Source organism: Thalassotalea marina (assembly GCF_014656435.1).
Classification (GTDB): domain Bacteria; phylum Pseudomonadota; class Gammaproteobacteria; order Enterobacterales; family Alteromonadaceae; genus Thalassotalea_C; species Thalassotalea_C marina.
On the sequence record NZ_BNCK01000003.1, the window covers coordinates 403701 to 602098 of the forward strand.

Genomic DNA, 198398 nt, shown 5'->3' on the forward strand with positions numbered 1-198398 from the left:
ATTGCCGCCACGAGAAGCAACGACAGCTTTCAAGAAAATGAATCTGGGCTCAAATTCATTAACGTTAAGCCCAGTCTCTATATCTTGGTCTGCTAGTTCGAGTTTATCTTGTTGAATGTATACACTAGCTCTAATGGCTAAACTATTAATATCATTTTCGTTTTCATTTAATGCAGCGTTTGCCGCTGCAAGAGCTCGATCGAGTTCTCCACGATTGATATAGACTGTTGCCAACATTGCCCACGCTTTAAGAGGTGGTAAAAAGGCCGCGGTGACTTCATTTAAAACTCGCTCAGCTTGAACATAATTATGTTCAATTAAGTGCAGCTGCGCCACACCCAGTTTTGCGTCTAAATTGCCACTATTTAATGTCACCGCATCATTAAAATCGGCCTTGGCTAATTTATAGTGTCCTAAACCTATTTTTGCTAGGCCTTGCATTACCAACACTTGATCGCGAGGTAAGTTAGGCAGTCTTTCTGACGCCAATAATGACAAAGTTTCGTTATATTTACTTTGTAAAATATACGCTTGAGCTAAATGTAAAATTAAGCGACTTTTATCTATATCACTCGACATCATTTGCTTTATTTCAGTTTCAGCTAAATGACCATTGCCTTGAGCAATCAATAACTGCGCCATTAACAGTTTTGCTGATAAGTTATTGGGCTCTTCACTTAACAACTGTTTTAAATACACTTTGGCGTCATTGTATTGATGGTTTTGAAAGGCAATCTGCGCCTTTTCAAAAGTTTGGTTAGCATGTACTACATTGACTTGACTAACAAACAGGCAACATAGTGCAAGATAAAACGTCCGCATATTGAACATATAGTTCCTTCTTGTGATTGTTATGTACAACTATAAGTGATCTTTAAATATCATACCTCACTATGAGGATGAATCTAATAAGTGTCTATATTTTTTACAACTTGCCATATTTATCGGAAACGTTTCACCATAACTATATGTTTTTTATCTTATATAACTTTTAGGTGCGAATCTTGCAGAGTAAGTTATAATTACACAAGCCTGTTTTACTACGGTTGGTTTCGATGAAAAAATTGATGAAATGGTTAACACTTGGGTGTTTAACTACATTACCTCTAATGGCAAGCGCGTCATATACAACAGTGCATGCAACGGTAAATGTTAAATCTGCCTGTGAAAAAAATGCAGAACAAAATATGCTAGGTGATATTGGCATAGGCAAGACAGATAAAGGCTTTAGCAGTTGCAATATTTTTACCTATGAAAATAACCAATATGTAGAAATTTCTCCTGTGGTTGCTAAGTTTAATCAAGGTGAAAGTGCTGAGATAAACACTGATTATGTCGGTAATGCTCCAGTTGACAGCAGCGATTGGCGTTTCAGTAGTCAAAATGATACTAATTGGAACTTTGCAGACGGTCAAACAACTGCTGCTGCAACAACAAGCGGATCATGGCGCTACAGTGACGACAATGGTATTCATATTCGTTACTGGGCTATCAAAGCAGGTGCACAAGAGTTTAATCTTTTCTGGAAGGTCAGTAATGATGACTATGCCGCTTATTGCTCGGCTAGCGGTACCTTTAACTTAGCTTGTTTAACGGCGGCAATTACTACAGACAATGGTACTTGGCATTCACCAAGTAACGGTAATAATACCGCTCAGCTGTCAAACATTACTTTCTTCAACAGCAAAAACCCAGTCAACGTAACAACTAGCATACCTGAGCCTAGTATGTTGATGATGTTTTTACTTGGTTTGTTAGGTTTGACGTTAAGACGCAAAGCCTAATTGCTCCGAAAAAAGCTTATAAAAAAGCTCGGTAATACCGAGCTTTTTTTATTGGTAAAATTGCGCAAACTTACTTCACGGTTTGTGTATAAAATTCTGCGATATATTTGCCACCTTTAATTTCACCGATAAAGCGCAATTTATATTTTTCACCTTTGTTGGCGATTAGCTCACCCAGTGGTGTTTCACGTTTCCAGTAATAAGGGCTGTCTTTCATTCCTAATTGATAAGGTGTTGCTTCCCCTTGAGTATCTACTAAAAACAAGGTTGCAGTGTCTAATGGATAAGTTGAATTAACGGTTGTGACTATTCCTTGATGCATCACATTAATTTCAAATTCGCCAGATTTTAAAATACAGTTATCGTTAAATACGTCACAATGCCCCATCGGTTTAAGTTCAAACAGCTTTAATTCATTGGCCTGATCTTCTAAATATAGATCTGATAATACATAGCCACCAATAATTAAAAATGGCGCTAAAAACATCGCAAGCTTGGAGTGACGCGTCATAAAATATGCCTTTTCATTGTTTTTATAAATTTTTGCTTAACTGACTAATTAACTGTTAAAGAGCAAACTAAGCAAACGTTTATATCGATTATCATTATCAAAATAAAGGCCCCAATTCAATGAATTAGAGCCTTTGTTAGCTAATTATAATTAATCAATTAATGATCGTGAGCTGCCGCTATTTCACCATGTGGTGTACGGAAGTTAGTGACCAAATCTTGAATTTCTTGTGGCGCTGGCTTGGTTAACTTAAGTACGGTAAAGGCAACAACAAAGTTAACTAACGCACCAACTGAGCCAAAGGCATTTGGTGAAATATCAAAGAACCAATTAGGTTTCATGTCACCTAAGAAAGACGTACCAGGAATAAACATGATGCCTTTATGCTGGAATACATAAAGCATAGTAACACCAATACCCGCACACATACCTGCAATCGCAGCTTGTGAGTTCATCTTCTTAGAGAATATACCCATCATCAATACCGGGAAGATACTTGATGCCGCTAAACCAAAGGCAAGAGCAACCGTCCCTGCGGCAAAACCAGGCGGATTAAGCCCCAAATATCCAGCTCCCAAAATCGATATGGTCATGACAATTCGACTGGCCAGCAGTTCACTTTTCTCAGACATGTCCGGCATTAACACCCCTTTCATTAAGTCATGAGATACTGCTGAGGAGATTGCCAACAATAAACCTGCCGCAGTGGATAATGCAGCTGCAAGACCACCAGCAGCTACCAAAGCAATGACCCAGTTTGGTAAGTTAGCGATTGAAGGGTTAGCAAGTACCATAATGTCACGGTCAACTTTTACCATTTCATTGGTAGTAGCATCTGCAGTATATTGGATTTTGCCATCGCCATTTTTGTCTTCAAATTGAAGTAAACCCGTTTTTTCCCAGTCTTTAAACCATTGTGGACGCTCAGCATACTCAAGGTTTTGACCTGCCGCAGGCTCAATGGTATTCATCAAGTTAAAGCGAGCCATAGCACCAACAGCAGGAGCAACAGTGTAAAGTAAAGCAATAAACACTAAAGCGTAACCAGCAGATTGACGGGCAGCTTTTACTGAAGGCACGGTGAAGAAACGCATAATAACGTGTGGCAAACCAGCTGTACCTATCATCAATGATAAGGTATAAGCAAACATTTCGACGTCACCCAAGCTAGAAGTAGTATATTCTTTAAAGCCCAGTTCTGTGACGACTTGGTCAATCTTATCAAGCAAGTAAACACCGCTGCCGTCGGCTAACGTTGAGCCTAAACCAAGTTGTGGAATTGGGTTACCTGTTAACTGTAATGAAATGAATATTGCAGGAATGGTATAAGCTGTGATCAGTACTACATATTGTGCAATTTGTGTATAAGTAATGCCTTTCATACCACCTAATGTGGCATAGACAAACACAACAAACATGCCAATGTATAAACCCATTTCGTATTCAACTTCTAAGAAGCGCGAGAATGCAACACCTACACCTTTCATTTGGCCGATGATATACGTTACCGAAGCAATAATTAAACAAACTACCGCAACAATACGCGCTGTTCTTGAGTAAAAACGATCACCAATAAATTCGGGTACAGTAAACTTGCCATGTTTACGCATATAAGGCGCTAAACACATTGCTAGTAATACATAACCACCGGTCCAGCCCATTAAAAATACCGAGCCACCATAACCTAAGAAAGCAATCAGACCAGCCATTGAGATGAAAGACGCAGCACTCATCCAGTCGGCACCAATCGCCATACCGTTTTGCAGTGGTGTAATACCACCACCTGCTGCGTAAAATTCGCTAGTAGAGCCTGCTCGTGCCCACCAAGCTAAGAAAAAATATAAACCGAAAGTGCCACCAACGGCAATCCAAGTATAGAGTTTTAACTCATCCATTACGCGTCCTCCACGTTATATTTCTTGTCGAGGTCGTTCATTTTCTTGCCATACCAGAAAATGAGTGCAACGAATGTATAAATTGAGCCTTGTTGTGCAAACCAGAAACCTAGTTTGTAACCACCTAGACGAATTTCATTTAGTGGCTCGACGAATAAAACGCCACAGCCAAATGAAACCACGAACCAGATAACAAGACAGATGAAAATTAGGCGCAGATTTTCTGACCAATAATTTTGCTTGTCTTCCATTGTTTTCTCCTAGCATAGAGCGTTTTAGCGCTCATTATCACGCGTTTGTTTTTGTTGTACGCGTTGTTGTACCTGTTGTTTTTGTAGTTAGGTTCACTATAGATTCGAATCTAGTTTCTCTGAAAGCAGACTAAAACCCATAGTGAAACCTAACTACATTAAACAGTAACAAGGAATTATTAGCCGAGGTATTACACTTTAGTCTAGGTGGCGGTAAAACAAGGTTGACCAACCCCTAAAGAATGCTCTAAAACAGTAAATGTCGACGCCTTTGAGAAGAACACCATGGAAGCTGAGTTAGCAGAAATAAGCAGATTTGTTCAAGAAGTCCCGCCTTTTGAGCACTTACCAGAACACAAATTGCAGGCCATTATTAAACTGATTAGCATCTGCTATGTTCCTAAAGGTGAAGCACTGCCACCGGCGCAATGCCAAGGCGATAAATTGTTTATTATCCGTAAAGGGGCTTTGGTCTACCGAGATCAAATGGGAGAATTGCTTGGCAAATTTGGTGAGGGGGATTTATGTACCATTTTTTGCAGCGCAAATCAGATTGGGAATATTGAAATTGTCACCGAAGAAGATACTTTGCTGTATTGCCTTGACTACCCAACTCTAGCGGAAATTGTTGAAGATTACCCCACGGTTCTTAACTTTTTTAAATGCAGTGCAGCACAACGATTAAATAACAAAATGTCTGAGCTTAATGAAGAAGCCGTTGTTTCAGCCTCTCTTATGAATACTGACATTAGCCAATTTTATCACACCCCTGTTGCCACACTCAGTGAAAATGCCAGTATTCGGGATGCTGCGATTCAAATGAGCGAACTTGGACACTCATGTTTAGTCATTACCACTCAAGATAACCAACGCCAGCCTGTAGGTATTGTCACCGATAAAGATTTGCGGCGACGCTGTATTGCTCAAGGGTTAGACTACAACTTACCTGTTAGCACTATCATGACTACCGATATGCTTAGTATCGAAGAGGGTAGTCAAGCCTATGATGCCTTGATGTTAATGACAGCAAAACGTGTTCATCATTTACCTGTGATGAAAAACAATAAGTTACTTGCCATGGTGACAATTACTGACTTGATGAACCATGAAAGTCAAAACGCAACTAACTTGACTCATCTTGTCCGAAAAGCAAAAACAGTAGAAGAAATAGCGCAAATAAGCCAAATGATCGGCAAATTGCAAATGCGCATGGCACGATTAGGTACTACCGCTGATCATGTTGGTAAAAGTATTAGCGCCATTACCAGTGCCATTACTATTCGGCTGATCGAATTGGCTGAATCACAATTTGGCCAAGCGCCTGTTCCTTATGCATGGCTCGCCGCAGGCTCACAAGCAAGACAAGAGCAATTTGCCCATTCCGATCAAGATAACGCTTTGATCATCAGCGATGACATGTTACCTGAACATGATGCTTGGTTTTTGAAATTGGCGACTTTTGTTTCTGATGGTTTAGCACAGTGTGGTTTTATTTATTGTCCAGGCGATATTATGGCGACCAACAAACAATGGCGCCAACCACAAAAAGTGTGGCATCAATACTTTGAGCGCTGGATCAAAAACCCAAACCCTCAGGCGCTTTTAAATGGCACTGTATTTTTTGACGTCGCTACTATCCATGGGGATGCTAGTTTATTAAACGCAGTAAAAGATAAGTTGTTAAAAACCACCAAGGGCAATACATTATTTTTGGCACATCTTTCTCGCAATGCCCTACAAAACAAACCTCCGTTGGGATTTTTTCGAGATTTTGTATTGAGTAAAAACGGCGAAAATGAAGCAGTATTAAATCTAAAACTTAATGGTATTGCTCCCATTGTCGACTTAGCACGTATTTATGCATTAAGCCAAGGCATAGCACAATGTAACACCATAGAGCGTTTAAAGCGCGTCGCCGGTACGCCGGCACTAACAGAAGCTTCTGCAAAAAACCTTATAGATGCCTATGAGTTTTTGTCGTTACTACGCATGGAACATCAAGCCTCAAAATTAGCGGCAGGTTTATCCGCAGATAATTTTTTAGCGCCAAAAGACATTTCAAAACTTGAACGTGAACATTTAAAAGACGCATTTAAGGTGATTAAAACCCTCCAAGATGCTAGACAATCGGCCTATTAATTATGATGTGGCAAAATCAATTACCTTTTCGCTGGTGGTTAGGCTTTGAGGCCAAACGAAAACGTGCTCTAGCCTTGGCACCTGAAGGGCCGTTAAAAGACTTTCTTGCAACACCATTCCCCGATCTATCGTGTCCAGTTAACGAGCTCCCCTTGGTGGCGGTCGATTTTGAAACCACAGGTTTAGACGCCGTGGCTGATAAACTGCTCAGTGTTGGCTTTTGCCAACTCGAAAGCGGGTTAATTAACTTAGGGTCAAGTTTCCACCAAATCATTAATACTAAACAAAAACTCAAACCAGAAAACGTCGTGGTACATCACATAACGGATGAGCAACAGCAACAAGGTTTGCCATTGGAAGAGGTGGTTGAAGATTTATTAAAAGCCTTAGCTGGTAAGGTGATGCTGGTACACTTTAATCAAATTGAGCGACACTTTCTGCAGCAAGCATGCTTAGAACTTTACGGCGTAAAACCACCATTATTGATGATTGATACCTTATTGATCGCCAAACGCCGATTAGACCAGCGGGATGTTGCTTACGACCCTTCAGAGCTGCGATTAACCAATCAACGAAGCTATTATCAACTACCACACTATGCAGCACATAATGCACTTAGTGATGCTGTAGCTACCGCAGAACTCTTTTTAGCACAGACAACTCATTTATCTAAAGACACAACGTTGTCTAGTTTACTTGCTTAATAGCAACTCAATTAAATATTTAACCGAGTTGGTATTACACCTGTATTGATTAATCCTGGTTTTTAACCAGCTTGAGTGTTTGGTTAATATCACGAACTTGCTCAGCAACGTCATGAGAAATATTTTCCGCCAATTGACGTGAATGCTGCACTTCGTGTTTAACGCTCTCCATTGCACTTTCTAACTCTGAAAAGTGTTGTCGCTGCTGGTTGATTTGCATTAACGTATCTTGCGCTACATTTGCCGAAGAATCAGCTTGTTGCGCAACATTTTCGGCATTATCTTTTAACAGTGCCGCTATGTCTTTTTGCTTGCCAGAGGCACTTTCAATGCCATAAATATTTTGCTCTAAGGTACTACTTGCCTGGTTGAGTTGCTCTAAACGTTGGCTTACCTGTTTTAGTGATTCTTGAGTTTTACCCGCTAACTGCCTTACTTCATCAGCAACAACAGAAAAGCCTCGACCATGGGCACCAGCTCTCGCAGCCTCAATGGCCGCATTGAGCGCTAATAAGTTAGTTTGATCAGCAATAGAGCTGATAACATCAACAATCGAACCAACACTTTCCACTGATTGAGATAACGATAAAATGGCATCGCGTCCTGCACTGGCAGCAGTATTCGTTTGTTCACTGGCGTTTAATACTTCAGCTACTTTTTGTTGGCTATCTTCCATCGCTAACTGTGTTGCTTGTGCGTTATCTACTACCTGCTGAGAAAGAGTATTTACAGTATCAGTTACCGATGACAACGCGGTCATGATATCGCTAACCACAATTAAATGAGTATTAGTGCTAGATGAAGATTCTAAAATGTTACCGGCTTGGTTCTCCATAGTTTGCATGGCGTTAGAAACTAAATTTAGTTGGTTAGCTTTTTGTTTATCTTCTTCTGCAAGTTGAGACACCATCTGATTAAAACTATGTGAAATTTCACCCAGTTCAGTTTTTAAAGGGATACCCGTAATGTTATCAACTCGCCCTTCATTGACTAAAGTAACAAAACTATCACGCAGTTTACGCAATGGATTTAAAACGACACTTCGAGTTAACCAATAATTTGCCGCTAAAAAGGCAATCAAAAACGTTAACAATACAATAACGATAGTGGTTAATTGTTGATTAACTTCAGCTTGCGCATTTGCTATTGCAGTTTCACCATCGATGATAATATCTTCCAACATACCCACTTGTTTAGTTAACAATGCCAAGCCCTGTTGTCGCTGATATTGTAATTGAATGGTTTTGTTTACTTCACCTTGATAACGACCTAACACAGACCTTAATTCATTTAACGCTTCAGCACTGATATCTTCTTTGTCATCTGCATCGTCAAAAAAATCATCTTCATCGTCATCTGATGTCGGGTAAATTTCCAACGCGGGCATCGCGGCCATAGATTGTGCTAACGCTAAAAGGTTCTCTAACACTATTTTTAATGAATCGGCATTTTGCTGTTGTGAAGCAAACATCATTTCTCGACTATCAACCAATTCAAATAAACTTTTTGCAAATTCAGTACTATGAGTTAAAAACTGCTTTTGTTGCGCAGAACTTAACGCGCTAGATTGCAGGGCATATTTTGCTAAATCTTTGTTTATAGCCGCAAGGTCACGTTCACCATTTTTAATTAACGCCAATGGATCACCGCTTAATTTCCCCATTGCGCGGTACTTAGTGGTTATGTCTTGCTGAAGCGATTTTGCGTTTGCCTGAATGGCCAAAGTTAACTGTTCAATATCGAGTAAATCGGCATGCTCAATAATCTGTGTCAACTGACTTTCAGCATCATTTAACAAACTAGCATCACCAGACGAAAGGTATTTAGCGACTGTGCGATTAAACTCAACCGTTATTAATGATTTAAGTTGCTGGTATTCATCATACTGTTGCCGACTCTCGGTCAGAGAATTTCCTACCTGAAACATAGTGGCAAGAAAGATCCCCGCAAATGCGCTGATGGCGATGACGGAACCACGCGAAAAGCTAGAAACGCGCATGAATAAACCCTACTTTAGTTAAAAATTAGCCTGCTGCTGTAGTCATAGGTTATGACTATAAGGTTACAAAAATATGACAACAGGCAGACATAGACTAAGTTAAGCGTTAGTGTTTAACGCTATTTTGTGGGGTCAGGTGCAGGGTAATACATGTTACCTTGGTAAGCATAGTGCCTCATCATGACACTTTAATGAACATAATGTGACAGGTATGTTTCTGTTTCTAATACAAGATTTTTCTTTAAGAAACGATACAAGGCTTTATGTTCCATCACTTTTATGGGTTCAACCGCTTGTTGTAAATAGTGTCCTAATGTCGCTTCCATTAAAAATAGATAGGCACTAAATGACACTCGACTACTAGGAGAGTGTGCTGAATTAGGATCGACAAATAACTGGATCGATTTTTCCTTTGCCTGCGCGGTTAAGGCGTAGTTCTTTACATCCGTGATAAAAACTCGACCATCATTTTTTCCAGCCCATAACAATAGTGGTGCTTGTATACGTTCAATATGAGACTCTGGTTGAATTGCAGTTAACGCTTTATATGCCTTGTCATCATGCCAATCGACCACTAGCTGTTGCATAAAATATTTTCTTGATTGACCAAACTTCTTTTTTTGATATCGATAATAATATTTAGCAGAGCGGCCAATATGGCTAGGTGGTGCTCCAGCAAAGCCGACTTTAAATAGTTCTGGTTCGAAAGTCAGAGCAGTTAACACACTCAGGCCACCAAAAGAATGGCCAGCCATTGCCAATTTGTCTTTATCACCTATGTTGTTTTTTAATAAATAGTTTACGCCATCAATAATATCAAAATGCGTTCGACCATAGCCAAAATCCCCGCTAACGCCACTATGATGTTGCTTACCAAACCCTGTTGATGCCCGAAAATTAGGTTGAAAAACAATATACCCTCTGTTTGCTAAAAACTGCGCCATCATATCAAAGCTACCATCATCTCTAGACCATGGCCCACCATGAGGGAATGCGACCAATGGCGTATTTGCGATAGTTTTTCCTCTAGGCAAAGTGAGGTAACCCTGAATGTGTTGCCCATCTCTATTAGCATAATGAAAACTGATTCGAGGTGCTAGATATTCATCTTTGATCAGTTGACGTCCTTGATTTGCGGCTTTAACCACTTGTAATAATATGGGTTCTAGTTTTTGTTGTTTTAAGTGATACAAAAAATGTTGTTCCTGCACACTATTGCTCACAGCCGATATTAACCATACTCCGTCATTAAGCTGTCTATCTAAAGAGATGTTATGAGGTAGTTGCAAATAAAAATCTTGCTGGGAAAATTGCTTATTTAAAAAATCGGTATGTTTTAATAAGCGATCATCGATTGCACTATACTGGTCGTATTCGCCAAAATACTGAGTCACTACGGGTTGATTTTTAGCCCAATGTACATTGTTGAGATCGCCATACAAATTAGGGTCTTGCTGTATAACGGTTAGTTGCCCTTGCGAAGATAAACGCGCCAAGTACGTAAAATTACTGTTTGCATTTGTTTTTAAAAGGAACGCTTCTTGTTGGCGATCAAACTTTACCACGCCACACGGGTCATCCCACTGACAAGTAAAGCGCAGCACTTTTTTATCTTTGTTTAGCTGGTAGATAAAGTGTTCACCTTTATTGTCATCTGCTTGGTTGAATACTCGAAGAAAAGCTGGCTGACCATATTCATCGACGTTAAAACCATTAAACAAAACGTCTGAGCGGAATATATCGGTTCGACTTCCTGAAAAACTTACCCGCTCAACATAATAATATTTGTCCGTAGGTTGCCATTTTCGCATCAATAAACTGTGATCATTATCAGCGGCAAACCCCAACCAATCTTCATATTTTGTTTGATCAAATCGTGTTAGTACAATGGGCGAACTGGCGGCTTTACTCTCAGCAATAGCGATACTATCACCGGTATTGAGGATTAATTTATCACCACTTTTTGATAGATAAATATATTGCAATGACTGATAGATAAACAGCCTCTTTTGCGTCTTTAGTTTAATGTCATAACGCCACACTGAAACTAATTTGTCGTCCTGATGACCTTCCTCCTTTTGATAAATCAAGAAATCACCCGAAGGGGATAACAGCACTTGCTTAATTGCTGATTTATTTAACATTATCTCCCTATCAATTAAAGGAGCACTAGGTAATGTTTGTGCTAACTTAACGTATTCTGCGAGATAATTATCCGCTGTAACTTTTGCTAAGCAGGTTGAAACATTCGCAATAATTAGGATGCAAAACGCCATCCTTAATAAAAAGGCGTAATTGTTCATCATGATTCCTATTAAAAGCGGGACGACATTCCCGCTACGATTGTAAGAGTTTTTATACTTATGGCTTAAGCTTTGACCAGCTCATGAGGCACTGAGCCTGTTGTTCGTTCCTTTTGCCTTTTAATTTTCCAAAATTCCCGCCAATGGTTCATTAATAAGAAACTAAGAAAGCCAGGTAAACCAAATAGCAATACCACGAACAGCCAGAAGGCAATATCTAACTTTTTCTTTTTGAATGCTATCCCAAGAGCAAGCGTTAATAAGCTAGTAATCAATAGATTTAATGCAACTAACCAATACACAGATGATGGATATTGCTTGTCCCAAACACTCTCAAATGTTTGTTTACTCGGGTCATCTTGATGTTTAAACACATCTTCAGTCACTTCAAACAGCACCGAATAAACCAGTGGTGACATCCAATAAGCCTGATACCCCACCCAACGAGGCAATGGACGATATTGCTCAAATGCCTTTTCAGCAACAAGTATGCGTTCTCCATCTAACTTGGCATAAAGTAACCCTACACCTGGCTGATCAAAGCCAAAATAATGCCTATCAGCGAACTTCAGAAGGTAACCGTCAATTAGGTTAAACACTTCCACATACTTCATTGATTGATTTGGCCTCACCAGCTCAATGACAATTTTAGGTAGAATCGCTTCACTCTGTTGGCTAAACTTTTTGAAATCAAAGGCATAAATCGCTTTGTTAGAAACCAATACTGCACTGTTAGCACCTTGAGGAAGTTGTAACGCATTCACGTAATATTCTCCCTCAGGTAATTGGTGTTTTACGTCAATATATCGACCGACAAAATCAACCTGATAAATGCGATCACTTTCTTGAATAAATTGATTTTCGATGATCCTTGGTACAGTAAAGAATTTTTCTTTTTCAGTAATAGTATCTATGTTAGTTGACGCTGGTAAAAAGCCTGTTCGCGTTAAATACCCAACCAATTCATTGTTTCTATGACTTTTACCAATAAATATTTGCTGCTGATGTGAAAATATCCATTGCTGCTTGTTTTTGGTATCAACCAAAGCATATTCAAAACCATCTTGATGAAAAATTTGTCCTAGATGTTTTTGCGCTCGAAAATCTAACCGTAACCTGATGCTATCAGCATGTTTTATCTGTTGCTGTAACGTGCTTTTTTGAGGATATGTGGCTTCGTCAACAGCGAAATCGATCAATTCCTCTGGTGTAAGTTGCCACAGCAAAGCAAAAGAGTCTTGCAACTGCTGTTTTGAGTAATTATCAGGGTGTTTATCTAACATACTCATCGGTAGATGATAAAAAATCATCTGCCCTAACATTAATACCGCCATTAAACCCATATGCAGTGCGGTAATAGCGACTAATCGACTGGTCATTGACTGATGATGCTCACTCAAATTCACCTTAAATGCATTTTTACCCAATAGAAACATGATAAGAACAGCAATCAGATCGACCGTTAAAGTAAAAATCGCACTGTTAGGGTCCGACGACCAGACAAAATAGAGCAGAGCAATGCACAGAAAACTGGCTTTATTTGGGCTCAATACAATGTATACGCCAACCAAGTAAACAAACACAGCGGCTAATAAAACATGAAGTGTAAAAAGATAATGGCGTAACTCAACAACATCGACACCCAGCAAATCTAAGCCAAGAAAAACCAATAACAATGGTAAGGCAAGCGCTATAACCAAGTTAAATATGCCGGCACACACTAAGCTGAAAAATATATTTTTAGGCGGTATTGGACGGTGAATTAAATATGCCCAATTGCCTTTTCTTTTATGTAATAAAATCTGCGTACAACCCAGTGCAAACGCTAAAACGATTGCGCTACCTTGATACACTAACACTTCTAAACCGTTCTTCATTATTGGCTCAATAGCCGACAGTGTCACCATAATGGCAGACAATAGCAGTGCAGTGATGCTAGATACTAAGCGAAATCTTCTAAATTCTTGAATAAATAGGCTATACATATCTTTGCTCCTTGAATGAGGTATTTAATCGCGCTTTGGGCGAGTTATTCCTATTGGTACGCCATAACCTAAAAAGTGGTAAAGAATATAAAAACAGCAGTGCAATAAACCCAGGTAGTGAAAATATCAACATCAAACCCAGCCAAAACATACAGGTTTGTTTAGACCATGCTAAATACTTGGCAAGCACTAATGTGCCCAGTATTGCCGTCAATACACCAGCGATAATCCAAAGCAATAAAGATAGAGACAGCTCGCGTTGCCATACGTATTGATAAGGGTGATAAGGCTCATTAGCAAAAAACAACTGAGAAGGCACCAAACCATTAACAATATTCATCACGAACGGCGACATGACAAATGTTTGCCCTGCTATCACGGTTGGCACATGCGACTCAGTAAAGGCATAACTAACCAAGGTGTCAATTTCACCATCGTGATGAACATATTTAAGCTGTGCACCTGGCTGTAGATAACCATAAAAATGCGGATCTAAATATCGGATCAAAAAGCCATCTTGCATTTCACTTAATATCACTTCCTGATAGCTTGGTAAGTTATTTGGGTGCGTAACTCGATGTTGTGGCGTTAATTGTTTTGAGGCGAAGTAAAAATCAACTTGCTCAAATAAATACGTCGCTTTATTTGATTGAATCACAGTACGCTCAAACATGTTTTTGATGGGTTTTGTGTAATATTCCCCTGCTGGTAATTGGTGCTTTAATACCAGCTTACGGTCAGCAAAATTAACCTGGTAAATTTGTCTGCCAGATTGCAAAAACTGATTGTCCGTGACGATCACCGCTTGCTCAAATTTATCGCTTTCAGTTAGTTGTTCTAAAGTGTCGTAAAACCCTGTAGTGCCCATATAACCAACGATGTTATCGGTTTTATTGTGTCGGCCAATAAATACTCGTTTATCGTGTGATAGCACCCATTGTATTTCTTGGTTTGCTTCTACAAGTATCACGTCTTTAGCGACCGTAAATAGTTGCTGAAATCTGGGGGAGGCCAAGCTTTTATAACTAATAAATTGAAATTCTGACAGACTTAATTGACGATACAGTGTTTGCTTATCAGGATGATCAGACAAACTCACTAATTGCTGAAAAGACTGATCTCTATCTTTAGAGATGAAATTTTGATAACTGTTTAACGATTCATTGTTATTGGGATGATCGCCCATTACCGCTAGTGGAAGGTGGTAATAAAGCCCACTAGCTGCCATCAATATAATCAGTACAAAAGGCTGTAAAACTAAAACGCTAGCCAGAACAAACCCTTTGTTTTTAAGCAAGGAATCCGTATTTATTTGAAAACTTTTGTGTGCCAAATAAAAACTAAGCGCTATAAAAGACATGTCAATGATGGCGATTTGCCATAGTGGCAATGACACTCCACCTTGCACTAACAACAGCGTCCATAGCGCCATAAAGCTTGCTTTAGCTGGTGATAAAAGGGCATAACTGGCAAAAAAGTAGCTACATATCGCCAAAGCGAATAAATGCAGCACAGTTAAATAGTGACGTATATCGACCACTTGATTACTTGATAGGTCAACAAAGCCAAAGACCAATAAAATAGGTAAACATACAACACAAAATAAAAAGCAAATATTTGCCAAGCTAATCGCCAGATGGATGCGTGCAATAGATACTGGGCGGTGCACGAGGAAGGTCCAGTGATTTTTTCGCCTATGTAACCCCATTGAAATCAATCCAAAAGCGATACCGCCAACACAAGGTAACGCGAGTAGAAATAGCTGCTTCATTGGGTGCATCATCATTGTTGGAACAAAATTAGACATGATGGTCCACAAAAACAGATGTAACAGCACCAATAAACCCGCAAGGCGCTGATAGCGTCTCCATTCAGTAAGAAAAAGAAGTTTCATCGCTGACTCCTTAAGCCGAAAGCTCATGGCCACGATGATTTTGTGCTAAAACAGCTCCAATCGCCTTATCAAGACTTACCGGTACAGCTACCACAGATGCCGCGCCATTAGCCAGTAAATAGGCTTCAAAGTGCTCCGCTGGCTGATCTATGGTCACAATATGAATCTGTCCTTCAATATTTTTTAAAGACAATACACATTGCAAGTTTTTTACTTTATCAGGCTTAGTTTCAAAATCACAAATCCAATAATTAACTCGCTGGCAAAAATCATCGGGAGCAGCCATGTACTTCACTTCCCCAGCTTCAACGATGATCAAGTTATCGGCAACTCGCTCTACTTCTTCCATCTGGTGTGAGCAATAGATGATGGTGCAATTTGCATCCATTTCCGTATGCATTAAGGCTGTTAAAAATGCCTGTTTTGCAACAACATCTAAGCCTAATGTTGGCTCATCAAGAATTAGCACCTCAGGCGATTGTGCTAAGGCCATTGACAAGTTTAGCCCAGCCCTTTCTCCTCGAGAAAGTTGACCAACATTTTGTTTTAGCCCAACGTCAAAGTTGGCGATTACCTTGTCAAAGGTGTCTTGTTGCCACTTAGGGTATAAACTGCGTTGCATCTCGATCACTGCATCAACTGTCATCCAAGAGGGCAAGGTATGCTCTTCATTAACGTAACCAATTTTTCCTCGATGTTCAGGGCTTAATTCTTGGCTATTAATACCTAGGACTGAGCAGCTACCTTGCGTTGGTGACTCAAGCCCAAGTAGCAAACGGAAAAATGTCGATTTACCTGCGCCATTTGCCCCAATAAAGGCGTGGATCCCGCCTCTAGGAATAGCTAAGTTAAAATCAAATAGTGCGGTTTTTGTGCCAAAGCACTTCGTCAGCCCTTGGCTTTCAATGATATAATCTGTCATGATTTATTCTCATCTTTTTGTTGCAACTGCAAAAGCTGTTTCAACAAGTACTGGGTCATGTGTTCTGGTGAAAAATCGAGATACATTACATCGTTTACAAATCGCTCACTGGCCTCTTGTAATCGAAGTTGCTGCTCCTCTTCACTCAGCATTTGTTTAGGCTCTGCTACAAATATTCCCAGCCCTTTTCTCGATTCCAGCAAACCTTGAGCTGTAAGCTCTCCATAGGCCTTAGCCACGGTATTTGCATTGATCATCAGTTGCAAAGCCAAAGCTCTGACACTGGGTAACTTGGCGCCGGATTGTAAGTTGCCGGTGGCGATTTCTTTACGAATGCCATCAACAATTTGGCGAAAAATAGGCCGAGCGTCCCCGGTCGCTATTTGGATCGCAATAGCAGATGTTTTTGCCATGTTGTCATATCACTAGTGTACTATCTGTACTAGTACACTAGATACAGTTGAAGAATATGTCAATGAAAAATGATCGTCGAACGTAAGTACATTCGCCTATACCATTGAAATATATCGATTTTAATATTAGGTAAATTATTAAAATGTGTACTAGTGATGACTAGTACACGGGTGAATCTTGAGGATTATTGCTTAGGGATGGCTTGTTTGACGTAGACGTCAAAACGATTTTTTTTCATCTTAATGCTGGTAGAAGGTTTTTGGTTAGCCAGTGGTTCAGCGTAACTTGGTCGTTTCACTACAACACGATAATTGGCCAAGGCGATTGCTGGTGTTAGTAAGTCATCACTATCTAAATCTTCACCCACCAATGACTGAAAAACTCGCATTTCTTTTTTAACTGCTGCCGATTTTTCTCGATGTGGATACATAGGATCTAAATAGACAACATCAATATCAGTTACCGTTGGCATATTATCGATAGACGAGGCATGAACCAAGGACATGCGCTGGGCGATCTCTGCAGTATCGGGAGATAATTTAGCTCGTTCTAAACCATTGTCTAACAGCGCGGCAACTACTGGGTTTCTTTCCATCAAGCTGACGGTGCAACCTAAAGACGCTAAAACAAAAGCATCTCGTCCCAAACCTGCTGTAGCATCAAGCACGTGTGGTGTAAAACCATGTTTTAAACCAACGGCTTTGGCAATATCTTGCCCTCGACCACCACCAAATTTGCGTCGATGTGCTGACGCACCTTCAACAAAATCTACTTTGATTGCGCCAAGTTTAGGTTCATCAACTTTGATCAATTCTAAATGCTGCAAATTCACTTGCAAAACATAATCAATATCACTGTGTTGTGTCAGCGCAGCAATATCACCTAGGTATTGAAATTGCCATTTATTGGCGATTTTTTTCGCCAATTCAACATCCGTTTTATCAACATAAGCGACAGCACAGTTTACCGGAATATTCATCTAGTTATGCCGCCTGCACTGCGTTATCACCCGTGGCATAAGCAACAAGCCGACTCAGTTGAGCTAAAGATAAACCTGACTCTTGTTGCCATTGGTTAAAACTTGCTTGAATGGTGTTTAAACTCGCTTTGGTATTTATACCCCCACTGATCAAATCATGGGCTCTAAAATATCCTTCAACATCTCGTGAAAGCAAAAATGTGTCTTTACCTAAAGCTCTTAAGGCATAGGGCCCAGTATTTCCACCAAGACGCTGACCATGTTTTTTCAAGTAAGCCCATAATCCAATGATGTTGTCACTTGGCCATTTAGCAACAAACTCTGCAAAGCTATGACCATTTTGCTGTTCTTCAAAAATCATTTGTGCATTGGCTTTAATGGTTTTGACCTTATTAAAGTTGCGAATAATTTTTGGATCGCTTGCTTTAACCTCCAGCATTTCTTCTGGCATCATCAATATTTTTTCAATATCAAACTGAAAAAACACTTGCTCAAAATCGGGCCACTTTTGCTCGACAACTCGCCAAACAAACCCAGATTGAAATACCTTTTTAGTAAACGCCGAAAGCAACCTATCATCAGACAGTTGCTTTACTTGTTGGTCATCGGCGCCATCGCCCAACAGAAAACGTAAGGCAGTTTCGCCTCCTTTACGCTCTGCTGCTCGCTGATAAATACTGTTAAATGATTCTAACGACATAATCTTGCTGACTGCTCCAAAAACCTAGCTGTTATGCTGCGATGCCACTATGACGTAACAAAGCGTCAATTTCAGGCTCTCTACCTCTAAAGGCTTTAAACAGTTCACTTGGCTCTTCTGAGCCACCTTTTTCAAGTATATTTTTCAGGAAGTCTTGACCGACTTGACGATTGAATACACCTTCTTCTTCAAAGCGAGAGAAAGCATCAGCAGATAAAACTTCAGCCCATTTGTAGCTGTAATAACCTGCTGCATAACCACCACCAAAAATATGGCCAAAACTATGTTGGAAGCGGTTAAAAGGTGTCGCTTTGATGACTGAATATTGCTCTCTAACTTGGTCCAACACTTGCTGAATATAACTCTCAGAAGCTACTTCTGGCGTGTATTGCGCATGCATTTTAAAATCGAACAAACTAAATTCTAGCTGACGCAACATTTGCATCGCTGACTGATAGTTTCTTGCCGCTAGCATTTTATCTAACAAATCTTGCGGTAATGACTCACCCGTTTCATAGTGACCAGAAATAAACGCAAGCGCTTCAGGTTGCCAGCACCAGTTCTCTAAAAACTGACTTGGTAGTTCTACTGCATCCCATGGCACACCATCAATACCCGATACACCGCTGGCATTAATTTGAGTCAACATGTGGTGGATACCGTGACCAAATTCATGGAATAAAGTCACGACTTCATCATGAGTAAATAGCGCAGGTTTATCGCCCACTGGGCCATTGAAGTTACAGGTTAAATAAGCAACTGGGAATTGAATATCGCCATTTTTAAGCTGTCTTCTGCCAACACAGTCGTCCATCCAGGCACCACCACGTTTTTTCGCTCGGGCATACAAATCTAGGTAAAAACTACCGCGGTATTGGTTATCAGCATCATGAATATCGTAAAACTTCACGTCTTTATGCCAAGTATCTACACCTTCTTTTTGCGTAATTGTGATACCAAATAGGCGATTAACAACTTCAAATAAACCTGCAACAACCGTTTGTTCTGGGAAATAAGGACGTAATTCTTCATCCGAGATCGCATAACGACTTTGTTTTAACTTTTCACTGTAATAAGGTAAGTCCCACGCGGCTATATCATCCACGCCAAACTCTTGTTTGGCAAAAGCATGTACTTCATCTAAGTCTTGTTGACCTTGCTGTTTTGATTTAACCGCTAAGTCTTCTAGAAACTCCAGCACTTCATTTGTTGAGTTGGCCATTTTTGTTGCTAATGAATGTTCTGCATAATTTTTAAAATCTAATAGCTGCGAGAGTTCATGACGCAGAGCTAAAATTTCATTCATGATAGCGCTGTTATCAAATTCACCAGCATTTGGGCCTTGATCGGACGCACGTGTTACATATGCAACATACATCTTCTCTCTAAGCTCTCGATTATCACAGTACATCATCACAGGTAAGTAACTTGGAATATCTAAAGTAAATAACCAGCCTGATTTTTCTTGTGCTTGCGCTGCAGCCGCTGCCGCATCTTTTGCCGATTCAGGTAAACCGCTAAGCTCACTTTCGTCAGTGATCAACACCGTATAGGCGTGAGTGGCATCAAGTAAATTATTACTAAAGCCTGAGCTTAACTCTGAGAGGCGAGTCACAATTTCACCATAACGCTGTTTCTTGTCATCGGGCAGAGCGATACCCGATAATTTAAAATCTCTTAATGCATTATCAACTACTTTTTTCTGTGCTGTATCTAGTGATTGATATTCATCACTATCGGCAAGCGATTGATAAGCTTCATATAGTGGCTGGTGTTGTCCAACAAAGGTGCCGTATTCTGACAATAAAGGTAAACAAGCATCATGTGCTTCACGCAGTTCGTCACTATTGACCACTGAATTCATATGCGACACGGGAGACCACAACTTACCAAGTACTTCATCCGTTTCATTAATGGCTTCAACCAAATTTTGCCATGTAAAGTGTTGAGTTTCTGACAATACTTTTTCGATGTTTTCTTTACAGTCTGCAATCGCTTTTTCTACAGCAGGCTTGATATGTTCAGGTTTAATTTTAGAAAACTGAGGTAAAGTTGTTTGTTGTAATAATGGATTTGTCATAATGAAGTACGCTATTTATCGGGTCCTTTAATGATAGTAGATGTAATGGCTTCTTTGCGCATATTCAAGAGTGATTGCCTACAATAGTTGAAAGGATGAAAGATAAACCTCATATTGACTGTCATATTAGAAAAATTTTTTAGGGTATCGCACATGACTCAACATTTTGACTTTCTTGCCATTGGCGCTGGCAGTGGTGGCATCGCTTCAGCAAATAGAGCGGCAAAACACGGTAAAAAAGCCGCAGTAATTGAAGCAAAACAAATTGGTGGCACCTGCGTAAATGTTGGTTGTGTACCCAAAAAAGCCATGTGGTATGCAGGGCAGATAGCTGACGCGTTTAATTACAGCCACGATTACGGCTTTAATTTATCTGCTGGCCAATTTGATTGGTCAAGATTAGTTAAAAATCGAGAAGCTTATATTGAGCGTATTCACGCCGCATACGGCAGAGGATTTGACGCCAATGGTGTGACCGTCATTAACGGTTTTGCCAAATTTGTTAATAAAAATACCGTAGAAGTTAACGGTGAAAAAATTACCGCCGATCATATCGTTATCGCTACAGGCGGTCGCCCAAGTATTCCTGATATTCCGGGCGCAGAGTATGGTATCGACTCTGACGGCTTTTTTGCACTCACCGAACGTCCAGAATCGGTTGCTGTTATTGGTGCTGGTTATATCGCCGTTGAACTTGCTGGGGTACTGCATGCACTAGGCAGTGACTCACATTTATTAGTGCGCAAAGAAAAGCCGCTTAGAGGCTTTGATGAAATGTTATCTGATACCTTGGTTGAACAAATGGCAAAACATGGTCCTACTTTGCACACCAACAGCGTGCCTACCGCAGTGACCAAAAATGCTGATGGCAAACTCACGATTGAACTGGAAAACGGTCAATCAGTTGGTCCTGTAGAGCAAGTTATTTGGGCGATTGGCCGTGAACCTGCCACCGACAATATCAATATAGAATCCACAGGTATTGTGCTAGATGAAAAAGGCTACATTCCAACCGATAAATATCAAAATACCGACGTAAAGGGCATATATGCAGTTGGTGACAATACTGGTCGTGTACAACTAACACCAGTAGCGGTTGCCGCGGGTAGGCGTTTAGCCGAAAGGTTATTTAACAACAAACCTTATGAACATTTAGATTACACAAATGTCGCCACTGTCGTCTTTAGTCACCCTGTTATCGGCACTGTGGGCTTAACTGAAAAAGAAGCGATAGCAGAATACGGAAAAGATCAGGTTAAGGTATACAACTCACAATTTACTGCACTCTATCAAGCAATGACTGAAGATCACCGAGACCCAACGCGGATGAAACTGGTTTGTGTCGGGAAAGAAGAAAAGATCGTCGGCATTCATTCAATTGGTTTTGGTAGCGACGAGTTATTGCAAGGCTTTGCGGTGGCAATGAAAATGGGCGCAACCAAAGCAGACTTTGACAATACAGTGGCCATTCACCCCACATCGGCTGAAGAATTTGTCACGATGTAAGCTTTCCATTGGAATGGTATAACATTCAATTTGTTCACTTTGAACAATTCAATAAGCTGACGAATTTATTCACAGTAATTCGTCAGCTTTTTTGTTTAATTAAGCCATGATTAAACGTAGAAAAAATTCGAGGATTGAACATCTAACACAATACAAGTACATTCAAAATCAAATGAACCTTATAACTTCACCGTTTATTAATACTTATAAGAGCTCTATCTATGTCTTTTGCATCAAAGTTTGTCGTCTTTACTTTAATGTTTGTAAGTTATACAACTTGGGCCGATACAACAGATATTAACATCGCAGCGATTGATTGGTGTCCCCAAATTTGCCCCGAAGAAAGCAAGCCAGGTTACGTTATAGATATAATAAACAGCATTTATGGTGAGCAAAAAATTAAAATAGTCATTGATTACTATCCTTGGTCAAGGGCAATTAACTATGTGCGTGATGGTAAATATGATGCGCTATTATCTCCAGCTAAACCCGAAGCGCCCGATCTGATTTATCCTCACCAAGCCATTGGTAGCCAGCAAATGTGCTTTTTTACTAAAAAAGATGATACTTGGCGATATACAGGCTTACCCTCCTTGGCAAATAAACAAATTGGTATTGCGAGTGATACGTCCATTGAAGAGCTCAATCAATTTGTAAAAGACAATCCGCAGCAATTCCAGTTTCAGCCATACCTAGAGCGATACGTTGAGCAAAACTTCAATAAGCTAAAAAAATCCCGAATGGATACTTTTTTATTCACCAAAAACACTACCTTGTGGGAATTAAATAAAATGGGTGTATTGGATCAAGTTAACCAAGCTGGCTGTGTTAATCGCGCTCCAATATATATCGCATTTAGCCCTAAAATAGCAGCAAATAAAGTGGCCAAACTCATAAAAACGTTCGACTCAGGCATAGTAACCTTGCATAAAAGTGGTGCTCTCGATGAAATTTTTCAGCGCTATGGGCTCTCGAGCGAAACTTGGCTGCCCGCGCAAAAACATCAATAACTTAAACACTTGTTTATTTGTTTTATGTAAGCAAATAATTGAACGCTCTTGTTGCGTAAAAGTCCAAATTGCATAATATAAAATTCAGCTAGGCAAAAATTGCGGTGTAATTACACCCAAATTTAGTGGTTTATATATGACAGAAGTGCGGACGTTTTTAATTAGCAATGATATTGGAGATGAAGTTAGCATCACCAATTATGGCGCTAGGATCATGCAATGGTATACCAAGGTAGAAGATGAAGAGCGCAATATCGTATTAGGGTATTCATCCGTTGCTGACTATCAACAAGATCCTTTTTATCACGGTGCCATCGTGGGGCCGTACGCCAATCGCATTGCTAACGCATCAATAAAAATAGGTGGGCAGACAGTTGAGTTGGCGGCAAATGAAGGCGCACATCACCTACATGGCGGGCCAAATAGTATTAGCGATACCTTATGGTCTTTAGTTGAACAACAAGACAATTCGATTACGCTTTCTTGTGTACTTGATGACAACCACAATGGTTACCCTGGGCCGATACATTTTAATGTCACGTATTTATTGTCTAATGATAGCGAACTACAAATCCACATAAGCGCTAACGTCTCTCAAAAAACCATTTTAGGACCAACATCACACCCTTATTTTAACCTCGCAGGCGATGAACAACCGGCAGAAAAACATTTGCTGCATATTAATGCTGATCAATACACAGAAGTAGACGAAAAGTTATTGCCGACAGGAAATATTTTGCCCGTTGACGAGACACGTTTTGATTTTAGAAAGCCTAGAGCATTAAGTAACGACAATAGAGATAACATAGATAACAATTTTGTGCTTAATCAACGTGATGATTGGCAGGGAGTTTTAATTAGCCCAGACAAAAAGTTGCAGTTGCACGTATCAAGTAATTACCCAGGTTTGCAAGTGTATACCGGTCACCATTTAGCTGGAAAATTTTATCCTAAACAAGGAATTTGCTTGGAGCCTCAATTTTACCCCGATAGCCCCAACCAAGACGCTTTTCCATTTGAATTTACTACACCTGAACAGCCATTTTCAGCGCGTATACACTACCGATTGGTTAAACCAACCTTAAATACAGAGGTTAGCGAAGAAGCTGTTAATTTAGCCGATATCGAAAGTAGCCCAGACTCAACAGCGTCAAGTTCAAGTCACGAATAATCTCAAAAAGTGCTGAATTTATTGCAGCGCCAAATCGCCTGCGTTAAGGTAGCTTCACTTTGATAGCTACCTTTACATCACGCTTTGTTACCACTTGTTTATCACCCTAATTATTCTTGTCCATTTCCTGAAGATCATCGCTTTGTTATGTCAAAGTTTATCCGCTTATACCAATATTTAGTGGACCAAGGCGTTGCAAAGAGCAATATCGTTAGACCCAAAATGGCATCGACAGATGATCTCACCATTGCACATGAACATCACTACTTAACACAAATGTTCGATAACCAACTTGATGATAAAGCATGGCGACGCGTGGGTTTACCCTGGAGCCAAGGCTTAATTGATCGGACTAAAACAGCTCCCAATGGTACTTTGTTAACTGCGCGTATTGCTCTGGAAAAAGGTCTAGCTTGCCATCTCGCAGGTGGAACCCACCACGCACACTACGATTTTGGCTCAGGGTTTTGTATGGTGAATGACCTTGCTTACACCGCACTATCTTTGCTTGAGTTAAACTTGGTCAAAAAGGTCGTTATTTTTGATTTGGATGTGCACCAAGGTGATGGCACCGCAAGCATTCTTGCTAAAGTTCCACAAGCTTATACCTGTTCAATTCATTGTGAAAAGAACTTCCCATTTCGAAAATTTTCCAGTGACCTAGATATAGGGTTAGATATTGGTTTATCAGATGAGCCTTATTTAAACTGCGTACAACAAACACTTGAGCGCGTGTTAGATGAACAACAACCAGACATTGTATTGTACGATGCAGGTGTTGATGTTTGGCAAGATGATGCCTTGGGCAGACTCGATATTACTTGGCAAGGGATCAAGAAGCGCGATACCCAAGTCATATCGACATGTCTACAGCGAGGCATACCCGTAGCAACTGTTATAGGTGGCGGATACGACAAAAATCACCAACGTTTAGCTGAGCGTCATGCCATTGTGGTAGAGTCTGCTGCTCAACTGTATCAGAGTCGTTTTTTGTAATATTTTGAATGACCTACAGGTCAACCAGTTAAGGTTTATTTAAAGATAAACTTTGATGAAAAAAATCACTTAGAGTAAAAATTCGAAAGTCGCTTATACCTCTTAAAAGACAAGGCTTATGTTTTTTTGTTATTTAGATAATTAATATTTCTTTAAAAATAATTTAATAATGCGCTGGTATTAGAGTAAAAAACTGTTATTCTCTTTAACCCGATTTGTGAAGTTTGAGCAAAAATTAAACGCCGCATGAAGCACTGTTTTAATTTTATTCACATTTGGAAAAACAACAATAAAAACAAGTATAAAGGATTTTTCTTTACCTTTTTCTTTATATATCAATGACGTACAACGTAACTTAACCGCAATGGAATCTATTCATTGTGGCATTTCGTGTTGTTTTCAACAAAGTTATCCACAAGCTAAACGTTATAAATTAGAGAAAATTTTATTAACTCTAGAGAGTCATGCCTTTATATGGCATGCTTAGCCCACTTTTTGTCTATCGAGCCAAAAAAACCATGAATAATTCTTCGCTGTCACCGTTAATTTTAGTCGACGGTTCTTCCTATTTATTTAGGGCTTTTCACGTACCTTATTTACAAGCACTTTCTACTGCCGATGGCCAACCAACAGGCGCTATCACTGGGGTACTGAACATGATACGTAGTCTTAAAAAAGACTACCCTAATGGTAATGTCGTTGTTGTCTTTGATGCCAAAGGTAAAACTTTTAGAAACGATCTTTATCCTGAATACAAAGCTAACCGTCCACCTATGCCTGATGAACTGCGCAGCCAAATTGCGCCACTACATCAGATCATTGAAGCGATGGGGCTTCCTTTACTTGTCATCGAAGGTGTTGAAGCCGATGACGTTATTGGAACTTTATCTGATCAAGCGGCAAAGCTTGGTATTGAAACAGTCATATCAACTGGTGATAAAGATATGGCGCAGTTAGTCAATGAACATGTGCGTTTAATCAACACCATGACAAATGTCGAAATGGACGTGGCAGGTGTTGTTGAAAAGTTCGGTATTCGCCCAGACCAAATCATCGATTATTTAGCCTTAATGGGAGATAAAGTTGATAACATCCCTGGGGTAGAAAAATGTGGCCCAAAAACCGCAGTAAAATGGTTACTAGAGCATGAAAATTTAGATAACGTCATTAAAAATGCAGACAAAGTAAAAGGCAAAATTGGTGAGAACTTACGTAACGCGCTTGAGCAACTACCGTTATCTTACGAATTGGCCACGATAAAGCTTGATGTTGAATTAGCTAAATCAGTTGAGGAGTTAGCCCCGGTTGCTCCTGATGTTGAAAAACTTACTGAGCTTTATAAAACCTATGAATTACGTCGTTTATTAGCCGAACTTACCGCAGGTAGTGAATTGCAAAGTGCTGATACCGAAACAAAGGCTGCAGCACCAGTAGAGGTAATTGAAAGCCAATACCAAAACATTCTGACAAAAGCAGACTTTAATGAATGGCTAGGCGCACTAAAAGCTGCCCAATATTTTGCTTTTGACACAGAAACCACCAGTATTAATTACATGGCGGCGGAGCTTGTTGGTTTATCTTTTTCAATTGAAGTAGGTAAAGCTGCCTATGTTCCGTTAACTCACAACTATGTTGGTGCTCCAGAACAACTCGATCGCGATTGGGTACTTGAACAGCTTAAACCTATTTTAGAAGCTAAAGACATTATTAAAGTAGGTCAAAACCTAAAATATGATGCAAATGTACTAGCCCATTACGGTATTACTTTAAATGGTATCGCCTTTGATACCATGATCGAATCATACTGTTTAAACAGTGTAGCTACCAGACACAACATGGATGCCCTAGCAGAGAAGTACTTAGATTATAAAACCGTACATTTTGAAGATATCGCTGGTAAAGGGGCAAAACAGTTAACTTTCAATCAAATTGATATTGAAAAAGCTGGGCATTATGCGGCAGAAGATGCCGATATTACCTTAAGATTGCATCAGGCTATTTTCCCGCAACTAGAGCAGTTAAAAGGCCAGCTATCGGTATTTCACGATATTGAAATGCCACTGCTGCCAGTGTTAGCCAAAATGGAACAGCACGGTGTGTTGATTGATGCTGATTTGCTAGCTGAGCAAAGCCAAGCAATTGGCACTAGGCTGCAAGAGTTGGAAGTTGAAGCGCACAATATTGCAGGTAAAAGTTTTAATTTAAGTTCAACTAAACAACTTCAAGAAATTTTGTTTGATGAACTTAAAATCCCTGTGATCAAAAAGACACCAAAAGGCGCTCCTTCGACCGCAGAAGAAGTATTACAAGAGCTTGCCTTAGATTACCCGTTGCCAAAAATTATTTTGCAGCACCGTAGTTTAAGTAAATTAAAGTCTACCTATACCGATAAGTTACCTTTAATGGTTTCCAGTAAAACGGGTCGAGTACATACGTCGTACAACCAAACGGTTGCAGCAACAGGTCGCTTATCATCAACTGATCCAAACTTGCAAAACATCCCAATTCGCAGTGAAGAGGGTCGTAAAATCCGTAACGCTTTCATCGCCCCTGAAAATCACAAAATTGTCGCCATAGATTATTCACAAATTGAATTGCGAATTATGGCGCATTTATCTGATGATCCTGGATTAGTCAAAGCGTTTTCCGAAGGGCGAGATGTACACCAAGCAACAGCGGCAGAAATTTTTGGTGTTGAATTAGAACAAGTTACCGCAGATCAGCGCCGCAGCGCTAAGGCGATTAACTTTGGTTTAATTTACGGTATGTCAGCTTTTGGATTATCAAAGCAACTTGGTATCGCCCGTAATCAAGCACAAGCATATATGGATAAATACTTCGAGCGCTATCCAGGTGTTTTAACCTATATGGAAGAAACTCGCCAAGACGCAACTGAGCACGGTTTTGTTGAAACTTTGTTTGGTCGTCGCTTGTATTTACCTGATATTAAGTCTAAAAACGCCATGCGTCGCAAAGGTGCAGAACGTGCAGCCATTAACGCTCCAATGCAGGGTACTGCAGCGGATATCATCAAAAAGGCCATGTTAGCGGTTGATCAATGGATTGTTGAAAACAACGACCCACGTGTTTGCATGACCATGCAGGTACACGATGAATTAATTTTTGAAATTCATCAGGATATTGTTGAACAAACAACTCAACAACTTGTAAACATAATGAACGACGCAGTAGAACTGAAAGTACCATTAATTGCCGAAGCAGGTATTGGTGAAAACTGGGAACAGGCGCATTAACTAATCTGAGGTTAACGACGAAAGAAGCCTTATTGTTTATAGGGCTTCTATAGTAAAAACTCAGAAAAAACCGTAAGTAAACAACATAAATGTAATTAAATTACATTTTTTATTGCCTATTCAGAGTTTTTACTCTATTATACACCTACGTTCTTAGCAGAACGCTTGTTGTAATAATTTGTATATTCTAGCTTTCCTCATAGCTATAAGCCGATGACTCAGGTCATCGGCTTTTTTTATGTTATTCACACCATGTAACAAAGCAACAATTTTATGACGACCATAACAAATGGTGATTGCTATGATCTCGGATAAAAACAACAGGCTATTGGGCGTGTTGATCACGAACATAATCTAAACAGCAAAGATCAAAACGCCCTAGTCATCCTCAGGATCAATGATTGGCTCTATTGGCCTTGGCTTACTTCTGCCTGTTTTGCGTAATGCATCTCGTAATACGTATTCAATTTGAGCATTTAAACTTCTCAATTCATCATCAGCCCAATGTTGCATGGCAGTGAGAATTTCTTCATTTATTCTGAGCGGATATGCTTTTTTTGCCACAATTACCTCATGCAAAGAGCAACCAAAGTTGCTCTGTTTAATTAATATAAACTACCTGTGTTAACAACGGGTTGAGCTGCTTCGTCACTACATAGTACTACCAGTAAGTTACTGACCATCGCGGCTTTACGTTCACTGTCTAACTCAACAATGTCGCGTTCCGACAAACTATTTAGCGCCATTTCCACCATACCTACGGCACCTTCTACAACCTTTTGGCGAGCCGCGATAATTGCCATGGCTTGTTGTCTTCTCAGCATCGCATTAGCAATTTCTGGCGCGTAAGCAAGATGGCTAATGCGTGCCTCAATCACTCGAACACCTGCTTTGTCTAAACGCTCTTGAACTTCTTGTTTTAGTGCTTCAGAAATTTCAATAGGATCACTGCGTAATGAGATTTCATGTTCTTCGTGATTGTCATAAGGGTAACTTGTCGCTAGGTTTCTTAACGCTGATTCACTTTGAATCGAAACAAAATCTTCATAGTCATCTACTTGGAAAATAGCTTCAGCGGTGTCGGTAACTTCCCATACAATAACCGCAGCAATTTCTATTGGATTACCATTTTTTTCGTTAACTTTAAGTTTACCACTTTCAAAGTTTCTAACCCGCATAGAAACGCGTGCTTTTGTGTAAAATGGGTTAGCCCAACGCAAACCTGAATCATGCACGGTACCAACATACTTACCAAAAAGCTGCAGTACTCTTGCTTCTTTTGGGTTGACCATAAAAAAGCCGAACCAACAAATAAAAGCAACAATTGCCAACACAATTCCTAAAATAGCCTGACCTATTTCTCCGTTTTTAGCACCATTGATAAATACCGCGATAGTTGCGATTTGTATCGCTAACAAAACAACGATAAACATTATGCCATTGGGTGCTTTTACTTCTTTTTCTGTAAACATGCTGGCTCCTTAATAAGTTAGCATCTGATATCATAATGATATCACTTTTACACATTGTCAAGCGGTGTTTGTATTTTGAACAATTATTCAACGACCAATGCGCACATATTTACGATGAAAAACGCCAAGCAAAAGCGTAATATCTGCTAATCTAAATTAGTTAAATTCCTGTTAAATAGAGGGTACCATGCAAAAAGGTTACACTGCGTTAACCGCAGCTGTGTTCGCCTTAACTTCACTATGTAGTTATGCCGACACAAACTCCAATACATCAAACATTTCTGAGCTCAATCAAACTAAAGTGACATATCCAACAACAGACAAAGGCCAAGTTATAGACATTTATTTTGGGCAAAAAGTTGAAGACCCATATAGATGGCTTGAAGATGATCGAAGTAAAGAAACTGGCGACTGGGTTAAACGCCAAAACGAAGTAACCTTTGATTATTTAAGTAAAATTCCTTATCGCGACAAACTTAAAAAACGCTTAGAAGAAATGTGGAACTATGAAAAAATCAGTTCTCCTTTTAAACGCGGAAACTATAGCTACTTCTATCGTAACGACGGCCTACAAAATCAAAGTGTTGTATATCGCCAAGACAAAAACGGTAAGGTTGAAGAGTTTTTAGATCCAAATAAGTTTAGTAAAGATGGTACTACGTCTTTATCTTCTTTAAGTTTTTCAAAAGATGGCTCTATCGCAGCATATTCAATCTCTGAGGGTGGCAGTGACTGGCGTAAGATCATTGTCATTGACGTAGAGAGCAAAAAGGTTTTAGAAGAGCCATTAGTTGATGTTAAGTTTTCTGGTATCTCTTGGTATGGCAACGAAGGTTTTTATTATTCAAGCTACGACAAACCAAAAGGTAGCGAGTTATCAGCCAAAACCGACCAACACAAATTGTATTATCACAAACTAGGCACCAAACAATCACAAGATAAATTGATTTTTGGCGGTACCGCGGCTCAAAAACATCGTTATGTTGGCGGCTCTGTTACTGAAGATGATAGATATTTATTGATTAGCGGCTCAGTGTCTACCTCAGGTAACCGTTTATTTCTTAAAGATCTAACTCAGCCAAATAGTAAACTTATCACTATTTTGGATCATACAAATTCTGATACATATGTTATCGACAATGTAGGCTCTACTTTATATTTAGTAACTAACTTAGATGCACCAAACAAAAAAGTTGTTACCGTAGACGCGAGTGATCCTCGTGCAGAAAAGTGGCAAGACTTTATTCCTGAAACTCAACATGTACTGACCGCAACAACAGGCGGTGGATACTTCTTTGCTGAATATATGGTTGATGCTATTTCTAAAGTCAGCCAATACGATTATCAAGGTAACAAAGTGCGTGATGTTGAACTACCTGGTATTGGTAGTTCTGGCGGCTTTAGTGGTAAACGTGAAGACAAGACCTTGTATTACACCTTTACCAATTACAAAACGCCCAGCACAATTTATGCGTTTGACGTAGAGCAAGGTAAAACCGAACTTTATCGTAAATCTGGTGCTAAGTTTGATAGCGAAAACTATGAATCAAAACAGGTATTTTACCGCTCAAAAGATGGCACTAAAGTACCGATGATCATTACTTACAAAAAAGGCACAAAATTAAACGGCAAAAACCCTACAATTTTATATGGATACGGTGGGTTCAATGTGAGTTTAACACCTAGCTTTAGTTCATCTCGTGCAGTATGGCTGGAACAAGGTGGCATATACGCAGTTGCCAACTTACGTGGCGGCGGTGAATACGGTAAAGCGTGGCATAAAGCAGGTACTCAAATGCAAAAACAAAACGTATTTGACGACTTTATTGCTGCAGCAGAGTTTTTAATTGATCAAAAATACACTTCTAGTGACTTCTTGGCGATCAATGGTGGCTCAAATGGCGGTTTGTTAGTAGGCGCGGTAATGACCCAACGCCCAGATCTGATCAAGGTTGCTTTGCCTGCTGTTGGTGTATTAGACATGTTGCGATATCACACCTTTACCGCTGGCGCTGGATGGGCTTACGACTACGGCACAGCAGAAGACAGCAAAGAAATGTTTGAATACCTAAAAGGTTATTCGCCAATACACAATGTGAAAAAAGGCGTTAAATATCCGGCAACTATGGTAACAACTGGTGACCATGACGACCGAGTAGTGCCTGCTCATTCATTTAAATTTGCTGCTGAACTGCAAGAAAAACAAGCTGGTAAAGCGCCAGTATTAGTGCGTATTGAAACCAATGCCGGTCATGGTGCGGGCAAACCTGTTTCAAAAACCATTCAAGAATATGCTGATATGTTTGGCTTCACGCTATATAACATGGGGTTTGAGTCACTACCAAACCAATAATTGTTTATCAGGATAATAGACAACAAGCCCACTTTAAATATCGTGGGCTTTTTTATGTATTGTTAACGCAGTTTTTTGATTTGATATCCCTTGTTTTTGAGCAATTCAAGAACGCTATCTTCGCCCACTAAATGGCCAACACCCACTAAGACCATTTCGGTATCTTTGTCTAAAAACATCTGTTCAATAAGCGGCAACCATTGTTTGTTTCTTGAGGTTAATACAGCATGATAATTTACTGGGTCTTCTTGTTTTATCGGCTCTACCACAAGAGAATTTAACAGCTCAGTATCACCAAAGCGCCAAGCTGGTATCAGCTTTGAAAACATCTCTGCAAACTCGTGCATTTGAGAAAGAGTTGCTTTAATAAATACTTCTTCATGTCCGATGCCCATATTAGCGATTAGCGCTAACTGAAACGCCTGCGATTCTAAAAACTCCATAGGCTTACCATCAGATTTGGCTTGCCCCTCAAAATAGGCATCAACGCCAGTGCCAGCTAACTTAGCTTTTTTTGCTGCTAACATTGTCATGACAGTCGCAACATAACCCGGTTTAAATTGTTGAAATTGAGTTAAAGACAATTGAAAGTTGGCAAAGTAATCATTGAGTTTTTGTTGAGTTTCTTCCGTTAAATAATGTGTAAGCTTTTGCCCTTGCTGATAACTAACTGCGTTTAATAGTTTTTGCTGAAATGCTATGTCGCTAGCGTCAGGTAAAGGTGTTTCTAATACAATTGCATCACTTGCTTGGTAAGCTTTTTTAAAAGCATCAGGCAAGGGAAATTGTTCTGCCGGTAAAATATGCACGGTACCGGCTAAATAAACTGTGTGTTCGCCTTTAGATACTTGCCAAACAGAGCTGCCTGCTATTGCGCTAAAGCTAAGGATAAAGGATAAATAAATAGCAACTTTCCCCAACAATTTAGCAGAGCATTTAGCGATAAGATAACAAGGTGAAAAGCTGAACATATTAATAGACTGTAATTTTTTATTGAATGTAGACACTATTGTAATCACCAAAAATAAGTTAGGCGAGTTTGCTAACGGGCAAACAATAAAATGCTAACAATGGAAGTTGCTTGTTAATAAAGGCCTAACACGTTTTTAATGGTGAGGTGCAACTTACCCCAAAATTCAAACCATTGACGGAATACTGCGCCCAAATTGAAATAACTTATGTTAACTTTTTGTAAAATGCATTATTTTATTGTGTGTTTAAAATCATCATCAAGCGACAAATCATGTTGGTGATTAAGTTTACGCCACCTTTAACTATTAAAGTGAAAAATAAGCAAATAATAAATGCAATTATGCAACTTAACGAACAAATACGTTTTAATACGTTTTCATGGAGTTTAAATATGAAGTCTATAAAGACCTTTGCTCTGCTGTGTGGACTCTTGTTACCTGGGCTAAGTTCAGCAACAAAAGTTGAGGATATTCACAGCTTTGAGTTAGCAAATGGTATGAAGATTATGGTACTAGAGGACCATTCTATTCCAAATGCAAATATGTACTTATTCTGGGAAGTGGGTTCCCGCAACGAATATCCAGGTATAACAGGCCTTGCACATTTTTTTGAACATATGATGTTCAACGGTTCTAAAAAATATGGCCCAAAAATGTTTGACCGCACCATGGAAGCGGCAGGTGGTAGTAACAATGCTTACACCACAGAAAACCTTACCGTTTACACCGACTGGTTTCCTAGCTCAGCGCTAGAAACTATTTTTGATTTAGAAGCTGATCGTATTGCCAACTTAGCCATTGATAAAGACGTGGTTGAAAGTGAACGCGGCGTAGTAACATCAGAGCGCAGCACGGGTTTAGAAAACTCAAACTACCGTGCTATTTCTGAAGAAGTTAAAAACGCAGCCTTTAGAGCTCATCCATATAGCTGGTCAGTGATCGGACATCAATCAGATATTGAAAACTGGAGCCTGCAAGACTTAAAAGACTTCCACAAAACTTACTACGCACCTAATAATGCTGTGGTCGTTATCGCGGGTAATGTTAAAGTTGCAGAAGTGAAAAAGCTGGCGAAAAAATACTTCGAGCCTATTCCAGCTCAAGCCCCACCTCGTGAAGTTCACACGGTTGAACCAGAGCAAAAGGGTGAGCGCCGTGTCTATTTACAAAAAGCTTCGGTAACTACCCCTAATATTTTAATGGGTTTCCATATCCCAGAAACACAACACCAAGATTACTACGCACTTGATATTTTAAGTGATGTACTTTCAACAGGTGATAGTTCACGTTTGCAAAAATCGTTAATCAATGAACAGCAGCTAGCCAGCAGTGTTTTTTCTTATGTACCACAATCAATCGACCCTAATCTATTTTACGTCTATGCAGTGGCTGCAGACGGTGTGACAGCTGAAACACTAGAAAAAGCGATCATTAAAGAAATTAACCAAGTTGTGCTTGAGGGGATCACCGAGCAAGAGTTACAGAAAGTAAAAAATACTAAACTTGTTAATTTTTACCGCCAAATGTCCACTATCAACGGCAAGGCAGATACTATTGGTAGTTACCAAATGTATTTTGGTGATTACAAAAAACTATTCACCGCTCCTGAAGACTACAACAAAGTCACCGTTGCTGACGTTCAAAGAGCAGCTAAAACTTATTTAAGAAAAGCCAACCGCACAGTAGGCGTTTTGTCATCACAAGAGGATTCAAATGATGCGGATCTTTAATACTTTTTTAACTTTATGTTTGTTAACCGCTTCAAAAGTTGCGCTGGCAAGTTACACCTTACCAGAGTATGAAAAATTCACTCTAAAAAATGGCTTAACCGTTTATTTAATGGAACAAAATGAAGTTCCTTTAATCGATGCTCGTGTGGTCATAAACGTAGGTGCTATTCATGATGGCAAACAAGCTGGTTTATCTTACTTAACATCAGAAAACCTAGTGTTAGGTACAACATCATTAGCAAAAGCTAAATTAGATGAAACTGTTGATTTTGTTGGTGCTAACTTGTTTAGCTCAACTAATTTGGAGTTCTCAACGGTTGGTGCCTCATTTGCGAAAAAAGACAGCGAGAAAATTTTAACAATTTTACGAGATACTGTTTTAACTCCTCGCTTTGATCAAACAGAATTTGATAAATTTAAGACGCGTCATGCTTTAAATTTAACTCAACAAAAAGAAAGCCCACGCGCGGTTATTGATAATTATTTTAATCGTTTAGTGTTTGGTGAAAATGGTTATGGCTCTATCGTTGCTGGCGACAAAGAATCTGTAGACAAGCTGACTGTAGCTGATATCAAAATGCATCACCAAAAATGGTATACCGCGAACAATGCCGCCGTTGTTATTGTTGGTGATTTTGATGTTAAACAGATGAAACGCGATGTTAACAAATTGTTTGGCGACTGGGAAAAAGGCTCACAAAAAGCATCAGACCCTATTAGTGTTGCTGCTAAACCTGCAAAAGCACAGGTATTGTTGGTCAACAAGGGCGACGCGCGTGAATCAACATTCTTAATTGGTGGCAAAGGTATTGCCATGAATAATAAAGATCGTGTTGGTATTTCAGTGGTTAATACTATTTTAGGTGGTCGATTCACTTCTTGGTTAAATGACGAACTACGTGTAAATACGGGCTTAACGTACGGTGCGAGAAGTCGCTTTGCTTCATATAGTCAAGACGGCAGTTTTGCCATTTCAACATTTACCAAAACAGAAACAACCATTGACGCCATTGACTTAGCACTAAAAACTTATGCGCGTTTATGGGAAAAAGGTATTGATGAAAAAACATTAGCCTCAGCCAAAGCTTACGTGAAGGGACAATTTCCTCCACGTTTTGAAACATCAGGCCAATTGGCCGGATTATTGGCAAATATGTATGGTTATGGTTTTGGTGAAAGCTATATTAATACATTCGAAGAGCAAGTTGATTCTTTAACAGCTAAAAAAGCCGCTTCGTTAATAAAACAATATTTCCCTAAAGAAAATCTACAGTTTGTTGTCGTTGGTAAAGCTGAAGCAATTAGAGATTCTTTAACAAAATATGGTCAAGTTTCACAAGTTGATATCCAAGATATCGGTTTTGAAATTAAATAAACTTTAGGAGAATGACTTTGAAAAAATGGACTATGCCTTTGCTATTGTCTTGTTTGGCGGCGTGCCAACAAACAACTGACAATGGCAATACCCAAAATAACCTTAACATCGCTGGTGTTAATTTTGTTGAACAAGTAAAAGCACAAACAGGCAAAACCGTTATACCTTATCAAAAGTTTACTTTAGATAATGGATTAACCGTTATTTTGCACCAAGATGCTTCTGATCCTTTAGTGCACGTTGACGTTACTTATCATGTTGGCTCAGGTCGAGAAGAACTTGGTAAATCAGGTTTTGCACACTTTTTTGAACATATGATGTTCCAAGGTTCAGAAAACGTTGGTGACGAGCAACATTTTAAACTAGTAACAGAAGCTGGGGGTACCATGAATGGTACAACTAACTCTGACCGCACTAACTACTTCCAAACAGTACCAGCAAATCAGCTGGAAAAAATGTTGTGGTTAGAAGCTGATCGCATGGGCTTCTTACTTGATGCTGTTACACAAGAAAAATTTGAAGTACAACGAGAAACCGTTAAAAACGAACGCGGGCAACGCATTGATAACCGCCCATATGGACGTTTAAACGAACGTGTCTCGCAAGCGCTTTATCCAGCAGGACATCCTTATTCTTGGCCAGTTATTGGTTATATGGAAGACTTAAACCGTGTAAACGTAAATGACTTAAAAGCGTTCTTCTTACGTTGGTATGGCCCTAACAATGCCACTATCACTATTGGCGGCGACATCGACGTTAAACAAACGATGGCTTTAGTGAAAAAATACTTCGGCAGTATTCCTCGTGGTCCAGAAGTCGACATGCCAGAGAAAAAGCCTGCAACGTTAACTGCTGATCGTTATATTTCAATGGAAGACAATGTACACCTTCCGTTAATTTATATGTCTTATCCAACGGTTTCTGTACGACATGAAGATGAAGCTCCACTTGACGTACTGTCTAGCATTTTAGGTGGTGGTAAAACTTCTCTGTTATACAAAAACTTAGTTAAAAACCAAATCGCAGTTCAAGCTTCTGTAAGTCACCCATGTGCTGAATTAGCATGTACCTTTAATTTACTTGCTTTACCTCACCCAGTATCAGGCAAAAACTTGGCGGATATTGAAACTATCATTCGCGATACGCTAAAAGAGTTTGAGCAACGTGGTGTGCAAGACGATGACTTAATTAAAGTTAAAGCCGATATGGAAGCAAACTTTATTTATGGCCTACAAAGTGTTGCTGGCAAAGTTAGCCAGTTAGCAGCCAATGAAACCTTTACCGGTAATCCAAATTATATCGAGCAAGACATTGCCCGTTATGCCAATGTAACTAAAGAAGATGTTATGCGCGTTTTCAACACTTACATTAAAGGTCAGCATGCTGTGATCATGAGTGTTGTGCCTAAAGGAAAACGAGACCTTATTGCTCGTGTTGATAACTTCACACCACCAAAAAGAGCTATCACAGGAGCAAGTCAAACTTCTGCTGACGATCTTGTTTTAAGAAAAGCGACTGACAACTTTGATCGTAGTGTTATCCCTGCAGCAGGAGCTAACAAAGCGGTTGATGTTCCTTCTATGTGGCAAAAAACCCTAGGAAATGGCATCAAAGTGTTAGCCACTCAAAGCACGGAAACACCAACAACTTCTATGTTGTTAAGAATCCCTGCTGGTCATTATTACACAGATAAAGACAAGGCTGGCTTAGTTGCACTATTGGCAAGTATGTTGAATGAGTCAACGACAAAACGTTCAGCAGAACAAATGAGCAACGAGCTAGATAAACTTGGAGCCTCTGTATATATTTCACCAAGTGATCAATACCTAAATGTGAACATTAACGCATTAACAAAAAATATTGATGCAACTTTAGCCTTGGTTAACGAAAAATTATTAGCGCCAGCGTTTATTGAAAGTGAATTTGCCCGCAATAAAAGTAATGCTATTCAAGGTGCTATTAACAATAAAAAAGATGCAGGTTATTTAGCATCTACGGCATATAGCCAATTGTTACACAGCGATAACATCGCGGCACTACCGATTAGTGGAACAGAAACTACCTTAGCTAACATTTCATTAAATGACGTTAAAGCGTTTTATCAACAACAGGTAAAACCATACAACGCACAGCTAATTGTTGTGTCAAACTTAGAGAAAAAAGCAGTCGAAAATACGTTAAATGTATTTAATGATTGGCAAGGTAAAGGCAAAGAGTTAGCAATAACATTACCTAAACCTGACACCAAAATGGGTGTTATCTATTTAGTCAATAAAGACCAGGCAGCACAGTCTGCTATCCGCATTGGTAAACGTTCTTTAACCCAAGACATTACTGGCGAATACTATCAATCGTACTTAATGAACTTTCCGTTAGGTGGCGCGTTTAATAGCCGTATTAACTTAAATCTTCGTGAAGATAAAGGTTATACCTACGGTGCACGTTCAGGATTTAGTGCCGATAAATTTGCCGGTTTCTTCACTGCATCAGCTGAAGTAAGAGCAGATGCCACGGACAAGTCAATTGTCGAGTTTGTTAAAGAAATCGACCGTTATGCTACATCTGGTATTAGCCGTGAAGAATTAACATTCATGCGTAATGCCATTAACCAAAAAGATGCACTAAAATATGAAACACCAAGTGCAAAATTAGGTTTCTTGGCACAGATTTTAGAACATGATCTATCACCAGATTTTGTCAAAGAACGTGCTGCTATCGTGGAAAACATTTCTGCAGAACAGATCAACAAGTTAGCCAAAAAGCACTTACAGTTGAGTGAAATGTTAATGGTAGTTGTCGGCGACGAGAAAACACTTAAGCCGCAATTAGAAGCTTTAGGTTACGATGTAATTAACTATTCAATCTAATTGTCATTAAATTAGTATGTAAAAAGCCGGTTTTTCACCGGCTTTTTTTATTGGACAAATGGCATATAAAAATCAATTTTTGAGCGAAGTAATTCAGCGTCTATTGGTTTAGTAATATACTCACTCGCCCCGACATTTTGTGCTCTTTTCATATCTTTGACATCGTTAGAACCAGACATAAATAACACGGGAATATCTTTTCTTTGAGCTGACTGCTTAATACGTCGACAACATTCAAAACCGTCCATGTTAGGCATCTTAGCATCCATGATAATGACGGTTGGTTTGATACTGGTGAGTAACTTTAGTGCTTGTACTCCGTCTTTAGCAATATGAATTCTGTGACCTAAGTCACGAATAAAATTACAAACAACTTTGATGTTAGTTGAACTATCGTCAACGATAAGCACACTGGTTTCCGTTAAGGTTTCCATGACACTCTCTCCTTGCATCATCTATTTCTAAGCCTAGTCAACAATTATTCAGATGTAAATAATACGTTAGTATCAATGGCTATTTTTTTGATTTGACGCAAATTCGCTAATCAATGAACAACGAGTTGAACAAAAGTGCAAAGTGTCAGATTTTTTTACGTATCTAATGACGAAATTTAACCAAAATTTAATAAAAAAACAGTACTATCCAACCAGAACCCCCATAAAACGTTACATCAAGTTACAAATGTTAATGCACATGTTAATCTTATGTTTGCTGTCGGAAAATTTTACACGCCTTGAAAACATCAATTCAAGCAATTGAAACTTAAACATATTTTTTATGGCTTCATTTTTGCTAGCAAAACTGTTGTAAGCATAATGTTAATAATAAAGCTATAAAGAGAAACAACATGTCAAATATAAAAACAATCACGCGTAGTTTGTTTGGGGCGGTATCATTTGCATCGTTAGCTGTATCAGGCCAAGCAAGTGCAGATTTACTTACTCCAAATATCGATAATTCAAATGCTCAAGCCTATATCGCTGTAGGTAATGGTGATAACGGTTTATCTCGTGCAGACAACCTAGCCCGTATTACAGATCCTAATACAGCTGACTCTCCGTTTAATGGTGTTGTTAGCTTGTTTATGAGTATTCAGGGTCAAGGCTTCATTTGTACGGGTACAGCGCTAAACAAACGTCACATTTTAAGTGCCGCACACTGTGTTGATGAAAATGGCGAAGGTCAAGTAATGAACCTTAGCGATCCTAACAACAATCTATTAGTTGTATTTAACAGCAACGGTACAAGAAACGATGTAATTCCTGCTAAGAAAGTAGATATTCACCCTGATTACACTGGTTTTAACGTTTGTGCTGACGGCACTCCAGGTTGTATTCAAGACGATATCGCGATTATTGAATTAGAGCGCGATATCCCAGAAGGTACAACAACTTACGATTTATTCAGCCCACATGTAAACGATACTTACAACAACATGTTAAATGGTACTGGTGGCGATGGTGATATTTTCACTATGGTAGGTTACGGTACACGTGGTGATGGTCATTCAGGTTTCTATACTAATGACGGTGACCCTTTAGGCTCTCCTGACTTTTTCTCAAAATTAGTTGGTTACAATGTTGTTGATGCATTTGGTAGCGACGACGAAGGCAGCGGTGAAATGGAATTATGGTACGCTGACTTTGACGGTACTTATACAGATGTTGACGGTAACTTCGGCACACCTGGTGAAGAATATGATCTAGACTATTTCTGTGCGAACTTTGGTATTTGCGGTTCTTGGTTAGACGAAGACAAAGAAGCAAATATCGGTGGTGGTGATTCAGGTGGTCCATCATTTATTTTCAACGCTGTAACGGGTAACTATGAAATTGCGGGTATCAACACGTTTGGTGCAAACACATCTCCTGTTGCTCCAGGTGCATTTGGTTCTCGTTTAGGTGGTATCTTGATGAATCCATACACACAGTGGATTACATCACAAATTCCAACACCTACAACGTTGGCATTGTTTGGTTTAGCTATGCTTGGTTTAACAACTCGACGCAAGAAAGTTTAATCAACTAAATAAAAGTTAATATCAATAAAGCCAGCAATTGCTGGCTTTATTTTTATGTGAGGAAACTCAATGCAATATCTTGTATATCTACTAATGGTAGTATCTACGCTGACAGTAGCTGCTGACTCGGTACCTTTACCCAAAAATCCAAAAACCTTTGCCAAAACCTACCACTCAAATGTACTTGTTAATGTATTTGTTAATAAACAAGGGAAGGCTAAACAAGTTGTTTTAGTCAACCCAAACACAGGAAACCCTCACAAAGAGTTGGCCTTACTCAGTGCTAAACGTAAAACCTATGCAGTAAAAAGAGATAATGGAAAACCAGTAGAATACTGGATGAATAACATTAAGATAACGTTTGAAGTATCTTCAATGCCTGCAAGCATCAATAAGCCTGCAAGCATTGAATCAAAAGCCGTACCAGTAAATTAATACTTAGCTGGTGTAGTTTCAGAAGGCATAGTCGCCTTTAAGAACGCACGAATGTCCTGATTTGCGTCACGTAAGTCGTCGTGACGTAAATACATCATATGACCACTGCGATAACCTTTAAATGACAATCTATGTTTCATCTTGCCACTTGGATCTAATTGCCACATTGTGTACTTAGCATCAAAGTAGTTGGTAGCACCATCGTAATAGCCTGCTTGCACCATAACATTTAAAAATGGGTTTTGAGCCATTGCCTGACGCAGATTTTCACCTGTTCTATTGTTGCTTCTATCCCAGGGATGCACGCTACCAAACATATTGTATTTAACATCTGTTTTGTATTCTAACTCTTCACGCAAATAGTAATTAATGGCTGGCGTGAAGCTATGTAACCATGAGGTTAGCTCCGCAGAATAATCAGGACGAGTGCCTGACACAGTTTTATCAATACCTAAATAGCGCGAATCTAATCGACCAAGAGTTACTTCGCGATCACGCAATAAAGACTTCCAAAAATAAGCGGGGCTAATGTCCATGTTATTTTGCAATACTTCGGTTACCGGCAAACCTGAATATCGAGCAACTTGCTCAGCAATTCGCTGTTTTTCGTCATCCGCTATAAAAGCACCTTTAGCTAAAGCAGGTAAATATTCATTAACAGTAAAATCTTCAGCTTGCTTTAACACTTCCATCAAATCTTTTGACTGCAAGTTTTGCTCTAACGCATTATGGTGCCATGCTGTGGCGGCAAAATACGGTAGTCTGTTGGCTGCTTTTACTGGACCATCACGCTTGATACCTATATCTGTTGGAGAAACTAAAATTACACCATTTAGATACATCCATTGGCTATTTTGTAACTCTAATGCCAAGCCAGAAACTCGTGTCGTGCCATAACTTTCACCAATTAGATACTTTGGTGAGCGCCAGCGATTGTTGCGGCTAACAAAAGTGTTAATCCACTCTGCTAAATACTTAACATCGGCATTAACACCAAAAAACATATTCTTTTGTTGCTCTCTAGATGGCATTTTGCCATCTTTATTTGGCAATACTCTTGAATATCCAGTATTAACTGGGTTTACAAAGACAATATCAGCTACGTCTAACACTGAATATGGGTTCGTTTTAACGCCATACGGCTGCAACGGGTAACCTTCATCATCAACATTTAAAACTTTAGGACCTGTGTAGGCAACGTGCATCCAAACCGATGCAGAGCCTGGACCGCCATTAAATGAAATTAACAGAGGACGTTTTTCCGTGTTTTTCACGTCAGTTCGCTGGTAATACGTGTAAAATAATGTCGCTGTAGGTGTTCCTTCGCTATTCCAAACTGGCTGAGTACCCGTTGTTGCGGAATATGACACCTTAGCACCATTGATTTTTGTCGTGTGTTTAGTGGTATGTTTACTATCAACTTCTATTTTGCGCTCGGTCGCAAATGCCATTTGTGATAGCAACACCAAAGACACGGTAATTAACCGTAAAGTTTTTGTTTTCATGAGCTTATCCCTATTGTTTTAGCTACCTTAACGCGTCCTTTAATGCTTAGCAGCAAACAATCGGTGAACGACAAAGAAAAGTCGACAAAATGTCGAGTTAATTAGTGCAGGGAGCATTCGTCTGCTATGAATTTAACCTAAATTAATCTCAGCATTCAGCGGTTAAATGATAATTAAAGCTCTTGTTGCAACTGATTAAATTCTGGATGGTCAACAAATGGTAAATCTTCAATATCTACCTGCTGCATATAATCTTTTGCTTGTTGAAGCTTACCAAGCTTGAACAAGCACTGAGCTATTCTAAAGTTTGCTTGATTTAGCTTTGCAAGATCTTGCGCTTCTTTGGCTAGTTGATGAGCTTGCCCGTATGCTTCTATCGCTTCTACATACAAATGTTTTAACTGATAAACATAACCTTGATTAAAAAATATCACCGCTTGCTGCTGTTTATTACCATAAATCTCGGCCCAATAACTAGCGGATTCCCAGTAGCCCAGAGACTTATCGTACAATTCCAGCTCCCGGGTAATATGGCCTAAATTGCCATGTAATTCCATTTGGAAATAGGCATTTTTACTGTTAATAAACTTCTGCTCCAAGTTTGTTAACAGTGTTAATGCCTCATCAACCTGACCATACTGCATCTTTAAATTAGCCAGTTCTATTAAACGGATAGGAGACGGGAATGCTTGCTGCATATCCTTTAGTAGCGCGATAGCCTTATCAGCATACTTTTGACTGATACTTTCATCTTCCAACACCATCGCCGACTTAGCAAAATAGATATAAACGGTAATGGTAAAGGCAACGGGTAAATTAGGGCGTTCTAGCCATTGTGAGGTTTCTTTGTGCAATTGTTCAATACGTTGCAAGTTAAACAGTGCAACATACCGATATTGCAACAGATCAAATTTTATTCTGTTACTGCTGGGACTTGATGCCAAAGCTGCATCAATTCGCTCTAAACAAGCGGTGGGAGAAAAGGAACAGGTGTCTTCAATGTTTTTGTTTTCAAAAGAAAATGCGGCAAAGGCCTTGCTTGATAGCAAGCTTATTAAGCTGACAACAATAACAGGTATTGTTAATTTAAACCTTTGCCCCATCTACATACTAATTTTAATGCCCTAATATACTCATAGTATTGACATAAAAGTTAGGATCAACAACAAATTCAGGATTTGCCTGATTTATTTCCACTTTGCTCCAGCGAGTTGTCGGCTTTAACCACTGCTCTTTGCCAGCGATAGTGACACGAATTGGCATGGTAAATTTAGGATTTACATTTGACCAACGAACTTGTAATAGCTTGTCTTTTAAGAAGTATTCTAGTGTTGGCACTCTATGATCACGTAAGTACTGATCAAATACTAAAGAAAAGTCGATACCCGTTTTTTGGTTAATGTAACCTTCGATTTGTTCTGTTGTTACCGTTTGGTGGTAGAAAGTAGTACCTAAGCCACGTAATGTTTCACGCCACAGTTCATCATTGTTTAAAATCTGACGCATGGTATGCAACATGTTGCCACCTTTATCATACATGTCACTTGAGCCTTCACTGTGAACATTGTACTTACCTATAATAGGTTTTTGGTTGGCTATATTGATTCGTTGACCACGGATATATTCAAACGCCTGCTCTTTGCCAAAGTGATATTCAAGGAATAAGCTCTCTGAATAATTGGTAAAGCTCTCATGGATCCACATATCTGCAATATCTTTTGCGGTAATATTATTGGCAAACCACTCATGACCGGTTTCATGCACAATAATAAAATCGAATAACATACCAGGGCCTGCTAAGCTGCGATCGCGACCTAAATAACCGTTTTGATATTTATTGCCGTAAGTAACCGAACTTTGGTGCTCCATACCTAAATACGGGGCTTCTACAATTTTGTAGCTGTCTTCATAAAAAGGATACGGGCCAAACCAATATTCAAGCGCTTCAATGGTACGTTTACCTTCTTTAAATTGTTTCTTTGCTTTATCAAGATTTTCACGTAACACCCAATAATCCATATCTAAGGTGCCTTTTTCACCCTGATATTGCTCATCAAAGTGCACATAATCACCAATATTGATATTTACACCGTAATTATTGATCGGGTTAACCACTTTCCAATGGTAAGTTTTAGTTTTCTTTTGTTTGTTGTGATCAACTGAAGTTAAACGACCATTTGACACATTCACTAAGTGCTCAGGTACTTCAACACTCATCGTTAAGCCATTGTCTGGCTCATCGTAACCATGATCTTTGTTAGGCCACCAAATACTTGCACCAATCCCTTGGTTACTTGAGGCAATAAAATCATTACCGTTACTGTCTTTTGTAAAGGTAATGCCGCCATCCCAAGGTGCTCTTACCGCCACTTTAGGATTACCAGAAAAATGTAAAACAACTTCTTGTTCTGTGCCAACTTCCTGACCTTCTAGTGCGGTAATAAAATAGCTATAACCATCCTTTTCAATCTTTAACGTTTTACCTGATTGCGTTGCTTTATCTAGGTTTAACGGTGATTGCAACTCAACTTGTAAACGTTGTTGAGGGCCAATCACTCTATATTTCATCGTGTTGGTCCCTTTAATTTCACGGCTTTTTGGATCAACACTAATATCTAAATGGTAGTGACTTAAATCCCACCAAGCACGTTCTGGTGTAATTGAACCACGTAAAACGTCTTGGCGGCTGCCGTGGTTTTCAGTACCAAATAAATTATCTGCGTGACTAGCTGCAGGCGTAAGGCCAATTGCAGCGCCTAGAAGAAGAGAAAGAGAAGTAGCTTTGATCATGATAAATATTTTATTTTCGTATGTTTTGTATACATTATACGTTAAAAGATGATAGTTCAATGCAAACATTATTTTAGCTTGCAGGCTATTATGACATTATCTAGAATAATCGCACTATCACCAAGGTTGTTAATCGCAGTTTTGGTGTGACTTGTCGGAGTGCCATAGGGCTGAGATCGCGCAAGCGGGATCCGTAGAACCTGATCTGAGTAATATCAGCGAAGGGAACAAGCAAAAAGATACCATCTCTTTCTGTTGATCTACCCCAAACTCCGCCTTATTAACACAAAAATAATGGCGACAGCAGGTATTAAGGGCAATTTACCACGCTGGCGCTACAAATAAGGTGAATATTTATGAGTTCTTTATCTAGACGTGAACGCCGCCAACAAGCGGAAGAGTTTCTTAAAAATGTATCAGGGCAAAGCTACCCTAATTCAGAAAAAATTTATGTCCAAGGACAAATTCATGACATCAAAGTCGGCATGCGTGAAATTACCGTTGGCGACACTTTTGTTGGTGGCACTGAAGAAAATCCGGTCTTTGAGCCTAACGAACCGGTACGTGTATACGATACCTCTGGTGTTTATACCGACCCTTCAATCACCGTTGATGTGCATAAAGGCTTACCTAAACTAAGAGCCGATTGGATTGAAGCTCGCGGTGATGTTGAAGAACTACAAGGCGCGTCTTCAGGTTACAGTCAACAACGTTTAGCTGACGAAGGTTTAGATCACATTCGTTTTGAAAATTTGCCAAAAGTACTACGTGCAAAACCAGGGAAAAATGTTACCCAAATGCACTACGCTCGCAAAGGTATTATCACGCCAGAAATGGAATATATTGCGATTCGTGAAAATACTAAGCGTGCTGAAATGAAAGATGAAATTCTTAAACAACAGCACAAAGGCCAAAGCTTCGGCGCCAATATTCCTGAGCAAATTACGCCAGAGTTTGTCCGTAAAGAAGTCGCTGAAGGTCGCGCGATCATTCCGTCCAACATTAACCACCCTGAATCAGAGCCAATGATCATCGGTCGTAACTTTTTAATTAAAGTTAATTCAAATATTGGTAATTCAGCGGTGACTTCATCTATCGAAGAAGAAGTAGAAAAGTTGGTATGGTCTACCAAATGGGGCGCTGATACTGTGATGGATTTATCAACTGGCCGCTATATTCACGAAACCCGCGAATGGATCATTCGTAACTCACCGGTACCAATTGGCACAGTACCTATTTATCAAGCGCTTGAAAAAGTAAACGGCGTTGCTGAAGACTTAACATGGGAAGTTTTCCGTGACACATTAATTGAACAAGCTGAGCAAGGTGTTGATTATTTCACTATTCATGCAGGTGTATTGTTACGTTATGTGCCAATGACAGCCAAACGTTTGACAGGTATTGTCTCACGCGGCGGCTCTATCATGGCCAAATGGTGTTTATCACATCACAAAGAAAATTTCTTATACACGCACTTTGAAGACATTTGTCAAATTTGTAAGCAATACGACGTTGCCTTTTCATTAGGTGATGGCTTACGCCCTGGTTCAATCGCTGATGCCAACGACGAAGCTCAGTTTAGCGAGTTACATACCTTAGGTGAGTTAACTAAAATTGCTTGGCAACACGATGTGCAAGTAATGATCGAAGGCCCAGGTCACGTACCGCTTCATATGGTGAAAGAAAACATGGAAGAGCAGTTAAAGCACTGCCACGAAGCACCGTTTTATACTTTGGGCCCATTAACAACGGATATTGCACCAGGTTATGACCATATTACTTCAGGTATTGGTGCGGCAAATATCGGTTGGTACGGCTGTGCGATGTTATGTTACGTAACACCAAAAGAGCACTTAGGTTTACCAAATAAAGAAGATGTAAAAGAAGGTTTAATTACCTACAAAATTGCCGCACATGCAGGTGATTTGGCAAAAGGTCATCCAGGCGCTCAAATTCGGGACAATGCATTGTCAAAAGCACGTTTTGAATTTAGGTGGCACGACCAATTTAACTTAGGTTTAGACCCAGAAAGAGCACGTGAATATCACGACGAAACCTTACCACAAGAGTCAGGCAAAATTGCTCACTTCTGTTCGATGTGTGGTCCTAAATTCTGCTCGATGAAAATTACTCAAGACGTGCGTGATTACGCGGCAAAACTGGAAGCAGAAGGTATCGACCAAATCAATATTAAACTGCTAGATGAAACCGTAACTGTTGACCAAGTTGCTCTAGAAAAAGGCATGGCGGAAAAGTCAGCCGAATTCAAAGAGTCGGGTAGCGAAATTTATCACGTGGCTAAATAAGCGCTAACAAGGTTGCATAAATGAAGTCACAACCACCCAGCATCGCTATTGTCGGTGCTGGTCTTATCGGGCGTTTAGCTGCCGTTTATCTAGCTCGAAAAGGGTATAACATTACCCTGCTTGATAAAGACGATCAACTCGCGCACCACAGTGCGGCATATGCTGCTGCAGGTTTGTTAACGCCTTTAGGTGAAGCCATGCACAGCGAGCCAAACATCGTTGAAATGGGGTTTGAATCACTTAAACTTTGGCCAGAAATATTAGCCAGTTTAAATGGTTATACCTACTTTCAACAACAAGGTGCGTTAATGGTCTGCCATGATCAAGATCAAAGTGAATTTGTTCGTTTTACTCGCTACATTCAAAACTATTATCCGCAGCATCAAGTTGAGCACCTCAACCGCCAGCAAATGCTGACATTAGAGCCTGAGCTTGGTCGTAGCTTTCATCAAGGAATTTATTTACCAGCAGAAGGGCAAATAGGTAACCGAAAGTTACTCGTGGCATTAACCGAAGAGTTAAACAGCCTAAAGGTAAATTGGCTAACAAACACTAACGTAACGGCTATTTATCAAAGTGAGTCTAGCGCAACTGTCACTTATAACTCGGTTAAATTAGACGCTGATTTGGTTATAGACTGTCGTGGTGCTGGCGCAAGAAGAGCAGAAGCGCCGTTAGACGCCAAACCACTAAATGATTTACGTGGCGTGCGTGGTGAAGTGTTTCAGTTGTTTGCACCTGATGTGCATTTAAATAGGCCAGTACGTTTGATGCACCCTCGTTATCAATTATACATAGCACCAAAAACCAAAGGATTTTATGTGGTTGGTGCTACAGAAATTGAAAGTGATGATGACTCCCCCATGACAGTGCGTTCGGCCATGGAGTTACTCAGCGCGGCTTACAGCGTGCACCCTGGTTTTGCTGAAGCCAATATCAGGCAACACTTAAGTCATCTTCGCCCAGCATTTAGCGATAATCAACCTAAGATAATTAAAGACACTAACCTAATTCAGGTTAATGGGCTTTATCGTCATGGCTTTTTAATTGCCCCAGTGGTGTTACAACAACTGTTGAGTACGGTTGAACAACAACTGGGCAATCATGCTTTAGCCCCATATCAACACTTATTACCGGTCTAGCTTTAACATGAATATATTCATTAACGGTCATCAATTTGATCTTAATAATCAAGCCACTGTCGCCGACGCGCTAAGCGCTTTTTTGTCAAAAGAACAACAAAAACTGAGCTTTGCCGTGGCATTAAACAGTGACTTTATTGGCAAGGATAACTACAGCGACACAGCGTTGTCTGCTGGTGACTCACTCGACGTTTTGTTCCCAATTCAAGGAGGATAACAATGTCATTGACTATTTACGGACAACAGCTCAATAACCGCATGTTGATCGGTTCGGCGTTATATCCGTCTCCTGAAATTATGAAAAACGCCATTTTAGCCAGCGGCTCACAAGTGGTGACATTATCGCTAAAAAGACAAAATCCTCAGTCACAAGGCGGTCAACAAATTTGGCAATATATACAAGATATTGTTCAGCAGCACCAAGGTTATTTGTTGCCGAATACCGCGGGCTGCAAAACCGCCAAAGAAGCTGTCACTCTGGCTAAAATGAGTCGTGAAATATTTAACACCGATTGGATAAAACTAGAAGTGATTGGTGACGATTATAACCTTCAACCCGATCCGATTGAGCTACTAGTTGCAACAGAACAGTTGATCGCTGATGGCTTTAAAGTATTGCCTTATTGTACAGATGACTTGGTATTGTGTCAGCGCCTGTACGATTTAGGCTGCCAAGTGATCATGCCTTGGGCGTCGCCCATTGGCACAGGTAAAGGTTTAATGAATCCATATAACCTTGAAACAATCCGACTTAGATTACCTAATGCAACGTTAATTTTAGACGCTGGCATCGGTAAACCTTCAGACGCTTGTTTAGCAATGGAAATGGGTTACGACGGTATTTTATTAAATTCTGCGATTGCCTTAGCTGACAATCCAGTCAATATGGCAAAAGCCTTTGCGCTGGCACTCGAAGCAGGTGAACAGGGATACGTTTCCGGGGTTATGCAGGAAAGGCAAACCGCACACCCAAGCACGCCCACTTTAGACACTCCATTTTGGCATCACCCTGGAGCTTAATGTGAAAACAAAACCTATTGTGTGGAGTATCGCCGGAGCTGATTGCTCTGGTGGTGCAGGTATTGCAGCCGATATTAAAACCGCTCAAAGCTTAAAAGTAGAGCTGTGCCACTTAATCACGGCGAATACGGTACAAAACAGTAAATCCTTGGTTTCAGTAAATCCAACAGACGTTGAAATACTGAAGCAACAAGTCGCCACACTAATCACAGATAAACAACCGGACATCATAAAAATAGGTTTGATCGCTTCTAGTGAGCAATTAACTTGGTTATGTACTCTTTTGCCGGACATCAAAAATCAATACACCAAGGTTAACGTGGTATTTGATCCTGTTGGCAGCGCCAGCGTTGGAGGCAAATTTTCCAATATCACCGCAAATGACTTAATAAAAATACTTCCGCTTGTTGACGTAATAACGCCAAATATCATTGAGGCGCAACAACTAACCGGTATCAACACAAGTGATACCGATCAGCTTGCCCAAGCAATCTGTGCATTAGGCGTGAAGTACGCCATCGTTAAAGGCGGTCATCAAATTGGCAAAAGCGCTCAAGACGTCGCTTTCGATAGCACACTAAATTTATTCTATCGTGTAACAAGCGCTCGTATCGATAGCTCATTTAGCCATGGTGGCGGCTGTAGTTTTTCCTCAGCTATCAGCGCCTTTTTAGCGCACGGTTACTTACTGCGAGACGCATTAGCTCAAGCGAAAGCTTTTATGCAACAGGGCTTCGCTAAAAACGGTGATTTCAATGAATATTACGGGGCTTTTGAGCAAACACACTGGCCGCAAGATAAACAGTTCTTCCCAGCAATCGATGCTGATATTCACCGTAAATACCCAACTCTTAGCGCATTTGCTGATATTGGTACAACACGCGGTGAACAAAAGTTAGGTTTGTACCCTGTTGTTGACTCAATTGAATGGCTTGAAACCCTAATGCCTTTGGGCATTGAGATCATCCAGCTAAGAGTCAAAAACAAATCTCAAGCTGAATTAGATAACCTAATCGAAAAAGCCGTCGCCTTAGCTAAAAACTATCATACACGTCTTTTTATTAATGATTATTGGCAGCTAGCCATTAAACACGGTGCATACGGTGTACATATTGGCCAAGAAGATTTACTTGATGCTGATTTACATGCCATTCAACAAGCAGGTTTACGTTTAGGTATCAGTACACATGGCTGTTATGAATTTTTATTAGCGCAACAGCTAAAACCATCTTACTTGGCCATGGGGGCGATTTTCCCAACCAAAACTAAAGACATGACGGGGCAAATTCAAGGTATTGATAACCTAAAACAGGTTTTAAACCTCAGTGAAGATATCCCAGTTGTCGCCATTGGCGGAATCAATGAAGAGCGTGCACCCGATGTTTGGGCAACAGGCACAGACTCAATTGCCGTTGTTACTGCGATTACCGAGGCCAGTAATCCAAGTGAGGCGGTAAAGCGCTTTCAACGTTTATTGTTTTAAAGAAATAACGGGCGACCAGTTATGCCAAGCCTCTTGTGGCTTGGCGTTTAAATTAAATCGCTGACCTTGCACAACGGTTTGTGTTTCTGTTGTTTCTGGTGTCGCAAATGCTATACCGCCAGATAATAAACTTTCCATTGATTCAGACTCGATATTGATGCCAGAAAACAAACCTGCTTCTAACTGAAAACCACTGGTATTCCAAAACTGACTTTGAGCAGTCACTAATGGCGCAAACTTATCGGCAATATTGACATAAATCACGACTTGGTCAGCACTGTTGGTTAAGCCAACACCAATAACCTCACCCACTGGCACTTGTTTATATAACACTGGGTTACCAACGCGAACAGAACCCAAGCTGCTTGCCGTTAATTCTATATTCAAACCATAAGGTAAGGTTTTAATCGCGGGAGCAACGGTTTGGGCAACAAAGCGACTACTCGGTTGACCATTTCCAGGTTGAACAGCGATATAACCACCTTCAACTATGGCGTCTAGATCTTTATTACCAACCAAGCCTAAAACTGGTTTTGCTAGCCAAAAGTCACTGTTTTGTCTTGCAAACTTTTGTGCTGTATCCGATAAATAACCAAACGCTGTAGCACCAAACCCTTGTTGGTCATAAACAATATGCGAAATCAAACCAACCACTTGGTCTTGATATTTGATTTTTAAATTATCATGTAAGCCTTTAGTATTTTTGAAATAAATTTCAATACTCATGCCTGCTAACTGGGCATGATCACCATTGCTAAATAAAGTGAAACTGGCACCTTCATCAATAGGCTTGGTTACCTCAATATCATCAGGGTTGTAAAAACTAATCCCGCCTTGCAACAAGGCATCGGCAGATGCAGTATTAATTCTCAGATTACCAAGACTGCCAGAAATAGATAATCCACTGGCGTTGTAAAAACGACTATGTGGGGTAACAAAGTGTCGATATTGCTCATCAATAGTCATATTAATATCAACTTGTTGTTTTTGTTGATCGAAGGCGACACTATCAACTTGCCCGACTAATATCCCCTTGTATAACACCGGACTGCCGGCATCTACAATATTGCCTTTTTCAGCGGTCACTTTAAGTTGTAAGCCTTCGTGGCTTATATGTTTAGCTGGCGCGTTTAATAGCAGTGGAAATTGATTTTTATATTCTCCAGAACCGGCGCTAATCGCAATATAACTGCCACCAAATAAAGCGTCAGTATCTTTAAGTCCTGCAAATGATACTTGAGGCTCTGCCAACCAAAACAGTGAATTTTCTTTTAGTAAATATTCAAATTCAGGCAACAATCCCACTTGAATAAAGTGGTTATCATTGCGATGTGTAATATTGTGTACCGACCCAACATGTTCTCCGCGATAAATTAAACGCGATGCTGCCTTGATGCCACTGACTTTCTTGGCAATGAGTGTCGCAGCTACCTTTTGTGAAGCTTCGTCATGAGTGTTAAACAGACTATATACATCACCATTATTGGCTTTAGCTTCACTAGAGTTGTTATCAACGTCAAATTCTATACCGCCAGCTAAGATTGACTGAATAGAGTTAGCGTCAAATTTAAAACCTTGCAGGTTGCCAGAAAACTTGATGCCACTGTTGTTCCAAAAGCGTGTGCCTTGGTCAATATAATCTTGATATTTTGACTCAATGTGAATGTGAACCAATACTTCATTTGAGGCTTTGTCTTCAATTGCTTGTACCGAACCCACTCTTTGTTTTTTATAAAATATCCCTGTCCCCACTTTGATTGATTCAATGTTAGAAGCCTTAAGGATCAAATGCAGGCCAGGTTCGCTGTAGTCATATGCAGGTTTTTGGCTGAATACATTAAAAACAGAGCGAGGTTCCCCCGTTAGTGAAGGACGTAAGCTGATGTGTGGCCCTTTTAATAAGGTATTTAAGTTCGTCACGCCGCCTAAATCCAATTGAGCCGCCACGACAAAAAATTGAGAGTCGGAGGTCAAATAAGGGATAACTCTAGGGTTCACCATTGCCACGGCAGTAACTTTGCGTTTTTGTGGATCAATTTTATCTATAGCGTCGATCACACCCAATGTAAGACCTTGATATTCAATCAAGGAACCTTTATCAATACCAGCATCCCAATCCAAGTTTAGTGTAATTTCATGACCCATTTCAGCGGTTTGAAAGTCGGGGTGCAAGTTGTAAGTCGCGCCACTTTCAGCCGCTGGCAACGCTGATTCAAATTTAGGATCATCAAATGCAATACCACCTGACATAATGGCGCCCAAAGAATCCGTTTTAACTTTTAGCCCTGTCGCCAATGAGCCGGTCATTTCAAAGCCACTTGAATTCCAAAATATCGAGTTTTGTTTTACTAGGTGTGCAAATTCAGGTTTGATAAACACCATGACGTTCACTTTGCCAGTATTTTCGTCAAATCGATATCCTGATACATGGCCAACATTTATTTGTTTAAAGTTAACGGGCGAATTTTTATCTAGCGATCCTAAAGTGTCTGTTTGCAGTGAAATATGTAAGCCTGGTGTTGTTTTGTCTATAATAGGCGCATCGCTAAGAGCAACAAACTGACGTGTTGATTCACCCTGATTTTTCAGATCAGGCTGCACACTAATATAACCACCTGAAAATAGTGTATCTAGGCCTGAAATCCCTTGAAAAGATACATCGGCCGTGACAAACCAAAACTTGGTTTTATCAGTAAGTAAAGGCTTGGTTGCCGCAACCATTTCAATTTCAACATCAACGTGTTTTAAATCATCAGAAACGTCTATACCAACCACTTTGCCAACAGGTAAGCCTTTGTAACGCACTTCTGTTTTACCTTCGACCATACCCGTCGCATTTTCAAACTGCACTGTGATATAAAAACCCTGTTCAACAATGGTTTTTACCATTAACCAGATACCAAAAATCAAGGCAATTGCCGGAATTAACCAAACAGCTGATATTCCTTCTTTTTCTTTTACTAAAGCATCAGGATGATCTTGCAAAATTTACTCACTCAAAATTATTGTCTGTTTTGTCCCATAACAAGCGAACATCAAAACTTGCCGAAGCAAACATAGTAAATATAACGGTTAAGCCAAAAAATGTTATACCTCCTGCCGCTTCAACTGAACTAATAAAGCCTAAATTAACTACCGCAGCCATAATGGCAACGACAAAAACATCTAACATGGACCAAGGCCCTAGCACTTCAACAATGGAATACAGCTTAGTCATCAGCTTTAAGTTTTTAGGCTTGGCACTTCTCGCCTGGGTAACCAGTATCAGCAAACACAAAATTTTGCCAACAGGAATAACGAAGCTGGCTATAAAGATAACAAAAGCAACAGGATACATGCCAGACTGCATAAAAATGGTCACCCCTTCCATAATGGTAGAACGGGTGTCATTGCCCATAGTGTATACCACCATCATAGGTAACATATTGGCAGGTATAAACATGATTAGCGCAGCCAAAGTCCACGCCAAGGTGTATTGTAAGGTATAAGGTTTTCTAATCGAGAAAGTTGCGCCACAACGTTCACATTGCTCTTTGTCACTCCACATGTTGTTTATTTTTTTACAACATGGACAAATGCCTAACCCGATAGATTTTGCGCTAACGTACAAGTTTGTCCTCCATGGTTTGCCAAATAAAATGTTCATCCATGGTGACTGAAATTAGCGTAGTACAGAGCAACAACAAGGCAAAACTCACCAAGCCAATACCAATGGAAACCTGCGCTAACGAAAGCAATTTGTATAGGCTAACCACAACGCCTAAAAAGAACACATGCAGCATTGCCCAGTTGTCTAGCACTTTGTAAGATCTGAAAAACATTAATAAATTGGGTGTTACTTTGTTGTACTTAAGGCTGATACTCAGATACCCCGCAGCCGACAACTTAATAAAAGGCACGATCAAGGTAAACATAAACAACAGAGTGGCGCTAACGGGAAAACCATCGTCGATTAAAATGCTGATACAGGCGAGAAGTGAGGCATCACTATATTGACCAGCAACGCTAATACCAACCAACGGCATAGTGATAGCAGGAATAAAAAACAATAATCCCGCTAAAGCAATCGCTAAAGTACGTTCAATAGAATTTACTTTTCGATACAAGAGCACACTGCCGCAATTAGGGCAAATCGCTTTTTGTCCGGGAGATAAATGTTGATACTTACACAAGTTGTCGCAATGTAAACAGGCGATCAAATCTTGGTAAGGTGATACAGAACTCATTTACTAAACAACCGCTTAGGCCACATAACAATCAGTGTATGTGAATACGGGGCGAACGCAAAGGAATTTTGCTGATAAAAAAAGCAGCTATCAAGCTGCTTTTTAAGATTTAAATACTTGCTTTTACGTTACTTAAGCGTCGACATATAGTTAGCAAGCGCTTCAATATCAGCATCACTTAATTTAGCGGCGATATTTTGCATCATGGCATTTTTGTCATTGGCACGAACGCCAGAGCGGAACTGTTCAAGTTGTGCTTTTAGATAAGTTGGATGTTGACCACCTATTGCAGGGAAACCAGCGTTATCCATACCTTTACCACTTACACCATGACAAGCAATACATGCCGTAATACCACGCTCTGCATCACCACCGATGTATAATTTATGACCAGCTGCATTTTCTTCACCAACAACTGGTTTCAGTGTTTGTGAGGCAAAGTAAGCTGCAAGGTTTTGCATATCGTCTTCACTTAAACCTGCTACCATACCCGCCATGATCGCGTTATCACGGGCACCTGATTTAAACTCTTTTAATTGCTTCAATAGGTAAGCTTCACCTTGACCGGCAATTGAAGGATACATCGCAACCGTTGAGTTACCATCTGCGTTATGACACGCCACACATGTTGCAGACTTAGCTTTACCTAATTCAACATCACCAGCCAAAGTTTTAACTGCTACTTTACCTGTTGAAGCTTTTACTTCACCTACAGCAGAAGTATCTTTGAAGTAAGCGCCTATGTTTGCGATATCTTCAGTTGTTAAGTTTGCAGCAACAGCATTCATCGACGCGTTATGACGTGTATTCGCTTTAAATGCCGCTAATTGTTTTTCAAGGTACTCTGGATGTTGATCAGCTAGGTTAGGGTTGATCAGTACATCACTGTTACCGTCTTGACCATGACAACCTACACAAGACGCAATACCACGATCGGCATCACCATGTTCATATAGCGCTTTACCAGCTTCTGCACTCGGAATAAATTTAGGTGCAGGGGCAGCTGTTGCAGCCGTTTGACCACCTTCTGATGCGGAACCACCGGCCGTAGAACCATCACGATTAAAAGATGAGAAATAAGCCGCTAAATCAGCCATATCTTGGTCAGACAAATTGGCAGCCATAGGCGACATCAATGGGTCTTTACGATCACCGGCTTTAAAAGCTTTCAATTGCTTAGCAATATAGTCAGCATGTTGACCAGCTAAGTTTGGGTAAGTGTCTGTAGTGCCGATACCATTACTACCATGACAAGCAGCACAAACAGCCGCTTTAGATTTACCCGCTTGGGCGTCACCCGCGAAGGCATTGGCTTGAGAAACCATACCCAATCCGATGACCATTGAAAATAACACTTTTTTCATGGATTGCTCTCTGTTTAATTGCACTTGATTCATAGCCAATCAAGCATCGTAACTTAAATTATATAATTAACGCGGCATTTTACACGAAAGCTAACACTTTTTAAGTAGACGAAACAAAAAAACAGCAAAAAAAGTAAGGTTTTCGTTAAATTTAATTAAAAAGCTATATAATAGGGCATCAACCAAGATTCAAGTGAGAAATCAATTGTCTACTTTTGCCGTAAATTTGAACAAAGCAAAATTTGTTATTAGTGCACCAGACATTCGTCAACTACCTGAAGATGCAGGAATAGAAGTTGCCTTTGCTGGCCGCTCAAATGCTGGAAAGTCGAGTGCTTTAAATACCTTAACACTCCAAAAAAGCTTAGCTCGCACCAGTAAAACTCCAGGCCGAACACAATTAATCAACGTGTTTGAAGTGGAAGAAGGTATGAGACTTGTAGATCTACCCGGTTATGGCTTTGCTAAAGTACCACTTGAGATGAAGAAAAAGTGGCAAAAAGCACTTGGAGAATACCTAGAGAAGCGAGAGTCGCTAAAAGGTTTAGTTGTGTTAATGGATATTCGCCACCCGTTAAAAGACCTAGACCACAACCTTATTGAGTGGGCTGTAGATAGCAACCTACCTGTATTAGCCTTGTTAACTAAATCCGACAAATTATCGCAAGGTAAAGCCAGTGCCGAAGTACTGAAAGTTAAAAAAGCACTTCAAGTGCTTGGTGGTGATATTAAAGTCGTCGCATTTTCTTCATTGAAGAAAACCGGTGCAAATCAAGCGACCCAAATCATTTGTGATTGGCTAACGGCAGAAACCGATCAAGCTGACTCAATTGCATTGGATGAAGAAGACGCATAAGTAGCCAATATCGAGCTGAACAGGAATTAAAATGAAGTATATTTTACTCGCTATTATTATTGCCTTTGCGATCTTTTGGTTTAAACGACTAGCTGATAACAAGGCAATTGCCGAAGAAAACAATAAAATCGCTCAGCAATTTTTAGCAGAAAACAAGTTAAAAGATGGTGTTGTTGAAACAGAATCTGGATTGCAATATCAAGTACTTCGTCGTGGTGAAGGCACAGAGCATCCAAGTGCAACCTCTAAGGTTACTGTGCATTATCACGGCACACTCATCGATGGTACCGTATTTGATAGTTCACTAGTACGCAAACAGTCGATTAGTTTTGGTTTGAATCAAGTAATAAAAGGGTGGACTGAAGGTGTCCAGCTGATGCGCGTAGGCGATAAGTTTAAATTCTTCATTCCTTCCAATCTCGCTTATGGTAACAATTCGACTGGCAAGATTACTGCTGGGTCTTTGTTAATTTTCGAAGTAGAACTACTAGCGATCAACTGATCTTCGTGAATTTGTTTTCAGCGTACGGTTTAATGAGTAACAACAGTGCGCTGAGACAACACTTTTTGTAACGCCTTTTTTACCCGCTCTACCATAGTTTTAGGTGTGTCATTGCTAAACGCCATGCAACCAACTTGACCACCTTCCGGCACGATTGAAAAAACTTTTTTAACTGCCGATTCAGCAAAACCAAGCTCTTTCAAACGTAACTTTAACGGTTCAACTTCCTGTAGTATTAAGTCAACACGTTGTTTAAACAGCTTACGAATATTGGCATATTCGTCTGTCGCGATATCTAAGTTTTCACCCACAATAAAGCCTGCATGTTTCAACACATCGTACCCTCCACCAGATCGTAAAGTACCTATACGATACTTTTTAGCTTCTCCAAGGTTAGAAAATGCTACATCATTTCGGTTTGATAACGCATATACGGCAAAACCTTCATTTTTAATCAGTGGGCAAATCCATTGAAATTTATCTAGTCTGTCACCCACACGATAAACCGTATACAACAGAGTATTTTTATTGTCGCGGGCCATGCTAAATGCGCGGCTCCAAGGATACACTTCAATATGATAATTGAGCTTAGCTTCCGCTAATACTGCTTTAACAATTTCTGTAGATATACCGGTGAATTCACCTTGTTCATTAGTGTAATTATATGGAGGCCACTCTTCTGAAACGACGGTAATTGAGTCTTGTTGCGCGTGGAGTTGATTAGAAATTGCAACTAACAATAATAAAAAACTCAATACAAATTTATTCGGCATTCTTCTCTAGGCTTACATCAACACAGAAACATCATAATCTTATTTAATACTAGTAATCGAAAAATTACCAATAGGATTTTTAATGATCTCGACAAGAAAGCAGCTAAATTGAGAAATTTAAGCGAAAAAAAACCGAAGATGAAAGCATCTTCGGTTCGATAGCTTTGGGGAAAGCTAGAATATAAAATTATTACAACAGGCGTTCGCTAGGAACAAAATTGATTATAGAGTAACCACTCTATAAAAGTAAAGTAGTTACTCTAAAAAATTTACGTTTTTATTCTAATTTCCGTATTCTGCGCATTTAAAAACCGTCTTTATGATCTAACATCAGACTTTTTAGATGGTGGTTAATTGTTGAACCTTTACTTATAATCACTTTAAATCAAGCTTTTTACTCTTCTCTAGGTTCATGACACGTATGTATTTGCTTTCATTAGAAATAAAAACATCTGATGTTTGTCTTGTTGGAGATAAATAAACCCGATCTGATGGAAAAGCTCCATTGGCATTAGAATCATAAACCTCGATGATACAAGGTAAAACATTGTCACACATAGAAGAGTCTACTTGCTCAGTTTTCCTATTTAATCGAGCCCATACTGGCCTATTACCCTTGAATTGTGTTCTTGGCCAAACAACATTGACATCATATTTGCCTTTATTGGCTGACCAGAAATCATTTTCACTTTTGAGAATAAAAGGAAAATCAACATCAAATCTTTCAACTATTGTTTTATAAATGTCAGGCTCTTTATCCAGATTCGCGGTTTCAATAAAGTCTGTTTGATTAATGGTTAAAGGATCTATTCCTGTTTTTATTTTTAGAATTTCAGCTAACCAGCCATCTTGTTCCTTAATATGTGAATACCCTACATGTATTAAAACCTTGGCTGTTTTATCGTGGTTAAATATTTTCTGAATTATGTTTTGAGCTGCAGATAATTCCCTTTGCTTTCTTGTTGATTGATCTCCGTAATCATATGAAACCAGCTTAAACCCAATGTTTTTAGCAAGCAATAACATTTGTCCAAAAGTCGTTTCTTTTACATAAATGCTTCCTGCATTTTTCTCAACATAAGTATTTGTGATGAACTTCTCTCCGTTTTCAGCTAAAGCTTCAGCAGCAAAATACCTAAACCCTTGTTGCCATAGCTTAGATAACAAGTCATATGTTAGGACTCTATGTTGTGCCGAATGGTGAGCTTCATTAATCATCACAATTTGTGTATTTTTAGCCAAACCTGATATTGCTGTACTTGCCTCAATTGGTGAATATTTATCAAAATTAACAAGTGAAAGTTCATCGATTTTCGACTTGTATTCGAATTCGCTTAGTGCCGCTGAATAATCTCCTGCAACAGACTTATCTGTTGCTAGTATTTGTTTTAAAGTGTCATACGCTATTGGATTAGTGCTATGCTTTTCTACTTTACCTTCCATTAGCACGATTTTTTCTAATAAGCTTTTACCTTGTAGCTCTTTTTGAATACTAAAATATAATTTGTTGAATTCTTTCAGCAGTTCTTCTTTCGTTTGAGCGGCATAAGAAGGGAAAATGAAAACTAAGGTAATTAATAGCAATATCCATCTATACATAAAAATCCTTTTCTAGTTTATTAATTTCACCGTAGTGAAATTGAACATGTCATTCAAACTATTAACTATAAGGGAGGCGGAATAAAAAACTCAATAAAATTCTACTGGGAATGATTTTTTCATTTTCTTTTGTAGGCAATTTTCAAATCGTACTTCTTGTTGGTAAAAACCCGCTACTGAGTTTGTTCAAAAGAATGATAAGTTTTTAATTGTTCACGTAGCTTAATGTTTTCTTGATTTACAATTTCAAAATCTGCGGATACTTCGTCTAGCTTTTGTTGGGTGGTATGCAGGTGTGCCACTACTTCTTTGGCACTTAGCTTGGCTAGTTTCTCGTTTTCTTGCGCTTGTTTAAGTTGCTCTTTTAAATCTTGTAGTACTGAAATTAACTGCTGCATGTCATTACTGGTATCGACATCAACTAAGGTCGTTTTCTTTTTTTGCTCTTCCAAGTTAATACGATCGCGTGAAACTTTTACTGTGTAATTGAAGACAAGTTTTAACGTGAAAAATAACAGCGTTAAACTCAAAACCCACAAATATTCAAAGCTACCTAACGCGTCTAAACCTGAATTAAGCCTTGTGGTAAATCCTCCTTGTGTTGTTGCAAAAGTTAACAAGAATTGATTGTGCCAAAGAATACTTATCAACACATATAACCAAATAAAGCTGGTGATATTTTTGGGGTTTTCTGCCACGTATAAAAAAGACTTAAGTAGTTTATTCACTTCAACTTCCTTGTGCTTAACAAAAATTATACCTGAGCAGAATATCACTTATTTTTTTCAATATGTAATCTATTTTAAAAATAGATTGAATTGGAAAAAATCCGTACTTAAGCAAAGGTAAACTTGCAGATTAAAGATCATCAAGAGAGTGTTTTTAACTTAACCAGCACTTGCCAATCTCTATGCTAAAATCTAATTTATCGAGACGACTAAAAAGTTTATGGTTTAAACAAAATATTGCTCTTTATTTGCTCAATGTTTTCAGGCAATATGCGCGCCTGCTAAAACCTTAATTAAGCAATGTGTTAACCTACCAGTAAGGACCTGTATTGGATCAAATAATCTCACTACTTGACGTGTCACCGTTTAAATGGTCAGCCATTTTAACAACGATTTTATGTGGCACATTAATCGGAGTAGAACGCCAAATTCGTGGCAAACCTGTGGGTATAAGAACCTCCTCTTTAATTACCTTAGGTACTTATTTAGTTATTGCTGTAGCAGGAACTTTATCTGATGAACAAGGCCAGCTGATCAGGTTAACAGGGCAAGTCATCACTGGTATTGGCTTTTTGGGTGCAGGAGTTATGCTGGCCAAAGATGGCGCCGTAGTTGGTGTTACCTCAGCAGCTACTATTTGGGTATTAGCGGCTATCGGTATTCTAATCGGTTTTAATTACTTATCTCAGGCAATTGTATTGGCTGTACTTGTGGTGGTGATTCTATACGGCGTAGATTTGCTCGAAGATAGAGTTGTAAGCTTAACCAAAGGTGTGCATCGCAGAGTAAAAAGTCGCATCAACGGTCGAAAGCTACCTTAACAAAACTTTTTTAAACTGCGATAACGGCACTCGCCGTTATCTTGGTGGATCAACACAGTTTTCATGTGACGTGTTAATACGAAACCAACCAGCTATAGAAAATCTATCGCGTGTTGCTGGTAACACTTCATGAGGAAATTCTTCACTTAAAAAGATGACCGATGTTCCTAACATAGGTAAAACGCTAGTCGCGTTAGTGTTATCGCTACTTTCTTCTGGGTATAGCACCAATTCACCGCCATCTGACGCTAACCAATCCTCATTTAAATACAAAACCAATGACAAAACGCGGTTCTTTTCACCTTTAAACGCATCCAAGTGTTTGTGATAAAACGCTCCAGGCGGGTAGTGAGCAAAGTGACTCTCAAAAGAAAATAAGCCTAAGAATAGCTGCTGATTTAAGTAACGTTGTAAATTACCACACCAATCAAGCCACTGCTGCCCAACAAATGACTCACCTGAAATCCAACAGATCTCATCACCTCTTACCGCTTTATTTTGCGTAAAATTGCTTTCACGGCCAATACCAGCTTTGTGAAACTGCTTATTTGACATTTGTTGTGCATAAAGCGCTAACGACTGGGCTAAATCAAACGGAATACTGTGTTGATTAATACTGTAACCCTGCTGACGTAAATCATCTGCAATTTTACGATAAGTAACGTTGGTATAACTTTGTTCAGGTACAAGTTTTTCAGCAATAGACATGGAGGAACTCAGTAAATAAAAAAGAAGGGCAAGCCCTTCTTTTTAGGGATAAAGACAATTTATTTGTCTTTAATGAAGTCTTTAATTTCTTTTAACGACTTAAAGGTTTTGTAACCAGACTCAGCCAATTCTTCATTAACACAAGTCAATATCAGCTTATCAGCGTCTTCTTCGCCTTGTGCATAATCTGTGCAGTATTCAAATGAGTCTTTAACTAATTCAACACTTGGCGCTTTTTCGTTAGCCATAGCAAATGTACTTAGAACACCTAAAGCCAATAAAATGTATTTCATATATTTAACCTTCCACAAGTTAAAAAGTAGGTTATGTGCTTATCGAAGCGAGTGAAAAGTAACGAGAAATACGAAAGGTGTACAACTAAATATAATTGTCGATAGGAAAAATTTTAGAAAGGAACCTTTATGCAAAATTATCAATGAGTTATGGACTGTCCCACTGATAAATTAACGAAGTGTACTATTGCCAAGCTGTTTAAGTGACTCGTCGGTTAACGATATCAGTAATAATTCTCCATCTTCGCCCACTTTAAATTCACCAAATTGTGCCTCGGCTAAAATATTACCTGTACCTTCTTCAAAAAAGTATGCGTTAGTCGCGAACTTAATTTGGCCGTTACGTAAACGAAACTGAAGTGATAAATCAGTCTTTTCATTTAAAGCACTTTCAATACTGATAAACCTTGCAATACGCTGGTCATTTAACTGAACCTGCACTTGCCCATCTAGTGTGTCTTGTTGCTTCTCTAAAGCCTTTGCAGTTAATGCCGCCTCAATTTCATCTGCTAATTCAAAACGCAGCGCCATATAATCACCCTGCATTATTGATCGTGGATCTAACGGCGCCAATTTCAAATATACTGTGTCGCCATGCTGCAGTAATTGCTCTTTTTGAAAAATAGCAAAGTTCACTAATCCTAGTGCAGCTATTAAGGTCAATAACACTACCCAGTTCTTCATTTTACCTTTCCCTAGATGCTGGTGCGAAGTGGTTTAATAGCCATCGACATATAAAAGCAAAGATGGCTATTGCCATTAGAATCGCAGATTTTACTAACAAGGTTTCCTGCATCTGATAATAATACGCAGAGCAATAAAGCATTAATGCCAAAATACCTAAAGTAATGAGAATACGATTACTACGGGCAAAACCTAGCATCAACATAACAATGCCTAAGCCAATACCTTGTGCGTTTAACGACAACAGTGTAAATATTCCCGTAACAGCAAAAACTAGCCGAAACCATTTGTCGTGTTGGTTTAATGGCACCACCTGCAATAATTTCCATACGCTATAAAACATAGCAATAACGTAGAGTAATCGACTATCCCACGGAGAAATACTCCACGGTCTCACGTCTTTGTATATACCCAGAGCTTGAGAGCTAACAAAAACGTCGGCAAGTTGCAGAAAAAGAATAGAAAGCGACAAGCCATAAACTAACCCTGAGATCAGTGAATACTTACTTTGGTAACGAAATTCATTTAAACATAACCAAACCAAAGGAATCGCCAGCATACTAGTGACAACCTGACTAGCACCCAAATCGAGTAGGTAAAAAGACACACACAGGGAAGCAACTAGTGTTGAAAAAATACGATGTAAAAGGTTAGGCATTAACAGCACCAAAACCCCTTGTAATATGGCAAATAAAATCAAAAAAGTACTGTTTGATAGCCACTCGTACAAAGCAAATAAGACCAGCCCTTGTGCAGCAAAGCTGATCGCCAAAGCAACATGTTCAAAGAAATCATTATTGGGCTTGGTTAAAATAAAATACGACAACAAAAATAATGGCACGCTCAAAATGAAACATATTTTGGGGTTATCAATTAATGAAGGAAATGCGCTAAAGACAAACAGCATGATAAATAACGCACCTAACCAACCTACAAACGCCAACATCGATTTAACAAACCATGGTGAAGTAGCCTCTAAGATTGGAGCTTCTCCTTGCACAAGGTGCTGAGCTTTGAGTTGCTGCCATAATGTGTGATGACTAGCACTCATGTTTTATCTCCCGCTGTACTTTTTTCAGCCAAACAGCTGAAGCGATACCGAGGCCAAGTACAAAAAAGGCTAAGATGATGTAATTAAGTATGTTGTCAAAAGAGCCCAATTGTTTTTCCATCCAAACAATAAACACGGCGATAATAGACAAACAGCCACCAGCCAACATGAACAAATCAACCTTTTTAATTCGATAGCAGTAATACATTGAAACCAATGAAATTAACCACAAAACTAAAGCAAGTAAATTGATCACATCCAGCTTATAAACAGCCTCTATTGCTAGACCCGTTATACTGACACCAGCCAATGTCGCTAGCATTCGCATAAGCCAACTTTTTTGCATCCATGACTGCGAAGCGCTGAAAAATTGCCAAACACTAAAGCTTGCTAAATTAAAGGCGAAAGTCAGCCACAAAGTATTAACTTTTGTATTAAACATTATAAAAAAAGGATTACGGTGAACATCACAATATAAAACTAAAGTGATGTTTAAAAGAACAAACCAAAGCAACCAAATGATGCTATTGCGCGCGACCAATGCCCAAGGAGTAATAATCAGCGCCCAGTTAAAAAACAATTGCCAAGGGTCTGCACCAGTTTGATACGTTTGACCAAAAAGTGCCATTAGCGCGCCAACTAACAGACAAGATAGGGTAAGAGTGGCAACTCGAACTAGGTTATTAGCTGGTGTTTTAAGATAAATCAGAGTTGTAGAAATAAGGGAAAATTCAACTAAAGCGAATTTTAAAAATCGCCCCATTTGTGACCAATTGTAGGCAAAGAAAAAAACAATCGCGCAACTTAACGAAATACAAGCAATCCATAACAAAACAGTATTTACAAATTGTTGCCATTGTTCCTTATTGGGCGCTACATTTGCTAGCTGCTCTGCGTCTGCAACATGTTCAGGTGAAATTACCCCTTGTTGCAACAGCTCAACCAATTGTTGTCTTGACGACGCCATGTAAAAAATCCCTTTTATTGGTGTGCCGATAAAAAGTGTACTGAGTGTATGTTGTTAAACATGAACCTCAGATTAATAACTTATTTTTCAGGCTCTAATATAACTACACGTATAATGGTAATCATCTCTTTAGGTACTGTTGGGTAACCAAGTTTATCGCTGTAATCTACTTCTACTTGCGACATAGCTTCTAACACATCATAACCTTCGATAACTTTACCAAAAACTGCATATCCCCATGTGTTTCCTGGGTTTAAGTTATCATTATCATTTAAATTAATAAAAAACTGATTTGTTGCAGAATGTGCATCACTGAGTTGTTTGGCCATGGCTATAGTACCTTCGCTATTTTTTAAACCATTACCAGACTCATTAAAAATTGGGGTGTCATGCTCTACTTCAGAATAGTCAGTGCGAAAACCTCCGCCCTGAATTAAATACCCTTCTTCAACACGATGGATCAAAGTTTTGTCGTATTGACCACGAACTACATAGCCTAAAAAGTTATCCACGGTTATTTTTGCGCGAAAGCGATTTAACTCAACAACAAAATTGCCCATGGACGTTTCAACACGCACTTTGGGTGATAAATTATCAGGCTGAATATATTGCCCTTTAGTGTTTGCGGCTAACAACTGAACTGAGAAAAAAATAGCGACACTTAGCACCAAAATCTTAAACACAACAATACCTTTATATGAGTTAATCAATTAATCATAGTAACAGCTCATATTGTCAACCTAAAGTCATGATCATCGCGGTCTAATCGACTGCCGCTATTACTTAATGTAAAGATACAGCAGCAGTCATTGATGGTAAATGTTAAAATTGATACTCAACAATAACACGTGCACTTCTTGTTGCCCCAAGCAATAGCTGGTTAGCATAAATAAAGCTTGGATCGTCCTGATGTAGATAAAACACGCTTGACCACGGCACATAATCTTCGTCTAAAGCGTTATCAATTCTTGCCGTAATGCGATAATTTTCACCTTTGTACGCAGCAAAAAGATTGGTTAACGTATAGGCATTTAACGTGACCGTGTTAGGGTTGTCACCGTACCTATCACCAATGTAGTGTACAGATGCTCCAAGCTCTAATGGCAAATTAGCGACGTTATCAACGCTGGTCCATAAGCTTGATGTCCATTTTGGTACGTTAGGTGGCGTATTGCCAGCAAGCGTTTGAAAATTCGCCGAACGCTGAAATTTCGCATTGGTATATGCAGCATTAAAACCTAAGCGCCAATTTTGATTTAGTTTAAACGCGCTAGAGAGTTCAACACCATTTGAAGTTCTCCCTCCTACATTAGTCACACTATCCAACGCAAATCGTTCCAATATATCGTCTCGCTCAATATCGTAATATGCCACTGTAGTTTCGGCTGCGCCGTCTAACCAGCTACTTTTAACACCAACCTCCCATTGGATAGCATCCGTTAAATCAAAATTCTGATTATTGTTAACTAACATGATATTTGAGTTGATAGGATCTTTAGCATTACTATATTGGCCGTACAAAGCTGTCGTATCAGCCAATTGATATGTCGCTCCAACACGCCAGCTTAGCCAGCTATAGTCGCGCTCAAAACCGTTTCCTTCAGCTACACCTTCAGCATTAAAATTTTCGCGCACTAACGATAATTCTTCGAATCTCAAACCAGAAACAAAATTCAACTTAGGCGTTAGTTGCAAGGCATTTTCTAAAAAAATTGCCCGCGTACTAATTTCAGTTGGGCTAACACCTCGAAGCTCTCTTTGACCATATAGCCCAACTTCTGGGTTAAAAGGATCAACACCATCACCTGCAACCTGTGCAACTTTACGCCTAAAACCCCGTGCCCGCTTAAAGTCTAATTCTATAAGTTCAGCACCAACGACAGAGCGGCTTTCTATTCCACTAAATTCATTGTTTATTTTCAGTGTCACTCGATTTCCGAGCGTGTCTTGATCATGGTCCAATATAAAATAACCATAGTAACGCTGTATTTCACCATATTGAGTGCAGGTACCTGCTACCTGTGTACAATAAACATAACCTTCAGCATTTTGCCAATGGCGATCAGCGGTAAAGTGATAAAATGTATTGCTAAGTTCAAGGTTATCACTCAGTTGCCATTGAGTGTCCCACCTCAGAAACAGTTGATCCGATTTAGCATACGCATCTTTCACGTTAAAGTTAGTAGTTTTTAAAGCGCTGTCAATTGCTTCACCTCGGTCAGTTTTGATAACACCAAGAGGCTTTTTTGCGTCAGCAATCGGCATTAACGGTGTGCCTAAATAGCTTCCAACATCATCTTTGAGGTAATCGAGCATCACTTTAAAAGATAAGTTATCCGTTACTTGCCACAAGGTACTTGCAGTGACATTACTTGACTTAGCACCAGTACGTTCAATATGCCCATCAGAATCATATTTACTTGCATCAAAGGTATACCATAAATTGTCTTCTAACCCACCTTGACTACTAAACCCCAAGTGCTTTGAATGATGACTACCATATCCAAATAGCACATTGTTACTTTTCGCCATACCTCGATGTGCAGATTTGGTAATAGCATTTACCGTACCGCCAACTGTTCCCACACCGTTAACAACAGAAGCAGGGCCTCGTAGCACTTCAATTCTTTCTAAGTTAAACGTATTTTGTGGACGCATCACCATTGTTCCGGGGCCAATCCACAACCCATCACGTAACACGGTAATTTGTCCTCGTGTAAAGCCGCGCATAGAAAAGGTAGAAGGGGCTGTTGGGTGCTCACCTGTCACCACCCCTGGTAAATTGGCTAATGAATCTGACAATTTAATGTAACCTCTCGCACGCATAACGTCTGCGTCGACTATCTCAATTGAAGCGGGAGTTTCAAAGGATGATAATCCTAGCCGGCTAGCGGTTGATGACTCATCATGTAAACTTAAAGAGCCAACTGGACTGGCGATAATACTTATTCGTTCAATTTGTTTTTCATTTTCAGTTGAGTCCGTTTGACTCGCTAAAACCGTTTCAGATGTAATTACACCAACCATAGCCACCGCAACATGCGATAACTTAGTACTTATACGACCCACAGAATAGTTCCTTATCCGCAAAAAATTATGTTATAACATAACACTTGTTGAGAGATAAAATCTATTGTTAGTCGATATAAATGTAAGGCATACGGAGTAAAAAATCAGATGAACAATTTTGGCGGCGTTACCCATCACCGTGAGAGAATTGAGCTGTTAGATATAGTTAGAGGCTTTGCTTTATGCGGTATTATCTTTGCTAATTTGATGAGTTTCACAGGTTTCTATTCTCTGGATAATACACAAATTCAATTATTACCAATGTCAGATCGCATCGTTCTCTCCCTTATTGACTGGTTGATAGAAGGTAAATTTTACAGTGTTTTTGCAATGCTCTTTGGTGCTGGATTTGCCATCATTTATCAAAAAAAATCAGACAAAACAAAAAACTTTAATCACTACTGGCTAAAACGGATGTCCATACTGTTACTCATTGGTATTTTGCATATGAGCTTCATTTGGCATGGCGATATTTTAATATTATATAGTCTACTTGGGATGAGCTTACTGGTATTTATTCGATGCACAAATACTCAGCTAATAAGTATTGGGGTAGCATTGCTGTTAACACCAATGGCAATCCACGTTATCGCATTTTTGACGGCAGATAATCCAATTTGGTCTTCCTTTAAAACCCTAGCTTTAACATTTAAAAGCTATGCAGGATTTGCTGACGTTGAATTACTTGCTATGCGCACCTCAGACGACCCTTTTCAAGTATTTGTTGCAAACATTTATAGTGCGATACCAAGGCCAATGTCATACTTAATCACAGGGCGACCTTTTCAAGTATTGGGACAGTTTTTGATCGGAATTTACCTTATTCGTTTGTTTTTTCTTTCTGATAAACCGTTTGTAGCGCCAACTCAACGCACTACAATATGGTTGCTTGTTATTGGCGCCTTGTTAAACATTCAGTATGCATTTATCAAGTACCTTACAGGCAGTCCCTTTTCTCTTAATTTACTCGGTCTTTATCAAGGGCTTGTTTATCATTTGGGCGCCATCGTAATGGCACTTGGGTATATGGCAGGTCTTTATCATTTGTTTCATTCCAACGCTAAACCTAAAATTAATTGGTTGGCAAGCCTTGGACGCATGTCATTAACTGTGTACCTAATGCAAACGTCATTGTGTGTAATGCTGTTTTATGGCTATGGCTTAGCGCTTATGGGTACAGTTCCGCAAGTTAGTATTATTGCCTTTGGTTGCACTATATTGTTATGCCAAACAGTATTTGCCACTTGGTGGTTTTCGGTAAAACAACAGGGCCCAATTGAATATTTATGGCGAAAAAGCATAGGAAACTAATGTCGAATTATTAGGTCGAAATAAGTAAAAGCAACTTGTGGAGGATTTATGAGTATTCAAGGCTCGAAAACCGACATCAAAGGAAAGCTGATTAAAGGTACGGGTAGCATTCTGGCCAATTTAGATGCCAGAGCAAGACGTGCGTTTGCCAAACGTGCAAATAAAGCCGACGACATCAAGCGAGAAAAGGAACAACAACTTGCTTTTGATAAAGAGTTAGAAGAAATTCATCAGAAAATTGTCGAGCGCGATAACTCAAAGCAGCAAAAAAATACTAAACCTCTTAGTTACTGGCTTCTTAGCGCAAGCCTGAGTGAGATCTGGCAACATCTATTTGGTTCAAACAATCAAGGTAATAACATTTAACACCAGTTCAAAATGCCATTAGTTCTTGTCATTCATCATTTATTTACAATTCGTCATGAAACTTTCACTTTAGTCTCTCCTTAGTGTTATACAAAACAACTAACGTTTTTGTTCTTCTATTGAAAGGAAAGCGTTATGAGATTGAGTTCTTTTATAAAAACAACATTAAGTATCAGTATTATCTCCCTTTTATCTGCCTGTAATGGCGATGATGGTAAAGATGGAATATCCGGTTTCAATGGTGCCAATGCAGTCACCTCGTTGATCAACCAAACACCATTGTCGTTAGGTAATGAAAATTGTAATTACGGCGGTGTACAAATTGATTCTGGTTTGGACAGCAATGCAAATAACCTATTAGACACGACAGAAATTACCTCTACGCAATACGTGTGTGCAGCAATGCCCCCTATCAGTAACGTTAACCTACGTATTATGGAAACAACTGATATTCATATGTATCTGGCTAACTATGATTACTTTAGCCAATCAACATCTGAAACTTTAGGTTTTGCCAACACAGCAACTTTAATTAAACAAGCTCGCGCCGAAGTAAAAAATAGCGTACTCGTTGATAATGGCGATTTAATTCAAAACAGCCCACTTGGAGATTACGAAGCGTTAATTCGTAAAGACGACATTATGACTGGTGGTACACACGTAGTATTTAAAGCATTAAACCTGTTGGAATATGATGTTGGCAACTTGGGTAACCATGAGTTTAACTTCGGCTTAGACTTTTTAGACGCTACCTTAGCAGGGGCAAACTTTCCTTACATCAATGCCAATGTTTATAAAAAAGACGCGGATAATGATCCAACAAATGATGAAAATCGATATACACCTTATTACATTCAAGAAAAAGTAGTAACCGACGAAAACGGTAATCAACACATACTCAATATTGGTTACTTAGGTTTAACCCCTCCGCAAATTATGCAATGGGATAAAGCCCATTTAGACGAACATGTTATCGCCAAAGATATCGTTGAAACCGCTCAATATTTTGTTCCTAAAATGAAAGAAGAGGGGGCAGATATTATAATTGCCATTCCTCATTCTGGCTTAACTTCTAGTGCACGCGAAGACATGGCGGAAAATACCGCTTTATATTTATCTAAGATTGATGGTATAGACGCAATTTTATTTGGTCACAATCATCGTTTATTCCCTGGTGATGCATCGTACAACGGCCATGAAGCAGCAGGCATAGATAATGTAAACGGTAAATTAAACGGCATTCCTGCGGTGATGCCAGGCTTTTTTGGTAATCATTTGGGAGTTATCGATCTTGTAATGCGTCCTTCTACTGATGGCAATTGGACTGTGACCTCATCAAGTGTACAAAACAGGGCGATTTCAAGCGGCAGTGCTCGTAATGGAGACTTTGTTGATTTAGCACAAGCGGATCAACAAGTGTTAGACGCAATTGATGTTGAACACAAAGCCACGATTCAATGGGTTAGCGATCCATTTGCAAAAATTTCAGCTCCAATATTCTCATTTTTTGCCTTGGTTCAAGACGACCCTTCTATTCAAGTGGTTTCTGATGCGCAAATAGCCTGGGGCGAAGCATTTATTCAAGGCACTGAACTAGACGGTTTACCGGTACTTTCAGCAGCAGCACCATTTAGAGCTGGCCGTAACGGCATTGACGATTATACAAATGTTTCAGCCGGTGATATCGCCTTACTCGATACCGTAAGTTTATATATTTATCCAAACACCATTCGCATGGTCCGATTAACTGGTGCCGATGTGAAGGAGTGGTTAGAAAGAAGTGCAGGTCAATTTAATCAAATAGACCCCAATAGCACAGCTCAACAGCACTTACTCAATAACGCATTTCCATCGTACAACTATGATGTTATTGACGGTGTTACTTATGAAATTGATGTAACACAGCCAGCTAAATATAGTGTTGACGGTGCATTAGTAAACGCCAATAGCCAACGCATAGTTAATCTACGATACAACGGGCAACCCATTGAATTAAGTGCCGAGTTCTTGGTTGTTACCAACAATTACCGAGCATCTGGTGGTGGAAGCTTTCCAAATATTGATGGCACCAGTCGTGAAACATTTGAAGGCCCTGATGAAAACCGCGGTGTTTTGCGAAATTACATTATTTCTCAATCAGCACAAGCTGGTGATACTGGTTTTGATCCCTCTGCTGATAACAACTGGTCGTTTAAAGCCATTGAAACTAATGTTGATTTGAATGTGGTATTTAGAACATCACCTTTAAATGAAGTTACTACATTAGCGGAAGCTTTGCCTGCAGTAAGCCCTACGTCACCACTACAAACAGACGAAAATGGTTTTGCCTTGTATCAAATCAATTTAAAGCAATAAGTATTTACTGTATGCGGCGTATCTTATGCGCCGCTATTTTTATTTTGATAAGACAATATTTTATCTCAACTTATACATCCAACATTGTCCAGTACATAAATGTCTTACCTTCAACCTTGTAAGAAACAAAACAAAGCGTTATTTTTCCACAAAACATCTGATTTCAAACTTGAAAATGTAAGGCTTTACGTTGGCAATTAATCGTTCAAATCACAATATTAATATTCAATTAAAACAGACAATGCCGACTGTACTAGAGTACAAACAACTTCGTGCACTTGTTGGTTGGACTGATGTCGATTCAAACATGGTTAATATAGCGCTGAAAAACTCGTTGTTCCATGTAACCGCCCGATATGATGCAACACTAATAGGCATGGCAAGAGTAATTGGAGATGGTGCCATGTTTTTCTACGTGCAAGACCTTGTTGTGCATCCTGACTTTCAAAATCTAGGAATTGGACATAAATTAATGGAACACATTGAACAATATCTCGCGCAAAACACAAAACAAGGGGCGACAATTGGGCTTTTATCTGCGCAAGGCAAAGAATCGTTTTACTTGCGTTATGGTTATATGAAAAGATCAGGCGACCCATGGGGGTTAGGAATGTGTAAATTTATCTAACTTTATACCCAGATAATCTCATACATGGATATTTACCCAGAGATTTAACACGATGAATTTTAGTAATTAGTTGTGCAAGTAGTCGCGGTTTCTGGCGTACAATGATGAAAACCAAGGTAATAGTGTGATTTATCTGGCAGCTGTTGTTTTGTTATATAGTCGATTAATAAACTTGCTCCTAGCTTCCCCATTTCAAAGGGTTTCTGACCTATATTAATACTGGAAAGTCCCTGCGCTAACGCTTGCAACTGCATTGGCTCTGTATCAGCAGAAACAACGATCAACTCCCCAGAATCGATTTGTTTTTTGTAAGGTTCAATCACTGCCATATAATTTTCGTTAAACTGTGCAAACCCCGCAACAGCAATAAATATCGGCGGAACTCGAAAATTTAACACACTTTCCAACTGTTCTAATGCTAAATCACGTTTACCCAAACTAAACATCGGACAGCTTGGGTGCTCACGCCAGCCTTGTTTACCTTTCATTTTATTTGCCTTTTGCTGTGACAAAGCAAATCGAATACCGGCGATTCTTTCATTTAAATTTGGAGTGGTGGGGTGACCAGATTGAATACATATCGATTGTTCTGCACGTAGTACAAAGTTGTTCTTTACGTACTTGCCTAGCGCTTGGCCAAAGGCAAAATTGTCAGTGCCGACATATGCGAGACGATATTCGGCATGTTCAGGTAATAAATCTGAATCAAAAGTAATTACAGGAATATTTTCTTCTTTCAGTGAGGCTAATACTTCTTTCACCAAAAAATGCGAATCAGTTGTTGCAATCAATAAGCCGTCAATGCCTTGTTTCACTAATTTTTTTACGACACTAACTTGAGCTCTAATATTTTGAAAATCCATGCCACCATCATAAATACATCGAACATTTTTATACTTTACGGCATAAGCCTGACACCCTTTGAAGGATTGTTGGTAAAAGCTGTCATTCTTAGTTTTACCAACAACTCCAAGCACAATTTCCGCAAAGGCAACTTTTGATGATAAAACCAATAAAAACAAAACAATAGAAAATGTAGTTAATGAATTTATAAATGATCGCAATTTATTCAACAACCTTATAATTTACGACTGATGTATGACCAAAAGTTTAGCTATTGAGATCAAATTATTCAAAATTTCTGTTTTTGAAAGCCCGATCAAATCGATTTGTAAGTTATAAGAACCAGACGACCATTTATTGGAGTTACAGCAGTGCTCACATAAAAAGCTTGAGCACTGCACTGTTTTTATAAACGGATAATGCTGTATCCGTGCTGCTCAATTTGAAGTTGCACCTCAGGGTTAGCAGATTCACTGTGACAAAAATTACAGTGTCCTTGTTTTATACGATCAACTGAAACACCAAGACTATTTAGATACGTTTCAGCAAATTGCTGTACTTTGTCTTTGTTATGATCATCAACAAGCACGTCAAAATGAATATATTCGCCGGCGATCGTATAAACGTGGGTGTCGTAAACATGAACATTCATCTTCGTCTCCTTTACTTCACTTTGCCCGGTAAACTTAAATCTCCCGAGGCAACATCAAACACTTTAGCGACACATAACAGTGGCGCATGAACCTGTTGATTAACCCTTAAACCCGCAGTAACACCATCAAAGGAAAAATTTTGTGCAAAACCTACCGAAGACAGTGGTACTTTTACCAACACTTCGCTGTTTTCTATGGAAAAATCAAACCCTGGACTGTCAATAAATAACGGTAGCTCAGGCCAAGTTGCCGGCAACTTAGGTGATGTATTAGCTGCAATATCTTTCACTTTCAGTGCTCCTTTGCCGCAACTGTCATCAGGTACCAAAACCACCCAATGACTGTGCCAATTGTCACCATCATTGGTTTTGTTACCATCATTATCTTCATCATAAAGTGGCGTATCATCAAAATCAGGATGAATCGTTAATGCCAGTGCCAGAATGCCTTGATCGGCATCAAAGCCAACCGATGCACTGTTTAACGTAGTTGGCCACACATAACTATAAACTTCTGCGCCTGCCAATTGGCCATTTGCTTTTGGCTTATCAATACCTGCTTTTCCATTAACAGCTTGCTGAAATACCAAATGAGCACCTTGTGTGGTTACTTTTGCATGCACAATATCAAAGCTTGCTAAGGTTTCTGGACTTTTTGACGCCAAGATATGCCCTTGGTGTTTATCATGTGCAGCAGTTGAGCTGCTATAAGCCAATGAAATACAGGCTAAAGCTGTGATTGTTGCTGTAAGTTTCATATTATCTCCTAATACATAAACATAGTTTCGACTCGATACATTATTTATTAAGCACAATATTTTTCTACTTGTCAAACAAGTTTTGACTCGATACTATCAACTTATGAAAGAAAATATATTTAATGTAATAGAACGTTTGGCAAACCTGACCCGACAAGAAGCACGTGTCGCAGGTTCGGCTGAGGGATTGCAACCGGTGCAGCAAGAAGCACTGCATTTTTTGTCCATTTGTAATAAATATTCCGATACGCCGATCGCCGTCACAGAATATTTAGGTTTAACCAAAGGCACGGTGTCCCAATCACTGAAGGTGCTGGAAAGTAAAGGACTGATCGAAAAAGTTAAAGACGAAGTAGATAAACGCATTACTCACTTAAAAGTCACTAGTACTGGCCTAGCGTTTATTGCGTCTACCTCGCCACCAGAAAAATTCACTCAGGCAATAAGTGAGATGCCAGAGCAAGATCAGCAAACAATGTTAACACTGCTTAAATCAACGTTGCGCCATTATCAATTAGCGTCTGGACGCAAAGGTTTTGGTGTGTGTAAGCAGTGTAAATTTAATCAATCAGTGAAAGACAATTTTGTCTGTGGCTTAACTGAAGAGCCTCTGTCGATCAAAGATGTTGAGTTAATTTGTCGAGAGTATGCTTAAGCGCTTTAATTTTACGTCAAACACTTAATTCAAACTGACACCGAACATCGTCGATATATGTTTTCCTGGAGCTACCTTGTCGTTCATGTGGCGCAAAAAGCGCACTTGCCTGATCGAGCATTGTTACCGCTGTATTTAACAAGTTAGATTCATGTTCGTTTAATGCTTGTTTTGCCAACAAGGTTTTTATTACACCGATACAACTTTCTTTTACCGCTATATCGTGTGCCAATCCAGATTTAGTGCATAGCCCATAGGTACCATTAAGAAAGTGCTGCCACTCTGATGTTATGTGATCATCACCCAGGTTTATTGTGTCGAAAAATTCATGACCAAACACATTTTTTAGCTTATCTAACACTTGTTGGTATTCACTTTTAAATATCGCGTAGGCCTGTTCAGCATCACTCAACTTAGCAACTTGTTGCAACCAATCTATTGTACCTTTTGCGTAAAAACTGAGTGATTGTTGCTCTTGATACTCACCAAAAAACGACTCGCAACTCACCTTACACATCACGCGATAAGCAGGTAATGGCACCAAGGCTTGTGACTGCCACAATTGCAGCTGCTTTTGACTAATACCAGCACGCTGCACTAATTGTTCTTCGCTATAAAAATGTTCAAATAAATAAGTTAACAAACTCATTTCCACTCCTACTCTATAGTTGAATGCATTGCATACTGACGAGTAATAGAGGCAACCTTAATGCTGAAATCAGCAAAGAGAGCGCTTTTCCCTTTGTATTGTGCTTCTTGATGCAATACGTTATTGCGCCAGTGCTCAATAGCCGCTTCGTCTTGCCAGTATGATAACGACAGTAACTTGTTATCGTCATTTAAGCTTTGAAACCGCTCTATCGAAATAAAACCCTCAATATCGTTTAGCAATGGACGTAGCTCTCTTGCGAGCTCTAAATACTGTGCTTTAGTATCAGCCTTAGGGGATACTTCAAAAATCACCGCTATCATAGTGGTTTAACCTCATTGCACTTTAGATAAGTGCTAATAACAGGTTTTAAAAATTGACGCGTTTCTTCAACAATAAATTGATGGCTTTGGGCAAAAGCAAAATTGTCACGGCCTAGTTCATCTGATTTTAACCTGGCTCGGTATACCTCATAATCGGCTAAGCTAGCAAAACTTATCAAGCCATATGCCGTATCATTGGTACCTTCATGAGGTAAAAAATATCCAATGAGCTGCCCACCACAAGCAGGAATGGCTTGTGCCCATTGATCAGCATACTGTTCAAACTCTGCCAATTGATAGGGGTTAATTTTGTATTGGATAAAACAGGTAATGCTCATTAATATAGTCTCCTTCAAGTTTGGAGCCACTTTAATGTGCCATAAAATCTGATGCTTCGAGCGCTATCGAACTATGCTAAAAAGGAACAAGCCGTTGCAACCCGACATTTCCATTGTAGCCAATCTAATAGGTGAGCCTGCCAGGGCCAAAATGCTAACCGCTTTAATGACAGGTAAAGCATTAACCGCTACAGAGTTGGCGTTGGAAGCAGACGTTACCGCGCAAACGGCGAGTAGTCATTTGGCAAAATTGCTAAAAGGCGAGTTACTGGTTGTTAGAAAACAAGGAAGGCATAAGTATTTTCAGCTTCGCAGTGTCGATGTTGCTGAACTTGTAGAGAAAATGCTTAACTTATCGGCTAGTATTCAACAAAATTCGATTAAAACAGGCCCGGTAGACCAAGCATTGCGCCATGCTCGCGTATGTTACGACCATTTAGCAGGGGAGCAAGGAGTAGCCTTATTTGACGCTTTGTTAAATCACGGATTTATCGCAGAAGAAACAAACCAAGCGACTTTAACGGATAAAGGGCTGCTATTTTTTAGTGAACTAGGCGTTGATTTTAAAAAGGTAAATCAATCTAAACGCCCAGTATGCAAAGCCTGCCTAGACTGGAGCGAAAGAAGAAACCACCTCGCAGGGCAACTAGGTGCTTGGATGCTCAATTATGCCTTTGAGAAAAATTGGGCAAAACGTGATCTAACAACCAGAGCCGTTCATTTTAGTACCCAAGGGAAAACAAAATTTGCTAGCTGTTTTGGCATTAAACAAACACGCGGTAACTAAGCTCTATCGCTCGACTTGGTGGCAAGCCAAAATAACGTTTAAATTCACGACTAAATTGTGAAATGCTTTCATAACCTACCTGCAAAGCGGCTTCACTTGCTGATACACCATCTTTGACCAACATATTTTTTGCACGGTTAAGCCGTACTTTTTTAATGTACTGCAATGGCGAATCGGTAATACTTAGTTTAAACGCTCGATGAAAAGCCGATGTGCTCATACCAGCAATATCAGCCAACTGCTCTACACTTATTTTTTCATCAAAGTGTTCATTGACAAAGTTTACCGCCTTAGTCACTTTGTAATAGGTGCCATCTTGAGTTGCAAAGTTGACTAATATCTGGCCTTGAGGGCTAGTTAAAATAAGAAAATACAACTCTTCTAAAATACCTTCTATCAAAGCTTCGGCTTCCAATTTATTATGTAAAGCTTGCAATAACCTAGAGATACAGTCGGCGAGTCGTGGAGTTTTGCTAGTGACGTCAAATCCTAGAGGATAGTTTTCACTGTCTTCCGCCACCTTAAAGCCATTGAGCTTTAGTAGCTCCATGGTTTTAAATACCATATCTTGCTCTAAACGAATGTAAAAGCCTGACAACGCTCCTTCATCAGTGATAAATGCTTCACATTCCATTGGGTAAGCCGAGGTGACAATCAATAAGTTATCACTTCCGTATTCCAGAGGGTGTTGATTAATATGGGCAATTTTACGACCTGAAAGCACGACAAAAATACCTGGTTCATAAAGCACAGGACATTGATGTTGATATTCACAAGTATTGAACAAGGTGATTTGTTGACAATAAGTTGAACGAAACCCTTCAAAGCCAGCGCAATCTAGCGCTTCAAGCAAAGAGTGAAACATCGTTAAATTTGTTTTCATAACAACTAGCTACATTAATACACTGAATACATATTACAACGGCTGATCGCTAACTCAAGATAAAGGCTAGAACTTTGCAGCATTAGGTAAACTAAAAGTAGCATTAGGCAATTATTCGCCAGCTACCACTATTTATTGGGTAGTAGCTGGCTTTGGATTTAATACCAAGTGGTTCAAGTATTTATCGATTTTGCAAACGGCAATCTTGTTATTTGCTGGCCAGTAAGGCGACGCCAAGCATTAGCGACAGCAGGACCTATTGGCGGAACACCTACTTCACCAACACCCGTAGGCGCATGCGCTGATTTAATGATCTCCACCTCAATTTCAGGCATTTCATTAATCCGTAATACTGGATAATTATGGAAGTTACTTTGGTTAACATCACCTCCATCAGCCAAGGTAATTTCACCATGTAAAATAGCATCTAGCCCATACCCAATGCCGCCCTCAATTTGTGCTCGGATCACATTAGGGTTAACAGCCACGCCACAATCTACCGCACACCAAACTCGATGTACTTTTGGCATACCATCACTTCCCTTAGAAACCTCAGCGATTTGTGCAACATAACTACCAAAAGATTTAACCATAGCGACACCACGCATACGCCCAACCGCCGGCTTGCCAGCCTGTTCAGCCATTTTTTTCACTGATACTAACACCTGGGCTTCTCTTGGGTACTCAGCCAGTAATGCTACTCGTCCATCCACCGGATCGGCATTGGTTTTTTCTAGCAATGTATCAATCAGTGTTTCGACAACGTAACCAGTATGTGTGTGTCCAACGGAACGCCACCATAAAACAGGGACTCCAGTATGCATATCCGTCAGATTAACCTGAAAATGCGGAACAGCATAAGGTTGGTTGTGTGCACCTTCAACTGAAGTTGGATCAATACCGTTTTGTATCATTCCTGCAAAGGGACTATTCGCAACAATAGATTGCGTTGCGACCTCTTGTTGCCACCCAAGAATATTGTTGTCCTCATACGTGGCTTTAACTTTATGAACCGCCATGGGGCGATATCGACCACCTTGAATGTCATCTTCTCTAGTCCAAACCAATTTCACCGGCACAGGTTTTTCGAACGCTTTGGTCACCAAAGCCGCTTCTAATGCTAACCCAGAATCTGGCGTTGTCCTGCGCCCAAAACTGCCGCCGGCAAGCAAGGTATTGATTTGTACTTTTTCAGGTTTTACGCCAAATACTTGCGCTATTGTCGCTTGATCAATGGTGGGGATTTGACTGCCAAACCATGTCGTCACTGCGCCATTTTTATGTTGCACGACAACGTCTAATGGCTCCATAGGCGCATGAGCTAAATAAGGAAATTCATAACTCAGTTCTATGGTATTTTCTGACTGCGATAAAACATCTTTTATTTGCCCGCGTTCACCAGCGACTTTGCCAGATGATGCTAATGACTGATGAAAGTCATTAAACAACACCTTGCTTGAGCGCCGTTCAGCCTTGCTATTATCCCATTGTATCTTAAGCTCACGTCGTCCCTTAATCGCCGCAAATGTTGACGTTGCATAGACGGCTACACCCGTAGCAATTTGCTTAACGTCTATCACACCTTTTACTTTCAAGGTGTTAGTGGCATCAAAAGAAGCAACTGTACCACCAAATTTTGGAGAATGAGCAACGGTAGCAACAACCATGTCATCTAAATGAACATCCATTGTGTATTGCGCATTGCCGCTAGATTTGTCTGCAGTATCGAGTTTCGGTAAGTCTCTACCAATTAACTTAAACTGCTCTGGTGTTTTTAACATAACCTCCGCGGTGGGGGAATCCATACCTGCAGCGGTTGAAACCAAGTCTCCAAATGTCGCTTTTTTTCCTGTCGTTTTATCAAAAATAATGCCGCGATTAACCTCAAGCCGCTCCACAGGTACTTGCCATAATTTAGCGGCAGCTTGTTTTAGCCACTGTTTTGCATGCGCACCTGCTTTTCGCATTGTTAGATAACTACTAGCTATTGCTGTAGATCCACCTGTACCTTGAATACCAAACAAGGAATTAACATATAATTTGACATCTGCAGGTGCATGTTCAGCTCGAATTTGACTCCAATCTGCATCTAACTCTTCTGCTGCTAAAGTCGCAAGGCCAGTAAAGGTTCCTTGGCCAAATTCAATATGTTTACTTAAAACTGTCACCGTGTTGTTGGCATGAATCTTAATAAAAGCATTTGCCGTTGCAGATGAAACGGGTTGAGCTGCTGTCGCCGACTTGCTCGCTAACATAGGTAAATACATACCTATCACTAAACTTGTCGATGTTCCCTTTAAAAAAGTGCGACGTGAAACTGGCTTATCAATGAGTTTGTCGTTCATCACTTACTCCTTCAACTTATCTGCAGCTAAGTGGATGGCTTTTCTAATACGGCTATAAGTAGCACATCGACAAACATTTCCCGCCATACTGGCATCAATATCACTATCAGTTGGAGTCGAGTTTTTAGTGAGAAGATCCACTGCGCTCATGATTTGACCTGACTGGCAATAGCCACACTGCGGAACATCTAATTCATTCCAAGCGGCTTTGATTGCATTAGCGGTTTTGCTGGATACCGCCTCTATGGTGGTAATTTCTCTGTTTGCTACTCCAGCTATTGGCATAGTACATGAGCGTTGCGCACTACCATCTATGTGCACGGTACAAGCGCCACACATTGCCATGCCACAACCAAATTTGGTGCCTGTTAATTTAAGCTCGTCACGGAGCACCCACAATAGCGGCGTATCTTCGGTGACATCAACCTCTTTATTTACACCATTAACTTTTATATTTATCGTCATATAGCCCCCTTTATCACTGTTTATACTCATCAGTGCGACGATGTATCAGTCAATCGAGTTGTTTATTGAATAGGCATGGCAATACAAAAAAACCGCTAGCTATGACGTCAATAAAAATAAAACTCGCTCTAAATTTAGTGTAAATAAAGCGCTTTTGCTTAGTCATGCTTAAAATTATTTTATTCTTGCCTATTTCTCCTCATTTAACTATTCAGGCAGCTTTAGGCATAAATGAAGTTGGATCAGGTAACATAATTTGTAACCAATTTGCGACAATGCTTTTTGAGTAAACATGTATTTAACATCAAAGTTATGGTAACTATGGTGGTCATGTGTGATTCGCTTCACAGCCGAAGGAAGTAGATAACGTATTATGTCGACGTCGTTAAAAGATATTTTAGCTAGCTGGTACCCATTAAAAGATCAAACAGATTGGGTACTCTGTACTCTGTATAAAACGCAAGGTTCAAGTTATCGAAAATCTGGCGCCATGATGATGTTTTCAGGTGATGGCAGGCAATTAGGTTTATTGTCTGGCGGTTGTTTGGAGGGGGATATTCAGCGTCGAGCCAAACAAGTGATGTCAACTCAGTTAGCAACAACTGTCACATATGACGCGACTGACGAAGACGACTTAACGTTTCAATTGGGCATTGGTTGTGGCGGTATAGTGCATATTTTGATGCAGCCGGTATCACACAATAATCACTACTTAGCGCTAGATGTTTTATTCGATACTTTACAAAATGAAGGCTGTGGCTTGTATCAGCAGGAAATTCCAGACACACAACGCCCCGCAGTAGGAAAATTTGAAGCAATAGATCATGATGGTCGTTGGTCTGTCGACAGAAAAACCACTTTATTCTCTGAAAACGACACCACCTGGTTACATACTTATATTTATCCTGATCCGCACTTGTTAATTGTTGGTGGTGGTTACGATGCCAGACCGCTCTCTTCACTTGCTAAGCAATTAGGCTGGGTTGTATCTGTCTGGGATTCCAGACCAGCAAATGCCAGAAAAGCCTATTTTAAAGAGGCTGATCACATATTAAACGGTACAGTAGAAGCCTTGGCCGACTTTGCAAAGCAGCATAAGATCGCTGCTATCGTTTTTATGTGTCACAGCGTGAGTTTAGATGCCAAAGCATTAGCAACGCTGCACCAAATCCCTGCAAGCTACCTCGGCTTATTAGGACCTAATCACCGCAAGCAACAAGTTATTGAAGCTAGCGCAATAGATGTAAAAAACCTAAGTACACCACTAGCAGGCCCTATAGGTTTAAATATTGGCGGGGAAACACCAGAGAGCATTGCTTTAGCTGTTTTAGCCGAGATTCACGCCATCCTGTGCCAACGCCAGGCATCGTCATTGAGTCTTTAATAGCAACCGAAAAGTACAAACAAAAACGCCGGCTAAAGCCGGCGTTTTTCTCGTATATCTTTTATTATTTACGTTTCATTGAATCAAAGAATTCATCGTTGGTTTTGGTCATCGCCAATTTATCAATTAAGAATTCCATTGCGTCAATTTCACCCATTTCGTGAACGATTTTACGTAAAATCCACATTTTTTGTAGCTCGTCAGGCTTAGTTAATAGCTCTTCACGACGAGTACCACTGCGGTTAAAGTGAATAGCAGGGAATACACGTTTCTCGGCAATTTTACGAGACAGGTGTAATTCCATATTACCTGTACCTTTAAACTCTTCGTAGATAACTTCATCCATTTTAGAGCCAGTTTCAATTAACGCTGTAGCGATAATTGTTAAGCTACCACCTTCTTCGATATTACGAGCAGCACCAAAAAAGCGCTTAGGACGATGTAATGCGTTAGCATCAACACCACCTGTTAATATCTTACCTGACGAAGGAATAACCGTGTTATAGGCACGAGCTAAACGGGTAATTGAATCGAGAAGAATAACTACATCTTTTTTGTGCTCAACTAAACGCTTAGCTTTTTCAATCACCATTTCTGCTACTTGCACGTGGCGGCTAGCTGGTTCATCGAAAGTTGAAGCTACTACTTCACCTTTAACCAAGCGTTGCATTTCAGTAACTTCTTCTGGACGCTCATCAATTAGCAATACCATAACTTCACATTCAGGATGATTGTAAGTAATGCTCTGCGCGATATTTTGTAGTAATAATGTTTTACCTGCTTTTGGCGGAGCAACAATCAAACCACGCTGACCTTTACCAATTGGTGCGGCAAGATCAAGAACACGAGCAGTGATATCTTCCGTAGAGCCATTACCACGCTCCATACCTAAACGGTGATTTGCATGGATTGGTGTTAAGTTTTCAAATAACACTTTATTGCGTGAGTTCTCTGGCTTGTCAGAGTTAACTTCATTCACCTTTAACAGTGCAAAATAACGCTCACCATCTTTTGGTGGGCGAATTTTACCTTGTATGGTGTCACCTGTACGCATGCTAAAGCGGCGAATTTGACTAGGTGATACGTAAATGTCGTCAGGGCCAGCTAGGTAAGATGAGTCTGCCGAACGCAAGAAGCCGAAGCCATCTTGTAATATTTCTAATACGCCGCCGCCGAAGATGTCTTCACCACTTTTTGCGTGTGCTTTTAAGATCGCAAAAATAATATCTTGCTTTCTGTTACGCGCTAAGTGCTCTAGTTGCATTGACTCGGCTAAGGCGAGTAGTTCTTTGATAGATTTTTGTTTGAGTTCGGTAAGATTCATAATGAGGTTCTTAAACTTTTAAACGTTTTTAATGTGCCTGCTGGCTTTGTTTATTGAATAGATGTTGAGTTAAAGAAGAAATGTTCTTTTCAGTTGAAATATAAAGTTAGCATTAAAATATAAATGCGTAAAGCCTGAACATATCAGAAATTAAAAAGGCTCGTATTTTACGAGCCTTTCTTTAAGAAATTATAGATTTGCGTCAATAAATTCTTTTAATTGTGTTTTTGATAAAGCGCCAACTTTAGTATCAACAACGCTACCACCTTTAAACAGTAGTAAAGTTGGAATGCCACGAATACCAAATTTTGGTGGCGTGTCAGCGTTTTGGTCAATATTCAGCTTGCTTACAACAAGTTTGCCGTCATATTCTTCAGCAATGTCATTTAGCAGCGGGGCAATCATTTTACAAGGACCACACCATTCTGCCCAAAAATCAACTAATACTAAGCCTTCTGCATTTAATACATCAGATTCAAAGCTATCGTCGCTCAGTTGAATAATTTTATCGCTCATTTCTTTCTCCGTTCTTTTTGGCTAGTTGCCAATTGTTCGAGATTATACCCGTATCTAAGTGAATTGCTATAAATAAAAATTTATAGAATATATTCGTTTACTTCGCCAAAATAGCGTTAAATGTTGAATAACCGTCTTGATTCAAGCCCAATTTAAAGCAAATCTAACGAATTATTCAATTGGCAGTATTTATTAAATCAACAACCTGTTAAGCTTAGCGGCTATGAATAAGACACATTTATCAGACAAAAAATTCTCTGACCTTAATTTAGCACCCAAGGTTATTGAGGGACTACATGCCATGGGATTTGAGCAATGCACCAATATCCAAGCAAAGTCCTTACCCGTGCTTATAGAAGGTCGAGATATCGCTGGCCAAGCACAAACTGGCGAAGGTAAAACAATTGCCTTCCTTGCAGCTACATTCCACCAACTTCTAAAAAACACTTCTGTTGATCATAACCAACCTAGAGCTCTTATTATGGCACCAACTCGTGAGTTGGCAGTTCAAATCCATAAAGATGCTTTGGCTATGGCAAAATCAACTGGCTTACGCCTTGGTATTGTATATGGGGGCGAGGGTTACGAATCACAACGTCAAGTATTGGAACAAGGTGTAGATATTTTGATCGGCACTTGTGGCCGACTCATTGATTATTTTAAACAAGGTGTGTTTCAGCTCGATAAAATAGAGGCCGTGGTCCTAGATGAAGCTGACCGTATGTTTGATTTGGGTTTTATCAAAGACATTCGATATTTATTCCGTCGTATGCCTGCGCCGAATCAACGATTGAACATGTTGTTCTCTGCTACTCTCTCTTTCAGAGTTAAAGAATTAGCGTTTGAACACATGAATGAGCCGGTTAGCGTAGAAATTGAACCGGAACAAAAGACCAATATTCGCATCTCTGAAGAGTTATTTTATCCATCTAACGAAGATAAAATGAACTTACTGCAAACGTTAATTGAAGAAGAGTGGCCAGAAAAAGCCATCATCTTTGCCAACACCAAACACAGTTGTGAAAACGTTTATAACTATTTAGTTGCCGATAAAATTCGTGTTGGATTGTTAACTGGCGACGTAATTCAAAAGAAACGTTTAAAAATTCTTGAGCAATTTAGCCAAGGGCATCTTGATGTTTTAGTTGCAACAGATGTAGCGGCTCGTGGTTTACACATTCCACAAGTAACTCATGTTTTTAACTATGATTTACCTGATGATTGTGAAGATTACGTTCATCGTATAGGTCGAACAGGACGCGCCGGTGCTACTGGTCACGCCATCAGTTTTGCCTGTGAAGAATATGTCTTTAACTTACCGGCGATTGAGGAGTATATTGAACATACTCTACCAGTCAGTAAATATGATCCTGACGCCTTGATCACTGATTTTCCAACACCTAAACCAAGGTATAGGCGCCATAAACCCCATAATGGTGGTTTAAATCGTGGAAAAACAGGCGGCAATAGACGCAAAAACTAGCACGTAGTACAACATATGGATAGCTGTAAACAACCTTCTCCTCTTTATGCTGTTATCGACCTCGGTTCAAACAGCTTTCATATGTTAATTACACGACAGTTAGCCGACAGCGTACAAATTGTCGATAAAGTAAAACGTAAAGTACGCTTAGCATCAGGTTTAGATAGCAATAATCACTTATCACAAGCGGCTATTGCCAGAGGCCTAGAGTGTTTAAGCTTTTTTGCTGAACGTTTACAAGATATTCCCAAAGAAAATGTCAAAATAGTTGCCACCGCAACTGTTAGGCTCGCAGCCAACAAAGATGAATTTCTTCAACAAGCCAATAAAGTTCTTGGGCAAAATATTCAACTGCTTACTGGCGAAGAAGAAGCACAATACATATACCAAGGTGTTGCATTTACCAGTTGCGGTCCAGAAAATCGATTAGTGTTTGATATTGGCGGTGCCAGTACAGAAATCATCGTTGGCCAAGGGACGACACCGCTCAATGTGGTCAGTTTAAATATTGGCTGCGTAACCTTTTTAACGCAGTTTTTCCCCGAGCAAAAAATCACCGCCAACGCTTTTGAGCAAGCCATTCAACACGCTGCCCAATTAATTTCACCTTATGTACAAAGTTATCAAAATATCGGTTGGCAAGTAACGTTAGGTGGTTCTGGTACTATGCAAGCCTTAGCTGAAATGCTGTTGTTTTCCGGTAAAGCGCCGATCATTACTCGTGATTATTTAACCCAAGTTAAACAAGAGCTTATTAATCAACAACATATTTCAGCAATAAACATAGCAGGATTAACTACCGAACGTGCGGTCGTAATTCCTAGCGGCTTAGCTATTCTTATCGCATTGTTTGACCAATTTGCCGTCGACAAACTGCAAATATCTAGTGGCGCGCTGCGTGAAGGGCTGCTCTATCAAATGCTACCAGCACATCGAGAAACCGATATCAGACAACACGCGGTCAACTCCTTAATGGAGCGTTTCCATGTTGATAAACAGCACGCTAATACAGTGTTAACACAAGCATTCAGCTTATATGGCAGCGTAAAGGATGAGTGGCAACTGCAAAATGCTAATAACCTAAGTTTATTAAAAGCTTCATGCCAGCTACATGAAATTGGCTTGCTGATCGACTTTAAACATCATCAAAAACATAATGCCTATATCATCAATCACTCGGATTTGCCTGGTTTTGACGTAGCAGAAAAGCAACTTTTGTCTTGTTTGGTCCAACAATACAAAGGTGATATCGATACTCATGCTTTGCAGCAACAAGCCTGCTGTGATCTAGAAGAAGCTTATAAGCTATTAGCAATTTTGCGACTTTCAGTGATATTGTGCCGTCGACGTAAAGATGATGTTTTACCTCATTACAGCTGTTATGCCAAAAACAACAAAATATTTTTGTGTTTACCCGAACCTTGGCTTGTAAAGCACCCGCTTATTGCCGATGAATTGCTTCAAGAAGCCGATCATATTGCAGCTTTAGGGCTAGCCTTAACGATTCAGTGCTAGTGACTTTTTAATACCCAATAGTTACTCAGTAAAATTACACTTCCACCAAAAATAAAAGCACCTGTTAAAGGTTCAGCCAACAAGATATATGCAGCAATTGCGCCGTAAATCGGCTCTAAACTCACCGCAACCGATGCAGTATGGCCAGATAGCTTTTTCAACGAAAAATTAAACAATGAATGCGACAGTGCGGTAAAAATAACACCCAACACTAAAAGCCCCAGCATGGTATTGCCTGACGGTAAGATATCAAAAAAAGAAATGAAAGGGAGTAAAAGTAGGGCTGCTACAGCATTTTGATAACAAGCGACAATTTTGGCGGACTGACTGACAACAAATTTTCGATTAACCAACGTTAAAATGGCAAAGGTAAACGCAGAGAATAATCCCCATAAACATCCTTGCACTTGCTCTTCACTAATACCTACCTGAGGTATAACCCAATAAACACCAAATACAGTTAAAGCAGCTTGAGCAAGCCGAATCATTTTAAATGATTCTTTAAAACAAAGTGGCTCTAACAAACTGACCATCACAGGGAACGTGGCAAAAGTGATCAACCCTAATGACACATTTGCTAGCTGAATAGCATGGAAAAAGCTCGTCCAGTGAGCAGCCAATAGTGCACCACTTAACGTTAATGCCAATAGCAATTTTTGAGAAACATAAAACCCGGTATTTCTTGAACATTTAATAAAAAGAAATAGCGCAAGTGCTGCAAAAAATGCTCTTCCAAAGACAATATCTATCGCAGATATTGATAGCCACTTGGCAAATAAACCAGATAAGGCAAATAACAATACCGCACCATGTAGTGCGGCATAGTGAATTTTGCCTTCATTATTCAACTTATTTGTCTTCTTTTAGCCAGTAGGCCACTTTTTTTGCAAAATAAGTCAAAATACCATCGGCACCTGCACGCTTAAAAGCCAACAAACCTTCCATCACACAAGGCTTTTCAGCTAACCAGCCATTTTCAATTGCAGCCATATGCATGGCGTATTCACCACTGACTTGATAAGCATAGGTCGGTACTTTAAATTCATGTTTTACTCGACGTACGATATCTAAATAAGGCATACCAGGTTTTACCATTACCATATCTGCACCTTCATCTAGGTCTTGTGCAATTTCATGCATGGCTTCATCGCTATTTGCAGGGTCCATTTGGTAAGAGTACTTGTTACCACCTTTGATATTACCTGCAGAGCCTACTGCGTCTCTAAATGGTCCGTAGTAGTTAGAGGCATATTTAGCAGAATAAGCCAAAATACGTGTATTTACATGTCCGGCACTCTCTAATGCTTCGCGAATAGCACCAATGCGCCCGTCCATCATGTCAGAAGGTGCAACGACGTCAGCACCAGCTTGGGCGTGAGATAACGCTTGTTTGACTAAAACTTCGGTCGTGATGTCGTTTAACACATAACCTTCATCTTTACCTTGCTCACCTAAAATACCGTCTTGACCATGTACCGTAAACGGGTCTAACGCGACATCGGTAATAACACCTAATTCAGGGAATTTTGCTTTCAACGCTCGAACCGTGCGTTGGGCTAAACCTTCTGGATTATAGGCTTCTTCTGCCATCAATGACTTTTTATCATCGGGTGTCACAGGGAAAATAGCTATTGCAGGAATTCCTAAGTCAACTAGCTCTTGAGCTTCTTCTAGCAACAGATCGATACTTTTGCGTTCAACACCTGGCATTGACGCAACGGCTTCTCGTTGGTTTTCACCTTCAAGGACAAATACTGGGTAAATTAAATCATTCACCGTTAACTGATGTTCAGCCATTAAACGTCTAGAAAAGTCATCGCGGCGCATTCTGCGCATACGACGTGCTGGAAATTGACCAAAATGGGCACTCATAAAAATCTCCTCAAAACTTAAAAGTCATTACGTGGCAGTAATTGCGAATTCTTTAACTTGATTTCGACCGTTTTCTTTCGCTTGATACAAGGCTTTATCTGCCGCATTAAAAATATCGATTGGATTAACATCCGACTGTTGTTTGTAAGTACTAACACCACATGAAATGGTTAACGATATTGAATGTTGTTCTATAGAAAATGAAGTTGTTACCACTTGTCTGCGCAATTCTTCTGCAATTGATATTGCCCCATCAGTATCGGTTTCAGGCAATATTAAACAAAACTCTTCCCCACCATATCGGCAACCAATATCAGAACTGCGACGTAGGCATTGTTTAATAAGTTTTGCCAACTTAATCAAACAAGTATCACCGCCAGTATGACCAAACTGATCATTGATGGTTTTAAAATGGTCTATGTCTATCACCACTAAACTTAGTGGTGTTAAGTTTCTTCGGCTGCGGCGAAACTCAGCCAGTAGCTTTTGATCGTAATAACGACGGTTAAATAAGCCGGTAAGTTCGTCGATGGTATTTTTTTGTTCTAGTTCTCGATTAGCCTCTTCAAGCTCTTGCAAAGCGATGTTTAACTCTAAGGTACGTTCCTGAACACGTTGCTCGAGCTGCTCCTGAGTTTCTTCTTGTAAAGACAGTAATTCATCTTGCGCCTGACGAGACATTAGTGCATTTTTCAATGCTGCTTTTTGGGCAACTTGTTTTGCATTAATTTCCAAACTAGCCTGTCGTGCCATGATAAAGATGATCAGTAAACCTGTTAGCCAATAACCTATGGTAAAAAGCTCTGCATTAAGCTCAAATATTCCATAAAACAATACATTAAGCACACTCGCTGAAGCTTGTAACAACACAAAAACAGTAAATAGGTGCGCCAGCGAGTGTTTAATGCGCCATAAATGTATGACCAACGGCAACAAAAGAATGGTGACAATGTGATAAATAACATTGCATAACATTACGTTGGTATCAAAAGACAAAAAGTAACTCAAAGCGACATTTACCAGCATGCTCAAACCAAATGCGTAGTAAACGAGATAAAGTTTTTTATTTGTCGTTTTGAGCGTAAACAACTCACTGCTAAACCATAAAATGGCTAAAGCACTCAACGAAGTAAATATTGGAAACTCAACCCCCTGAACATTTTGATATTCAGGGTAAAAGCTATATAAGTTAATTCCGTGCATTACCGCTAAATTGATTGCCAACAAACAAAAGTAACCGGTTAACAACAAAATGGTTTTATTCGCTGTGGCGAAAAAAACGAAAACTAATACAATGGCAATAGCTCCAATGCCACCAATGGCTATTCCTGAGGTAAAATAGTCAGTCGTTAATCGCGCTTCAAACGCACTTTCCTCTAATAAGGTAAGATTAACTTTATTCTCAGCCCTTGAGTGCACTTGTATGTAATACGTAACAGTTTCATTAGGTGACAAGGTTAAGTGGCTATAAATTAGATTATTTATACGATGCTCACTAGGATGTGAGTTAAGCTGGGTATCGCCAGTTAACCGATAAATCGCTTCATTGAATACAAACTGCCTACCATCAATAACTAGCACTCTCTCCAGTGACTGAGCTGAGTTATTGTGTAATCGAACAGCAAGCCAATTTTTTCCTTCCGCTAATTGAATTGCAGAAGATTGGTAGCCAATCCAGCGTTCTGGACTAATCGAGCTGATATTTTTGTCAGTTAGTTGCTGTGAAATAGCTGATGGCAGTACGAAATACTCTTGGTTGATCTCATTGGTTGTTGTACTGGCATTACTTTTAAATACTGAAAAACACAGTACAAAACACCAAACCAATGTGCGAGTATAAAAATCCATAACTACTCCAAAGCAAATACTCGTGCACTATTACGCGTGCTGTACTCAATGATATCTTGTTCACTACAAGACATGGCTTCGGCCAACTTTGTTACAACATAGGGTAAAAAAGCCGGTTCATTTCTACTGCTTTTGGGTTTTGGTCTAATATTCCTTGGTGTTAAATAAGGCGCGTCTGTTTCAATCATTAAACGGTCAAGCGGAATATGTTTAACAATATCAAACAATGGTTTTCCACGTCGTTCATCACATACCCAGCCAGTAATTCCAATATACATACCAGCTTCTAAACATTGTTTTAACTCTGCCTCATTGCCAGTAAAACAATGCGCAACCATAGCAGGAATAGATGATAAATAAGGTTCGAGAATAGCAAACCAAGCTTGAAAAGCGTCCCTTTGGTGCAAAAATAAAGGCATAGACAAACGTTGAGCTAACGCGACTTGCTCGGCAAAAACACGTTGCTGGTTTTCTGGTGTTGAAAAATTTCGGTTAAAGTCTAATCCACATTCACCAATGGCTTTTACTTGAGGTAACAAAGCAAGTTGCTCAAGGTCAGCTAAATAGCCATTGCTAACATTATCTGCATCATGAGGATGTACACCTGCGGTGCTAAACATAAATTGAGGGTTCATCGAACAAAGCTCTGCAGCGTGCTTACTCTCACTAACATTAGTGCCAGTAAGCAGGATCGCCGATAAACCAGCTTCCTGTGCTCTGGTGATCACTTGTTCCCGATCTTTATCAAATCGGTTACTGGTTAGATTAACCCCAATATCAATCAATGTTATTTTTGTCGCCTAACTTTAATTCTACGATTTGAACCATCTTTTTTAAGATGAATAGCGCCAAACAAGCCCTTAGATAAAATCACCGTATCACCTGCTGATAATTTGAGGTACTCCGAATCATTTTGCTGCCACACTTGTCCATTTTCAAAGGTGATCACCCAGCGTTTTTTTATATTTTTATCAAGCGACTTAACAATATAAATTACGTCTTGATCTTCAATTTCTTCAACAGCTTGCTTCTGTTTATTTTGAACATGTTCAATGCCAAATTGCTCTTTTTTATCAACAGGCATTGGTGTTTTTTCACTCGTTATATCAGGCTGTTTTTTTACTGAAGGTTTGGTTTTTTCTGGTTTTATATCAGTTTTCTTTTGAGAGATTTGCGCTTGCTTGGCGATAAGCGTATTCACCGACTCATCGTAACAAACTAGCCTTTTTAAACTGTCTTCAATCTGTGCACACGCTTTAATGGCAACTAAATCATCAGCCCAAGTTTTTCCCGTGATTAACAATAAAACAATAAATGCTACGCTTGTTAATTTTTTACTCATGTTTGGCTTCCTCGGAACAGTCTTCCTCGTTCTCTTTTTTTTGATAGATGCCAGCTAAAAATACTCCAAGTTCAAACAACAACAGCATGGGAACTGCCAGCAAGGTTTGTGATATTACATCAGGGGGAGTTAGTAGCATTCCTATTACAAATGCCCCCACTATCATATAAGGTCTTTTCGCTCTTAAACTTTGTGGATCAGTAAAACCTGTCCAGCACAATAACAATATGATGACCGGAATTTCAAAAGCCAAACCAAAAGCAAAAAACAGTTTTAAAACAAAATTTAAGTAACTGCTAATATCTGTTGCGATATTGACACCCTCTGGCGCTACAGAAGTAAAAAAAGCAAAAGCGAGTGGGAATACGACAAAGTAGACAAAAGTAATGCCGGCATAAAATAAAAAGCTACTACCAAAAAGCAGCGGTGCAACAAAACGTTTTTCATTTTGATACAAACCAGGCGCAATAAACGCCCATACTTGATAGAGAATATATGGCATGGCGACAAATAAAGATAACACCATAGTTAATTTAAATGGCGCAAAGAACGACGAAGCAACATCAGTTGCAATCATTTGTCCACCTTCTGGCATTACTGCAAGTAGAGGTTTTGATACATATTCATAAATATCATTGGCGAAATACACCATTGAGCAGAATACGATTAAAACTGCGAGCACCATACGTAAAATACGGTCACGCAACTCAAGCAGATGATCAAAAAGTGTATGTTGAGGTGAGTTATCCATCGAGGGCCAATTTTAACTTATTTTTTATCGTTATCACTGAGTTGCGTTTGCTCTGAATTGCTCGCGTTATCAGTATTTTTTTCATATGGTTTTTGTACAGAAGCGGCAGCATCTTTTAGTGCTTGCACAGATTCTGCGACATCAGGACTCATTGACTCAAACTGAGATTGCTCCGCCTTTTTTAGATCGGCGTGTAGCTCCTGAATTCTGAGCTCTTGTGTAATTTCATTTTGTACATGACTACTGAAATTTTTGACACTTTTGATCCAGCCACTAACGGTACGAATAGCAACTGGCAAGCGTTCAGGCCCGAGTACCACTAAACCAATGACGGAAATTAGCAGTAACTCCCAAAAACCGATATCAAACATAGTTATGCTTTTTCTTTGTCTTTGTTTTCAGCTTTAGTCTCTTGTGCAGAGCGATCAGCGATTGCTTCCGTTGGTTTATCTTCTTTATCTTCATCGGTAACGGCTTTCTTAAAACCTTTAACCGCAGATCCCAAATCTGATCCTAAGCCACGTAACTTTTTGGTGCCAAACAATAAAACGATGATCAAGGCGACAATTAATAATTGCCAAATACTTATTCCGCCCATGAAAAAAACTCCTATAATTCAATTAAGGTCATTATAAAGTTATATTTAAAAAAAGCACCTGTTTGCATCAGCTAATTTACGAGGGATTTAGGACATTGTATTCATCCATTTCAAGGACTGTGGTTAAGCGTTTGTTATTGCTGTCGCTTTTATTTTTCTCACAGGGTATTTATGCCCAGGAAAACACTCAAGTTAACGATAAAAATCAACGTACTACCAAATTACCTGCTGATAGTGATTGCGTCAAAGCTAACAACGCTAACAAAGTAAAGACAGATGATATTGGATGGATGGAAAAGTTGCACAGCACGGTGTCAGATTCAGTATTTCAATCGGCGGTTTGGTTTGACAACTTTTTTATCGATGAAAATTCGGAGCAAGAATCCCCTAAAACCACGGCACGTATTCGACTAGGCTGGGAGCCGAAGGCAAGAGATTTGGGAGAGTTTGACACCCGCTTTCGTATTAAAGTTAAACTGCCTCATTTAAAAGATAAAGTGGATTTAATCTTATCTGATGACGACGATCTTGATCAAAGCTATTTACCGCTAGAATCGGTGAACGCCAAGCCAAACAATGAAAATGATCACTTTTCGGCCGCTGTACGAATCACCCACAGCAAATCATCTAATCGCAGAATTGAATCTAGAATTGGTATTTCAGGTGGCGATATTTTTGTTCGAGCCAAACACGAAAGACGACTTAATTGGTCTGAAAATCACAGCTTCAAAATCGAGCCTTCAGTTTATTATTTCCTTGATGATGGCTTAGGCGCCAAGTTATTGATGGAATACGACTATCAAATCGATAAAACGTCACAACTTAGAGTTAATTACAGTGTGCGAGGCTCAAATTCGTTTAGCGGTATTCGCTGGAAACATGGCTTTTATCGTTTAAAGCAGCTTCAACAAAATGCTGCATCTATCATGGCATTGCAAGTTGAAGGTGAACGAAATGGCGAAAACGGCTTTGTTATTGATAAGTATACCTTGAGCTATCGCTATCGTTTTAGCGCTGTTAAAGAATGGCTATTTTTTGAAATAGAGCCCTTTGTTGAATGGCCAGAGGAAGAAAACTACACCACGACACCAGGGCTTGCTTTACGTGTAGAAGGTTATTTCTCTAAAGGCTATTAATCCTTTGTTTTATCAGTAAAGCTATGCGCGCGCTTTTGGTAAATCAGTGTCTACATCGTCATGATTAAACTTGGTCGGTCTAGCAATATGATACCCTTGACCAAACTCACAGCCGACATCATGTAACTTGTCTAGCATCTCCTGAGATTCTATTCCTTCTGCCACTAAGCGATAGCCAAACTTTCCACCTAACTCATGTAAGGCTTTAACTAGCGAAATATTTTCGGCGTTGTGACTAATCGAACGAATTAAACTGCGATCTAGTTTAATGAATTCGAAAGGGTAGCTGTGTAGGAAGTTAAACGATGAAAGACCTGCGCCATAATCGTCTAAAGCAAGTTTAACTCCAAAGGCTTTCAGTTTCTTTAAGCCTTTTAGCGCTAACTCTGTATGTTGTGAAAATGCGCTTTCATTAAATTCTAAAATTAAACGCTCAGGTTCAACCGTGTTGGCCTTTATTGCCTCTATTAACTGATTTAACTGATTGGTTTGTGTCAGATGTCTTCCCGATAAGTTAATACCAATGAATGCCGTAGCGTATTCAGGATGTTCACGCCACATTCGAAGTTGCTGACAAACCTCTTCAATCACCCATGATTCTATTTCTAGAATCATGCCCGACTCTTCCGCCATAAACAGAAACTCGCTCGGAGTTAACAAGCCTTTTTCTGGATGTTGCCAGCGCAAGAGTGCTTCAAACCCAATAGCATTAGTTGAATGGAGATCAGATATTTGTTGGTAGTGCAGCTCAAACTGCTTTTCTTTTATCGCGATGCGTAACTCTTGTTCTAAAGTTAAACTCGCCATTAATTGCTCACGCATGCTTTCATCAAAAAACACATATCGGCCACGGCCCATGCCTTTTGCTTGATACATAGCAGCATCGGCATCGCGTAATATTTCATTGGCGTCTTGATAATGATGGTTACATAGCGCAATACCAATACTGGCATTGGAATATAGAGTATGCCCTTCAATATCAAACGGTTTTTCTATCGCGGTAATAATACGAGAAGCAACTTCTTCAACATCATCTTGAGATTGCAATGAGTCAAGTAACACAACAAATTCATCACCACCTAATCGTGCAAGAATGTCATTATCTCTAACACATTTGGTCAAACGCCTAGCAATTTCTTTTAAAAATTCATCCCCGGCGTGATGTCCAATGGTGTCATTGATTAATTTGAAGCGATCTAAGTCGATAAATAACACCGCAAATCGATGATTTGGATGACGTTTTACATGACGCAGTGCGTAGGTAAGTCGGTCAGAAAACATCGCTCGGTTGGGCAGACGTGTTAAAGCATCATGGTGCGCTTCAAAATACAACTGCTGCTCTGCTTTTCTGCGCTCTTCCATCTGCATGCGTAAATTTAAATTACTTGCCTGTAACTCTTGAGTGCGTTTATTTACCATACGTTCAAGCTCATCGTGGCTTCGCTGTATGGCCTCTTGCGCTTTGATACGAGTTACCGCTGCCGCAATATGCTGGCTAACAAAACGTACAAGCTCTAAATCGCTGTAACAATAAGCATGAATATTTTGATAGTGCTGAATCGCTAACACACCAACAATACGGTCTTGTTCAATTAACGGGGCACCTAACCAAGCTTTTGGTAAATTTTCCAACGGATACTGTAAACTGAAAACCTTCTGCTCTATATCACCTTGTTCAGAAAGCGTATAAATACTGCCATTGGTGATCATTAATGGCACACCAGTATTAATCGCTAATTCAGTTAAGCCATTAGCCAGTAATCGTGTTTTAGGTGGTTGCAGCTTTTCGTCGTGATAATAGGGGAAACTTAACTCCGTTGCATCATCAGACAACTGGGCAATATATAAGTTTTCTGCCGGTAATAAGGTTTTAATTTCATCGTGAATGGCGCGATAAAAGTGCTCTATCGGCTGATTGTTAGCTGAGATTTCAGAAATAGCTAACATAGCTTTATAAATTTTTACCGCTTTTTGTCGCTCGGCAATTTCTTGCTGTAATTTACGATTAGTATCAGTCAGCTTTTGCGTTCTTTGACGAATATTTTGCTCTAGTAGTTCTCTGCTACGAACACGATCAATAGCAGTTACAAGGTGTTCAGCGATAAATTGTAAAAGCTGGCTGTCTCGGTCATCAAAATATAACTTACTATCATAGCTTTGTAAGGCAATTACACCGATTACTTGATGACCCCGCTTAAGTGGTACTCCAAGCCAGTCAACACATGATGATCCATAGAGGGCAATTTTTTCAGCCTTGGCCAATGCCATACGCTCTGCAGCACTACAATGAAATGCTTCACATTCATCAAATACCATATGTGTTAGGCTTTTATGCCAATGGTTTTGTTCTAAATGTGATAATAAACGTTCCTCTTTACTATTATGAGAATAAGCTAGAGAAAGCTGACGAGATTGGTTCAATAATACAATATGAAAGCTGTCAGTGATCAGTAAACTTTTTATCACAGACTCAAGAGCACAATAAAAGGAGGACATGTCGGTTACAGTGCTTGCCAACTCAGACAAACGCAACAATCCCGATTGCATAGTTTTTACTTGACGATATTTTTTCAGTAACGACTTTAATTTAGGTAATTGTCGTATTGCCTGTATATCCGAACTAGCCTTTACGTCCATCTAAGGCGTAACCTTACATTATTAGTATTATTATTGGTCGGATAGTCTAACAAACTTGACAACTTTTTCCAGAGCGGTGTGTAAAAAACCATCAATTATTTGCATAAATAATGTAAAACCTTTTAAAAAGGTACAAAAAAACCGGCTTAGCCGGTTTTTTATTAGATAACTATTTAGCTAAATTTACGCTGCCATACCATTTTTAAGTTTGTTAAGCGCATTTTTTTCTAACTGTCTAACACGCTCCGCTGAAATTTGATATTTATCAGCCAACTCTTGCAATGTTGCTTTGTCTTCGTCTAACCAACGAGTTTTGATAATGTCCTGACTACGATCATCAAGTGCAACTAACGCATTGGCTAATCGCTTGTTAGCATGTTGTTCCCAGTTATTTTCTTCAACTTGAACAGCAATATCAGAGTCTGCATCTTCTAAGTATTGAGCAGGTGCAAAATTACTGCCCGCAGCGTTGTCATCATCATCGTTTGACATTTCAAACGTCTGATCTTGGCTTGTCATGCGTGATTCCATTTCCATCACGTCTTTTTCACTAACACCTAGCGATTCAGCTACATGACTAACTTCAGCATTACTAAACCAACCTAAACGCTTTTTGTTTTTACGTAGGTTAAAAAATAATTTACGTTGTGCTTTAGTCGTTGCAACTTTAACAATTCGCCAATTGCGTAATACAAATTCATGTATTTCCGCTTTGATCCAGTGAACGGCAAAAGAAACTAAGCGAACACCCATTTCAGGGTTAAAACGCTTAACTGCCTTCATTAAACCTACATTACCTTCTTGGATCAGGTCAGCTTGCGCTAAGCCATAACCAGCATATCCTTTTGCAACGTGAATAACAAAACGCAAATGAGACATGATCAGCTCTTGAGCTGCTTGCAAATCGTTATCATCGTGTAAACGAGTTGCTAGCTCATGCTCGCGCTCAGCCGTTAGCATTGGAATGCCGTACGCCGACTGCACATAGGCTTCAATGCTGCCGCTTTGTGGCACCGTTAGTGCCATGGATTGCATTGTTTCACTCATTTATAAAACCCTTTTTCTTACGTCTGTTCGCGATAGTAGCACACACAACCACAATGATCGATAGCAAAAATGCCAATGTGCGTCAATTCGCAGAATAACTTATTTCTTGTAATAGACACGAGCTTACACTAATAAGTTTCAATCCTCTTTGACGTTTTTGTGACATTATGTGATAGAATCCCGACTAATTGTTGTATAACAATAGATTAGGGCAGTAGCAATCTTACTTTTAATTCAGTCCAATTAAAGATATTCCCTAGTATTGTTAGGTTTTAATGAAGTTTGGATAACAATAAAATATGTATTCTTATGTCGCTCGACAGCCTATTTTAGACAGCAAACAAAAAGTCGTTGCCTATGAATTACTTTTTCGAGATGGTCAAAGTAACAGCTTCCCAAATATCGATCCTGATAAAGCAACATCAAATATTCTCACTAACAATCATTTGACGCTTGGGCTAGATAAAATCACCAATGGCTTACCTGCTTATGTTAACTTTCACTCTGATGCCTTAGTTCAACATTTCCCCAGTTTCTTAAGCCCCGACAATATTGTTATTGAAATTTTAGAAGATGTGCAGCTGACACCAGAGTTAATTGACGCTTTAACGGAGCTAAAACGAAAAGGCTACAAGCTAGCACTTGACGATCATGACTTTGATGCCAGATGGCAGCCAATTTTGCCTTTAATTGATATTATTAAAGTCGACGTTTTAGCCTTATCTATTGCCGATATTCAATGTGCACTTGCCACAATAGAAGCTAAAAATATCACCTTACTTGCTGAGAAAGTGGAAGATAGAGAGCAATTTGAGCAGTTAAAACAACTGGGCTTTACACTGTTTCAAGGATACTTTTTTGCGAAGCCCGAAATGGTTAAACAACGAAAAGTTCTCACCGATAAACGTAATTTGATCAGTTTAATTGGTGAAACCACCCAGCAGAAACTAAACCTACCTCGCATAACAGAAATATTTGCTAGCGATCCTGGCTTAACCTATAAATTATTAAGATTTATTAATAGTGCTTACTACGGGCTGACCCAAGAAATATCTTCACTTAAACATGCGCTGGTTTATATCGGTGAGGCGGATCTTAAACGTTTTATTTCTTTGTTAGCATTGTCCAATTTGTCACAAAACAAGTGCACCGAAATAACAAGGCTATCACTGGTGCGTGCGAAGTTTTGTGAATTACTCTCTGAAAAACAAGCCTTGCAAGAAGAGCATCAACCTAAAGCGTTTTTAACAGGGTTGCTATCGTTAGTGGATGGCATTTTGGACCATGATCTTGAGCATGTTTTAGAAGTGTTACCACTGCATGTTGATATCAAATCTGCGCTGCTCAACCAGGATAACTACTTGCATCAATATTTGCATCTGAGTCAATTGGTAGAGCGTGGTGATTGGGAAAATGCCAGCCGGTTTAATATCGAGCGAGGGTTACCTGATGAGTGTTGCTTCCAAAGTCATCAAACCGCATTAAACTGGGCAGACAGTGTGCTTAACCGGTCATCTATTCTGCTGTAGGCTCAATCGCGCGAATGTGCTTTCTAACAGAGATATAACTGCCAGACAAACCAAGTAAAATGGCAAATCCGATAAGCGAAAGCATATCTGAGCTGCTTAAACCAATCAGTGTATAGTCACTTTGGTATAAGTCGGTAAGTTCGATTAATGACATTGAAAAATATTCGACTAAGCCGGCGACACATAAAACAGCTACCATTCCTCCCAATATGCCATACCAAGCACCTGAATAAAGGAAAGGTCGTTGAATAAAACTGTCAGTTGCTCCAACCAGTTTCATAACTGCAATCGCTTCTCGCTCGTTTAAAATGGCCAATCGAATGGTGTTACCTATGATCAAGACAATAGATGAACACAGTAATACTGCGATGCCTATCACGACGTTTTCAATTAACGTAGCCATAGCTTGTAAACGTGTTAGCCACTCTAGGTCTAGTTTACCTTGTTCAACTTCTCGTTCGCTTTGCAGCTTTTGTAACAGTTCTGTCGCCGCCTCAACTTGGCTAGCTCGGTTTGTCGGAGTCACTAACACTGTTGCAGGTAATGGGTTAGCCGACAAATAGTCCAGAGCCTGACCAAAACCGGAGTTATGCTTAAAATCATCTAAAGCTTGTGTTGCTGAAATATACTCTACCGATGCGACTTCTGGATAGAGCGAAATTCGCTGAACAAATTGTTGTGCATTACTTTCACTCACTGAAAGTTTCAAAAATAAAGTGATTTCCGATGCTGATTTCCATTGTTGCGAAATGGCATTAGCATTTTTGACAAACACGTGCAGAGTAGCAGGTAACGTTAAACTAATACCTAGCACCAGAATTGTCATCACTGACGTGAACGGGTTGCGCCACAGATCTCCCAAACTACCAACCGCTTGTTGTGCATGTCTAACTAGGTAGGCAATAAAGCGGCCTAAAAAGCCGGCGGCGTGCTTGTTGTCTTGCTTAGCCCCATTATTTGCCTTACGCGTCATCGTGCACTCCTTGCAAACCTTCCATTAACCCGTCGTTGATCATTGCGCCTTGTTTTAATGTTAGGGTACGGTACTTCAATCGAGCGATAAGCCCAAGATCATGTGTTGCAATCAAAACAGCAACACCTAGATCATTAAACTCTTCAAAAAGCTTTATAATTTCTAACGAAAGTTTGGGATCAAGGTTTCCAGTTGGCTCATCTGCCAATAAAATAGGAGGCTTATTAACAAGTGCACGAGCAATACCGACTCGCTGCTGCTCACCGCCAGAAAGCATGTGAGGAAAACATCTAAGTTTGCTCGACAAATGTACCTTCTCTAGAGCAGCTTCAACACGTTTTTTGGTTTCTTTATGGCTAAAACCTTCAATCACCAAAGGTAACGCAACATTGTCAAATACTGTTCTATCCATCAATAAGTTATGATTCTGAAAAATCATTCCTATACCGCGGCGAATAAAAGGTATTTGCTTGTACGTTACTTTCGATAAATCAACACCATTGATGTGCACAGTGCCACTTGTTGGCTTTTCCATCAACGACATTAGCTTTAATAAAGTACTTTTCCCGGCACCTGAGTGTCCGGTCAAAAAAGCCATTTCTCCAGCAGCAAGGCTAAAATTGACATTATTTAACGCAACAAAGCCGCCTGGATAAGTTTTATTTACTTGATTAAAGCGTATCATTAATTTTTATTATTTTTCTTGGCTAAATAATGCGTCGATAAAGTCATCACCATTAAATGGACGTAAATCGTCGATACCTTCACCAACACCTAAGTAACGAATAGGGATACCATACTTATCCGCAACAGCAAATACAACACCACCTTTTGCTGTTCCATCAAGTTTTGTTAATGTTAACCCTGTTAAACCTACAGCGTCGTCAAACAATTGCGTTTGGCTTAAAGCATTTTGTCCAGTGCCAGCATCAATAGTTAGCATAACTTCGTGTGGGGCATTTTCGTCTAGTTTTTTCATCACACGAACCACTTTTTTCAGCTCTTCCATTAAATGCGCTTTATTTTGTAGTCGGCCTGCGGTATCAGCAATTAAGACGTCAGCTCCTCGTGCTTTGGCTGCACTGATCGCGTCAAAAATAACAGAGGCACTGTCAGCACCAGTGTGCTGAGCAATCACAGGGATGTCATTACGTTCACCCCAAACTTGTAATTGTTCTACGGCTGCCGCTCGGAAAGTATCACCTGCGGCTAACATAACAGACTTACCTTGAGCCTGGAATTGCTTTGCTAATTTACCGATAGTGGTTGTTTTACCCACACCATTAACACCAACCATTAAAATCACGTAAGGAGAGTCACTCTTTGGGATCTCAAGAGGTTGGTTTACTGGTTCTATCACTTTCTTTAATTCAAGCTTTAGCAAATCGTAGAGTGCTTCTGCATCTTTTAATTGGCTTCTTGATGCTGACTCCGTAAGTGATTTAATAATTTTCATTGTGGTTTCAACGCCGATATCGGCCATTAATAGATGAGTTTCTAACTCTTCAAATAAGTCATCATCTATCTTTTTACCACGGAATAAATCAAATAAACCGCCACCTAAATTTTGGCGTGTTTTACTTAGCCCCTGCTTGAGTCGAGCAAAAAAACCTTGTTTTTTCTCTGGCTCTGGCTCTGGCTCTGGCTCTGGCTCTGGCTCTGGCTCTGGCTCTGGCTCTGGCTCTGGCTCTGGCTCTGGCTCTGGCTCTGGCTCTGGCTCTGGCTCTGGCTCTGGCTCTGGCTCTGGCTTATCAGTATGTGAAACAGCTTCTGTTTCAGGCAAGGTATTTTCCTGATTTTCTGCTACTTTTTCGCCTAAATCTTGTTGCTCAACATCGTTAAGCTCTTCTTCTTTCGGCTCTTGTTTTGATTTTTTGCTACCAAAACCTAACCAAGAAAACATACCTTTCTTTTCTGACATGTCTAAACTTCTTTTCTTTCTCTGAACAATAACAGGTGTTATTGCATACTAAACAAGGATAAAATTGCCGCTAGTTTAACATCATAAATGCAGACACAAAACAAAAGCTTGATCCTATGTCCAAAGCACGAAAAAATTCAGCCAATACAAATAAATCATCGGGCAACATTCGCATTATTGCAGGCAAACATCGCGGTAGAAAATTACCGGTAATCGATGCAGAAGGACTACGCCCAACAACCGATAGAGTTAAAGAGACAGTATTTAATTGGTTGATGCCATACGTGCAAGGGAGTCATTGTTTAGATTGTTTTGCTGGCGCGGGTAGTTTGGGCTTTGAAGCATTATCTCGTCACGCAGAGCATGTCACCTTTCTAGAACTTAATAAACAAGCAGCTAAACAGCTCATTGCCAATAAACAACTGCTTGGCGCGACCAATTGTGAAGTGTTTCAAACAAACACTTTAGAGTTTCTTAGTACACCCGCATCCAAACAGTACGATCTAATATTTATCGACCCACCTTTCAGACAAGGCTTAGTTGAAAAGGTTAGTAATTTATTGGCCTCTGGCTGGTTAGCGCCACAAGCCATTGTATATTTAGAGCAAGAAGCGGAAGCGACTTCAACGGTGTTACCTGATAATTGGCAACTCTTAAAAAATAAAACCATGGGGCAGGTTAGTTACCAACTATACCAACTGAAATAGATATTTGGTCACTTAGCGAGAGTTAAAAGAGTTAGAGGCCAGGCATTGATCTGCTCGAAGGGCTAACACGTATAGCATTCTAACAATGTATATGATGAATTAGCGTTAGAGGTTTGGTCATGACAAAAATTAAAACACGGTTGATATATTTGGGCGTGATACCTTTTTTAATTTTTGCTGGTTTATCTTTAACGGAAATTAAACTTTTTAATCTAAGCCCAAATACGCTATTTATTGGCTACAGCGTTATTATTTTAAACTTTGTTATAGGTACTCTTTGGCATAACACATCAAGTTGGGCAAATATACCGACCAGTGTTTGGACCAATGCAATTGCACTATTGAGCTTTGTATTTCTTTTTTCTGCGCCAAAGATGTCACTTATTGGCTTGGCTGGTTGTTTTATTTTTGCTTACTTTTTAGAGCTAAAAAGCGCCACTGTATTGAAAAGCAGCAGCCAACGCTACTACCTTAGCGCCCGTTTATATATCACGTCTGTTGTAGTGCTGTGCCATTTAACGCTATTAGTTCCCCATTTTATTGAGTGATAAGCAGCGTTAATGAACGCGGGCCATTTTATCAATTAATTCTTCAAACGCTTCGAGCGAACGTTCATTTGGTGCTTCTACATGGTATTTGTTGTGGAAATAAATGGTAATTTTAATGTCTTTATATTCCATGAAGCAGGTATAGCCGTCAAAATCTGTCCAAGCAACTATTTGATTTAATACATAGCGATCTTCTTTTTTGACACCTTCGCGGGTCACTTTATTAAAAACATTTAACAATTGCTTAATGTCGATACTATTTTTCACACATACTCCTTTCGTGTTTTTAGCAAACTACAAATGGCCAAACGTTAGCCACTGTTTTACCTTACTTGGTTCATTAATTCCAACCATTTCATCGTAAGCTGTTTGCATTTCAAATTCTGCCTGGTAAATACCCATATCTATAAACCATTGCTTAGCTTGCTCTAATGAACCTAACCGAACGTTCGTCGCATTTTCTTCAGTGATGGAAAAGAAATTTCCATCGGCGTCTTTTGCCCCTACTAGGTAGTGTGGTGAGTCTGCAGTATTGATGATCATAGGTGTTAGATGGTTTAACTTGCATAAATTGATTAATGTATCTTGTTGCATCGTATTACCCTCCAGTCGTATCTATTTAGCTATACGCTTGCTTATTGCCTTTAGATCATGATCTCAATACATAGCTAATACGTAACTTTATTTGGACCAAGGCGGCGCAGAATAAATGTGTTTTTAGTTGGTTATTTGAATTGGAGGAAGTAGTTGATGAAGTTTGCAGTGTTTATATTTAGTCTGGTGTTTTTACTTGGCTGTTCGACAAAATACCCTAATAAAAATATAACAGGGCAAGCCTTCCCGAGCGTCAACGGCAACAGCTTATCCGATGAAAACGTTACAATGCCACAAGCTTTTTCTGGTAAACCGGCTTTGCTGCTTATCGGTTATAAGCAAGATAGTCAGTTTGATATTGATCGCTGGTTAATAGGTTTAGATATGAAAGGCTTTAGCGCTGACATCTATGAGATCCCAACCATCGCAGGGCTAATGCCCAGAATGATCCGCTCAACCATTGATAATGGAATGAAAAAAGGCATTCCTTCATCACTTTGGGCAAACGTTATTACTGTGTACCAAGACGCAGAGCAAATTCAACGACTTACTGGTAATACAAACCCCAACAACGCTAGAGTTATATTGTTAGATCAACAAGGAGTGATTCGATACTTCTATGACCAAGGATTTTCTGTAGCAGCGCTGAACGCGCTACTTACTGAGACTCAAAACCTTGCTAAAACACAAGGTTAGTGTATTTCTAGCCCTAAGTTAGAAAGGCCTTGCTCAAGTACCATAGACTTCAATTCTTTTATGGTTTTCACGTTTTCTGGAGACTCTTGCAATAAATCAAAAACTGCATTTTGCATTTCTTTTTCCCAAATCATTAGGGGATCTGCTGCAATATCTTTTTCCGTTATAACAGCGTCATCTTCGTCAGCCATTTCTTCAAGCAACATCAATTCTATGTAAGCGCTAACACTGTTTGCAGATAAGCGTGATACTTGTTCTATACACTCTTCATCATTTGTTTGAAGATATTGAAGTAAGGCGTGAACAGCCATACAGGTATCTAATGCAGGGAAAACACCAAAAAATTCAAATAGCTCAGGATTGGGCACTTGCTCTTCCAACTTTTCAAGTTGCACATCATAATTAATTTTAACTTTTTGGTTTTTGTCTAATCGCTGCCATACCAAGTTTAATTGGTTGCGCAGTAACGCCACATCGCCAAAATCAGTTGCCTGGCTAAACATAGCGTAATTAGGGAGCATTCGTTCGATTAATGCAGCACAAAAAGCAGTCTGTTGCCATGCACTAAGCTTTTTAAAGGGTAAACGGATCATAACGTTAGATAGTCTATTTTCATTGTCAGCTAGCAGTATACGTTGCTCACTTTAAAATCACGACTTTTTTGATAATTCTTTTTGTGCGTATTCAAAACGTAAGCGATACTCAGTAACTTGCTGCTCTAATTCTGCCACTTCTTGACTACGTTGTAGCTCAAGCTCTTGGTTTTCATCTCGCAAGTATTTAATGGTTTCTCTCGCTTTTTCGTACTCCGCTTCTTGTTGATGCCGCTTATTTTTGTAACTTTCAAAGCGCTGCTGTGTTTGTATTAACTCGTTGTTTTTCCCTGAAACATCTAGTTGTAGTTCATTAATTTTTTGTTCTAAAGTTTGTGCCTTGTCATTAATATTTTGCAGCTCATTTTCCAATTCAGTCTTCTCAGCAATAAAGCGTTGTTCATTGCTTTGCAGCCGTTCTATTTCTTGTGAAAGCGTTTGATGTTGCTCTTCTCTTTGTTTCAATTCTTTTTCGAGTTTTTGCGCTTGTTCTTGCTGCGCGATTAGTTGTGTTTGATATTGTGAATATTCTGCAAGCTGCTGTTCAAGCTTTTCTATTACCGTATTAGCTTGGCCTATTTCAATTTCTCGCTCAGCATTTTGCTGTTCAAGCCTTGTCTTTTCCGCTGTAAGATGTTCAATAGTTGAAAGCTGTTGTGCATTTATTTGGTTAGACTGTTTATTGTTAGCTTCAAGCTCCTGCAGTTTATTTGTCAGTTGCTCACATTGTTGCTGTTTTTGCTTAATATCTAGTTTTAGTAAATTAATAGCACTATCTTTTTTACTGATGGCCTGTTCGAGTGCTTCGGCATTAGATTTACTTGCACCTAATGCCTCAACATTTTCTTTGTAAACGTCAAATGCTGATGTTATTTGGTTAATTTCATTGGTTAATTCAGAAATTTTTTTATTTTGAATATCAAGTGTTGCGTTCTGTGCTGAGATGTTTTTTTTAAGGTTGTCACTGGCTTGAGTTATCTGATCAAGTTGTTGTTGCAGTAAAGCTTGCTCTTCAAGTGCTTGTTGTAATGCCTTTTCTTTTTCGCTAAATAGCTGCTCAAACGATTGCTTTTGTGAAATATAATCAGGATGGTTTTCGATATCTTTTTCAACTGGCTCAGCGGCTTCCAACAAGGTAAAGATGTTTTTTGCTACTTGTTCGCTGATGTCACTGGCAATAACTTGTACTTTTTTGCGTACGTCTGCTGAAATATTTTCTTTATCTGCCATACCATTCCCAGAAATATTCACTTCACGTAGGTTTAGCATAGCAAGTTTCAATAAAAAAGGGAGCTAATGCTCCCTTTGTTTCAATAGGTTCTATTGATTATTTAGCTTCTTCAGTTTTTACGCTGTACTGAATGTTAGCAATCTTTTGTGGGTTGCTACCAGTATTGCGAAGCTGTGCTAAGCGGTTAACTTGGCCTGCAGACGTTAACATAGCGTGAATTGGCATGAAAGTGCCGGCTTTGTTGAACTCTAATACAGTTTCATCTTTTAAGTTTTGTAGGTTTTTCTCATTGATACCGTAAATACCTACTAATTTTTTGCTCTGACCATCAGCAAAAGTAACGATCAATTCAAGTTCTTGGATCAAATCGTTGTCAGTTAGCACTTGCATGAACTTTTGGTTTGTTAATTCATTTTCATATAAACGACCTAATTGATCGTGAATATTTTTGAAAAAGTCAGTTTCATTACCTTGCTCGTCAAATAAAGCATGCTCTTTATCTTCACCAACAAAAGGACTGTCTAAATCAACACAAGATGTTAATGTGTTTTCTTTTTCAGGGTCTAAACCTAAAGAAAAAGGCACCATAGATAAAGCTTGAGGAACATAAATAGCTTGCCATTTTTCATCTGAAAGATATAAGTTCTCGCCAGCTTCTAAACCAAGCATAACTACAGTACGGAATTGATTTGACTCAGGCTCTTTAACCAAAACGATTGGGTAACTTGTCGCAGCTTGTGCAAACTCGCGAACGGTAACTGGTGCAATATGTTGACCAGCAAATTGGCTTAAATCACGTTGTGCGGCAACTTTAACATTTTGATGTTGCTCTTTTTTAATAGCTACGATATTTGTCATTTTTAATCCACTTCTAAGCATTTGTGTAACTGCAATTCACGAAAAGTTGTTTTTGCAGAATTTTTATTTGTGAAGTAGTTATATAGACACTAGCGATAGCTTTCAATGGTTAAACGGTAAAAATATAGTAATATATTTAGACAACAGCTAAATAATGTACTAAGGCACGGTCAACAAATTTGGCTAAGCATATAAAAGTTATGTATTTTATTTTTAATCGTATAAGTTTTATGCAAAATTTAAAAACATCAATAGCCGGTGTTTTTATCGTATTGATGTGTTTTGTTTTTGCTGACAAAGCTTTCGCCAAACCTAAATACAAGTCATTCTTTGGCCACAGTTTAGAAGGCTTTGCCCGAGTGCAAGTCAAAAACGAAACCTCTAAAGATCTCGCCTGTTGGGTAGCCATTGACGGGCATAAAATAAAATTTCGTTTGCCCGCCTTGAATATGTCGCAATGGTACACAACTAATGACAAAAGATTTAATTATCAAAATTTTAGTACTTGGTGCGACTATATAGACTTACACCCTGAATACCAAAAATATAATCGTGGTTAGATATAGTGTCATGTTCTAGGTGCTAAAAACCTAAATACATACCCTAGATAAAACCCACCAGAGGTTAAAAAGATAAAACCAAACACTATACACAGTGATTTCATGCCCGATTCCTGAGTACGTTGGTCTACTAACTTAAAATAACGACGGTCTTGACCATAATATTCAACAAAGCCTTCACCGCGATAAGTTGTGACCATTAACAGTTGCTCATCTAAACGTGGTTTGTTGGCGCGAATACGCTCATGTCTTTGATCAGCATTCTCTTGATATTCTGTGACGGTTCCTGTACTAAAATGCGCATTAACTTCACTCGGCTTTATTAACCCCCTCGATTCATATTGATAAACCATTTCTGAGAAGATGCCATGCGAGTTGCCCAAGATCACCAAAGCAATACCGATTACAATAGCAAACGCGCCGGCAATATACCCTTTACGCATACGTTCTAGTTGTTCTCGTTGTTTTGAGGCAACATTAACTGCAACTTCGGGAAGGTGGCTTAAGTGTTCTTGCAAATAGCCATTATCTAATGACTCAATAATTGACATAGCGTCAGTGTTTAATGCTTGGGCCACTTTACTGATCACATCAAACGACGGAGCGGCTTTGTCGTTTTCCAATTTAGATAAATATGACTGTTCAATACCTGCTTTTTGCGCTAATTCTGGTTGGGTAAGATCAGCCTGTTGTCGCAGCTGTTTTATTTTTTCGCCAAGTTTCATTTTTATTCCTTTTCACTGAATTTATTGAAGTTTCAGCGCTATTCTTGGTTATCATATTAGGAATAGAAAGATGAATATCAAACCATAACCAAGAATATTTGACATATTTAACTGTCGTAACAAAAAAGCAGCATCTCAGCTGCTTTTTTTAATAACCAACAGCTTTCGCTAAGTTTAGTTAACTTTAAATTGTGCCAACGTTTGTTTTAGTTCGTGAGTGATAGATTCTTGTTCTCTACTTTTAGTCGCCATCTGCTGGGTTTGTGAAACGGTATCATCAGCTAAATTATTTACCGTGACGGTTTGCAATGAAATTTCATCAGCTGCGGCTACTTGTTCTTTGGTCGCCGACGCCGTTTCGTTTGATTGTTGTTCGATTACTTTTATCGCATCACTAATTTGAAACAGTTTGTCGTTCACCTGGTTAATAATCACTACGCCTTGGTCAGTTTGCTCCTTGCCTTCATTCATTGCTGCCACTGCTGCTTCGGCCGATTGATGCAACTTGGCAATGATTTGTTCAATATCTCCAGCAGATTCTTGTGTTCGGCTTGCCAAAGTCCTTACTTCGTCTGCCACAACAGCAAAGCCTCGACCTTGTTCACCCGCACGTGCAGCTTCAATAGCAGCGTTTAGTGCTAACAAGTTGGTTTGTTCAGCAATTCCTTTGATCACTTCTAACATGGCGGTGATTGATTCTGAGTTTTTGTGTAGTGTACTTACCACATCCGTTGTTTCTGATACTTGTTTGGAAAGGCCAGCCATTAGGTTAGTTGCATCAGTGACCAATTCACGTCCCTCGGATGATTCGCTACTCGCTTGAGTTGCACAATCCAAAACACTTTGCGCATTTTCAGAAATACCGTGAATGGTCTGAGTCATCTCAGTAGTCGCAGCCGCTATTTGCTCAATATATCCCTTTTGCTCCAATACATTACTTGAAAATTCACTCGTCAGGTAATTGACCTGTGAAGATTCAGCCAGCACTTTGTCAGTAACGTCGTCACATTGTTTGATGATCTGCTGAATATTGGAAACGAATAAATCAAATGAATCACTTAACCTGCCCAATTCATCATTTCTATTCATTGCGATCCGTTGGGTAAGGTCACCATCACCAGTGGCAATTCGGTCCATTGCATTCACTATGGTTAACAAGGGATTAGTTAACAATTTTTTGATTGCAAAAACAGTAACAACGGATGTTAAAGCCACCACCAACATCACTAAAAGAATAGAATTTATGATAGTGGTGTTGACTGGTTCAGTGATAATAGATTTAGGTACCATGAAACCGATACGCCAATCTAAGTTCAGGGTAGTATCAACAATAGGGCTAACCACAACGAGATACGATTCATCTTGCCACGTTACTTCGCTGATCACGTCTTGTGGGCGAGTGGCTAAACTTGTTAACTCAGCAAAACCTTGGCTATTAGAAAATATCCCTTCAACATCAGCTAACTTAGGTAACTTGCTCATATCTATTTTGTTCGCTTGATCAGGAAAAGCAATCAACTGGCCATCACTGGTGAACAAAAAACCATGTCCTTGTCCTTGGTAACTCATGGTATCAACTAATTTACTTCTTACTTCTGACGCTAAAACATCTATACCGGCTACGCCAAGCAGTTGGTTGTTGTTGTCATAAATAGTGGTTTTAATGGAGGTTACAATTGAGCCGTCATTAATATCAATTTCTGGACGTGTAATAAATAGCCTGTCTAAGGCTAAAGCCTCTCCCCACCAAGGACGTTTACTGGTCGAATAGTCAGGGTCGTTGTAACGACCGTTAATATCAAAATACTCATGAGTTTTGGCTGGCGCATAAAAAGCTGATTTAATGAGCGGATCTTGTGCAGAAATTTGCTTAAACATTCTGACAATTGATTGATAAGTTGGGTCGCTATCAATCTCAGCGCCTCTTTGTGTGTAGCTTGAAAACCAATCATTGAGAAAAGGATTGCCTTTTAAACCGATAACAACCCTAGAACGTTCACGAAAAAATTCATGAATGCCTGCCGCCGAATCGTGTGTTGCTATTTTTAAGTCTCGTAACACGGACTGTTCAACCGATTCAGAACGTTCGGAAATAACTGATGTTGCTACAAAGACAGCAATAATGGTGATGATACTGGCAACAGCTAAAAGCACCTGTCGCACAACTGAACTGTATTTACGATGTGAATTTGTCATGGTATACCACTGATAATCTTATTATTATTTTTAGTTTCCAGTGTCAAGGTAACACATTTTTTAACCAGTTACAGGTGGTTATCGAGAACTTTTTATTATTAGGCGGTACTCACCTTTAAATAATGTTTTCTTTGTGATTGTGGCAATTTTTCAATCGCATAACGCAGCATAGTTTTTGGCATGCATTGATAATGTAAGTCTAAGAATCTTAGTTCTGCTGCTAAGTCTATCTTGCCAACTTCACGTAACATCCAGCCAGCAACTTTATGAATTAGATCTTCATTATCATCCAGTAAAAGCTCTGCAAGCGCGAAGGTTTGCTCAAATTGCTGATGTTTTATCAAGGTATATGTTGCCATCATGGCAATGCGCCTTTCCCACAGACTATTTGAAACCGCTAGCTGAAAGAGAACTTCTCTATTTTTATCCAATAAGTAGTGGCCTAATATTTTATGTGCAGAACAATCCACCAGATCCCAGTTATTGATCCATTTAGTATTGGCGAGGTAGCTATCAAAAATAGCTTTCTGTTGTTCAATTTGTTTTGAAGATTGATAAAGTGCCACCATTAACAACAAAGCAAACAATCGAATTTCGTGGTATTCGTTATGCAGTAGTTTTATTGCGTCAGCTAACTCAGCATTTTTATACTGTTTGACAAGATTTCTAAGTACAGGTACTCGAATACCTAAAAATTTGTCTCCGGCGCCATACTCGCCAGGGCATGTTTTAAAAAACCGTTGTGAATGTTCAGCAATATCGGCATTAGCTATACTTTGTAAATGCGCAACGATATCATCGGTCATCATATTTAAAACCATTTGAATTAAAGGCAATAAATCTAAACTACAACGCTGTGGTTAACGCGTCAAATCATTAAATATTGACTATAAAAAAGCACTGCAATTGCAGTGCTTTCAAGTATTTTATGCAGCGTTAGCTTATTGATGGCGTTGTCTAAACATCTCAATTAACGCATTGGTTGAACCATCCATTGTCAGTGGCTCGTCGTGATTTGCTAATTTAGATAACACCTGATTACCTAGCGCTTTACCTAACTCAACACCCCATTGATCAAAAGAGTTAATTTGCCAAATAACACCTTGGACAAATACTTTGTGCTCGTATAAAGCAATTAAGCTACCAAGAGTTTTAGGATCTAGTTTATCAAAAATCAATGTATTGCTTGGTTTATTGCCTTTCATTACTTTGTGACTAGATAGGTTTTTAATTTCATCAGTGCTGCACTTAGCTTTTGTCATAGCGGCAATAACTTGTGCTTCTGATTGACCTTCCATTAACGCTTGCGCCTGACCAAAGCAGTTTGACGCCAACATGTCATGATGATTTTCCACATCATGATGAGGATGCAACGGCAACATAAAATCAACCGGAATAGGAGTTTTACTTTGGTGAATTAACTGATGGAACGAGTGTTGGCCATTTGTTCCTTCACTACCCCAAATAATAGGGCCAGTATCATAATCAACTTCTTTGTTGGTTAATGACACAGACTTACCATTACTCTCCATATCTAACTGTTGCACGTAAGCAGGTAAACCACGTAAATAATGATAATACGGAAGCAATACTTGTGATTGAGCACCGTGAAAATTGCGATACCAAATACCCAAAAGAGCAAGAATAACCGGCAAGTTTTGATCTAGCGGCGCACTGGTAAAGTGCTGATCCATCTCAAATGCACCTTCAAGGAACGCTTGATAGTTATCAAAACCTATGGCTAAAGCTAATGGTAAACCAATAGCAGACCATACCGAATAGCGACCACCAACCCAGTCCCACATAGGAAAAATGTTATCTAGGTCAATGCCAAACTTTTCCGCGGCAGCGATGTTGGTAGATACACAAGCAAAATTGTATTTAACATCGTCTTGACTAGCCGTTTGTAAGAACCAGTTTTTTGCTGATTCAGTGTTACGCAATGTTTCTTGAGTAGTAAGCGTTTTAGATGAAGTGATCACCATAGTTGTTTCAGGATCTAACTTCGCGAGTACGTCCTGCAAATGACAACCATCTACGTTAGCAACAAAATGAACATTTAAATGTTTTTGTCTGTAAGGCTTTAATGCCTCTGACATGATTTTAGGACCAAGGAATGAGCCTCCAATACCAATACTCACTACATCGGTAAATGCCTTACCACTGTATCCTTTCTTTTCACCCGACGACACAGCGTCAACAAAACGCTTCACCTTAGCCAAAGTCGCTTTAACTTGTGGCATCACGTCATCGCCATCAACATATACAGCTTGGTCTGAAAAGTTGCGCAATGCAGTATGCAATACTGCTCGATTTTCTGTAATGTTAATGGGTTCACCAGCAAACATTTTACTGCGATGCTTTTCTAAGTCAGCACTTCTAGCCAGATCAAATAACAAATTAAGCGTTTTTTCAGTGATCTGATTTTTAGAATAATCAAGCGTAATTCCCGCAGCCACGGCAGACAGTTTATTAAAACGCTGTTGATCAGCCACAAACAAATCTCGCATATGCGTATCTTTGATCTCGTTGTAATGTGCAGCCAATGCCTGCCATTGTGGTGAACTTGTTAACATATCCTAATTGCTCCTGACGTGAATTGAGACGCGATAAATCTTGGCGCTTCTACTTTTTAAAATGGTTATTATTTATTCTAGCGACCAAGCATGAAAGTTTGGTGAAATTTAATACCATTTCATTTTAAATGCGCGCAATATTAGCATAATTTTTTGGTGATTTTCTATAGCACAACCAAAAATGTAGTTTTTTTACAACAACAATTTTATTAGCTGCGATTATCGATCCATTCACTCATAACAACATGTGTTTTTATCTTCACTATATCTGCTTGATTATCAATGAATTCTCTAATCTCATGGATACGTTGCATGCTCTCAGCTTTGACATAAATAAGTAAATCCATGTCGCCGGTAATGCCATGACAAGTTTCAATTTCCGGAAATTTTCGCAACATAGGAACAACATCAGCACAGCGAGATCGGCAATGCTGGATTTCCAAATAAGCCTGCACGCCTGATTTTTGTGCTTCTGAAATAGACACGTGATAGCCCTTGATAGTGCCATTGTTTTCCATTTTCTTAATGCGTTCGGTCACAGAAGAACGTGACAAGTTTACTTGCTGCGCAATGCTAGACACGCTCGCTCTCGCATTATTTCTAAGTTGCGCCAAAATGGCTTGATCAAATTTATCCATATGTTGCCCGTACCAAAAAATCAAAATGACGTTATAACCGTCATTTTGACGGAATTTTCCGTCAGATTATTTTTCTATTCTACTTTACTATCTTCACCCTGTATCTATACAAATCACATATATAAAGACAATGAACAAATTAAGCCGTTGGCAAGGTGCGGGACTACTCGCCACCACATTGTTGGGCACAAGTGTATTTATTCTACCGCAAAGTTCACTAAATATTGCAGGAGAAAATGCTATATGGGCTTGGGTTTTACTGACCTTGGCAATCATTCCGGTCACCATAATTTTTGGCCAACTGTCTGCTAATTTTCCGCATGCGGCAGGGCCTGCACATTTTGTTGAGCAAGCTTTTGGTCGAGTGATAGGTCGTGCAATCGGTTTATCTTTTTTATTTGCGGTTCCTTTAGGTGTGCCAGCAGCAATCTTAATGACATACCAATTTATCGATGGCTTAGTGTCATTATCGTCAACCCAACAATGGCTGGTTCAACTTGCGATGTTAACCAGCATTTACATCGTTAATTTTCGTGGTATCCGAGTATCAGCGCAAATACAACTAGTATTAACATTGGTGATCGTTATGGTTGTGGCGGCGATGTTATTCGCGGCTTTATTTTCGCTTGAACATGCCGGTATTCCAGTGCCGAATCAGGATGATATTAACCCGTTGTTGATTGCCGCAGGCTTGGCATTTTGGAGTTTTTTGGGTGTAGAAGCCATGTCACACCTATCGGATGATTTTGCGCAGCCAGCGAAAGATTTAATCCCAGCGATGTTAATTGGTATTTTATTAGTCGGCATGGTTTACGTCGTATGCACCTTGATTTTATATTGGTTACCGAATGATCAACCACTCTCTATGGCTGTTGTGTTTGATCAGTTGTTTGGTGGGTTAGGTCATTGGATTATTGGTTTGTTAGGTATTGCCGGAGGATTAGCCACAGTTAACGTTTACACTGCTAGTGCAGCAAAATTATTAGCAAGCTTTGCTCAGCAACAAATTTTACCCCGTGTATTTGCCAAACAAAATAAACATAACGTCGCTAATCGGGCGTTACTCTTCATTCTGACCATTATGGCAATCGTCATTACTTATACCTATATAGCCGATAAACAATTGGAAGATTTAATATTTTGGGTCAATGGTGTGTTTATTTTAATTTATCTAAGCGCGATGTTAGCTGCTTACAAGCTGTTGGCAAATAAGTATCGTTGGCTGATCCATTGCAGTGTTTTATTTTGCTTGGTTATTATCTATGGCTTAGGCTGGAACATGAGCTATGCGTTTTGTATTTTATCTATTCTTGTTCCCATAGTTTGGTATCAGCAAAAACATTTAACCTCAAAAGTTCAAAACGCGCTAATTAGCAATAAAATATAATCAAAACAGTAGGGTAAGTTATCATAAATCATTACTCTACACTTTGTTTTTCGCCCCTGTTATAACTTTAGCTCGTCATCGCATTTTAAAATTTGTGACATATTTATGTCACAAATTGCTCTTACACTATTCCTCAAAATCTGGTCTAGACCAACAAAATTAAACACACTTTCTTGGGGATAACATGTACAAACTAACACCGATAGCAGCCGGCATTTTAGCTATGTCTAGCTTTTCCGCTTTAGCTGATGGTTCAATTACAGGTTTAGTAACTGATGCTTCTGGCACCTTGTCTGGTGCTAAAATTTCAGTTGTTGGCACTAAATCAAAAACTTCATCAAATTATCAAGGGCAGTTCAATTTATCTCGTCTACCTGCAGGTAAACATACCTTACGCGTAGAGTATCTAGGCTACCCTTCTTCAGATTTTGACATTACCGTTGTTGACGGAAAAGTTGTCGATCTAGGCAGTTTGAGCCTTAACCTTAATCAAAACACCATGGAAGAAGTGGTTGCCGTTGGTTATATGCGTCGTGGTGCCATGATGGCCACTAACATGCAAAAAGAATCTGACAATATTAAAAACGTGATGTCGGCCGACGGTATCGGCAAATTGCCAGATCGTAACGCAGCAGAAGCCGTGCAGCGTATGCCGGGTGTCTCTATTGAACGAGACCAAGGTGAAGGTCGATTTGTTGCCGTTCGCGGTTTACCATCGCAGTGGAACTCTACTTCCATGAATGGCGATCGTTTACCAACTGCTGAAGAAGAAACAACTAGTCGTGCTGTTGCCTTTGATTTCTTCCCCACAGATATGATTGAGTTGGTAGAAGTATCTAAAGCGATTACACCGGACATGGAAGGTGACGCGATTGGTGGCAACATTAACTTTGTTACGCGCAGAGCACCAGATGAACGCATGTTTTCGGTGAATGTTGGTGTTGGCGATTCAGAAAAAGCAGAAGGCGGTAGTTATTCACTTAACATGCTTTACGGTGATCGATCAGCGGATAACAAGTTTGGTTTCTTGATCAATGCCACCGCTTGGGAACGTGATTGGGCAACCGATAATTACGAGCCAAGAAGAGAGATTGATGACGACGGTTTTGCTGGTGTTCATCGCTTAGAGTTACGTGATTATACTGGTACACGTAAAACCTACGGTCTTAACATGTCGGGTGAATACTTGCTCGATCATGGCTTAGTATATGCCAAAGCTATGTACGGTACTTTGTCTGACGAAGAAACCCATTACAAACACCGTGTACGCTACAACAAGAACCGTGTAGAGCTTCAACATATCTACAATGAATTAATCACCGAAATGAAAGGGTTCGAATTTGGTGGTGAATATGATGTCGACTTTAACACACGCTTAGAATGGAAGCTCAGCACCTACGACAATAAATTTGAATATGGCGATATTCCCAACGGTGAAGATAACGCTTACTACGTAGTTAAATTTAAACAAGGTGTTGAATTTGATAGTGATGTGGGCATGCGAGATGGCCAAGATGTTGGCAGCGGCCTTATTTACAACACCATAGATGGTGGTACTGACTCAGCCCGAGGTATCGGTATGCATTTACCCAGTGATTGGGTAATGGATCCAACAAAGGCCGTGTTAGCAGACGTTGAACTTTATGGCATTGATGTTCGAGAAAAAGACAAAATCGTCGCCCAACTTGATTTAATTCATACCTATTCAGAACAACTTGAACTGAAAACCGGATTTAAATACCGCGACAAAGAACGTAATGCTGATTTCTATGACAAGTTTTATGGCTGGAATGAAGAAAAGTTTGGTCCGACTCCAACACTGGCACAAGTAGCTAATGATTTAGGGGTTAACTTAGTTGATCAGCCAAGCCGTGGTGATTTTCTTGATAACTTCTCTATTGATTATCAAAAACACTTTTCACAAGTGATCCCGGTTAACGATTTAAAGCGTTGGTGGGACGACAACAAACATAAACTTAGCTTTATAGATGGTGACTCAGAGGTTGTTGAAAATGGTGGAGGCCTGAGCCGTAACTTTGACCTAGAAGAAAGTCATTTATCCTTCTACGGTATGGCGACTTACAAACCGTCAGCACTATGGACTATTTTAGGTGGTGTACGTGCGACACAAACCAAAACCGACGTTTATGGTTACGTTGCGGTTGAAAGTGACCAAGGTACCAAAGTAGAACCAGAAGCAGGCGGTAAAGATTATTGGTCAGTATTGCCATCATTACATGTTACATATCATCAAGATGATATGACCAATATTCGACTTGCATTAACTCGCACCTTTGCCCGTCCGGATTTTGGTCAATTATCACCTGGCGCGACCTATTTAGAAATGGAAAACCAATTGCGCTCTGGTAACCCAGAACTTGACCCAACTTACTCAAACAACTTCGATTTAATGTATGAACATTATTTTGATGACGCTGGTGTAATTTCGGTCGGCTATTTCTACAAACAAATTATCGATCCAGTATTTTCACAAAGCTACCAAGGCAGCTATCGCGGTAACTCTGTGACAGTTAAAAGCCCATTAAATGGTGATGATGCTTGGTTACATGGCATAGAGTTTACAGCTAACTCAAGCCTTGCTTTTATCAATGAATCGCTTGATAACTTTGGCATGAGCTTTAACTTCACTTTAATGGATTCTGAAATGGAAATTCCAGGCCGTGAAGACAAAGTGAAAATATCTCGCCAAGCAGATGAGCTATATAACTTTGCACTTTATTACGATGATGGCAATTTCGCAGCGCGTATTGCAGTTAATCACAAGGGTGAATATATCGAAGATCACGGTAGCAATGACATGTTAGACACCTACTACGGTGACTATACAAGTGTTGACGCAACTGCTTCTTATTACATCAATGATAACTCCATGATCTATATGGAGTTAAACAACCTAACTGATGAGCCACTGCAATACTTTACTGGCTCAGAAAGTCGTCCAAATCAACTTGAGTACTACGGGATCCGTGGTCAAATTGGCTTTAAATACGACTTCTTTTAATCAAGCTGTCAACTGGGAAGGCTAACCTTCCCAGTTCTCCTCTTTTTAGGTAAGTGATCAATGTCGGTAATCAGCAACTTTCTTCAGCGTAGCAACACTTTTGTGTTTGTAATTTATGCCTCGTCAGCGGCATTTATGACTTACTTCTGCATGTATGCATTTCGTAAACCTTTTTCCGTAGGAAAATTTGAACAAGTCGACGCCTTTATGGGCGTGTTAGATTTCAAAATTGCTTTGGTATTAGCACAAGTTTTTGGCTACTTATTGTCAAAATTTATCGGCATCAAAGTTGTTTCCGAGTTAACGGCAAATCGCAGGGCGTTAGCTCTGTTATCTTTGGTTATGGCGGCGCAGTTGGCTTTAATTTTATTTGCCTTAGTGCCTGAATCGCTAAAGCCTCTGATGATGTTCTTAAACGGTATTCCGCTGGGCATGATTTGGGGCATCGTTTTTAGCTTTCTCGAAGGCAGGAAAACCTCGGAAATTTTGGGTGCTTTTTTAAGTGTTACTTTTATCGTGGCATCAGGGTTAGTGCGCACTGTTGGCCAATGGTTAATTTTAGACTTAAACGTTTCAGAATATTGGATGCCAGCAACAACAGGGGCTATTTTTATTTTACCGCTGTTTTTATCCGTGTATTTTTTAGCACAAACACCTGCTCCTTCGCCTAGTGATAAACTGGCCCGTCAAGCACGAGCACCGATGAACGGCCAGCAACGATTAGCTTTCTTTTTGCGTTTTGCTCCCGGTATTTTATTGCTGATCTCAAGCTTTTTACTTTTTACCGGCTTAAGAGATTTTCGCGATAACTTTTCCGCCGAAATTTGGCAAGCACTTGGCCATGGTGAGGAGCCAGCAATTTTTGCCTATGCCGGGATTCGCATTGCGGGTGTGGTGTTGTTTGTTTTAGCTGCCATGGTGGTTATCAAAAACAATACCACGGCATTTTTAAGCAACCACGGCTTTATCTTACTCGGCTGTGCTCTGTTAGGCGGCACCACTTACGCCTTTGAACAACAATGGATTGATGGCAAAAGCTGGATGGTTTGGTTAGGTGCTGGGTTATATATTGCCTACATTCCCTACAACTGTTTTTTGTTTGACCGCATGATTTCAGCTGTTGGCTCAACAGCTAACGCTGGTTTTTTAATTTACCTCGCCGATTCAGCAGGCTATTTGGGTAGTGTCAGCATTTTGCTTTATCGCACATTTGCTTCACCCGACATCAGCTGGCTCGAATTTTTTATTCAACTTTGTTACTTGGTGGCAACCCTTGGGGGAGCTTTGGTGATTGGTTCTATGTTGTATTTTAGCGTTCGGCTGCTTCGCGCCAGCCATGCATCTCACGTTAAACATCAAGATAGTGATGAGAGACTCACTAAAGCTCCCCAACTTTTTTATAAGGAAAACACATGAATCACATCGAAGCCGTAATTTTAGATTGGGCAGGCACAGTCGTCGACTATGGCTCAGTCGCACCTACCACTATTTTTGTTGAAGCATTTAAGCAGGCTTACAACTTTGATATTTCTCTCGCTGAAGCTCGAGTGCCAATGGGCATGGGCAAGTGGGATCATATAAAAACGTTAGGGCAGTTACCGTCGGTAGATCAACGCTGGCAAGCGCAATTTGGCCAGTCAATGACAGACGACACGGTTGATGAGATTTATCGCACCTTTATGCCATTGCAAAAAGCCAAAGTAGCACAACATGCAACACCAATTGCAGGGGCATTAGACACCATAGCGTGGTTAAAAGCACAAGATATCAAAATAGGTTCTTGCTCTGGTTACCCTAGAGAAGTCATGGAAATCTTAGTGCCAGCCGCCGCAGAACATGGCTATAACCCAGATTGCTGGGTCGCAAGCGATGACACTGTTGGTTCAAGACCAGGCCCATGGATGGCACTTGAAAACGTGCAAAAACTTGGCATCAAGGATGTCGCTAATTGTATTAAGTTTGATGATTCTGCACCTGGTATCACAGAAGGCTTACGTGCAGGTATGTGGACTGTAGGTCTAGCTGTTACTGGCAATGCCATCGGTTTAACAGAGTCAGAGTGGCGCGACTTATCATCAGAAGAGCAAAACGCGTTAAAAACTAAAGCTTATACTGAGCTTTATCAAGCAGGTGCTCATTTTGTTGTCGACTCATTGGCAGACGCAATTCCGGTGATCCAACACATCATGGCCAATAGAGCGAGACAGCTACGCCCATGAGTAATACTCAGCCTTTTTGGTTTAAACAAGCATTAACCTTAACGGGCGATCAACCTGGTAGACCATTAACCAGCAACATCAGCACTGATGTGTGTATTGTTGGTGGTGGTTTTACCGGCCTGTGGACGGCAATCAAAATTAAACAACAATCACCTAATACCGATGTCACCATTGTCGAAAAAGGACGATGTGGAGAAGGCGCTTCAGGGCGTAATGGTGGCTGTATGTTAACATTTGCCACTAAACTCAATACCTTGGTCAGATTATTTGGCATTAAAGAAGCAATTCGACTAGTTCAGGCTTCTGAGCAAGCAGTCTTTGATATTGAGCAGTTTTGTCAAACACATCAGATCGATGCCGATATACGAGTTGATGGCGCTATTTACACCGCCAATAATGCTGCTCAAGCTAAAAACCTATATCAACCACTTAGTTTACTTGAGCAATATGGCATTAATCGTTGGCAAAAATTAAAAGCACATGAAGCCATAAAGTTCTCTGGCAGCCCGTTAACTCAAGCAGCTATATCAACCGATGCAGCTGGTAGTTTGCATCCAGGAAAGTTAGTACTTGGGCTAAAAAAAGCAGCGCTTTCACTTGGCGTGAATATTTATGAACATTCGCCGATGACAGCACTACAACAAACGACGACTCCCGAGGTTAATACCAAGCAGGGCAGTATAAAAGCCAAAAAAGTGGTGATGGCAGTTAATGGTTGGATGGGGCAAATGTTCCCTCGCTTTAATCGGCATTATGTATTGGTGTCATCTGACATGGTCATCACTAAACCTCAGGCAGATGCATTAACTGATATAGGTTTATCACACGGCAAAGCCGTGGCGGATTCGCGTATTTTTGTTCATTACTATAGAACAAGTGCTGACGGTAGACTCATGTTAGGCAAAGGTGGGAATCTATTTGCTTATGGCAACAAGATGTTGCCAGCTTTTGATCAAAAAAGTGGTTTTGAAGGCATGTTAAGCAACAGTTTTAACAAACTTTTCCCCACTTTATCACTCAACTTTGAAACCAGTTGGACGGGCGCTTCTGATCGCTCTGTTACCGGACTTCCGTTTTTTGGACGACTAAACGACAACCCCAATATCTTTTATGGGTTAGGTTATTCTGGCAACGGCGTTGTACAAAGCTATCTTGGTGGTGAAATACTGTCTTCTTTAGCGTTAGACCTTAATAACACATGGTCAAATTGTGGTTTAGCAAAAGGGCCATTAGGTTCGTTTCCACCTGAGCCAATTCGTTACCTTGGTGCACAAATCGTTAAAAACTGTGTGCAACGTAAAGAACAGTTTGAAGATGCCAACAAAACTCCTTGGTGGTTTGACCAACACATGGCCAAATTTGCCGCAGCGGCAGGAAAAGCAGACAAATGATCAACGATGTGATGGCAGATATTGAACAACTTTTTCAGCACTTTGGCGACAAAACTTACGGAGAAGCCTGCAGTCAACTCACGCACGCCATCAGTAGTGCTTGGCATGCGCAACAACAGCAGGCACCGCAATCTCTAGTTTGTGCGGCTTTTCTGCATGATATTGGTCACTTTATTGCTGACCAACGTCAAATGGCAGGTTTAGACCAATGGGGTCACGTTAATCACGATGTGATTGCTAGTGATTGGCTGCAACAACAAGGCTTTCCCGCTAGCGTTTATCTGCCAATTCGTTATCATGTACAAGCAAAACGTTATGTAGCGCGCACCATGGAGCCTAGTACGTTATCAAAGGCCAGTTTTCAAACCTTGCAACAGCAAGGCGGCCCAATGACTGATGACGAAGCGTTAGCTTTTGAACGGCTTAGCGGTTTTGCCGAAGCAATAGAGCTCAGACGCTACGATGATTTAGGAAAACCATGCCATACAATCGATGTATCAATTACGCCATGGTTAGCTCTGACAAAACAGGTGTTAATAGGAAACTAGGGACTTATGCTGCTCTACCAAGAAATTAGGCAATACTTATTTGCATTGATCGCTAAACATCCCGAGTTAAAAAAGCTACCCTCTGAACGTGAATTATTAGAAAAGTTCCAATCAACTCGCATCACCGTGAGAGAAGCATTAACCCGATTAGAAGCCGAAGGTGTAATTTATCGACAAAACCGCAAGGGCTGGTTTATCTGTCCTCCCAGATTAAAATGGGATCCAGTGCAAAAAGTGAACTTTGGCCAATTAGCCCAAGATCAAAACTTTACCGCATTAACTCAATTAGTTTCTTTTGAAACAGCCGTAGCACAAGAATGGCTAGCCCAAACCTTTGAGCTAAATACAGCAAGTAAATTTCACAATGTATGCCGAGTACGCTCGTTAGATGAACGACCGGTAATGGTAGAGGAAATATACTGTTTAGCGTCACAGTTTCACGATTTACAACACAAGCCATTAGAAGATTCTATCACCACCATATTTGCGCAAGATTATGGGGTTAATATCACCCATGAACGCAGCAGTTTAGTGGTAACGGCGATACCTGATGATAAAGCAGATGTTTTAAATGTAAATAGTGGTGCTCTGTGCTTAAAAATTATTCGTAAACGCTTTAATCAACACGATGAACTGGTTGACTACAACATTGAATATTGGGTACATAGTGCGATAGAGATTGAAGTAGATAGTAAATAAATTTAACTATCATAACGTTGACAAAAAGGCCGCGAAGCGGCCTTTTGTATTTACCAATATTTTGCTTGAGCAATTGCCGCAATAAGGCGTTTAATATCTTCCGGATACACTTCACCAATATTTCCGATACGAAAACAATCGGCATCTGACACTTTTCCTGGATAAATAACAAAACCCAACGCCTTCAGCCCTTGATAAAAGCGATTAAAATCATATTCAGGTGCACTTGGCGAGTAGAATGACGTAATAATAGGCGAGTGCATTTCAACAGGTAATAAAGGTTCAAAACCAAGCTCTTTCATACCATGACATAATAATTGCTGGTTTTGCTGATAGCGTGCTTGCCTAGCAGCTACACCACCTTCTTGTTCAAGTTCTAAGAGCGCTTGACCAAATGCTCTCACCACATGCGTCGGTGACGTAAAACGCCATTTGCCATTAGCATGTTCCATGGTATGCCATTGGTCGTATAGATCTAGGCTTAATGATTTTGCATTGCCTTTACAACGTTCTATAGCTGCTAGTTTTCCGATAACAAATCCAAACCCTGGCACACCCTGAATGCATTTATTAGCGGAGCTAATCAAAAATTCGATATTTAGTTGAGCGACATCCATAGTTATGCCACCAAAGCTCGACATTGCATCTAAAATAAAACGTACTTTATGCTCATCACAAAGTGCAGCTATCGCCTCAACAGGATTTAACATCCCTGTGGTTGTTTCACAATGCACCATAGCTAAGTGACTAAAATCACCTGAAGTTAAGGTGTTTGCAATCAATGCTATATCGGGTGCCTGTGTTTCTTTAAAGGTTAAGACTTGATGGTTAAGTCCAAGCACTTGGCAGATCTCAGCCATACGTTTGCCATAAGCGCCATTGTTAATCACTAACAACTTATCATTGGGTAAGATAGCGCTGCCAAGCACAGACTCAACCGACGACGTGCCACTACCTTGCATCAATACACTAGAATAGTCGTTTGAACTGGTTGCCAAACTCACTAAGGTTTGGCGAATTTTTTGAACAACATCAATGTTGTAATCATCATCCCAAGTACACCAATCTTTGAGCATAGCTTGCTTGACGGTGTCTGACGTCGTTAACGGCCCCGGCGTTAATAATAAATAATGGTTCATGATTTGATCCTAATCAACTGGTCTAGACCAGATTGTATGTGTGCCTTACTAAAATGACAATCGACTGAGTTTAATCTTCATCAAATTGTCATATTAGGCGGCACAATATTGGATCGTGTATTTGCTTAACTGGCTTTAATGCACCATGTAAACCGTTAACCAATAACCGACAGAATAGGAGAGTAACAACGAGGCAAAAACACGCAAGTAGCTAATAAAGGTTAACTCTTTAATTTTGCTCATCGCGATAATTCCCGCAGCAGAACCGATAATCAACAACGAACCACCAACACCAACGGCATAAGTAAGTGGTAACCATTGTGAATTAGGCATTTCTATATTGGCTTTTAATACCGCAGCAGTAAGCGGCACATTATCAATTAACGATGAACTGATACCCAAAATAAAATTGGCCACAGATACCGGTAGGTGTTCATAAATCAAATGGATGTTATCTAGTACTTCTAGCTTTTTCAACCCGCCAACAATTAACAAGATTCCTAAGAAAAACAGTAAAGTATCAAACTCTATCTCACGAATATAGTTAAGAACATTGGTATTGGTTTTTGGCCAATGCATAAAGTGACCACACAACAGCATAATGCTTAAACCAAACATAAACGTAAGAACCGGTGGTACATCAAAAATGACGTTAAACGCCAAAGTAGAAAATATCGTTAACATAAAAATGATAGCGATAACTTTATCAACTAACAGTAACGGTTTGGTTTCTACGTTAAGTTCAATGGTATCTTTCATACTTATTGATAGTAAAAACGCCAGACAAACAACGCCTGCTAGAGCTGGAGCAATTAATTGCAACAAGGATACAATACTGACTTTTCCAGCGAGAAATATCATTAGTGTGGTGACATCACCGGTGATCAGAGAAACACCACCGCTATTAACGGCAAAGATGATCAATGCCGCATATTTAAGGCGCTTTTTCGCCGCTATTTTTAACTGCGCTATAACGGCAACCGAAACCAGCGTCGCGGTGACATTATCGGCAAGAGATGAAAATAAAAAGGCGATGATACCCAAATAAATTAAAAGCTTACGCTCCGACATTTGAGCTGGTAACGTTCGTTGAACTAGTCCAGAAATAAAACCTCGGCTATTTAAGTAAGCAACAAAAGTCATCGCTGACATTAAAAATAACCATAAAGTGGCAATTTCTAATAGGTTTTCATTCAAACTTTCTGTCACATTTTCATGGCTATACGGTGAGCCAGGAAACATATATAAAACTAGCCAAGTTAGACAGCCAAAAAATAGGGTACTTTTGGCTTTATTGATGTGAACAACTTCTTCAAAAATAACAAATAACAATGCCAATACGGCAAAAACAATAATAAGGGAGTGCATAAATAAACGCGCTTAATCAAACGTAAAAACAACGGGCAGATTTCAAAGCCCAACAACGACCTATTTTTAATGTTTGAAGTTCGGAGGCGCGCGAATGGCATGTAGTTTAAACGTTGGCTTGCTATTAAAGTGTGAATTGGAAAAAACCTTTTCAACAAAAATAATCGCTATGCTAGTGGCTGGTGTCGGAGGTAATTCGTCAGTATCTTGTGGATCACTGCTGCTATTTTCGAATTGCAAACCATGATCGGCAAATTGCTTACTCTTTACTTCAGGTGATTCTGAAAACGCATGTACGGTTAGCTGATGCCCAACAATTGGCATTAGCACCAACAACAACGCAAAAAAGCGTAATAAAGGAATATGCGCCGTAAACAATGAACTACTCTTAAATGACAGATATTTCACGCTGAGCAAGCCCTCAGCTAAAGGCGGCGCAATTATCCGCCTTGAGTGTGGTTGGTGCAAGCCTAAATTAAACAATTTAGACTAAAGTATCGCCATTAAATTTTACTAGCTTATAGCTAAGTGGAATTTAGCTATTACATAGCTGCTTTAATACTTCAATTAGCGCGTTATCAGTCCAATCATCTAATGCATCGCCCACTTGAATTTCAATACGAGAGGTAGTTGCTTGTGGAAAAATTCTATCGCAAATCCAAATACCTTCATTTTGCGCCAAGTTTAACACGCGCTCTTCTAGCCGCTCTGCCGAGATAGGCAGTTCAACTAAAAAGCCATTACACTGCACAGGTAACGGAATCGAGGCATCACCAAATTCATTTTTCAGCTTTTGAGCTAAACCACTAGCTCTTTCGTTAAATTCATTAATTCTTGGTAGATAATGTTCAATTCCCCAAAAAGCAGATAGCACATAAGGAAATGCAGTAAATAAATCTCCACCTTGACGACTGCGCCAAGTGACTAAATCATCAATAAACTCAGATTCACCAGCAATTATACCGCCAGCCATAGCGCCTAACGATTTGTACAAAGATATATAAACAGAATCGCCATATTGTGCTAATTCTGCGGTTGAAAGTTGATAATAAGCCGCAGCTTCCAACAAACGTGCCCCATCAATATGTAGAGGTATTTTTTGGTTTGATGCAAAACTTCTGACCTGATCTAACAATTCAAGTGAAGGCAACTGAAAACCAGCTCTTCTCACTGGCAACTCTAGAACTATTGCGGCCAGTTTTTCCGGTAGCTGGGCAATGTCACTGGCGGTAATCGCAGCGTTAGGTTGCCCAAATACATGAGCCTCTAAATTAAATAACGCTTGGTATGCATCACTTTCATCACAAATAATATGAGATTGAGGATGCACAGCAATTACAGATTCACCTTGTAGTACCGACCATTGTTTTAACGCAGCGTTTTGTCCAACCATTCCCTTGTGAACAAATAAAGCTCGTTCTTTGCCCAACATTTCTGCAACCACAACTTCCAGCTTTTCAATTGTAGGACCTGTATTAAAACAATCGATTGTTAGGTCAATATCACTTACCGAAGATAAACGATCTAACCACTGTTTGTGCGTTAAAGGTTTATGTCGTGTAACAAATTTAGTGCATTTAAACGACAAAGGATGAGCAAATAAATTTCCGTTATACATGATGAATAATTAAACTGAATTTTTAATGAGCAACACAATAACCAAACACTGTATTTTTAACCAGCTAATTTTGTAATGTTTTGTGTCGTTGATTTAAGATGCATTGCGGCAGCAATAAAGATTTTATTACTGCCGTTAAGAATTCACATGACAACTAATATAACGTGTTGTGATTTACATAAGGCTCGGTATTAGTAAAACGTCGCTCTGGCATTAAATTACCTGGTACCATCATAAGATTACCCGCCGTTGATTTAGTTAATTTAAAGGCGTCGTAAAGCTCTCCTGTTAAGGCATAGGCAGCAAACTTCAACGATTGATTATCGATTATCAAGGTTTGATAAGTCGGCGTATTTTCACCTACACGCTGCAAACTTACTTGATATGACTGATATTCCTGCCAGAGCATGCTTTTTACTGGATAAGCTTTAGGGCTGCTTGTAGCCGTTACAAAAACACTGTTTACTGTATCGTTATTTTTACCAGCAATACTGCCGCGCGAATAAGCGTGATCATGACCCTGAAGTACTAAATCAATTTGGTATTTTTTGATGATAGGTAATAACACCTCACGTATTTGTGGTTCGTCTTGCCCTTTAGTCCCTAATGGCATACCACAATTTGAAAATATCGGATGATGGAAGGCCAACACTTTCCACTTTGCATGGCTGTTGCTCAGCAGTTTAGTTAACCATTGAGCTTGTTGGTTAAATACCTTTTTGTCATGCCTAGCTTCGGTATTTAGCACAAAAACGTCGACATTAGGGTAATGTAAAACATAAGTAGTTTCTTGTAAGGATTCTGGCAGTTCTTTATTTTCTGGTAAGGCAAATTGTGCTCGCCAAAAATCAGATAACAGCCATTGTTTGTTATTTGCAGCATATTGTTTGTGTGCAAATTCATGATTTCCCACTACAGGTACAACAGGTGTTTCAGCATAAACAGCTTTGCCAGCCGAATACCATTGTGCCCATTCTTGATCTCGTTCACCGTGATCGACTAAGTCGCCAGCATACAAGGCAAAGTCAGCATCTGGCATATGTTTTGTTCCTTTACGCAACATAGCTGGCCAAAAGTCTCGCATACCATTTTGGGCATCACCAAAATAAAGAAATTTAGTTGTAGCTGATGTTAAACCACTTGCCGTTTTTGCATGAAACCATTGTGACCATTTTCCTTCACTGCCTCGTACTCGATACAAATAAGCTGTATCAGGTTTAAGCTGGTCAAAGGTAACCTGATGATAACGCACAGCAGGCAGTGATTGGTTAAACTGATAACGATAACTGTCTGCGCCTAACTTGTTGGTAGATGGATTAAAATATTGGCTTTTAGCTTTGACCGTGGTGGCATTTAGATCAAATCTGGCAGCAGCAGAGGCCTGAACAATTTGCGCAACCGCTAGCTCTACCTGTTCAGATGTTCTCCAATTGACAGAAAAACCACGACTGGGATCAGCTGTGGGATGCAAAGTAACACGATCGGGATATTCACTGGCTTGTTGCCACAATGGTGTATTAGCCATAGTGGGAAGCGATAAAACCAAAAAGAAAAGTAATATAACTTTCATTGGGTAATCTCTTTAAATTAGGCACAAACTCGTCCTTGGTTTGTGCCTTGTAAATTAGAAGTTTGCGCGCAAGCCAACACCATAAGTGGCGGGTGCACCAACTAACCTAGCACCACCATTTAGCTCAAGAAAATACACCTCATCGGTGATATTTCGGCCGTAAGCAAACGCAGTAAATCCGTTGCCTAGTTCAAGATCCATGTTAATGTTTAGCAAGCTATAATCTGGTACCGTGTTACCAGGGCCTGCATTTAATCGGTTGGTTTCTTCATCGTGATATGAATAACTGATCCGGGTAGATAAAACACGATCGGTCATCACATTGATACTATGATTTAACGCGATTGAATAAGATAACTCAGGTGAGCCTGGTAATGGATCACCTATGGTGTTTTCAATATCAACAACACGGTTTGAACTAAACGCGGTGATTTCCGTATCTAAATACGTTGCTGACGCTGTAAAAGAAAGTTGATGACGATCTTGGTTTAACAACACACTTGTTAAAGACGCCTCCACGCCTCGCACTTCTGCAGCGCCAACATTGGTACGGCCATTGGTATCATTTGACAGTCGTGTCGTCGCTTGCATCTCTTCAAAATCATAAGCAAACAAATCAAGGCTAGCACTTATTGCATCTGTGGTATAACGCACACCAAACTCAAACGAGTCAACTGTTTCAGAATCAAATGGTTCGGTTTCTTCTAGAGAAAAGATAGAGGTACCATCAAACCCTCCCGCGCGATATCCATTACCAATAGAAGCAAATATGTTTAAGCTTTCAGATAAGTAGTATTGCGCTGTTAACTTGCCTGATAAGTTACTATCGTCAAAATCTTTATCCCAAGAAAAATAACCAGGGGAGTTAAACACATCTTCATATATTGATGTTCCCCAAGGATTGATATCTTGGTTGTAGCCTGAAAATTTTGTTGTATCTTGTGTATATCGGACACCGGCCGATAATTTAAAGTCATTGGTAACAAACCAATCAACATTGGCAAATGTCGCAAAACTGTTGCGAGTTTGGCTGTATGGCGACGTATATTGTGATCGGACAGCAAAACTTGTCCAGTTACTGACAAAATCAACGGAGTCACTGACATAAAAAACACCCGCTATCCAATCAAATTCACCACCTTGATTATCACTGAAACGAATTTCTAATGATGATTGATCAAGGCTTTCGTCAAACGCATATTTGTAGCGAGGGTATGATGTGCCATCACCATTACCCCCCATTTGACGCTCACTTTCTTGATAACCAAATAACACATTTACATTGAGATCGGCGTTAATTTGATGGGCTAACTCACCATTAACCCCTTCAATATCGATAGTGTGTTGATAATACTCGTCAGCATAAAAAGAATAAGGATCGCTGTTTTCACCCGCATTGCGCCCAGTACCAGAGCCCGTTTCGTCAGTTAAAGCGATACGATCGTACTGTAAAGTATCGCCGTTATCTGAGCTCATAAAATAGCGCAAGGTTAATTCAGTATTGGTTTGAAACGAATAAACCCCGGTTGCCCTTAAAGCAAATACGTCTTTATCACCAAAGCCATCTCTCACACCTGGGTTATTAACGGCAGGAATAACACCTTCAAACCCTTCTGGAATAAAGCCTGCAAATTTTCCTGCACCTTTACCGTCCATGTAACCACCACCTTGCTCAAATTTAGTGGCAATTCGTACTTTGAAGTTATCTGAGACACTGCCACCAAAAGCAGCTTCACCTTGGGTATAGTCATAGCTGCCATATTCAACACTGGCATAACCTTCAAAAGCTTCGGTAGGACGTTTTGTGATAGCGTTGATCACGCCAGCTGTTGTATTGCGGCCATACAAGGTACCTTGCGGCCCTTTTAAGACTTCAATACGTTCAAGATCAAACAATGGCATACCTAAGTAAGCATTTGACGTTTGATAAATACCATCAACATGTAAAGCGACCGAAGGATTACCGTTTGGTTTGTAATCGTCAGCCCCACCTATGCCTCGAATGGTAATAAAACTGTTATTAGCACCGCCAAATGCCGAATTAATCGATATGCCCGGTAATGTATCAACAAGCCCTTTAAAGTCAGTGACGCCAGCATCTTGAATTTGTTGATTATTAACTACCGAAATAGCAGCGGAAACATCCATTAAACTGGTGTCACGTTTAGTTACCGAGACAACAATTTCATCTATCGGGGCACTGTTTTCTTTAACGAGCGTTTGAGAGTTGGTGGTATTGGCTGACGTTTTCTTAATTATAAATGCACCATTGCTTTGTTTTACTGCTTCTAATCCAGTGTTTTTAAGCAGCTTGTTTAATGCATCATCAATAGCAAAATCACCATTTAAAGCAGGGGCATCTATACCGTTAACTAGTCTTCCAGGTGCAATGATCATCACCCCCGACTGAAAAGATAATTGATTTAAAGCCTGAGCAAGAGGCGCTTGTTGAAGTTTTAAAGAAAGCGCTTGTTCAGTCATTGCTAGCGTGGGAAAAGTGATGGCAAGTGCAGAAGTGATAGAAGCAGCAAGTACAGTTTTTTTGATACTACGCGACGAGGTCATGTTTACATCTCCAATATGGCAAGCTAATAGCTGCCAGTAAAATTTTAAAAAGTGTGTTTCAGTCGACTGTCGTCATTAAAGAGGTAAAACATGAAAAATTTTTTCAATAAAGGATGATTTTTAACGAAACCTTCATAAAACTTTTGACCCAAAAAACGCCTTGCATAGGTGCACAAGGCGTTTGGCAGCAATATTAATTTGAATAAGAAATAATGATCGCGTTTTCTTGTTTTTCAATGTGTAAGGGATAAGCAGCGGGAAGTGAATCAATCAGCATCGCCACTTTATCTGTAGTTATTAGCGTATTAATGGTGAGTTGAGCTATTTGCTCGTCTTTTACCACTATGGTTTTATCGATATAAGGTTGAATTCGATAAACAAATTCATCTAGTGGTGTATTTGAAAACACCAGTTTATTGTCCATCCATGCTAATGCATCTTCGGTAGAAAAGGGGGAGATAGCTGAAACATCGTTGCCACTAACCGACGCCACCACTTGTTCACCCTGAATGATATCAACGCTATAACCGGTTTCATCGGCAGAGCTAACTCGAACACTGCCTTCAACCACGGACACTTGTGTTGCATTGTGTAACTGGTTAACTTCAAATTCAGTGCCCGTAACCTCAACCTTATTGTTACCATGAATAACGATAAACGGCAGATCAGGTTTAGATTGCACATCAAAATAGGCTCGACCACTGATCAAGGTGGCAGCTCTAACATCTGTCATTTCTCGATAAACCACTTTACTGCTGGGCCCAAGCGTTAACACACTGCCATCTGCAAGCGTATATTTTGATGTTTGCGCAATTGCTGTTGTGTATGTGTTCGACCTGCTGTCGTCAATTGGCTTTTCCACTGTGCCGTTGATTTGCAGTAAAAACACCATCACTAAAGATGCAGCGATGGCGAACCCTCCAGTTAGGGTATAGCTCTTTGTTTTTTGGTGATGTAGATTTGCTACATCATTTTTTTCATTTACCTTAAAGGCGATGGCGTTATCGGTAAATCCTGCTTTATCCCAGACCTTAAGTAACTCGTCATAAGCCGCACGATGAGAAGCACTACTGGTATACCAGTGTTCAAACTGTGTCTGATATTTTGAAGACAACATATGGTCATTCATTACTGTAAACCAATGAATTGCTTGTTCTTGTACGCTGTCGCCTTTACTTATTGCCTCAGATTGTTGTTCATTATTCATATGTATTCACTTTGCCCCAAATAGCCATAGCGTTATTTATGGTGTTCAGAAGTGCCAGCCAAAATGCTAAGCGCGCTGTTAAGTTGACGACAGATATCTGCAACACTCCACCCTGTTTCTTTTGCTATTTGTTGGTATGTTTTGCCATCTAAACGACTGGCAGTAACAATATGTTTTTGTTTAATAGAAAGAGAGCTAAACAGCTGATCAACTTTTTTCAGCTCTTGCTGCGAACTAATGATTTTGTCAGGGTCACCATAACAAAGAAGCTCACTATCGATACCTTCGTCTGCGCACGGAAGATGTTCAGTAAGCCAACGCTCAGACTTAAGTGAGCGCAGCGCAATATTCATCGACACCTTATAGAGAAAAGCCTTAGGGTTGGTAATATGTGCACGCGATTTCATTTTCGATAACTGGAAAAAAGCATCTTGCGCGACATCTTCAGGATCGGGTGGTCCTGAACCATAGGTTTTACGCAAAAATGCACATAATCCGCGCCAATGTTCCTGATAAAAGTTTTTTAAGTCTGACTCAGCAGCCTTTTGTAATTTAGTGTGCTTTCCTTGGCGACACGATAAAGCCATATCCTTTGGCTTTTTGGTAAAGTTAACCGTAGAGACTTTCGATAATGTGTTCACGATAACAACCACACAAACGTCAATATACACCGAAAAGCGGCATTAAAGAGTTAATGTTAAAGTCATTGTGTTACAGAAATTAGAGGTTGAAGCTGATCAGTTAGCAGAAGTAGTTGTATCAACGTATGAATAATTATTTAGTTAATTTTTCCTTAGTTATCTAATGGTATAAGCTCAAAATCGACGAACTCTTCCCATTTTGCAAACCACTGTTCAAACAATTTAATATCATTGGATTCCATCAGCTGAAAACAAATATTTTTTTCTGCATTTACCCAAGAATTTAAATAGTGCAATCCTGCAGGAAATTGACGACCTTTTTCATTATAAACCTGATAGTTTTTTTCCATCAATCCAGGTTTAAATTTTTCCACTACCATAAATTTTTGCACACTTTCACCTTATAAAAAAACACCTTAGTGCAAAGCAATAAGGTGTTTTGTAGCTAATTTGACATCATTCAACGGTAACGGATTTTGCCAAGTTACGTGGTTGGTCTACGTCAGTTCCTTTGATGATCGCTACATAGTAAGAAAGTAGCTGCAGCGGTAAGGTGTACACCACTGGCGCGATAATATCGTCACAGTGTGGCACGTTAATCACTGTCATGGTGTCATCGCTTTCAAACTTAGCTTCTGTATCGGCAAATACATACATCAAGCCACCGCGAGCACGTACTTCTTCTACATTGGATTTCAGTTTTTCAATTAAGTCATTTTTTGGCGCAACAACTATAACCGGCATTTCTGCGTCGATAAGTGCCAGAGGCCCATGTTTTAACTCACCAGCAGCATAAGCTTCAGCGTGAATATAAGAAATTTCTTTAAGCTTTAATGCACCTTCCATCGCGATTGGATATTGGTCACCACGGCCAAGGAATAGTGCATGATGCTTATCAGCAAAATCTTCAGCTAGATCTTCAATTGAGCTAGCTAGCGCTAATACTTCATCTAATTTATTTGGCAAACTCATTAGTGAATGGGCAATGTCTTGCTGCACATTTTCAGGCATGCCATGATGTTGTCCGATCGCTAATGTCATCATTAACAGACCAACCAATTGTGTGGTGAAGGCTTTTGTTGATGCTACGCCAATTTCAGCGCCAGCTTTGGTCATAAAGGCCAAATCAGATTCTCGTACCAACGATGAACCTGGGACGTTACAAATCGTCATACTCGCGCGATAGCCTAGTTCTTTGGCTAAACGCAAAGCAGCTAGTGTATCTGCTGTTTCACCTGACTGTGAAATTGTGACTAACAAGGCATTTCTAGGTACATGAGACTGACGGTAGCGGAATTCACTGGCAATTTCTACATTACAAGATACACCAGCTAAGCTTTCTAACCAGTAGCGCGCCACCATGCCTGAATGATAACTGGTACCACATGCAATGATTTGTACATGTTCAATTTCTTTAAAAATATCGTCTGCACCTTCACCAAATGCGTTGATATCAATTGCATTACCAATTAAACGACCTTCAAGGGTATTGCGAATAGCGGTAGGCTGTTCATAGGTTTCTTTTAACATGTAATGGCGATATTCACCTTTGTCACCACTGTCTTGCGCAACTTCACGCTCTTTGGCTTCACGTTCAACTGCATTGCCATTAACGTCAAAAATACTCACGTTATGACGTGTCACTTCTGCAACATCACCTTCTTCTAAAAAGGCGAATTTACGCGTTACAGGCAACAAAGCTAACATATCAGAAGCAATGAAATTTTCACCTAAACCATAACCAATAACCAGTGGGCTACCTGAACGAGCAACGACGATGCGATCTTTGTCATTGCTGTCCATCACCACAGTGCCATACGCACCTTCTAACTGAGATGCTGCTTTTTGCATTGCCGCAAGCAATGAGCTGGCTGTTTTCATCTCATGATGTACTAAATGAGCGATAACTTCAGTGTCTGTTTCCGAACTAAACACATAACCTAACGCTTGTAATTGCTCTTTCAGCTCTTTGTGGTTTTCTATGATGCCGTTATGAACCACGGCAATGTTATCACTTGAAATATGTGGATGAGCGTTAATTTCGCTTGGTGCACCATGTGTTGCCCAGCGAGTGTGGGCAATACCTGTACCGCCCACTAAAGGTTGATCAGTTAATGCATCAGCTAGCTCTTGTACTTTACCTAGTCTTCGAGCGCGATTTAATTGTTTATCGTTATCTATAATGGCGACGCCAGCAGAGTCGTAACCTCGGTACTCCAACCTTTTTAAACCTTCTACGAGAATTTCTGCTACATCTCGTTGCGCTACTGCACCTACAATACCACACATATTTTATTTCCTTTTTAACGAGTTGCGTTAAGCGATTATTACGTTTATGCCATGTGAAACAAGTTGTTGTTTAATTTCCGGCGACAGTTCATCGTCAGTAATTAATACATGTATTTGTTGCCATGGAATTTCTAAATTAGGAATTTTTCGATTAAATTTTTCAGATTCAACCATCACAATAACTTCTCTCGATACTTCGGCCATCACTTGGCTTAGGCCTAAAAGTTCGTTGAACGTTGTTGTGCCGCGCTCAATATCTATACCATCGGCGCCAATAAATAATTGGTCAAAGTCATATGATCGTAGAACACTTTCAGCCACTTTGCCTTGAAATGATTCAGAGTGAGGATCCCAAGTACCGCCGGTCATCAATAATGTTGGTTCATTTTCCAGTGCGTGGATGTCCGACGCGATCGCCAATGAATTTGTCATCACCACTAAGCCTTGCTTTTTGCTTAGCTCTTTAACTAACGCACTAGTGGTGCTGCCACTATCAAGAATAATGCGGTTATGGTCTCGGATCAGTGTCGCCGCTTTCTCTGCAATACTGATCTTTCGCTTTGAAACTTTTTCACTTTTAGGCTCGATAAGTTCAGAGGGCAGGGGAACAGCACCACCATAACGTCTAAGTAAAAGACCGCTATTTTCTAGTGCCGCCAAATCTTTTCTTATAGTTACTTCTGAGGTATCAAACTTTTTAGCAAGTTGTTCAACGCTAACTTCACCATGTTCATTAAGTTCAGTGATGATGATATGTCGGCGTTGTTTAGTATTTCTTTTTGTCATAAGTTTCGATTAAAACCAATTAAGTTTCGTTTTAAAACTTAGCTATTTAATCAAAAGCCGATAAAAATGACAACTAAATTGTTTGATAGCAGATACTATCACCATAGCATTAAGGGCTATGCGCTCAATTGTTAATTAAAAAGTGGTATGACGGCAGGTCTTTAATTCGTTGGTGCGCTAGTAATAATACTTCTAGGATTTCAACATCACTTTCTTTGTTTAACGCAATATAGCTACTTCTACTGGTTTCCGGAAAGACAGTAAAGTTGACCATTTCAGCAGCTCTGAGCTTTTGTTTTTCAAAGTAATGTTCAATTACTTCAGGATCTGTGTATAACAGCTCAACCTTATTGTTCAATAATAAGTCAATTGCTAATTCTATGTTCGACACAACATACAAATGCTGTTGTGCACTAAAACCTTGCTTTAATAACGAGCGATGACTGTAACTGTCACGCACAACAACTGTTAATTTAGATTTTGCTTGTTCAAACGTGGTAATAGTTGCCGTTTTATTGGATTTTAACGAGATAAATGCTCGTTCTAAATTGCTCACTTTAGTGATCCAATGAAAAAAAGGTTCTCTTTCTTTGGTTCTCACTATGCTTAACACTAATGTGTTAGGTTGAGTTTTGGCCACAAGCAAAGCACGAGCCCAAGGAAGAAAGCGTGTTTTATCGACCAATTGCTGGTTTTGCAAAAGCAGTTTCAGAATTTCAATGGTTGGCCCTTTAAGTACGCCATTGTCGCGATATTGCAGCAGTTCATGCTCTGCTGCAACTATATCAAGCGATGCAAGAGGGGGGTCATTAGCATTAGCTGTTGCACTAAAGCTAATGACGATTGTTGCTAAAAATAAAGCGAACTTCATTAAGTTTATTTTTTAGTAGGGCGTTGCCAGCCTTCGATGTTTCTTTGTTTTCCGCGAGCTACTGCAAGCTGTTCTTTTTCGACATCTTTAGCTATGACCGAGCCGGCACCAATGGTAGCGTTTTCACCAACATAAACAGGGGCTACAAGCGAAGAATTCGAACCAATAAACGCTTCGTCTGCAATAATGGTTTGTGATTTATTTGCGCCATCATAGTTACAAGTAATGGTACCCGCACCAATGTTAACGTTTTTACCAATATTGGCATCACCTAAGTAAGTTAAATGACCCGATTTACTACCTTCACCTAATGTGGATTTTTTCATTTCCACGAAGTTACCAACATGTGAGTTTCTGTTCATCACTGAGTCTGGGCGAATACGAGCAAATGGACCAACTGAACATTGATCGCCAATAACAGCACCATCAATAATTGTATTAGGTTTAATTTCAGCGAATTCACCAATAGTGCAGTCTTTTAAAATACAGTTAGCACCAACTTTAACACCATCAGCTAAAACCACTTCACCTTCAAAAATACAGTTAATGTCAATTTTAACTTCTTGGCCGATCACTAGCTTTCCACGAATATCGATTCGGTGCGGATCTCGTAAGCTAGCACCTTGGATCATCAAATGCTCCGCTTCACGTAATTGGAATGCACGTTCTAACGTTGCAAGCTGCACCCTGTCATTTGCGCCTTCAGTTTCAATAGCAATATCAGGGTGTGCGGTTTCGATAAGCTTACCTTCAGCATGGCAAGCGGCAATAATATCAGTTAAATAGTACTCACCTTGTGCATTGTCATTAGACAGATTAGACAACCAGCGTTTTAAATCAGCGCCGTTGGCATACAGAATACCTGAGTTTATTTCTTGAATGAGTAGTTGTTCTTGTGATGCATCTTTTTGTTCAACAATACCAACAACTTGGCCATAATCTCGAACAATTCGGCCATAACCTGTTGGATTATCAACGGTTACCGTCAAAAGTGACATACCGTTGTCTGGCTTAGCAGCAATTAATCGTTCAAGTGTAGATACACGAGTTAGTGGCACATCGCCATACAATACCAGTACGTTTTCGTCGTCTTTAAGATGTGGTGACGCCATATCTACCGCATGGCCAGTACCTAACTGCTCTTTTTGTTCAACAAACGTAAGGTCATCACCTGTGACTTTGGCTTTTAAAATGTCACCACCAAAGCCATACACTAGATAGATATTCTCGGCATCCAAAAAACGAGCAGCATCAATAACATGCTCTACCATCGGCTTATCCGCAATGGTATGTAATACTTTAGGAAGGGAAGATTTCATACGGGTACCTTTACCCGCGGCTAAAATTACAACTGAGAGTGACATAAGCGTTCCATGTGTTATTTTTTAACTATTCTAACGCTGAAAGCTCAGCGGATTCCAATGATAATTAAATTAATCTTCGACCAATCCAACTTCAAGTTTATCGAACCAATCTAGAAAGCGCTTTACATCATCTCCTCTAAAGATTCGTCCATGTTGTGGGCATAGTTGCTCTATCTCCAGTTTAGAAACTCTCTCAATCCAACGAGATTTAGCTTTATTTGAAGGCATCCAGCGCTGATGAAAAAATCGCATTTTGTCGCAGTGGGAGTCAAAGTCTTCGACATACATAGGGGCATCATGAGGCTCAAGCGCAGCACCTATATCCCCTGACATAAGGATTTTGGCTTCTTCATCGTAAACATTGAAGTTTCCCGAAGAATGCAAATAGTGTGCGGGAATAAAAGTCAGTTGCACACCATCAATTTTTATACTTTCACCACCGTCAGGGATTGCAGAGTAGGATATATTACTCATACCAAAATGGCGTATAAATCCTTCCCATAACCATGGCGAATGTAAAGTGGCATTAGGTAATGCTTGATCCCACAAGCCTAACGATGAAATTATGTCGGGATCTTGGTGCGAAGCAAAAAGGTGCGTCACTTGTTCAATAGGGCAGATCTTAACAACAGCGGCTAGCATTGAAGAAAAAATCTCGATTCCACCAGGATCCATTATTAATGCTTTATTTGCTGTTACCACCAAATATTGATTAGTATCTATAATGGCTTGTGGCTTTTCTGGGTCACGACCCAATACATACCAATGATAACTTTTGTCTTTATTAATTTTTGTAAGTTTCATCTTCTGTCCAATTTAATGCTATTAACATGTTCAATTGCCGATAAGATATGGGCTTTTATTTTTGTCGCAGCCTCTTCTACATTATCAGCCACACTATAGAGGGTATCCTGAAAATCAGTATCAGCCTGTGAGGCTTCTACTCGTGAAAGCGTGGCTAATACCACAGCCGTTCGTAACTCATCAGACAGCAGTATTAACTCTTCACTTAGCTTTTCTAAAAGCGATCTGTGTGTAAAAGACAAAGCCTGCTGTTGCTTTACGATCATAGATATAGGTTGATGTAATGACTGGTTAAACTGTGCCTGATTATTACTTTGTAATACGCCATTAAACTTATTGAATGCGTTATCAATTCGGTATTTGTTTGCTGAATTACGGCTTAATTTGTTGGCTAGCTCATTAATATTTTTAGAAGAGGAGATAGTGGTATTAGCTAATTGATCGATAAAATCTGTCAATGGCTTAAAGCCAGCAGCATTTTGCCCAGCCCGAAGTGCAACTGCTCTGGCATTACTCGCCGTAATAGACAATTGTTTCGCAATATTATTTGCTTGCTCTAAGCTGGCGGCTACTTGAGCTGCCCCTACGAAGTACTGATATTCCCTGTCCAATTGTTCCACGAGTTAAACACTATTTAATACCTTTAAACTATAGTATTGATTGCTTAGCCAATTATTCAAATTTTATTAACTGATCTAAGATTAAATATTGCACTTTTTATCAAAATAAATCTGAGTTACAACATCATCAATAATAAAAGTAAAGTTGACTATTGACTTCTAACTGTTCAATAAATAATCTGAAAAAAGGTGAAGGGAATCACTAGTTGTTGTTTGGCTTAAGTTGCCTTCATCGTGAAACAACAATAAACAAAAGGATTAGACAATGAAAAATAAAATAAAGTTAGCAACCCTAATGGTTGTAGGAAGTTTAGCGTTAACCTCAGCTTTTGCAGCATTTTACCCTACACACTCTATTGAACGAGAATATTATGCGGGCCCTAATTCCACACAAATAGTTGGCAGTATGTTCCAAAATTGTTCTGGTAGAACTATTCAAATTGGTCAAGTTACTCCATATTACGATGAAGGTAAAATACCTTGCCCGAAATCTCCAATTGAAGAGTAAAACCCTAAATTAAACGTTTACTAGTATCTGCAAAAGCGGCAGATAAGCGGCTTTTATCTAGCGAACAAAATTAAATAAGGAAATACCATGTTAAAACTAGTCAAAAAGCTAATACTTACGTCTTCAATATGTGCTATGGCGATATCAGCTTCTGCAGTGGGTGCTGGAAGTGAAATTGAAAAAATATTTTATGAAACCGCCGCTAAACAAAATGTTGTTGGAGGCATATTAACACCATGTGAAGGACGACCACTAGCTTGGGGAAAAAGAACTGCTTTTTACACTGTGGATGTTTCACCTTGTCACTCAAATTTTTGACAATTAGTAATCTAAAAACACCTAATAGCTAAATAAGAACAAGGAATAACAAAATGAAAAAAAAGATTATCATTGGTAGTGCATTAGCTGTATTGACCACTTTAGCGGCAGTCGCTGGACCAATGTATTGGCATGAAAAGCACTACTATGCTACCTCTGCTAAGCAACAAATAGTTGGTGAAGAGTCACTTACTTGTACAGGCCTAAAAGTAGTCTCTGGAGAAGTAACACCATATTGGAGTTATTGGCAGAGAGGAAGATGTTAGTTCTTTTGAAAATTTAAAATACAAAAAAGGTGGCATTAGCCACCTTTTTTAATTCACTAAAACTAAGTGTTTTTCAGCTTATTTTTTCTTAGACGCTTGGATGACACGTAATTGTGCAACCGCACGAGCTAATTCAGCAGCAGCTTCAGCGTAGTTCACGTCATCGCCATGATCATTCATGTGCGTTTCAGCGCGCTGTTTAGCTTCTAGAGCTGCTTGCTCATCAAGGTCGTCTACACGTGTTGCAACGTCAGCTAGCACAGTAACGTGATTAGGCTGAACTTCTAGCATACCGCCAGAAAGGTAAAGAACTTCTTCTTCTCCACCATACTTAACGATTCGAGCCATACCAGGTTTTAGTGAGGTCAGTAAAGGTGCGTGACCAGGCATAATACCTAATTCACCTTCACTACCTGTGATCTGTAATGATTCAATGCGACCAGAGAATAACTCTTCTTCAGCACTTACTACATTAAGATTTACAGTTGTTAATGCCATTGTGACCTCCTAATTGGTGACCAAACTAATATTGATCACCAGCCCTAATTACATGCCTTTTGCTTTTTCTACAGCTTCTTCGATTGAACCAACCATGTAGAACGCTTGTTCTGGTAGTTCATCGTATTCACCAGCAAGGATACCTTTAAAGCCAGAAATTGTGTCTTTAAGAGATACATACTTACCAGGAGAACCTGTAAATACTTCAGCAACGAAGAACGGTTGAGATAAGAAACGTTGGATCTTACGAGCGCGAGATACTGTTTGTTTATCTTCTTCAGATAATTCATCCATACCTAAGATAGCGATGATATCTTTAAGTTCTTTATAACGTTGAAGTACTGATTGTACACCACGAGCAACTTCATAATGCTCAGAACCAACAACTAGTGGGTCAAGCTGACGTGAAGTTGAATCTAGTGGATCGATTGCAGGGTAGATACCTAATTCTGCAATTGAACGTGAAAGTACAACTGTTGCATCTAAGTGAGCAAACGTTGTTGCTGGAGATGGGTCAGTTAAGTCATCCGCAGGTACATATACCGCTTGAATTGACGTAATTGAACCTTTCTTCGTTGACGTAATACGCTCTTGAAGGATACCCATTTCTTCAGCAAGAGTAGGTTGGTAACCTACCGCAGAAGGCATACGACCTAGAAGTGCAGATACCTCAGTACCAGCTAGCGTGTAACGGTAGATGTTATCTACGAAGAAAAGAACGTCACGACCTTCGTCACGGAATTTCTCAGCGATAGTAAGACCGGTCATCGCAACACGTAAACGGTTGCCCGGTGGCTCGTTCATCTGACCGTAAACAAGCGCTACTTTATCAAGTACGTTTGAATCGTTCATTTCATGATAGAAATCGTTACCCTCACGAGTACGCTCACCAACACCAGCGAATACAGAGTAACCACTGTGCTCGATCGCGATGTTACGGATAAGTTCCATCATGTTAACGGTTTTACCAACACCAGCACCACCGAATAGACCAACTTTACCACCCTTAGCGAATGGACATACTAAGTCGATTACTTTGATACCAGTTTCTAATAATTCATTTGATGCCGCTTGCTCTTCATATGAAGGCGCTTCACGGTGGATAGACCAACGCTCTTGTTCGCCAACAGGACCAGCTTCATCAATTGGTTCACCCAAAACGTTCATGATACGACCTAAAGTCTCAGTACCAACAGGAACTTGGATTGGGTTACCACTGTTTTCTACATTCAGACCACGACGCAAACCGTCAGAAGAACCCATAGCGATAGTACGTACAACACCACCACCTAGTTGTTGTTGAACTTCTAAAGTTAGGCCTTCTAAGTTACCTTCAGTAACTTTTAATGCGTCATATACCTGAGGTACAGCATTTTGTGGGAATTCTACATCCACAACTGCGCCAATGATTTGGACGACTTTACCTGCACTCATGTTTATTCCTCTTTAAATTAATCTTTGCCTACACCGCTGCCGCACCAGCAACAATCTCACTTAATTCTTGAGTGATGCTTGCTTGACGAGCTTTGTTGTATACCAATTTCAGACTGTCGATTAAGTCGCCTGCATTATCTGTTGCAGCCTTCATCGCAATCATTCGAGCAGCTTGCTCACATGCGAGGTTTTCAACCACGCCCTGGTACACTTGAGACTCAATGTAACGAACTAATAATTGATCAAGTAGTACTTGAGCATCTGGTTCGTATAAGTAGTCCCAACGATGTTGAATTGCGTCATCGTCTGACTTAGGCAAAGGTAAAAGTTGATCGATTGTCGGCTTTTGCGTCATGGTATTAACAAACTTGTTATAAACCACGAACAATCTGTCGATTTCGCCGTTGTCATAGGCATCTAACATCACGCGAACTGAACCTACTAGGTCAGTTACTGATGGGTTATCACCTAAACCTGAAACTTGTGCCGTTACGTTAGCGCCCATATTGTTAAAGAATGCAGTAGCTTTAGAACCCACTACAGCAAACTCAACTTCAGCACCTTCTGACTGACGCTTTGCAGCGTCAGCTAACACTGACTTAAACAAGTTAATGTTTAAGCCACCACATAGTCCACGGTCGGTAGAGACAACGATATAGCCTACACGCTTGATTTCACGCTCTTCCAAATATGGATGGCGATACTCAAGGTTACCAAGCGCGATGTGACCGATCACATTTCGCATATTTTCAGCGTATGGACGAGATGCAGCCATAGCATCTTGCGCGCGGCGCATTTTACTGGCTGCTACCATTTCCATTGCGCTGGTGATTTTCTGCGTATTTTGTACGCTTCCAATCTTCGATTTTATCTCTTTAGCGCCGGACATGACTATTCTCTCCGAAAAGGTTAACTAATTACCAAGTTTGCGTAGACTTGAATGTATCAAGTGCTTTCGCTAAACCTGCTTCGATGTCTTTATCGTAGTTACCGCTTTCATTGATCGTAGCCATCAACTCAGCTTGCTCACTATTTACGTAGCTGTGAAGAGCGGCTTCGAAATCACCGATTTTCGCTAATTCTACGTCATTTAAGTAACCTTTTTCAGCAGCGAATAAAGATACTGCTGTTTCAGCTACAGATAGTGGGCTGTATTGCTTCTGCTTCATTAATTCAGTAACGCGTTGACCGTGCTCTAATTGTTCACGAGTTGCGTCATCTAAGTCAGAAGCAAACTGAGCGAATGCCGCTAGTTCACGATATTGTGCTAGTGCTAGACGAATACCACCACCAAGTTTCTTGATGATCTTAGTTTGTGCTGCACCACCAACACGAGATACCGAAAGACCAGCGTTAACTGCAGGACGAATACCTGAGTTAAATAAATCTGTCTCAAGGAAGATTTGACCATCAGTAATTGAAATTACGTTGGTCGGTACGAATGCTGATACATCACCCGCTTGCGTTTCAATAATAGGTAATGCTGTTAATGAACCAGTTTGGCCCTTAACTTCACCGTTAGTGAAACGCTCAACGTACTCTTCACTTACACGTGCTGCACGCTCAAGTAAGCGTGAGTGAAGATAGAATACGTCACCTGGGTATGCTTCACGTCCTGGTGGACGACGTAATAGCAATGAAATTTGACGATATGCTACCGCTTGCTTAGAAAGATCATCGTATACGATTAACGCATCTTCACCGCGATCACGGAAGTATTCACCCATAGCACAACCTGAGTATGGTGCTAGGTATTGAAGTGCTGCCGCTTCAGAAGCAGATGCTACCACAACGATAGTGTTGCTTAATGCACCGTGCTCTTCAAGGCTACGTACTACGTTAGCTACAGTTGAAGCTTTTTGACCAATCGCTACATAGATAGATTTAATACCAGTGTTTTTCTGGTTGATAATCGCATCTAATGCAATAGCAGATTTACCGATCTGACGGTCACCAATGATAAGCTCACGTTGACCACGACCGATTGGAATCATAGCATCAATTGACTTGATACCAGTTTGAACTGGTTGGTCAACTGATTTACGATCGATAACACCCGGTGCTACAACTTCTACTGGAGAGAAGCCGTCATTGTCAATCGGACCTTTACCGTCGATTGGCTCACCAAGAGTGTTTACTACACGACCTAAAAGGCCGCGACCTACTGGTACTTCCAAAATACGGCCAGTACCTTTAACTTTTACGCCTTCAGCTAGGTCCGCATATGGACCCATAACTACCGCACCTACCGAATCACGGTCAAGGTTTAACGCGATAGCATAGCGGTTACCAGGAAGTTCGATCATCTCACCTTGCATTACTTCTGCAAGACCGTGGATGCGAATGATACCGTCAGTTACTGATACGATAGTACCTTCGTTACGAGCTTCGCTGACAACGTCAAACTTCTCAATTCTATTTTTGATCAGTTCAGCGATTTCAGTGGAATTCAGTTGCATGCTCTGTTCCCCGTTAAGATTGCATTGTTGTTGCTAAGCGATCCAGTTTACCTCTAACTGAACCATCTATTACCATGTCACCAGCTTTAATTACTAAGCCAGAAACCACGCTAGCATCTACAACACAATTGAGCTTTACTTTTCGAGCCAAGCGCTTTTCAAGCGCGGCACTAATATTTGCTTGTTGGTCAGCTGTTAATTCAACAGCAGACGTAACGTCCACAGTGATTTCTTTATCGTATTCAGCTTTTAATAAAGTGAATTCTGTCACCACGTGTGGTAGCACCAACAAACGTTCGTTTTCAGCCATTACTTTGATAAAGTTTTGACCGTGTGTGTTCAGTTGTTCGTCACAAACTTTGATGAACAAGTCTTGTGCTTGTTCAACAGACGCACCACCTGATAAAAAGCTGGTGATCGTTTCATTTTTTGAAACTTCCGCTGCAAACACTAACATTTCCTGCCAAGCGTCTACCGCACCAGCTTCCACAGCATATTCGAACGCTGCTTTAGCATAGGGACGAGCGATAGTTGTCAATTCAGACATGCCCTATACCCTCTTAAAGTTCAGCTACAAGTTTATCTAAGATGTCGCTATGAGCAGCGGCATCAATTGAACGCTCAAGAATTTTCTCGGCACCTGCTACAGCAAGAACAGCTACTTGTTTGCGTAACTCTTCTTTTGCACGGTTGCGTTCAGACTCAATTTCTGCATGACCAGCGGCTAAGATCTTGTCTTTTTCCGCTTGTGCTTTTTCTGCAGCTTCTTCAATTAATTGTGCTTCACGCTTTTTAGCAGCTTCAACGATTTCTGCTGCTTGCGCTTTAGCTTCTTTTAATTGTGCCGTTGCTTTCTCTTGCGCTAACGCAAGGTCTTTAGCTGCACGGTCAGAAGCGGCTAAGCCGTCTGCAATAGTTTTCTGACGAGCTTCGATAGCACCAATTAGTGGTGGCCATACAAACTTCATACAGAAAAGAACGAATACGACAAATGCGATCATTTCACTGATAAAAGTGACATTTACGTTCATTTGTGTACCTCCTATTTAATTACGTTAATAAAAAGACTTATAAAATTTAATTAGCCAATTTTAACGAATAGGATGTAAAGACCCATTGCAACACCGATGATTGCGATCGCATCGATTAGACCAGCTACGATGAACATTTTAACTTGTAACTGAGGTGCTAGTTCTGGTTGACGAGCAGCAGATTCTAAGAATTTACCACCTAATAGACCGAAACCGATCGCTGTACCTAATGCACCTAAGCCGATAAGTAACGCAGCTGCTACATATAGTAAACCTAAGTTTTCCATTTTTATCTCCGATTATTTAAGTAAAATTAAAAGTTAAAAAATTAAATTTATTTTTTTGGGGCTTCCTGCCCACAGTCTCTTGGCTGAACTAGCCTCGTCCTATAATCACCAAGAGACTAGTGATCTTCGTGCGCTAAGCTCAAGTAAACTATCGTTAGCGTCATAAAAATAAATGCCTGTAATGGGATAACTAGCAAGTGGAACGCAGCCCATAAGAAATGCGGACCAAAGATTTGCCAAACGCCCATTGTTGCGATCAAGATGAAAATCAACTCACCTGCATACAAGTTACCAAATAGACGTAGTGCTAATGAAAGCGGACGTGCAAGTAAAGTAACTACTTCAAGTACGAAGTTTACAGGGTAAAGCGTCCAGTGACCGAACGGCTGAACACTAAGTTCTTTAATGAAGCCGCCAACACCTTTCACCTTGATGGAGTAGTAAATAATTAACCAGAACACACCAAGCGCCAACGCTAACGTCATATTGATGTCAGTAGTAGGAACTGACTTGATGTAGTTAATACCAATTAGACCCGCTAATGTAGGGATCAAGTCAACCGGTACCCAGTCCATCGCGTTCATTAACAATACCCATACAAAGATGGTTAAAGCTAAAGGCGCTATAACAGGATTGTTTCCGTGAAATGAGCTTTTAACGCTGTCGTTAACAAATTCAACGACCATTTCAATTGCACATTGAAGCTTACCAGGAACACCTGCTTGAGCTTTTTTCGCCACAGAACGGAAGATATATAAGAACACCATACCTAAGAATACTGACCATCCTAATGTATCAATGTGTAGTGTCCAAAAACCAGCATCCGCACAAGCATAATTAAATGCTACGCCGCCGTCGGCCATACACATTTTCGCATTAGTTAAATGGTGGCTAATATATTCTTGGCTGGTAATTTCAGCACTTGAAGCCATATTATTGTCCTAATGATTAAAGTTTAAATTTTAATATTTCAAAAACATTGGTGTCAGCAGTGCACTTACCACTGCCAAACTATAAATTCCAAAAAAGGGTGCCGGTAATATCACTAAAAACTTGAAGGCTAGTGCAAAAAGAACCGCTGTTAATCCCAGTTTTAATTTTGCGCCACTATAGAATGATTTCATTACTTGTTGTGACGCGCGTGCTCCTGCAAAACGAAACGCTTTATAGGCAAACACACAATTAGGGATGACTGCCACACAGCCACCAGCTAAAGCTGATGTTGCATATTCGCCACCCCAAACTAAATAAACGACTGTGGTACAAAACAGAACCGTGGCAATCATGATTAAAATTTGCATCAAAGCTAGTTTGCGACCAGTCTTAGTCAATGCATTTTGTTGCCGGTTAAACACGCGGTTCCTTAAACGAATTTTTTCGTAAATCTTGTACACTTTCCAAGCTGTTTTTTGAACTCAGAAAAAGTCTGCGCAAGTATACTTAATTACACCATATTTGCAACAAAAGAGGGCATTAGTTGCCCTCTATTTGCGCGTTTGATCGCCGTTAATCGAATAATTACTCAAACGAAAGATTAAAACGAACCAAAATGTGACACTATGCCATCAAGTTCTTCTAAATCACTATAGGATATAACTAACTTACCTTTACCTTTTTTGTTATGAGAAATGGTCACTTGAGAGCCTAACTTTTCAGAAAGATTTTGCTCAAGAGATAGGGTATTGGTGTCTTTTTCATTTACCACTTTTTCAACAGGTGGCTCTTGTACTTTTTTTATTAACGCTTCGGTTTCACGTACAGTTAACTCTTTGGCAACAACAGTCCTTGCCGTTGTAGTTTGAAGATCTCCTTCAAGAGCTAATAAAGCTCTAGCATGGCCCATTTCGATATCGCCATGTTCAAGTAAGGTTTTTACTTCATCATTTAAGTTATTTAGACGTAATAAATTTGTTACTGTCGTACGAGATTTGCCAACTGCGTCAGCAACTTCTTGATGTGTTAATTCAAATTCAGTTAACAGGCGGTCCAATGCAATCGCTTCTTCCATCGCATTGAGATCTTCACGCTGAATGTTTTCGATCAGTGCCATTGCAACGGCAGCTTCATCAGCTACGTCTTTAACTAAACAAGGAATGATATCGACGCTAACTAATTGAGCAGCACGCCAACGGCGTTCACCAGCGATGATCTCATATTGATCTTTTGCAATGGTACGGACAACAATTGGTTGAATGATACCCTGTGCTTTAATTGACTGGCTAAGCTCTTCTAGGGCGTCAGGAGACATATCTTTACGTGGTTGATATTTACCCGGTTGAAGCTGTTCTATAGGGAGCTTACGTAATTCGTTGTCGTTTGTATTTGAAGACTCAACTACACTTTCAACACTCTCTTCAGTAGATTCTTTATTTTTTCTTGGTGCATTGGTCAAAAGGGCATCAAGGCCACGACCTAAGCCTCTACGTTTAGAAGGACTCATAGTTTTCCTTGCAAAAATTCACGACTAGCTTGCGTGCTTAACAGGTTCTTTTTTTCTTAACATTTCACCAGCGAGCGCTAAATAAGCTTTAGCGCCAGTAGATGATTTATCATAATACATTACGGGTGCACCAAAACTAGGTGCCTCTGCCAATCTAACGTTTCTTGGAATGACCGTTCGATAAACTTTATCACCAAAGTGGCGCTTTAACTGCTCAGAAACATCGTTCGCTAAACGATTTCTAGGATCATACATAGTACGAAGAATACCTTCGATGGCTAGATCGCCGTTAACAACAGCTTGCAATTGCGAAATGGTATCCATCAATGCTGTTAGCCCTTCTAATGCATAATATTCGCATTGCATAGGTACCAATACCGAATCGGCCGCGGTCATGGCATTAACCGTTAGCATGTTTAATGATGGTGGGCAGTCAATAATAATGTAATCGTAATTAGCTCTGATAGGAGCCAATGCATTTTTCAATCGTTGTTCACGAGCAAAAAATTCCATCAACTTGATCTCAGCAGCAGTTACATCGGTATTAGCAGCGATTAAATGATAAATACCTGAAGTATCTTTACAGACCACATCTTCAAATGGTTTTTCTTCGACCAATAATTCATAGCAGGTTGCATGAACGTCATACTTATCGATACCACTCCCCATGGTAGCGTTACCCTGAGGATCCAAATCAATCAATAATACTTGGCGTTTTGTCGCCGCGAGGGAAGCTGCCAAGTTGACGGCTGTTGTTGTTTTTCCAACACCACCTTTTTGGTTAGCTATAGCGATAATTTTTCCCACTGAAACCTCAATAATATTGTTATTGTTAGACTTTTTTCAATTCAATCAGATGTCTTTCACCGTCTAGGCGTGGAACAACGATTTGGTGACATTTTTCTAATATAACATTTTCTGGTAACTGCGTTAATTCCTCTTGAGGAATTTGTCCTTTTAAGGCAAAAAATCGCCCTTTGCCTGGTTCAATCAAGTGTTCACACCACTCGATCATATCCAACAGTGAAGCAAAAGCACGACTTAACACGCCATCATATAAGTGTTCCGGCTGATGTTCTTCAACTCGAGATAACACAGGGGATACATTAGCAAGTTTTAGCTGAAATACAACTTGTTTCAAAAAGGTCACTCGCTTTCCTAAACTATCGAGTAACACAAATTGTTTCTCAGGATATAAAATCGCAAGTGGGATACCGGGTAAGCCCGGTCCAGTGCCAACATCAATAAAGGTTTCACCTTTAAGCACAGGGCCAACAACTAAACTATCCAAAATATGTTTGATTAACATATCACTAGGATTTCGAACAGATGTTAAGTTATATGCTTTGTTCCACTTGTTTAATAATTCAACGTATTCAACAAGTTGTGATATTTGAAGGTCAGACACTTCAAGGTTAGTTTCACTAACAAGTGAAACTAACTCGTGATGTAAAGACATGAATTTTCCTTAAATTAAGCAGATTTACGTAACAAGCCGTGTTTTTTCAAATAAACAAGTAACAGGGAAATTGCCGCAGGAGTGATCCCTGAAATTCGAGAGGCTTTACCAATGGTTTCAGGTTTTGCATCCGATAGCTTTGCCACGACTTCATTCGATAAGCCAGATATTTGGCCATAATCAAAATCTACAGGGATCAAAGTATCTTCATGACGTTTCTTTTTGGCGATATCGTCTAGCTGACGATCAATATATCCAGCATATTTTATTTGGATTTCTACTTGTTCAGAGGCTTGTTTATCAGCAAGTGGCTCACCTAAACCTTCAATGCTCATTAAGTCATCGTAACGAACTTCAGGACGACGAAGTAAATCTTCTAAACTATTTTCCCTGCTTATAGGATTCTTCACTAACTTGTTGATCTCTGCTGTTGCTTGGTGATCTTTTTGGATCCAAGTTGTTTTTAAGCGCTGACGCTCAAGCTCGATATTTTCCATTTTTTCATTAAATCGAGCCCAACGAAGATCATCAACTAAACCAAGTTTACGACCTGTTTCAGTTAAACGGATATCTGCGTTATCTTCGCGCAGTAATAAGCGATATTCTGCACGCGATGTAAACATACGGTATGGTTCTTTTGTGCCCAACGTAGCAAGATCATCAACAAGCACGCCCATGTACGCTTGATCACGGCCAAGGATTAACTCTTCTTTACCAAGAACTCTCGCGGCAGCGTTAGTTGCAGCTAACAATCCTTGAGCACCCGCTTCTTCATAACCTGTTGTACCATTGATTTGACCGGCAAAATAAAGATTAGTAATAAATTTACTTTCTAAGGTTTGTTTAAGATCGCGTGGGTCGAAAAAGTCATATTCAATTGCATAACCAGGTCTAGTGATATGGGCATTTTCAAAACCACGGATAGATCGAACTAATTCCATTTGTACGTCAAACGGCAAACTCGTAGAAATACCATTTGGGTATACTTCGTGTGTAGTTAAGCCTTCAGGTTCAACAAAGATCTGATGTGTTTCTTTGTCGGCAAATCGCATAATTTTATCTTCGATTGAAGGGCAGTATCTAGGACCAACACCTTCAATAACTCCCGTATACATCGGAGAGCGATCTAGTCCAGATCGAATAACATCGTGGGTTTTGTTGTTAGTATGGGTAATGTAACAAGAGATTTGCTTAGGATGATCGTCACGAGATCCCATAAATGAAAATACAGGTCTAGGATCATCACCAGGTTGCTCTTCCATCACTGAGAAATCAAGTGTTCTCGCATCTAAACGTGGAGGCGTACCTGTTTTTAAACGATCCATTCTAAATGGCATATCACGCAGTTTAGCAGCTAAGTTTACACTAGCGGGATCACCTGCTCGACCACCTTGGTAATTGTTTAAACCAATATGGATCTGCCCTGCGAGGAATGTACCAACCGTCAATACAACCGCTTTGCCCTTAAACTTCAACCCCATTTGGGTAGAAACACCAACAACTTGATCGTTTTCTAAAATAAGATCATCACACGGCTGTTGGAAAATCGTTAAGTTTTCTTGGTTTTCTAGGAAATTACGAACAAAATTTCTATACAAAACGCGGTCTGCTTGAGCACGAGTAGCTCTAACAGCTGGGCCTTTACTGGCGTTTAATGTTCTAAATTGGATCGCTGCATGATCAATGGCTGTAGCCATTAATCCACCTAGCGCGTCAATTTCTTTTACTAGGTGACCTTTACCAATACCACCTATGGCTGGATTACAAGACATTTGACCTAGCGTATCAATGTTATGCGTTAATAATAATGTTTTAGCGCCCATTCTCGCTGAGGCTAATGCTGCTTCAGTTCCAGCATGACCACCACCAACAACAATGACATCATATAAATCTTGATACCACATAACACTCTTGACCTTAGCTAAACCAATTTAAAAAGGGCGCATATTTTAGCGTGTTTTGTACTTGAGGGGAATGATCATTTTAGTAAAAAAGATCGCACAGGATCACACTTTAAATATAAAGATCTATTTAAAGATCTTATTATTGATCTTTATTAGTATTTACGTTTTCTGTTGATAACTCAATTTTATCTATATAAAACATATAAATACTTAAGATCACTTGTTGTGATCAAACTTTGATCTAACGTTTGAAATGCTTTGATCAAATGGCTTGTTTATCCACAGGTGGTTTGTTTAATAATTTTATAAACTGGAAAATAAAGGGTAATACAGCTTTTATTTTTTATTTATCCACATTATGGTTTTTATCATATGGAAAATGTGGATAAATAAGTTATAACATCTTTATAATTGATCTAAATGTTTCTCGATCCATAGTTGTGATTCATCTTCTGGATCCATATCGTCTTGTACATCAAACGTTTTTAATTCTATTGTTTGTTTACAACCTTTTGATATTAATAAGTTATTTATGTTTTTTGCTGCATAGCAAAATGTATCATAACTTGAGTCACCTAAACCGATCACAAAATGTTGGGTTGTTGAAAGATCTAGATCTGAAGCTGTTAATTGATCTACAAAAGGTTGGATATTATCTGGATAGTCTCCTGCACCATGAGTAGAGGTACAGACTAACCAAATTTGATTTTCATGCGGTATTTCAGTTAAAACTGGTTGAAAATGTAGTGTAACTTCGTGGTCATTAGCTTCTAAAGTTTGTTGACATGCTTCTGCAATATATTCACTTCCACCCAACATACTGCCGACGATTATTTGAATTGATGACATCGTTGATCCTTTATTTACCAATACAAAATGAAGAAAAGATCTGACCAAGCAGATCGTCGTTTGTAAACTCACCTGTAATATGATTTAGCTGTTCTTGACACAATCTAAGCTCTTCCGCCAGAATTTCGCCAGCAACATAAGCTTCTAATTGTTCTAAGCCTGTAATAAGGTGTTGATGAGCATTATACAGCGCGGCAAGGTGTCGTCGTCTTGCCATAAACCCACCTTCTGTACTGCCTTGATAGCCCATGATGTCTTTTAGATGGCTTGTTAATAGCTCTATTCCTTGTTGTGTTTTTGCTGATAAGGTTACCGTTGGGAATTCGCTTGTTTGATCTATTGCAGGTGGGATATCGGCGATATCTGCTTTGTTTTTAACAATAGTGAGCCCTATATTATCAGGCAACTGTTGAAAAAACTCTGGCCAAAATGCTCTAGGATCTTGTTCTTGATTACCGGCGTCAACCATCAGTAATACTCGATCTGCTTGGTTTATTTCTTGCCAAGCTCGTTCAATACCTATTTGTTCTACTTGATCTGTCGCGTCTCTTAAGCCTGCTGTGTCGATAATGTGTAATGGCATTCCGTCGATATGGATTTGCTCTGATAGTACATCTCGAGTCGTTCCCGCTATGTCAGTTACAATAGCGCTCTCTTTACCGCTCAGCGCATTAAGTAGACTCGACTTTCCAGCATTTGGTCTGCCTGCTATTACCACGCGCATGCCTTCGCGCAGAATGCTACCTTGTTGAGCTTTATCTTGTACTTGTTCAACTTGCTCAATGATTGCTTTTAAATTGTTTGTCACTTTCTCGTCAGCGAGAAAATCGATCTCTTCTTCAGGAAAATCAATTGCTGCTTCAACATACATTCTTAGATGAATAGTTTCGTCGACTATTTTGTGGATCAATTTAGAAAAGTCACCTTGTAGCGAGTGCAGAGCACTTCGAGCCGCTTGTTCTGAAGTTGCATTGATCAAGTCAGCAATGGCTTCTGCTTGTGTTAAATCAAGTTTATCGTTTAAGAACGCCTGTTCACTGAACTCGCCTGGCTTTGCCATTCTAACATTTGGCTGAGCTACGATATTTGTTAATAACATATCGAGAATGACAGGACCGCCGTGCCCTTGCAGTTCAAGAACGTCTTCACCGGTGAAAGAGTTAGGGCCTTTGAAATAAAGAGCTATACCTTGATCGATGATTTGTTGGTTTTGATCGTAAAAAGGGAGATATTCGGCTTTTCTTATTTCTGGGCATTTTCCCAATACTTTTTCGGCAACGTCTTTTGCTGCAGGGCCTGAAACGCGGATGATACCTACACCACCGCGACCAGGTGGTGTGGCTTGTGCAGCTATTGTTTCTTTATTTGATATAGAAGGCGTCATGGTAAATACAACACTTGATAATAAGTGGCGATATTATAAACGTATTCGATTTGAGAAGGTAAAAAAAAGCGGCCCTTAGGCCGCTATTTCTATTTATTCTTTTGTTTTTCCATGGCGGAAAATATCATTTTCATTTGAATAATTGAAATGATGTTACTGACCAACCAGTACAATACTAAGCCAGAAGGGAAGAAGAAGAAGAACACAGTAAATGCAACCGGCATATATTGCATGATCTTCTGCTGCATTGGGTCTTGTATGGTCATCGGTTGCATTTTCTGCATTACAAACATACTGATACCCATCAAAATAGGTAAGATGTAGTATGGGTCTTTTGATGACAAGTCGGTTAACCAAAGGCCAAATGTTGCGTGTCTAAGTTCAACACTTTCTAAGAATACCCAGTAAAGTGCTAAGAAAATAGGCATTTGAATTAGCAATGGTAAACAACCACCAGCTGGGTTTACTTTTTCTTTACGGTAAAGCTCCATCATGGCTTGAGACATTTTTTGTCTGTCGTCGCCGTAACGTTCTTTTAATTGCGTCATTTTCGGTTGTAAATCACGCATCTTAGCCATTGAAGTATATTGGGCTTTCGTCAATGGATACATTAACACTTTCACTAGTACTGTGATGATGATGATAGCTACACCCCAGTTAACCACTAATGCTTGAATTTGTAACAGTAACCAGTGTAGTGGTTGGCTGATCATAAATAAGAAGCCAAAATCTACCGTTAGCTCTAATCCTTCAGCGATATTTTCAAGGGTTTCTTGAACTTTAGGGCCAACATAAAACTGCGCTGAAGTTGTTGCTTGTTGGCCGGGTTCGATAATAACCGCAGGAGCTTTAAAACCAATAACAGCTTCGTTATTTGATGAATAATTAGTATAAAGTTGGTTTACTTGTTCTTGCTCTGGTACCCATGCTGAGACAAAGTAATGTTGAAGCATTGCAACCCAGCCACCTTGGGTAGAAACATTTAAGTTTGCATCTGCGATATCTTCAAAATCATATTTTTCGTAAAGCTCTTCCTGTGTTGAATAAGCTGCACCGCGGTATGTAGGAATTAAAGCACTTGTTTTATCTACAGTAGCTGATTGTCTGAGTTGTGCGTATAACTCAACGCTTGCAGCGGTATCACTGTTATTTTGAATAACATAATCGACAGCTACTTGGTAACTACCTGCAGTAAAGGTGAAGTTTTTTGTAACGACTAAGTTATTCTCTGCTGAATATGTTAATGAAACAACTAAAGGCTGCTCGCCGGTTAACTGGTAGTTTGTCGCTGACACTTCATAGATTGGTCTGCCTTTAACGATGCGATCAATACCTTGTGCGCCAGTTAAGCCACTTTGTGCAATGTAGCGGAAGTTATCATTACGCATGATGGTGAAAGGTTGATTGCTGCCTTGTTCTGTTTCATAGTCAAGTAAAGTCGCTTCTACTATGTCACCACCTTGAGTATTGATTTTTACTTTCAATACATCTGTTGTGATCTCTACTTGTTTCGCTGTTGAAACTGTTTTAGCGACTGCAGGTGCTGTACTAGTGCTTGGCGCTGGTACAAAGTCACCATCGTTTGCTTGTGTAACTTGTCCATCAACTTGTGTTATTGGTGTGGTTGACGTTTTTACCGGAGCGTTATCTAGCTCCCATTGCTGGTATAACAGAAAACTGACAACCATTAGCGCAATAAACAAAAAACTGCGTTGAGATTCCATAGTGTGTTATTTCTCTTTCTTTACTGGTGGCACGGGATCATCGCCTCCCGCGTTTAGTGGGTGGCATTTTAGTATACGTTTGCCTGCTAACCAACTACCTTTTACGACTCCAAAGCGATTAATTGCTTCAATAGCATAAAAAGAGCAGGTTGGATTAAAGCGACAATTGTTTCCTAACAGTGGGCTAAGCCAGCGCTGGTAAGCTTTGATGAATAAAACAGCTACTTTTTGTGGCGTTGAATTATTTTTCGCCATATTTTTTCTAGTTGCTTGTTAATTTGCTGGTTGTCCAGCTCATCAATACCTGATTTCACCATCACTACCATTTCTATATGGGGTAATTGGTGCTGATTCAAGCGGAAACTTTCTCGAACGAGGCGTTTTATTCTGTTTCTTTGCACAGCAAGTTTGACACGTTTTTTAGCAATAGCTAAACCTAAACGATTGTTATCGTCGTTACTTTGCGTGATTAGAATAGTAAAGTGGCTAGAGCCAAATCTGGAAGGATTAGAAAATACAGATTGGAATTGACTGGGAGTCAATAATCTTGACTCCCGAGTGAATTCGTTAGTAACCATATTGGTTACCTATCTCTTAATTAAAAGTTAACTAAGAAATTAAGCGCTAAGGCGTGCACGGCCTTTAGCACGACGACGAGCTAATACAGCACGACCGTTTTTAGTAGCCATACGAGCACGGAATCCGTGGTTACGCTTACGCTTTAATACGCTAGGTTGAAATGTTCTTTTCATTACGCTATCCGTCGGTTGTTGTTGCCCTGGCAAACCGCCGATTGAGCACACTTGGTCAAAAAAAGAGGCAGAATTCTAAGTTTTCTATTCGCCGTTGTCAACGTTTATTATACGTTCAATTTTATAAAGATCTAAATTGATCCTCTGTGATCGGAAGCTATCCACAATTTGATCTTATGATCTGAAGTTTTCATGGAACATTCTGTGAATATTCTTGTATTAAGAGCGATTAAGTCTATCGAAAGTTTTTTAGCATTAATTCAATATATATAGCAAAAATACTTACTTAGCGTTGAAATTTCATAACTAATTTGCACAAAATTATTTTAATTGAAAAGTCAATATTGATGTTGTGGATAAGTAGAGAGATAATGGCGGCTTACTCTATAAAAATAACTGAAAATTGACTCGCCGATTCTGAATATCGAGAGGAATTAAAAACTAGGAGTTTTTCCTTGGATCATACTTTGTGGCAACGATGCCTTTCCATCTTACAAGAAGAGTTGCCAGCACAGCAATTTAGTATGTGGATTCGTCCTCTACAATGTGTTGTAGAAAATAACGTAATGACCTTATATGCACCAAACCGTTTTGTTTTGGATTGGGTACGGGATAAGTATGTTAATAGAATCAATGAGTTAGTTGCTCTAGAAGAAAGTAACAATCCGCCATTATTACGATTTGATGTTGGTGTTATGCCAAAGCAGCCAACTATTACACCTACAACACAAACAGTTGTTGCAAACGAAAATAAAGGTGTGAAGGTTGATAACGAAGGGATCCCAGAGGCAAACCTACCTAAAAAATCCAATGTTAGAGTTAATTATACTTTCGATAACTTCGTAGAAGGTAAGTCCAACCAACTAGCAAGAGCTGCTGCATCACAAGTAGCTGATAACCCAGGAACTGCATACAACCCGCTGTTTATATATGGCGGTACAGGCCTTGGTAAAACCCACTTATTACATGCTGTTGGTAATGGAATTTTATTAAATAAGCCTGATGCAAAGATTGCTTACATGCATTCAGAGCGTTTTGTACAAGATATGGTAAGAGCGTTACAAAACAACGCTATAGAAAAATTTAAACAATACTACCGTTCAGTTGATGCTTTATTGATAGATGATATTCAATTTTTTGCCAACAAAGAACGAACGCAAGAAGAGTTTTTTCATACATTTAATGCGTTACTTGAAGGCAACCAACAAATAATTTTGACTAGTGATCGATACCCAAAAGAAATTGACGGTGTTGAGGATCGTTTAAAGTCTCGATTTGGTTGGGGACTAACAATAGCTATCGAGCCACCAGAGCTAGAAACTCGCGTAGCGATCCTAAAAAGAAAGGCGCAAGAAAGTCATGTTAACTTAGCTGATGAAGTCGCGTTTTTTATCGCTAAACGATTACGTTCTAACGTACGTGAATTAGAAGGGGCTTTAAACAGAGTTATTGCAAATGCTAATTTTACCGGTAGAGCAATAAATATCGATTTTGTTAAAGAAGCACTGAGAGATTTACTTGCACTACAGGATAAGTTAGTTACTATCGATAACATTCAAAAAACGGTCGCTGAATATTATAAAATTAAAGTTGCTGATTTATTATCTAAACGTAGAAATAGATCGGTAGCGAGACCGAGACAAATTGCCATGGCGCTATCGAAGGATTTAACTAATCATAGTTTACCTGAAATAGGTGATGCGTTTGGTGGTAAGGATCATACGACAGTTTTGCATGCCTGTAGAAAGGTAAAAGAACTTAGGGAAGAGTCGCATGATATTAAGGAAGATTATTCTAATTTAACTAGAACCCTTTCATCCTAATAATAAGGTATAAAAAGAGTAGGTAAAGAATGAAATTTTCATTAAATAGAGAGTTATTGTTAAAGCCATTGTTATTAGTGTCTGGCGCTGTTGAACGTAAAAGTACTTTACCTATCTTGGGTAATATTTTACTTGATGTAAGTGGGCAATCACTTACTTTGACGGCAACGGATTTAGAACTTGAAATGGTTGCCTACGCTGAAATTGATAATCATGGTCAAGATGGGAAGCTTACCGTACCTGCACGAAAACTATTAGACATATGTAAAAGCTTACCTGACGGTGCATCTATCTCTTTCGAAGCACAAGAAGACAACGTTATTATCTCATCTGGACGTAGTCGCTATTCATTATCTACTTTACCAGCAACGGATTTTCCTAATATAGAAGAGTGGAAAGGTGATGTTGAGTTTAAGCTTTGTAAATCACAGTTGTTACGTTTAATTGAAAGTACTCACTTTTCTATGGCAAACCAAGATGTACGTTATTACCTTAATGGTATGTCTATTGAAACTGAAGGAAATGAAATTCGTTCTGTTGCCACAGATGGACACCGTTTAGCTATTTGTAAAATAGCGTTAGAAAATCTTCAGCTACCAAATCGACAAGTTATAGTTCCTAGAAAAGGGATATTAGAAATTATTCGATTACTTGATCCTGTTGAAGAAGACGTACAAGTGTTTTTAGGCTCAAACCACATTCGTATAATCGATACCGAATATTCATTTACCAGTAAATTGGTTGATGGCCGTTTTCCAGATTATCGCAGAGTATTACCTAGAAATGGTGACAAGATCCTTAATGCAGATAAAGGTGAGTTAAAGCAAGTACTTTCTAGGGCTTCAATTTTATCTAATGAAAAGTTTAAAGGGGTTAGATTAAATTTTTCACCTTCGGAATTAAAAATTACCGCGAATAATCCAGAGCAAGAACAGGCAGAAGAAATTATTGAAATCGACTTTCCGTATGAAGAGGTCGAGATCGGTTTTAACGTAAACTACGTGCTTGATGTATTAAATGCTATTCGTGATACTGGCGTTAAATTTACCTTAGCTGATGCTAACAGCAGTGTTGTTATAGAAGGTGGAGAATCTAACGAAGCGCTTTATGTTGTTATGCCAATGCGACTGTAATGAGTGTTGTTGATTTAACGACCTCCCAGTTTAGAAATCTCGCGAGCGAAAAAACATTATTTCATACCAATTTGAATTTTTTGGTGGGGGATAATGGTTCCGGCAAAAGTAGTTTTCTTGAGGCTCTATTTTATATTGCACATGGAAAGTCGTTCCGAACATCTAACGTTAGTAATCTTATTGTTAACGGCGCTGATAAATTTGTTGTCAGCGTTTATACCAGTAATAAAACAAGGTTAGGTATAGAATTCAGTTTATTGGGAAACAACGTGATTAAAATTGACGGCGTTTCTCAAAACAAGATGTCAGAATTAGCAAAGAATATTGTTGTTCAAATTGTTACGCCAGAAAGCTTTAAGATGTTTTTTGGTGGTCCTAAAGAGAGACGAAAATTTGTCGATTTAGGAATGTTTCACGTGGAACATAACTTTTCTGAGTTATGGAAGGTATTCAGCAAAACATTAAAACAGAGAAACGCTTGCTTAAAACGTAAAATAGTTGATCAGCAATTAGCGTATTGGACTGAAGAGTTTTGTCGGTTATCTGAAGCTATCGCGTCAATACGAAAAAGCTATGTGGATAATCTTAAAATTGAGGTAAACTCATGGTTAGCTATTTTGCTTCCTGATGTTACTGAAGATATAACCGTTCAATATCAGCAAGGTTGGAATAGCAAAAAAGAGCTATCAGAAGTATTGGCACAAAATATCGAAAAAGAACGTGAACGAGGCTTTTCATTATTTGGTGCTCAGAAGTTCGATATACGTTTTTTGATCGGTGGAGTAGCCATCGAAAACAAACTGTCGAGAGGGCAACAAAAGTTGTTTTTACTGGCGTTAACTTTTGCTCAAACAAAATTAATCGAGCAAGTTAATCGAGTAAAACCAATTTTATTAATTGATGATATAGGAGCTGAGCTTGACGAAACTTCGCGAAAAGCGATGTCCGTGGCTCTAACAAAGGTAGATTGTCAAACGTTTATAACTGCAATTGAACTGCAAGCGTTACATCCTTTGATACCTAACAATAATAACGAATTTAAAATGTTCCACGTGGAACATGGCAAAATATCTATAAAAAGTGAGTAGGCTAAAGCTATGAGTGTAGAAAACGAATATGGCTCAGATAGTATCAAAGTACTGAAAGGTCTTGATGCTGTAAGAAAACGTCCTGGCATGTACATCGGTGATACCGATGACGGTACAGGCTTACACCACATGGTGTTTGAAGTATTGGATAATTCCATAGATGAAGCTTTGGCTGGTCACTGTACTGATATCGTGGTGACAATTCATCTTGATGGTTCAGTTTCTGTTCGAGATGACGGTCGAGGTATTCCTACAGATATTCATCCAGAAGAAGGTGTATCTGCTGCAGAAGTTATCATGACAGTGTTACACGCTGGTGGTAAGTTTGGTGGTGAAGATTCAGGTTACAAAGTATCTGGTGGTCTACATGGTGTAGGTATATCAGTTGTTAATGCTTTAAGTGATAAACTAAAGTTAACTATTCGTCGCGCTGGAAAGTTACATGAGCAAGAATATCATTTAGGTGAGCCTCAAGCTCCTCTTGCTGTTGTTGGTGACAGTGATCAAACTGGAACCGAAGTGAGATTCTGGCCAAGTGCTGATACGTTTTCAGATATTGAGTTTCACTACGACATTTTGGTGAAACGTATCAGAGAGCTTTCTTTCCTTAACTCTGGTGTATCTATTCGTTTAACGGATGAACGTGAAGAAGGTAAAGAAGAGCACTTTTTTTACGAAGGTGGTATTCAAGCGTTTGTTAACTATTTAAATACAAATAAAACACCTGTTAATGAAGAAATATTCTATTTCGATCTTGCGCGCGAAGACGGCATTGTTGTTGAAGTAGCAATGCAGTGGAACGATGGCTTCCAAGAGAGTATTCATTGTTTCACTAATAACATTCCACAGCGTGATGGTGGTACTCACTTAAGTGGTTTTAGAGCAGCGTTAACCAGAACAATAAACACTTATATGGTTAAAGAAGGTTTGAACAAAACCAAAAAAGGTGAAACTAATCCATCTGGCGATGATGCCCGTGAAGGTTTAACAGCTGTTATTTCTGTAAAAGTACCAGACCCTAAATTTTCTTCTCAAACGAAAGATAAACTTGTTTCTTCAGAAGTTAAAACCGCTGTAGAGCAAGCTATGGGTGAAAAACTTAGCGATTATCTTCTAGAAAATCCAGGTACAGCTAGAACAGTAATCATGAAAATAGTTGATGCTGCTCGTGCTAGGGAAGCTGCTCGTAAAGCTCGAGAAATGACCCGTCGTAAAGGCGCGTTAGATATTGCGGGTTTACCTGGCAAACTTGCAGATTGTCAGGAAAAAGACCCAGCATTATCTGAACTATATATTGTGGAGGGTGACTCTGCGGGTGGTTCAGCTAAGCAAGGTAGAAATCGTAAAAACCAAGCTATCTTACCTTTAAAAGGTAAAATTTTAAACGTTGAGAAAGCACGTTTTGATAAAATGATAGCCTCAGCAGAAGTAGGTACTTTGATTACGGCCTTAGGCACGGGAATAGGTCGAGATGAATATGATCCTGATAAATTGAGATATCACTCGATCATTATCATGACCGATGCTGATGTTGATGGTTCACACATTCGTACCTTATTACTTACTTTCTTCTACAGACAAATGCCTGAAATAATGGAACGTGGCCATATTTATATTGCTCAACCACCGTTATATAAAGTGAAAAAAGGTAAGCAAGAAAGATACATTAAAGATGATGAAGCATTAACCGAGTACTTAACGACATTAGCTTTAGAAGGTGCAGAAATACACGTTAATGAATCAGCCCCAGCTATATCTGATGTTGCACTTGAGTCGTTAGTTAAGCAGTATCGTAATACTATGGCGACGATTAAGCGTATCTCACATCATGTACCTGAAGATATTTTAAGTAAGATGGTTTACGGTAAAGTTATTCATGCAGACGATTTCAAAAATAAAGAACACGTTGATGCATGGACTGCAAGTATATTAGAGCTGTTGGAAAGCCAAGATGGAAATGGTTCTATTTACTCAGCAGAGGTTGTTGAAGATGTAGAGCGCCATATTTTCTACCCTAAGTTTAATATCAGACAACATGGTATTGATAAGGTTTATAACTGTGGTTATGAGTTTGCCAACTCTAAAGGTTTTGCTGAAATCATTAAACTAAATGAAGCCATTAATGACCTTATCGAGGAAGGTGGATTCGTTAAACGTGGTGAAAAAGTTAAGCCAGTTAAATCGTTTGAAGAGGCATTAACATGGCTAATGGCTGAATCTAAACGTGGCCAATACATTCAACGTTATAAAGGGTTAGGTGAGATGAACCCTGATCAATTGTGGGAAACTACAATGGATCCAGAAACACGTAGAATGCTTAAAGTTACCATTGAAGACGCAATTGCTGCTGACCAGTTATTCAATACGTTAATGGGTGATCACGTAGAACCTAGACGTAACTTCATCGAAGATAACGCTCTTAAAGTTGCTAACTTAGACGTTTAGTCAATTAGGTTACTCATTTTAATTAAAAACCATGCTTTAAAGCATGGTTTTTTTATTTTAAATCAATGGATTGAATCAAAAATGAACTAGGATAAATAGCTAAAAGTAACAAGTCTTATGTTACAAAAGAAACTAGATATTTAATTGAACCTGATATTACGGGTACAATTAATCCAAAATTGAGCTTTTACTCAATATAATGTGTTAGTTAACTAGGCTATTAAACCTACAAACGTTATACTAGCGCGAGCAAAGTGAAACTAACCAAAAATACAGGCACGTATGAGTACGTTTAACATAAAAACATTCCAAGGGTTAATCCTACAACTACAAGATTATTGGTCGCGCCAAGGTTGCGTGATCGTACAGCCATTAGATTTAGAAGTGGGGGCTGGTACTTTCCATCCTATGACGTTTCTACGTGCTGTTGGGCCAGAACCTATAAGCAGTGCCTATGTACAGCCATGTCGTCGTCCTACTGATGGCCGTTATGGTGAAAACCCTAATCGACTACAGCATTACTATCAATTTCAAGTCATGCTTAAGCCGTCTCCTAAAAATATCCAACAGCTATATTTAAATTCTCTTGAAGAGTTAGGTATTGATCCACTAGTACACGACATTCGTTTCGTGGAAGATAACTGGGAATCTCCAACTCTTGGCGCTTGGGGTTTAGGCTGGGAAGTTTGGCTTGATGGTATGGAAATAACTCAGTTTACTTACTTCCAACAAGTAGGTGGTTTAGAGTGTGCTCCTGTAACAGGCGAAATTACCTATGGTTTAGAGCGCTTGGCTATGTACATTCAAAATGTTGATAGTATCTATGATCTAGTTTGGACAGATGGTCCAATGGGCAAAGTATTATACGGTGATGTTTTCCATCAAAATGAAGTTGAGCAATCAGCGTATAATTTTGAACACGCTGATGTTGATGCTTTGTTTGCACAGTTTGACCAATGTGAAAAAGACAGCCAAAAGCTTATTGAAAAGGGCTTAGCACTGCCAGCTTATGAACAAGTGATGAAAGCCTCACATGCATTTAACTTGTTAGACGCACGTCACGCCATTTCAGTTACAGAAAGACAACGTTATATTTTAAGAGTTAGGGCTTTATCGAAAGCTTGTGCTGAAGCTTATTATGCTACACGTGAACAACTTGGTTTCCCGCTATGTAAGCAACAAGAAAAAGCGGGAGAATAATGAAAATGAATAAAAACACGCTACTAATTGAACTAGGTACTGAAGAGCTACCTCCAAAAGCTCTTAAAAAGTTAGCTACTACGTTTTATCAACAAATTACTGAACAGTTAAACCAAGCTGATTTGTCTTTTGAATCAGCACAATGGTTTGCATCACCAAGACGTTTGGCAATAAAAGTTAATGCCTTAGATGAAAAGCAAAGTGATAAAGAAGTTGAAAAGCGCGGACCTGCAGTTAACGTTGCATTTGATGCAGAAGGTAACCCAAGCAAAGCTGCGGAAGGTTGGGCAAGATCAAATGGTATTACCATTGACCAAGCACAGCGTTTAACAACAGATAAGGGTGAATGGCTTTTACATAAAGCGATTCAACCAGGCAAAAATACGGCTGAATTAATACCTGATATGGTAAATATTGCTTTGTCGAAATTGCCTATTCCAAAACCAATGCGTTGGGGCAGTTCTCGTACCCAGTTTATTCGTCCAGTACATACATTAACTTTAATGTATGGTGAGCAAATTATTGCTGGTGAAGCGTTAGGCGTTAGTTCAAATAATTTACTGCAAGGCCATCGTTTTCATCACCAAGGTTTAGTGACATTAAATCATGCTGATCAATATGAAGATACGCTAAAAGAAGCGTTTGTTATTGCTGATTACGACACAAGACGTCAAATAATCATTGAGCAAATCAAAAAGCAAGAAGCAAGTCTTAATGCAACAGCGCTAATAGATGATGATTTATTGGAAGAGGTTACGTCACTGGTTGAGTGGCCTGTGACATTGGTGGGTACGTTTGATGAAGAGTTTTTGCAGGTTCCACCTGAACCGTTAATTTACTCGATGAAAGACCACCAAAAGTATTTTCCTGTAAATGATGCCAACGGTAACTTGCTTAACAAGTTTATTTTCGTGGCAAATATCGAATCTAAAGACCCAGAAAAAGTTATTTTTGGTAATGAAAAGGTAATTCGTCCACGTTTATCTGATGCAGAGTTCTTCTTCAAAACAGACAAAAAGCAATCATTAGAATCTCGTCTTGCAAGCTTAGAAAGTGTTTTATTCCAAAAACAACTAGGCACACTCAAAGCAAAATCTGAACGTATTGCGATGTTAAGTGAGTTTACGGCAAAAGAGATAAATGAAGACGGTTTATTAGCTTACCGTGCAGGTTTATTAAGTAAAACTGACTTGATGTCAGACATGGTATTAGAGTTCCCTCAAGTACAAGGTACTATGGGTAAATACTATGCGCAAAACGACGGTGAAGATGCGGCAGTAGCTCAAGCGTTAGAAGATCAGTATCGTCCACGTTTTGCTGGTGATACTTTGCCTGAAGCAAATATTGGTTGTGCAGTAGCGATCGCAGATAAAATTGATACATTGGTCGGCATTTTTGGTATTAACCAACCTCCAAAAGGTGATAAAGATCCGTTTGCATTACGTCGTGCTGCTATTGGTTTGATTCGTATCATCATTGAAAAGCAACTTGATTTAGATATTGCAAGTTTAGTGGCAAAAAGTGTTGAGCTATACGGTGACAAGCTTATCAATGAAAATACTCAAGCACAGGTCATTGATTTTGTTTTAGGTCGTTTCAAATCACATTATCAAGAGCAAGGCGTTAGCGTTGATGTTATTCAAGCCGTATTGGCAAATTCGCCGACAGCACCACTTGATTTTGAAAAGCGCATCCTAGCGGTACAACATTTTAAAGCGATGGAAGCTGCTCAAACATTAGCTGCTGCCAATAAACGTGTTGGTAATATTCTGGCTAAGTTTGATGGCGAATTGTCAACGTCATTCAGTCAAAAGGTTGCTACGGAAAGTGAAGAAATCGCACTTGCTGAAACTTTTGCGACGTTACAAGAAAAAGTACAACCGCTACTTGCTGATAAAAACTATCAAGATGCCTTAACGGTATTGGCCGAAATCAAACAACCTATCGATATCTTTTTTGATAGCGTGATGGTTATGGCGGATGATGAAGCGGTAAAAATTAATCGTTTAACTTTGCTAAACGAAATACGTAATAGCTTCTTGGCTATCGCAGATATTTCAGTGCTTCAAAACTAAGATTATCGTTGTAGAACATGTATAAAAGGGTGACTGAGGTCACCCTTTTTTGATCAAATATTTATAAGGTAATTCGTCAACCTGTTTGGCGACTAACTCGTGCTCCATAAACTGGCAAAAGCTGGGAATATCTCGAGTTGTAGAAGGGTCATCCGCCACAACTAACAAAGTTTCCCCTGACGTTATTTTTCTGATGTTTAGTCGAACCATCATTACTGGTTCAGGACAACGTAAGCCAATGGCATCTAATTGATGATCGGCATGATTAAATACTTCGGTCATGGTTAGCGGCTTTGTATCTAGGTTTGCACTTTAATTAACGGGAATTGTAGCACAAGCAATTTTTTGCTCCTATGGTATAAATTACCTGTAGAACGTGGTTCATCTTGCTGAACCAAACTTTTATCAATAAATACTTGCTTTGTTTTCTGAGCATGAATACCCTTAATTTGAACTGACAGATAAGGCTTGTTTATGTTTCGATTATTTCTGATTGTCGCCTTGTTCGTCTCGCTATCTAATGACTCGGTGGCAAGAGAGAGCAGTACTCAAAGGGATCTATTTTTAAAAGCTGAAAAGCAACTGTGGAAGCATCGATCTTCTGCGTATCAAGAATTGTATCAGCAACTTCACTTTTATCCTCTACAGCCTTATTTAGACCAAAAAAGGCTGATGCATAAAATGCGTCTATCTTCAGCAAAGGAAATTGCCACCTTTCTTGAAAAATATAAAGGTACTCCATTAGATTGGCCGCTAAGAAAAAAGTGGCTGCAGTACTTAGCAAAACGTAATAGGCAAACGCTGTTTCTAGAGTTTTTCTCGCCGACATCTGATGTTGAGCTAAATTGTCGTCACTACTTGTATCAACTAAATAAAGGTGAGCCTGCAAATAAGGTATTAAAACAGGTGGCCAGTTTGTGGGTAGTAGGAAAATCACAACCTAAAGCTTGTGATCCTTTGTTCAATAAATGGCAAGAAGCGGGGCTGCGCACTGAACAACATGTTTGGCAGCGCTTATCAAAAGCTGCAGATGGTGGCAACCATACGCTAATACCTTATATAACTAGTTTACTTCCAGAGAAAGAACAATATTTAGGGCAATTATGGCATAAGGTCAGACGTGACCCAGCTGCTGTTACAGTACTTTCTCGGTTTAAGACAAAAAGCGCAAAAGAAAGCGAAATTTTTGTTTACGGAATAAAAAGGCTTATATGGCGTGCTCCTGATAACGCACTTGCTACATACAAAAAAGCTGAAACTGTATTTACCTTATCTGACCAGCAAAAACAAAGTATTGCGCTAAGGTTTGCTTTAGCGCTTGCGAGTAAAAAGCATGAAGCGGCTAAAGATTGGCTTGCCAAAGTTAATGATGAGAATTTAACAAACAAATTGGTGCAGTGGATTATTGCCGACGCATTAAGAGAGCAGAATTGGCCTAAAGTTAAACAGTCGTTATTGGCATTACCTCGATCAAAACAAAATTCGAATCAGTGGCAGTATTGGTATGGAAGAAGTTTACTGGAAACAGGTGAACAAGAAAAAGGCCGACAGCAGTTACAAAGTTTAGCAGGCAAACGTCATTATTACGGGTTTCTTTCCGCTAGTTTACTTAATATCCCTGTAAACTATCAACATAAGCCCATTACTGTTACAGAAGAAGAAAAAGCTAACTTATTTAAAGATAGCGCAGGAAAAAGAGCCTTTGAGCTTTTTCATTTAGGCCGTTTTCATGCTGCACGAAAAGAGTGGAATTATTGGTTTAATCGGCTAGATCAACGCCAAAAACTAGTTGCCGCCAAATTAGCCAATGGCATTGGTTGGTATGATAGGCCAATATTTGCGTTATCTCAGGTAGGTTACTTAGATGACATTGACATGCGCTTTCCTTTGGCATTTAGTGAGCAAATTACCGAGTATTCAAACAAACACGCAATAGATCCTGCATGGGCATTTGCCATAGCTCGCCGTGAAAGCTCCTTTATGTTAGATGCACACTCTGCTGTTGGGGCAAAAGGCTTAATGCAAGTGATGCCAAGTACGGCAAAACACTTAACAAAACGCAAAAGGGTTTCAACCAAGTATTTAATCGATAGTGATAATAATATCAATTTGGGCACACGCTATTTACGTGACCTGTTAAAGCGTCATAAGGGGAATCAAATACTTGCAACGGCTGCATATAATGCAGGACCATACAGAGTTAAAGCCTGGCTTAACAAAATTGATAGTTTGCCAGCGGATATTTGGATTGAAACTATTCCTTTTCAGGAAACTCGTGATTACGTGAAAAGTGTTTTAGCCTACCAACAAATTTATCGACATAAAGTTGGTGAACAAAGCACTTTGTTTAATGAGCTGCATCAAATGAATATTACACCTTTGTAAGCGAGTATAAAGTTAATAAAACACAGCACTGCCAAGCGATTCTGTGCTGTGTTATGATCGTATCAAATTGACAATCGGACCTTTATAATGAGCAAATTAGCCAGTCTTTATCCTGCACATGTCACTGAATTACAACATAGAGCCAAACAAGCGCTTTCTCGTGAAAACTTAGATGGCATGATCATTCATTCCGGCCAAGAATTACGAGTTTTTCTTGATGACACGACATACCCGTTCAAAGTAAATCCACACTTTAAACACTGGTTGCCGCTAACTAACGTGCCGAATTCATGGTTAATTATTAATGGTTCTGATAAACCAACACTGATCTATTATCAGCCAGTTGACTTTTGGCACAAGGTATTGCCATTAACAGACAGTTATTGGAATGATTTTTTTGACATCAAAGTGTTGACTAAAGCAAGTGATGTCGAAAAGCTCTTGCCATATGACAAAAAGGGGTTTGCCTATATAGGTGCACATATTGAAGTGGCGCAGGCTCTGGGGTTTGAAACTATTAATCCAGAGGGGCTGCTCAACTGTATTCACTACCATCGTGCTTATAAAACAGCGTATGAACAAGAATGTATGCGAGAGTCTAATCGCTTAGCTGTATTAGGGCATCAGGCGGCAAAAAATGCATTTCTTGCCGGGCTAAGTGAGTACGAGATTCAGCGTGCTTATTTAAAAGCAATGCAATACGGAGAAAATGATACGCCTTACGGTAGCATTATTGCACTTAATGAAAACGCCGCGATATTGCATTACACCATGCTTGAGCAAAAAGCGCCTAGCGAACATCGTTCATTTCTCATTGATGCTGGTGCTAATTTTCATGGTTATGCTGCAGATATTACCCGCACATATGCCCGAGGCAACAGTGAATTTGCTGATTTAATTACTCGTATGGACCAACTGATGGTTAATGCTGTTGATGGGTTAAAGCCTGGCAAAAGTTATGCGGAATTACATGTGGAAACATTTGCTCAAATCGCACAAGTCATGCAAGAGTTTAATTTAATTAACGTTAGCGCTGACAGTGCAGTTGAGTCAGGTATCGTTTCGGCATTCTTTCCGCATGGTCTTGGTCATCACTTGGGTTTACAAACACATGATGTTGGTGGTTTTATGGCGGATGAGCGTGGTACACATGTTAACGCCCCAGAGCAGCACCCATTTTTACGAGCGACACGTACGGTAGAAGCTAACCAAGTATTTACTATTGAACCGGGTTTGTATTTTATTGATTCACTACTGTCAGACATTAAACAATCTGATAAAGCTGACATGGTTAACTGGTCAAAAGTTGAAATTATGCGCCCTTATGGTGGTATTCGTATTGAAGATAATATTATCGTGCATCAATCTCATAACGAAAATATGACTCGAGATTTAGGTTTAGCTTAAAACTGTGAGAGCACCTTACCAAGTAGCCAAAGGTGAAGTTATTGACGAAACCGATGTAAGTCGCAGTCGTTTTATATGTTACCTACAAGCATGTAGTTCTGCAGAAGCGTTTAAAACGTTTCTGCAAGATATTCGTCAACTTCATCCTCAGGCTAATCATCACTGTTATGCGTTTATCCTTGATCACCCTCAAGAAAGCCGAAGTTACGGCTTCTCTGATGATGGTGAACCCTCTGGAACCGCTGGTCGTCCTATGCTAATGGCACTGCAAGGCGCTAATATTGGCGAAGTTGCGGCAATTGTTGTTCGTTACTTTGGCGGCACTAAACTAGGGACCGGGGGGTTACAAAGGGCTTATGGGGCATCAGTGCGCGGTGCGCTAGAGTTTCTAGAAACTAAAACAAAAATTCCCATGGTTCACAAAAGCTTATCTTGTCAATATACACAGGTAAATGACATACTGAGGCTAATGGAACAAGTTCAGGGACAAGTGGTAGAGCAAAGCTATCAAGAGCATGTAGAGTTAGTTTTGGCGATCCCTGAGCAAAAACTTAATAATGTCGGTGAGCAATTAAAAACTTTATCGGCAGGGCAACTAACACTGAAAAGCATTCAGTAAAAAAATAAGCATCAAATAACGTGCAATATAAAAATATCATCAGAATACTTGGGTTATTGGTTTCTTTGCTAAGTGTTACCATGTTACCGCCAGCTTTTATCTCATTGGTGTATCGTGATGGCGGTGGTGTCTCGTTTTTAATGGCTTTTATTTTTTGTTTGGTTGCAGGTATTACAGCTTGGTACCCTCAACGAAACGAAAAAGGGGATCTAAGAGCCAGAGAAGGCTTTCTTATTGTTGTGTTGTTCTGGACCGTTCTGGCCAGCTTCTCAGCTATTCCGTTGATGTTGCTTGAAACACCAAATCTATCGATAACTGATGCTTTTTTTGAATCCTTTTCAGGGTTAACAACCACAGGGGCAACCATACTGACACAAATTGACGGTCTGCCTCATGCTGTGCTTTGGTATCGACAGCAACTGCAGTGGCTTGGTGGTATGGGGATTATCGTACTTGCTGTGGCTATTTTACCCATGTTAGGCATAGGTGGTATGCAGTTATACCGTGCAGAGACGCCAGGCCCGGTTAAAGATTCCAAAATGACCCCCAGAATAGCGGATACTGCCAAACATTTGTGGTTTATTTATGTTGGTTTAACTGTTGCATGTACGCTTTCCTACTGGGGAGCTGGCATGACGATGTTTGACGCTATTTGTCACGCCTTTTCAACCATTGCCATTGGTGGGTTTTCAACACATGATTTAAGTATGGGGTATTTCCAAAGCCCATTAATTAACTTTATTTGTGTCTTTTTTCTTATCATTGCAGGCGTTAACTTTGCATTGCACTTTGCCGTTTTGAACAGTAAATCATTACGAGCCTATTTTTATGACCCTGAATTTAAGGTATTTATTCTTATTCAATTGGTACTTACTTTAATCTGTTTTGCAGTGCTGATGAGTTATGGTATTTATCAAACGGGCTTTGAAGCTTTTGATCAGGCCTTGTTTCAAGCGGTTTCTATTAGTACTACAGCAGGCTTTGCAACCACTTCGTTTGCTGATTGGCCAACGATGCTTCCTATTTTGTTAATCTTCGCCAGCTTTATTGGTGGCTGTGCAGGAAGTACCGGTGGCGGTATGAAAGTCGTGCGTGTCTTATTGTTATACTTACAAGGCGTACGAGAGCTCAATAAACTAGTGCATCCGAAAGCAATATTTACTATTAAACTCGGTAAAAAAGCGCTACCTAATCGAGTTGTTGAGGCCATATGGGGCTTTTTTGCTGCCTATGCTGCGGTGTTTGTTATATGTATGTTATTGCTACTCGCTAGCGGTGTTGACGACATTACCGCCTTCACGGCAGTCGCAGCTTGTTTAAATAACTTAGGCCCAGGACTAGGAGAGGTAGCTGCTAATTTTGCACCGCTAGGTGATTTTAGTAAATGGGTATTGATAGTGGCAATGTTGTTTGGCCGACTCGAAATATTTACACTTCTAGTTTTATTCTTGCCGGCGTTTTGGCGTGCTTAATTCAGTTAAACCTAGTTAGAAGAACTGCAAAGGGTCAACATAGAAGAGTTTCTCTACGTCGTTGATATATTTCTTATTCACTAAGAATAAAATCACATGATCATCACTTTCAATCAAGGTAGTTGAATGCGCGATGATCACCTCGTCTTCTCTTACTATCGCTCCGATAGTAGTACCCGGGGGGAGTTTTAATTCAGCCACCGTGCGGCCTACAACCTTAGATGATTTTTCATTACCCATAGCAACAATTTCAATCGCTTCTGCCGCGCCACCACGTAAACTATATACGTTATCGATACTTCCTTTACGTACATGGGTTAACAGCGCTGAAATAGTTGCGTGTTGAGGTGAGACAGCGATATCTATGTTACTGCCATGAACCAAATCAATATAAGCGCTGCGCTGAATTAGCACCATAGCTTTTCGACAACCTAAGCGTTTTGCTAGCAATGATGACATAATGTTTGCTTCATCATCGTTTGTTACCGCAATAAAAACGTCGAACTGATCAATATGTTCTTCAATAAGCAATTCTTGATCAGATGAATCACCAACAAATACTAACGTGCCATCTAATTCTGATGCTAAGTAAGCTGCGCGTTTAGGTGAATGCTCAATCAGTTTTACTTGATGGTTCTTTTCAAGCATGCGAGCTAAACCCGCGCCAATATTACCACCACCAGCGATCATGACACGTTTATAGGCTGGCTCTAGCTTTTGTAGCTCATTCATTACTGCGCGAATATGTTTCGTTGCAGCGATAAAAAATACTTCATCGTCAGCTTCAATAACTGTTGTACCTAGCGGGCGAATAGGGCGTCCGTTACGATAAATAGCAGCAACGCGGGTATCTATATTTGGAATATGCTCTCGTAAAGTTGACAGTGCATGACCCACTAATAAACCACCATAGTAGGCTTTAACCGCGACTAAACTTACTTTTCCTTGAGCAAATTCTAAAACCTGCAATGCGCCAGGATAATCAATTAATCGGGCAATATCGCGTGTCACTAGTTGCTCTGGTGCAATAACATGATCAACAGGGATATTTTCATGTTGGAACAATTGGTCTTGATAACGCAGTATTTTTGCAGAGCGAATGCGCGCTATTTTTGTTGCCGTGTTAAAAAGGGAATAACAAATTTGGCAGGCGATCATATTAGTAGCGTCATCACTGGTCACAGCAATAACCATTTCAGCATCTTCTGCGCCTGCCTGTTTTAATACATCTGGGTGAGAGCCTTGGCCAACTACAACTTGAAGATCCATTTTATCTTGCAACTCGCGTAGCACTTCATTGTTGGTATCAATCAAAGTGATATCATTGTTTTCACCAACTAAGTTTTCTGCTAGTGTTCCACCAACTTGGCCTGCGCCAATAATGACAATTTTCATGTGTTATCAACCAGATTTTCGTTGTTATTTTTTTATTAGCTTGGCGTAATAAAAACCATCCATACCTTGTTCATCAGGTAAAATTTGCCAACCTATTTCTTGTTGCGATTGAGCTATATTGACCAAAGACGCATCTTGCTGGTCTAACAAAAAGCGTTGAATTTGTTCTTTATTTTCTTGTGGCAAAATACTGCACGTCGCATAAAGCAAAGTACCACCGGGCTTTAGCAATGACCATACATTTTTCAGTATTTGTTGCTGTAATATGACTAGCGTGTCTATGTCGCTAGCTTTTCTTAGCCATTTGATATCGGGGTGACGACGGATAACACCGGTTCCAGAACAAGGTGCATCAAGTAAAATGCGATCGAACTGTTGTCCATCCCACCAGCTATCTGAGCCAGCATCACCTGCAATTGTTTTGGCAGATAACCCTAAGCGAGAAAGGTTATCTTCAACTCTGGCAAGTCGCTCTTCATCGACATCTATTGCTGTCATTGCTTTCAGTTTTGGCTGCAATTCGAGGATGTGACAAGTTTTCCCACCTGGTGCCGCGCAGCAATCTAGAATATTTTCACCTGCTTGGCTATTTAACAGCACTGCAGCTTGTTGTGCAGCCCCATCTTGAATAGATACTTCACCGTCGAAAAAGCCTGGCAGCTTATTAACATCGACAGCTCGTGTTAATAGTAATGCCTTAGAGAACTCATCTTGTTTGCTTACAGCAATTTCTGCCGCTGCTAGCTTTTCTTGATAAGCGTCAACCGTGTTTTTATGTTGATTTACCCTAAGCCACATTGGTGGCTTTTGCATATTAGCCGTTAAAATCTTTTGCCAGTCTTCTGGATAGCCGTGTTGAATTTTTTTAATGAACCAGCTTGGGTGATTAAATTTTATCGCATCAGGCAAAGGTTTATCAGAAACTTTATCTTTGTTTCTTAAAAAGTTACGTAAAACACCGTTGATCATGGCTTTTAAATGTAACTGTTTTAGCGGTTTTGCACCATTGACGGTTTCACCCACAGCCGCATGGTCAGGGATGCGGGTATACTTTAATTGATATATACCAACAAGAATAAGAAAGTGTGCAACGCGCTGTTTGCCTGTTAAGGGTTTTGCGATGAGCTCTCGGACATCATATTCCAATTCGGGTAAATAACGGATTACTCCGTAACATAGTTCTTGCAGTAGACCTTTATCTTTACCTTCAACTTTTTCTTGTTGTTTTGGCAACTCGTCGGCCAGACTGCGACCTTTTTCTACCACTTGAAAGCAACATTTTGCTGCTAAAGCACGAATATTAGAGCTCATGGACTAGTTACTTGTACCATTAATCAATTGGCCAACCTGGAACCATGTAGCTCTGGCATTTAAAACATCGCTAACGGGCATGGCTTTTTTACCGGGTAATTGTATATTAGTTAACCGCAATGCACCGTCGCCTGTGGCGACAACTATACCGTTTTTATCTGCTGTTAATATCGTACCAGCTGGCTCAGCAGTGTTATGGTTAACTACGTCGGCACACCATATACGAATTCGGTGAGCATTTTCATTTGTTTCGTTAAAGGTAAATTGAGCCACCGGCCAAGGGATGTAAGCACGTATTTTTTGATGCAACACTTTAGCAGGTAGTTTCCAGTCTAGTTCTGCTTCAGCTTTGTCTAATTTTGCTGCATATGTAGCTTGGTCATTATCTTGTGGCGTTGCCTGATGTGTTTCATTTGCCATTTGCTCTAGCGTGGTTAGTAGGGCGTTTGGACCAAGATCAGCTAGTTTTTCATAGATGCTGGCGCTCGTATCTTGAGCGGTAATGTCACAAGTTTCGACGAGTAACATATCACCAGTGTCTAAACCAACATCCATTTGCATAATAGTAACGCCAGTTTTTGCATCGCCTTGTTCAACGGCACGTTGAATTGGAGCCGCACCACGCCATTTGGGTAATATAGAGCCGTGTACATTAATACAACCAAGCCTAGGTGTATCAAGAATTACTTTTGGCAATAGCAAACCATACGCTACTACTACCATGACATCAGCATTATAACTTGCTAACTGTTGTTGATCTGCGACGTCTTTAAAATTAACGGGTTGTTCTACCGAAATATTGTGCTCGAGTGCTAGTTGCTTGGTCGCGCAAGCGGTTAACTTTTTACCTCGACCAGCAGGCTTGTCTGGTGGGCAATACACGGCAACTACTTCATGGTTTGAATCAATTAAAGCGGCCAAATGTTTAGCTGCAAAATCAGGTGTGCCTGCAAAAATAATTTTAAGAGGGGTTGTCATAACATATGTCTTTTTATGAAACCGCTTAGCTTCGTGATGCTAAGCGGGCTTCTTTTTCTAGTTTGGCTTGGATACGCTTGCGTTTTAGTGGTGATAAATAATCAACAAACAAAACACCATTTAAATGGTCTAGTTCATGTTGAATACAAATCGCTAGTAATTCTTCACCATCTAATTCAAACGAATTGCCATCTCGGTCAAGTGCTTTTACTGTAACTTCAGTGTGTCTATCAACTTTGGCATAACAAGTAGGTACTGATAAACAACCTTCTTCGTTAACCATTATATTGTCGCTTTTACGAATGATCTCTGGATTGATCAATACATACGACTGCTCTTTGTTGTCAGAAACATCAATTACCACAATGCGTTTGTGAATGTTAACTTGTGTAGCAGCCAAGCCTACGCCGTTTTCTGCGTACATAGTTTCAAACATGTCATCGACAATTTTTCGAATATCGTCGTTAACTTCAGTTACTGGTTCTGCTTTGGTTCTGAGCCTTTCATCAGGAAAGGTTAATACGTCTAATACCGCCATAATTTACTAAAAGAATTCGCGAAATCTATAATAGAGTGTTATGTTTCAATTTTAGCCATTAAATAAAATTAATTCGAGTGCTTTACAACAATTCGAAGATAATAGGCGGGTATTTATGTTCAAATGGATAATTTTAGCCCTAGTTTTAGCTGTTACATCCAAAAATTTGCACGCTGATGAATTGCGTTTAGTCGAAAATGCACCCACGTCTTATGTTGTGGTCAAAGGGGATACCCTTTGGGATATTTCAGCAAAGTTTTTAAAAGACCCTTGGCTGTGGCCAAAACTTTGGCGAATCAACCCTGAGGTAGAAAATCCACATCTAATTTATCCGGGCGATCAATTAAAGCTGGTATATGACGCCTCCGGCCAACCTATGTTGGTCAAGGGGAAGCCAAATTTCAAACTTTCACCACATATTCGCACGACATTGAAAGATAAAATGCCAATCGAGACGATTTCTTTGGAAACGCTGGCGCCGTTTTTAAACTATGATGCGGTGCTTTCATCGTTAGAAGTTGAAGCCAGCCCATATGTATTGGGTGGTGATAAAGGGCATAAAAACTCCATGGAGGGTGGAAAAATTTATGTCACTGGCGATTTAGAGGTTGGTCGCTCTTACGCGGTTTATCAAAAGCAAGAGGAAATAATTTCACCCGATAGTGAAGAAGTACTCGGCTACCATGCAAGGCTGGTTGCAACAGGCAAAGCTATTCACCAAGGAGACATGGCACAACAGCAGCCTTCGACAATTTACGTCGACAATGCCATTAGAGAAATAAAAGCTGGCTATATTGTAAAAAAATTAGATAGTGAACAAATGCTTCCTGCGTTTTTTACCATGCAAGCTGCGAACGACAACATTGCTGGTCAAATTATTAAATCGACTAACGATGTTAGGGAATTTGGCAAGTTTGAAGTTGTTTTTATCGATAAGGGTCATAGTGCTGGTGTTAAGCAAGGGGATATTTTTTCGATTAGCCGTAAAAGCCCTGGGGTAGTTGAAACTGCTGATGGTCCAGTTTATACCGCCGATGCGTCTCGTTGGCACCGAATGGCGACAGTAACTGAATCTGATTACGACATGCCGTCAGAACCTATTGGTAAACTCATGGTATTTAATGTCTTTGAACAAGTCAGTATGGCGCTGGTGTTAAAAACACATCAGCCGCTAAGAGTGCTAGATACGGTAGCTTCACCATAAAATCACAACATAGGTAAAAAGCATTGGCTCAAGGACGAGAAAATGATGCATCAGTACAAAATGTGAGGCACTGGCTTGCGCTAAAGTTAGTGCCTCGATTATCAACACCTAAAAAGATAGCTCTGGTTGAAAAATATTCTCTATCTGGCCTTCTCACTAGCGCACATAATCGTGATGTCTTAGGGCTAAGTGAAAAACAATACCATAGTTTGCTCACTCCAGATGAACGAAAAATATCGAAAATAATCAGTCAAGTGCAAGAGGCAGGGGCACACATTATTTGTTTTGATGACCCTCTTTACCCTCAGCTATTAAAACAAATATATGATCCACCTTTAGTGTTGTTTGTTCGGGGAGATTGTCGTGTACTTTCTCGACATCAAATTGCTATTGTCGGTAGTCGAAATGTTACCGCTTATGGCATTGAAACCACTAAAAGCTTTTCAAAAGCATTAACGCAACATGGGCTTGTTGTTACCAGTGGACTTGCACTAGGAGTAGATGCATACGCTCATCGAATGGCAACAAATGAGGCCTGCGCAACTATAGCTGTCACGGCAACAGGAATCGACATTGATTATCCCTCGCGAAATAAAGCTTTAGCGCGAGAAATCGTCGAACAAGGTGGCGCAATAGTTACTGAGTTTTTGCCGGGAACCCTGCCTAAGCCAGGACATTTTCCGAGAAGAAATCGCATTATTAGTGGGCTTGCACATGCTGTGTTGGTCATTGAAGCAGCAGTTAAAAGTGGTTCGCTGATAACGGCTAAAAGCGCACTAGAACAAAATAGAGAAGTGTTTGCTCTGCCTGGCAGTATATATAACACCCAGTCAGCGGGGTGTCATTGGTTAATTAAACAAGGTGCTAAGCTTGTTGAAAATGTTGCCGATATCATAGATGAGTTAGGAGAAATTGTTAAAACTGAACTAAACTTAAATAAAAACAACAACAAGGAGCTTACTAACAAAAAAAGTTATTCCAAAAGCTTGTTTAACGATCCATTGTTAGCTAGTGTGGGACATGAAATCACCCCCGTAGATAAGGTGGTTTCTCGGAGTAAACTACCCACAGATGTAGTGTTAACCCGATTAACAATGCTCGAGCTCAGAGGTCTGGTAACTGCGGTGCCGGGTGGCTACCTTAAAATAAAATAGGGGCTGGTTATGTTTGATATATTGATGTACCTTTTTGAGAATTATATCCATAGTGAGTCAGAAGTGTTGGTTGATCATGACACACTCACCGATGAATTAACCCGTGCTGGCTTCCATCAAGATGAAATATATAAAGCAATCACTTGGCTGGAAAAACTTGCTGCTTTGCACGATACCGATATTTACCCTTACTTTAAACGTGACGCTAAACCGTCATTTCGCATTTATACTGACGAAGAAAAGCTAATTTTGGACAGAGAGTGCCAAGGCTTTTTGATGTTTTTAGAACACGTCAATGTATTGGATTTTACCACTAGAGAAATGGTTATCGATCGTGTTATGGAACTCGATACTAAATATTTTTCGATTGATGACTTAAAATGTGTTGTGCTGATGGTGCTGTTTAACGTACCTGGCAAAGAATCTGCGTACACACAGATGGAAAATCTCGTCTTTGATGAACCACCAGAAGGGCCGCTACACTAGAGCGGCCTTTTATTATTCTAATAGTTTAAATTGGTTGGTAGAGCTACTTGATACCAATTAAATTTTTCTACGCTGGCTAACAAGTCAGGGTAGGCTTGTTTAAACTTTTCGCTTTCAGGGTACAAAGCAATATTCTTTTCGTTTGGCCACTCGATTAGCAATACATAGGTCGGGGCTGCTGCTCCTTTTTGCATACTTGAATATTCAGTAGGTGAATGTTTAAACAAAATTTTAGCGCCCAATTCATCTCTCAAAGCTTGTGTCGCGTGGAAATAAGCTTGGTACTTATGTTCATCTTTTATCCATAATTCACTCATGGTGTAAAACTTATCGTGAGATAATCGGTAGCTTTCACCGCTATTTATCTCAACATCACTATAAGCCAACTCAGTCCAACCTTGTTTTTGTAATGGCAGCAATGTGTTTTTATACGCAGCATCAGTGCGGAGTTTGTTGGCTGCCTCTGCGTTGCTCCATCCGTACAGGGCAAAAAGTTCAGCAGGGTGTTCACCTGCAAGTTTTTTTACAATAGGCATAGTAATCAAGTGTTTTAAATCAGTTGGAGAAGTCAATGTGGTCATTGCTTCAAGGTATTGCCTTTGTGCTTGTTCACCGCCTTCTCGTTTGTTGAGCAATAAAAAGGTTAGGCGCTCGATGTTATTTAGTGACACTAGAACATCTTTGTTGTTTGAGTTATTTGCGTGGCTTGAGGACGTAAACGCTAGCAACAGTAAAGTGATTAAAATAATAGGTTTTTTCATGTTTAATTCTCCGCTTAATTGAGGAGATAATCATGGTGTAAATTGTTAATTAAAGAGTCATTTTAGATAATAAATGACTCTTTATTATTCGCTTTTATTAATTTTTCGATAGTTAGTAGGAGTCATCCCTGTATCTTGTTTAAAAAAGCGATAAAAACTATTTTTGTTGTTAAAGCCTGATTGGTAAGCAATGTCACTTACCGTTAAGTGTAAAAAAGAATCTTCGCTTAACATGCGTTTGGCTTGTTGCAGCCGAAAATGGTTGATGTACTCATAAAAGTTTTTTTCCAGTTGTGAGTTTAATAGCTCGGATAGTTGATGGGCACTGATCCCCATTTTGTTTGCAAGTGATGGCATGGTTAGATCTTCTTCAAGGTACCACTTTTCGGTCAGCATTTTTTGCTCAAGCTCGAGGGATAATTGGTTAGCTAAACCTTGATCGAGCGTTTTCATCACTTTTTTAGCAAAAGGTACTTTATGTATCAGTTGTTTGTATTCTTGGTAAAAAACATTTGGTTTAAAGAGTGAGCAAAACACAATACCGTGCAAAAACATCGAAATAACCATAATAAAAACAAACCAGTCGCTATAGTTCATCGTACTGTGAAAATTGGCTTTAAGCATAAAAAAAGCATCAACGATGAATATAAGAGCGATTCCGATAATTAAATATATTAACCAAACTAAATGTGGCTTATTGTCCGAGTGAAAAATATTTGCAACAACAGCTTTGTTTTTGCGAAAGTGCAAACATGAAATTCCAATATAAACAATAGCATGTGCGACTAAGGGAATAGTCAAATACAGTGGAATGTGCTCAGGCGCAAAAGGTGAATATCGAAAGGCTAGTGATAAAATAAACGGAATACTGTGTAAAACAAGTTGTTTTGTTGAGTATTTGGTCTGGGTAATAGTCAGAGTAAAAAAGAATATAAAGGGTCCGTATAACCATGCTAGGTTGGTTGCAATTAGCCAACACCATTCATTGGTACCGTATTGAATTTTGCTGTAGACATTTGCTAAAGGCATAACTTGTATTAGCAAAAAAATACCAAGCAGGCGGTTCCCTTTAGTATTACCTTTGTTGCCAATAACTAAACTTATACTAAGCCAAATTGATATAGCGATAAAAAAAATGAGTACCAGTGGAAACCATAGTGGTAAGGTTGGCGTCACAGTTTAATCCCAACAAACTGAAAATAAACGTAATCATACCTAGGGCATGTAGATCTTTCGAGGACGTTTTGCCAGCAGTTTATAATGTTTTGATACAAGACAGAGCTGAATTAAAGTGTTTATTGTGCATAAATTGATTGCAAGGTATTCAAAGCCTACATTTCGAAAGAAATAAATTGTTAAAGATAAATAACTTCGTGTCGTTATCTGGGGTTTATAGGGATTCACACTCATTAAGATCATATGCAGTTAAGCATTGACTAAATAAATGCTTGTGAACACTAAACTAAATAGTTAATGTTCGGTCTGTTATTAAGACATTTTATTTTTTATTTGTAGTAGATAGTGTATGAAAAATTTAGCCTTAGTTTTAGCTTTAAGTGTATTTGCCGCTGGTTGTTCTTCTAGTAGAGCTGTAAACGAATACGAAGAAATATATTCTGATCGTCATCAATGTAATGGTGATTTAGAAATTTCGCAAACATTGGTGGTTATAGATACTGATAACCCACAGGTTAAAGGGCCGGAAGTAAAAGCAAAATGTACACCTAAAGTGTATGATCCAAGAACTGACTTTGAGAAAGAAAACAGAAGATAAATTTTTATTAGTAAATTATCTGATCTTTTTTCATTGATCTTTTTTGGAGATTATAGGGGTTGATTCCAACGGAATTAATAACAAAGTGCCGTGTTTTAATCCCTTTGCTGTGCCGATTGCAGCAACAAACCAAGCAACAATAAGTACAACAAACAGTAAAATAGCGGCATATTCAAAAAATACTAATTGTGTATGTAGTGCAAGCTGAGATGTTCCTGTGACACAAGTACCGATTGGGAAGGTAAACGCCCACCAAGTTAGTGCAAAAGGCATTTTCTTTTTAAGTGCATTAATGGTTAATAAGGTAGCAACCCAAGACCAAAGCAGAGCAAACCCCCATACCGGCATTCCATAAACCAATGCCATAGCATTAAATGCCTGCGCTATGCCATTATCCAGCACTAAAAGAGCAACTGCGCCTAATGCCCCAGCAGCAGTAATAGATTGACCAAGTGGCCCTAATACAATCCATAACGTTGGTACTCTGGCACTACCAGAGGTGCCCGCATGTGCTAATCTACTCCAAATCAGCGTTATGATGATAAATCCAGCCATTAAACTCATACCAAACATGGCATAACACAAATATAAAAATGTTTGCTGCATCGCGACGTCTTTAATGTGGGGAATAAACATTGCCCCAATAGCAGCAGATACCATAGGTGGAACGACTGGCATTAACCAGCCACCAAAAGCACCATCATCCCGAACCACTAGCCGAGTAAACAAGCGATAGGGTATAAATACCGCAGATAATAGGCCTGTTAATGTGCCAACAATCCATAGGCTCCAAGCGAGGATTAACATGATGTTATTTGGCATAAATTGATGACCAAATAATAAAGTACCACCAGCGACAGTTAATAAAGCCATAGGCGGTGCACCAAAAAATTGTGCCATAACTGGATCGTTGAGCTGTCGCCTAATAATGTGAGGTTTAGTGATCGTTTGCCAACATTTAGTGCAGCATAAAATAACAAGAAAAAAAGACGCTAATAACCACACTATGGTGGCGCCTAGGGTAAGTTGGTTACCTATAATGGGTAAACCTACTGCGGCATTGGCGATAATACCTGTGCCCATAACACTCGCAAACCAGTTAGGACCAATTTCTTTTTGCATTTGCAGTGTCATATAAAGCTTCTTTAACTATTGTGAGGCGAGCACTATAGCGTATATATGTGACTTTTTCACTAGTGGATAAGACCAGACGAATAACGACAATTTGGTTTTAATATGGCATACTTTTAACTCGCTCGTGATTTGATTCAACTTAAGTAAAATTGTATGCCAACAAAGGATGATAGTTTATTTTCGCGCCATGAACATGCTTTAGAAAAAGCGTATGAGGTGTGTCCCCAATGTGGTAGTGAATTATCAATTAAACACAGTAAAGCTGGTGCTTTTTGGGGCTGTGCCTCTTACCCTAATTGCAAATATACACGACCAGTACACGAACAAGAAAAAATGGAAGCGCAAGTACTACCTGGAAGTGAATGCCCTGAGTGTGGTGCTGAGCTTGCGGTAAAACAAGGCCGCTACGGAATGTTCATTGGCTGTACCAACTTTCCAACTTGTCATCATATTGAGCATGAAGAGCACGAACAAGTGGCAGACGTTGTTTGTCCTCTTTGTAAAAAAGAGCACCTTATTGAACGTCAAAGCCGCCATGGCAAGACTTTTTATGCTTGTGATGGTTATCCTAAATGTAAGTTTGCTGTCAACCATCAGCCAGTAGCAGGGCAATGCTCTAGTTGCTCTTTTCCTTTGTTGTTAAAAAGACAAATGGCGTCTGGTGAAAAATTGCAGTGTGCCAATAAAAAATGTAATGCCTTCCAAAATTAAAAAAAGAGCTTAAAAGCTCTTTTTTATTTTGAAACTCGAGACAAATATTTCTTAGCAAATTGTGCAAGGTCGGGGAAAGCTTGGTCATCAAGAATGTTGGCTAATGCAACTAAGCGCTGCGCTAATTCTAACTCATCATGACCACTTATATTGATATGACCCATCTTGCGGCCGGCACGCTTTTCCTTGTCATACCAATGCATGGTTAAACTTGGTATTGCTAATACCTCGTTTGGCACTGTATCTTCACCTAAAATATTTACCATAGCTGTTGGACGAACTAAGTGAGTACTTCCTAATGGTAAGCCCGCTATTGCTCTTATGTGGTTTTCGAATTGACAAGTATCAGCACCTTGTTGAGTCCAATGACCAGAGTTGTGCACTCGAGGAGCAATTTCGTTCACCAATAATTGTTCACCTACTTGGAAAAACTCGATAGCGAGTACACCAACATAATTGAGTTTTTCGGTCAATTTAGCAAATACGTCTGCCGCTTGTTGTTGCAGGTTTTCTTGAATAGGAGCAGCAACAGATACACTCAATACACCGCTAGTATGATGATTTTCAGTAAGTGGATACACAGCTACTTCGCCATGAGTATTGCGTGCACCAACTAGAGAAACTTCACGGCTAAACGGTACCATCTGTTCAGCTACAATACCTTGAGGTACTAAAGATTTAGATTGAGCGATAAAGTCAGACATTTCTTGCCAAATGTTCTCAGCCTGATCTACTGACTTCATACGCCACTGGCCTTTACCATCATATCCTTCAAGCGCACTTTTAAAAATGATAGGTAACTCTAATTGTTCTATGGCTTGCTCGAAATCTTCTTTACTCTCGATCACCACATGTTTGGCGTTAGGCACTTGGCAAGATTCTAAAAGCTGTTTTTCAAGGCGTCTGTCACCACCAATTTTTATGGATTGGCTGCTTGGCAATAATTTGCCTGACGCTTCACATGTCGCAAGCGTATCATGTGCAACATGTTCAAACTCAGCGGTGATCACGTCAGCTTCTGCTATACCATGCGCTAAGTCACCATATACGTGAATTGGAGCAACAGGGTGAACAACAGTATTGCTGCGTACATCATATGCTTTTACGTCCATGTTAAGGGGAGAGCCAGCTAAGTCCATCATGCGAGCTAATTGGCCTGCGCCTAAAACCAAAACTTTTTTCATCGCCAGTATTTGCCTATTCTGCTGGGTTTGGGTTATTCAAAATATTGTCGGTTTGCTCTGTTCTGAACTTCTCGATGTTTGCCATGATAGTTTCGTCATGAGTGGCAAGAATTTGTGCTGCTAACAAACCTGCGTTTGCAGCTCCAGCGGTACCAATAGCTAATGTACCTACTGCAATACCTTTAGGCATTTGCACAATTGATAATAAAGAATCTTGGCCGCTAAGCGCTTTTGATTGAACTGGAACACCTAAAACCGGGAGAGGGGTGAAAGCAGCAGTCATGCCTGGTAGGTGAGCCGCTCCGCCAGCACCAGCGATGATAACTTTTAAACCACGTTCTTTTGCTGATTCTGCATATTCAGCCAATAAGTGTGGCGTTCTGTGGGCTGAAACAACTTTTGTTTCATATGGAACATTCAATAAATCCAGCATTTCTGCTGCATGCTGCATCGTAGGCCAATCTGATTTTGACCCCATGATAATACCCACTTTCATGATATATCACCCTGATAAATTAAATTAATAAATAATGGCAAACCGCCACCGTGAAAATAAGGCGCGCATTATACCTATGTTTAGCCCAATACGGAAATGCTACCAGTTAAATATTGCTCAAAAACACATCAATTTCATAAAGCAAAGCAGGCCACTAGACTAAAGCCGTATTTTGCTATTGAGTAAAATGTATACACTTATAGTGACTAAAAAAGGTAAAACCCAAATAAAAACATTACAAATATCATGTTATAGGATGAGATGAACTGATGGTCAAAATTTGAAGTCAAAGTTCAATAAAGCCTAGTATTGAGGAACGCACCATGCACAACATTTATCAACAAGGGCTAGATAAAGTCGCTGCTAACAGCCAACCTTTGTCTCCTTTGAATTTTTTAAACCGTACCGCAGATGTATATCCCGACAAAGTAGCGATTATTCATCAAGATCAAAACATTTCGTATCAAACATTTAGAGAAAATGTTCGCAGGCTAGCCTCTGCGCTTATAAAGCAAGGTGTAAAAACAGGAGACACTGTCAGTATCATCGCACCCAACATTCCTGCCTTTATTGATGCACATTTTGCCGTGCCTTTAACCGGTGCCGTATTAAATTCGATAAATATTCGCCTAGATGCGCAAGCGATTGCCTTTATTTTAGATCACAGCGAATGTGATGTTTTGTTAGTTGATACGGCATTTTCTCAAGTGGCTCGTCAAGCGCTGGCGCTATGTACCAGATCGCCTCTAGTAATTGACATTGATGATGAAAAGCTAGGCCAAGAGGCTTGTATAGGTCAGGTAGAATATCAGCAACTATTAACTCAAGGTGATGCAAACTTTGATGGCAACTTGATTCACGATGAGTGGCAAGCTCTCGCTCTTAATTATACTTCAGGAACAACAGGTAACCCCAAAGGAGTGGTGTATTCTCATCGTGGAGCTTATCTCAATGCCATGGGAAACAATATGATTTGGCCATTAAGTAATGAAGCTGTTTACCTGTGGACATTACCACTATTTCATTGCAATGGCTGGTGTTTTCCGTGGACCATAGTCGCTATGGCGGGCACTCAAGTTTGTTTACGACAAGTTGAAGTGAATGCCATGTTAACTGCGATGAAAACACATAACGTAAGCCATTTTTGTGGTGCGCCTATTGTGCTGAATATGATTTTAAACGCCGATGAAAATTTACACCAGGGGTTACCGAGAGGGATTAAAGTGATGACGGCTGGAGCGCCGCCACCTGCTGCAGTAATTAAAGGTATGGAAACGCTTGGTTTTGATATTACTCAAGGGTACGGTTTAACGGAAGTTTATGGTCCTTGTGTGGTTAGTGAATGGAAAAGTGATTGGGATAACCTTGATGACGACACTAGAGCAGCATTAAAAGCCAGACAAGGCGTACGTTATCCAACACAAGAAGAAGTTGATGTATTAGATCCAGACACTATGCAGCCAGTACCAGCTGACGCAGAAACTATTGGCGAAATAATGTTTCGCGGTAATACCACCATGAAAGGTTATTTGAAAAATGAAACCGCCACAGAGCAAGCTTTTAAACATGGTTGGTTCCACTCTGGCGATTTAGCGGTGAAACATCCTGATGGCTTTATTGAAATACGAGATCGCTCCAAAGATATTATTATTTCTGGTGGTGAAAACATTTCATCGGTAGAGGTAGAAAGTGTGCTTTATCGCCATCCAGCGGTGATGGAAGCGGCTGTTGTCGCTCGTCCTGATGAAAAGTGGGGTGAATCACCATGTGCCTTTGTTGGCTTAAAAGCGGGAAAACAAGCAACGGAGCAAGAACTCATTGCATTTTGTCGTGAACATATGGCCAACTTTAAAGCGCCAAAAACAATAGTATTTAGTGAGTTACCAAAAACCTCAACCGGTAAAGTACAGAAGTTTGTTTTACGCGAGAAAGTTAAACAACTGTCGACAGAATAGTTATTAGAGTTGGTATTAGTTTAACTATTTACAGATGATTGACTGTAAAGTTAGTTGAAACCCTTTATAATCGCTGCAGTTTGTTTTGTAACCATTAAAGTTTATGACCACTGCAGTATCTGTATTTGAACAAGGCGGGGTTATTGCGTATCCAACCGAGGCAGTATTTGGCTTAGGTTGTGATCCTGATAACCAAGCCGCTGTTGAAAAAATCCTCAAAATAAAAAACCGCCCGGTAGAAAAAGGCTTAATATTGTTAGCTGGCGACTACCAGCAATTAAAACCTTACGTCGACGAAAGCAAATTACCTGCTGATGTTAAGCAACAAATGTTAAGTCGTTGGCCGAATGGAGTAACACAAGTTGTGCCTGCTAGCAGTAAAGCTAAGCCGTTTTTAACTGGCCAGTTTTCTACTATTGCCATTCGTGTTACTACTCAAGCCGATGTTGTCGCACTTTGCCAACAAACAGGTAAACCTATCGTTTCTACCAGTGCCAACTATTCGGGTGAAGAGCCGGGTAAGAGCTGGCAAACAGTTGAGCAAGACTTGGGGAGTGCGGTTGATTTCATTATAAAAGGTGACACATTAGGATTTACAAAGCCTTCGACCATTATTGATGCATTGACAGGAGAAACATTCCGCTCATGAGCCAAGCTAATTTAGAACAAGTAATTGCTTTTTTTCAGCAACTTCAAGACAACATTTGTCATGCGTTAGAGCAAGCAGATGGAGGCGCTAAGTTTGTAGAAGACACCTGGACTCGTGAAGAAGGCGGCGGTGGCCGAACTCGGGTATTAACGAATGGACATGTAATTGAGCAAGGTGGCGTAAACTTTTCTCTTGTATCAGGCAATAAATTACCACCATCGGCTACAGCGCATCGCCCTGAGTTAGCGGGGCGCAGTTGGCAAGCTTGTGGTGTGTCTTTGGTTATTCATCCTAAAAATCCTTTTATTCCTACATCTCATGCAAATGTTCGCTTTTTTATCGCTGAAAAAGAAGGTGAAGAGCCTGTTTGGTGGTTTGGAGGTGGATTTGATTTAACACCATTTTATCCTATTGATGAAGACGTTATTCACTGGCATCAAACAGCAAAAGACTTGTGCCAACCGTTTGGAGATAATGTATATCAAGATTATAAAAAGTGGTGTGACGAATACTTTTATCTAAAACACCGTGATGAAACTCGTGGTGTGGGTGGCTTGTTTTTTGACGACCTTAATCATTGGGAGTTTGATCGATGTTTTGACTTTGTTAAGGCGGTCGGACAAGGATACATAGATGCATATGTGCCTATTATTAACAAACGTAAATCACATGCATTTGAAGAAAAGCACCGTCAATTCCAATTGTACCGCCGCGGTCGTTATGTCGAGTTTAACTTAGTGTTTGACAGAGGCACATTATTTGGCTTGCAATCAGGTGGTCGCACAGAGTCCATTTTAATGTCAATGCCACCTTTAGCGAGATGGGAATACAATTATCAGCCTGAACAAGATAGTGAAGAAGCACAATTACAAAACTATTTAGTTCCGCGAGATTGGTTAGCGTAAGGTAAAATATCCATGACAGAGAAAAATAAAAAAGGGCACTTGGAGCGTTTGCTACCCGCTACTAAAAATAGTTGGCTTGGTTTAAAGGCTGCCTACAAATATGAAATTGCTTTTAGGCAGGAAGTGTTTTTGTTTTTGGTACTGTTTCCTGTGGCAATATATATTGCAGATAGTTTTGTTGAATTTGCCATTTTAATATCAGCAATAATGGCAATTATGATCACAGAATTATTAAACTCGGCCGTTGAAGCTGCAATTGATCGCATTGGATTAGAAAGGCATCAACTAAGTGGCAGAGCCAAAGATCTAGGCTCCGCCGCAGTGTTTGTTGCCATTACATATTTTGTAATCGTTTGGGGTTATAAAATATTCACCCTTTTGGCTAATTAGCCGTTTTAGCGATAAAAGCGGGACATGTGATGTAACGCTTTTTGCATTTCTACCATATTGGGGGCGGCCAACTCTTGTTCTTGGTACTCTTGATTGTATATGGTGAAATTGCCGTATCTATCTAATTCATATAAATATCGATTGTCGTTGATAGCGTAATATCCTTTGCGACCTAATATAACACTTTCACGTTGAGGCTTTTGGTCAAACAAAGAGTGACCAATACCCATTTGTTCCAATGGCGTTTCATCTTTAAATAACGTCTGCATAAACGTCGGCACAAGATCAACATGGCTAGTTAGCCGATCAACTTTAGCTGGTTGTTTACCAGGCCAATATACAATCATGGGTACTTGGGTTTGAAAGCGTGAAAAGTTGCTGTTGTGTCCCCAAAATCCCTGTTTGCTGTCATTAAACTCTTCACTGTGATCGCCAGTGATCACGACTATAGTGTTGTCTAAGTCCTGCTCAATAACATCAAATACTTTAGCCAGTTGAGTATCAATAAAATGTACTGCGTTGCGATATAGATTGAAAAATGGCTCCCGATTATACTCTGGGCTTAACGCCATAAAGTTAGGTTCTTCAAGTGCTGGCTCAAATATTTTGGGGTAATCAGCAGGGTGTGAAAATCCATGTGCTGCATCTAAAAACAGTATATTAAAAAAAGCTTTTTCAGGTTGATAGTCGTCAATAAGACTATTAACAGCATCAATATCTCGTTGCCACGCCGTTTTGCCTTTTGAATGTGTCCTTAAGCCTTTAACTGATGAAAATAGCGTTTGATCAAATTCTGGCATGGTTAGTTTAGCACTGGCATAAACTTGGGTTTGGTAATCATTTGCTTGAAAGCTTTGATAAATAGCAGGCACAGTATTGTCACTAAGCACATCATCCCAGTAGCTACCTGGTAAACCGTAAAACAACGAGAACATCCCATGCCTAGTGTTATTACTACCACTATAATGGTTGGTAAACTGTATGCCCTGTTGACTAAATTTATAGGTATTAGGCATGTTTTGTGGGGTTAGGGTATCGGGACGCCACGCATCAATAATAATCCACAACACATTAGGTTTTTGTTGTAGCTTGTGTTGACTGTCAATAACGTTTGGATAGGACAAGCTTCCACGTTGATTACGCATCTTTAACATGGCTTGCTGTTTATGTGCTTCTATATCTAATAGGCCGTATTTAGCCATTAAACGTTTGGCTGTTGCGGGGTAGGCAAGCGGTAAGTATTTAGCCTGCTGAGTAACATCTTTAATAAAAAGACCATCTGCCCATACATGTATAATATTGGCACTGAAGTAACAGCTAAATATAGTAATGGCGATTGGCTTTGTGATTGGGTTAAATCGCTGAGCAAGTTGAGTGGCCGCATAAATTAAACTTAGCTGCAAACAAAACACCCCAATAATTGTGGCTGCTATTTTTGCCCACATTGTTATGGGAAAGCTTATTACTTCATTACCTCCTGCAACAAAAAGCTCTACCACCATAAAATTAATATGAAATCGGTATTGTTGGTAAACAAACGTATCGGCAATTAACAAGGTTATACCCAGTGTTGCATAAATAGCGACAACAAAACGCTGTGCCAGTACTGCTTGTTGGATAAATGCTAAAAATATTAAAGGCAGCATGGCTAAAGAGAGCAATAACCCGTTATGACCAATACTATGGGTCAGTGAAAATAATGCGCCAAGGGTTGTTTCTGGCCAGCCGTGAATCTGGTAATACTGAGTCGAAATCGTAACGACTAAAACAAGGTTAAATACAAAATATAAGGAAAACCAACGGAGGAAACTAACTTGCGAATAAATCTGTTGCACGAGAAATCAGACACATTGTTATGATTAAAGGTGTTGTATTGTAAGAAGTTAATTTACAAGAGGGTTAGACGAAAAATGTTAACAACTATTTAATATTGTAATAATTCTGTGTGAAAGTGTCAGAACCTTGCGTCAGGTCAAATAAATGCTCAATGAACAGCGATAAGATAGCGTCATTAAAATTAATCATGCAAATGAAACACTAGGAAATGCTCATGAAAAAAACACTTATTGGCGCGGTATTATGTTCTTTGTTATCTCCATTAGCTTTAGCTGGTAATGCTGGCGATATTTATGTTCGCGGCGGTTTAACTAATGTAACTCCGGATAGCGATAAAGCTGGCGTTTATGTTGAAGCGTTAGGTGGAAACACTCCTCTTTCAATTTCAGTTGACGACAACACACAACTTGGTTTGAACTTTGTTTACTTCTTAGATAAGAACTGGGCTGTAGAAGTACTCGCAGCAACTCCGTTCTCACATGACGTAACAATCCATGATCCAAAAGGTATTTCACCAGGTGTATTTAACACTAATGTTAACGGTGCAACTTTAGGTGAGGTGACTCACTTACCACCAACAGTAAGTGCTTTATACTACTTTGACACTAGCTCAGCGTTTAAACCTTATGTTGGTGTTGGTTTGAACTACACAATCTTCTTCGACGAAGAATTTTCTAAAGCACCTAAATCATTAGGCTTTAACGACTTAGAATTAGACAGCTCTTTTGGCTACGCTTTGCAAGTTGGCGCAGACTATCACCTTGATGACAACTGGCACATCAATGCTTCTGTTCGTTACATTGATATTGACACTGAAGCTAACTTCAAAATTGGTGATGCAATCAAAGGCTCTGCAGATGTTGATGTAGATCCTATGGTTTATTCACTAATGATAGGTTACAAATTCTAAAATAACCTCCCGTGAAAGTTAAAACCACCTAAGCTGAATAAGCAAAGGTGGTTTTTTTATGGATGATTAACCATATGCAACGCAAGTTGACCAAAGGCTTGTCGTAAATGATCTTTTAATTGTTTATCTTCTACGGTTTTATTCATTGCATTGTTCATGCATAACATCCAAAGTTCAGCTTGTTTCTTTGTGACCTTTACATGCATGTGCCTTTGTCTTAGTCGGGGATGACCATACTTTTCTTCAAATAATGGTGGGCCGCCCATCCATCCAGAAAGGTACTGAAAAAACTTCTCTCTAATATTGTCTAGAGGAAGTTGATGAATGGCTAACAATTCTTGTAAGTGGGGGTTGGTTTCCATTTCGTCATAAAAAGCATTGGCTAATGCTTTGACACCAACTTCACCACCTATCATCATATAAGGAGTATTACTAGGAGATAACATTTTAGACTTGTTTGTTTTCTGTAAAAGCTTTTTAATGCCAAACAAAACGACAACCTTCATTCAATTATGGATAAATACGCTGTTTTTGGAAACCCAATCCAACACTCAAAATCGCCGCAAATACACAGCATGTTTGCTCAGCAAACTGAACAAGCGCTAGAGTATACTGCAATACAGGCAGAGCTAAATGATTTTTCAGGCGCAATTGCCAAATTTATTGCCCAAGGTGGTAAAGGTTGCAATGTAACAGTACCTTTTAAAGAGCAAGCATTTAAAATTGCAGATCAAGTATCTGAGCGCGCTCAGTTGGCGCAAGCGGTCAATACCTTTGTATTTAATGACGATGGAACCATCATTGCCGATAATACCGACGGTGCGGGGTTGGTTGAAGATCTTAAAGCAAATAAAGCACCTCTAACAGGAACTGTATTGTTGATTGGGGCTGGTGGTGCAGCGCGCGGCGTAATAAAACCTCTGCTAGACAGCGGGGTTTCGTCGTTAGTGATTTGCAACAGAACTCATGAAAAAGCTATTGAGTTGGCAAATCATTTTGCACCTTATGGAAAGGTTGAAGCATTAGCGATTGAGCAGTTAGATAATATGGTGTTTGATTTGGTGATCAATTCTACCTCAGCTAGCTTAACGGATGAACTACCTCCAGTACCAGCTAGTATTTTTTCTACAAAAACCTTTGCATACGATATGGTATATAAAAACCAGCTGACCTCTTTTTGTCAGTGGGCATTAAAAAACAACTGCTTAAAAGCCGTAGATGGATTGGGTATGTTAGTGGGGCAGGCAGCAGTCGCTTTTGAACTGTGGCGTGGCGTTATGCCAGAAACTATTAATGTGTTAGCGCAACTAAGAAATGGATCAGAATAAAAATGAACCAAGCTATTTTATTTAATGACGACTTAGTATTTGATGAAGAAGCACAGGCATGGAAGATGTCTGGCATATTGTCAGGTGAGTTAATACAAGTTTATTTTCACTCACCGACACTAAAACATACGACAAGTATTGATAACTGTACCAAATATGATTTGGAAGAGATCACCGAACTTTGGTTGGAAGATAACGAACCTGAGCACGGTGAAATACATATTTACCAGCCGTAGCTATAGATTCTCTTCTAAATACTCATTTTTAGTGACAATGTAATTTAACGCTGACTCTTTTAAGAAAGCTAGTTCTGCATCTTTAAGGGGTCTAGCTTCTTTCATTGGATTACCTACATAAAGATAACCGCTGCGCAATGTTTTATTAGGTGGTACGACGGTACCTGCACCGATAAAAACATCATCCTCGATAACAGCGCCATCTAAAATTATCGAACCCATTCCAACCAACACTCGATTGCCAATAGTACATCCATGCAACATACATTTATGACCAATAGTGACATCTTCGCCTATTGTTAATGGAAAGCCATCAGCATGCGTGTTGGAAGACCGGGTTACATGTAAAACCGTACCATCTTGGACGTTGGTTCTATCGCCAATGGTTATTTTATTAACGTCGCCTCTTGCGGCGACTAGTGGCCAAACACTAACTTCTTCGCCCATAGTAATATCGCCAACGAGTACCGCACTCTCGTCGATGTAACTTTTTGGCCCAACTGTGGGCACAATGCCTTTATAAGGTCTTAATGGATTATTAGCCATTTTCGATCTCTCATTTAATTTGTTTAGGTTCTTTATTAAAAAGACTACGTTGAAAACACATTTAATGCCAACAGCAATTATATAAAGCTAAATTTTGTAAAATGCATTTAGAAGTAGTAAATGAGCATTAAAAACCCAATTTATGCCTAATTATTACCAGAAATGCTGAGGTTTGTATGAAAATCCATCGAACAGTTAGTTGATTGAAAAAAGGTGTTGACGGCGAGATAAAAATCCCTAAAATGCGCATCCACTTCTCGGGGACAAGCCAAGAAGCAGTTTTGATAAGTTTAGTTAAGTAAATACCTGACAAAACAATCAACCAAACTTGAAAAAATAAAATAAAGTTTTTTAAGAAAAGTGTTGACATCAAAACTGAGATGCGTAAAATGCGCATCCTCGCTTGAGGCAACGGCCACAAGCAACATTGATAAGCGAATGTGACTTATCAATTTATTCGAAAGAATAAGTTCTTTAACAATTAGTTATCATGCAATTTGTGTGGACACTCACAGTGATGATGTTTTACCAGTAGCTTAGGCTATCAAAAACTAACTCAGTGAGGTTCATGCAAAAACTACTTTTATAAGTTTTATTTGTACAGAATTCATTGAGTCGCACTTAGGTGCACAAACGATTTTAATTGAAGAGTTTGATCATGGCTCAGATTGAACGCTGGCGGCAGG

184 protein-coding genes and 1 riboswitch (1 of these 185 only partly in view) are annotated in these 198398 nt (G+C 39.7%); of the genes, 69 read left to right on the top strand and 115 right to left on the bottom strand.

Going from position 1 to position 198398, the window contains the following annotated elements:
- On the bottom strand, positions 1 to 822 hold the 5' end (the start) of the coding sequence (prsT, locus tag IE199_RS08265; RefSeq protein ID WP_189769097.1) for an XrtA/PEP-CTERM system TPR-repeat protein PrsT. The gene continues 1974 nt to the left of window position 1, outside the view; the window shows 822 of its 2796 coding nt (coding positions 1-822); its start codon is at positions 820 to 822; the stop codon falls past the left edge of the window.
- Between the two features lie 233 nt (positions 823 to 1055).
- On the opposite strand from prsT, the gene IE199_RS08270 reads away from it, so the two are divergent.
- The gene (locus IE199_RS08270; RefSeq protein WP_189769099.1) at positions 1056 to 1784 is read left to right on the top strand and encodes a PEP-CTERM sorting domain-containing protein; all 729 of its coding nucleotides are present in this window, start codon (positions 1056 to 1058) and stop codon (positions 1782 to 1784) included.
- Positions 1785 to 1854: 70 nt separating this feature from the next.
- Here IE199_RS08270 and IE199_RS08275 read toward each other — a convergent pair whose 3' ends face one another.
- The 3 genes from IE199_RS08275 to IE199_RS08285 form a co-directional block, all read right to left on the bottom strand.
- A complete protein-coding gene (locus IE199_RS08275; protein WP_189769101.1) occupies positions 1855 to 2295 on the bottom strand; it encodes a hypothetical protein in 441 nt (146 codons plus the stop codon).
- 158 nt (positions 2296 to 2453) lie between these two features.
- Positions 2454 to 4190, bottom strand: coding sequence for a sodium:solute symporter family protein (locus IE199_RS08280; protein WP_189769102.1), 1737 nt, complete (start codon positions 4188 to 4190; stop codon positions 2454 to 2456).
- Positions 4190 to 4441: a DUF4212 domain-containing protein gene (locus tag IE199_RS08285; RefSeq protein ID WP_189769103.1), complete on the bottom strand. Its 252-nt coding sequence runs from the start codon at positions 4439 to 4441 to the stop codon at positions 4190 to 4192. The genes IE199_RS08280 and IE199_RS08285 overlap by 1 nt, the downstream gene beginning before the upstream one ends.
- Before the next feature lie 285 nt (positions 4442 to 4726).
- Between IE199_RS08285 and IE199_RS08290 the strand changes: the two genes are divergently transcribed.
- Both IE199_RS08290 and IE199_RS08295 read left to right on the top strand, forming a co-directional pair.
- Complete coding sequence (locus tag IE199_RS08290) at positions 4727 to 6580, top strand: putative nucleotidyltransferase substrate binding domain-containing protein (RefSeq protein ID WP_189769104.1); 1854 nt, start codon at positions 4727 to 4729, stop codon at positions 6578 to 6580.
- A gap of 2 nt (positions 6581 to 6582) precedes the next feature.
- A complete protein-coding gene (locus IE199_RS08295; protein WP_229854605.1) occupies positions 6583 to 7284 on the top strand; it encodes an exonuclease domain-containing protein in 702 nt (233 codons plus the stop codon).
- Between the two features lie 49 nt (positions 7285 to 7333).
- Here the strand turns inward: IE199_RS08295 and IE199_RS08300 are convergent, their stop codons facing one another.
- The 9 genes from IE199_RS08300 to prlC all read right to left on the bottom strand — a co-directional run bounded on the left by IE199_RS08300 (position 7334) and on the right by prlC (position 20560).
- Positions 7334 to 9283, bottom strand: coding sequence for a methyl-accepting chemotaxis protein (locus IE199_RS08300; protein ID WP_189769105.1), 1950 nt, complete (start codon positions 9281 to 9283; stop codon positions 7334 to 7336).
- Between the two features lie 188 nt (positions 9284 to 9471).
- Positions 9472 to 11427 (bottom strand): alpha/beta hydrolase family protein, encoded by a 1956-nt coding sequence (locus tag IE199_RS08305; protein WP_189769106.1) that lies wholly within the window; start codon positions 11425 to 11427, stop codon positions 9472 to 9474.
- Positions 11428 to 11651: 224 nt separating this feature from the next.
- Complete coding sequence (locus IE199_RS08310) at positions 11652 to 13571, bottom strand: hypothetical protein (RefSeq protein ID WP_189769107.1); 1920 nt, start codon at positions 13569 to 13571, stop codon at positions 11652 to 11654.
- The gene (locus IE199_RS08315) at positions 13564 to 15465 is read right to left on the bottom strand and encodes a hypothetical protein (RefSeq protein ID WP_189769108.1); all 1902 of its coding nucleotides are present in this window, start codon (positions 15463 to 15465) and stop codon (positions 13564 to 13566) included. The genes IE199_RS08310 and IE199_RS08315 overlap by 8 nt, the downstream gene beginning before the upstream one ends.
- 10 nt (positions 15466 to 15475) lie before the next feature.
- Positions 15476 to 16387, bottom strand: a complete 912-nt coding sequence (locus tag IE199_RS08320; protein WP_189769109.1) for an ABC transporter ATP-binding protein — start codon at positions 16385 to 16387, stop codon at positions 15476 to 15478.
- Positions 16384 to 16800 (bottom strand): GntR family transcriptional regulator, encoded by a 417-nt coding sequence (locus IE199_RS08325; protein WP_189769110.1) that lies wholly within the window; start codon positions 16798 to 16800, stop codon positions 16384 to 16386. Before IE199_RS08325 ends, IE199_RS08320 begins: the two co-directional genes overlap by 4 nt.
- Positions 16801 to 16985: 185 nt before the next feature.
- Complete coding sequence (locus IE199_RS08330) at positions 16986 to 17780, bottom strand: class I SAM-dependent methyltransferase (RefSeq protein WP_189769112.1); 795 nt, start codon at positions 17778 to 17780, stop codon at positions 16986 to 16988.
- Between the two features lie 4 nt (positions 17781 to 17784).
- On the bottom strand, positions 17785 to 18480 hold the full coding sequence (locus tag IE199_RS08335; protein ID WP_189769114.1) for a DNA-3-methyladenine glycosylase I: 696 nt from the start codon (positions 18478 to 18480) through the stop codon (positions 17785 to 17787).
- Positions 18481 to 18511: 31 nt separating this feature from the next.
- Complete coding sequence (gene prlC, locus IE199_RS08340; RefSeq protein ID WP_189769116.1) at positions 18512 to 20560, bottom strand: oligopeptidase A; 2049 nt, start codon at positions 20558 to 20560, stop codon at positions 18512 to 18514.
- Positions 20561 to 20713: 153 nt separating this feature from the next.
- On the opposite strand from prlC, the gene gorA reads away from it, so the two are divergent.
- The 5 genes from gorA to polA all read left to right on the top strand — a co-directional run bounded on the left by gorA (position 20714) and on the right by polA (position 28497).
- Positions 20714 to 22066: a glutathione-disulfide reductase gene (gene gorA / locus IE199_RS08345; protein ID WP_189769118.1), complete on the top strand. Its 1353-nt coding sequence runs from the start codon at positions 20714 to 20716 to the stop codon at positions 22064 to 22066.
- Positions 22067 to 22287: 221 nt separating this feature from the next.
- Complete coding sequence (locus IE199_RS08350) at positions 22288 to 23076, top strand: substrate-binding periplasmic protein (protein WP_189769120.1); 789 nt, start codon at positions 22288 to 22290, stop codon at positions 23074 to 23076.
- Between the two features lie 136 nt (positions 23077 to 23212).
- On the top strand, positions 23213 to 24247 hold the full coding sequence (locus IE199_RS08355) for an aldose epimerase family protein (RefSeq protein WP_189769123.1): 1035 nt from the start codon (positions 23213 to 23215) through the stop codon (positions 24245 to 24247).
- A 147-nt stretch (positions 24248 to 24394) separates the two neighbouring features.
- Positions 24395 to 25243, top strand: a complete 849-nt coding sequence (locus IE199_RS08360) for a histone deacetylase family protein (protein WP_189769125.1) — start codon at positions 24395 to 24397, stop codon at positions 25241 to 25243.
- Positions 25244 to 25761: 518 nt separating this feature from the next.
- Positions 25762 to 28497: a DNA polymerase I gene (polA, locus tag IE199_RS08365; RefSeq protein ID WP_189769127.1), complete on the top strand. Its 2736-nt coding sequence runs from the start codon at positions 25762 to 25764 to the stop codon at positions 28495 to 28497.
- Between the two features lie 378 nt (positions 28498 to 28875).
- Here polA and IE199_RS08370 read toward each other — a convergent pair whose 3' ends face one another.
- Together IE199_RS08370 and IE199_RS08375 are read right to left on the bottom strand one after the other, a co-directional pair.
- Complete coding sequence (locus IE199_RS08370) at positions 28876 to 29010, bottom strand: type II toxin-antitoxin system antitoxin (RefSeq protein ID WP_465322108.1); 135 nt, start codon at positions 29008 to 29010, stop codon at positions 28876 to 28878.
- Positions 29011 to 29102: 92 nt separating this feature from the next.
- Positions 29103 to 29969 (bottom strand): SPFH domain-containing protein, encoded by an 867-nt coding sequence (locus tag IE199_RS08375; RefSeq protein WP_189769129.1) that lies wholly within the window; start codon positions 29967 to 29969, stop codon positions 29103 to 29105.
- Between the two features lie 187 nt (positions 29970 to 30156).
- Here IE199_RS08375 and IE199_RS08380 point away from each other — a divergent pair, with 187 nt between their 5' ends.
- On the top strand, positions 30157 to 32322 hold the full coding sequence (locus IE199_RS08380) for a prolyl oligopeptidase family serine peptidase (protein ID WP_189769130.1): 2166 nt from the start codon (positions 30157 to 30159) through the stop codon (positions 32320 to 32322).
- Between the two features lie 62 nt (positions 32323 to 32384).
- On the opposite strand, the gene IE199_RS08385 is transcribed toward IE199_RS08380, so the two are convergent.
- A complete protein-coding gene (locus tag IE199_RS08385) occupies positions 32385 to 33329 on the bottom strand; it encodes a TraB/GumN family protein (RefSeq protein ID WP_189769131.1) in 945 nt (314 codons plus the stop codon).
- Positions 33330 to 33685: 356 nt separating this feature from the next.
- On the opposite strand from IE199_RS08385, the gene IE199_RS08390 reads away from it, so the two are divergent.
- From IE199_RS08390 to IE199_RS08400, 3 genes are read left to right on the top strand one after another with little or no spacing between them, the layout of a single operon-like run.
- The gene (locus IE199_RS08390) at positions 33686 to 35023 is read left to right on the top strand and encodes a M16 family metallopeptidase (protein WP_189769133.1); all 1338 of its coding nucleotides are present in this window, start codon (positions 33686 to 33688) and stop codon (positions 35021 to 35023) included.
- Complete coding sequence (locus tag IE199_RS08395) at positions 35007 to 36398, top strand: M16 family metallopeptidase (RefSeq protein WP_189769135.1); 1392 nt, start codon at positions 35007 to 35009, stop codon at positions 36396 to 36398. The genes IE199_RS08390 and IE199_RS08395 overlap by 17 nt, the downstream gene beginning before the upstream one ends.
- 11 nt (positions 36399 to 36409) lie before the next feature.
- Positions 36410 to 39265, top strand: coding sequence for a M16 family metallopeptidase (locus tag IE199_RS08400; protein ID WP_189769137.1), 2856 nt, complete (start codon positions 36410 to 36412; stop codon positions 39263 to 39265).
- A 47-nt stretch (positions 39266 to 39312) separates the two neighbouring features.
- Here IE199_RS08400 and IE199_RS08405 read toward each other — a convergent pair whose 3' ends face one another.
- The gene (locus IE199_RS08405; RefSeq protein ID WP_189769139.1) at positions 39313 to 39699 is read right to left on the bottom strand and encodes a response regulator; all 387 of its coding nucleotides are present in this window, start codon (positions 39697 to 39699) and stop codon (positions 39313 to 39315) included.
- Between the two features lie 413 nt (positions 39700 to 40112).
- On the opposite strand from IE199_RS08405, the gene IE199_RS08410 reads away from it, so the two are divergent.
- Both IE199_RS08410 and IE199_RS08415 read left to right on the top strand, forming a co-directional pair.
- Positions 40113 to 41285, top strand: a complete 1173-nt coding sequence (locus IE199_RS08410) for a trypsin-like serine protease (RefSeq protein ID WP_189769141.1) — start codon at positions 40113 to 40115, stop codon at positions 41283 to 41285.
- Positions 41286 to 41354: 69 nt separating this feature from the next.
- Positions 41355 to 41720 carry a hypothetical protein gene (locus tag IE199_RS08415; RefSeq protein WP_189769142.1) on the top strand — a complete coding sequence of 122 codons (366 nt, stop codon included), beginning with the start codon at positions 41355 to 41357 and terminating at the stop codon, positions 41718 to 41720.
- On the opposite strand, the gene IE199_RS08420 is transcribed toward IE199_RS08415, so the two are convergent.
- From IE199_RS08420 to IE199_RS08430, 3 genes are all read right to left on the bottom strand, one after another.
- A complete protein-coding gene (locus tag IE199_RS08420; RefSeq protein ID WP_189769144.1) occupies positions 41717 to 43225 on the bottom strand; it encodes a S10 family peptidase in 1509 nt (502 codons plus the stop codon). The genes IE199_RS08415 and IE199_RS08420 overlap by 4 nt on opposite strands.
- A gap of 173 nt (positions 43226 to 43398) precedes the next feature.
- Positions 43399 to 44274: a tetratricopeptide repeat protein gene (locus IE199_RS08425; RefSeq protein ID WP_229854606.1), complete on the bottom strand. Its 876-nt coding sequence runs from the start codon at positions 44272 to 44274 to the stop codon at positions 43399 to 43401.
- Between the two features lie 67 nt (positions 44275 to 44341).
- Positions 44342 to 46015: a M1 family metallopeptidase gene (locus IE199_RS08430; RefSeq protein WP_189769148.1), complete on the bottom strand. Its 1674-nt coding sequence runs from the start codon at positions 46013 to 46015 to the stop codon at positions 44342 to 44344.
- A gap of 145 nt (positions 46016 to 46160) precedes the next feature.
- A riboswitch (TPP riboswitch) is annotated at positions 46161 to 46259 on the top strand.
- 112 nt (positions 46260 to 46371) lie between these two features.
- Between IE199_RS08430 and thiC the strand changes: the two genes are divergently transcribed.
- Genes thiC through thiE form a run of 5 tightly spaced genes read left to right on the top strand, consistent with a single transcriptional unit; the run spans position 46372 to position 51966 of the window.
- A complete protein-coding gene (gene thiC, locus IE199_RS08435) occupies positions 46372 to 48321 on the top strand; it encodes a phosphomethylpyrimidine synthase ThiC (protein WP_189769150.1) in 1950 nt (649 codons plus the stop codon).
- Between the two features lie 20 nt (positions 48322 to 48341).
- Positions 48342 to 49463 carry a glycine oxidase ThiO gene (thiO, locus tag IE199_RS08440; protein ID WP_189769152.1) on the top strand — a complete coding sequence of 374 codons (1122 nt, stop codon included), beginning with the start codon at positions 48342 to 48344 and terminating at the stop codon, positions 49461 to 49463.
- 7 nt (positions 49464 to 49470) lie between these two features.
- On the top strand, positions 49471 to 49680 hold the full coding sequence (gene thiS, locus IE199_RS08445; RefSeq protein ID WP_189769154.1) for a sulfur carrier protein ThiS: 210 nt from the start codon (positions 49471 to 49473) through the stop codon (positions 49678 to 49680).
- A gap of 2 nt (positions 49681 to 49682) precedes the next feature.
- Complete coding sequence (locus IE199_RS08450; protein WP_189769156.1) at positions 49683 to 50483, top strand: thiazole synthase; 801 nt, start codon at positions 49683 to 49685, stop codon at positions 50481 to 50483.
- Between the two features lies 1 nt (position 50484).
- Positions 50485 to 51966, top strand: a complete 1482-nt coding sequence (thiE, locus tag IE199_RS08455; RefSeq protein ID WP_189769157.1) for a thiamine phosphate synthase — start codon at positions 50485 to 50487, stop codon at positions 51964 to 51966.
- On the opposite strand, the gene IE199_RS08460 is transcribed toward thiE, so the two are convergent.
- From IE199_RS08460 to IE199_RS21925, 4 genes are all read right to left on the bottom strand, one after another.
- Positions 51955 to 54951 (bottom strand): PqiB family protein, encoded by a 2997-nt coding sequence (locus IE199_RS08460; RefSeq protein WP_189769165.1) that lies wholly within the window; start codon positions 54949 to 54951, stop codon positions 51955 to 51957. The two genes, thiE and IE199_RS08460, sit on opposite strands and share 12 nt — an antisense overlap.
- Before the next feature lie 7 nt (positions 54952 to 54958).
- Complete coding sequence (locus IE199_RS08465) at positions 54959 to 55576, bottom strand: paraquat-inducible protein A (protein ID WP_189769167.1); 618 nt, start codon at positions 55574 to 55576, stop codon at positions 54959 to 54961.
- Positions 55566 to 56192: a paraquat-inducible protein A gene (locus IE199_RS08470; RefSeq protein WP_189769169.1), complete on the bottom strand. Its 627-nt coding sequence runs from the start codon at positions 56190 to 56192 to the stop codon at positions 55566 to 55568. The genes IE199_RS08465 and IE199_RS08470 overlap by 11 nt, the downstream gene beginning before the upstream one ends.
- Before the next feature lie 128 nt (positions 56193 to 56320).
- Complete coding sequence (locus IE199_RS21925) at positions 56321 to 57556, bottom strand: c-type cytochrome (RefSeq protein WP_229854607.1); 1236 nt, start codon at positions 57554 to 57556, stop codon at positions 56321 to 56323.
- Positions 57557 to 57749: 193 nt separating this feature from the next.
- Here IE199_RS21925 and yihA point away from each other — a divergent pair, with 193 nt between their 5' ends.
- Both yihA and bamJ read left to right on the top strand, forming a co-directional pair.
- Positions 57750 to 58412, top strand: coding sequence for a ribosome biogenesis GTP-binding protein YihA/YsxC (gene yihA, locus IE199_RS08480; RefSeq protein WP_373304780.1), 663 nt, complete (start codon positions 57750 to 57752; stop codon positions 58410 to 58412).
- Between the two features lie 31 nt (positions 58413 to 58443).
- Positions 58444 to 58914 carry a BamJ family beta-barrel-assembly machinery protein gene (gene bamJ / locus IE199_RS08485; RefSeq protein WP_189769171.1) on the top strand — a complete coding sequence of 157 codons (471 nt, stop codon included), beginning with the start codon at positions 58444 to 58446 and terminating at the stop codon, positions 58912 to 58914.
- Positions 58915 to 58943: 29 nt separating this feature from the next.
- Here the strand turns inward: bamJ and IE199_RS08490 are convergent, their stop codons facing one another.
- The 3 genes from IE199_RS08490 to IE199_RS08500 all read right to left on the bottom strand — a co-directional run bounded on the left by IE199_RS08490 (position 58944) and on the right by IE199_RS08500 (position 62014).
- Positions 58944 to 59687: a substrate-binding periplasmic protein gene (locus IE199_RS08490; RefSeq protein WP_189769173.1), complete on the bottom strand. Its 744-nt coding sequence runs from the start codon at positions 59685 to 59687 to the stop codon at positions 58944 to 58946.
- Positions 59688 to 60062: 375 nt separating this feature from the next.
- Entirely contained in the window at positions 60063 to 61286 is a 1224-nt protein-coding gene (locus IE199_RS08495) for a hypothetical protein (protein WP_189769175.1), read from the bottom strand.
- Positions 61287 to 61459: 173 nt separating this feature from the next.
- Positions 61460 to 62014, bottom strand: a complete 555-nt coding sequence (locus IE199_RS08500; protein WP_189769177.1) for a hypothetical protein — start codon at positions 62012 to 62014, stop codon at positions 61460 to 61462.
- Positions 62015 to 62343: 329 nt separating this feature from the next.
- Here IE199_RS08500 and IE199_RS08505 point away from each other — a divergent pair, with 329 nt between their 5' ends.
- Positions 62344 to 62835, top strand: a complete 492-nt coding sequence (locus tag IE199_RS08505; RefSeq protein ID WP_229854608.1) for an MgtC/SapB family protein — start codon at positions 62344 to 62346, stop codon at positions 62833 to 62835.
- Between the two features lie 36 nt (positions 62836 to 62871).
- On the opposite strand, the gene IE199_RS08510 is transcribed toward IE199_RS08505, so the two are convergent.
- From IE199_RS08510 to IE199_RS08540, 7 genes are all read right to left on the bottom strand, one after another.
- Positions 62872 to 63543: a 2OG-Fe(II) oxygenase gene (locus IE199_RS08510; RefSeq protein ID WP_189769180.1), complete on the bottom strand. Its 672-nt coding sequence runs from the start codon at positions 63541 to 63543 to the stop codon at positions 62872 to 62874.
- A 59-nt stretch (positions 63544 to 63602) separates the two neighbouring features.
- The gene (locus IE199_RS08515; RefSeq protein WP_189769182.1) at positions 63603 to 63836 is read right to left on the bottom strand and encodes a hypothetical protein; all 234 of its coding nucleotides are present in this window, start codon (positions 63834 to 63836) and stop codon (positions 63603 to 63605) included.
- Positions 63837 to 64007: 171 nt separating this feature from the next.
- Positions 64008 to 64520: a GDYXXLXY domain-containing protein gene (locus IE199_RS08520; protein ID WP_189769184.1), complete on the bottom strand. Its 513-nt coding sequence runs from the start codon at positions 64518 to 64520 to the stop codon at positions 64008 to 64010.
- 1 nt (position 64521) lies between these two features.
- Positions 64522 to 65571, bottom strand: a complete 1050-nt coding sequence (locus IE199_RS08525) for a DUF4401 domain-containing protein (protein ID WP_189769186.1) — start codon at positions 65569 to 65571, stop codon at positions 64522 to 64524.
- Positions 65561 to 66538: a DUF2157 domain-containing protein gene (locus tag IE199_RS08530; RefSeq protein ID WP_189769188.1), complete on the bottom strand. Its 978-nt coding sequence runs from the start codon at positions 66536 to 66538 to the stop codon at positions 65561 to 65563. Before IE199_RS08530 ends, IE199_RS08525 begins: the two co-directional genes overlap by 11 nt.
- 80 nt (positions 66539 to 66618) lie before the next feature.
- Entirely contained in the window at positions 66619 to 67221 is a 603-nt protein-coding gene (locus IE199_RS08535) for a peptidylprolyl isomerase (RefSeq protein WP_229854609.1), read from the bottom strand.
- Between the two features lie 139 nt (positions 67222 to 67360).
- Complete coding sequence (locus IE199_RS08540; protein WP_189769192.1) at positions 67361 to 69607, bottom strand: TonB-dependent receptor; 2247 nt, start codon at positions 69605 to 69607, stop codon at positions 67361 to 67363.
- A 108-nt stretch (positions 69608 to 69715) separates the two neighbouring features.
- On the opposite strand from IE199_RS08540, the gene IE199_RS08545 reads away from it, so the two are divergent.
- From IE199_RS08545 to IE199_RS08560, 4 genes are all read left to right on the top strand, one after another.
- Positions 69716 to 70918: a DUF418 domain-containing protein gene (locus IE199_RS08545; RefSeq protein WP_189769194.1), complete on the top strand. Its 1203-nt coding sequence runs from the start codon at positions 69716 to 69718 to the stop codon at positions 70916 to 70918.
- A gap of 48 nt (positions 70919 to 70966) precedes the next feature.
- Entirely contained in the window at positions 70967 to 71284 is a 318-nt protein-coding gene (locus IE199_RS08550) for a hypothetical protein (protein WP_189769197.1), read from the top strand.
- 135 nt (positions 71285 to 71419) lie between these two features.
- Positions 71420 to 73639 carry a bifunctional 2',3'-cyclic-nucleotide 2'-phosphodiesterase/3'-nucleotidase gene (locus IE199_RS08555; RefSeq protein ID WP_229854611.1) on the top strand — a complete coding sequence of 740 codons (2220 nt, stop codon included), beginning with the start codon at positions 71420 to 71422 and terminating at the stop codon, positions 73637 to 73639.
- Between the two features lie 190 nt (positions 73640 to 73829).
- Positions 73830 to 74267, top strand: a complete 438-nt coding sequence (locus tag IE199_RS08560) for a GNAT family N-acetyltransferase (RefSeq protein WP_229854613.1) — start codon at positions 73830 to 73832, stop codon at positions 74265 to 74267.
- Positions 74268 to 74326: 59 nt separating this feature from the next.
- Here the strand turns inward: IE199_RS08560 and IE199_RS08565 are convergent, their stop codons facing one another.
- The 3 genes from IE199_RS08565 to IE199_RS08575 all read right to left on the bottom strand — a co-directional run bounded on the left by IE199_RS08565 (position 74327) and on the right by IE199_RS08575 (position 76520).
- A complete protein-coding gene (locus IE199_RS08565; protein WP_229854614.1) occupies positions 74327 to 75331 on the bottom strand; it encodes a substrate-binding domain-containing protein in 1005 nt (334 codons plus the stop codon).
- Between the two features lie 185 nt (positions 75332 to 75516).
- Positions 75517 to 75762 (bottom strand): DUF2024 family protein, encoded by a 246-nt coding sequence (locus IE199_RS08570; protein WP_189769199.1) that lies wholly within the window; start codon positions 75760 to 75762, stop codon positions 75517 to 75519.
- An 11-nt stretch (positions 75763 to 75773) separates the two neighbouring features.
- On the bottom strand, positions 75774 to 76520 hold the full coding sequence (locus IE199_RS08575) for a hypothetical protein (protein ID WP_189769200.1): 747 nt from the start codon (positions 76518 to 76520) through the stop codon (positions 75774 to 75776).
- 103 nt (positions 76521 to 76623) lie between these two features.
- Between IE199_RS08575 and IE199_RS08580 the strand changes: the two genes are divergently transcribed.
- A complete protein-coding gene (locus IE199_RS08580) occupies positions 76624 to 77175 on the top strand; it encodes a MarR family winged helix-turn-helix transcriptional regulator (protein ID WP_189769202.1) in 552 nt (183 codons plus the stop codon).
- A gap of 16 nt (positions 77176 to 77191) precedes the next feature.
- Here the strand turns inward: IE199_RS08580 and IE199_RS08585 are convergent, their stop codons facing one another.
- From IE199_RS08585 to IE199_RS08595, 3 genes are read right to left on the bottom strand one after another with little or no spacing between them, the layout of a single operon-like run.
- Positions 77192 to 77824 (bottom strand): DUF6058 family natural product biosynthesis protein, encoded by a 633-nt coding sequence (locus IE199_RS08585; protein WP_189769204.1) that lies wholly within the window; start codon positions 77822 to 77824, stop codon positions 77192 to 77194.
- 8 nt (positions 77825 to 77832) lie between these two features.
- Positions 77833 to 78147 carry an antibiotic biosynthesis monooxygenase family protein gene (locus IE199_RS08590; protein ID WP_189769206.1) on the bottom strand — a complete coding sequence of 105 codons (315 nt, stop codon included), beginning with the start codon at positions 78145 to 78147 and terminating at the stop codon, positions 77833 to 77835.
- The gene (locus IE199_RS08595) at positions 78144 to 78485 is read right to left on the bottom strand and encodes an NIPSNAP family protein (RefSeq protein ID WP_189769208.1); all 342 of its coding nucleotides are present in this window, start codon (positions 78483 to 78485) and stop codon (positions 78144 to 78146) included. The genes IE199_RS08590 and IE199_RS08595 overlap by 4 nt, the downstream gene beginning before the upstream one ends.
- A 73-nt stretch (positions 78486 to 78558) precedes the next feature.
- Here IE199_RS08595 and IE199_RS08600 point away from each other — a divergent pair, with 73 nt between their 5' ends.
- The gene (locus IE199_RS08600) at positions 78559 to 79272 is read left to right on the top strand and encodes an ArsR/SmtB family transcription factor (protein WP_308436237.1); all 714 of its coding nucleotides are present in this window, start codon (positions 78559 to 78561) and stop codon (positions 79270 to 79272) included.
- Here IE199_RS08600 and IE199_RS08605 read toward each other — a convergent pair.
- From IE199_RS08605 to IE199_RS08615, 3 genes are all read right to left on the bottom strand, one after another.
- A complete protein-coding gene (locus IE199_RS08605) occupies positions 79250 to 80155 on the bottom strand; it encodes an AraC family transcriptional regulator (RefSeq protein ID WP_189769212.1) in 906 nt (301 codons plus the stop codon). The two genes, IE199_RS08600 and IE199_RS08605, sit on opposite strands and share 23 nt — an antisense overlap.
- A 173-nt stretch (positions 80156 to 80328) precedes the next feature.
- On the bottom strand, positions 80329 to 82500 hold the full coding sequence (locus IE199_RS08610) for a xanthine dehydrogenase family protein molybdopterin-binding subunit (protein WP_189769214.1): 2172 nt from the start codon (positions 82498 to 82500) through the stop codon (positions 80329 to 80331).
- 3 nt (positions 82501 to 82503) lie between these two features.
- Positions 82504 to 82965 (bottom strand): (2Fe-2S)-binding protein, encoded by a 462-nt coding sequence (locus IE199_RS08615; RefSeq protein ID WP_189769216.1) that lies wholly within the window; start codon positions 82963 to 82965, stop codon positions 82504 to 82506.
- Positions 82966 to 83338: 373 nt separating this feature from the next.
- On the opposite strand from IE199_RS08615, the gene IE199_RS08620 reads away from it, so the two are divergent.
- A complete protein-coding gene (locus IE199_RS08620; protein ID WP_189769218.1) occupies positions 83339 to 84349 on the top strand; it encodes an XdhC family protein in 1011 nt (336 codons plus the stop codon).
- Between the two features lie 64 nt (positions 84350 to 84413).
- Here IE199_RS08620 and rho read toward each other — a convergent pair whose 3' ends face one another.
- Both rho and trxA read right to left on the bottom strand, forming a co-directional pair.
- Positions 84414 to 85673 carry a transcription termination factor Rho gene (rho, locus tag IE199_RS08625; protein WP_189769220.1) on the bottom strand — a complete coding sequence of 420 codons (1260 nt, stop codon included), beginning with the start codon at positions 85671 to 85673 and terminating at the stop codon, positions 84414 to 84416.
- A 189-nt stretch (positions 85674 to 85862) separates the two neighbouring features.
- Positions 85863 to 86189 (bottom strand): thioredoxin TrxA, encoded by a 327-nt coding sequence (gene trxA / locus IE199_RS08630; RefSeq protein ID WP_189769222.1) that lies wholly within the window; start codon positions 86187 to 86189, stop codon positions 85863 to 85865.
- Between the two features lie 223 nt (positions 86190 to 86412).
- Between trxA and rhlB the strand changes: the two genes are divergently transcribed.
- Together rhlB and IE199_RS08640 are read left to right on the top strand one after the other, a co-directional pair.
- A complete protein-coding gene (rhlB, locus tag IE199_RS08635; RefSeq protein ID WP_189769224.1) occupies positions 86413 to 87672 on the top strand; it encodes an ATP-dependent RNA helicase RhlB in 1260 nt (419 codons plus the stop codon).
- A 15-nt stretch (positions 87673 to 87687) separates the two neighbouring features.
- Positions 87688 to 89187 carry a Ppx/GppA phosphatase family protein gene (locus IE199_RS08640; protein WP_189769225.1) on the top strand — a complete coding sequence of 500 codons (1500 nt, stop codon included), beginning with the start codon at positions 87688 to 87690 and terminating at the stop codon, positions 89185 to 89187.
- Here the strand turns inward: IE199_RS08640 and IE199_RS08645 are convergent.
- The 8 genes from IE199_RS08645 to tatA are packed head-to-tail and all read right to left on the bottom strand — an operon-like array spanning position 89184 to position 95598.
- Entirely contained in the window at positions 89184 to 90035 is an 852-nt protein-coding gene (locus tag IE199_RS08645; protein ID WP_189769227.1) for a DMT family transporter, read from the bottom strand. The two genes, IE199_RS08640 and IE199_RS08645, sit on opposite strands and share 4 nt — an antisense overlap.
- Position 90036: 1 nt before the next feature.
- Entirely contained in the window at positions 90037 to 91059 is a 1023-nt protein-coding gene (gene hemB, locus IE199_RS08650; protein ID WP_189769229.1) for a porphobilinogen synthase, read from the bottom strand.
- Positions 91060 to 91086: 27 nt separating this feature from the next.
- Complete coding sequence (locus tag IE199_RS08655) at positions 91087 to 92907, bottom strand: sensor domain-containing diguanylate cyclase (RefSeq protein ID WP_189769237.1); 1821 nt, start codon at positions 92905 to 92907, stop codon at positions 91087 to 91089.
- 2 nt (positions 92908 to 92909) lie between these two features.
- Positions 92910 to 93692 carry a TatD family hydrolase gene (locus IE199_RS08660; RefSeq protein ID WP_189769245.1) on the bottom strand — a complete coding sequence of 261 codons (783 nt, stop codon included), beginning with the start codon at positions 93690 to 93692 and terminating at the stop codon, positions 92910 to 92912.
- A gap of 2 nt (positions 93693 to 93694) precedes the next feature.
- Positions 93695 to 94249 carry a hypothetical protein gene (locus tag IE199_RS08665; protein ID WP_189769247.1) on the bottom strand — a complete coding sequence of 185 codons (555 nt, stop codon included), beginning with the start codon at positions 94247 to 94249 and terminating at the stop codon, positions 93695 to 93697.
- Positions 94242 to 95000, bottom strand: coding sequence for a twin-arginine translocase subunit TatC (tatC, locus tag IE199_RS08670; protein ID WP_189769255.1), 759 nt, complete (start codon positions 94998 to 95000; stop codon positions 94242 to 94244). The genes IE199_RS08665 and tatC overlap by 8 nt, the downstream gene beginning before the upstream one ends.
- A gap of 17 nt (positions 95001 to 95017) precedes the next feature.
- Positions 95018 to 95371, bottom strand: a complete 354-nt coding sequence (gene tatB, locus IE199_RS08675; protein WP_189769256.1) for a Sec-independent protein translocase protein TatB — start codon at positions 95369 to 95371, stop codon at positions 95018 to 95020.
- Between the two features lie 2 nt (positions 95372 to 95373).
- Positions 95374 to 95598, bottom strand: coding sequence for a Sec-independent protein translocase subunit TatA (gene tatA / locus IE199_RS08680; RefSeq protein ID WP_189769258.1), 225 nt, complete (start codon positions 95596 to 95598; stop codon positions 95374 to 95376).
- A 95-nt stretch (positions 95599 to 95693) separates the two neighbouring features.
- On the opposite strand from tatA, the gene IE199_RS08685 reads away from it, so the two are divergent.
- Positions 95694 to 96734, top strand: coding sequence for a hypothetical protein (locus IE199_RS08685; RefSeq protein WP_189769260.1), 1041 nt, complete (start codon positions 95694 to 95696; stop codon positions 96732 to 96734).
- A gap of 21 nt (positions 96735 to 96755) precedes the next feature.
- Here the strand turns inward: IE199_RS08685 and IE199_RS08690 are convergent, their stop codons facing one another.
- Both IE199_RS08690 and rpoH read right to left on the bottom strand, forming a co-directional pair.
- Entirely contained in the window at positions 96756 to 99371 is a 2616-nt protein-coding gene (locus IE199_RS08690; protein WP_189769262.1) for an EAL domain-containing protein, read from the bottom strand.
- A 183-nt stretch (positions 99372 to 99554) separates the two neighbouring features.
- Positions 99555 to 100418, bottom strand: a complete 864-nt coding sequence (gene rpoH / locus IE199_RS08695; protein WP_189769264.1) for an RNA polymerase sigma factor RpoH — start codon at positions 100416 to 100418, stop codon at positions 99555 to 99557.
- 299 nt (positions 100419 to 100717) lie between these two features.
- Here rpoH and IE199_RS08700 point away from each other — a divergent pair, with 299 nt between their 5' ends.
- The gene (locus IE199_RS08700; RefSeq protein WP_189769266.1) at positions 100718 to 101947 is read left to right on the top strand and encodes an EAL and HDOD domain-containing protein; all 1230 of its coding nucleotides are present in this window, start codon (positions 100718 to 100720) and stop codon (positions 101945 to 101947) included.
- Here IE199_RS08700 and ftsX read toward each other — a convergent pair.
- The 3 genes from ftsX to ftsY are packed head-to-tail and all read right to left on the bottom strand — an operon-like array spanning position 101934 to position 104841.
- Positions 101934 to 102920, bottom strand: a complete 987-nt coding sequence (ftsX, locus tag IE199_RS08705; protein WP_189769268.1) for a permease-like cell division protein FtsX — start codon at positions 102918 to 102920, stop codon at positions 101934 to 101936. The two genes, IE199_RS08700 and ftsX, sit on opposite strands and share 14 nt — an antisense overlap.
- On the bottom strand, positions 102910 to 103605 hold the full coding sequence (gene ftsE, locus IE199_RS08710; RefSeq protein ID WP_189769270.1) for a cell division ATP-binding protein FtsE: 696 nt from the start codon (positions 103603 to 103605) through the stop codon (positions 102910 to 102912). Before ftsE ends, ftsX begins: the two co-directional genes overlap by 11 nt.
- 9 nt (positions 103606 to 103614) lie before the next feature.
- The gene (gene ftsY / locus IE199_RS08715; protein ID WP_189769278.1) at positions 103615 to 104841 is read right to left on the bottom strand and encodes a signal recognition particle-docking protein FtsY; all 1227 of its coding nucleotides are present in this window, start codon (positions 104839 to 104841) and stop codon (positions 103615 to 103617) included.
- A gap of 116 nt (positions 104842 to 104957) precedes the next feature.
- Between ftsY and rsmD the strand changes: the two genes are divergently transcribed.
- Positions 104958 to 105548 (top strand): 16S rRNA (guanine(966)-N(2))-methyltransferase RsmD, encoded by a 591-nt coding sequence (rsmD, locus tag IE199_RS08720; RefSeq protein WP_189769281.1) that lies wholly within the window; start codon positions 104958 to 104960, stop codon positions 105546 to 105548.
- A 119-nt stretch (positions 105549 to 105667) separates the two neighbouring features.
- Entirely contained in the window at positions 105668 to 106096 is a 429-nt protein-coding gene (locus tag IE199_RS08725) for a DUF3429 domain-containing protein (protein ID WP_189769283.1), read from the top strand.
- Between the two features lie 9 nt (positions 106097 to 106105).
- Here the strand turns inward: IE199_RS08725 and IE199_RS08730 are convergent, their stop codons facing one another.
- Both IE199_RS08730 and IE199_RS08735 read right to left on the bottom strand, forming a co-directional pair.
- Positions 106106 to 106363 (bottom strand): DUF3081 family protein, encoded by a 258-nt coding sequence (locus IE199_RS08730; RefSeq protein WP_189769285.1) that lies wholly within the window; start codon positions 106361 to 106363, stop codon positions 106106 to 106108.
- 27 nt (positions 106364 to 106390) lie between these two features.
- The gene (locus tag IE199_RS08735) at positions 106391 to 106690 is read right to left on the bottom strand and encodes a DUF6482 family protein (protein ID WP_189769287.1); all 300 of its coding nucleotides are present in this window, start codon (positions 106688 to 106690) and stop codon (positions 106391 to 106393) included.
- A 156-nt stretch (positions 106691 to 106846) separates the two neighbouring features.
- Between IE199_RS08735 and IE199_RS08740 the strand changes: the two genes are divergently transcribed.
- A complete protein-coding gene (locus tag IE199_RS08740; protein ID WP_189769290.1) occupies positions 106847 to 107386 on the top strand; it encodes a hypothetical protein in 540 nt (179 codons plus the stop codon).
- Here the strand turns inward: IE199_RS08740 and IE199_RS08745 are convergent.
- The 3 genes from IE199_RS08745 to IE199_RS08755 are packed head-to-tail and all read right to left on the bottom strand — an operon-like array spanning position 107383 to position 110068.
- Positions 107383 to 107979: a YjaG family protein gene (locus tag IE199_RS08745; protein WP_189769293.1), complete on the bottom strand. Its 597-nt coding sequence runs from the start codon at positions 107977 to 107979 to the stop codon at positions 107383 to 107385. The genes IE199_RS08740 and IE199_RS08745 overlap by 4 nt on opposite strands.
- Positions 107980 to 108036: 57 nt before the next feature.
- Positions 108037 to 109248: a coiled-coil domain-containing protein gene (locus IE199_RS08750; protein WP_189769294.1), complete on the bottom strand. Its 1212-nt coding sequence runs from the start codon at positions 109246 to 109248 to the stop codon at positions 108037 to 108039.
- 58 nt (positions 109249 to 109306) lie between these two features.
- A complete protein-coding gene (locus tag IE199_RS08755; protein ID WP_189769296.1) occupies positions 109307 to 110068 on the bottom strand; it encodes a SapC family protein in 762 nt (253 codons plus the stop codon).
- 230 nt (positions 110069 to 110298) lie between these two features.
- Between IE199_RS08755 and IE199_RS08760 the strand changes: the two genes are divergently transcribed.
- Positions 110299 to 110628: a hypothetical protein gene (locus IE199_RS08760; protein WP_189769298.1), complete on the top strand. Its 330-nt coding sequence runs from the start codon at positions 110299 to 110301 to the stop codon at positions 110626 to 110628.
- 8 nt (positions 110629 to 110636) lie between these two features.
- Here the strand turns inward: IE199_RS08760 and IE199_RS08765 are convergent, their stop codons facing one another.
- The 5 genes from IE199_RS08765 to IE199_RS08785 all read right to left on the bottom strand — a co-directional run bounded on the left by IE199_RS08765 (position 110637) and on the right by IE199_RS08785 (position 116763).
- Complete coding sequence (locus tag IE199_RS08765; RefSeq protein ID WP_189769300.1) at positions 110637 to 111353, bottom strand: helix-turn-helix domain-containing protein; 717 nt, start codon at positions 111351 to 111353, stop codon at positions 110637 to 110639.
- 174 nt (positions 111354 to 111527) lie between these two features.
- Complete coding sequence (locus tag IE199_RS08770) at positions 111528 to 113549, bottom strand: methyl-accepting chemotaxis protein (RefSeq protein WP_189769302.1); 2022 nt, start codon at positions 113547 to 113549, stop codon at positions 111528 to 111530.
- A gap of 98 nt (positions 113550 to 113647) precedes the next feature.
- Positions 113648 to 114358 (bottom strand): DNA alkylation repair protein, encoded by a 711-nt coding sequence (locus tag IE199_RS08775; protein WP_229854616.1) that lies wholly within the window; start codon positions 114356 to 114358, stop codon positions 113648 to 113650.
- Between the two features lie 132 nt (positions 114359 to 114490).
- Complete coding sequence (pgi, locus tag IE199_RS08780; RefSeq protein WP_189769303.1) at positions 114491 to 116125, bottom strand: glucose-6-phosphate isomerase; 1635 nt, start codon at positions 116123 to 116125, stop codon at positions 114491 to 114493.
- A gap of 209 nt (positions 116126 to 116334) precedes the next feature.
- Complete coding sequence (locus tag IE199_RS08785; protein WP_189769305.1) at positions 116335 to 116763, bottom strand: Lrp/AsnC family transcriptional regulator; 429 nt, start codon at positions 116761 to 116763, stop codon at positions 116335 to 116337.
- Between the two features lie 130 nt (positions 116764 to 116893).
- Here IE199_RS08785 and yjeH point away from each other — a divergent pair, with 130 nt between their 5' ends.
- From yjeH to IE199_RS08820, 7 genes are all read left to right on the top strand, one after another.
- Positions 116894 to 118150: an L-methionine/branched-chain amino acid transporter gene (gene yjeH, locus IE199_RS08790; protein WP_189769307.1), complete on the top strand. Its 1257-nt coding sequence runs from the start codon at positions 116894 to 116896 to the stop codon at positions 118148 to 118150.
- A 184-nt stretch (positions 118151 to 118334) separates the two neighbouring features.
- Positions 118335 to 121172: a TonB-dependent receptor gene (locus IE199_RS08795; protein WP_189769309.1), complete on the top strand. Its 2838-nt coding sequence runs from the start codon at positions 118335 to 118337 to the stop codon at positions 121170 to 121172.
- Between the two features lie 60 nt (positions 121173 to 121232).
- Positions 121233 to 122588 (top strand): DUF5690 family protein, encoded by a 1356-nt coding sequence (locus IE199_RS08800; protein WP_229854617.1) that lies wholly within the window; start codon positions 121233 to 121235, stop codon positions 122586 to 122588.
- On the top strand, positions 122585 to 123391 hold the full coding sequence (phnX, locus tag IE199_RS08805; protein WP_189769311.1) for a phosphonoacetaldehyde hydrolase: 807 nt from the start codon (positions 122585 to 122587) through the stop codon (positions 123389 to 123391). The genes IE199_RS08800 and phnX overlap by 4 nt, the downstream gene beginning before the upstream one ends.
- Entirely contained in the window at positions 123388 to 124782 is a 1395-nt protein-coding gene (locus tag IE199_RS08810; protein ID WP_189769312.1) for an FAD-dependent oxidoreductase, read from the top strand. Before phnX ends, IE199_RS08810 begins: the two co-directional genes overlap by 4 nt.
- Positions 124779 to 125330 carry an HD domain-containing protein gene (locus IE199_RS08815; protein WP_189769314.1) on the top strand — a complete coding sequence of 184 codons (552 nt, stop codon included), beginning with the start codon at positions 124779 to 124781 and terminating at the stop codon, positions 125328 to 125330. Before IE199_RS08810 ends, IE199_RS08815 begins: the two co-directional genes overlap by 4 nt.
- 6 nt (positions 125331 to 125336) lie before the next feature.
- The gene (locus IE199_RS08820) at positions 125337 to 126029 is read left to right on the top strand and encodes a UTRA domain-containing protein (protein ID WP_189769316.1); all 693 of its coding nucleotides are present in this window, start codon (positions 125337 to 125339) and stop codon (positions 126027 to 126029) included.
- Between the two features lie 50 nt (positions 126030 to 126079).
- Here the strand turns inward: IE199_RS08820 and phnW are convergent, their stop codons facing one another.
- The 15 genes from phnW to IE199_RS08895 form a co-directional block, all read right to left on the bottom strand.
- The gene (gene phnW / locus IE199_RS08825; protein WP_189769541.1) at positions 126080 to 127171 is read right to left on the bottom strand and encodes a 2-aminoethylphosphonate--pyruvate transaminase; all 1092 of its coding nucleotides are present in this window, start codon (positions 127169 to 127171) and stop codon (positions 126080 to 126082) included.
- Positions 127172 to 127303: 132 nt separating this feature from the next.
- The gene (gene nhaD, locus IE199_RS08830) at positions 127304 to 128536 is read right to left on the bottom strand and encodes a sodium:proton antiporter NhaD (RefSeq protein WP_189769323.1); all 1233 of its coding nucleotides are present in this window, start codon (positions 128534 to 128536) and stop codon (positions 127304 to 127306) included.
- A 66-nt stretch (positions 128537 to 128602) separates the two neighbouring features.
- On the bottom strand, positions 128603 to 128944 hold the full coding sequence (locus IE199_RS08835; protein WP_189769325.1) for a hypothetical protein: 342 nt from the start codon (positions 128942 to 128944) through the stop codon (positions 128603 to 128605).
- A gap of 127 nt (positions 128945 to 129071) precedes the next feature.
- The gene (locus IE199_RS08840; protein ID WP_189769326.1) at positions 129072 to 130154 is read right to left on the bottom strand and encodes a threonine aldolase family protein; all 1083 of its coding nucleotides are present in this window, start codon (positions 130152 to 130154) and stop codon (positions 129072 to 129074) included.
- 154 nt (positions 130155 to 130308) lie between these two features.
- The gene (locus tag IE199_RS08845) at positions 130309 to 131724 is read right to left on the bottom strand and encodes a purple acid phosphatase family protein (RefSeq protein ID WP_189769328.1); all 1416 of its coding nucleotides are present in this window, start codon (positions 131722 to 131724) and stop codon (positions 130309 to 130311) included.
- Between the two features lie 54 nt (positions 131725 to 131778).
- Positions 131779 to 134289 carry a TonB-dependent receptor gene (locus tag IE199_RS08850; RefSeq protein WP_189769330.1) on the bottom strand — a complete coding sequence of 837 codons (2511 nt, stop codon included), beginning with the start codon at positions 134287 to 134289 and terminating at the stop codon, positions 131779 to 131781.
- A gap of 193 nt (positions 134290 to 134482) precedes the next feature.
- The gene (locus IE199_RS08855; RefSeq protein ID WP_189769332.1) at positions 134483 to 135496 is read right to left on the bottom strand and encodes a FecR family protein; all 1014 of its coding nucleotides are present in this window, start codon (positions 135494 to 135496) and stop codon (positions 134483 to 134485) included.
- A 32-nt stretch (positions 135497 to 135528) separates the two neighbouring features.
- Positions 135529 to 136137, bottom strand: coding sequence for an RNA polymerase sigma factor (locus IE199_RS08860; RefSeq protein ID WP_229854618.1), 609 nt, complete (start codon positions 136135 to 136137; stop codon positions 135529 to 135531).
- A gap of 152 nt (positions 136138 to 136289) precedes the next feature.
- Positions 136290 to 136529 (bottom strand): DUF3303 domain-containing protein, encoded by a 240-nt coding sequence (locus IE199_RS08865; protein ID WP_189769335.1) that lies wholly within the window; start codon positions 136527 to 136529, stop codon positions 136290 to 136292.
- A gap of 64 nt (positions 136530 to 136593) precedes the next feature.
- On the bottom strand, positions 136594 to 138426 hold the full coding sequence (gene glmS / locus IE199_RS08870; protein WP_189769337.1) for a glutamine--fructose-6-phosphate transaminase (isomerizing): 1833 nt from the start codon (positions 138424 to 138426) through the stop codon (positions 136594 to 136596).
- Positions 138427 to 138453: 27 nt separating this feature from the next.
- Positions 138454 to 139212, bottom strand: a complete 759-nt coding sequence (locus IE199_RS08875; protein WP_189769339.1) for a DeoR/GlpR family DNA-binding transcription regulator — start codon at positions 139210 to 139212, stop codon at positions 138454 to 138456.
- Positions 139213 to 139336: 124 nt separating this feature from the next.
- Entirely contained in the window at positions 139337 to 140083 is a 747-nt protein-coding gene (locus IE199_RS08880) for a substrate-binding periplasmic protein (RefSeq protein ID WP_189769341.1), read from the bottom strand.
- 5 nt (positions 140084 to 140088) lie between these two features.
- Complete coding sequence (glmU, locus tag IE199_RS08885) at positions 140089 to 141447, bottom strand: bifunctional UDP-N-acetylglucosamine diphosphorylase/glucosamine-1-phosphate N-acetyltransferase GlmU (protein ID WP_189769343.1); 1359 nt, start codon at positions 141445 to 141447, stop codon at positions 140089 to 140091.
- A gap of 69 nt (positions 141448 to 141516) precedes the next feature.
- The gene (locus IE199_RS08890) at positions 141517 to 142251 is read right to left on the bottom strand and encodes an oxygen-binding di-iron domain-containing protein (RefSeq protein WP_189769345.1); all 735 of its coding nucleotides are present in this window, start codon (positions 142249 to 142251) and stop codon (positions 141517 to 141519) included.
- Positions 142248 to 142871 (bottom strand): chemotaxis protein, encoded by a 624-nt coding sequence (locus tag IE199_RS08895; RefSeq protein WP_189769347.1) that lies wholly within the window; start codon positions 142869 to 142871, stop codon positions 142248 to 142250. Before IE199_RS08895 ends, IE199_RS08890 begins: the two co-directional genes overlap by 4 nt.
- Positions 142872 to 143136: 265 nt before the next feature.
- Here IE199_RS08895 and IE199_RS08900 point away from each other — a divergent pair, with 265 nt between their 5' ends.
- The 3 genes from IE199_RS08900 (at position 143137) to IE199_RS08910 (ending at position 143963) form a co-directional block, all read left to right on the top strand.
- Positions 143137 to 143379, top strand: a complete 243-nt coding sequence (locus tag IE199_RS08900) for a hypothetical protein (protein ID WP_189769349.1) — start codon at positions 143137 to 143139, stop codon at positions 143377 to 143379.
- An 87-nt stretch (positions 143380 to 143466) separates the two neighbouring features.
- Positions 143467 to 143697 (top strand): DUF6289 family protein, encoded by a 231-nt coding sequence (locus IE199_RS08905; RefSeq protein WP_189769351.1) that lies wholly within the window; start codon positions 143467 to 143469, stop codon positions 143695 to 143697.
- A 53-nt stretch (positions 143698 to 143750) separates the two neighbouring features.
- Positions 143751 to 143963 (top strand): hypothetical protein, encoded by a 213-nt coding sequence (locus IE199_RS08910; RefSeq protein WP_189769353.1) that lies wholly within the window; start codon positions 143751 to 143753, stop codon positions 143961 to 143963.
- Positions 143964 to 144041: 78 nt separating this feature from the next.
- Here IE199_RS08910 and IE199_RS08915 read toward each other — a convergent pair whose 3' ends face one another.
- The 19 genes from IE199_RS08915 to rpmH all read right to left on the bottom strand — a co-directional run bounded on the left by IE199_RS08915 (position 144042) and on the right by rpmH (position 160184).
- Complete coding sequence (locus IE199_RS08915) at positions 144042 to 144461, bottom strand: F0F1 ATP synthase subunit epsilon (RefSeq protein WP_189769354.1); 420 nt, start codon at positions 144459 to 144461, stop codon at positions 144042 to 144044.
- A 48-nt stretch (positions 144462 to 144509) separates the two neighbouring features.
- Positions 144510 to 145895: a F0F1 ATP synthase subunit beta gene (atpD, locus tag IE199_RS08920; RefSeq protein WP_189769356.1), complete on the bottom strand. Its 1386-nt coding sequence runs from the start codon at positions 145893 to 145895 to the stop codon at positions 144510 to 144512.
- 28 nt (positions 145896 to 145923) lie between these two features.
- Positions 145924 to 146784, bottom strand: coding sequence for a F0F1 ATP synthase subunit gamma (atpG, locus tag IE199_RS08925; protein WP_189769358.1), 861 nt, complete (start codon positions 146782 to 146784; stop codon positions 145924 to 145926).
- Between the two features lie 28 nt (positions 146785 to 146812).
- Positions 146813 to 148354: a F0F1 ATP synthase subunit alpha gene (gene atpA / locus IE199_RS08930; protein WP_189769360.1), complete on the bottom strand. Its 1542-nt coding sequence runs from the start codon at positions 148352 to 148354 to the stop codon at positions 146813 to 146815.
- 13 nt (positions 148355 to 148367) lie between these two features.
- Positions 148368 to 148901, bottom strand: coding sequence for a F0F1 ATP synthase subunit delta (atpH, locus tag IE199_RS08935; protein WP_189769362.1), 534 nt, complete (start codon positions 148899 to 148901; stop codon positions 148368 to 148370).
- Positions 148902 to 148914: 13 nt separating this feature from the next.
- Positions 148915 to 149385: a F0F1 ATP synthase subunit B gene (gene atpF / locus IE199_RS08940; RefSeq protein ID WP_189769363.1), complete on the bottom strand. Its 471-nt coding sequence runs from the start codon at positions 149383 to 149385 to the stop codon at positions 148915 to 148917.
- A gap of 50 nt (positions 149386 to 149435) precedes the next feature.
- The gene (gene atpE / locus IE199_RS08945; protein ID WP_074496250.1) at positions 149436 to 149672 is read right to left on the bottom strand and encodes a F0F1 ATP synthase subunit C; all 237 of its coding nucleotides are present in this window, start codon (positions 149670 to 149672) and stop codon (positions 149436 to 149438) included.
- 116 nt (positions 149673 to 149788) lie between these two features.
- Entirely contained in the window at positions 149789 to 150604 is an 816-nt protein-coding gene (gene atpB / locus IE199_RS08950) for a F0F1 ATP synthase subunit A (RefSeq protein ID WP_189769365.1), read from the bottom strand.
- A gap of 30 nt (positions 150605 to 150634) precedes the next feature.
- The gene (locus IE199_RS08955; protein WP_229854619.1) at positions 150635 to 151027 is read right to left on the bottom strand and encodes an ATP synthase subunit I; all 393 of its coding nucleotides are present in this window, start codon (positions 151025 to 151027) and stop codon (positions 150635 to 150637) included.
- 179 nt (positions 151028 to 151206) lie between these two features.
- Positions 151207 to 152112, bottom strand: coding sequence for a ParB/RepB/Spo0J family partition protein (locus IE199_RS08960; RefSeq protein WP_189769367.1), 906 nt, complete (start codon positions 152110 to 152112; stop codon positions 151207 to 151209).
- Between the two features lie 24 nt (positions 152113 to 152136).
- Positions 152137 to 152919 carry a ParA family protein gene (locus IE199_RS08965; RefSeq protein WP_189769369.1) on the bottom strand — a complete coding sequence of 261 codons (783 nt, stop codon included), beginning with the start codon at positions 152917 to 152919 and terminating at the stop codon, positions 152137 to 152139.
- 25 nt (positions 152920 to 152944) lie between these two features.
- On the bottom strand, positions 152945 to 153571 hold the full coding sequence (gene rsmG / locus IE199_RS08970; RefSeq protein WP_189769371.1) for a 16S rRNA (guanine(527)-N(7))-methyltransferase RsmG: 627 nt from the start codon (positions 153569 to 153571) through the stop codon (positions 152945 to 152947).
- Positions 153572 to 153585: 14 nt separating this feature from the next.
- A complete protein-coding gene (gene mnmG / locus IE199_RS08975; protein WP_189769372.1) occupies positions 153586 to 155475 on the bottom strand; it encodes a tRNA uridine-5-carboxymethylaminomethyl(34) synthesis enzyme MnmG in 1890 nt (629 codons plus the stop codon).
- A 405-nt stretch (positions 155476 to 155880) separates the two neighbouring features.
- On the bottom strand, positions 155881 to 156324 hold the full coding sequence (gene mioC / locus IE199_RS08980) for an FMN-binding protein MioC (protein ID WP_189769375.1): 444 nt from the start codon (positions 156322 to 156324) through the stop codon (positions 155881 to 155883).
- A gap of 10 nt (positions 156325 to 156334) precedes the next feature.
- Positions 156335 to 157708: a tRNA uridine-5-carboxymethylaminomethyl(34) synthesis GTPase MnmE gene (gene mnmE / locus IE199_RS08985; protein WP_189769377.1), complete on the bottom strand. Its 1374-nt coding sequence runs from the start codon at positions 157706 to 157708 to the stop codon at positions 156335 to 156337.
- An 89-nt stretch (positions 157709 to 157797) separates the two neighbouring features.
- On the bottom strand, positions 157798 to 159432 hold the full coding sequence (gene yidC, locus IE199_RS08990; RefSeq protein WP_189769379.1) for a membrane protein insertase YidC: 1635 nt from the start codon (positions 159430 to 159432) through the stop codon (positions 157798 to 157800).
- Positions 159433 to 159438: 6 nt separating this feature from the next.
- Positions 159439 to 159687, bottom strand: coding sequence for a membrane protein insertion efficiency factor YidD (gene yidD, locus IE199_RS08995; RefSeq protein WP_189769381.1), 249 nt, complete (start codon positions 159685 to 159687; stop codon positions 159439 to 159441).
- The gene (gene rnpA / locus IE199_RS09000; protein ID WP_189769384.1) at positions 159654 to 160010 is read right to left on the bottom strand and encodes a ribonuclease P protein component; all 357 of its coding nucleotides are present in this window, start codon (positions 160008 to 160010) and stop codon (positions 159654 to 159656) included. The genes yidD and rnpA overlap by 34 nt, the downstream gene beginning before the upstream one ends.
- A gap of 39 nt (positions 160011 to 160049) precedes the next feature.
- Positions 160050 to 160184 carry a 50S ribosomal protein L34 gene (rpmH, locus tag IE199_RS09005; RefSeq protein WP_074496262.1) on the bottom strand — a complete coding sequence of 45 codons (135 nt, stop codon included), beginning with the start codon at positions 160182 to 160184 and terminating at the stop codon, positions 160050 to 160052.
- 524 nt (positions 160185 to 160708) lie between these two features.
- Between rpmH and dnaA the strand changes: the two genes are divergently transcribed.
- From dnaA to glyS, 6 genes are all read left to right on the top strand, one after another.
- Positions 160709 to 162007 (top strand): chromosomal replication initiator protein DnaA, encoded by a 1299-nt coding sequence (gene dnaA / locus IE199_RS09010; protein WP_373304786.1) that lies wholly within the window; start codon positions 160709 to 160711, stop codon positions 162005 to 162007.
- A 29-nt stretch (positions 162008 to 162036) separates the two neighbouring features.
- Complete coding sequence (gene dnaN / locus IE199_RS09015; protein ID WP_189769388.1) at positions 162037 to 163140, top strand: DNA polymerase III subunit beta; 1104 nt, start codon at positions 162037 to 162039, stop codon at positions 163138 to 163140.
- Positions 163140 to 164228, top strand: coding sequence for a DNA replication/repair protein RecF (recF, locus tag IE199_RS09020; protein ID WP_189769390.1), 1089 nt, complete (start codon positions 163140 to 163142; stop codon positions 164226 to 164228). Before dnaN ends, recF begins: the two co-directional genes overlap by 1 nt.
- Before the next feature lie 9 nt (positions 164229 to 164237).
- A complete protein-coding gene (gene gyrB / locus IE199_RS09025) occupies positions 164238 to 166673 on the top strand; it encodes a DNA topoisomerase (ATP-hydrolyzing) subunit B (RefSeq protein WP_189769392.1) in 2436 nt (811 codons plus the stop codon).
- Between the two features lie 282 nt (positions 166674 to 166955).
- Entirely contained in the window at positions 166956 to 167873 is a 918-nt protein-coding gene (glyQ, locus tag IE199_RS09030; RefSeq protein ID WP_189769394.1) for a glycine--tRNA ligase subunit alpha, read from the top strand.
- A gap of 5 nt (positions 167874 to 167878) precedes the next feature.
- Positions 167879 to 169948, top strand: coding sequence for a glycine--tRNA ligase subunit beta (gene glyS / locus IE199_RS09035; protein WP_189769553.1), 2070 nt, complete (start codon positions 167879 to 167881; stop codon positions 169946 to 169948).
- A 39-nt stretch (positions 169949 to 169987) separates the two neighbouring features.
- Here glyS and tusA read toward each other — a convergent pair whose 3' ends face one another.
- Entirely contained in the window at positions 169988 to 170230 is a 243-nt protein-coding gene (gene tusA / locus IE199_RS09040) for a sulfurtransferase TusA (RefSeq protein WP_189769396.1), read from the bottom strand.
- Positions 170231 to 170422: 192 nt separating this feature from the next.
- On the opposite strand from tusA, the gene IE199_RS09045 reads away from it, so the two are divergent.
- The 4 genes from IE199_RS09045 to IE199_RS09060 all read left to right on the top strand — a co-directional run bounded on the left by IE199_RS09045 (position 170423) and on the right by IE199_RS09060 (position 175831).
- Positions 170423 to 172333, top strand: a complete 1911-nt coding sequence (locus IE199_RS09045; RefSeq protein WP_189769402.1) for a transglycosylase SLT domain-containing protein — start codon at positions 170423 to 170425, stop codon at positions 172331 to 172333.
- 87 nt (positions 172334 to 172420) lie between these two features.
- Positions 172421 to 173740: a Xaa-Pro dipeptidase gene (gene pepQ, locus IE199_RS09050; RefSeq protein WP_189769403.1), complete on the top strand. Its 1320-nt coding sequence runs from the start codon at positions 172421 to 172423 to the stop codon at positions 173738 to 173740.
- A 4-nt stretch (positions 173741 to 173744) separates the two neighbouring features.
- Entirely contained in the window at positions 173745 to 174359 is a 615-nt protein-coding gene (locus IE199_RS09055; protein ID WP_189769405.1) for a YigZ family protein, read from the top strand.
- Positions 174360 to 174379: 20 nt separating this feature from the next.
- Positions 174380 to 175831, top strand: coding sequence for a TrkH family potassium uptake protein (locus IE199_RS09060; protein ID WP_189769407.1), 1452 nt, complete (start codon positions 174380 to 174382; stop codon positions 175829 to 175831).
- A 15-nt stretch (positions 175832 to 175846) separates the two neighbouring features.
- Here the strand turns inward: IE199_RS09060 and trkA are convergent, their stop codons facing one another.
- From trkA to def, 4 genes are read right to left on the bottom strand one after another with little or no spacing between them, the layout of a single operon-like run.
- The gene (trkA, locus tag IE199_RS09065) at positions 175847 to 177226 is read right to left on the bottom strand and encodes a Trk system potassium transporter TrkA (protein ID WP_189769409.1); all 1380 of its coding nucleotides are present in this window, start codon (positions 177224 to 177226) and stop codon (positions 175847 to 175849) included.
- Positions 177227 to 177250: 24 nt separating this feature from the next.
- Positions 177251 to 178537 (bottom strand): 16S rRNA (cytosine(967)-C(5))-methyltransferase RsmB, encoded by a 1287-nt coding sequence (gene rsmB, locus IE199_RS09070; protein ID WP_189769411.1) that lies wholly within the window; start codon positions 178535 to 178537, stop codon positions 177251 to 177253.
- A gap of 3 nt (positions 178538 to 178540) precedes the next feature.
- Positions 178541 to 179515: a methionyl-tRNA formyltransferase gene (gene fmt, locus IE199_RS09075; protein WP_189769412.1), complete on the bottom strand. Its 975-nt coding sequence runs from the start codon at positions 179513 to 179515 to the stop codon at positions 178541 to 178543.
- Positions 179516 to 179540: 25 nt separating this feature from the next.
- On the bottom strand, positions 179541 to 180053 hold the full coding sequence (gene def / locus IE199_RS09080; protein WP_189769414.1) for a peptide deformylase: 513 nt from the start codon (positions 180051 to 180053) through the stop codon (positions 179541 to 179543).
- Between the two features lie 115 nt (positions 180054 to 180168).
- Between def and IE199_RS09085 the strand changes: the two genes are divergently transcribed.
- Genes IE199_RS09085 through IE199_RS09095 form a run of 3 tightly spaced genes read left to right on the top strand, consistent with a single transcriptional unit; the run spans position 180169 to position 182897 of the window.
- Complete coding sequence (locus IE199_RS09085) at positions 180169 to 181257, top strand: LysM peptidoglycan-binding domain-containing protein (protein WP_189769416.1); 1089 nt, start codon at positions 180169 to 180171, stop codon at positions 181255 to 181257.
- A 23-nt stretch (positions 181258 to 181280) separates the two neighbouring features.
- Positions 181281 to 182411 (top strand): DNA-processing protein DprA, encoded by a 1131-nt coding sequence (dprA, locus tag IE199_RS09090; RefSeq protein ID WP_189769425.1) that lies wholly within the window; start codon positions 181281 to 181283, stop codon positions 182409 to 182411.
- A gap of 9 nt (positions 182412 to 182420) precedes the next feature.
- Positions 182421 to 182897: a DUF494 family protein gene (locus IE199_RS09095; protein ID WP_189769427.1), complete on the top strand. Its 477-nt coding sequence runs from the start codon at positions 182421 to 182423 to the stop codon at positions 182895 to 182897.
- Between the two features lie 17 nt (positions 182898 to 182914).
- Here the strand turns inward: IE199_RS09095 and IE199_RS09100 are convergent, their stop codons facing one another.
- Both IE199_RS09100 and IE199_RS09105 read right to left on the bottom strand, forming a co-directional pair.
- Positions 182915 to 183658, bottom strand: coding sequence for a DUF1330 domain-containing protein (locus tag IE199_RS09100; protein ID WP_189769429.1), 744 nt, complete (start codon positions 183656 to 183658; stop codon positions 182915 to 182917).
- A gap of 84 nt (positions 183659 to 183742) precedes the next feature.
- Positions 183743 to 184834: a helix-turn-helix domain-containing protein gene (locus IE199_RS09105; RefSeq protein WP_189769431.1), complete on the bottom strand. Its 1092-nt coding sequence runs from the start codon at positions 184832 to 184834 to the stop codon at positions 183743 to 183745.
- A gap of 349 nt (positions 184835 to 185183) precedes the next feature.
- Here IE199_RS09105 and IE199_RS09110 point away from each other — a divergent pair, with 349 nt between their 5' ends.
- Positions 185184 to 185432, top strand: coding sequence for a putative periplasmic lipoprotein (locus IE199_RS09110; RefSeq protein WP_189769433.1), 249 nt, complete (start codon positions 185184 to 185186; stop codon positions 185430 to 185432).
- Between the two features lie 30 nt (positions 185433 to 185462).
- On the opposite strand, the gene IE199_RS09115 is transcribed toward IE199_RS09110, so the two are convergent.
- Positions 185463 to 186566, bottom strand: a complete 1104-nt coding sequence (locus IE199_RS09115) for a TDT family transporter (protein ID WP_189769435.1) — start codon at positions 186564 to 186566, stop codon at positions 185463 to 185465.
- A gap of 153 nt (positions 186567 to 186719) precedes the next feature.
- On the opposite strand from IE199_RS09115, the gene IE199_RS09120 reads away from it, so the two are divergent.
- Complete coding sequence (locus IE199_RS09120) at positions 186720 to 187277, top strand: DNA topoisomerase family protein (RefSeq protein ID WP_189769437.1); 558 nt, start codon at positions 186720 to 186722, stop codon at positions 187275 to 187277.
- A 23-nt stretch (positions 187278 to 187300) separates the two neighbouring features.
- Here the strand turns inward: IE199_RS09120 and IE199_RS09125 are convergent, their stop codons facing one another.
- Together IE199_RS09125 and purE are read right to left on the bottom strand one after the other, a co-directional pair.
- On the bottom strand, positions 187301 to 188461 hold the full coding sequence (locus IE199_RS09125) for a 5-(carboxyamino)imidazole ribonucleotide synthase (protein WP_189769439.1): 1161 nt from the start codon (positions 188459 to 188461) through the stop codon (positions 187301 to 187303).
- Between the two features lie 13 nt (positions 188462 to 188474).
- On the bottom strand, positions 188475 to 188957 hold the full coding sequence (gene purE, locus IE199_RS09130; protein ID WP_189769441.1) for a 5-(carboxyamino)imidazole ribonucleotide mutase: 483 nt from the start codon (positions 188955 to 188957) through the stop codon (positions 188475 to 188477).
- Between the two features lie 323 nt (positions 188958 to 189280).
- On the opposite strand from purE, the gene IE199_RS09135 reads away from it, so the two are divergent.
- The 4 genes from IE199_RS09135 (at position 189281) to IE199_RS09150 (ending at position 192856) form a co-directional block, all read left to right on the top strand.
- Positions 189281 to 190912, top strand: coding sequence for an acyl-CoA synthetase (locus tag IE199_RS09135; protein ID WP_189769443.1), 1632 nt, complete (start codon positions 189281 to 189283; stop codon positions 190910 to 190912).
- Between the two features lie 103 nt (positions 190913 to 191015).
- Positions 191016 to 191561 (top strand): L-threonylcarbamoyladenylate synthase type 1 TsaC, encoded by a 546-nt coding sequence (gene tsaC / locus IE199_RS09140; RefSeq protein WP_189769450.1) that lies wholly within the window; start codon positions 191016 to 191018, stop codon positions 191559 to 191561.
- Positions 191558 to 192466, top strand: coding sequence for an oxygen-dependent coproporphyrinogen oxidase (hemF, locus tag IE199_RS09145; protein ID WP_189769452.1), 909 nt, complete (start codon positions 191558 to 191560; stop codon positions 192464 to 192466). Before tsaC ends, hemF begins: the two co-directional genes overlap by 4 nt.
- Before the next feature lie 12 nt (positions 192467 to 192478).
- The gene (locus tag IE199_RS09150) at positions 192479 to 192856 is read left to right on the top strand and encodes a diacylglycerol kinase (protein ID WP_189769454.1); all 378 of its coding nucleotides are present in this window, start codon (positions 192479 to 192481) and stop codon (positions 192854 to 192856) included.
- 5 nt (positions 192857 to 192861) lie between these two features.
- On the opposite strand, the gene IE199_RS09155 is transcribed toward IE199_RS09150, so the two are convergent.
- Positions 192862 to 194691: a DUF3413 domain-containing protein gene (locus tag IE199_RS09155; RefSeq protein ID WP_189769456.1), complete on the bottom strand. Its 1830-nt coding sequence runs from the start codon at positions 194689 to 194691 to the stop codon at positions 192862 to 192864.
- 215 nt (positions 194692 to 194906) lie between these two features.
- Here IE199_RS09155 and IE199_RS09160 point away from each other — a divergent pair, with 215 nt between their 5' ends.
- The gene (locus IE199_RS09160) at positions 194907 to 195602 is read left to right on the top strand and encodes an OmpW/AlkL family protein (protein WP_189769458.1); all 696 of its coding nucleotides are present in this window, start codon (positions 194907 to 194909) and stop codon (positions 195600 to 195602) included.
- A gap of 56 nt (positions 195603 to 195658) precedes the next feature.
- Here IE199_RS09160 and IE199_RS09165 read toward each other — a convergent pair whose 3' ends face one another.
- Positions 195659 to 196093 carry a group II truncated hemoglobin gene (locus IE199_RS09165; RefSeq protein ID WP_229854621.1) on the bottom strand — a complete coding sequence of 145 codons (435 nt, stop codon included), beginning with the start codon at positions 196091 to 196093 and terminating at the stop codon, positions 195659 to 195661.
- Positions 196094 to 196114: 21 nt separating this feature from the next.
- Here IE199_RS09165 and aroE point away from each other — a divergent pair, with 21 nt between their 5' ends.
- Entirely contained in the window at positions 196115 to 196930 is an 816-nt protein-coding gene (gene aroE, locus IE199_RS09170) for a shikimate dehydrogenase (RefSeq protein WP_189769462.1), read from the top strand.
- Positions 196931 to 196932: 2 nt separating this feature from the next.
- The gene (locus tag IE199_RS09175) at positions 196933 to 197166 is read left to right on the top strand and encodes a hypothetical protein (protein ID WP_189769464.1); all 234 of its coding nucleotides are present in this window, start codon (positions 196933 to 196935) and stop codon (positions 197164 to 197166) included.
- Here IE199_RS09175 and IE199_RS09180 read toward each other — a convergent pair whose 3' ends face one another.
- A complete protein-coding gene (locus IE199_RS09180) occupies positions 197167 to 197712 on the bottom strand; it encodes a gamma carbonic anhydrase family protein (RefSeq protein WP_189769466.1) in 546 nt (181 codons plus the stop codon). It lies immediately after the preceding gene.
- Positions 197713 to 198398 lie beyond the last annotated feature (686 nt).

What these genes read in the sequence shown, in the direction of transcription:
- IE199_RS08270 (WP_189769099.1), top strand. Translation starts at nt 1,056, where the DNA reads ATGAAAAAATTGATGAAATGGTTAACACTTGGGTGTTTAACTACATTA.
- IE199_RS08275 (WP_189769101.1), bottom strand. Translation starts at nt 2,295, where the DNA reads ATGACGCGTCACTCCAAGCTTGCGATGTTTTTAGCGCCATTTTTAATT.
- IE199_RS08280 (WP_189769102.1), bottom strand. Translation starts at nt 4,190, where the DNA reads ATGGATGAGTTAAAACTCTATACTTGGATTGCCGTTGGTGGCACTTTC.
- IE199_RS08285 (WP_189769103.1), bottom strand. Translation starts at nt 4,441, where the DNA reads ATGGAAGACAAGCAAAATTATTGGTCAGAAAATCTGCGCCTAATTTTC.
- IE199_RS08290 (WP_189769104.1), top strand. Translation starts at nt 4,727, where the DNA reads ATGGAAGCTGAGTTAGCAGAAATAAGCAGATTTGTTCAAGAAGTCCCG.
- IE199_RS08295 (WP_229854605.1), top strand. Translation starts at nt 6,583, where the DNA reads ATGATGTGGCAAAATCAATTACCTTTTCGCTGGTGGTTAGGCTTTGAG.
- IE199_RS08300 (WP_189769105.1), bottom strand. Translation starts at nt 9,283, where the DNA reads ATGCGCGTTTCTAGCTTTTCGCGTGGTTCCGTCATCGCCATCAGCGCA.
- IE199_RS08305 (WP_189769106.1), bottom strand. Translation starts at nt 11,427, where the DNA reads ATGTTAAATAAATCAGCAATTAAGCAAGTGCTGTTATCCCCTTCGGGT.
- IE199_RS08310 (WP_189769107.1), bottom strand. Translation starts at nt 13,571, where the DNA reads ATGTATAGCCTATTTATTCAAGAATTTAGAAGATTTCGCTTAGTATCT.
- IE199_RS08315 (WP_189769108.1), bottom strand. Translation starts at nt 15,465, where the DNA reads ATGAAACTTCTTTTTCTTACTGAATGGAGACGCTATCAGCGCCTTGCG.
- IE199_RS08320 (WP_189769109.1), bottom strand. Translation starts at nt 16,387, where the DNA reads ATGACAGATTATATCATTGAAAGCCAAGGGCTGACGAAGTGCTTTGGC.
- IE199_RS08325 (WP_189769110.1), bottom strand. Translation starts at nt 16,800, where the DNA reads ATGGCAAAAACATCTGCTATTGCGATCCAAATAGCGACCGGGGACGCT.
- IE199_RS08330 (WP_189769112.1), bottom strand. Translation starts at nt 17,780, where the DNA reads ATGAATATTCCGGTAAACTGTGCTGTCGCTTATGTTGATAAAACGGAT.
- IE199_RS08335 (WP_189769114.1), bottom strand. Translation starts at nt 18,480, where the DNA reads ATGTCGTTAGAATCATTTAACAGTATTTATCAGCGAGCAGCAGAGCGT.
- prlC (WP_189769116.1), bottom strand. Translation starts at nt 20,560, where the DNA reads ATGACAAATCCATTATTACAACAAACAACTTTACCTCAGTTTTCTAAA.
- gorA (WP_189769118.1), top strand. Translation starts at nt 20,714, where the DNA reads ATGACTCAACATTTTGACTTTCTTGCCATTGGCGCTGGCAGTGGTGGC.
- IE199_RS08350 (WP_189769120.1), top strand. Translation starts at nt 22,288, where the DNA reads ATGTCTTTTGCATCAAAGTTTGTCGTCTTTACTTTAATGTTTGTAAGT.
- IE199_RS08355 (WP_189769123.1), top strand. Translation starts at nt 23,213, where the DNA reads ATGACAGAAGTGCGGACGTTTTTAATTAGCAATGATATTGGAGATGAA.
- IE199_RS08360 (WP_189769125.1), top strand. Translation starts at nt 24,395, where the DNA reads ATGTCAAAGTTTATCCGCTTATACCAATATTTAGTGGACCAAGGCGTT.
- polA (WP_189769127.1), top strand. Translation starts at nt 25,762, where the DNA reads ATGAATAATTCTTCGCTGTCACCGTTAATTTTAGTCGACGGTTCTTCC.
- IE199_RS08370 (WP_465322108.1), bottom strand. Translation starts at nt 29,010, where the DNA reads ATGCAACATTGGGCTGATGATGAATTGAGAAGTTTAAATGCTCAAATT.
- IE199_RS08375 (WP_189769129.1), bottom strand. Translation starts at nt 29,969, where the DNA reads ATGTTTACAGAAAAAGAAGTAAAAGCACCCAATGGCATAATGTTTATC.
- IE199_RS08380 (WP_189769130.1), top strand. Translation starts at nt 30,157, where the DNA reads ATGCAAAAAGGTTACACTGCGTTAACCGCAGCTGTGTTCGCCTTAACT.
- IE199_RS08390 (WP_189769133.1), top strand. Translation starts at nt 33,686, where the DNA reads ATGAAGTCTATAAAGACCTTTGCTCTGCTGTGTGGACTCTTGTTACCT.
- IE199_RS08395 (WP_189769135.1), top strand. Translation starts at nt 35,007, where the DNA reads ATGATGCGGATCTTTAATACTTTTTTAACTTTATGTTTGTTAACCGCT.
- IE199_RS08400 (WP_189769137.1), top strand. Translation starts at nt 36,410, where the DNA reads ATGACTTTGAAAAAATGGACTATGCCTTTGCTATTGTCTTGTTTGGCG.
- IE199_RS08405 (WP_189769139.1), bottom strand. Translation starts at nt 39,699, where the DNA reads ATGGAAACCTTAACGGAAACCAGTGTGCTTATCGTTGACGATAGTTCA.
- IE199_RS08410 (WP_189769141.1), top strand. Translation starts at nt 40,113, where the DNA reads ATGTCAAATATAAAAACAATCACGCGTAGTTTGTTTGGGGCGGTATCA.
- IE199_RS08415 (WP_189769142.1), top strand. Translation starts at nt 41,355, where the DNA reads ATGCAATATCTTGTATATCTACTAATGGTAGTATCTACGCTGACAGTA.
- IE199_RS08420 (WP_189769144.1), bottom strand. Translation starts at nt 43,225, where the DNA reads ATGAAAACAAAAACTTTACGGTTAATTACCGTGTCTTTGGTGTTGCTA.
- IE199_RS08430 (WP_189769148.1), bottom strand. Translation starts at nt 46,015, where the DNA reads ATGATCAAAGCTACTTCTCTTTCTCTTCTTCTAGGCGCTGCAATTGGC.
- thiC (WP_189769150.1), top strand. Translation starts at nt 46,372, where the DNA reads ATGAGTTCTTTATCTAGACGTGAACGCCGCCAACAAGCGGAAGAGTTT.
- thiO (WP_189769152.1), top strand. Translation starts at nt 48,342, where the DNA reads ATGAAGTCACAACCACCCAGCATCGCTATTGTCGGTGCTGGTCTTATC.
- thiS (WP_189769154.1), top strand. Translation starts at nt 49,471, where the DNA reads ATGAATATATTCATTAACGGTCATCAATTTGATCTTAATAATCAAGCC.
- IE199_RS08450 (WP_189769156.1), top strand. Translation starts at nt 49,683, where the DNA reads ATGTCATTGACTATTTACGGACAACAGCTCAATAACCGCATGTTGATC.
- IE199_RS08470 (WP_189769169.1), bottom strand. Translation starts at nt 56,192, where the DNA reads ATGAGTTCTGTATCACCTTACCAAGATTTGATCGCCTGTTTACATTGC.
- IE199_RS21925 (WP_229854607.1), bottom strand. Translation starts at nt 57,556, where the DNA reads ATGAAAAAAGTGTTATTTTCAATGGTCATCGGATTGGGTATGGTTTCT.
- bamJ (WP_189769171.1), top strand. Translation starts at nt 58,444, where the DNA reads ATGAAGTATATTTTACTCGCTATTATTATTGCCTTTGCGATCTTTTGG.
- IE199_RS08490 (WP_189769173.1), bottom strand. Translation starts at nt 59,687, where the DNA reads ATGCCGAATAAATTTGTATTGAGTTTTTTATTATTGTTAGTTGCAATT.
- IE199_RS08495 (WP_189769175.1), bottom strand. Translation starts at nt 61,286, where the DNA reads ATGTATAGATGGATATTGCTATTAATTACCTTAGTTTTCATTTTCCCT.
- IE199_RS08510 (WP_189769180.1), bottom strand. Translation starts at nt 63,543, where the DNA reads ATGTCTATTGCTGAAAAACTTGTACCTGAACAAAGTTATACCAACGTT.
- IE199_RS08515 (WP_189769182.1), bottom strand. Translation starts at nt 63,836, where the DNA reads ATGAAATACATTTTATTGGCTTTAGGTGTTCTAAGTACATTTGCTATG.
- IE199_RS08520 (WP_189769184.1), bottom strand. Translation starts at nt 64,520, where the DNA reads ATGAAGAACTGGGTAGTGTTATTGACCTTAATAGCTGCACTAGGATTA.
- IE199_RS08525 (WP_189769186.1), bottom strand. Translation starts at nt 65,571, where the DNA reads ATGAGTGCTAGTCATCACACATTATGGCAGCAACTCAAAGCTCAGCAC.
- IE199_RS08530 (WP_189769188.1), bottom strand. Translation starts at nt 66,538, where the DNA reads ATGGCGTCGTCAAGACAACAATTGGTTGAGCTGTTGCAACAAGGGGTA.
- IE199_RS08545 (WP_189769194.1), top strand. Translation starts at nt 69,716, where the DNA reads ATGAACAATTTTGGCGGCGTTACCCATCACCGTGAGAGAATTGAGCTG.
- IE199_RS08550 (WP_189769197.1), top strand. Translation starts at nt 70,967, where the DNA reads ATGAGTATTCAAGGCTCGAAAACCGACATCAAAGGAAAGCTGATTAAA.
- IE199_RS08555 (WP_229854611.1), top strand. Translation starts at nt 71,420, where the DNA reads ATGAGATTGAGTTCTTTTATAAAAACAACATTAAGTATCAGTATTATC.
- IE199_RS08570 (WP_189769199.1), bottom strand. Translation starts at nt 75,762, where the DNA reads ATGAATGTTCATGTTTACGACACCCACGTTTATACGATCGCCGGCGAA.
- IE199_RS08575 (WP_189769200.1), bottom strand. Translation starts at nt 76,520, where the DNA reads ATGAAACTTACAGCAACAATCACAGCTTTAGCCTGTATTTCATTGGCT.
- IE199_RS08580 (WP_189769202.1), top strand. Translation starts at nt 76,624, where the DNA reads ATGAAAGAAAATATATTTAATGTAATAGAACGTTTGGCAAACCTGACC.
- IE199_RS08585 (WP_189769204.1), bottom strand. Translation starts at nt 77,824, where the DNA reads ATGAGTTTGTTAACTTATTTATTTGAACATTTTTATAGCGAAGAACAA.
- IE199_RS08590 (WP_189769206.1), bottom strand. Translation starts at nt 78,147, where the DNA reads ATGATAGCGGTGATTTTTGAAGTATCCCCTAAGGCTGATACTAAAGCA.
- IE199_RS08595 (WP_189769208.1), bottom strand. Translation starts at nt 78,485, where the DNA reads ATGAGCATTACCTGTTTTATCCAATACAAAATTAACCCCTATCAATTG.
- IE199_RS08600 (WP_308436237.1), top strand. Translation starts at nt 78,559, where the DNA reads ATGCTAAAAAGGAACAAGCCGTTGCAACCCGACATTTCCATTGTAGCC.
- IE199_RS08605 (WP_189769212.1), bottom strand. Translation starts at nt 80,155, where the DNA reads ATGAAAACAAATTTAACGATGTTTCACTCTTTGCTTGAAGCGCTAGAT.
- IE199_RS08610 (WP_189769214.1), bottom strand. Translation starts at nt 82,500, where the DNA reads ATGAACGACAAACTCATTGATAAGCCAGTTTCACGTCGCACTTTTTTA.
- IE199_RS08615 (WP_189769216.1), bottom strand. Translation starts at nt 82,965, where the DNA reads ATGACGATAAATATAAAAGTTAATGGTGTAAATAAAGAGGTTGATGTC.
- IE199_RS08620 (WP_189769218.1), top strand. Translation starts at nt 83,339, where the DNA reads ATGTCGACGTCGTTAAAAGATATTTTAGCTAGCTGGTACCCATTAAAA.
- rho (WP_189769220.1), bottom strand. Translation starts at nt 85,673, where the DNA reads ATGAATCTTACCGAACTCAAACAAAAATCTATCAAAGAACTACTCGCC.
- trxA (WP_189769222.1), bottom strand. Translation starts at nt 86,189, where the DNA reads ATGAGCGATAAAATTATTCAACTGAGCGACGATAGCTTTGAATCTGAT.
- rhlB (WP_189769224.1), top strand. Translation starts at nt 86,413, where the DNA reads ATGAATAAGACACATTTATCAGACAAAAAATTCTCTGACCTTAATTTA.
- IE199_RS08640 (WP_189769225.1), top strand. Translation starts at nt 87,688, where the DNA reads ATGGATAGCTGTAAACAACCTTCTCCTCTTTATGCTGTTATCGACCTC.
- hemB (WP_189769229.1), bottom strand. Translation starts at nt 91,059, where the DNA reads ATGAGTGCCCATTTTGGTCAATTTCCAGCACGTCGTATGCGCAGAATG.
- IE199_RS08655 (WP_189769237.1), bottom strand. Translation starts at nt 92,907, where the DNA reads ATGGATTTTTATACTCGCACATTGGTTTGGTGTTTTGTACTGTGTTTT.
- IE199_RS08665 (WP_189769247.1), bottom strand. Translation starts at nt 94,249, where the DNA reads ATGAGTAAAAAATTAACAAGCGTAGCATTTATTGTTTTATTGTTAATC.
- tatC (WP_189769255.1), bottom strand. Translation starts at nt 95,000, where the DNA reads ATGGATAACTCACCTCAACATACACTTTTTGATCATCTGCTTGAGTTG.
- tatB (WP_189769256.1), bottom strand. Translation starts at nt 95,371, where the DNA reads ATGTTTGATATCGGTTTTTGGGAGTTACTGCTAATTTCCGTCATTGGT.
- tatA (WP_189769258.1), bottom strand. Translation starts at nt 95,598, where the DNA reads ATGGGCGGAATAAGTATTTGGCAATTATTAATTGTCGCCTTGATCATC.
- IE199_RS08690 (WP_189769262.1), bottom strand. Translation starts at nt 99,371, where the DNA reads ATGGACGTAAAGGCTAGTTCGGATATACAGGCAATACGACAATTACCT.
- rpoH (WP_189769264.1), bottom strand. Translation starts at nt 100,418, where the DNA reads ATGAGTGAAACAATGCAATCCATGGCACTAACGGTGCCACAAAGCGGC.
- IE199_RS08700 (WP_189769266.1), top strand. Translation starts at nt 100,718, where the DNA reads ATGTATTCTTATGTCGCTCGACAGCCTATTTTAGACAGCAAACAAAAA.
- ftsX (WP_189769268.1), bottom strand. Translation starts at nt 102,920, where the DNA reads ATGACGCGTAAGGCAAATAATGGGGCTAAGCAAGACAACAAGCACGCC.
- ftsE (WP_189769270.1), bottom strand. Translation starts at nt 103,605, where the DNA reads ATGATACGCTTTAATCAAGTAAATAAAACTTATCCAGGCGGCTTTGTT.
- ftsY (WP_189769278.1), bottom strand. Translation starts at nt 104,841, where the DNA reads ATGTCAGAAAAGAAAGGTATGTTTTCTTGGTTAGGTTTTGGTAGCAAA.
- rsmD (WP_189769281.1), top strand. Translation starts at nt 104,958, where the DNA reads ATGTCCAAAGCACGAAAAAATTCAGCCAATACAAATAAATCATCGGGC.
- IE199_RS08725 (WP_189769283.1), top strand. Translation starts at nt 105,668, where the DNA reads ATGACAAAAATTAAAACACGGTTGATATATTTGGGCGTGATACCTTTT.
- IE199_RS08735 (WP_189769287.1), bottom strand. Translation starts at nt 106,690, where the DNA reads ATGCAACAAGATACATTAATCAATTTATGCAAGTTAAACCATCTAACA.
- IE199_RS08740 (WP_189769290.1), top strand. Translation starts at nt 106,847, where the DNA reads ATGAAGTTTGCAGTGTTTATATTTAGTCTGGTGTTTTTACTTGGCTGT.
- IE199_RS08745 (WP_189769293.1), bottom strand. Translation starts at nt 107,979, where the DNA reads ATGATCCGTTTACCCTTTAAAAAGCTTAGTGCATGGCAACAGACTGCT.
- IE199_RS08750 (WP_189769294.1), bottom strand. Translation starts at nt 109,248, where the DNA reads ATGCTAAACCTACGTGAAGTGAATATTTCTGGGAATGGTATGGCAGAT.
- IE199_RS08755 (WP_189769296.1), bottom strand. Translation starts at nt 110,068, where the DNA reads ATGACAAATATCGTAGCTATTAAAAAAGAGCAACATCAAAATGTTAAA.
- IE199_RS08760 (WP_189769298.1), top strand. Translation starts at nt 110,299, where the DNA reads ATGCAAAATTTAAAAACATCAATAGCCGGTGTTTTTATCGTATTGATG.
- IE199_RS08765 (WP_189769300.1), bottom strand. Translation starts at nt 111,353, where the DNA reads ATGAAACTTGGCGAAAAAATAAAACAGCTGCGACAACAGGCTGATCTT.
- IE199_RS08770 (WP_189769302.1), bottom strand. Translation starts at nt 113,549, where the DNA reads ATGACAAATTCACATCGTAAATACAGTTCAGTTGTGCGACAGGTGCTT.
- IE199_RS08775 (WP_229854616.1), bottom strand. Translation starts at nt 114,358, where the DNA reads ATGATGACCGATGATATCGTTGCGCATTTACAAAGTATAGCTAATGCC.
- pgi (WP_189769303.1), bottom strand. Translation starts at nt 116,125, where the DNA reads ATGTTAACAAGTTCACCACAATGGCAGGCATTGGCTGCACATTACAAC.
- IE199_RS08785 (WP_189769305.1), bottom strand. Translation starts at nt 116,763, where the DNA reads ATGGATAAATTTGATCAAGCCATTTTGGCGCAACTTAGAAATAATGCG.
- yjeH (WP_189769307.1), top strand. Translation starts at nt 116,894, where the DNA reads ATGAACAAATTAAGCCGTTGGCAAGGTGCGGGACTACTCGCCACCACA.
- IE199_RS08795 (WP_189769309.1), top strand. Translation starts at nt 118,335, where the DNA reads ATGTACAAACTAACACCGATAGCAGCCGGCATTTTAGCTATGTCTAGC.
- IE199_RS08800 (WP_229854617.1), top strand. Translation starts at nt 121,233, where the DNA reads ATGTCGGTAATCAGCAACTTTCTTCAGCGTAGCAACACTTTTGTGTTT.
- phnX (WP_189769311.1), top strand. Translation starts at nt 122,585, where the DNA reads ATGAATCACATCGAAGCCGTAATTTTAGATTGGGCAGGCACAGTCGTC.
- IE199_RS08810 (WP_189769312.1), top strand. Translation starts at nt 123,388, where the DNA reads ATGAGTAATACTCAGCCTTTTTGGTTTAAACAAGCATTAACCTTAACG.
- IE199_RS08815 (WP_189769314.1), top strand. Translation starts at nt 124,779, where the DNA reads ATGATCAACGATGTGATGGCAGATATTGAACAACTTTTTCAGCACTTT.
- IE199_RS08820 (WP_189769316.1), top strand. Translation starts at nt 125,337, where the DNA reads ATGCTGCTCTACCAAGAAATTAGGCAATACTTATTTGCATTGATCGCT.
- nhaD (WP_189769323.1), bottom strand. Translation starts at nt 128,536, where the DNA reads ATGCACTCCCTTATTATTGTTTTTGCCGTATTGGCATTGTTATTTGTT.
- IE199_RS08840 (WP_189769326.1), bottom strand. Translation starts at nt 130,154, where the DNA reads ATGTATAACGGAAATTTATTTGCTCATCCTTTGTCGTTTAAATGCACT.
- IE199_RS08845 (WP_189769328.1), bottom strand. Translation starts at nt 131,724, where the DNA reads ATGAAAGTTATATTACTTTTCTTTTTGGTTTTATCGCTTCCCACTATG.
- IE199_RS08850 (WP_189769330.1), bottom strand. Translation starts at nt 134,289, where the DNA reads ATGACCTCGTCGCGTAGTATCAAAAAAACTGTACTTGCTGCTTCTATC.
- IE199_RS08855 (WP_189769332.1), bottom strand. Translation starts at nt 135,496, where the DNA reads ATGAATAATGAACAACAATCTGAGGCAATAAGTAAAGGCGACAGCGTA.
- glmS (WP_189769337.1), bottom strand. Translation starts at nt 138,426, where the DNA reads ATGTGTGGTATTGTAGGTGCAGTAGCGCAACGAGATGTAGCAGAAATT.
- IE199_RS08875 (WP_189769339.1), bottom strand. Translation starts at nt 139,212, where the DNA reads ATGACAAAAAGAAATACTAAACAACGCCGACATATCATCATCACTGAA.
- IE199_RS08880 (WP_189769341.1), bottom strand. Translation starts at nt 140,083, where the DNA reads ATGAAGTTCGCTTTATTTTTAGCAACAATCGTCATTAGCTTTAGTGCA.
- glmU (WP_189769343.1), bottom strand. Translation starts at nt 141,447, where the DNA reads ATGTCACTCTCAGTTGTAATTTTAGCCGCGGGTAAAGGTACCCGTATG.
- IE199_RS08890 (WP_189769345.1), bottom strand. Translation starts at nt 142,251, where the DNA reads ATGAAACTTACAAAAATTAATAAAGACAAAAGTTATCATTGGTATGTA.
- IE199_RS08900 (WP_189769349.1), top strand. Translation starts at nt 143,137, where the DNA reads ATGAAAAATAAAATAAAGTTAGCAACCCTAATGGTTGTAGGAAGTTTA.
- IE199_RS08905 (WP_189769351.1), top strand. Translation starts at nt 143,467, where the DNA reads ATGTTAAAACTAGTCAAAAAGCTAATACTTACGTCTTCAATATGTGCT.
- IE199_RS08910 (WP_189769353.1), top strand. Translation starts at nt 143,751, where the DNA reads ATGAAAAAAAAGATTATCATTGGTAGTGCATTAGCTGTATTGACCACT.
- IE199_RS08915 (WP_189769354.1), bottom strand. Translation starts at nt 144,461, where the DNA reads ATGGCATTAACAACTGTAAATCTTAATGTAGTAAGTGCTGAAGAAGAG.
- atpD (WP_189769356.1), bottom strand. Translation starts at nt 145,895, where the DNA reads ATGAGTGCAGGTAAAGTCGTCCAAATCATTGGCGCAGTTGTGGATGTA.
- atpG (WP_189769358.1), bottom strand. Translation starts at nt 146,784, where the DNA reads ATGTCCGGCGCTAAAGAGATAAAATCGAAGATTGGAAGCGTACAAAAT.
- atpA (WP_189769360.1), bottom strand. Translation starts at nt 148,354, where the DNA reads ATGCAACTGAATTCCACTGAAATCGCTGAACTGATCAAAAATAGAATT.
- atpH (WP_189769362.1), bottom strand. Translation starts at nt 148,901, where the DNA reads ATGTCTGAATTGACAACTATCGCTCGTCCCTATGCTAAAGCAGCGTTC.
- atpF (WP_189769363.1), bottom strand. Translation starts at nt 149,385, where the DNA reads ATGAACGTAAATGTCACTTTTATCAGTGAAATGATCGCATTTGTCGTA.
- atpE (WP_074496250.1), bottom strand. Translation starts at nt 149,672, where the DNA reads ATGGAAAACTTAGGTTTACTATATGTAGCAGCTGCGTTACTTATCGGC.
- atpB (WP_189769365.1), bottom strand. Translation starts at nt 150,604, where the DNA reads ATGGCTTCAAGTGCTGAAATTACCAGCCAAGAATATATTAGCCACCAT.
- IE199_RS08960 (WP_189769367.1), bottom strand. Translation starts at nt 152,112, where the DNA reads ATGAGTCCTTCTAAACGTAGAGGCTTAGGTCGTGGCCTTGATGCCCTT.
- rsmG (WP_189769371.1), bottom strand. Translation starts at nt 153,571, where the DNA reads ATGTCTTTACATCACGAGTTAGTTTCACTTGTTAGTGAAACTAACCTT.
- mnmG (WP_189769372.1), bottom strand. Translation starts at nt 155,475, where the DNA reads ATGTGGTATCAAGATTTATATGATGTCATTGTTGTTGGTGGTGGTCAT.
- mioC (WP_189769375.1), bottom strand. Translation starts at nt 156,324, where the DNA reads ATGTCATCAATTCAAATAATCGTCGGCAGTATGTTGGGTGGAAGTGAA.
- mnmE (WP_189769377.1), bottom strand. Translation starts at nt 157,708, where the DNA reads ATGACGCCTTCTATATCAAATAAAGAAACAATAGCTGCACAAGCCACA.
- yidC (WP_189769379.1), bottom strand. Translation starts at nt 159,432, where the DNA reads ATGGAATCTCAACGCAGTTTTTTGTTTATTGCGCTAATGGTTGTCAGT.
- yidD (WP_189769381.1), bottom strand. Translation starts at nt 159,687, where the DNA reads ATGGCGAAAAATAATTCAACGCCACAAAAAGTAGCTGTTTTATTCATC.
- rnpA (WP_189769384.1), bottom strand. Translation starts at nt 160,010, where the DNA reads ATGGTTACTAACGAATTCACTCGGGAGTCAAGATTATTGACTCCCAGT.
- rpmH (WP_074496262.1), bottom strand. Translation starts at nt 160,184, where the DNA reads ATGAAAAGAACATTTCAACCTAGCGTATTAAAGCGTAAGCGTAACCAC.
- dnaA (WP_373304786.1), top strand. Translation starts at nt 160,709, where the DNA reads ATGTGGATTCGTCCTCTACAATGTGTTGTAGAAAATAACGTAATGACC.
- dnaN (WP_189769388.1), top strand. Translation starts at nt 162,037, where the DNA reads ATGAAATTTTCATTAAATAGAGAGTTATTGTTAAAGCCATTGTTATTA.
- recF (WP_189769390.1), top strand. Translation starts at nt 163,140, where the DNA reads ATGAGTGTTGTTGATTTAACGACCTCCCAGTTTAGAAATCTCGCGAGC.
- gyrB (WP_189769392.1), top strand. Translation starts at nt 164,238, where the DNA reads ATGAGTGTAGAAAACGAATATGGCTCAGATAGTATCAAAGTACTGAAA.
- glyQ (WP_189769394.1), top strand. Translation starts at nt 166,956, where the DNA reads ATGAGTACGTTTAACATAAAAACATTCCAAGGGTTAATCCTACAACTA.
- glyS (WP_189769553.1), top strand. Translation starts at nt 167,879, where the DNA reads ATGAATAAAAACACGCTACTAATTGAACTAGGTACTGAAGAGCTACCT.
- tusA (WP_189769396.1), bottom strand. Translation starts at nt 170,230, where the DNA reads ATGACCGAAGTATTTAATCATGCCGATCATCAATTAGATGCCATTGGC.
- IE199_RS09045 (WP_189769402.1), top strand. Translation starts at nt 170,423, where the DNA reads ATGTTTCGATTATTTCTGATTGTCGCCTTGTTCGTCTCGCTATCTAAT.
- pepQ (WP_189769403.1), top strand. Translation starts at nt 172,421, where the DNA reads ATGAGCAAATTAGCCAGTCTTTATCCTGCACATGTCACTGAATTACAA.
- trkA (WP_189769409.1), bottom strand. Translation starts at nt 177,226, where the DNA reads ATGAAAATTGTCATTATTGGCGCAGGCCAAGTTGGTGGAACACTAGCA.
- rsmB (WP_189769411.1), bottom strand. Translation starts at nt 178,537, where the DNA reads ATGAGCTCTAATATTCGTGCTTTAGCAGCAAAATGTTGCTTTCAAGTG.
- fmt (WP_189769412.1), bottom strand. Translation starts at nt 179,515, where the DNA reads ATGACAACCCCTCTTAAAATTATTTTTGCAGGCACACCTGATTTTGCA.
- def (WP_189769414.1), bottom strand. Translation starts at nt 180,053, where the DNA reads ATGGCGGTATTAGACGTATTAACCTTTCCTGATGAAAGGCTCAGAACC.
- IE199_RS09085 (WP_189769416.1), top strand. Translation starts at nt 180,169, where the DNA reads ATGTTCAAATGGATAATTTTAGCCCTAGTTTTAGCTGTTACATCCAAA.
- IE199_RS09095 (WP_189769427.1), top strand. Translation starts at nt 182,421, where the DNA reads ATGTTTGATATATTGATGTACCTTTTTGAGAATTATATCCATAGTGAG.
- IE199_RS09100 (WP_189769429.1), bottom strand. Translation starts at nt 183,658, where the DNA reads ATGAAAAAACCTATTATTTTAATCACTTTACTGTTGCTAGCGTTTACG.
- IE199_RS09110 (WP_189769433.1), top strand. Translation starts at nt 185,184, where the DNA reads ATGAAAAATTTAGCCTTAGTTTTAGCTTTAAGTGTATTTGCCGCTGGT.
- IE199_RS09115 (WP_189769435.1), bottom strand. Translation starts at nt 186,566, where the DNA reads ATGACACTGCAAATGCAAAAAGAAATTGGTCCTAACTGGTTTGCGAGT.
- IE199_RS09120 (WP_189769437.1), top strand. Translation starts at nt 186,720, where the DNA reads ATGCCAACAAAGGATGATAGTTTATTTTCGCGCCATGAACATGCTTTA.
- IE199_RS09125 (WP_189769439.1), bottom strand. Translation starts at nt 188,461, where the DNA reads ATGAAAAAAGTTTTGGTTTTAGGCGCAGGCCAATTAGCTCGCATGATG.
- purE (WP_189769441.1), bottom strand. Translation starts at nt 188,957, where the DNA reads ATGAAAGTGGGTATTATCATGGGGTCAAAATCAGATTGGCCTACGATG.
- IE199_RS09135 (WP_189769443.1), top strand. Translation starts at nt 189,281, where the DNA reads ATGCACAACATTTATCAACAAGGGCTAGATAAAGTCGCTGCTAACAGC.
- tsaC (WP_189769450.1), top strand. Translation starts at nt 191,016, where the DNA reads ATGACCACTGCAGTATCTGTATTTGAACAAGGCGGGGTTATTGCGTAT.
- hemF (WP_189769452.1), top strand. Translation starts at nt 191,558, where the DNA reads ATGAGCCAAGCTAATTTAGAACAAGTAATTGCTTTTTTTCAGCAACTT.
- IE199_RS09150 (WP_189769454.1), top strand. Translation starts at nt 192,479, where the DNA reads ATGACAGAGAAAAATAAAAAAGGGCACTTGGAGCGTTTGCTACCCGCT.
- IE199_RS09160 (WP_189769458.1), top strand. Translation starts at nt 194,907, where the DNA reads ATGAAAAAAACACTTATTGGCGCGGTATTATGTTCTTTGTTATCTCCA.
- aroE (WP_189769462.1), top strand. Translation starts at nt 196,115, where the DNA reads ATGGATAAATACGCTGTTTTTGGAAACCCAATCCAACACTCAAAATCG.
- IE199_RS09175 (WP_189769464.1), top strand. Translation starts at nt 196,933, where the DNA reads ATGAACCAAGCTATTTTATTTAATGACGACTTAGTATTTGATGAAGAA.
- IE199_RS09180 (WP_189769466.1), bottom strand. Translation starts at nt 197,712, where the DNA reads ATGGCTAATAATCCATTAAGACCTTATAAAGGCATTGTGCCCACAGTT.